This window comes from Paenibacillus sp. FSL W8-0919, assembly GCF_038003785.1.
In the GTDB taxonomy this organism is placed as follows: Bacteria; Bacillota; Bacilli; order Paenibacillales; family Paenibacillaceae; genus Paenibacillus_AQ; species Paenibacillus_AQ lactis.
In genome coordinates this window covers 1038082-1268767 of the sequence record NZ_JBBOPV010000001.1, presented here as the reverse complement: position 1 = coordinate 1268767, position 230686 = coordinate 1038082, and the positions used below count along the sequence as shown (strand labels likewise).

Annotated in this window: 204 protein-coding genes, 2 tRNA genes, 6 rRNA genes, 1 pseudogene and 2 riboswitches (2 of these 215 running past the window's edge); of the genes and pseudogenes, 126 read left to right on the top strand and 87 right to left on the bottom strand. The window is 51.8% G+C overall.

What is annotated here, in order from left to right; all coding sequences use genetic code 11:
- From yycI to NST44_RS05475, 7 genes are all read right to left on the bottom strand, one after another.
- On the bottom strand, nucleotides 1–675 hold the 5' portion of the coding sequence (gene yycI / locus NST44_RS05505; RefSeq protein ID WP_007129190.1) for a two-component system regulatory protein YycI. Its footprint begins 75 nt before the window's first position; 675 of the gene's 750 nt are visible here — the first part of the coding sequence; it begins with the start codon at nucleotides 673–675; its stop codon lies off the left edge, out of view.
- 48 nt (nucleotides 676–723) lie between these two features.
- Nucleotides 724–2001, bottom strand: a complete 1278-nt coding sequence (locus NST44_RS05500; protein WP_007129191.1) for a YycH family regulatory protein — start codon at nucleotides 1999–2001, stop codon at nucleotides 724–726.
- Nucleotides 1998–3752 carry a cell wall metabolism sensor histidine kinase WalK gene (walK, locus tag NST44_RS05495; RefSeq protein ID WP_387733780.1) on the bottom strand — a complete coding sequence of 585 codons (1755 nt, stop codon included), beginning with the start codon at nucleotides 3750–3752 and terminating at the stop codon, nucleotides 1998–2000. The genes NST44_RS05500 and walK overlap by 4 nt, the downstream gene beginning before the upstream one ends.
- 74 nt (nucleotides 3753–3826) lie before the next feature.
- Nucleotides 3827–4558, bottom strand: coding sequence for a response regulator YycF (gene yycF, locus NST44_RS05490; RefSeq protein WP_007129193.1), 732 nt, complete (start codon nucleotides 4556–4558; stop codon nucleotides 3827–3829).
- A 41-nt stretch (nucleotides 4559–4599) separates the two neighbouring features.
- Nucleotides 4600–5085 (bottom strand): hypothetical protein, encoded by a 486-nt coding sequence (locus tag NST44_RS05485; protein ID WP_340898213.1) that lies wholly within the window; start codon nucleotides 5083–5085, stop codon nucleotides 4600–4602.
- A gap of 233 nt (nucleotides 5086–5318) precedes the next feature.
- Nucleotides 5319–6890 carry a M23 family metallopeptidase gene (locus NST44_RS05480; protein ID WP_213616509.1) on the bottom strand — a complete coding sequence of 524 codons (1572 nt, stop codon included), beginning with the start codon at nucleotides 6888–6890 and terminating at the stop codon, nucleotides 5319–5321.
- A gap of 277 nt (nucleotides 6891–7167) precedes the next feature.
- Nucleotides 7168–7869: a hypothetical protein gene (locus NST44_RS05475; RefSeq protein ID WP_028406236.1), complete on the bottom strand. Its 702-nt coding sequence runs from the start codon at nucleotides 7867–7869 to the stop codon at nucleotides 7168–7170.
- Nucleotides 7870–8193: 324 nt separating this feature from the next.
- Here NST44_RS05475 and NST44_RS05470 point away from each other — a divergent pair, with 324 nt between their 5' ends.
- Nucleotides 8194–10137, top strand: a complete 1944-nt coding sequence (locus NST44_RS05470) for a glycosyltransferase (RefSeq protein ID WP_340898209.1) — start codon at nucleotides 8194–8196, stop codon at nucleotides 10135–10137.
- 476 nt (nucleotides 10138–10613) lie between these two features.
- Here the strand turns inward: NST44_RS05470 and NST44_RS05465 are convergent, their stop codons facing one another.
- The 18 genes from NST44_RS05465 to rpsF all read right to left on the bottom strand — a co-directional run bounded on the left by NST44_RS05465 (nucleotide 10614) and on the right by rpsF (nucleotide 29894).
- Complete coding sequence (locus NST44_RS05465; protein ID WP_144870886.1) at nucleotides 10614–11900, bottom strand: adenylosuccinate synthase; 1287 nt, start codon at nucleotides 11898–11900, stop codon at nucleotides 10614–10616.
- A gap of 236 nt (nucleotides 11901–12136) precedes the next feature.
- Nucleotides 12137–13501, bottom strand: a complete 1365-nt coding sequence (gene dnaB / locus NST44_RS05460) for a replicative DNA helicase (RefSeq protein WP_007129199.1) — start codon at nucleotides 13499–13501, stop codon at nucleotides 12137–12139.
- A 1-nt stretch (nucleotide 13502) separates the two neighbouring features.
- Entirely contained in the window at nucleotides 13503–13946 is a 444-nt protein-coding gene (rplI, locus tag NST44_RS05455; protein ID WP_007129200.1) for a 50S ribosomal protein L9, read from the bottom strand.
- On the bottom strand, nucleotides 13943–15943 hold the full coding sequence (locus tag NST44_RS05450; protein ID WP_007129201.1) for a DHH family phosphoesterase: 2001 nt from the start codon (nucleotides 15941–15943) through the stop codon (nucleotides 13943–13945). The genes rplI and NST44_RS05450 overlap by 4 nt, the downstream gene beginning before the upstream one ends.
- Before the next feature lie 11 nt (nucleotides 15944–15954).
- A complete protein-coding gene (locus tag NST44_RS05445) occupies nucleotides 15955–16881 on the bottom strand; it encodes a YybS family protein (protein ID WP_260842986.1) in 927 nt (308 codons plus the stop codon).
- A complete protein-coding gene (locus tag NST44_RS05440; RefSeq protein WP_028406241.1) occupies nucleotides 16878–17180 on the bottom strand; it encodes a MazG-like family protein in 303 nt (100 codons plus the stop codon). Before NST44_RS05440 ends, NST44_RS05445 begins: the two co-directional genes overlap by 4 nt.
- A gap of 231 nt (nucleotides 17181–17411) precedes the next feature.
- A complete protein-coding gene (locus NST44_RS05435; protein ID WP_007129204.1) occupies nucleotides 17412–17855 on the bottom strand; it encodes a CBS domain-containing protein in 444 nt (147 codons plus the stop codon).
- Between the two features lie 242 nt (nucleotides 17856–18097).
- On the bottom strand, nucleotides 18098–19084 hold the full coding sequence (locus tag NST44_RS05430) for an LCP family protein (RefSeq protein WP_007129205.1): 987 nt from the start codon (nucleotides 19082–19084) through the stop codon (nucleotides 18098–18100).
- A gap of 215 nt (nucleotides 19085–19299) precedes the next feature.
- A complete protein-coding gene (locus NST44_RS05425) occupies nucleotides 19300–20298 on the bottom strand; it encodes a D-alanyl-D-alanine carboxypeptidase family protein (protein ID WP_007129206.1) in 999 nt (332 codons plus the stop codon).
- A 439-nt stretch (nucleotides 20299–20737) separates the two neighbouring features.
- Nucleotides 20738–21703 carry an ABC transporter ATP-binding protein gene (locus NST44_RS05420; protein ID WP_007129207.1) on the bottom strand — a complete coding sequence of 322 codons (966 nt, stop codon included), beginning with the start codon at nucleotides 21701–21703 and terminating at the stop codon, nucleotides 20738–20740.
- Nucleotides 21703–22677, bottom strand: coding sequence for an ABC transporter ATP-binding protein (locus NST44_RS05415; RefSeq protein ID WP_007129208.1), 975 nt, complete (start codon nucleotides 22675–22677; stop codon nucleotides 21703–21705). The genes NST44_RS05420 and NST44_RS05415 overlap by 1 nt, the downstream gene beginning before the upstream one ends.
- Nucleotides 22678–22688: 11 nt before the next feature.
- Nucleotides 22689–23612: an oligopeptide ABC transporter permease gene (gene opp4C / locus NST44_RS05410; protein ID WP_007129209.1), complete on the bottom strand. Its 924-nt coding sequence runs from the start codon at nucleotides 23610–23612 to the stop codon at nucleotides 22689–22691.
- Between the two features lie 12 nt (nucleotides 23613–23624).
- Complete coding sequence (locus NST44_RS05405) at nucleotides 23625–24587, bottom strand: ABC transporter permease (RefSeq protein ID WP_007129210.1); 963 nt, start codon at nucleotides 24585–24587, stop codon at nucleotides 23625–23627.
- A gap of 66 nt (nucleotides 24588–24653) precedes the next feature.
- Complete coding sequence (locus NST44_RS05400) at nucleotides 24654–26420, bottom strand: ABC transporter substrate-binding protein (protein ID WP_007129211.1); 1767 nt, start codon at nucleotides 26418–26420, stop codon at nucleotides 24654–24656.
- Between the two features lie 714 nt (nucleotides 26421–27134).
- The gene (locus NST44_RS05395) at nucleotides 27135–27809 is read right to left on the bottom strand and encodes an SOS response-associated peptidase (protein ID WP_007129212.1); all 675 of its coding nucleotides are present in this window, start codon (nucleotides 27807–27809) and stop codon (nucleotides 27135–27137) included.
- Between the two features lie 982 nt (nucleotides 27810–28791).
- On the bottom strand, nucleotides 28792–29064 hold the full coding sequence (gene rpsR, locus NST44_RS05390; protein ID WP_006207333.1) for a 30S ribosomal protein S18: 273 nt from the start codon (nucleotides 29062–29064) through the stop codon (nucleotides 28792–28794).
- Nucleotides 29065–29085: 21 nt separating this feature from the next.
- Nucleotides 29086–29562, bottom strand: a complete 477-nt coding sequence (gene ssb / locus NST44_RS05385; protein ID WP_007129213.1) for a single-stranded DNA-binding protein — start codon at nucleotides 29560–29562, stop codon at nucleotides 29086–29088.
- A gap of 47 nt (nucleotides 29563–29609) precedes the next feature.
- A complete protein-coding gene (rpsF, locus tag NST44_RS05380; RefSeq protein ID WP_007129214.1) occupies nucleotides 29610–29894 on the bottom strand; it encodes a 30S ribosomal protein S6 in 285 nt (94 codons plus the stop codon).
- A gap of 263 nt (nucleotides 29895–30157) precedes the next feature.
- Here rpsF and NST44_RS05375 point away from each other — a divergent pair, with 263 nt between their 5' ends.
- Complete coding sequence (locus NST44_RS05375) at nucleotides 30158–30352, top strand: YjzC family protein (protein ID WP_028406519.1); 195 nt, start codon at nucleotides 30158–30160, stop codon at nucleotides 30350–30352.
- A 1437-nt stretch (nucleotides 30353–31789) separates the two neighbouring features.
- Here the strand turns inward: NST44_RS05375 and NST44_RS05370 are convergent.
- The 15 genes from NST44_RS05370 to NST44_RS05300 form a co-directional block, all read right to left on the bottom strand.
- Nucleotides 31790–32263 (bottom strand): phBC6A51 family helix-turn-helix protein, encoded by a 474-nt coding sequence (locus NST44_RS05370; protein WP_340898188.1) that lies wholly within the window; start codon nucleotides 32261–32263, stop codon nucleotides 31790–31792.
- Nucleotides 32256–32828 (bottom strand): hypothetical protein, encoded by a 573-nt coding sequence (locus NST44_RS05365; protein ID WP_340898187.1) that lies wholly within the window; start codon nucleotides 32826–32828, stop codon nucleotides 32256–32258. The genes NST44_RS05370 and NST44_RS05365 overlap by 8 nt, the downstream gene beginning before the upstream one ends.
- Nucleotides 32829–32901: 73 nt before the next feature.
- Nucleotides 32902–34071 carry a hypothetical protein gene (locus tag NST44_RS05360; protein WP_340898185.1) on the bottom strand — a complete coding sequence of 390 codons (1170 nt, stop codon included), beginning with the start codon at nucleotides 34069–34071 and terminating at the stop codon, nucleotides 32902–32904.
- Between the two features lie 17 nt (nucleotides 34072–34088).
- The gene (locus NST44_RS05355) at nucleotides 34089–34526 is read right to left on the bottom strand and encodes a hypothetical protein (RefSeq protein ID WP_340898183.1); all 438 of its coding nucleotides are present in this window, start codon (nucleotides 34524–34526) and stop codon (nucleotides 34089–34091) included.
- A 35-nt stretch (nucleotides 34527–34561) separates the two neighbouring features.
- Nucleotides 34562–35017: a hypothetical protein gene (locus NST44_RS05350; RefSeq protein ID WP_340898180.1), complete on the bottom strand. Its 456-nt coding sequence runs from the start codon at nucleotides 35015–35017 to the stop codon at nucleotides 34562–34564.
- Between the two features lies 1 nt (nucleotide 35018).
- Entirely contained in the window at nucleotides 35019–35654 is a 636-nt protein-coding gene (locus NST44_RS05345; RefSeq protein ID WP_340898178.1) for a hypothetical protein, read from the bottom strand.
- A complete protein-coding gene (locus NST44_RS05340) occupies nucleotides 35647–36093 on the bottom strand; it encodes a hypothetical protein (protein WP_340898174.1) in 447 nt (148 codons plus the stop codon). Before NST44_RS05340 ends, NST44_RS05345 begins: the two co-directional genes overlap by 8 nt.
- Nucleotides 36090–36419: a cold shock domain-containing protein gene (locus NST44_RS05335; protein ID WP_340898172.1), complete on the bottom strand. Its 330-nt coding sequence runs from the start codon at nucleotides 36417–36419 to the stop codon at nucleotides 36090–36092. The genes NST44_RS05340 and NST44_RS05335 overlap by 4 nt, the downstream gene beginning before the upstream one ends.
- Nucleotides 36416–36604 carry a hypothetical protein gene (locus tag NST44_RS05330; RefSeq protein WP_340898169.1) on the bottom strand — a complete coding sequence of 63 codons (189 nt, stop codon included), beginning with the start codon at nucleotides 36602–36604 and terminating at the stop codon, nucleotides 36416–36418. Before NST44_RS05330 ends, NST44_RS05335 begins: the two co-directional genes overlap by 4 nt.
- Before the next feature lie 558 nt (nucleotides 36605–37162).
- Nucleotides 37163–37387, bottom strand: coding sequence for a helix-turn-helix domain-containing protein (locus NST44_RS05325; RefSeq protein ID WP_340898167.1), 225 nt, complete (start codon nucleotides 37385–37387; stop codon nucleotides 37163–37165).
- An 82-nt stretch (nucleotides 37388–37469) separates the two neighbouring features.
- Nucleotides 37470–38405, bottom strand: a complete 936-nt coding sequence (locus NST44_RS05320) for a hypothetical protein (RefSeq protein ID WP_340898164.1) — start codon at nucleotides 38403–38405, stop codon at nucleotides 37470–37472.
- Between the two features lie 12 nt (nucleotides 38406–38417).
- Nucleotides 38418–39623 (bottom strand): hypothetical protein, encoded by a 1206-nt coding sequence (locus NST44_RS05315; RefSeq protein WP_340898162.1) that lies wholly within the window; start codon nucleotides 39621–39623, stop codon nucleotides 38418–38420.
- A 426-nt stretch (nucleotides 39624–40049) separates the two neighbouring features.
- Nucleotides 40050–40475: a helix-turn-helix domain-containing protein gene (locus tag NST44_RS05310; RefSeq protein WP_340898160.1), complete on the bottom strand. Its 426-nt coding sequence runs from the start codon at nucleotides 40473–40475 to the stop codon at nucleotides 40050–40052.
- A gap of 611 nt (nucleotides 40476–41086) precedes the next feature.
- Complete coding sequence (locus NST44_RS05305; RefSeq protein ID WP_213616545.1) at nucleotides 41087–41398, bottom strand: hypothetical protein; 312 nt, start codon at nucleotides 41396–41398, stop codon at nucleotides 41087–41089.
- Nucleotides 41399–41515: 117 nt separating this feature from the next.
- Nucleotides 41516–41824, bottom strand: a complete 309-nt coding sequence (locus tag NST44_RS05300) for a hypothetical protein (protein ID WP_340898156.1) — start codon at nucleotides 41822–41824, stop codon at nucleotides 41516–41518.
- A 162-nt stretch (nucleotides 41825–41986) separates the two neighbouring features.
- On the opposite strand from NST44_RS05300, the gene NST44_RS05295 reads away from it, so the two are divergent.
- Together NST44_RS05295 and NST44_RS05290 are read left to right on the top strand one after the other, a co-directional pair.
- Entirely contained in the window at nucleotides 41987–42208 is a 222-nt protein-coding gene (locus NST44_RS05295) for a helix-turn-helix domain-containing protein (RefSeq protein WP_340898153.1), read from the top strand.
- A complete protein-coding gene (locus NST44_RS05290) occupies nucleotides 42195–42413 on the top strand; it encodes a hypothetical protein (RefSeq protein ID WP_340898151.1) in 219 nt (72 codons plus the stop codon). The genes NST44_RS05295 and NST44_RS05290 overlap by 14 nt, the downstream gene beginning before the upstream one ends.
- A gap of 43 nt (nucleotides 42414–42456) precedes the next feature.
- On the opposite strand, the gene NST44_RS05285 is transcribed toward NST44_RS05290, so the two are convergent.
- Together NST44_RS05285 and NST44_RS05280 are read right to left on the bottom strand one after the other, a co-directional pair.
- Entirely contained in the window at nucleotides 42457–42726 is a 270-nt protein-coding gene (locus tag NST44_RS05285) for a hypothetical protein (protein WP_095397468.1), read from the bottom strand.
- A 265-nt stretch (nucleotides 42727–42991) separates the two neighbouring features.
- On the bottom strand, nucleotides 42992–43330 hold the full coding sequence (locus NST44_RS05280; RefSeq protein WP_340898146.1) for a YolD-like family protein: 339 nt from the start codon (nucleotides 43328–43330) through the stop codon (nucleotides 42992–42994).
- Nucleotides 43331–43470: 140 nt separating this feature from the next.
- On the opposite strand from NST44_RS05280, the gene NST44_RS05275 reads away from it, so the two are divergent.
- Nucleotides 43471–44346 (top strand): ATP-dependent DNA ligase, encoded by an 876-nt coding sequence (locus tag NST44_RS05275; RefSeq protein WP_340898145.1) that lies wholly within the window; start codon nucleotides 43471–43473, stop codon nucleotides 44344–44346.
- Here the strand turns inward: NST44_RS05275 and NST44_RS05270 are convergent.
- From NST44_RS05270 to NST44_RS05230, 9 genes are all read right to left on the bottom strand, one after another.
- Nucleotides 44336–45007: a hypothetical protein gene (locus NST44_RS05270; protein WP_340898143.1), complete on the bottom strand. Its 672-nt coding sequence runs from the start codon at nucleotides 45005–45007 to the stop codon at nucleotides 44336–44338. The genes NST44_RS05275 and NST44_RS05270 overlap by 11 nt on opposite strands.
- A gap of 11 nt (nucleotides 45008–45018) precedes the next feature.
- Nucleotides 45019–45252, bottom strand: a complete 234-nt coding sequence (locus NST44_RS05265) for a hypothetical protein (protein WP_340898142.1) — start codon at nucleotides 45250–45252, stop codon at nucleotides 45019–45021.
- Between the two features lie 302 nt (nucleotides 45253–45554).
- Nucleotides 45555–45776 (bottom strand): type II toxin-antitoxin system HicB family antitoxin, encoded by a 222-nt coding sequence (locus NST44_RS05260; protein WP_340901418.1) that lies wholly within the window; start codon nucleotides 45774–45776, stop codon nucleotides 45555–45557.
- Nucleotides 45777–46212: 436 nt separating this feature from the next.
- Complete coding sequence (locus tag NST44_RS05255; RefSeq protein ID WP_340898140.1) at nucleotides 46213–46956, bottom strand: helix-turn-helix domain-containing protein; 744 nt, start codon at nucleotides 46954–46956, stop codon at nucleotides 46213–46215.
- Between the two features lies 1 nt (nucleotide 46957).
- The gene (locus NST44_RS05250) at nucleotides 46958–47998 is read right to left on the bottom strand and encodes a tyrosine-type recombinase/integrase (protein WP_340898138.1); all 1041 of its coding nucleotides are present in this window, start codon (nucleotides 47996–47998) and stop codon (nucleotides 46958–46960) included.
- Between the two features lie 157 nt (nucleotides 47999–48155).
- A tRNA-Ser gene (locus NST44_RS05245) sits at nucleotides 48156–48246 on the bottom strand.
- Between the two features lie 115 nt (nucleotides 48247–48361).
- Entirely contained in the window at nucleotides 48362–48580 is a 219-nt protein-coding gene (locus tag NST44_RS05240; protein ID WP_007129216.1) for a DUF951 domain-containing protein, read from the bottom strand.
- 63 nt (nucleotides 48581–48643) lie between these two features.
- Nucleotides 48644–49543, bottom strand: a complete 900-nt coding sequence (locus tag NST44_RS05235; RefSeq protein ID WP_007129217.1) for a mechanosensitive ion channel family protein — start codon at nucleotides 49541–49543, stop codon at nucleotides 48644–48646.
- A gap of 14 nt (nucleotides 49544–49557) precedes the next feature.
- The gene (locus tag NST44_RS05230; protein ID WP_040738345.1) at nucleotides 49558–49812 is read right to left on the bottom strand and encodes a DUF3343 domain-containing protein; all 255 of its coding nucleotides are present in this window, start codon (nucleotides 49810–49812) and stop codon (nucleotides 49558–49560) included.
- Nucleotides 49813–50144: 332 nt separating this feature from the next.
- Here NST44_RS05230 and yyaC point away from each other — a divergent pair, with 332 nt between their 5' ends.
- The gene (yyaC, locus tag NST44_RS05225; protein ID WP_007129219.1) at nucleotides 50145–50750 is read left to right on the top strand and encodes a spore protease YyaC; all 606 of its coding nucleotides are present in this window, start codon (nucleotides 50145–50147) and stop codon (nucleotides 50748–50750) included.
- Here yyaC and NST44_RS05220 read toward each other — a convergent pair.
- From NST44_RS05220 to rpmH, 12 genes are all read right to left on the bottom strand, one after another.
- Entirely contained in the window at nucleotides 50725–51225 is a 501-nt protein-coding gene (locus NST44_RS05220) for a DUF4446 family protein (RefSeq protein ID WP_007129220.1), read from the bottom strand. The genes yyaC and NST44_RS05220 overlap by 26 nt on opposite strands.
- A gap of 38 nt (nucleotides 51226–51263) precedes the next feature.
- Entirely contained in the window at nucleotides 51264–52412 is a 1149-nt protein-coding gene (locus NST44_RS05215) for an aminotransferase class V-fold PLP-dependent enzyme (RefSeq protein ID WP_007129221.1), read from the bottom strand.
- Between the two features lie 396 nt (nucleotides 52413–52808).
- Entirely contained in the window at nucleotides 52809–53648 is an 840-nt protein-coding gene (locus NST44_RS05210) for a ParB/RepB/Spo0J family partition protein (RefSeq protein WP_007129222.1), read from the bottom strand.
- Nucleotides 53641–54402, bottom strand: a complete 762-nt coding sequence (locus NST44_RS05205) for a ParA family protein (RefSeq protein ID WP_007129223.1) — start codon at nucleotides 54400–54402, stop codon at nucleotides 53641–53643. Before NST44_RS05205 ends, NST44_RS05210 begins: the two co-directional genes overlap by 8 nt.
- Nucleotides 54403–54894: 492 nt before the next feature.
- Nucleotides 54895–55713: a nucleoid occlusion protein gene (noc, locus tag NST44_RS05200; RefSeq protein ID WP_007129224.1), complete on the bottom strand. Its 819-nt coding sequence runs from the start codon at nucleotides 55711–55713 to the stop codon at nucleotides 54895–54897.
- 1807 nt (nucleotides 55714–57520) lie between these two features.
- Nucleotides 57521–58240 (bottom strand): 16S rRNA (guanine(527)-N(7))-methyltransferase RsmG, encoded by a 720-nt coding sequence (gene rsmG / locus NST44_RS05195; protein ID WP_007129225.1) that lies wholly within the window; start codon nucleotides 58238–58240, stop codon nucleotides 57521–57523.
- A gap of 3 nt (nucleotides 58241–58243) precedes the next feature.
- Nucleotides 58244–60130 (bottom strand): tRNA uridine-5-carboxymethylaminomethyl(34) synthesis enzyme MnmG, encoded by a 1887-nt coding sequence (gene mnmG, locus NST44_RS05190; RefSeq protein ID WP_007129226.1) that lies wholly within the window; start codon nucleotides 60128–60130, stop codon nucleotides 58244–58246.
- Nucleotides 60131–60359: 229 nt separating this feature from the next.
- Nucleotides 60360–61736, bottom strand: a complete 1377-nt coding sequence (mnmE, locus tag NST44_RS05185; protein WP_007129227.1) for a tRNA uridine-5-carboxymethylaminomethyl(34) synthesis GTPase MnmE — start codon at nucleotides 61734–61736, stop codon at nucleotides 60360–60362.
- A gap of 236 nt (nucleotides 61737–61972) precedes the next feature.
- The gene (gene jag, locus NST44_RS05180; RefSeq protein ID WP_007129228.1) at nucleotides 61973–62755 is read right to left on the bottom strand and encodes an RNA-binding cell elongation regulator Jag/EloR; all 783 of its coding nucleotides are present in this window, start codon (nucleotides 62753–62755) and stop codon (nucleotides 61973–61975) included.
- Nucleotides 62752–63630: a YidC/Oxa1 family membrane protein insertase gene (locus NST44_RS05175; protein ID WP_007129229.1), complete on the bottom strand. Its 879-nt coding sequence runs from the start codon at nucleotides 63628–63630 to the stop codon at nucleotides 62752–62754. The genes jag and NST44_RS05175 overlap by 4 nt, the downstream gene beginning before the upstream one ends.
- 77 nt (nucleotides 63631–63707) lie before the next feature.
- A complete protein-coding gene (gene rnpA / locus NST44_RS05170; RefSeq protein WP_028406528.1) occupies nucleotides 63708–64058 on the bottom strand; it encodes a ribonuclease P protein component in 351 nt (116 codons plus the stop codon).
- 230 nt (nucleotides 64059–64288) lie between these two features.
- Nucleotides 64289–64423, bottom strand: coding sequence for a 50S ribosomal protein L34 (gene rpmH, locus NST44_RS05165; RefSeq protein WP_007129231.1), 135 nt, complete (start codon nucleotides 64421–64423; stop codon nucleotides 64289–64291).
- A 442-nt stretch (nucleotides 64424–64865) separates the two neighbouring features.
- Between rpmH and gnd the strand changes: the two genes are divergently transcribed.
- From gnd to gntK, 4 genes are all read left to right on the top strand, one after another.
- A complete protein-coding gene (gene gnd, locus NST44_RS05160; RefSeq protein WP_007129232.1) occupies nucleotides 64866–65765 on the top strand; it encodes a phosphogluconate dehydrogenase (NAD(+)-dependent, decarboxylating) in 900 nt (299 codons plus the stop codon).
- Nucleotides 65766–65918: 153 nt separating this feature from the next.
- Nucleotides 65919–66596: a GntR family transcriptional regulator gene (locus NST44_RS05155; RefSeq protein WP_007129233.1), complete on the top strand. Its 678-nt coding sequence runs from the start codon at nucleotides 65919–65921 to the stop codon at nucleotides 66594–66596.
- A gap of 163 nt (nucleotides 66597–66759) precedes the next feature.
- On the top strand, nucleotides 66760–68121 hold the full coding sequence (locus tag NST44_RS05150) for a GntP family permease (protein ID WP_007129234.1): 1362 nt from the start codon (nucleotides 66760–66762) through the stop codon (nucleotides 68119–68121).
- A gap of 91 nt (nucleotides 68122–68212) precedes the next feature.
- A complete protein-coding gene (gntK, locus tag NST44_RS05145; protein WP_007129235.1) occupies nucleotides 68213–69760 on the top strand; it encodes a gluconokinase in 1548 nt (515 codons plus the stop codon).
- Nucleotides 69761–69999: 239 nt separating this feature from the next.
- Here gntK and NST44_RS05140 read toward each other — a convergent pair whose 3' ends face one another.
- Complete coding sequence (locus NST44_RS05140; RefSeq protein ID WP_007129236.1) at nucleotides 70000–70731, bottom strand: hypothetical protein; 732 nt, start codon at nucleotides 70729–70731, stop codon at nucleotides 70000–70002.
- A gap of 599 nt (nucleotides 70732–71330) precedes the next feature.
- Between NST44_RS05140 and dnaA the strand changes: the two genes are divergently transcribed.
- From dnaA to gyrB, 6 genes are all read left to right on the top strand, one after another.
- Nucleotides 71331–72677 carry a chromosomal replication initiator protein DnaA gene (gene dnaA / locus NST44_RS05135; RefSeq protein WP_007129237.1) on the top strand — a complete coding sequence of 449 codons (1347 nt, stop codon included), beginning with the start codon at nucleotides 71331–71333 and terminating at the stop codon, nucleotides 72675–72677.
- A gap of 203 nt (nucleotides 72678–72880) precedes the next feature.
- Entirely contained in the window at nucleotides 72881–74023 is a 1143-nt protein-coding gene (gene dnaN / locus NST44_RS05130; RefSeq protein WP_007129238.1) for a DNA polymerase III subunit beta, read from the top strand.
- A gap of 99 nt (nucleotides 74024–74122) precedes the next feature.
- Nucleotides 74123–74338 carry a S4 domain-containing protein YaaA gene (gene yaaA / locus NST44_RS05125; RefSeq protein ID WP_028406533.1) on the top strand — a complete coding sequence of 72 codons (216 nt, stop codon included), beginning with the start codon at nucleotides 74123–74125 and terminating at the stop codon, nucleotides 74336–74338.
- A 49-nt stretch (nucleotides 74339–74387) separates the two neighbouring features.
- Complete coding sequence (gene recF / locus NST44_RS05120; protein WP_144871920.1) at nucleotides 74388–75500, top strand: DNA replication/repair protein RecF; 1113 nt, start codon at nucleotides 74388–74390, stop codon at nucleotides 75498–75500.
- A gap of 12 nt (nucleotides 75501–75512) precedes the next feature.
- Nucleotides 75513–75764: an extracellular matrix regulator RemB gene (remB, locus tag NST44_RS05115; protein WP_007129241.1), complete on the top strand. Its 252-nt coding sequence runs from the start codon at nucleotides 75513–75515 to the stop codon at nucleotides 75762–75764.
- A gap of 26 nt (nucleotides 75765–75790) precedes the next feature.
- Nucleotides 75791–77701, top strand: coding sequence for a DNA topoisomerase (ATP-hydrolyzing) subunit B (gene gyrB / locus NST44_RS05110; RefSeq protein WP_007129242.1), 1911 nt, complete (start codon nucleotides 75791–75793; stop codon nucleotides 77699–77701).
- Between the two features lie 314 nt (nucleotides 77702–78015).
- On the opposite strand, the gene NST44_RS05105 is transcribed toward gyrB, so the two are convergent.
- On the bottom strand, nucleotides 78016–78819 hold the full coding sequence (locus tag NST44_RS05105) for a YheC/YheD family protein (RefSeq protein ID WP_213616576.1): 804 nt from the start codon (nucleotides 78817–78819) through the stop codon (nucleotides 78016–78018).
- Between the two features lie 473 nt (nucleotides 78820–79292).
- Between NST44_RS05105 and gyrA the strand changes: the two genes are divergently transcribed.
- From gyrA to NST44_RS05075, 6 genes are all read left to right on the top strand, one after another.
- Nucleotides 79293–81788, top strand: coding sequence for a DNA gyrase subunit A (gene gyrA / locus NST44_RS05100; RefSeq protein WP_007129244.1), 2496 nt, complete (start codon nucleotides 79293–79295; stop codon nucleotides 81786–81788).
- Between the two features lie 178 nt (nucleotides 81789–81966).
- Nucleotides 81967–83079 carry an HD-GYP domain-containing protein gene (locus NST44_RS05095; RefSeq protein WP_007129245.1) on the top strand — a complete coding sequence of 371 codons (1113 nt, stop codon included), beginning with the start codon at nucleotides 81967–81969 and terminating at the stop codon, nucleotides 83077–83079.
- A gap of 321 nt (nucleotides 83080–83400) precedes the next feature.
- Nucleotides 83401–84954 (top strand): 16S ribosomal RNA (locus NST44_RS05090).
- A gap of 364 nt (nucleotides 84955–85318) precedes the next feature.
- Nucleotides 85319–88365: ribosomal RNA gene (locus NST44_RS05085) — 23S ribosomal RNA — on the top strand.
- Nucleotides 88366–88585: 220 nt separating this feature from the next.
- Nucleotides 88586–88702, top strand: a 5S ribosomal RNA gene (rrf, locus tag NST44_RS05080).
- The 16S, 23S and 5S rRNA genes sit together here, the layout of an rRNA operon.
- A 367-nt stretch (nucleotides 88703–89069) precedes the next feature.
- Nucleotides 89070–89507, top strand: coding sequence for a hypothetical protein (locus NST44_RS05075; RefSeq protein ID WP_007132848.1), 438 nt, complete (start codon nucleotides 89070–89072; stop codon nucleotides 89505–89507).
- Nucleotides 89508–89666: 159 nt separating this feature from the next.
- Here the strand turns inward: NST44_RS05075 and NST44_RS05070 are convergent, their stop codons facing one another.
- Nucleotides 89667–90188, bottom strand: coding sequence for a hypothetical protein (locus tag NST44_RS05070; RefSeq protein WP_007132849.1), 522 nt, complete (start codon nucleotides 90186–90188; stop codon nucleotides 89667–89669).
- A gap of 233 nt (nucleotides 90189–90421) precedes the next feature.
- On the opposite strand from NST44_RS05070, the gene NST44_RS05065 reads away from it, so the two are divergent.
- The 11 genes from NST44_RS05065 (at nucleotide 90422) to rsmI (ending at nucleotide 98786) form a co-directional block, all read left to right on the top strand.
- The gene (locus NST44_RS05065; protein ID WP_007132850.1) at nucleotides 90422–90607 is read left to right on the top strand and encodes a sigma factor G inhibitor Gin; all 186 of its coding nucleotides are present in this window, start codon (nucleotides 90422–90424) and stop codon (nucleotides 90605–90607) included.
- A 138-nt stretch (nucleotides 90608–90745) separates the two neighbouring features.
- Complete coding sequence (locus NST44_RS05060; RefSeq protein WP_340898092.1) at nucleotides 90746–92476, top strand: aminotransferase class I/II-fold pyridoxal phosphate-dependent enzyme; 1731 nt, start codon at nucleotides 90746–90748, stop codon at nucleotides 92474–92476.
- 64 nt (nucleotides 92477–92540) lie between these two features.
- Nucleotides 92541–93185 carry a dTMP kinase gene (gene tmk, locus NST44_RS05055; protein WP_028406031.1) on the top strand — a complete coding sequence of 215 codons (645 nt, stop codon included), beginning with the start codon at nucleotides 92541–92543 and terminating at the stop codon, nucleotides 93183–93185.
- A gap of 62 nt (nucleotides 93186–93247) precedes the next feature.
- Nucleotides 93248–93577 carry a cyclic-di-AMP receptor gene (locus tag NST44_RS05050; protein WP_006207400.1) on the top strand — a complete coding sequence of 110 codons (330 nt, stop codon included), beginning with the start codon at nucleotides 93248–93250 and terminating at the stop codon, nucleotides 93575–93577.
- A 274-nt stretch (nucleotides 93578–93851) separates the two neighbouring features.
- The gene (locus NST44_RS05045) at nucleotides 93852–94001 is read left to right on the top strand and encodes a hypothetical protein (RefSeq protein ID WP_340898088.1); all 150 of its coding nucleotides are present in this window, start codon (nucleotides 93852–93854) and stop codon (nucleotides 93999–94001) included.
- Nucleotides 94002–94065: 64 nt separating this feature from the next.
- A complete protein-coding gene (locus tag NST44_RS05040; RefSeq protein WP_007132853.1) occupies nucleotides 94066–94509 on the top strand; it encodes a YaaR family protein in 444 nt (147 codons plus the stop codon).
- Nucleotides 94510–94712: 203 nt separating this feature from the next.
- A complete protein-coding gene (gene holB, locus NST44_RS05035; protein WP_040740326.1) occupies nucleotides 94713–95699 on the top strand; it encodes a DNA polymerase III subunit delta' in 987 nt (328 codons plus the stop codon).
- Nucleotides 95700–95755: 56 nt separating this feature from the next.
- Complete coding sequence (locus NST44_RS05030; RefSeq protein WP_007132855.1) at nucleotides 95756–96556, top strand: PSP1 domain-containing protein; 801 nt, start codon at nucleotides 95756–95758, stop codon at nucleotides 96554–96556.
- Nucleotides 96557–96588: 32 nt separating this feature from the next.
- Nucleotides 96589–96960, top strand: coding sequence for a DNA replication initiation control protein YabA (yabA, locus tag NST44_RS05025; protein ID WP_040740328.1), 372 nt, complete (start codon nucleotides 96589–96591; stop codon nucleotides 96958–96960).
- Nucleotides 96961–97134: 174 nt separating this feature from the next.
- Nucleotides 97135–97899, top strand: coding sequence for a tRNA1(Val) (adenine(37)-N6)-methyltransferase (locus tag NST44_RS05020; protein WP_007132857.1), 765 nt, complete (start codon nucleotides 97135–97137; stop codon nucleotides 97897–97899).
- The gene (gene rsmI / locus NST44_RS05015; protein ID WP_340898083.1) at nucleotides 97896–98786 is read left to right on the top strand and encodes a 16S rRNA (cytidine(1402)-2'-O)-methyltransferase; all 891 of its coding nucleotides are present in this window, start codon (nucleotides 97896–97898) and stop codon (nucleotides 98784–98786) included. Before NST44_RS05020 ends, rsmI begins: the two co-directional genes overlap by 4 nt.
- A gap of 287 nt (nucleotides 98787–99073) precedes the next feature.
- Here rsmI and NST44_RS05010 read toward each other — a convergent pair whose 3' ends face one another.
- Nucleotides 99074–99328 (bottom strand): AbrB/MazE/SpoVT family DNA-binding domain-containing protein, encoded by a 255-nt coding sequence (locus NST44_RS05010; protein WP_006207408.1) that lies wholly within the window; start codon nucleotides 99326–99328, stop codon nucleotides 99074–99076.
- A gap of 322 nt (nucleotides 99329–99650) precedes the next feature.
- Here NST44_RS05010 and NST44_RS05005 point away from each other — a divergent pair, with 322 nt between their 5' ends.
- From NST44_RS05005 to NST44_RS04945, 13 genes are all read left to right on the top strand, one after another.
- Nucleotides 99651–100940, top strand: coding sequence for an HD domain-containing protein (locus tag NST44_RS05005; protein WP_340901417.1), 1290 nt, complete (start codon nucleotides 99651–99653; stop codon nucleotides 100938–100940).
- A 159-nt stretch (nucleotides 100941–101099) separates the two neighbouring features.
- A complete protein-coding gene (locus NST44_RS05000) occupies nucleotides 101100–101867 on the top strand; it encodes a TatD family hydrolase (protein WP_340898075.1) in 768 nt (255 codons plus the stop codon).
- A gap of 210 nt (nucleotides 101868–102077) precedes the next feature.
- Nucleotides 102078–102291, top strand: a riboswitch (cyclic di-AMP (ydaO/yuaA leader).
- A gap of 276 nt (nucleotides 102292–102567) precedes the next feature.
- Nucleotides 102568–103758 carry a ubiquitin-like domain-containing protein gene (locus NST44_RS04995; RefSeq protein ID WP_144871837.1) on the top strand — a complete coding sequence of 397 codons (1191 nt, stop codon included), beginning with the start codon at nucleotides 102568–102570 and terminating at the stop codon, nucleotides 103756–103758.
- Nucleotides 103759–103986: 228 nt separating this feature from the next.
- Nucleotides 103987–104535, top strand: coding sequence for a ribonuclease M5 (gene rnmV, locus NST44_RS04990; RefSeq protein WP_028406023.1), 549 nt, complete (start codon nucleotides 103987–103989; stop codon nucleotides 104533–104535).
- Between the two features lies 1 nt (nucleotide 104536).
- The gene (gene rsmA / locus NST44_RS04985) at nucleotides 104537–105421 is read left to right on the top strand and encodes a 16S rRNA (adenine(1518)-N(6)/adenine(1519)-N(6))-dimethyltransferase RsmA (RefSeq protein ID WP_340898072.1); all 885 of its coding nucleotides are present in this window, start codon (nucleotides 104537–104539) and stop codon (nucleotides 105419–105421) included.
- A 136-nt stretch (nucleotides 105422–105557) separates the two neighbouring features.
- Nucleotides 105558–106454 (top strand): sporulation peptidase YabG, encoded by an 897-nt coding sequence (gene yabG / locus NST44_RS04980; protein WP_251537916.1) that lies wholly within the window; start codon nucleotides 105558–105560, stop codon nucleotides 106452–106454.
- A gap of 306 nt (nucleotides 106455–106760) precedes the next feature.
- Entirely contained in the window at nucleotides 106761–107036 is a 276-nt protein-coding gene (gene veg, locus NST44_RS04975) for a biofilm formation stimulator Veg (RefSeq protein ID WP_007132865.1), read from the top strand.
- A gap of 372 nt (nucleotides 107037–107408) precedes the next feature.
- Complete coding sequence (locus NST44_RS04970) at nucleotides 107409–107591, top strand: small, acid-soluble spore protein, alpha/beta type (protein WP_028406020.1); 183 nt, start codon at nucleotides 107409–107411, stop codon at nucleotides 107589–107591.
- Between the two features lie 184 nt (nucleotides 107592–107775).
- Nucleotides 107776–108639 carry a 4-(cytidine 5'-diphospho)-2-C-methyl-D-erythritol kinase gene (gene ispE / locus NST44_RS04965; protein WP_007132867.1) on the top strand — a complete coding sequence of 288 codons (864 nt, stop codon included), beginning with the start codon at nucleotides 107776–107778 and terminating at the stop codon, nucleotides 108637–108639.
- Nucleotides 108640–108740: 101 nt separating this feature from the next.
- Nucleotides 108741–109568, top strand: coding sequence for a pur operon repressor (gene purR / locus NST44_RS04960; protein WP_007132868.1), 828 nt, complete (start codon nucleotides 108741–108743; stop codon nucleotides 109566–109568).
- Nucleotides 109569–109753: 185 nt separating this feature from the next.
- The gene (gene spoVG / locus NST44_RS04955) at nucleotides 109754–110038 is read left to right on the top strand and encodes a septation regulator SpoVG (RefSeq protein WP_006207419.1); all 285 of its coding nucleotides are present in this window, start codon (nucleotides 109754–109756) and stop codon (nucleotides 110036–110038) included.
- 110 nt (nucleotides 110039–110148) lie between these two features.
- Nucleotides 110149–111543: a bifunctional UDP-N-acetylglucosamine diphosphorylase/glucosamine-1-phosphate N-acetyltransferase GlmU gene (gene glmU, locus NST44_RS04950; RefSeq protein ID WP_028406018.1), complete on the top strand. Its 1395-nt coding sequence runs from the start codon at nucleotides 110149–110151 to the stop codon at nucleotides 111541–111543.
- A gap of 79 nt (nucleotides 111544–111622) precedes the next feature.
- Nucleotides 111623–112576 carry a ribose-phosphate diphosphokinase gene (locus tag NST44_RS04945; RefSeq protein WP_007132870.1) on the top strand — a complete coding sequence of 318 codons (954 nt, stop codon included), beginning with the start codon at nucleotides 111623–111625 and terminating at the stop codon, nucleotides 112574–112576.
- 155 nt (nucleotides 112577–112731) lie between these two features.
- Here NST44_RS04945 and NST44_RS04940 read toward each other — a convergent pair whose 3' ends face one another.
- Complete coding sequence (locus NST44_RS04940; RefSeq protein ID WP_007132871.1) at nucleotides 112732–112932, bottom strand: hypothetical protein; 201 nt, start codon at nucleotides 112930–112932, stop codon at nucleotides 112732–112734.
- A 108-nt stretch (nucleotides 112933–113040) separates the two neighbouring features.
- On the opposite strand from NST44_RS04940, the gene pth reads away from it, so the two are divergent.
- From pth to NST44_RS04700, 48 genes are all read left to right on the top strand, one after another.
- Nucleotides 113041–113604: an aminoacyl-tRNA hydrolase gene (gene pth, locus NST44_RS04935; RefSeq protein WP_028406017.1), complete on the top strand. Its 564-nt coding sequence runs from the start codon at nucleotides 113041–113043 to the stop codon at nucleotides 113602–113604.
- A gap of 76 nt (nucleotides 113605–113680) precedes the next feature.
- The gene (locus NST44_RS04930) at nucleotides 113681–113911 is read left to right on the top strand and encodes an anti-sigma-F factor Fin family protein (protein ID WP_007132873.1); all 231 of its coding nucleotides are present in this window, start codon (nucleotides 113681–113683) and stop codon (nucleotides 113909–113911) included.
- Nucleotides 113912–114106: 195 nt separating this feature from the next.
- The gene (gene mfd, locus NST44_RS04925; RefSeq protein ID WP_028406016.1) at nucleotides 114107–117634 is read left to right on the top strand and encodes a transcription-repair coupling factor; all 3528 of its coding nucleotides are present in this window, start codon (nucleotides 114107–114109) and stop codon (nucleotides 117632–117634) included.
- Nucleotides 117618–118721 (top strand): peptidylprolyl isomerase, encoded by a 1104-nt coding sequence (locus NST44_RS04920; protein WP_028406015.1) that lies wholly within the window; start codon nucleotides 117618–117620, stop codon nucleotides 118719–118721. The genes mfd and NST44_RS04920 overlap by 17 nt, the downstream gene beginning before the upstream one ends.
- A gap of 384 nt (nucleotides 118722–119105) precedes the next feature.
- Complete coding sequence (gene spoVT, locus NST44_RS04915) at nucleotides 119106–119648, top strand: stage V sporulation protein T (RefSeq protein WP_028406014.1); 543 nt, start codon at nucleotides 119106–119108, stop codon at nucleotides 119646–119648.
- A 239-nt stretch (nucleotides 119649–119887) separates the two neighbouring features.
- Complete coding sequence (locus NST44_RS04910; protein ID WP_340898036.1) at nucleotides 119888–121567, top strand: polysaccharide biosynthesis protein; 1680 nt, start codon at nucleotides 119888–119890, stop codon at nucleotides 121565–121567.
- 117 nt (nucleotides 121568–121684) lie between these two features.
- Nucleotides 121685–123193, top strand: a complete 1509-nt coding sequence (gene mazG / locus NST44_RS04905; RefSeq protein WP_340898034.1) for a nucleoside triphosphate pyrophosphohydrolase — start codon at nucleotides 121685–121687, stop codon at nucleotides 123191–123193.
- 166 nt (nucleotides 123194–123359) lie between these two features.
- Nucleotides 123360–123632, top strand: coding sequence for an HU family DNA-binding protein (locus tag NST44_RS04900; protein WP_007132879.1), 273 nt, complete (start codon nucleotides 123360–123362; stop codon nucleotides 123630–123632).
- The gene (locus NST44_RS04895) at nucleotides 123632–123910 is read left to right on the top strand and encodes an RNA-binding S4 domain-containing protein (RefSeq protein WP_077570950.1); all 279 of its coding nucleotides are present in this window, start codon (nucleotides 123632–123634) and stop codon (nucleotides 123908–123910) included. The genes NST44_RS04900 and NST44_RS04895 overlap by 1 nt, the downstream gene beginning before the upstream one ends.
- Before the next feature lie 168 nt (nucleotides 123911–124078).
- Nucleotides 124079–124360 (top strand): sporulation protein YabP, encoded by a 282-nt coding sequence (gene yabP / locus NST44_RS04890; RefSeq protein ID WP_007132881.1) that lies wholly within the window; start codon nucleotides 124079–124081, stop codon nucleotides 124358–124360.
- Entirely contained in the window at nucleotides 124357–124926 is a 570-nt protein-coding gene (gene yabQ / locus NST44_RS04885) for a spore cortex biosynthesis protein YabQ (protein WP_340898029.1), read from the top strand. Before yabP ends, yabQ begins: the two co-directional genes overlap by 4 nt.
- An 11-nt stretch (nucleotides 124927–124937) precedes the next feature.
- On the top strand, nucleotides 124938–125291 hold the full coding sequence (locus NST44_RS04880) for an FtsB family cell division protein (protein ID WP_007132883.1): 354 nt from the start codon (nucleotides 124938–124940) through the stop codon (nucleotides 125289–125291).
- Nucleotides 125292–125414: 123 nt separating this feature from the next.
- Nucleotides 125415–125900, top strand: coding sequence for a S1 domain-containing RNA-binding protein (locus tag NST44_RS04875; RefSeq protein ID WP_007132884.1), 486 nt, complete (start codon nucleotides 125415–125417; stop codon nucleotides 125898–125900).
- Between the two features lie 346 nt (nucleotides 125901–126246).
- The gene (gene spoIIE, locus NST44_RS04870; protein ID WP_251537914.1) at nucleotides 126247–128757 is read left to right on the top strand and encodes a stage II sporulation protein E; all 2511 of its coding nucleotides are present in this window, start codon (nucleotides 126247–126249) and stop codon (nucleotides 128755–128757) included.
- Nucleotides 128758–128993: 236 nt separating this feature from the next.
- A complete protein-coding gene (locus NST44_RS04865; protein ID WP_007132886.1) occupies nucleotides 128994–129734 on the top strand; it encodes a vWA domain-containing protein in 741 nt (246 codons plus the stop codon).
- Entirely contained in the window at nucleotides 129718–130638 is a 921-nt protein-coding gene (locus tag NST44_RS04860) for a protein kinase domain-containing protein (protein WP_007132887.1), read from the top strand. Before NST44_RS04865 ends, NST44_RS04860 begins: the two co-directional genes overlap by 17 nt.
- Nucleotides 130639–130679: 41 nt before the next feature.
- The gene (tilS, locus tag NST44_RS04855; protein WP_213617117.1) at nucleotides 130680–132110 is read left to right on the top strand and encodes a tRNA lysidine(34) synthetase TilS; all 1431 of its coding nucleotides are present in this window, start codon (nucleotides 130680–130682) and stop codon (nucleotides 132108–132110) included.
- Between the two features lie 76 nt (nucleotides 132111–132186).
- The gene (hpt, locus tag NST44_RS04850; RefSeq protein WP_007132889.1) at nucleotides 132187–132726 is read left to right on the top strand and encodes a hypoxanthine phosphoribosyltransferase; all 540 of its coding nucleotides are present in this window, start codon (nucleotides 132187–132189) and stop codon (nucleotides 132724–132726) included.
- 100 nt (nucleotides 132727–132826) lie between these two features.
- Complete coding sequence (gene ftsH, locus NST44_RS04845) at nucleotides 132827–134884, top strand: ATP-dependent zinc metalloprotease FtsH (RefSeq protein ID WP_213617119.1); 2058 nt, start codon at nucleotides 132827–132829, stop codon at nucleotides 134882–134884.
- 222 nt (nucleotides 134885–135106) lie between these two features.
- Nucleotides 135107–136045 carry a quinolinate synthase NadA gene (gene nadA, locus NST44_RS04840; protein WP_007132891.1) on the top strand — a complete coding sequence of 313 codons (939 nt, stop codon included), beginning with the start codon at nucleotides 135107–135109 and terminating at the stop codon, nucleotides 136043–136045.
- A 39-nt stretch (nucleotides 136046–136084) separates the two neighbouring features.
- Nucleotides 136085–137701, top strand: a complete 1617-nt coding sequence (nadB, locus tag NST44_RS04835; RefSeq protein WP_007132892.1) for an L-aspartate oxidase — start codon at nucleotides 136085–136087, stop codon at nucleotides 137699–137701.
- Entirely contained in the window at nucleotides 137691–138566 is an 876-nt protein-coding gene (nadC, locus tag NST44_RS04830) for a carboxylating nicotinate-nucleotide diphosphorylase (protein ID WP_007132893.1), read from the top strand. Before nadB ends, nadC begins: the two co-directional genes overlap by 11 nt.
- The gene (locus NST44_RS04825) at nucleotides 138563–139327 is read left to right on the top strand and encodes a type III pantothenate kinase (RefSeq protein ID WP_007132894.1); all 765 of its coding nucleotides are present in this window, start codon (nucleotides 138563–138565) and stop codon (nucleotides 139325–139327) included. The genes nadC and NST44_RS04825 overlap by 4 nt, the downstream gene beginning before the upstream one ends.
- 52 nt (nucleotides 139328–139379) lie before the next feature.
- Nucleotides 139380–140264, top strand: a complete 885-nt coding sequence (gene hslO, locus NST44_RS04820; RefSeq protein ID WP_007132895.1) for an Hsp33 family molecular chaperone HslO — start codon at nucleotides 139380–139382, stop codon at nucleotides 140262–140264.
- Between the two features lie 23 nt (nucleotides 140265–140287).
- Nucleotides 140288–141223: a peptidyl-prolyl cis-trans isomerase gene (locus NST44_RS04815; protein ID WP_007132896.1), complete on the top strand. Its 936-nt coding sequence runs from the start codon at nucleotides 140288–140290 to the stop codon at nucleotides 141221–141223.
- A 400-nt stretch (nucleotides 141224–141623) separates the two neighbouring features.
- On the top strand, nucleotides 141624–142562 hold the full coding sequence (gene cysK / locus NST44_RS04810; protein ID WP_007132897.1) for a cysteine synthase A: 939 nt from the start codon (nucleotides 141624–141626) through the stop codon (nucleotides 142560–142562).
- A gap of 202 nt (nucleotides 142563–142764) precedes the next feature.
- Nucleotides 142765–144426: an anthranilate synthase component I family protein gene (locus tag NST44_RS04805; protein ID WP_007132898.1), complete on the top strand. Its 1662-nt coding sequence runs from the start codon at nucleotides 142765–142767 to the stop codon at nucleotides 144424–144426.
- 4 nt (nucleotides 144427–144430) lie between these two features.
- Entirely contained in the window at nucleotides 144431–145012 is a 582-nt protein-coding gene (gene pabA / locus NST44_RS04800) for an aminodeoxychorismate/anthranilate synthase component II (protein WP_007132899.1), read from the top strand.
- The gene (locus NST44_RS04795; RefSeq protein ID WP_007132900.1) at nucleotides 145009–145896 is read left to right on the top strand and encodes an aminotransferase class IV; all 888 of its coding nucleotides are present in this window, start codon (nucleotides 145009–145011) and stop codon (nucleotides 145894–145896) included. The genes pabA and NST44_RS04795 overlap by 4 nt, the downstream gene beginning before the upstream one ends.
- Entirely contained in the window at nucleotides 145893–146753 is an 861-nt protein-coding gene (gene folP / locus NST44_RS04790; protein ID WP_007132901.1) for a dihydropteroate synthase, read from the top strand. Before NST44_RS04795 ends, folP begins: the two co-directional genes overlap by 4 nt.
- Before the next feature lie 37 nt (nucleotides 146754–146790).
- Entirely contained in the window at nucleotides 146791–147153 is a 363-nt protein-coding gene (folB, locus tag NST44_RS04785; RefSeq protein WP_007132902.1) for a dihydroneopterin aldolase, read from the top strand.
- A 7-nt stretch (nucleotides 147154–147160) separates the two neighbouring features.
- Nucleotides 147161–147709, top strand: a complete 549-nt coding sequence (gene folK / locus NST44_RS04780; RefSeq protein WP_007132903.1) for a 2-amino-4-hydroxy-6-hydroxymethyldihydropteridine diphosphokinase — start codon at nucleotides 147161–147163, stop codon at nucleotides 147707–147709.
- Entirely contained in the window at nucleotides 147661–147867 is a 207-nt protein-coding gene (locus NST44_RS04775) for a helix-turn-helix domain-containing protein (protein WP_007132904.1), read from the top strand. The genes folK and NST44_RS04775 overlap by 49 nt, the downstream gene beginning before the upstream one ends.
- Before the next feature lie 337 nt (nucleotides 147868–148204).
- Nucleotides 148205–149230, top strand: coding sequence for a tRNA dihydrouridine synthase DusB (gene dusB / locus NST44_RS04770; RefSeq protein ID WP_007132905.1), 1026 nt, complete (start codon nucleotides 148205–148207; stop codon nucleotides 149228–149230).
- 213 nt (nucleotides 149231–149443) lie between these two features.
- The gene (gene greA / locus NST44_RS04765) at nucleotides 149444–149920 is read left to right on the top strand and encodes a transcription elongation factor GreA (RefSeq protein ID WP_007132906.1); all 477 of its coding nucleotides are present in this window, start codon (nucleotides 149444–149446) and stop codon (nucleotides 149918–149920) included.
- A gap of 238 nt (nucleotides 149921–150158) precedes the next feature.
- On the top strand, nucleotides 150159–151670 hold the full coding sequence (gene lysS, locus NST44_RS04760) for a lysine--tRNA ligase (protein WP_028405997.1): 1512 nt from the start codon (nucleotides 150159–150161) through the stop codon (nucleotides 151668–151670).
- 699 nt (nucleotides 151671–152369) lie between these two features.
- Nucleotides 152370–153923, top strand: a 16S ribosomal RNA gene (locus NST44_RS04755).
- A 364-nt stretch (nucleotides 153924–154287) separates the two neighbouring features.
- Nucleotides 154288–157215: ribosomal RNA gene (locus NST44_RS04750) — 23S ribosomal RNA — on the top strand.
- Nucleotides 157216–157401: 186 nt separating this feature from the next.
- Nucleotides 157402–157518: ribosomal RNA gene (gene rrf / locus NST44_RS04745) — 5S ribosomal RNA — on the top strand.
- Nucleotides 157519–158136: 618 nt separating this feature from the next.
- Nucleotides 158137–159594: an IMP dehydrogenase gene (gene guaB / locus NST44_RS04740; protein WP_007133226.1), complete on the top strand. Its 1458-nt coding sequence runs from the start codon at nucleotides 158137–158139 to the stop codon at nucleotides 159592–159594.
- 170 nt (nucleotides 159595–159764) lie between these two features.
- Nucleotides 159765–161177: a D-alanyl-D-alanine carboxypeptidase family protein gene (locus NST44_RS04735; protein WP_007133227.1), complete on the top strand. Its 1413-nt coding sequence runs from the start codon at nucleotides 159765–159767 to the stop codon at nucleotides 161175–161177.
- Between the two features lie 172 nt (nucleotides 161178–161349).
- Entirely contained in the window at nucleotides 161350–162231 is an 882-nt protein-coding gene (gene pdxS, locus NST44_RS04730) for a pyridoxal 5'-phosphate synthase lyase subunit PdxS (RefSeq protein ID WP_007133228.1), read from the top strand.
- Between the two features lie 16 nt (nucleotides 162232–162247).
- Nucleotides 162248–162832, top strand: coding sequence for a pyridoxal 5'-phosphate synthase glutaminase subunit PdxT (gene pdxT, locus NST44_RS04725; protein ID WP_007133229.1), 585 nt, complete (start codon nucleotides 162248–162250; stop codon nucleotides 162830–162832).
- 193 nt (nucleotides 162833–163025) lie between these two features.
- The gene (gene serS, locus NST44_RS04720; protein WP_213617073.1) at nucleotides 163026–164306 is read left to right on the top strand and encodes a serine--tRNA ligase; all 1281 of its coding nucleotides are present in this window, start codon (nucleotides 163026–163028) and stop codon (nucleotides 164304–164306) included.
- A gap of 79 nt (nucleotides 164307–164385) precedes the next feature.
- A tRNA-Ser gene (locus tag NST44_RS04715) sits at nucleotides 164386–164474 on the top strand.
- A 283-nt stretch (nucleotides 164475–164757) separates the two neighbouring features.
- Nucleotides 164758–165099, top strand: a complete 342-nt coding sequence (locus tag NST44_RS04710) for a hypothetical protein (RefSeq protein WP_007133231.1) — start codon at nucleotides 164758–164760, stop codon at nucleotides 165097–165099.
- A 57-nt stretch (nucleotides 165100–165156) separates the two neighbouring features.
- Entirely contained in the window at nucleotides 165157–165306 is a 150-nt protein-coding gene (locus tag NST44_RS04705; RefSeq protein WP_213617071.1) for a small acid-soluble spore protein P, read from the top strand.
- A gap of 307 nt (nucleotides 165307–165613) precedes the next feature.
- Nucleotides 165614–166699, top strand: a complete 1086-nt coding sequence (locus NST44_RS04700) for a hypothetical protein (protein ID WP_340898004.1) — start codon at nucleotides 165614–165616, stop codon at nucleotides 166697–166699.
- A gap of 71 nt (nucleotides 166700–166770) precedes the next feature.
- Here the strand turns inward: NST44_RS04700 and tadA are convergent, their stop codons facing one another.
- Complete coding sequence (tadA, locus tag NST44_RS04695; protein ID WP_007133234.1) at nucleotides 166771–167262, bottom strand: tRNA adenosine(34) deaminase TadA; 492 nt, start codon at nucleotides 167260–167262, stop codon at nucleotides 166771–166773.
- A 356-nt stretch (nucleotides 167263–167618) separates the two neighbouring features.
- On the opposite strand from tadA, the gene NST44_RS04690 reads away from it, so the two are divergent.
- Entirely contained in the window at nucleotides 167619–169928 is a 2310-nt protein-coding gene (locus tag NST44_RS04690; protein ID WP_007133235.1) for an ATP-binding protein, read from the top strand.
- A gap of 20 nt (nucleotides 169929–169948) precedes the next feature.
- Nucleotides 169949–170653: a 23S rRNA pseudouridine(2604) synthase RluF gene (gene rluF / locus NST44_RS04685; RefSeq protein WP_007133236.1), complete on the top strand. Its 705-nt coding sequence runs from the start codon at nucleotides 169949–169951 to the stop codon at nucleotides 170651–170653.
- Nucleotides 170654–170756: 103 nt separating this feature from the next.
- On the opposite strand, the gene motB is transcribed toward rluF, so the two are convergent.
- The gene (gene motB, locus NST44_RS04680) at nucleotides 170757–171572 is read right to left on the bottom strand and encodes a flagellar motor protein MotB (protein WP_007133237.1); all 816 of its coding nucleotides are present in this window, start codon (nucleotides 171570–171572) and stop codon (nucleotides 170757–170759) included.
- Nucleotides 171556–172356: a flagellar motor stator protein MotA gene (gene motA, locus NST44_RS04675; RefSeq protein WP_007133238.1), complete on the bottom strand. Its 801-nt coding sequence runs from the start codon at nucleotides 172354–172356 to the stop codon at nucleotides 171556–171558. The genes motB and motA overlap by 17 nt, the downstream gene beginning before the upstream one ends.
- A gap of 189 nt (nucleotides 172357–172545) precedes the next feature.
- Here motA and NST44_RS04670 point away from each other — a divergent pair, with 189 nt between their 5' ends.
- Entirely contained in the window at nucleotides 172546–172839 is a 294-nt protein-coding gene (locus NST44_RS04670) for a hypothetical protein (RefSeq protein WP_007133239.1), read from the top strand.
- A 108-nt stretch (nucleotides 172840–172947) separates the two neighbouring features.
- Entirely contained in the window at nucleotides 172948–173262 is a 315-nt protein-coding gene (locus NST44_RS04665; RefSeq protein WP_007133240.1) for a 4a-hydroxytetrahydrobiopterin dehydratase, read from the top strand.
- 115 nt (nucleotides 173263–173377) lie between these two features.
- Here the strand turns inward: NST44_RS04665 and NST44_RS04660 are convergent, their stop codons facing one another.
- The 5 genes from NST44_RS04660 to NST44_RS04640 all read right to left on the bottom strand — a co-directional run bounded on the left by NST44_RS04660 (nucleotide 173378) and on the right by NST44_RS04640 (nucleotide 178564).
- Nucleotides 173378–173734 (bottom strand): c-type cytochrome, encoded by a 357-nt coding sequence (locus NST44_RS04660; RefSeq protein ID WP_007133241.1) that lies wholly within the window; start codon nucleotides 173732–173734, stop codon nucleotides 173378–173380.
- Nucleotides 173735–173894: 160 nt separating this feature from the next.
- On the bottom strand, nucleotides 173895–174395 hold the full coding sequence (locus NST44_RS04655; RefSeq protein WP_007133242.1) for a GNAT family N-acetyltransferase: 501 nt from the start codon (nucleotides 174393–174395) through the stop codon (nucleotides 173895–173897).
- A 380-nt stretch (nucleotides 174396–174775) separates the two neighbouring features.
- A complete protein-coding gene (locus tag NST44_RS04650; protein WP_007133243.1) occupies nucleotides 174776–175249 on the bottom strand; it encodes a C40 family peptidase in 474 nt (157 codons plus the stop codon).
- 4 nt (nucleotides 175250–175253) lie between these two features.
- A riboswitch (cyclic di-AMP (ydaO/yuaA leader) is annotated at nucleotides 175254–175393 on the bottom strand.
- 337 nt (nucleotides 175394–175730) lie between these two features.
- Nucleotides 175731–176558 carry a hypothetical protein gene (locus tag NST44_RS04645; RefSeq protein WP_340897993.1) on the bottom strand — a complete coding sequence of 276 codons (828 nt, stop codon included), beginning with the start codon at nucleotides 176556–176558 and terminating at the stop codon, nucleotides 175731–175733.
- An 11-nt stretch (nucleotides 176559–176569) separates the two neighbouring features.
- Nucleotides 176570–178564: a M1 family metallopeptidase gene (locus NST44_RS04640; RefSeq protein WP_340897991.1), complete on the bottom strand. Its 1995-nt coding sequence runs from the start codon at nucleotides 178562–178564 to the stop codon at nucleotides 176570–176572.
- A 147-nt stretch (nucleotides 178565–178711) separates the two neighbouring features.
- Here NST44_RS04640 and NST44_RS04635 point away from each other — a divergent pair, with 147 nt between their 5' ends.
- The gene (locus tag NST44_RS04635) at nucleotides 178712–179230 is read left to right on the top strand and encodes a YwhD family protein (protein ID WP_340897989.1); all 519 of its coding nucleotides are present in this window, start codon (nucleotides 178712–178714) and stop codon (nucleotides 179228–179230) included.
- A gap of 116 nt (nucleotides 179231–179346) precedes the next feature.
- On the opposite strand, the gene NST44_RS04630 is transcribed toward NST44_RS04635, so the two are convergent.
- The 3 genes from NST44_RS04630 to NST44_RS04620 all read right to left on the bottom strand — a co-directional run bounded on the left by NST44_RS04630 (nucleotide 179347) and on the right by NST44_RS04620 (nucleotide 183362).
- A complete protein-coding gene (locus NST44_RS04630; protein ID WP_340897988.1) occupies nucleotides 179347–180510 on the bottom strand; it encodes a copper amine oxidase N-terminal domain-containing protein in 1164 nt (387 codons plus the stop codon).
- A 191-nt stretch (nucleotides 180511–180701) separates the two neighbouring features.
- Nucleotides 180702–182975 carry a heavy metal translocating P-type ATPase gene (locus NST44_RS04625; RefSeq protein ID WP_340897986.1) on the bottom strand — a complete coding sequence of 758 codons (2274 nt, stop codon included), beginning with the start codon at nucleotides 182973–182975 and terminating at the stop codon, nucleotides 180702–180704.
- Nucleotides 182976–183362: an ArsR/SmtB family transcription factor gene (locus tag NST44_RS04620; RefSeq protein ID WP_144872826.1), complete on the bottom strand. Its 387-nt coding sequence runs from the start codon at nucleotides 183360–183362 to the stop codon at nucleotides 182976–182978.
- A 410-nt stretch (nucleotides 183363–183772) separates the two neighbouring features.
- Between NST44_RS04620 and NST44_RS04615 the strand changes: the two genes are divergently transcribed.
- Nucleotides 183773–184642, top strand: coding sequence for a hypothetical protein (locus NST44_RS04615; protein ID WP_340897985.1), 870 nt, complete (start codon nucleotides 183773–183775; stop codon nucleotides 184640–184642).
- Nucleotides 184643–184868: 226 nt separating this feature from the next.
- On the opposite strand, the gene NST44_RS04610 is transcribed toward NST44_RS04615, so the two are convergent.
- The gene (locus NST44_RS04610; RefSeq protein WP_144872832.1) at nucleotides 184869–186935 is read right to left on the bottom strand and encodes a PBP1A family penicillin-binding protein; all 2067 of its coding nucleotides are present in this window, start codon (nucleotides 186933–186935) and stop codon (nucleotides 184869–184871) included.
- Nucleotides 186936–187263: 328 nt separating this feature from the next.
- Between NST44_RS04610 and speE the strand changes: the two genes are divergently transcribed.
- From speE to NST44_RS04595, 3 genes are all read left to right on the top strand, one after another.
- The gene (gene speE, locus NST44_RS04605) at nucleotides 187264–188091 is read left to right on the top strand and encodes a polyamine aminopropyltransferase (RefSeq protein WP_077571076.1); all 828 of its coding nucleotides are present in this window, start codon (nucleotides 187264–187266) and stop codon (nucleotides 188089–188091) included.
- Between the two features lie 17 nt (nucleotides 188092–188108).
- On the top strand, nucleotides 188109–188975 hold the full coding sequence (gene speB / locus NST44_RS04600; RefSeq protein WP_340897983.1) for an agmatinase: 867 nt from the start codon (nucleotides 188109–188111) through the stop codon (nucleotides 188973–188975).
- Nucleotides 188976–189067: 92 nt separating this feature from the next.
- Nucleotides 189068–189361, top strand: a complete 294-nt coding sequence (locus NST44_RS04595; RefSeq protein ID WP_340897981.1) for a hypothetical protein — start codon at nucleotides 189068–189070, stop codon at nucleotides 189359–189361.
- 397 nt (nucleotides 189362–189758) lie between these two features.
- Here the strand turns inward: NST44_RS04595 and NST44_RS04590 are convergent, their stop codons facing one another.
- Entirely contained in the window at nucleotides 189759–189944 is a 186-nt protein-coding gene (locus NST44_RS04590) for a hypothetical protein (protein ID WP_144872835.1), read from the bottom strand.
- A gap of 295 nt (nucleotides 189945–190239) precedes the next feature.
- Between NST44_RS04590 and NST44_RS04585 the strand changes: the two genes are divergently transcribed.
- On the top strand, nucleotides 190240–190707 hold the full coding sequence (locus NST44_RS04585) for a hypothetical protein (RefSeq protein ID WP_007133157.1): 468 nt from the start codon (nucleotides 190240–190242) through the stop codon (nucleotides 190705–190707).
- A 450-nt stretch (nucleotides 190708–191157) separates the two neighbouring features.
- On the opposite strand, the gene NST44_RS04580 is transcribed toward NST44_RS04585, so the two are convergent.
- A complete protein-coding gene (locus NST44_RS04580) occupies nucleotides 191158–192435 on the bottom strand; it encodes a S1 family peptidase (protein WP_007133155.1) in 1278 nt (425 codons plus the stop codon).
- Nucleotides 192436–192805: 370 nt separating this feature from the next.
- Nucleotides 192806–193195 (bottom strand): annotated as a pseudogene (locus NST44_RS04575) (transposase); the annotation flags it as partial.
- Between the two features lie 491 nt (nucleotides 193196–193686).
- Between NST44_RS04575 and NST44_RS04570 the strand changes: the two are divergent.
- The 10 genes from NST44_RS04570 to NST44_RS04525 all read left to right on the top strand — a co-directional run bounded on the left by NST44_RS04570 (nucleotide 193687) and on the right by NST44_RS04525 (nucleotide 210060).
- Entirely contained in the window at nucleotides 193687–194655 is a 969-nt protein-coding gene (locus NST44_RS04570; RefSeq protein ID WP_007133153.1) for an ABC transporter permease, read from the top strand.
- Nucleotides 194655–195524, top strand: a complete 870-nt coding sequence (locus NST44_RS04565; RefSeq protein ID WP_028406577.1) for a carbohydrate ABC transporter permease — start codon at nucleotides 194655–194657, stop codon at nucleotides 195522–195524. Before NST44_RS04570 ends, NST44_RS04565 begins: the two co-directional genes overlap by 1 nt.
- Nucleotides 195525–195602: 78 nt before the next feature.
- The gene (locus tag NST44_RS04560; RefSeq protein ID WP_340897977.1) at nucleotides 195603–197147 is read left to right on the top strand and encodes an extracellular solute-binding protein; all 1545 of its coding nucleotides are present in this window, start codon (nucleotides 195603–195605) and stop codon (nucleotides 197145–197147) included.
- Nucleotides 197148–197152: 5 nt separating this feature from the next.
- Entirely contained in the window at nucleotides 197153–198451 is a 1299-nt protein-coding gene (locus NST44_RS04555; protein ID WP_340897976.1) for a Gfo/Idh/MocA family protein, read from the top strand.
- Complete coding sequence (locus NST44_RS04550; RefSeq protein WP_340897974.1) at nucleotides 198448–200700, top strand: glycoside hydrolase family 88/105 protein; 2253 nt, start codon at nucleotides 198448–198450, stop codon at nucleotides 200698–200700. The genes NST44_RS04555 and NST44_RS04550 overlap by 4 nt, the downstream gene beginning before the upstream one ends.
- A 139-nt stretch (nucleotides 200701–200839) precedes the next feature.
- The gene (locus NST44_RS04545; RefSeq protein ID WP_340897973.1) at nucleotides 200840–203113 is read left to right on the top strand and encodes an AraC family transcriptional regulator; all 2274 of its coding nucleotides are present in this window, start codon (nucleotides 200840–200842) and stop codon (nucleotides 203111–203113) included.
- A 30-nt stretch (nucleotides 203114–203143) separates the two neighbouring features.
- Nucleotides 203144–205210, top strand: coding sequence for a glycoside hydrolase family 65 (locus NST44_RS04540; protein WP_340897971.1), 2067 nt, complete (start codon nucleotides 203144–203146; stop codon nucleotides 205208–205210).
- Nucleotides 205211–205266: 56 nt separating this feature from the next.
- Nucleotides 205267–206412 carry an oligogalacturonate lyase family protein gene (locus NST44_RS04535; RefSeq protein WP_340897970.1) on the top strand — a complete coding sequence of 382 codons (1146 nt, stop codon included), beginning with the start codon at nucleotides 205267–205269 and terminating at the stop codon, nucleotides 206410–206412.
- Between the two features lie 25 nt (nucleotides 206413–206437).
- Nucleotides 206438–207583: a glycoside hydrolase family 88/105 protein gene (locus NST44_RS04530; protein ID WP_340897968.1), complete on the top strand. Its 1146-nt coding sequence runs from the start codon at nucleotides 206438–206440 to the stop codon at nucleotides 207581–207583.
- A complete protein-coding gene (locus NST44_RS04525; RefSeq protein WP_340897967.1) occupies nucleotides 207580–210060 on the top strand; it encodes a glycosyl hydrolase family 95 catalytic domain-containing protein in 2481 nt (826 codons plus the stop codon). Before NST44_RS04530 ends, NST44_RS04525 begins: the two co-directional genes overlap by 4 nt.
- A 312-nt stretch (nucleotides 210061–210372) precedes the next feature.
- On the opposite strand, the gene NST44_RS04520 is transcribed toward NST44_RS04525, so the two are convergent.
- The 3 genes from NST44_RS04520 to NST44_RS04510 form a co-directional block, all read right to left on the bottom strand.
- Nucleotides 210373–212445 (bottom strand): serine hydrolase domain-containing protein, encoded by a 2073-nt coding sequence (locus tag NST44_RS04520; protein ID WP_340897965.1) that lies wholly within the window; start codon nucleotides 212443–212445, stop codon nucleotides 210373–210375.
- 79 nt (nucleotides 212446–212524) lie between these two features.
- Nucleotides 212525–212974: a SitI3 family protein gene (locus tag NST44_RS04515; RefSeq protein ID WP_144871791.1), complete on the bottom strand. Its 450-nt coding sequence runs from the start codon at nucleotides 212972–212974 to the stop codon at nucleotides 212525–212527.
- A 16-nt stretch (nucleotides 212975–212990) separates the two neighbouring features.
- Nucleotides 212991–215300, bottom strand: coding sequence for a CdiA C-terminal domain-containing protein (locus NST44_RS04510; protein WP_340897962.1), 2310 nt, complete (start codon nucleotides 215298–215300; stop codon nucleotides 212991–212993).
- Between the two features lie 397 nt (nucleotides 215301–215697).
- Between NST44_RS04510 and NST44_RS04505 the strand changes: the two genes are divergently transcribed.
- The 5 genes from NST44_RS04505 to argS all read left to right on the top strand — a co-directional run bounded on the left by NST44_RS04505 (nucleotide 215698) and on the right by argS (nucleotide 220375).
- The gene (locus NST44_RS04505) at nucleotides 215698–216555 is read left to right on the top strand and encodes a carbon-nitrogen hydrolase family protein (RefSeq protein ID WP_340897961.1); all 858 of its coding nucleotides are present in this window, start codon (nucleotides 215698–215700) and stop codon (nucleotides 216553–216555) included.
- A 37-nt stretch (nucleotides 216556–216592) separates the two neighbouring features.
- Nucleotides 216593–217282, top strand: a complete 690-nt coding sequence (locus tag NST44_RS04500) for a GNAT family N-acetyltransferase (RefSeq protein ID WP_340897960.1) — start codon at nucleotides 216593–216595, stop codon at nucleotides 217280–217282.
- 74 nt (nucleotides 217283–217356) lie between these two features.
- Nucleotides 217357–218028, top strand: coding sequence for a GNAT family N-acetyltransferase (locus tag NST44_RS04495; protein ID WP_340897958.1), 672 nt, complete (start codon nucleotides 217357–217359; stop codon nucleotides 218026–218028).
- Between the two features lie 245 nt (nucleotides 218029–218273).
- On the top strand, nucleotides 218274–218699 hold the full coding sequence (locus tag NST44_RS04490; protein WP_007133137.1) for a DUF1934 domain-containing protein: 426 nt from the start codon (nucleotides 218274–218276) through the stop codon (nucleotides 218697–218699).
- The gene (gene argS / locus NST44_RS04485) at nucleotides 218696–220375 is read left to right on the top strand and encodes an arginine--tRNA ligase (protein WP_210095567.1); all 1680 of its coding nucleotides are present in this window, start codon (nucleotides 218696–218698) and stop codon (nucleotides 220373–220375) included. Before NST44_RS04490 ends, argS begins: the two co-directional genes overlap by 4 nt.
- A gap of 110 nt (nucleotides 220376–220485) precedes the next feature.
- Here the strand turns inward: argS and NST44_RS04480 are convergent, their stop codons facing one another.
- Nucleotides 220486–221631: a S8 family peptidase gene (locus NST44_RS04480; RefSeq protein ID WP_007133135.1), complete on the bottom strand. Its 1146-nt coding sequence runs from the start codon at nucleotides 221629–221631 to the stop codon at nucleotides 220486–220488.
- Nucleotides 221632–221993: 362 nt separating this feature from the next.
- Here NST44_RS04480 and rpoE point away from each other — a divergent pair, with 362 nt between their 5' ends.
- From rpoE to NST44_RS04445, 7 genes are all read left to right on the top strand, one after another.
- Nucleotides 221994–222551, top strand: coding sequence for a DNA-directed RNA polymerase subunit delta (rpoE, locus tag NST44_RS04475; protein ID WP_007133134.1), 558 nt, complete (start codon nucleotides 221994–221996; stop codon nucleotides 222549–222551).
- A gap of 579 nt (nucleotides 222552–223130) precedes the next feature.
- A complete protein-coding gene (locus tag NST44_RS04470) occupies nucleotides 223131–224732 on the top strand; it encodes a CTP synthase (protein WP_340897956.1) in 1602 nt (533 codons plus the stop codon).
- 292 nt (nucleotides 224733–225024) lie between these two features.
- On the top strand, nucleotides 225025–225417 hold the full coding sequence (locus NST44_RS04465; protein WP_007133132.1) for a response regulator: 393 nt from the start codon (nucleotides 225025–225027) through the stop codon (nucleotides 225415–225417).
- Nucleotides 225418–225584: 167 nt separating this feature from the next.
- Nucleotides 225585–226439: a class II fructose-1,6-bisphosphate aldolase gene (gene fba / locus NST44_RS04460; RefSeq protein ID WP_007133131.1), complete on the top strand. Its 855-nt coding sequence runs from the start codon at nucleotides 225585–225587 to the stop codon at nucleotides 226437–226439.
- 212 nt (nucleotides 226440–226651) lie between these two features.
- A complete protein-coding gene (locus NST44_RS04455; RefSeq protein ID WP_007133130.1) occupies nucleotides 226652–227911 on the top strand; it encodes a UDP-N-acetylglucosamine 1-carboxyvinyltransferase in 1260 nt (419 codons plus the stop codon).
- 173 nt (nucleotides 227912–228084) lie between these two features.
- A complete protein-coding gene (gene rho, locus NST44_RS04450) occupies nucleotides 228085–229410 on the top strand; it encodes a transcription termination factor Rho (protein WP_007133129.1) in 1326 nt (441 codons plus the stop codon).
- A gap of 35 nt (nucleotides 229411–229445) precedes the next feature.
- Nucleotides 229446–230686, top strand: the 5' portion of a protein-coding gene (locus NST44_RS04445; RefSeq protein ID WP_007133128.1) for a radical SAM protein. The gene runs 37 nt beyond the window's last position; only the first 1241 of its 1278 coding nucleotides appear in the window; it begins with the start codon at nucleotides 229446–229448; its stop codon lies off the right edge, out of view.

The window sequence follows — 230686 nt, the reverse complement described above, 5'->3', positions numbered from 1 at the left end:
ATCCAGCGTGAACCGCCATGTCGGCGCCGCCAGCTGGTCCTCCGTATTGAACAGCTGACCGTAATAACCGAGCTGTATGTCCCTCACCGCCGTATCCCGCGGTATGAAATTACGCTCAATCAAGGTCTCCAGCGCTTTGGATGCCGGGAGCACCTTCTGCTCTTCCGCCCCGTCCGTCGGCAATATTTCAAACACCGGCTCACGATACGCATAAATCTTCTGCGACTCATGGATAAACTCCAGCTCCACATTAAACAGCGGCCATTCCTTCAGCACCAGCGGCCGGAACACAAATACATGCTCTTGATCCGAGGGCTGATCATGACGATAGTTTCCGAGATTCGGTATAGTCCCTTGCAGAACACTGCGCAGCTCCTTCTCATCGGCGTAAATGAGCTTCGTATCTACCGGCTCTTCGAGCTCCACCGGCTCCTTCTGCATTTCGGCGCTGTAGATATAATTGATTTTGGGCAGCTGCGGCGTTTCCGACGGAATCGGACTCTGCACCTGAATCCCGTTCTTCTCCATGATCTGCTGCGTGCTTTCCGAGAGCGAGGTAAAGTCCAGACTGGAGCCGGCCTGCTCCCGATAGTCGATCCACAGCTGATAGCCCAGCACCAGATTCAGCAGCAAAAAGGCGTAGATCAAAACATTTTTAGCCCGGCCCCAATCCATGACGGTCCCTCCTTGTTCTCGTAATTCCAACACAATCTGCTTTACCCGTTACTCCAGCGTGCGCACACTTCCGTTCTGAAGCTCGACGGCCCATACCGGTTTAAGCAACAGCCCTTCTCCTGTAATGATCGGCAGATATGCCGGCTCCAAATTCTGAATCCGGGATTCCTCTGCGATCGTATCCAGCTTCGCTTGGAGCTCCTCGCCTCCCGACAGGGTCACCATCTGCTTGCTCAGCGCCGGCGATTCCAGATAAAGCAGCGAACGTTCATACGACGTCACCGTGCCTTGCTGCAGATCTAGCTCCATCACGCCGTACTGGAAGCCGGACGTATTGAGAATCGGATAGCCTCCGTAGTACTGCTGGAATTTCACCAGCGTGCGCTCCTCGGATTCACTGGCTTTGCTGAGCCGGTAGATTCCGTTCCACCCTCCATGCTGGTTGACAAAATCAATCGCAGACAGCACATCCTTGCCCGGACTGCTCTCTCCCGACGGCGGCGCAGCCGGGTCGGTATAGCTGATCCAATGCTGCCCCTGATCCACCTGCAGGCTGCGCTTGCTGTCGGTATAAATTTCGGAGCCGTCTTTTTCCCGAATATTGCGGGTGATGCTAGGGTCAAAGAACAGGCTGCGCTGCATCTGCTCAATCGTATACACGCCGATCGGCAGCTCGGTGCTGACCATATTCAGCTTCTTGTTCGGCACATAATATCTGCCGTTAACCATGGTGTATGGCGTCCAATTGAACCCGAAATCGACCAGCTGATCAACGTCCTGAACGGTCAAGTCCGCCTGGACGGCTTCGTAAACGACATCTCCCTTGGTGCTGAAAAACATGACATGAACCTTCGCCTCGCCCGGAACGCTGTACAGCCACATTTTGTTGATGCTCTCTCCACTAAACAGCGAATCGGGCACGATCTGCATCACGCGCTGCAGAAGTGTTACCGGGATGCCTGAATCAAAGCTTAGCTCAATGCCCCGGTTCTCGGATCGAACCTTGTTCCAGTCGATATTGCCTACCATCCGGCGCTGGAAATTGTCGAAGGTCCGGCCCTTCAGCCGGTTGTACACCAGATTGTAGAACGTATCGTTCGGATAAAAGATCGTATGCTTGTCCTCACCGAGATGAATGATCATTTTGTCGGGATACAAGAGATTCTCCGGCTTCTCCTCCGGCCCCATCTCCTCGGTTCGGATGTAGGAATCCTTCGATTGAACGACGGAATCGCTGCCCGGCAGGCGGTAGATCAGCACGTAGCTCTGCACGAGACTGCCAAGGACCAGCACGACCAGCAGTAAAGTCTTTAATCGTTCCTTCACGGCGTTGACCTCCCCTCGTCATTCAGGGGCAAGGTAAAGGTCACGGTTGTACCTTTCTCCAGCTCGGACTGAAGGGTGATTGAGCCCCCGTGGGCTCTAACAATTTCCCGGGCAATGGACAGGCCAAGACCGGTGCCCCCCAAATTGCGGCTTCGAGCCTTGTCCACCCGGTAAAACCGTTCGAAGATGCGATCCAGATCCTTCTTCGGAATGCCGATCCCGGTATCCTTCACGGATAAGGACAGCATGCCGTCCTCTGTGATGCTTGCCTCCATGGTGATGGAACCCCCGTCGGGCGTATATTTCAGGGCGTTGGAGATCAGATTGTCAAGCACTTGGTCGATACCGTCCCTATCCAGCATCGCTGCGGACACACCTGGCTTGATATCGATAATGGTGCGGATATGCTTCTGTTTCATTTGAAAAGAGAACCGGTCCTCGACATCCTCCAGCATCTCCACGATATCCGTCGGCTCCTTATGAAGCGCCGCTTCCTTGGAATCGAGCCGCGACAGGTGAAGCAGGTCGGTGACGAGGCGGATCATCCGCCCGGTCTCGTTCTGGATGACGCCGACAAAGCGCGGCCCCATCTGCTTGTCCTCCAGCGCCCCGTCTTCAAGCGCTTCGGTGTAGCTTTTGATCGTGGTCAGCGGCGTGCGCAGCTCATGCGACACATTCGCCACGAACTCCCGCCGCGAAGCCTCAAGCTTCTCCTGCTCCGTTACGTCCTGAAGCACGGCAATGGTGCCCGTAATCCCAATCTCCCGCCGATGGATCGGCGTAAAGGTAACCCGCACCATGAACGGCTCTCCGCCTTCGCGCGGCGCGATCTCCAGCAGCTTGGAGTCATGATGCTCCCCGCGTGCCAGCGCCTCGGATTCCGCTTCCTCCAAGCCAAGGAGCGACCCGATATCGCGTCCAGCCAGCTCCTCGCCTTCCACGCCCAGCATCTCACCGGCGCGGCGGTTCATCAGGATCACCCGGCCCGCTTCATCCGTGGCAATGACGCCGTCGCTCATGTTGGTGAGGATCGAAGCAAGCTTCTCCTTCTCCTCTTCGTTCTGGGACAGCGCTTCACGCAGGCGGCTCGTCATATAGTTGAACGCCTGGCTGAGCTGGCCGATCTCGTCGCTGCCGAATACCGGCGTTTTCTCGGTAAACCGGCCGTCGGCGACCGCGCGCGCATGCTTCGTCAGCTCCTTGATCGGGTGCGTGATCGTATGCGACAGGATAACCCCCAGCACGGCCGTTAAGCCCAGCGCCAGGAGAATCCCGGATATAAAAATATTGTTAATCCGCTGCATTGTATTGTACAGCTCGCTCATGCTCGCAACGATATAGATCGCGCCTACGATCTTGTCGTTATACATGACGGGCTTGGCGACGACTTTTTTGCGGATATTGTCATCGTCAATAATGTATTCCTCGTTGTCCTGGATTCCCTGCAAAGCCCGGCTTACGACAGTCTGCGTGTTTTTCGTGCCCTCATAATCGGCGTGGGAAGGCAGTGAGGTCGTCAATACCCGTCCCGTCGAATCCAGCACCTGGATCTCGGCCCCGCTCAGATTGAACAGATTGTTCACCATGACGCGCAGGCTTTCCACGGGATCCTCCTCCGATTCGTTCTCGCCGCCAAGGGTTTTGGCGGCCAGCACCGACATCAGCTCCGCACGCTCCTGCAAATCCTTCGTAAAGTTGCTGGTCAGGGACGTCTTCATCGCACTGACGAAATACACCCCGATCAGCTGCATCGCGATCAGAATGAGCAGCACGTAGATGATGATCACCTTCGCCTGAATCGTGCGGAAGAAGGAGAGCCACTTCATTAGAGGCCTCCGTTTTTAGGGCTTCGCATCAGGTAGCCGAGACCGCGCCGGGTTAAAATATATTCCGGCTTGCTCGGATTCTCTTCAATCTTCTCCCGCAATCGGCGAATGGTCACATCCACCGTGCGTACATCCCCGAAATACTCAAAGCCCCATACCGCTTGCAGCAAATGCTCCCGGGTCATCACTTTGCCGGCATTGCGCGCCAAATAATACACCAGCTCATACTCGCGGTGCGTCAAATCAAGGGCCTCGCCGCCCTTATATACCATATACATATCCGTATCAATAAACAGATCGAACAACCGCAGGCCTTGTCCGCCCGCGCCGGTACCGCCCGTTTGATCGGCCGTGCTGTCAGGCTTTTGCTGTCGGCGCATCTGCGCCTTCACCCGGGCCAGCAGTTCTCTTGTGCTGAACGGCTTCGTCACGTAGTCGTCCGCCCCAAGCTCAAGCCCGAGCACCTTGTCGATCTCTCCGTCCTTAGCCGTCAGCATGATGATCGGGATCTGCAGGTTGGCGGCACGGACCTCGCGGCATACGTCCATCCCATCTTTACCGGGCAGCATCAGATCAAGCAGCATCAGATCCGGGCGCCGAGTCAGCGCGATGTCGACCGCACTGATGCCGTCAAAGGCGCAAATGACCTCATAGCCCTCTTTTTCCAGGTTAAATTTCAAAATATCGGCGATGGGCTGTTCGTCATCCACCACCAGAATGGTTCCCTGCATCTTCCTGTTCACCTCATACCTTCACTTGAACGGTCTTCTTTTCATTTTAACACACCTGCCGCCTGGACACACCCATTCCGCCGGGGCAAAGGACACCCACGCATGCAGCACTCACTCCTTTGCTCCAGCTTCCACTCCGCCTCCCACACCCCCGCCTCCATGGCCCGCTCCGGTTCACGGGGAGCGGCCACCTCTTCGGCAGCATCGGCTTCCACGGAAATGGGGATGGACTTTGCAGATAAGGGAAAATATCTTGGAGGTCGCCTTTGGAAGCCCTTTGCCACCTCTATAGCAAGTTCAATCAGGCAAAGGGCGGACAACAGCGGCTGGAAAGATATTTCCCGCTCTGCCTCCCACACCCTCGCCTCCATGGCCCGCTCCGGTTCACGGGGAGCGGCCACCTCTTCGGCAGCATCGGCCTCCACGGGATTGGGGATGGACTTTGCAGATAAGGGAAACCCTTCATACTCAGCTTGGGGTGGCATTCGGAAAGCGGAGCGCTCGCCTTTGAATTCGGAAAATCTCATCAGGGATTATTAGTTCCAATTTTCCGAATTCAACAGCGATGGAGAAGGACACCCCATGCCACTAAACTGCAAAGATATTTCCCGTTCTGCCTCCCACATCCCCATCCCCCATCCAAGCAGATGCAAACGAAGAAAATGGCCGCCCCCGTAAAGGAGCGGCCATCTTCATCATTATGATATATAAAACCAATAATGGCTTATGTCGTCACTAGTAACGATAGTATAACACAGATTTATAAATATTTCATCGGGTTTTGGGCAACTCCATTTTTTTGAATTTCAAAATGGAGATGGGTTCCGGTCGAACGACCGGTATTGCCCATCACGCCAAGCTTCTGGCCTTGGCTGATGGACTGGCCGTTGCTGACGGAGATCCGGCTCATGTGGCCGTACAGGGTACGGTAGCCGTTGCCGTGGTCCACAATGACCACATTGCCGTACCCGCTCTGCTGGCCGGAGAAGACAACCCGACCGGAGGCCGCGGCCATAATGGTGCTGCCGCCGACAACGTCGATGCCCTCATGGCTCCGTCCCCAGCGATGTCCGAAGGAGCTCGTGATGCGAGCTCCGCTCACCGGCCAGGCGAACTGCTTGCTGCTCGACGTTTTTTTGCTCACCTTCGGTGCAGCCGCTTTGCGTTCCACCTTCGTGCCTTTATAAACAACCTCCGGCAGCGCCTCCTGAACCACCTCTTGCCCGGTCCACAGCTTGGAGACCACCCTGCCGTTCTCCTTCGTGACCACGTAACTCACGGTTTTGACACCGTCTCGCCCAGGTCGGACAACTTTACGCTTACCGAGAGGAAGCTGGTCGCTCTTGCGAACGATCGTCTCCGGCTTGCTCGGCTGCTTCTCGGTAACCGTCTCGACCGTCCGCACCGTGAGCGGCGCTTCCGGCTGGGTAAGCTGCAGCTTGGCCCCAATCTGCATGTATTTTTCCTCAAGCCCCGGATTCAAGGCCATAACCTCCGATGATTTCATCCCGTACTGCTTGGCAATCGAGGAAATCGTATCCCCTTCTTTCACCGTGTAGGTCACCGGCTTGTCCTTCGCTCCGGTAAGCACCTTCACGGCGTCCTCCACATCCAAGACCTTGTTCGGATCGGCTTTCGTGCCGGCCACGGTAATCTCTTCCTTGATCTGGACGGACTCCAGCTCTGCGTCTTCTTTATTCTTGGTAGAAGCTTGAGCAGAGACCCTCTTAAAAGCAACCTGCTGCGTCTTGGTCTTCCCCGCATCCGCGTCCGGCGCAAATTTCAGCTTGGCAGCCTCAATCGCAGCCCTTGCCGTCTCCTGGTCCTTGACGATCGCAACAGTCTTGCCGTCCACCTTCAGCTCGACGCCCCGAGCGTATGCCTTCAGCATGCCGTCCAGCTTGTTCAGCGTTTCCTCGCTGTTAATTTCCGGCTTAAAGGAGCGATCCGCTTTCGTCGTAATCCCATCGGTATGCAAAACCATCAGCACATCCGGGTATTTCTCCTGAAATTCCTGTCGCTTCTCTTCAAACAGCCGGTCCAGCTCGGCGTCATCAGCAATCGCGCCGATCGCTTGACCGTTAACATATACATGATAGAACGGAATGGTATTGGCGTTCACATAAGCCTTGCTGCCGGTATATATCGATCCTGCTAGGAGTAGAGCCCCTGCCGACATCCAAATCCACTTGCGCGGAACGGCCCGTCCAGTAGATTCCGGATGAGAAGGCAGCTCGGACTCGTCTGTTGAATTGTTGTGTAGGGCGGAGCGATCCGCTTGCTGTCGACGAAGCAAACCTTCGATCCACCGTATCCCCTTGAAACCCTTCATGTCCCTCTCCTTCTAGCCTTGTTCATATGTAATCACTGCATATCATCTGAACATGTTGACTGCTCGTTTGAAAAATGTCATCACCTGTCAAAAGGTATCAAAATTTTAACCTTTTTGATCTTTGTATACTTTAACATAGCCGTTAAGCTCATTTCAAGTTTGCCAAAACAGCAAAAAACCCGCATCACATGCGGGTTTTCACACGTCTTCCAATATTAAACGGCTTGCAATTTGTGACAAAACAGTGACCAGGCGCATCTCAGCTCCTGGCCTTGCTCTATTCCTGGAGCAGCGAGATTAGTTTGTCGTACTCAGCTTCACTCAAGTATTGGGTGATGCCCTCCTCGATCTCCGCGAGTTCGGCCTCCGTCAAGCCATCCTCCATAGCTTCCGATATTTTCTGCATTTCCGATTGGGGAAGCTTATTCATCAGCAATGTAAAGATTTCCTCCTTGTCCTCAAGCGGCAGACTGCCTTTGCGGTCTACAATATCGCCAGGAGTCATGACAATCTGGTCGTCCTCTGGCGCCGTTTCCGAATCGGCCGCGGAGCTGCCCATCACCGGCAGCGATCCATCCGGAGCCCCCTGCTCGGAGGACGTCCCTTCCGTTTCCCCCGTGCCTGCATCCGTTTCTTCAGCCTCCTGCGTCCCGTTAGTCTCCGCATCTGCCTCGTCTGTACCAGGCTCCTTGTCATCGCTTTGCACGGAGTCTGGTGAAGTTTGATTGGCATTCGTCACATTCACGGTTTCCGAAGTGGCTGGCGTCGTACCAGTTCCGGTGTCGGCACCCGCGCCAAAGCCAAGCATCGTCTTCATGATGCCTCCGACTCCTAGAGGCTGAGCCTCAAGCTGAATATTAAGGCTGGACAGGATCGACTGAATATAAGCGTTCACAACGATTCCCGTGGTCACAATCGTCAATGTGCTGACAAGGATTGCCGTCAGGCTGACCTTCAGCAGCCATTTCATCAGATTCATCCGCCTCTCCTCCTTCCTTCCGCATGCCATAAGACGGCGTAATGATGGCTGTCTTCTTTTTCCAGTATTGACGCTTATCGTTCCCTTCAACCTCAAAGCTTTCATATTTTCTATTGAGAATTGCTATATTGCAGGGATATCCACCCCGTGCATTCGCATAATTACGGCATGTTGATATGATCACCTATGCCCCCTATGCCGGACCTGCATACGATAAAGTACCAGTTGCATGAGATGCTAGAGCCGAACGATGTCCGTCTGCCAGTAAGCCGGAATGAGAGTGGTGCATTGTCATCTCAAAGTGAGAGGAGGCACATTAGACGCATGTTTATACATTCTCAAGAGAGCGAGCCGCTGGTATCCGTGGTTATCGCATGTTATAACTATGGGGTTTATCTCGAGGAAGCGATTGACTCATGCCTCGCCTCCACGATTCAAAATATCGAGATTATTGTTGTCGATGACGGTTCCACAGACCCTTATACCGTAGAGTTGTTCCGAACCATGAAGAAGCCAAAGACGAAAGTCATTCGACAAGAGAATAAAGGAATCCCGGCAGCGTTAAATCGGGGGATACGGGAGGCAAGGGGGAAGTATATTTTTCGCCTTGATGCCGATGACCGAGTCCACCATACGCTGCTGGAGAAGGGGGCGCTCGTATTGGATACCCGCCCTCATGTCGGTTTCGTTACTTGTTATCTTCAGGCATTTGATCAGGAGAATTGGACTTGGATCCTCCCCCCCTTCTCCTTGGCCCAGCTGCTCAGAGATAATATAGTCGTGGGGAATTCAATGTTTCGGCGTGCCGCATGGGAGGGATCGGGCGGATTTGACGAACAAGGCAAAGGCTACGAGGATTGGGACTTCTGGATCCAGCTGACCAGTCTCGGTTGGGGAGGATTCTGTATTCCTGAATTGCTGTTCTTCTACCGCAGACATGGCGAAACCGAATCCGTCAGACAGTTTCCCCGCCAGAATGAGCTTCGCGAACATCTTCGGAGAAAACACCACCGGGCCTACAGCATGCTCGATGCCGGACAGCTAGAGTACAGCATGAGGCAATCGTCTGCGATATCGGCAAATTGGAACATTCAGTCAGATAACTATATGGTGACCAAACCGGCTGACGACAAAATTAAAATTATGATCATCATGCCTTGGCTCATTATTGGCGGGGCGGAGACCTTCTTTCTGGATCTGTTGGAGGCCATGCCCAGAGATCAGTATCACATTACACTGGTCACGACCATACGGGAGGAAAGCCCGCTTTACCAGAGATATGACCAATGTACCGATGAAATCTTTCTGCTCCCTTCGATTTGCGAGCTGCCGGAGCAAATGGAGGCCATCATCCATTACCTGATCGAAACCAGGGGCATACAGATTCTCCATAACAACAACAGCGAAGTCGGCTACAATATACTGCCTGGCTTGAAAGCGAGATTTCCTCATCTTAAAACCATTGCCCTGCTTCACGCCTATGTTCCTGAATTGCCCTGGGATCATGTAAGGCATTCCGTTCAGTTCGATCCTTGGATTGATTGCTATAACGTGTGCAGACAGTCAATGAAGGACACCTTGACGAGCCTGTTCCATATCAATCCCGAGAAAATCTGCCTGCTGCCAAACGGGATCAATACGAATTTATATCGCCCCGGTACTGCCGAGGAATATGCCATATTAAAACAAGGCTTTAACATCCCGCTGGATAAGAAGGTCGTCTCCTACATCGCCAGACTAAATATCGACAAGGACCCGTTAAAATTCATTTCCATCGCCAAACAAATGATCGCTGCCGATTCCGCGGATCGCTACCGGTTTCTAATCGTTGGGGAAGGTCCGTTGAAGCAGCAGGTAATCGAAGCCATCGGGCCGCTGTCGTCCAAAATCATTGTCCTTGGTGCGCGCGGAGACGTGCATCAGATTCTGAAGTTTACGGATGTCATGGCGTCCACCTCGCCAAGTGAAGGACTTCCGATTAGCGGTCTGGAAGCGATGGCAGCCGGGGTGCCCGTCATAGCCTTCGCTGTCCGGGGATGGATGGATTTGATTCACCAGCACCATGACGGCGTTCTCATCGGGCGTTCCGAAGCAGAGGAGCTGGATTACGCCCAGCAGCTTATGTACCTCCTGGACCATTCTGAATGGAGAGAGCGAATGAGCGCTGCCGCCCGTCAGAAAATAGAGACTTATTACGGACGCGAAGCGTTCCTTAATCGGTATCAGGCACTCTACCGTTTATTGGTATCAGGCATCATTCCTCATTGAGGTTAACTTTCGTTCCCCGATCTATATAATCTATGGAAGGGATTCAGCAATGGCTGCCATAATGGGGTACGCACGTTAAAAGACCGGAATCATCCGCATGTAACGCTTTCGGATGATTCCGGTCTTTATGCTGCCGGGAATAGCATTCCCGGCTCTCCCATAAGGCCGTACGCCTTGTTAAGAAGCGTATGGCTTCTTCCCCTCTGTGATCATAGCTATCCTGCCGTGCGGTTCGCTGTCTTAGCCCCAATTCCAAACCCAGCGTCATGCTCTTTATTTCTAACTCCATTATAGGGTTGAAATCTTTGCGGTCGAGGGATAATTTTTTCGGACGGAGGGGTATAATCTTATACTTCTTCCCCATCGCCCCCAAAATAAAAAGCCTGCCGGGTTCTCACCCCCGAGCAGGCTTCAACAGGTCTAACGGATGACGTTCTCCGTCTCTATATTTTGGGACAATTGATGCTTCTACAGCATTATTCGTAGATCGGCAGCACTTGATTCGTCTGCTCCCGGTTGCGGCCTACCGAGAAAATCGCAATCGGAATGCCGGTCAGCTCCGATACCCTCTCCACATAACGACGGGTATTCTCCGGAAGGTCCTCCAGCGTCTTCGCACCGGTGATATCCTCGCTCCAGCCTGGCAGCTCCTCATAGATCGCTTCACACTCGGCCAGCATTTTAAGGCTGGACGGATAGTGCTTGATCTCCTCGCCACGGTATTTGTAGGCTGTGCAGATCTTAACGGTCTCGAGACCGCTCAGCACATCCAGCGAGTTCAGCGACAGGCCGGTGATTCCGCTGACGCGGCGGGCATGGCGGACCACGACGCTGTCAAACCAGCCGACGCGGCGGGCACGGCCCGTAACAGTACCGTATTCATGGCCTTTTTCCCGGATATAGTCACCGATCTCATTGTTCAGCTCGGTTGGGAATGGTCCATCGCCGACACGGGTCGTGTACGATTTCGCTACTCCGATAACCTGCTGGATCTTGGATGGGCCTACACCCGAGCCGATGCATACGCCGCCGGCCGAAGGGTTGGACGAAGTAACGAACGGATAGGTGCCTTGGTCGATATCCAGCATAACGCCCTGTGCGCCTTCGAACAGCACCTTCTTATTTTCATCAATCGCATCATTCAGCACGACCGACGTATCGCGGACGTATGGACGAATGAATTCGGCATACTCCAGGTACTTCGTCAAAATCTCCTCGACATCAAGCTCCTCGCCGCCGTACACTTGCGTGATCACCTGATTCTTCTCCTTCACCATATGGCGAAGCTTCAGCTCGAACTCCTCGGGATCCATCAGATCCGAGATCCGGATTCCGTTGCGCGCTGCTTTATCCATGTAACAAGGACCGATCCCTTTGCGGGTTGTACCGATCTTGTTCGGGCCCTTCCGGTCCTCTTCCAGAGCATCCAGCACCATATGGTACGGCATGATGACATGCGCCCGGTCGCTGATGACCAGATTGTCCGTGCTGAATCCATTATCGTGAATATAGTTAATCTCTTCAATCAGTGCAGCCGGATTTACGACCATGCCGTTTCCGATTACACAGGTTTTATCTTTATAAAATACTCCGGATGGAATCAAGCTGAGCTTGAACTTTTTACCGTCAATCAGAATGGTGTGACCGGCATTGTTGCCGCCTTGGTAACGGGCCACCACGTCGGCGCTTTCCGCCAAATAATCCGTGATTTTCCCTTTCCCTTCATCTCCCCATTGTGTTCCCACAACGACTACCGTTGACATATTCATTCCTCCGCCCGGGCATTAGCACCCTTATTATTTCGTCAAACCCTTTATGAAATACATCGTCTTGAAGCATGTTTCATATCCTCAACTGCACAAAAGGCAGCAATACCAGTGTAACAGTCCTTATTTTTAAAGTCAAATAAAAAACGAACAATCGTACACTATGCAGTACGATTGTTCGGAATTAGGACGAGAACTACAGATGATTCCCGAATATATTCGTAGATGATTGGCTATCCTGCCGCAAAAGCATCGGCATGCGTACGCTCGTAATTGACGAATTTGTTGAAGTTCTTCAAGAACACCAGCTCGACCGTGCCGACCGGGCCGTTACGCTGCTTGGCAATAATGATCTCGATGATGTTCTTCTTCTCCGTCTCCTGATTGTAATAATCATCCCGGTACAAGAACGCAACGATATCGGCATCCTGCTCGATCGAACCGGATTCCCGAAGGTCACTCATCATCGGACGCTTGTCCTGACGCTGCTCGACGCCCCGGCTCAGCTGGGACAACGCGATTACCGGCACTTCCAGCTCCCGCGCAATCTGCTTGAGCGTACGGGAAATCTCGGATACTTCCTGCTGCCGGTTCTCGCCCGGCTTACCGCGCCCGTGAATGAGCTGCAGGTAGTCAATCAGAATCATCCCGAGCCCCTTCTCTTTCTTCAGGCGCCGGCACTTCGCCCGGATATCGGCAACCGTAACCCCAGGCGTATCATCGATATAAATTTCCGCTTCCGACAGCGCGGCGATCCCCATCGTCAGCTTGGACCAGTCCTCATCGCCTTTAAAATCGCCGGTCCGCATGACGCCTGCGTCGAGGTTCGCCTCGGCGCAGATCATACGCTGAACCAGCTGCGGCGCGGACATCTCGAGACTAAAGATCGCGACCGTCTCCTTCGCCCGAATCGCTACATTCTGCGCGATATTCAGGGCGAACGCCGTTTTACCTACGGATGGGCGCGCCGCTACGATAATAAGGTCACTGCGCTGAAAGCCGCTCGTCATTTTATCGAGATCAACGAAGCCGGACGGTATTCCCGTCGTGCTCCCCCGGTTCTGATGCAGAACCTCCACCTTCTCGAACACTTCCATCAGCACATCCCGGATCGCAATGAACCCGCTGCCCGTGCGCCGGTTGGAAATTTCGAGAATGCGGCGCTCCGCCTCGCTCAGCATGCCGGCTACATCTTCCCCGCCGGTATAGCCTTCGCTCACGATCTGCGTCGCTGTTCGGATCAACCGCCGAAGCATCGATTTCTCTTCGATGATCTGCGCGTAGTAATCCACGTTCGCCGCCGTCGGAACCGCATGCGCCAGCTTCGCTAAATAGCTGACGCCGCCGATTTCCTCCAGCTGTCCTTTATCCTGAAGACGGGAGGTGAGAGTCACCAGATCGATCGGCTGATTCTCTTCTCCGAGCTGCACCATCACTTCGTAGATCATCTGGTGCGTTTTGTCGTAGAAGTCCTCGGTCTGCACCCGCTCCATCGCCGTAATCAGCGCTTCGCTCTGCAGCAGAATGGCCCCCAGCACCGCCTGTTCGGCTTCGAGGTTCTGCGGGGGGACCCGATCGAAATAGAGTTCTCCTCCCATGTTATTCCTCCGTAATTTGAACCTTAAGCGTTACCTTCACATCCGGGTGCAGCTTCACCGGTACCTGCGTCACGCCCAGAGTTCGAATCGGTTCACCCAGCTCGATTTTTCGCTTGTCGATCTTAATCTTCTGTCCAGCCAGCGCTTCGGCAATCTGCTTGCTCGTAATCGCGCCGAAGAGGCGGCCGCCTTCGCCGGCCTTCGCTTTCAGCACAACCGTCATCTCTTCCAGCTTCTTGCCGAGCACTTGAGCCTCTTCCTTCTCTTGAGCCTTACGCTTCTGTTCGGAAGCCTGCTGCTGCTCCAGCGTCTTCATATTGCCCTCCGTTGCCGGACGAGCAACCCCGCGCGGGAACAAGAAGTTTGTTGCATAACCTTCCGATACTTCCTTCACTTCGCCTTTCTTGCCTTGGCCTTTCATATCCTTTATAAAAATTACTTTCATTCGAATAACCCCTCTTTCGCTTCAATGTCCTCCAACACTTCCATCAGCTGCTCCTCGGCTTCTTCCAGCGTCGAGTCCAGCTGTACGGCGGCGTTGGTTAAGTGTCCGCCTCCCCCGAGACGTTCCATAATCATTTGAACATTCATCTTGCCCATCGATCGGGCGCTGATGCCGATCTTGCCGTCTGTGCGCTCGCTGATGACAAACGATGCTTGCACATCGTTCATATTCAGCAGCATATCGGCAACCTGCGCGATCAGCATTTGCGGCATCGGCTCCCCGCTCTCCGCGACCGCAATGGCGATGTGATCATATACCATTCTAGCATGTTTTACGACTTCTGCCTTAGCGATAAATTCTGTCAGATCTTCCTTGAGCAGCCGTTGGATCAGCATCGTGTCCGCACCATGCCGCCGCAGGAAGCCTGCCGCCTCAAACGTCCTGGATCCGGTATGAAGGGCGAAGTGCTTCGTATCGACCGTTATACCCGCTAACAGCGCTGTCGCCTCCACAGGGGTAAGCGATACCCGGTCATGAATATACTGCAGCACCTCCGTAACGAGCTCGCAGGTGGAGGATGCATATGGCTCCAAGTAGATCAGCACCGCGTCGTTGATGAATTCCTCGCCCCGGCGATGGTGATCCATCACGACCACCCGGCTTGCCCGCTGCACGAGCCGCGGCTCCATCGTCATGGACGCTTTATGCGTATCCACGACAACGAGCAGGGTATGCTCGGTCATCATCTGCATCGCATGCTCCGTCGATATGAAGCGGCTGATCAAGGCCTCATCCTTGCGAACCTCATCCATAATCCGCTCAATCGACGGGTTGAGCCCCTCCAACACAATATATGCGTCCACTTTATACATCTGAGCGGCTTTTAGAATACCGACCGATGCCCCGATCACGTCCATGTCGGGCAGCTTGTGCCCCATCACGATGACGCGGTCGCTCTCCTGCATCAGATCGCGCAGCGCATGGGAAATGACGCGAGCGCGGACCCGTGTCCGCTTCTCCACGGCATTGGATTTGCCGCCGTAGAAGGACAGGCGCTGCCCCGCTTTCACCGCTGCCTGATCGCCGCCCCTTCCCAGAGCCATATCAAGGCTGGACTGGGCCAGCTGACCGAGCTCGGTAATATCATCGGAGCCGAAGGCAAGACCGATGCTGAGCGTAAGCGGCACCTTCAGATCGGCAGTCATCTCCCGCACTTCATCGAGGATGACGAACCGACTGTTCTCCAAGAGATCAAGTGATCGGTGATTCAGCATCATCAAATAACGATCCGACGATAGCCGCCGCAGATAGACGTTGAATTCCCGGGCCCAGTCGGTAATTTCGCTGGTCACCTTCGCGATGAGCGCCGTCCGCTGCTGGTCATCCATGCCCTGGGACGCCTCGTCGATGTTGTCCATCATAATGATGCCTAGCGCCAGACGCTCATCCTCATACCGCTGACGCAGAACGACCAGCTCGGTAATCTCATCAAGATAGATCAGCCGTTCTTCGGGAATGACGGTCGCCCCATAAAACTTGTCCTCATGTGATATTTCGAGCCGAATCTCCTTAGGCTGGTTCTCCTTGCCATCCTTCTTCTCCCGCGTCTCCTTGATCGCCTTCACCAGCTGAGGAAGCAGATCCTCCAAGGATACGCCGACCAACGTCTGGTGAGGAAACATATTCACAACGAATTGATTATGCCACTCCACCGTCTTATCCTCGCTGTATAGTACGATTCCGAACGGCAATACGCTGACGGCCTCTCCCTCTACACGTCGAATGCGAAACGATAGATCGCCAATATACTCGACGAGCTCCCGCCGGAATTTCATCTCCGCTTTTAGCATCGCGTATCCGCCGATCACAGCCAGCAGCAGCCCGACCAGACCTAGAATCGTATTATAGAATGACAGGAATATGACAAGCAGAAGCACCAGCGCAAACGCCCAGACGGTGTGATAGCCGTGCCAGCGTTTCTGCAGAAATTTAGGCATGACTCATCACCCTATCTTTTGTTTTTACTAAACGCTTGACGAAGCGGGAACGCCAGATCCAGAATACCGATGATGATAGCCGGCGGGAACAGCACGATCGGAATGGCCGTGAGCAGCGGAAGAATCGGATGCCATTTCCGGATGTGGGCCAGGTAGTAGAAGAAGCCCAGCGCCTGAATCATAAAGCATATTTGCAGCAGCGGCGTCGCATTCGCCACGATCGTCTTCATGAACGCATTATCCGAGTTCACCGTTGCGATATTGATAAAGAAAATGATCAGGTAGTACCAAATCAGCGAACGCGGCAGCATCCACTCTCTGGCAGGCTTCAATTTCGGCACGGACAGTCCCATGCTGTTAAGCGTCGGACGAGCCAGCGAGTGCGTGATCACCGTCATCAGGAACGAGCTGATGATCATGGCGAACGGAACAAGCTGCAGCGTTCTGTCCTTGATCAGCTGCGTATCAAGTTCCGGTCCGACGAGTTGTCCGCCAAAATTGCCTTGAACCCCCATCTCGGTCAGCGGAGCAGTTGTCATCTTCACGATTTCATCCACATACGCCGATAGGTCCATCTGGAAGAAGGCCGTACTGATCATAAGCAGCAGCAGCAATTCCACCAGCATCGTGGCCACGCCGAATTTTAATACTTGCATGGCAGCCTTTCTTTTCCGGTATAGATATCCCATCACAACCCCCGGAATCGCAAAGTAAACCGCGAACAAGAGAAAAATCGGATGAATCAACAGCGCGATCAACCATACAGGCGCAATATGAAGAATAAACGATTGTGTATTTAATGCCGTAAACAGGACCGCAACCGGCAGAACCAGAAGGAATGCCGTCACAATGGAAAAGGGGGTTTGTAGAGAGAGCAGCAGAAGCAAATAAATGATGCTCCAGGCCGCTGTTGTCCAGCGTAATTTCAATATGTTCACCTCTTACGCAAATGTTCTTCGAGTGCGGATATATCCTGGTACCAATCCTCAAGCTGATGTCCTTCCTGCTTGTGCTTCCTCAATTTCTCAAGCAGGAGATCGTCCAAATCGCGATAGGTCATACCCAGCCTTCGGCCTAATATGTAGGAGCTCATCATCAGGCTTACCAAACTATCTCCAACTTTAGTAGTGCTGCCTTCCCATAGGGCTTTGAATAACCGAGATACATTGTCAATGACTTCGGTTTTCAGCCATTCAATCACTTTGGCGCGTTTAGCTACATCCAAGTCCTTTGGCATATTTGGCATATCCATCTCTCCCCGAAAACAGCTTTATTCTCCATTATAGCATAAATAAAATTCACCCACATAAAGTCCCCCGGCCCTTGGCTTGCCGGGATTCCGGCAGCTGCTTGTCATCTGCTCCCTTCTCTGTGTCTCCAATTATCCTTCTAATATTCCCGTGTATGAAAAATAGGGCGTGATACCTACGTATTCACCGCGGTTACACGCCCTGCCACTTATCCTAAATTATACCGAGGTTCGAGCCCCTTGGGACTCCAACGTCTCCTTTGAAACAAACCGCTCACAGTATTCGATAATAAGACTCCTGCGCACGATTCCGATAAAACGGTTCATGTCATCCACAACCGGCACAAAGTTCTGCACCTTTGCCAAATTGATTAAGTCTTCCATCCTGGCATCGATGGATACCGGCTTAATGTCCATTCGGAACGGTACGTCCTTCAGCAGAAATTTTGAAGCGTTCTCAAATGTGATTTTGCCATCGGAATTCTTCATGTGCCAGAGCAGATCGCCTTCCGTCACCGTGCCTGCGTACTGGCCGTTCTTATCCAGCACCGGTACCGCCGTATAACGGTGGTATTCCATGCGCTCCAGCGTTTGCCTTAGCGTGGAATCCAGGGTGAGGCAGACCACTTCCTGTTTCGGTAATAGAAAAAACGCGATATTCATAATGCCTTATCCTCCTTATGACCTTTCCCATCCCTCAGAATTAAGGCCATTTAAGTAACCTTGCCCATGTTGGTTGGACAAGCAGGTTACTCCTCTCTCCTACCCACTATCATACATACGCAGCCCACCCGTGTCCCGATTCATAAGCATCAGGACACAAAATCAGCAGCCAGACAATCCGGACTGCTGATTATGGTGAGAAACGCGTGTTAGGAACGTTCCGGACGATGCCGGTCTATAGTTTACTGCAATTTTTGCTTCTCAGCATCCTTCGGCTTCAGCAGCTGGTCGGATGGAGTATCCGGGTTCATCCAGTTGTCAATCATGTCTCTAGCTTCTTCAACATCCTCCATGTCAGGATCGTTGTAATAGACCCCTCCAATTCGCATGCCTTCTCCCATGATCGTAAAGCTGGTCATATCGACTTTAGGCCCGGTCAGCATTTGCTTCGCCAAATCAATAATGAACTTGGGCTGCATATCCGTCTGGAAGTTGTCACCCATGATCGCGATCAGTTCAGGTACCTTGCCAATCTGATCAGGCTGCTTCAGCCGCTTGGCGGCCATATCCAGAAATACCTGCTGGCGTTTAGCCCGGTTGAAGTCGCTGTCCTCCCGGTAACGGACGTAGTTCAGCGCTTCCTCACCGCTGTAAATCGGCTTGTTCGCCTTGACCGTAAACTTCTCGTGGTCCTTGCCCTTATTGACGATATCTTTGCCGATCGGCAGCTCCACGCCGCCCATGGCGTCCACGACATCCTTCAACCCTTGGAAGTTAATCGACGCATAGTAGTCGATATCTTCATCAAGAAATGCCTCCATCGTATCTTTGGCCATCTGGTGGCCGCCGAATGCAAAAGCATGGGTGATCTTGTCTTTCTTGCCCTTGCCGATAATATCGACATAGGTATCCCGCGGAATCGATACAAGGAGTACCTTGGATTCTTTCGGACGGACCACGGCGTAGATCATCGTGTCCGAACGCGCGGGTTCGTCCTCTCGCTGGTCACTGCCCAGCAGCATGACCGAGAAAGGCTTGCTTTGGAGCACGACAGGCTCCGGTTTTTTGTCGCCTTGCAGCGGCTTATATGACTTTTGCAGCGAGTCCTCAACGTCCTTCGCCATAAACAGATCGAAAGCAGCTACGATAAGCTGGGTACGGAATAAGTAGGCTGACGATCCGAGGAGGATGAGAACTGCCAGTGTGATATATATTGATTTCCTCTTCATGAGATTAGATTCCTTCTTTATTATAAAATAAATTGATGAATGAGTCAGTTCCAATCAGGGGCAGTATGCTCCCAAAGCAGCTAGGCTCACCCTCCCTTCCTTATATAAACGGGATTGAATCCCGTTGACGCATGGCAACATCATGCGTGTTCAGAATTGGCACACCATCTATTGTAAACCACATCCCTGTCGGATGTGAACCCTCTCACTCACTTTTACAAACTTGCCAATTGATGTGAATCCTTAGAATTGCCCGGTGTATACAAAAGAGCAGCCGTTGTTCCCGCATTGAGAAACCAATCATCCAGCCGCTCTTTCCATGTTAATGTTTTTTTGAATCCATAGTCAAACAGCTTGCGCGTCGCCTCGAACCGGGCTTCCTTCGAATCAGTTCCCATGACGACTGCAATAAGCCGGCTGCCCTGCTTTTCGGCCGTTCCGGTGAAGCAATAGCCCGCCTTAGGCGTATATCCGGCCTTTAGTCCGTCGGTTCCCTCATACGAGTAGGGTCCGCCGATTGAAGGCAGCATCCAGTTCGTATTGCTTAAATATAATCCTCGTCCACTGAGCTTCATCTGCGCCTTGCTTGAGGTGGTCAAAATGTCCGGATGATGCTCAATCAGATGGGCGGCAAGCTTCGCGGTGTCCACGGCGGTCATCATGGTCTCATCGTCTGGTGACAGCGCTTGTGAGAGATTCGAACCGCTCTCCGCACCGGAAGCATTGGCAAATCTCGTTTCGCTCGACAATCCGATCTCTTTCGCCTTGGTGTTCATTCGATCAACGAAGGCCTTCTCCGAGCCGGCCACATGCTCCGCAAGCGCAACGGCCGCGTCATCAGCGGAATAAACGGCCATGCTCTGAAAAAGCTCGCGCACCGTCAGGGTCTCACCAGGCTTCAAATCGATATTGATGCCCTGGACATTACCCGCATTGTCGCTGATCACGACTTCATCGTCCCACGCTCTTCTTCCGGATTTGATTTCATCCAGAATGACCAGCTCGGTCATCAGCTTGGACATGCTTGCAGGGGGCAGCGGCATATCCCCGTTTTTGCTCAGCAAAATATGGCCTGTCGTGATATCCATCAAGACGACCGCTCTGGCGTCAACTCTCGGTTTAAACGCTACCCGTTCTATATTTAATATAAATACGGCCACGAGGGGCACAATTATCAGCAACACGAACCCAATCCAAAGCCACCGTTTATTCATCGATTTCGCCCTCCATAATAATAGACGGTTCAAACGGTGTTTTGGTCTGCGTTTTTTTCAAAAAAATTTAAGGGAATTTATGTATATTCCGTGAACTTCCGTACTTCTCTCTATCCCAGTCTCTATTCTTCTAACCCTCTCCCAATTCTCCCTAACTCGGCGAAAGAGCTTAACCTAGGTAGCAAATCCTAGGAAATATGAGCTTGGTTTGTTATAACAGCATGGAACGTTTACCTTGCAGGCAGCATATAACGGAGGCAACTAAATCAGTAGTTGCATGCATGGATCCTACTAAAAAAGGACTTCCTGTCAGTCTTTAGACTGAAGAAGTCCTTTTTGGATTCTGATACCGTAATAAAACAAGAGGATTTTGTCAGAATCGGGTTAAAGCGCAAGTCTTATATAATGAGAACCTGTTAAGCCGATTTTCGTTTGCACCTTATGCGTAGTGGCAAGCCACAAAGTGATCATTGCCGACATTACGGTATTCCGGCACCTGCTGCTTGCACAGATCGGAAGCAAGCGGACAGCGGGTGTGGAACTTGCAGCCGGACGGCGGATTTGCCGGGCTCGGAATGTCACCCGTCAGCACGATGCGTTCACGCTTCAGCGTCGGATCCGGAATCGGAACGGCGGAGAGCAGTGCCTTCGTGTATGGATGCAGCGGGTTGCGGAACAGCTCTTCCTTGCTGGCCATCTCAACCATCGATCCGAGATACATAACCCCGATCCGGTTGCACAAATGCTCGACAACGCTAAGATCATGGGAAATGAACAGATACGTGAGCTGCTTCTCGCGCTGCAGGTCGCTGAGCAGGTTAATAATCTGCGCCTGGATGGACACATCCAGCGCGGAGACCGGCTCGTCTGCAACGATAAAGTCCGGATTCAGAATGAGCGCGCGGGCAATCCCGATCCGCTGCCGTTGTCCACCGGAGAATTCATGCGGATAACGCTCATAGTGATACGCGGCAAGCCCGCATATTTCCAGTGTCTCAATGACCTTATCCTTGAGCTGTCTGCGGTTTACAAGACCATGGTCGATGAGCGCTTCGCCAATGGCTTCCCCTACCTTGATTCTCGGGTTCAGCGAGCTGAACGGATCCTGGAATACGATCTGCATCTTCGGCCGCATCGCGCGCATTTTTTCCTTGGGCAATGCATGGATGTCCTCTCCGTTGAACAACACTTTGCCGTCCGTCTTCTCGAGCAAGCGGAGAATCGTACGTCCGATCGTGCTCTTGCCGCAGCCGGACTCGCCTACAAGTCCGAAGGATTCACCCTTATTAATGGTGAAGCTGACGCCGTCGACGGCTCTAACATCACCGATTCGGCGCTGGAGTATGCCGCCGGTAATGGGAAAGTATTTTTTTAGGTTATCAACTTCAAGTAGTGCCTGACTCATTATGCTTTCCCCTCCTCTTCATACAACCAGCAAGCGACCTTATGGCCGTTCGGATCGGTACCGAGCGGAGGCTGTTTCTCTTTGCAGATCTGCATGCAGAATTCGCAGCGATCATGGAAATGGCAGTTGTCGCCTAGATCAACCGGGTTCGGTACTTGACCCGGAATCGAATAAAGACGCTCCTGGGTCTGATTGATGACCGGCTTCGCCTTCAGCAGGCCCTTCGTGTACGGATGCTTCGGTTGCTTGAAGAGCTCGATAACCGGAGCCTCTTCAATCACTTTGCCGGCATACATTACAACGACATAGTCGGCCATTTCGGCTACAACGCCGAGATCATGCGTGATGAGCATGATGGACGTCTTGAATTTATCCTTAATGTCACGCATCAAGTCCAGAATCTGGGCTTGAATCGTCACATCGAGCGCCGTCGTTGGCTCGTCTGCGATGAGCAGCTTCGGATTACAGCTCAGCGCAATTGCGATCATAATCCGTTGACGCATGCCGCCGCTAAGCTCATGCGGATAAGACTCAAAGATTTTCTCTGCACGCGGAATGCCGACCAGGTTAATCAGCTCGATCGCACGCTTCTTCGCTTCTTTACGGTCCACAAGCTGATGAAGCAAAATCGGCTCAACGATCTGCTCGCCAATCGTCAGTACAGGGTTCAAGGAAGTCATTGGCTCCTGAAAGATCATTGCGATATCATTACCGCGGATCAGACTCATTTCCCGTTTGCTCATCTTGAGCAGGTCCTTGCCTTCATATAAAATCTCCCCGCCGACCGGGGGAACATCGATCAAACGCATCAGTGACATTGCCGTCACGCTCTTGCCGCAGCCCGACTCGCCGACGACGCACAGGGTTTCGCCTTCCCGGATTTTGAAGCTGACATCGTCGACGGCTTTCACGGTACCTGCGGAGGTTTGAAAATGCGTTTTTAAATTGCGGAATTCAACTAATTCTTTTGCCATATTCGCATCTCCTACTTCTTCATTTTCGGGTCAAGTGCGTCGCGAAGTCCATCACCGATCAGGTTGATTGCAACTACGGTAACCAGAATACACATACCTGGCGGTATCCACAGCCACGGCCGCTTTCGGAAATCGATCATATTGTTGGCGGCGGAGAGCATATTCCCCCACGACGGCGTTGGTGGAACAACACCAATTCCGAGGTAGCTCAGTGCAGATTCGTAAAGAATCGCTCCTGCTACACCCAGTGTTGCGGATACAATAATGATTGGAATCGTATTAGGAAGCAGATGGCGGAAGATTTTCCGGCGATCTTTCAGTCCCAAAGCTTCGGTAGCTTGCATAAACTCCTGCTCGCGAAGTCCTAAGATTTGACCGCGAACGAGACGGGATACACTACTCCATCCCAATACACCGATAATCAGCATCAAGAAATAAATACGATCCGAAGGCTCCACCTTCAGGTCCGACAAGATCGTACCCAAGATAATCAGGATCGGCAGTGTAGGTATTGCCATAAAGATATCAGCTATACGCATGGTCAGCGTGTCTACCCATTTACGATAAAAACCCGCTATAGCTCCCAAGGTTGCTCCGATAATTACCGAAATGCCTGTCGCAACAAGCCCAACCAAAAGAGATATTCGTCCAGCAAGCATCATGCGTAGCAGAATATCGCGCCCCAGTTTATCGGTGCCCAGCCAATATTTCGAGCTTGGAGGTAAGTTCTTATCAAGCTTATTGTAATCGTACAGGTCATAAGGTGAAAAAAATGGGCCAATAAAACAGAGCAAAAACATAAATACAACTATAAAAAGTCCGATGACAGCAAGACGGTTTCTGGCAAAACGGCGAATAGCAATTTGCCATGGGGAATCCGGCCGCTTCTTCGGAACTGGTAGATTCGTTTTTAATGGTGCAGTCTCTGCGGACAAGTGAATCTCCTCCTACTTTAAGCGAATTCTTGGATCTGCAGCTCCATATAGAACGTCAGACAATAGGTTGCCCACAAGTGTCAAAACGGATATGAATACTGTAAAACCAAGCATGAACGGATAATCCCGCATATTGATCGATTCCAGATAAACTTGACCGACCCCTGGCCAGATGAAAATCTTCTCCAGGATGATGGCTCCACCAAACAAGGATGGGAGCTCGAAACCAATGAGAGTAATGGCAGGTAGCATCGCATTACGCAGCGCATGCTTGAAAATAACCGTACGTTCCTTCAATCCCTTTGCACGGGCTGTACGGATATAATCCTGACGAATAACCTCCAGCATACTTGTACGGAAATACCGCGTCAAACTACCTGTGCTAAGCATCGTAAGTACCATAACCGGCAAGAACATATGCCATGCAATATCGATCAGTTGATCCCATGTGCTTCCGTTCAGTCCCGAAGTCTTCATTCCGCCTACAGGAAACCATCCTAAATCCAAGGCAAAAAACTTGATAAGCAGGAGTCCGATAAAGAAAGACGGCAGTGACATGCACAAGAAAATTAGTAATGTGACGATTTTATCAAACAATGAGTACTGAAACTTTGCTGAGAACACGCCAGCAAAAGTAGCTATAATCCAACTGAAAATTAAACTAAAAATTGCTACAAAAAAGGAATTCCATACGTAGTTATTCATTACGGTTGTAACTGGTTGCTTGTGCACAAGGGAATCTCCGAGATTACCCTTTATCATATTGCCGACCCATGTAAGATAACGTTCTACAGGCGGCTTATCCAAACCATAAATTTCCCGAAGCTGAGCTGCTTTTTCAGCAGTCATCGTCGGGTTGTTCACTGCAGTGATATAATCACCTGGTACCAAAGATGATATTGCAAATATGATAATCGAGATCCCGATCAATGTCGGGATAATCTGCAGCAGCCTCCGGATAATGTACTGCTTCATAATATTCCTCCCGGCTTATAAGTGCATATGCCCAGCTCTTGCGAGCTGAGCATATGTTTCTTGATGCTATTGTTCAATTTCTGCTTTGTACAGATCAATTGCAAAGTTTTTGTAAGGCGTGATGTCAATGCCTTTCAATCTAGAGTTAATTGCCCACATATCACGTCTTTGGTAGATCGGAAGATCTGGAACGTCTTGGTTCAGAATCCGATATGCTTCCGCATAAGCCGCTTTACGCTCTTCCAGGTCAAAGGCGTTCAGACCTTTCTTCATAGCTGCATCATATTCAGGATTAGAATATCCGAGGTCATTTTGCTGTCCATCTGTGATATAAACCGTGGAGTCTGGATCCGGAGTCAAGCCCCAAGCAGCAAAGAACATTTCGAACTCGCCTTTATCCTTCTTATCCATGATTGCGTTAAAGTCCAAAGTTTCAGCTGTTAATTTTATGCCCAGATCTTGGTAGTTCTTTGTCATAATCGGAATCAGTGCATCAATTACCGGGTTGTCAGCCGTTGCAGAGAAATGAATCTCGAATTTCTTGCCGTCTTTCTCGCGGATACCGTCAGCACCTGGAACCCAGCCTGCTTCATCAAGAAGCTGCTTTGCTTTCTCCATGTCAAACTCGTACGGCTCAATGCCTTCATTCGTGTAAGCCCATGATTCGCTCGATTGTGGAATATTGATTACATTCGCATATGGACCATAGATGATTTCAACAATTTCAGCACGATTCAAACCGTAGAGCAAAGCCTGACGAACTTTTTGATCTTGAAACTTAGGATCTTTATGGTTCAGCGCTACATAGCCGTAACCATTGTATGGGAACATATTATAATCCAAGAAGCCCATTAGCTTCACAGCTTCTACGTTATCCTCGCTAACGGATACCATATCCATATCGATTTCACCGGATTGGAACATAGCCAATTTGGTTTCATCAGTTGTAGTTTTGTAAATGACATTCTTGATTTTTGGTGCGCCCAAGAAATAGTTAGGATTAGCTTCTAAAACTACCTCTTGTCCAGGAGAGTAGCTTTTCAGTACATATTGACCACTGCCGATTGGTTTGGAATGCAGGTCTTTCATGTACTCCAGGTTGCCGTGCTTGTAATCTTTGCCGTAGTAGGATTCCGGAACAAAAAACACAGTACCCAGATTATCCTTAGTCATTGCATTTGCTTCTGTAACTTCGATTTCAACGGTATGGTCATCAATGACTTTAATACCGGAAATCTCGTCAGTTTTACCATCGTAATACTCTTTTCCACCTTTAACGTTAACGGAGAGAATATCGGATTGACCGTCGTAACTCTTGTCATGTAAAACTTTCATGGCGAAAGCATAGTCTTTTACAGTAACCGGTTCGCCATTAGAGTATGTCACACCCTGCTTCAATTTGAACGTGTATTTCAATTTGTCTTCGGATACTTCAACGCTCTCAGCCAGGCGATTATTGTAAGTGCCATCCCCGTTCAGAGAGAAGAAGCTGTCAAAAATGGCGTCTACAACGTAACGGTCATACGCAGTCTGCCAGTAGAATGGGTTGAACACCCCTTTAGGGGCTGTCATACCAACGATCAGCGTATCTTTGCGAGCCAGAGCATTTGCCGGGTTCGCGGAAGGATCCTCAGCCTCGAAATAACCTTGGCTCTCGTCCTGTCCTTCAGCTGGCGGTTCTGTTTCTTTGCCTTCGCCTTCGGCAGGTGGAGTCTGCTCAGTTTGCGTGTCCCCTTGGTTTGGTTGTTCTGCTGTCTGACCGCCGCCGCACGCTGCAAGAACCAAAATGGCCATGAGCATGATGGCAAGCAGTAACGACATTCTCTTCTTCATGCTAATCCTCCTCTTAAAATATAATGATGCTATAAATTATCAGGACGAATATTGAAATCATCCTTAAATAATTTCGGCCTCGGATCGGACTCGTGGATGTCAAAGCATGATGTGAAATCCGCTGAAAGATTTACAGAAAATATACCAATGGTCAATTAGTGCCAAAGTCTCTAGCAAAATCTTCTTGCCTATAAAATTAATGTTATGATACGTGTAAAATTAGGTAACGTCAATTACTTTTTTTCAAATTTCTCAAAAAACATGTTTTTAAGGTCATTTTCGGGGTTAATAAATACTTTTAATCGCTTACTTTACCCTTCGTTTACTGAAAATGTATGTAATTTCAAGTCCATTTTACATTTTATAGATAATGTTATATATACGCTTTCGACATTTGTGTCAACTTGTATTACACAGGTATATAAAATTACCCAATATCCGATTCAACGCCCTGTAACCATCTTCTTTTCTGTCAAAAATAAGTCAGAAAACATTCCATCATGATGCAATAATCCGTGATAATATAGTTGGACCTATTTCCGATGTTAAATATTGTTCTCCACTAACCAAGCAGGGCTAGGAACATAGGCCATCCGAAGTTGTTCCAGATCGCCCGCCTCAACAAAAAACAACCCGGGATCGGTTCCCGGATTGTTTCGATTGCTGCAGTTCATAGCGTCTGATCAAGTACATGAAAGACTTCATACTTACGAACTAAACGCTTTTCACCCATGCCCGCTTCAAATCCATCTCCTCGATGCACTGCTGGTGGTCATGAGAATCATCGGCGATCAACGGCGTGACCGGATATATCCGCATCGAACCCCGGTATGTTCCAAGCAGTGGTTGCAGTGCACGCACTCCCTTTAGCTCTGGATCCAACCACTTCTCCATGCTTTCCTCCGACAAAATCGCCGGCATACGCGCGTCGAACTCCCGGATCGCCTCGTTCGCTTCCGTCATAATCACCGTGCAGGTTCTCATTTCAACACCTCTTGCATCCCGCCATGTTTCATACAATCCGGCCATGCCAAAAATCTCGTTGTTTCCAACCACAGTCCGAACCGCGTAGCTTCGCTTCCCTACGGTTCTCCAGTAATACAAACCATTGCAGGGAATGATACACCGACGTGTATCAACGGCTCTGCGGTAAGTAGGATTCTGATCCACCGTGATCAGATCCGCATTCACCGCGTCCTTTCCCCAGTAAGGGACCAGTCCCCAACGATACTCGTCAAGTGCCCTTTCTCCTCCCTCCTGGACTACTACAGGCACAGACTGCATCGGGCTAATATTGTAGCGGCTCTTATAGTAATACATCACGCGGCTGATTCCAAAATAGCTGTTCACTTCTTCAAGACCGGCGGAAATGGAATACCTTCTGCACATAGACATACCTCCTTTTCCCTTTAGCATCTGGATAAATGAGGTTGAATATGCATCATTCGACGGTCGCTCCGTTTCTTCCATTTGATGTCCGATTGTATTCTAGGAGTGGACAGGTAATTTGAAGTCACCATTTGTAAATTTTATGGTAATTCTCATTTTACTTTCTTTTGAATAGAAGAATAACCAAAGGTACTTTTCATGTATACTCACAATAGACACCCTTATTCTTAAAACAGCCTTTGCAGGTTTGTGCTTCTTGTGCCTTCGATATAAGTTTCTCTAAATGAGGTGCCATTGTAATTGGCCATTTGGTTTTTCCATGCTCTATATTAGTACATATATAATAGAAGGAATTTTTTTAAAGACACAAAATAATCTCTGCATCTCACTACAAATCTTCAGCCATACGAAACCACCATTTGGGGAGGATGTATTTCACTCAATAGACACTGTCCTCTATCAATAGACACTATTTCATACTTTAAAACTGGAAAGCTTTAGTATACCCTCGCGTCACAAAAGCAATTCATGAAAATTATGTCTTCTCAGAGAAGACAAGATTCCTCCGAAAAGACATGCTGAACTTGTTCGGTATTCCTAATGCAGAATAAAATTATTTCATGATTGCGACGAATATTCCGGAAAAATGTCTAACTACTCAGAAGCATGATCGTGTTACAAGACGAACGAGTATCCGCAACGTCACTTGAATAGATGCAGGCCGTGATCGATCGGAGTCGAACATAACAAATACAAATACAAATACAAATAATAATACAGATAATACAAGTCTCTGTACGGTCATCCCTTCGTTCCAAGAATGCTGGCCCATTAAGCCTCGGCTTATCCCTGAGGACAAGGAGCCCAACTTAATCAACACAGAGGCATTATTTTGGGGGAGGTTCCGAGACAACAGCCGAATGGGTACCCGAACAAAAAAAGCGGCCCAGCCTATCAAGGCTGAACCGCTTCTGTAACCGAATTACTCGGTTGTGTATGGAAGCAATGCGATTTGACGGGAGCGTTTGATCGCAATCGTCAGAGCACGCTGATACTTCGCGCTGGTACCTGTTACACGACGAGGCAGAATTTTTCCGCGCTCGCTGATGAATTTCTTGAGCAGATCGGTATCTTTATAATCAATGTGAGTGATCTTGTTCACAGTGAAGAAACATACTTTACGACGCTTGTTGCGGCCGCCGCGGCGTGCCGGTCTTTTGTCGTTGTCTCCGCCTTCTCTTTGTTTAAAAGCCATGCGTTGTCAGTCCTTTCCGTATTAAAATGGCAAATCATCATCCGAAATATCGATCGGTTTTCCTTCATCGGAAAAAGGATCCTGATTGTTGCGCGAGAAGTTGTTGCCCCCGCGGTTTCCGCTGCCGCTTCCTCCGCCGAACGATGACTCCTCACGGTTTCCGCCGCCTCCGCCTTCACGGTTAGACTCCAAGAAACGAACATTATCGGCAATGACTTCGGTGACGTATACACGCTTACCTTCGTTATTCTCGTAATTCCGCACTTGAATGCGCCCTTCTACGGCCGTCAACCGGCCTTTACGCAGATAGTTGGCACAAGTCTCCGCAAGCTGTCTCCAGGTCACGACCGGAATGAAATCCGCCTCGCGCTCCCCGCCTTGTCCGGTAAACGGACGATCTACAGCAAGTGTAAATTGTGTGACAGCGACTCCTGAAGGCGTATATCTAAGCTCCGGGTCCCGAGTCAGTCGGCCAATCAAAATGACACGGTTCAACAATCCAATCCCCTCCTTTAGAACGAAATCAATTACAAAGACTTCTCGTATTAAGCAACGTCGTTCGTGATGAGATAACGAATAACTTCGTCAGAAATCTTCATGAGACGCTCAAGTTCTGCTACAACATCTGGTGTTGCGTTGAAGTTAACCAGAACGTAGACGCCATCACGGAATTTCTTGATCTCATACGCAAGGCGGCGCTTACCCATTACTTCGTGCTTCGTAATTTCTCCGCCGTTGGAGATGATGCCTTGGAATTTTTCGACTGCAGCTTGAACAGCTTCTTGTTCAATGTCAGGACGAATAATGTACATCACTTCATATTTGCGCATATATTTCCACCTCCTTATGGACTTCGGCCCCCAATCTTAGTTGAGAGCAAGGAGCGAGCCTAACTCGCACCATAATACTATACCAGAACGGATGATCGGATGCAAGTTTCTTTTCCCTTATCGCAGGCTGCTCCCTTTTCGGTTTTCTTGAGGTCTCTTCCCTATTTTTCCGTGCTTATCTCACTTTACCTGCCATGCATTCCGGCCTTCCGGCACATGCTAACAAATGCAGTCCATCCAATACGTTAAGGGAGGGTTCCATGATGGGAGAACAGACTGAATTCCGCGGAGGAGATAAGGCTCCGAACAACGGCATCTATATGGAAGTCGGTGTAAGAGACCACATAATGGGGATCGAGAATCCACGTCAGATCAAAATGGAAAAAGGCGACACATTCCCGGAAACGCAAAATGATGACCGAGTATGGCTGAATAAGCGCCGGGTTCAACCTAAGTAAACAAGTACATCCTGCCCCAAGCCCGCAAGTGGCTAATTCCACCGCTTGCGGGCATTTTTGTGCCAGCTTTGTTGACGAAATTATGGTGCAGCAGCTTAGTACAACAGCCAACTGCATTGCGCGCCTAGCCAAGAATGGAATAGGACCCGCTCAAATGTTGTTGATCCACTTGGTTTTTGGTACATTTTCCCATCCATGCAGATTTGCATAGGAATCCGTCTTCCTGCACATATTATCATCAGGCGGTGCATGAGAGAGGTGTGGTTCCGTTGGACGTTGCAGCTGAACGACGCAGAATGGTTTCTGATATTCACACGTATTGCAAGCGGAGGACATAAGCGAACTGGCTTGACCTGATGGACAAGTTTTAGCTGTTGTCGATGGTTTTGCAGCATGTGTTGATGAGATGAGGATTCCAAAATCACAAGCACCGCCTACCCAGAAGGAAGGACCCGTATGGGTCCTTCTTTTTTAATGCTGTTTGTGCCCATCCTGTCATGCTAAACATGGTTATTACCGTCCCTTCGTTCTGCCTGGTCTCAAAGCAAGGAACCTGAATCCGGAGTTATGGATCTCCAACTGGATTGGAATTAAACTCGGCATTGTACTCGGATCACGGCATTCGGAATTCGGTCTATCATAGGAATGGCAAATGGGCGTGATTCAGGAAATGTCTTAACGTGCCCTTTATCAAAAAAACACCCTCATCACGATCGGGAGACAATCCCTGTTCATGGTGAAGGTGTTCTGTTATGCAGTGATTCTTAGATCGCCTGCCTTATGTACCACTAATTCCTCTATATTCATAACAGCGGAGCTTGAATATAGTTGGTGGCGGAAAGGGTGGGATTCGAACCCACGCACGCCTTGCGACGCCTAGCTGATTTCGAGTCACATTTTCGTTAGTGTTTCCGTTATAGCTGGCGTTGTATCAACGTTCAGCTTACGGTCACATAACGGATTGATTCGGTCACATCTACGCTTATCGAATTAGTTTCTACTATTATATAGCGTATTCATGCCGCGAGCAAGTAGCGAAAACGGTAATAACTCGCGCGGCTTCAAATCGGACTCTCGACCCTCGTATATAAAAATAATTCGCGGAAATTGTGTAGGGTTGTTGGGCGGCATTGGAGGGGGTGGCTTGGGGGGTTCTGCTTCACCGTACTAAAGTATTCATCGATATTCACTCTGACACCTAGCTGATTGTTAATCATGTAGGTCAACGCAGGCAAATAAAAAAGCCCGCAAACCCTTGTGTATCAAGGATTCGCAGGCATGTGCCGCTATACTATCGCGTATGCATACGTCATACATCCGTTTATTCATCGTTATATGCACCGAATTATGCAGCGGATATTCAGGCGATGATTAGCGGCGACCCCCGATTTCTACCGTGCGCGTCCGCCAGGAGCGCGTCGTAGGTGAAACGCAGGTTTAGTCCGATATAGTCGCCCGTCCACCGCTCACCATTGCGTCAAGCTCGGCGATCTCGGCGCGGATCTCTTCGTCCGTCTTGCGTCTCGTCTCGATCGTTTCGCGCGTATCCTCTACGACTGTTCTATCCGTTAACAATCCGTATCTGCGCATGTACAGGTCGAGCGCCTTAACGCTAGGGATACCGTTCGCCCCACCGCGGATCGCCCGCATGAGCTGAACGTATACCTCCGATCGCATTGCGTCGAGTTGTCGTTCGGTCAGGTAATTTACGTATGCCGCGAATGCCTCCTGCGCCTTCCATTCGAATAGAGTCGAGCGTGCAATGCCGATCTCATCCGCTAATTCTTTCATCGTTCGTTTCTTTCCGTCTTCATTAAGCAGCTCGGCCCACTCGTTATTAACGATAAGCTGCGCCGCTCTCTGTTGTTGCGGTGTTAGTTGCGCTTCCAATGTTCTCCTTTGTTTACTCATATGATAACTCCTCCTCTTTTACTAGTGCGGCGGTTAGTGCTGCTTGAAATTCTGCTTCGTGATCGTACTTCCCTTTTACGTTTTCGCCGGTTGCTTTACGGTAATCGTAGGCCTCGCCCCTAATACCGCTATCTTTGATCATGAACCCGATACAATAATGGAGATTTCGGACCTCTTCTGTAGGAGAAACAGTATCCGTACTACCAGAATCTATCGCATCATTTATCCGTTTAATTGCCTCCAATGCGCTGTAAGCGCCCCAGCCATACATAGCACTAAAGAATCCCTTAGATTTCCCTAAAAGGTGGAAATACCCTTCATACTTTGTCAGCTTCTCAACATCAATACGCGTAAACTGACCCTGCGCCAGAAGGCTCGCGTACCGAATTACGATCGCCTTAAATGGCTCTAGCCGTTCAATTATTGCGTGAGATAACGCTATGTCTACGACTTTAGGTCGCGGCTTAGCTTCGGGCGGCAGTCCCTGTTCAATGCGGATCTGGCGCAATCGCTCTGTTAACTCGTCTATGCTTGAGCGGATTTGCTCGTTCGATTCGTATTTCATTCACATCCTCCTTTAAGTGAAACGGAACCACAGCGCAAGTGAATACGCCATGATTCCGCAAATAAATGTAAAGTTACCTCGGTCCTCCCGACGTAAATGTTCCGCCCCAATTCTGGTTAGCGCTGTTTCCGTGGTTATGCGTTGGTAACGTTACGGAATGTGTATGCGAGTTATAAGAACTTCGCAGTGAGTCTATTTGCGACTGCAATGACGATAGTGTTGCCGATAAACCGTACACATCTGATACGTTAATGCTAATGCCGCTAACCGTGCTGTTAAATCGAACTGGACCCGCGAATGTGGCCGCACCTTGTATTCGGATTGGATTCGCAGTATTATTCGAGCCGATAGTGATATCGTCACTAAATATCGTCAGGCCGCCGTTTTGATATGAATTGATCTCGCCGGCATAACTTCCGCTCGATCCGTTAAATACGATCGCCGCGACACCGGAATCAGATCCGGTATTTATGCGAATACGGTTTTGGCCGTTACCGTCGTAAGTGCGGAGGCCTTGCGCATCCACCTCGATTCTTCGGCCGCTTGACCCGGTACGAATAAGAGCGCCGGTTACGGTGCCACCCGTAAGACCAACGCTCATACGACTTTTCTCATCGGGCGTGATAATTGGCAATCGGACAGTTTCGCGCAATGGCTGACGCCCTAAATACTCGTTGCCGCGATAGCTCACTTCGAACAAATCTATTTCGCCGCCAATTTCGCCCCCGGAGAAGTGTTCGAAGATGGTTCGGATATAAGTACCGACATCCACTTCGTCATTCCAATTTTGCTGCGCATACTTTAAAACCTCATCACCTCTATAGCCACCCGTTATGATATGAATTCCTTCTGATGTTCCTCGTCGAGTTACCGGGTTAAATTGATTGGTTGGCATGAAGGTGTGCGATATAGTTCGGCCGTTTCCGTCGACTTTGAACATTACCGCATTCAGCTTGCTTGGATCCGCATTACTCTGCGCACTGGACATCTGACGGAAGTATTTTTTCAGTATCCGCTTAAATGTCGATATACTTTTGTTCTTTTCCAATTCAAACTCGCGTGCAATGGATACACACGAGACGCCGTCACCCGCCAAGAACACAGCCCACTCCCCGATGAGGTAGGTTTTTTGCATTGGTAAACTCCCGCGCAGCTTCTCACCGGTTAATAAGTTGAATGTTACTGCAGTATCCGATCCTATAATCATACGGTCTGGAAACTGTACACAAACACATAAACTCATTCAATTTCCTCCTAGAGTTAAATTTTGCATGTCAACGATACACCGCGCCTGGACGCATCATGCGCCAAATCAACCGTATCTGGAACGTATCGCGAAACTTGCAAATAATGGTTGACCTTCACCTTAACGTCCTGTGTCGCTGAGAAAACGTTAATAAGCCGCTCATAATAGCGCCACTGCTTGAAGTTCGGCACGTTCGACCGCATGACAAGCAGCTTTGTCTTGTCGTCAAGACATCGAAGAATATCCGAAGCAATAACCGGTATCGTTTGCCTAAACGATCGCGGCGCTCCTTCGTCATAATAGAGCGAGAGGACGTGGTATGGCTCGTAATATGGTCGGCCATCATCTGCAATCTTACGTTTTGATAACTCGACGCCAACTGCGATATGGCCTACTTCGCTCCGCATCATAAAGATATGTGCGAATGAAATCTCGTCCAGTCCGTAGTCCACTCCGCCACCTCCGTAATTAAAAAGAGCCGGCCCAATTAGGCCGACCCTCCTTCATATTTTCGTTTTATTTGCGTATAAAGACTCATCATCTGAGCGCTAGGGTTATGTCGAGCTAACCTATACGCCTCCTGTACGTCTGCGTTCGTCACCTTTTCGTCATTGACAAGAATGTTTCGCAACCGCTCACGGCCGATACGCCAGTCGATATGTGCTGTCTTCTTCGCGGCATGGTAATCGAGCCTATCGCGCAAAATGACGGCTCGTGCTTTGTCGGCCGGATCTCCGCTTTCTTCCGCCTTGGCTTCTAGTTCCGCGACGTACGACTCAGGCGGATGCTCTAAAAATTTAACGCCGGAATCTCCGTGGAATAATTCCGCAACAGTTTCCTTGTATCGGCGCTCAGCCATCGTATAAGCGGCGATTTTTTCAGGATGGCCGGCAGCCATTGTCTTCATTTCCTCTAGCTTGGCGAAGCTTGTATCGAGTTTCAAATTACTTCGCTCCCTTCTCGGTTGGTTTGCGCGCAATTCCGTTTGGCAATGCACGACGATCCTTAATCATGCGCATATCTGATGTTGATACGAGTGGTAGGTTGTATTCTTGCTCGATCGAATGGACGCCGTATGACATTCTCTGAAGGTGGTGGGAATCTCTTTGTTCAAGTTCTGCGACCTCCCGGCGTTGATGATCGTACTTGTCAATGAGGTTATAGTAATCCAGGAGTGCGTTATACATTTCGGTCCTGGCCGCGTCCATCCGTTCAACAATCGGCTTTAGTTCTTTCTCTCGGATAGCCGGAACGACTTTGTTGTTCCAGTCCATCGTCAGGTCCAACACGGTGATGCGGCCCTCTCGCGACTTCTCAGATGCGTACGCGAACGCAGCATCTCGGACACTCTTCGCCTCCTGTACGGCCCTTTCTGCGGATTCAATTTCCTTTGTGATCGCAGCACGTTCCGCAGCTACGTCTTCACCGTCAAACTCCCGAATGAGAATCCGCTGTTTTTCCGCGACAAGATCCGCGACCTTTTGCTCGGCCTCTCTTACCAGTCCATTGTGTTTGTTTCGTAGCTCGATAAAACGCGCGTCTTGCTGGTCATACTTCTCTTTCAGTTCCCATTTAATCATTCAAAAACACTCCTTTAATGTATTGAAAAAACCGGATGTACCACGGCTTCCGCGGCTCCGGATTCTCTTCGATTTCTTCGGTCGGCTTGTCTTCTTCCTTTTCAAGAAAAATGTCCTCAAGTATCGGGTATATCGGAGAGCCTGGCGATAACTGCCTATATAAACCGCTTAGTGAACTCGAAGGAACAAGCGTCACCTTTACGCCTGCTACAGGCAGAAACAACTTGAAAAGGGTCTCGCTGTCCGTTTCGATTTCGACGGTATCAACGTTGTGGAGGCGCATAGCATCAAGGACATTATCGATAATCGCGAGCTCCTCCACGCCGTCAATACCGCGAATTATCTGATCTGCGTGTGTCCCGGTTTCGTCGAAAAAGTTGATAGCAATAGCCTTAGAGGACCCTATCTCTTTAATGATGGCTTGGAATAGCGGTCTCATACGGGACTCACATTGACGGCAGTGGTCTTACCGCTGCGGATGTTTTGCTTCAAATCAAATCTGACGCGTGTACCCCGCTTTAATCCATCGGCATTCGGACTATCACTAACGTGAAAGAATATTTCTCTATCGTCGTCGTCAGGCGAGATGAATCCGAAGCCTCTCGCTTTAATTGGAGCCGCAATCGTTCCGGTAAACTCGCCACCTGTATTCGGATTCTTTGCGATTTGCCTTACCGTTGACTTACCGAGACTCGGACCGATCAACGAGTGGACTTCCGCCATCTCTTCTCCTTTAAGTCCGTCCCACACAATTCCGTTCTTCATTTCTTACCCCTCCGTTTTTTATTCTTTCCGGCAACAATCAGCGGCGCGAACCTGCGTATAAACTCTTCGGAAACCGCCTCGCCGTAATAAATCGTAAACTCGGATCCGTCTTCGTCTCGCAAGGTGACGAGTCTTCGATAATACTCAATGGGTTCGATTGATACGACCCGTATTTTCTTAGCCACTGACTGCCGCCCCCCCCCCATTTTCCGCGCTGTGACTTGCCTCGAATAGTAATTGGCCTACTCCGAAATAGGTGATCAGAAACCCCTTATCTGGCGCGGCTTTCAAACGCCTAAAGGTGGAATTATTGAGCAGCCTTACGTTGTTTCCGTAACCGGTCGGCTTGCCTCCGTCTTGACTTCGCGCATGTCGGGCAGAATCTTTGCCGGTTCGATTTCCGCGAAAAAGGCAGTCGGCATTCTTGACATTTGGCGCCAGGCTCAGCGTCGGACGAGAAATAAGCGTCTTCTAGCGCAGGATCAATCGGAAGCACTGAGCGTTCAAATTCCAGGCACCGCATATCACCGGCCTCAATGAACGGTAGCGCCTGCGCATCCGTGCGGAACCATTGGCAGCGCGATTGTCCGTTGGGTTCGAAGCGGCATCCGTCAGTACCGGTGAAGGCGGCGCAGTGATTGCGGGCTAACGTTTGGATTCGTTTCAAGCAGTCGCTCATTATTACACTCCTTTATTAACGCGGTGAATGACTAAAGTTTTTGGGCAAAAATAAAAGCGCCGTGTTAAAGCGCCAGTTTTTCGGATTCTTTCGCGCGTTCGATCGCTTCGACAATATCCGGACCAGTGCCGAACGTCTGAGCGATTTTAACACGCAGATTTCTTGTTACGCCTCGCCGCCCGTTCTCGACATCGGAAATGAGCGATTGACTGACGCGCAGCTTATTGGCGAAGTCCGCTTGTGTCATGCCGAGCATAATCCGGATTCCTCTAACTGCTATTCCGTTCATAATGGCAAACCTCCCTATAAATTTGATTTAACGCAATAAGTCCAAAATAAACATTCGGGAACGTACGTTCCCTCTCTCACTATTATGTGTGGATGTACGGGGTATTAAGCCGATCTCCGAACTTCATCCGCAGATATCTCGCCACGACTTCCGGCCGTCTCTTTTTAGTGGTGACAGGTCCGCTCTCACCTTTTTCGGAAGGACGGTAAGGCTTAAAATGCGATGATACTTGTTTACTGTCCATCGTTACTCCTTGCGGCTTCTTCCGCCCTCCTCTGCTCTTTGCCCGAGCCTTCCGATCGATACTATCATCCGTATAGCACCGTTCTGGGAACCGATTAACGTGGTACAACTCGTATGGGCTATAGAATGGATACTCATGTTGTTGACGCTCGCGGTCTCTTATTCTTCGGTCATCTCCATCATTTCTAAGACGGCGTATACGAAGCATATCAGACCAACGTGAGCATCGCGGACCGCAGCGCTTAGCGTTTCTTGCGGGACTAGTGTCGATGAAATAACTCCGGCAGCTTTCGCACACTTTGCGTCTTTCTAATAATGCCGGAGTAAGCAGATTCATCTCTATTTCCTGGTACGCCCGAGCTGCTCCACCTAACGGAGGATACTCGAGGCTATGCTCATCCGTCTCCTCCCGAAAGCGGTCACGTAGCAAATAACCGTCAGCCAAGTCGTCCGCGAGTAAAAAATCCGTCAGCAACTCAACCGCATGAATCTCGCTTTGAGACGGCTTTCCGTTGGTAGTGTGCCCGTACGCAAGCGGCAGGATGTCCAATACAGCGCGTATCCGGTGAGGCAGCGAAATTTTGGCGTTCTCTTCGTAATACCGCTTGCGCGTGTTCGGAAGGGACGCGCGGATCGCGGCAAGCAATTCGGTGCTGTGGAGAGACCGAAAATGTTCGTCGAACTTGCTGTGAACATACTGCTCGATTGGAGTGGTAATTAACGTCATTTCAGAAACCGTGGTATTTTCTCGAGTTAACTGTCTTGCTGCTTCCATTGAATTTCCCCCTTAAATTTCGTATTTACTCCACGCGATTAGCAGCGAACGCATTCGGCTCGATGGAATGTATAGCCTTATCGGTTCCCCTTTACGGATACGCGACCGCCATACCCATTGAAGCAAGTCGGATACCGCCAATAGGTCTTGATTAATCGGGATCCCCCTATCTTGAAAAAACGCGCTCTCATACGGATGCATGTATCGATTAAACACGTACGCGAGCGCCCATCGATCCGCATACTCATTCGTCGCCCTCGCGTTACAATGAAGGAAAGACTTCGTATACCCCTTTCCGCTTAGTCGGCTTCGATAATCCTTTTTCGTCGTCCACAGGATTTCGTGACTGGCTGCGCCGCAAATGTTACGGAAGAAGTTGTTAAGATTTCGTTTGATCTGCACGAAGACATCAGGCTCGTAAAAACTGAATCGCCGGCTACTAAATGCATGAGTCATGTCGCCAACTGCGTTCATCGGCCCCTCGTATATATCGATCAAGCGGATAACGTCCTCTCGTCTTTCATTTTCGTGGCAGTAATCCGCCAACACATAACGCCCCCCCTCCGCTTTCTCAACGGACTTGTACTCGTAACTGATTCCGTGAAGATCGTAATAGTAACGCTGTAGTTGTCCGTCAAAAAGATACGTCATGACGATGACGCGATTGAAAGCGTTAAAGATCGCCGGCGGGAACGTCCATATAAAGAAGTTATCCCGATGACAAAAGAGATTGCCGGCCTTAGCGAGATACTTAATATCGTTGAAGCGCGTCTCAGTTATCCCTTCGTCGGCCCATATGACGCGGTTGTCTACCACTTTTATTCGTTCCGACTTCAATAGCGTCTGAATGTCGGCGCGGCTTATGTTTACCGCCTCGATCACGTCCATTACTTCGTCAAGTATAAGCGTGTAACCAGCCCCGGTAAGTAGTTCGGTCAGCTCCTCGTCCGCAGTCTGAAAGAGCGAATGGGTTGCCGCGATATCGTCACCAGCCGCAATGCTGGCCTTGAGACTATGCATCTTCTTCCGCGCGTGATTCCGATTGTTTGGTTCAATGAACCGGCGCGAGGTTACCGCCCCTTTAATCCGCGAGATTTCATCCAGATATGGCGTGATGTAGATAAAGCGCTCATTTGCCGGCGCCTCGTTAATGTGCTGGATCGCCCAGGACGTTTTGCCGCTCCCCATAATCGAATCAATTACCGTTACTTGCGTCATATATGACCGCCTCCTCTATAGTTTTAGCGCCGCTACTCCATAACGTGGTCATTCGTGTGTCTGCGTTAAAGACTGGCGCGCCATCTATGATATTGCCTACATGAATAACTGCCTTGAGCTTGCTTCGTGAGTTTGCGCAATAGATATATCCTTCTGTGACTTCTGTCGCGATAGAATTTGATAATGTCCGGGGACGCGGTAGCGGACTCGGAACGACGGGCGCTCTTTCCCGGAGTTAAGGGCTTTCGTCACTTCGTTCCTCACCTCCGCGATAAAAGCAATCGCGTCGGAACGGTTATCACAAAAAAGTGCTAAACGTGTCTGAAAAGCCGCGTCGTTATTGGGTTTTCTCGCGTTTTCCTTAAAGAAACGTAGTAAAAAGTGATACCGGAATGGAGTAGCAAGTGTGTCGTTTATGAAATTGATTTAGTCTTTCTCCAACAACTTCATCTCTCTTAATTCCATAGTCAATTCATCAATGTATTGAAAAGCGCTCGTAAGTTCAGATTGTAGGGTTTCTATAAGTAGCATCATCTCGTATGATCTTCCGATAACCCTTGCGTTTCGAACTGGCGACCCCTTCTCAAATTTTCTCAATGTGCTTGAGGAAAAACCCGTCATAGTTGCTGCATCAGCTAGAGATATGCCGCAATTCAAACGATCCTCACGCAGATGGCATGCAATTACTGCCCACTCTGCTTCACTTGCTTGGATAAATTTTTCGCGTTGTTGATTAAGATACATTTCCAATAAATCAGGATCATGAGGCAGTTCTCTGGCTAAAAGCTCTTCTCTTGACTGTACGAGGGTATGCTTTTTTCTTTTATTTCCGTCGCTTCCGTTGATTTTCATTTCTCATCGTCTCCCTTTTCGTTTGAATTTGTTTTCCTACTAAACATGTTCCATCTCGACCCAGCTTTCGCACACTTTTAAAAATTATTTCGCTGCCTCTATTAACTGAGACGTAAGCCAATCGGGTACCGTACATCCTGGCGCAAAATTTTCCGCGAACAATAACCCATCGGACACTCCCGCATCCTATCGTTTTATAGAAAGCGCCGGACGTAGCTCGCACACTTTCATATGATATTGGGACAAAAATTTTAAAAATCGGGACAAAAACCCGAAACCAAACGTTTGTTCCCTCGTATTAATAAACAAAAGAGGACAAGGTTGCCGCCTTATCCTCAATTGCCTCCCCACTCAGCCTGCTAGCGAGGATATTCGCAATACTGTCCGGGAGAGCCTGCAAACTCTCATATCGCGATTGTTCTCCGACTTGTTGGCGCAAATCAGACGAAAAAGTGTCCGCATGGCGATTCTCAACCGTTGCCGCGGAAGAGATACGGACGGTGGTCACGTTTGGCGCCGCGACCGATAAAACTTCGAACCTGGGCCGATCATACACGAACTCCTCTCCGCTCATCAGCCGTTCGCGCGGCCGGCATCATCGAGGGCGGAAATCATAACGAAAACTCAACGTCGACGCCAGTATCAAGTACGTCGCGACATAGGAAATGCAAAGCGCTGGTACGTTCCAACTCGGCACGGATCTCCGGAATAGCGTCCGGCCCCTTATCCTGCGATATGATGACGGGCGGCGCATCGTCGGTCCATACGTAATAGTCGTTCTGAGGCGCGACACGAGCGATCCATAGCGCGCCATCAACTTCATACATAGCGGTGGTCGGTTCGGTGTGTACGATCCATGCGTCCACCATCTCGGATTCAGACGGCGTATAGACGAGTAGCAGCGGCACGCGATCGAGAATCATGCGAGTACCTCCCGAATCACCATTGCGATAAACCAGGCCAGGCCGCGAATCAAATTTCGTTGGGTTCTGCGGCTTATTCGACGAGTGGTCGTGCGATGCGAGCGCGAAAGACCATTGTTAACCGTTGCTTGCATTGTAAATCACCCCCGTAAAGAACCCTAGTCGGTGGAGCTGTAAATCGGACACCTCCGTGCATCCTTCGGTAAACCCCTCAAGTATGCCTGCGGCGGTGGTCGGTAAAACTGACGCCAGCACACGGACGTGAACGTCGATTTCCTGGCGTGCGCCGCGCTCCGGTGTCCATACGAGAATGGCACGGTTATCGCGTCGGGAATAGCGGTAGCCGATCGGATATAGGTCGGGCGTGACGGTAATTTCGAGGGATGGCGCGTGTGGTCCGCGGTAGACTTCGATTGTTGATTGCATTCTTTATTCCTCCTAATTGAATAATCTGAAACGATTTGGTACCATATACGTAATGTATCTTAGTTCACTTTTCAACATGTAAACTAGTTGACTTGATTACTACTTTACACACCTTGATTGGTATTGTCAACGGGTTAATTTGATTTTTTGGAGGAATTTTTCATGATAAGATTCTCGCTCGACAAAATAATGAATGAACGTGGATTGAATCAAAAAGATATAGTTGAAATGTCGGGGATAAACCGGAACACCATCAAAGCCCTGGCAACAAATGCGAATACGCGGATAGACTTTCCAACGTTAGACGCCCTTTGCCGAAGTCTTAAGGTATTGCCTGGCGATTTAATCGAGTACATCGAGGTTCATCCGAATGATAACGCGTGATTTATCGCAGGATGTCCATTTCTTCGCGGCTGCCCTGTCGGAAACACTCGTATCCGTTTGGGAAGAAGATCCGTCCGGTGAGTATTTCGAAGTCGAACGCGGAATTATCGATCGGTACACGGCCGATTACGTGCGTGTCCGTAACGTTGAGAGCGGCGTAAGAACACATTACTCGCGGGATACTGCGATGTTTAAGCGAATATAAACGAAAGCCCCTCCAGCACACCGCCGGTGGGGCAATTTTGGGTTTAGATTAACTTTTTTTCTTGCATATCTTCTTCGTTGTACTTTTTCATAGCTGCCTCACCTAACAAATATAAAAAATAATGTTCCAAGGCATCATTTATCACACGAGACTTGTTCCTCTTTTTCATTTGGCTAGCCCATTCCAACGGAGCCTTGTTTTGTTTTCGAAGCCTAAAAGCAGTGGGTATGTTTTCCTCGTCGTAAGGAGTCTTCTTTCTCTTTTTTCTTGGTTCGTAATTTTCCTCCGAGTTTTTCTTTTTCTTTTCTGACAATACTTAATACCTCCTTATTTTTTCTTGAATTGAATATTATCATACCTTCGTAATTTTATCACGAATTTTTTATTGACTTCGTTATTAATTCGTGTTATATTCGTTTGTTATTGCGAATCCATCGTCAATCTCGCGTCAGACTGCGTTTACTTTGCGTTTCAATGCGTTATTTTCTCCTCAACAACGGAAATCCCATTGATCGTTAACATACGCGGACTTAGCTGAACCAAAAACGCCTACCAAAACGGAGGCGGTTAACGGTTTATTATCTAACTGAAATGATTTCATCTACTTTTATCCATTCCCAATCTTCAGTCCCTATTGCAAATTTAATTTCTCGCCTGTGAGTATTCAGCGATGTTACAATCCCACTCAATTTAATATCTTCGTATTCATCGTATATCGTTAATGTAATTGCGCACTGTTTGTTAAACGACTCTGCTAGTGCACGCTCAATTAGTTCCATCTCCTGAGAATCGAGAGTTGGTCTCGATCTCCGCCCTTCTTCGTGTTGATAACGGATTATTGCCTCCTTGTGTTCCGGCAACATCATGCGACTTGACTCCCACAGTCCGTTACCCTCTAACTTTTTACGTGTAGTCATTCGAATCGTCCTCCAATCATAGCTGACTCTGTCCTCCATCAATTATATAAGAACATATGTTCCCCTTTCAATACAATGACATAACTTACCGCCTCTTTCACTCGCTAACTAGCGCTATAATGCGGTAAGGAGGCGTTACTATGTTTATTGACCCGATGTTACTTGCAACCGCGCCTGGTCCGTTCTCAGACTCGCGTTTTATATTCGAACCTAAGATCGACGGCCACCGCTTGATATACTCGCAACAGAATGGAGTCGTCCGCCTATACACGCGCCATAACAACGATTGTACGCGCCAGTATCCCGAGATTAACGGTTCAACCGGCGCCTTATTTCCGTACGACATCGTTTTAGACGGCGAGATTGCATGCGTTGATCCGGCGACCGGCAACTCGGATTTTGAGGCCGTCATGACGCGATTCCAGGCGAAGAAGGCCGATAAAATTGCGGCATTATCCGTTTCACAACCGGCCACCTTCGTCATTTTCGACGTACTGCAATATAACGGCCGTGATTTGCGCCGGCTGTCGCTTATGAAACGCAAGGAAATACTCGCGCAAGTACCGTTACCGTCGGCAAGCTTCGGCTTTGTTCCGTATATTGAAGGCGCAGGAGAGGCGCTATACGAGCAGATCGAGGCGCGCGGCATGGAGGGCGTAGTAGGTAAGCGGAAGGATAGCGTATATGAAACGGGGCGGCGATCGGATAGTTGGCGGAAGGTCATTAATTGGTCGTACGCGGACGTATTTATAACGGGATATCGAAAAGAGGAGTTCGGTTGGTTGGCGGCTGTACCGACGTTAGACAACGCAAAAATGCGCCCAGCCGGTATTATCGAGCTAGGCGCAAATCCTACGCATAAGAAGGCGTTTTATAACGTTGTAAAGCCACTTATTACCGGTGAAGACCGCAATTTCGTGTATGTGGAGCCGCGGATTCGTGCGCGTGTGAAAATGCGGAACTGGACGCGGTCGGGAATGCTGCGGAGTCCGGTGTTTACGGAGTTTATAATTTGAAGAAAACAGGTTTATTTTTTATTTCGTCGTACTTCTGATGCACAATCTTTTGATAGTCCAATAATAACGTCTGCAGTTCTACCGCGATTTTTAAATAATTGTTTATTTTCTCTTCAAGTAACCCGAAACGCTGCGTAGTCAAATAGTTAATCTCTAGCCCATCATAGTAGAAGGAAAACCCGCCTAATGAAGAATATTTCTCTTCGAATTTTTGGTAGAAGTCCCAATCTAAAGATTCTATTAGAGATGGGATGAACCCGTTAAGGCTGTTGATATAGTCATTTAAATAGTCAGCATGCAGTTGAAGAGTAGAATGTCTGTCAACTTCATCCGTTTCGATGTCAAGAATTTTTTCGCTTTCAACTTTCAGAATGTATCTCATATCATTATTGTTAACTCGATGCAATTGTTTAAGCTCATTTTCGTATTTTACTATTAATTGCTCTTTTTTCTGATTAAGAAGAGGTACTCTAATACCTAATATAGTGATTACTGCGACTACCATTGAACCGATAAAGGCTAGAAGGTCCCACTCGTTAATTTTAACATAAGGTATAAAAGCAATTATGTATGCGATAAGAATAAAAAACATACAAGTCGTAGCTAATATTAAAAAGATAGTAAGTAGATATTTATTAAGTTTAGATTCGTCCTTGAACAAAGCGGTCTCTCCTATACTGCATATTTAAACTTACAATTCTCGCGAAGATACCGCGCATCTCCAACCTTGACGCTATTCTCCGTAATCTCCTGAATCCGGCCGCAACCGACCAGCTCGTCCGAAATAAACACGGCAATAGGCGTCTGATCTAGCATCGCGGTATAAAAATGTATATCCGCAGTTAGCGGCTTCATAAATCGTCCCATATCCGAAATTTTACCATATTGCGACAAAGTTGTCCGCAAGAAAAAGACCGCCAGGTTAGCGGTGACGGTCCTTAATCAATTTTCCTATAAACTCCTTTTTTAAGCATTATCCACTTTCCACTCTGCCGCAACGCCCACCACATTGCACTAGACCTGGACTTTTTAAAGGAATCAAATTCCGTTCTATCATATCCAGACCTCTTAAATGCTTCCACAAGTTATAAACTTGTAACAACTTTTCCCTGCTCAATGGATTTCTCAAACTGCATTAAAAACTGAAACAATTGTTCGTTGAGAACGGGCTTCTTTTCCATGACTTCGCTCCTATACTAAACCATCGATCATACCTCGATAATAACTACCTTTTGGTCCGCGCCAACAACGATATCCGCAGCGTCCGTCGGTTCAGGTATCTCGTCACCATCCGTCTCCATACCGTAGAGATGCAGCGCGAGACAATCCTTCGCCATGTGTAGCGCTTCGGCGTCATCGTCTCCGCAGGTTAGTGCGCCTGGAAGGTCCGGAAACTCTACGGAGATGCCGTCGTCTGCGTATGTAAAAATTGCGGGATACTTAATCGTTTATCACTCGTTTCTATAACGATATGTATTGCGGAAAAACAATGCCGCGAGACCAAACGCAATTAAGTAAACATAAACAAATTGTTGTAACGTTACCTTCACAGGTGTAAAATAAAATTGACGATATCGGAATATCGTTATACTGTTATCTCCCATAGTAATGTGTGAGGTAAGGGTAATTGCTAATTACTTTATATAAGGGTAGCTCATCTCTTGGCGGAGGTATGCGGGCTACTCTTATTTTTTCGTCAATGCGATTAAATCAATAATAACACCGAACAATACTACTACGAATGTCATTGCGGTAAATATCAAAGATAGTAAATTCTTATTCAAAGACTCACCACCCGAGCCGCTTACCTCACAGTATATATTCTAGCATGTTTTGGGTGATGTGCCTTAGCAAAAAATCCGTCGACTATACATATTTTCTTTTAAATTTCCGCGCCTCCCACTCCGCCAGCGCTTCCGCATAGCACTCGTGGAAAATCCCCACCGGAGAATAAACGTCTGGCTTTGGCAATCCCGTCCGGAGATCAACGGCCTTGGCGAAATACCGATCGGCAGCCAGCGCAATAACCTCCGCCTCTAATCGCCCACTAAATCTACGCGTCAGCATCGCGTATATATCCTCGAAATAGTGGTCGTAAAGACTTGCGGTATCGTTTAGCGGCAGTTTATGCAACGCTTTAGCCAGCGCGTGAAGGATCGCGTTATCCGCGCTCTTATTACCTTCTTTCTTAAAGTCATTATTATTAAAATCATTAATTACTTGTGGCGACTTTTCCGTTTGCGGTTTTTCCACGTACGGAATTTCCGTTTGCGGGGAATCCGGACCTGGATCGTCAATGATAGGCCGCTCATATATAACGGTCTCCATGCCGGTGATTTTCTGCGATTCATCACGTGTCTGCCGGCGCTCAACATAGCCGCAGGATTCGAGTTCCTTAATCGCGGAATACACCGCATCTCGACCGTCCTTTGACCGTTTAACCAGATCGGAAGTGAATACGCGCCAGTTTGACGGCTTAGAGAGTAAATACGCGAGAAGTCCCTTCGCTTTCCAGGAGAGACGCTCGTCCGATAAGAAGAACGGATCAATGATCGCGTAGCCGCTCTCACGCTTGGAGACGCGGACAATGCCGCCAGAGGGTTTCGTCATATTAACGGCCTCCCTTGCGGCTTGTAAGGCGTGTTAGCGGGCTGTAGCGCTTATGTTCGTCCGCCAGGCTTCCCTCGCTAATTTGGACGTATTTTCGCGTTGTGGCGATGTCTGCATGCCCCATTAACTTTTGTAGGTGGAATATCGACATTCCGTTCTCAGCGGCCATCGTCGCAAAGTTATGACGCAGCACATGAGGGGATACTGACCTGCCAAGCTTCGCCTTTGCCGCGTAGTTATCGAACGACTTCTGAATCGTCTTCTCACTTAGTTGCTCGCCATAATTTGTCGTAAATACATATGTAGTATCAAAGCTCGATTCCGTTTCCCTTATAAGCTGCTTTAATAAACGCGCAGTCTCAGTCGATAACGGAAGCGTCCTCGACTTGCGATTCTTATTCTTCGATGCCGGCAACGTGATCGATTTTCTCACGAAATCTATTTCCGACTTTTCTAACGCGCAAATCTCGCCGAGACGAATGCCTGTGTCCAGAATCAACGTCATAATAACGTAATCCCTCCACTGCGCCCATTGTCGTTGATCTGGCGCCTTCATAAACCGACGCAACTCATCATCGCTTAGAGGCGTAACCGTATCGACATCCTGACGCATTAGGGAGACGTTAGCGGCCGGATTGCGCTCGATTACCTCTTCCTCGTACAATACTGAAAAGAACGTCTTTAAAACGCGGATCCGGACGTTTACTGATGCCGGCGAGAGTCCACGCTTCCCCTTCTCAAACTCCGCTTTAAACGGATGACCTGCGTAGTATTCCTTATCCGTCGCGCACCATAAAACATACTCACGCAATAGATCGGCCGTTACCTCGCGTACTGTTATTTCGCCGTAGTGTTCCGCAACCCACTCGATAAAGTAATTCATATTTTGTACGTAGCCGCTAATCGTCCGCTCCTTTAAGTTGTTGGCGCGCTTTATTTTAACAACGAAGTCGACGGCCTCCTGCAGCGTATAAGAAGGTAACGCTACATTATCGATCGGTTGCCGCGTCCCCACCGTTTTACGACCGGTTCTTTTATCCATAAACGAAAAAATACCCCCTACGCGATAACACGTAGAGAGTATTCCGGAATCAGTTAGGCGTTTCGTAATCAGCTAGCGCCTTAACGTATGTATTTCGAACAGCTTGCGCTTCACATATCGTATTGAAAACCGCGTAATGGCGGGACTTTACGTATGGTGGCGGAAAGGGTGGGATTCGAACCCACGCACGCCTTGCGACGCCTAGCTGATTTCGAGTCAGCCCCCTTGGGCCTCTTGGGTACCTTTCCACAGCAGAATTGATTATATCATGAAAATAAGGCTTGGTCAATACCTGTTCTTATTCGATCCTGAAACACCGATCCAATAGCCATTTAACCTAAAGAGGCTGAAGGCGCGAAATGGTTACGCCTCCTCTGCCCCTTCCTGCTCCTGAGCTGACCTCAGCACCTTCTTCATATTTTTCTCGAATTTGGCTCTCGGTATCAGCACACTATGCTGGCACTTCGTACACTTGATCCGGATATCCATCCCCATGCGGATAATTTCCATCTCATTATTCCCGCAAGGATGCGGCTTCTTCATCTGTACGATATCCCCTAGTTGAAATACCTTACGCTCCATCGCTACCGCTCCTCCGTAATCAATCACATCTTATCTATTATATATCATCGGATGCCGACATGATCAAGCCTGGGCCCGTTCCTGACCTTTATCCCGCGCTTCAATGGCTTGCTTAATATCGGTTAAAATCCGCCGTTCGACCGTTTCCCGCGCGTTCGGATTACATTCGGCAGCAATGCGCACCACATACTCGGAGGTGCTCAGCGATTGGATTCCCAAAACATCCGGCGTTCCCTTAACATCCGGACACCGGTCCATAATATTGCTGAGCGCAGCCTGAATGAGTGTGATTGTGTCTTGTAGCTGCTGTTCGTTCTTGACCGGCAGATCGACCACGGCAAGGGAATTGGAGAGGGAAAAGTTCGTAACGCTCGTGATTAATCCGTTTGGAATAATATAAATTTCTCCGTTGAAGCCTCTTACGCGTGTCGTGCGCAAGCCAATAACCTCTACCGTCCCCCGGTATTCTCCGCTCTTAATGACGTCCCCTACGGCAAACTGATCCTCGAAAATAATGAAGAACCCGGTAATAACGTCCTTCACCAAGCTCTGAGCACCAAAACCGATTGCAAGGCCCAACACACCGGCACCGGCCAATAGCGGACCAAGCTTGAATTGGAACTCCGCCAGAATAATCAGGATCATGACAAAGTTACATACAAACGAGGTTACATTTTTCAGCAGCTCCCCTACCGTTACAAACCGCCTTGCATTGACTTGGATCCGGCTTTTTTCCTGTCTTAGCAGAAACCGATCGATCATTTTATAAACAATACGTATGACGATCCGAGTTAGGATGAAGATGATGATGACCCGGATAGCGGACGAAAGAATGTGCATCCACATCACTTCATTCGTTAACCATGCCCAAATCTGATCTTTCAACTGCAATGCCTCCTCTCCCATTTGCTCAAAATTTTCTGGATCAGCTGGATTCTCTGTCAGATAGCCCATTGCCTTCATTCGTTATTTCCTCCCTAATCTTCGATGTTCACATAAATCTGGTTGTCATTGAGAGCAAATATTCCTCTGATCTCCACTTGCTCCCGCCTGATGATATCTTGAACCTCATTTAACGCATCAGGCGGAAATTGAATCGACAATGCGCATCCTGCGGTAATTTCCTTCGGAGTCGGAAACAAATCAATTTCGATATCCGCATACTCCAGCAGCATCTCGGCACGCAGCGCCTGCTGGGTGGAATCAAAAGCAATCAGCATGGCTTCCTCCACGGCTTTATCCCTCCCTCCATCTATCAGGCCTTGTATTCAACCACCCAGCCGTTCATTCACTTCCTTACCTCTCTTCCTTCGCTTCCCACTCTATTACGTAAGCCTCTGCCCTCTATTATTGTATTGCCACCATCTAAGAGATTTATATACGATATTCACCTTTAACATGAAGCCAAGCATTGAGCCCTTGAACGGCCGAGCCTTTCCCCGTTCAGCCTGGTTTTGGGATTTTGAAAAGGACCTCTTCTTAATATTTCATGGCATCGCAAAGTATAAAAACAGTCTTTCATCCATATACTGATACTACCAAATGCAGACGAAAGGAAGATTCTATGAACAGGCTATCTAAAATAACGTCTCGTTCTGATACCCCGAGCTTGAAAATATCCCATACCGATCCTGATATTCACTCTGCCATTATTCATCGCTTGCTCTTCCATCTGTCGGATGTCCGCGTCCAACAAAGGCCGCTTGTCATTGTCTGCATCGGCACTGACCGTTCAACCGGCGATTGCCTTGGACCGCTAGTCGGCACCTCTCTGGCACGTTATAATAGTCCGTTGTTCCATCTATACGGTACATTGGACGAGCCTGTCCACGCCATGAATTTGAAGGAAACACTGACTGCAATCTATGAGAAATTCGACAACCCCTTCGTCATCGGCATCGATGCCTGCCTTGGCCAATCCTCCAGCGTCGGATCGATTCAGGTATCGGATGGACCGCTCAAACCTGGTGCCGGCGTGCATAAAGAATTGCCGCCGGTTGGCGATATCCATGTAACTGGCATCGTCAATGTCGGCGGCTTTATGGAGTACTTCGTATTGCAGAACACGCGTTTAAGCTTAGTCATGCGGCTGTCTGATATCATTGCAACCTGTCTATTTGCCGGGATCAAGGAATGGCATCGTTCTACCCTTCTTGCAGCGCAAGAGTAAGTGCCTCTTTCTCCTCCGGAGACAATGGATATTTGGATTGTCCATCTTTGAGCGGCTTGGCATACACATACGAGCTCTCCCGGTTATGAAGACCGGTCAGAACAATCCCTTCCTCTTGATCGCTAACAATAGCCAGGGAGAAGCTCATTTCGTTTCCACGTTCTCCGAATGCATTATAGCGAACAATGCCAACCCGTGATTTCATTCCTTTCAGCTTTCGGTTAATCGAATCGAGCATTTTCTGGTGATCGGCATGACCCTCTTCAATTTCATCCATTTGTACCTTCAATTGAACCAGCAAGCTTTCCAGATCCTCAACTCCGCTCCCTGCCATCATAGCATCATAACGGCGACGCATCCCCCGAAGCTTTGCCCCTTGAACGATGACCGTAATCCATAAGATCAAGATGATCATGATCATTAAGACGACAAACCAATGCAGCTGTTCCATGATCAATTCATTTAATTCAGTCATGCTTTCTTCCTTCCTCTTCTCCATCTTGATCTCTATACTCAGCCATGAATTTCTGCCATAGCCTGAAGCATAAGGCTAATTTCCTCCGGACGGGTCGTTATACCGACACTCGTCCTAACTGCACCCATCCGATCCGTGCCTGCTGCCATATGCGCAAGCGGTGTACAATGGTAGCCGGAACGAACGGCTATCCGGTATTCCCGATCTAATCGAAAAGCTATTTCCGAAGCGCTGTATGTATCCGATACGAATGCCACAATTCCGGTTCGCGCTTCCCCCTGCCCCGGTCCAAGTATCCGAATCGATGGCAGTGCAAGCAGCCCCTCCATCAACACCTGTGTAAGCTCCCATTCATGCTGGTATATCTGCTTTGGCGTCAGCTCCTGTACCTTATGCACTCCAGCCTGAAGGCCTGCGAAGCCGACGGTATTCGGAGTCCCCGCTTCGTACCGATCCGGACGAATCGTCGGATGTTCCAGCGCCTCCGATTGACTGCCCGTCCCTCCATGCAGAAGCGGCTCCAGATCAATATCAGGTGACAGATACAGTCCTCCTGTCCCCTGCGGACCGAGCAGCCCCTTATGTCCGGGGAAAGCGAGCATACCGATATTCATGTCCTCCACATGGATATCCAGCACACCTGCACTTTGAGCTGCATCTACGAGAAGGACAGCGCCTTTCTTCTTCGCGAGCGCCCCTAACTCTTCCAACGGAACAATAGAACCGAGCAGGTTGGAGCTGTGACTGCAGACGATAAGCTTCGTATTTGAGCGAAAAGCCGACTCCACCTCCTGCAGCCTCAACTCTCCTTTTTCATTAACCGCCACGTAGTCTACCTGCACTCCCCGCGTTCGCTTCAAATATTCCAGCGGGCGACGCACGGAATTATGTTCGATCATCGTTGCAATCACGTGATCTCCTTCTCGCAAGTATCCTTTAATCGCTAAATTCAGCGCCTCTGTCGTATTGGATGTGAGCACGATATCATTAGGATTTTTAACTCCGAACAAAGCTGCCAATGCCCTTCTAGTCCCATATAACACACGAGAAGCCTTCACCGCCATGGCATGACTCCCCCGTCCGGGATTGGCTGCAGCCTCCTCCATCGACACTCTCATTGCTTCCAACACTTCGGGAGGTTTCGGCCATGATGTTGCTGCATGATCCAGATAAACGATTGAGTCCACGTTCGCCGCTCCTTCTCAACCCGAAGTTACGTTTCTTTGAAACCCTTGTTCTCCCTCAAATCAAACACATTAGCCTTGACCATTCAACCACAATGTTCATAACTATACTCGTCACACTTTCCCATACGAGCCCAGCGATTCACCTAAGACCTTGTCCCACGAACAAATTCTCGCCTTTTCTTTTACCACAGAAAGACAATTCATATCATTTCATTCGTTCTAATAGGGTTAAACAAAGACATATCTATTTCCCGCTCCGGGAACATCGACATGTCTTTGGTTTTAAGCACGACAACGCAACGATTCTGTTGCACGTCCTCTCGATCTTACGGGCGCTCACCTATTATACAGGATCCTGCACCTGAATTATTTGCAATTTTGATAACTATTACCGAATTATTGGAGCATCTCCAGCAAGCGTTCCAAGTCCTGTTTGCTGTAATAATTCAGCTCGATTTTCCCCTTATCTTTGTTATGCTTGATTTTCACCGTCGTCTTGAACCTTTCTCTCAAGCTTTCCTCAAGATGGTCAATATACGGATCTTTCTTCTTCGTTTTAACCTTACTCTTGTCAACTGGTTTACGATCCAGGTTCTTAACGGCCTCCTCCAATTCGCGGACACTCCACTCCTGTTCCACGCATTGCTTAGCCAGCTGCTTCACAAGCACCGGATCTTTAATTCCGACGATCGCTCTTGCGTGTCCCATAGACAATGTTCCACGTGAAACATTTTCCTTCACTTCCTCCGGAAGAGACAGCAACCGAAGAAAGTTAGCGATATGCGAACGGGATTTCCCGACCTTTAGCGACAGCTCCTCTTGCGTTAAGGAAAATTGTTCCATCAACCCTTGATAAGCCACTGCGATTTCCATCGCGTTCAGATTCTCCCGCTGCAGGTTCTCGATCAATGCTATTTCCATTACCTGCTGATCACTGAATGAACGGACTACGGCAGGAATGGTCGCTTTGCCGCAATATTGAGATGCCCGGAACCGACGCTCTCCGGCGATGATTTCGTATCCCTTTAAAACACTGCGTACAATAATCGGCTGAATGACACCATGCTGCCGGATGGACTCTGCCAATTCCTGAATAGCTTCATCGTTGAACGTCTTGCGCGGCTGGTACGGATTCGCTCGCAACTGAGTCAGCGGAATTTCCACAACCTTGTCATCCTCATGAATAGACAAAGAAGGAATAAGCGCATCCAGCCCTTTTCCTAAACGTTTACTCATACGAGATCACTTCCTTTGCCAGCTCCAAGTATACTTCCGCTCCCTTTGAACGAGGATCATAGGTCATGATCGATTGTCCGTGGGATGGCGCTTCACTCAAACGAACATTTCTTGGAATAATCGTACTGTACACTTTCTCTTGAAAATACTTCTTCACTTCTTCAATAACCTGAATGCCGAGATTGGTCCGGGCATCCAGCATCGTCAACAGCACACCTTCGATCTTCAGCGATGTATTCAGGTGTTTCTGAACGAGACGAACCGTATTCAGCAGCTGGCTAAGCCCTTCCAATGCGTAATACTCACACTGAATCGGAATAATGACCGAATCGGCTGCCGTCAACGAATTAATCGTCAAAATCCCGAGCGATGGTGGGCAATCAATGAGAATATAATCGTATTGGGGTTTGATCAGCTGCAGCGATTTCTTAAGACGCACTTCACGGGAGATCGTGGGAACCAGCTCAATCTCCGCGCCAGCCAATTGAATGGTTGCCGGTATGATGTCGAGCCCCTCTACGTTCGTCCCACATATAGCGTCCTTCGGGTGTACTTCATTGATGATAATATCATAAATGCAATTTGCAACATCGGCTTTATTAATACCAACCCCGCTTGTCGTGTTGCCCTGGGGGTCTATATCCACCAAAAGCACCCGTTTGCCTAGCGTAGCCAATCCAGCTCCCAGATTGACGGAAGTCGTCGTTTTGCCGACACCGCCCTTTTGATTTGCTATGGCAATAATTTTAGACACTCATTTCACCTCAATGTAGGAAGACTCTTCTAAGTAGTCGCAATAGATGATACACAGCCCGAGAGCCGGATATAGATCATATGAACACCCCCAAATCAATAAGCAGATCCGGGTCATTCATCGATGAAAAAAAAGCAATACAGTTATACAAGCTTTTCATCTTTAAACGAAAGCTGTATTTCTGGCTGTGGATGATACCGGTCAATAACGACAAGATTCAGCCCTCCTGAATCGGAAGGTTGAATATTGCCGGCATCATTTTTTTATATTGGATATAACGCTGATAATTTCGAGAATTCATAAACGACCAATATGAGGGTGCCAGCGAAACGTAAAGGGCTTACTTTCGAACTTGAAGCGAAATCATCCCGGAATGCCCCAATTCCATTAACGCTTAAGTCAATGAAACAGGGAGCAACAAGCCTCGGATTCAAACACCTCGTTTATGCTCAATAGAAAAAGCGGCACGATGCATACCGCCTTTACACCCGATTAACGTTTAGGTATTTTGATCACGATTTCATAATGATCTTCATGATCGTTCTCTGTTGTCTTGATGGCCATGCCTGAGCCTGAAACCATATCAATCGATTGACGGATCGTATTCAGTGCTAGACGAACGTCCTTGCTATAGGAGATCCGTTTGGCCTTCTTCATCGTTGTTACCTCTTTATAGAAGGCAATGCGCGCCTCCGTCTGTTTCACATTCAGTTCCTTGGTGATGATCTCATCCAACACCTTCAGTTGGGTCTCCTCATTGTCCAAAGAAAGCAGTGCACGCGCATGGCGTTCCGTGACTTTACGTTCCATTAATGCTGCTTTGACCGGTTCCGGCAGCTGCAGCAGACGGATTTTGTTAGCAATCGTCGACTGGCTCTTGCCAAGTCTCTGCGCCAAGCTTTCCTGTGTTAATTGATGAAGGTCGATCAGCTTCTGATAAGCAACGGCCTCTTCAATTGAAGTAAGCCCTTCGCGCTGCAAATTCTCGATCAGGGCAATCGATGCTGCCTGAGAATCGTTGAACTCCCGAACAATAGCCGGAATCGTATCCAGACCCAGCTTCTTAACCGCACGCCAGCGGCGTTCCCCGGCAATGATTTCATACACGCCGTTACGGACCCGGACAACGATCGGTTGAATCACTCCATGGGTTCTAATCGTCTGGAGCAACTCATCAATTTTCTCATCATCAAATATCGTCCGCGGCTGGTATGGGCTGCTGACAACCTCGTTGACCGGGATTTGTTTCACTTCATCCCCTTGGTTACGCTCTGCCGCCAAGCCAAACAACTTCGAAAATTGTTCTTTCATTCCGTATATTACCACCTAATTTCATGATAGCATGGATGAGCCCCCGACAATCATCAGAGCCGGCAAATACCGGCAGGCAAACTACCGCCCTGCAGTTTACACTGCTAGCCTCGGCACCCCATATCCCCTATATGTGGAAGCCGCTTATGTAGTAATAGAGCCAGGCATTTCCCTGCAAAAACATACTTCATGCAAATTGAGAACCAACGCCATCATCATCTTCGCTGGGCGCACTTCTCTGAAAAGCCGCATTCAACACGACTAATTCTTGAAAGATACAACAGGAGGTAATATCATGATGTCATTACATTGAATATCTAACAAGAATAGATCTATACCTCTACTCGTGCAGCAAACCATCGTGAATAGGACCGCCTTCAACAAATGGACATCGCTGTCTCAACAGCTATTCTCCGTCGCTGTGTGGTAGCCGTTCGTCTGCACGAAGCAAGGATGGGCGAATCACCTTGATCGAACCTTTCGGTGCCCATCAAAGAACGGGCTAAGTCAGCCCGCCTGCTTGTATAATGCTACGATTCTATTCTACCACTTTTTGTTCTATAACTCTATTCTCCAAAATCACCTTTTTTCCTGCATTTCTCGTTTTGATTAGCACTCATTTATGTGAAATCTCACAAAACAATAACACTCATACCTTCCTATTTGAATAAAGGCATAGTCGGTTTTTATCCTAAGTGATTGGTAAGGTAGATTCATAGTTTTTGTGAATTCCTTCATAAGTAGAAGTTTCGTTCCTCTACAATGGGTTTTCCCAAAAATGTTCCATGCCGACTGCGTAATGCCCGCCATGCCATTTAAGGCTGGAAATGGGCGTCAACCATCACGCATGCAAATAGGTTTTGCTTTGGTAAAGCAATATGCTATCAGGCTTCAAATTTTATGCTTTATACTCCTATCCTTCATACTTCATTCTTCATACTTCATTCTTCATACTTCATTCTTCATACTTCCTGCACCATGTTAGTCACCTTATTTTTGCCTATGATCAACTCCACTCCCCCCCTATCAAATGTTTCACGTGAAACATTTGCATAATTTCTACCAACTAGCGGATCGTAGTCACTTTTATAAGCTCTTGGAGAGCACGCTAGTGCATGCAAACCAACAAAGTCTAGAATTTAAAAACAGAGTCTGCCCATGGCCTTTTATAACCGCAAATTCCATGAAAGCAATTAATGTATAGGGTTTAACTTGAACAGATTCTCGAGCTGATGGCCCAGCATGGCCGCTTCTCATTGAATGCGTTGGTTCCGGCCGTTCAACCGGCGATTGTCTTGGGCCGTTAGTCGGAACGTCTCAGGCACGTTAGAATAACTCGTTGTTTCATGGATTATGGATCTCTAACGAACTGATCTGTAACTGACTACTTTAATGATGATTTATAGCTGGTCTTATAATTGATCTTGCAGCTAAGCTAGCAACTGATTTTGCACTAGCTGTTCTTACAATTGAGGATACGGGGTGTGAAAATATGCTGTGTGAAATCGGTATATATAAAATAATGACTCTTGGTATGTGGCGGCACACCAGATTATAAAACGCCAAAAAATACATCCTTGGATCCTTAAATCCTTGATTTGTTCTAAATCATACCATAGCACAAAAAAGAAGGACCCGCCTTGGGTCCTTCTTTACATTTACCTTCACGGATGCCGTCTGAACGATGCTGCAAATTTCACGCCATCAATAATGTGACTATGCCCCTGCAACTTGACCAACCATCCAATCCAATAAGCAAACATCTCTGATCATCGCTTTGCGCATCCCCAGCATGCCACAAGACCTCTTAGAGCGGAGATTTGGCCGCTGTCCCCGCTTTGCGCGGGTATTTGGCCGGGGTAGCGCCCTTCTTGTCGATAATGACGATGTGGCGGTCCGATTCCTCAATCGGAAGCGAGAATGAGTAAACTTGGTTCAGGGAGCCTCTTAGCTCTTTCAGGCTGCGAGCGGCTTCCTGGATTTCCTCCGAGGGGTCGCTGCCTTTCATTGCCGCGAACCTCCCTCCCACCTTCGTAAACGGTAGACAGAATTCATTTAGTACCGCCATTCGGGCTACCGCTCGGGCAGTAACCAGGTCGAATCCGTCCCGGTATCCCTGCTTGCGGGCTACCTCTTCCGCCCGGCCGTGGATCAGTTCAACCTGCTCCAAGCCCAACGTCTCCACCACATGCTTCAAAAAGGTGATGCGCTTATTAAGTGAATCTACAATAGTCAGATTCAAATGGGGGAACGCGATTTTGAGCGGAATCCCCGGGAAGCCTGCACCGGACCCGATGTCGGCCATATTTCCGATGTCGGGCATCTTTACGTAGAACGCAAGCGTAAGCGAGTCGTAAAAATGCTTGGTATATACTTGATCCCGCTCAGTGATCCCGGTCAGGTTCATCTTCTCGTTCCATTCCACTAGCAGCTCATAATATTGCTCAAACTGATGAAGCTGCCGATCATCTATCGCGATGCCTTGCTGCTGCAGCCGTTCAACAAATGACTTCTGGATATCGTCCATACCTTATCCTTTCGCTGCGGTTACCCGGTTATAGTGCTCAAGATACACAAGCAGTATCGAAATATCCGCCGGTGTGACGCCACTGATCCGGGATGCTTGCCCAATGGAGATCGGGCGGATTTTGTTCAGCTTCTGACGAGCTTCGATGGCCAAACCGTGAATATCATCGTAGACGATGTCTTCCGGAATCCGTTTCTTCTCCATCTTCTGCAGGCGCTCCACATGACCCAGCTGCTTCTCGATATAACCGGCATATTTGACTTGAATTTCAACCTGCTCCTTCATTTCCTCATCCAATTCATAAGGAGACGGTGAAATCGACTCGATCATCGCAAACGTCACTTCCGGACGGCGAAGGATGGTGAGCAGATTGCTTCCGTCCTGGATAGAAGCCGAACCGGCTGCTTCCAGCATCGGATTTACCTCAACCGGCTTCACCTTTGCTTGACGGAGCCGCTCAATTTCCTGCTCGACCAGTTCTTTTTTGCGCAGGAAATTTGCATACCGCTCTTCCGAGATCAGGCCGATGTCATGACCGATTTCGGTCAAGCGCAGATCCGCATTGTCATGGCGGAGCAGCAAACGGTATTCGGCACGGGAAGTCAGCAAGCGATAAGGCTCATTGGTTCCCTTCGTCACCAAATCATCGATCATTACGCCGATGTAGCCTTGCGAACGGTCCAGAATGACCGGTTCTTTCCCTTGCACTTTGCGGGCGGCATTGATGCCGGCCATAATCCCTTGCCCTGCCGCCTCTTCGTAGCCGGATGTTCCGTTAATCTGACCTGCCGTAAACAGCCCCGGAAGCTTCTTCGTCTCCAGCGTTGGCCACAGCTGCGTCGGAACGATCGCGTCATACTCAATAGCATAACCATTGCGCATCAATTCCACTTTCTCCATCCCTGGAATGGAACGGAGCATGGCCAGCTGTACATCTTCCGGCATGCTGGTGGATAGCCCTTGCACATAATATTCCTTCGTATTTTTGCCTTCCGGCTCCAGGAAAATCTGATGCTTCGATTTGTCGGCAAACCGAACAACTTTATCCTCAATCGAAGGACAGTAGCGTGGTCCGGTGCCTTCGATAAGACCCGAATACATCGGCGCACGGTGCAGATTATCATTAATAATTTGGTGCGTATCCACCGACGTGTACGTCAGCCAGCATGGAAGTTGTTCGTTATCCGACGATTTCGTTTCGTACGAGAAAAACTTAGGATTTTCATCACCCGGTTGAATTTCCGTTTTGGAAAAATCAATCGTATCCTTATGAACCCGCGGAGGAGTTCCTGTTTTAAAGCGGACGAGGTCAAAGCCGAGCTCGCGAAGGTTCTCCGCCAGCTTCACCGATGGCTGTTGATTATTCGGTCCGCTCTCGTACGTCAGCTCGCCCATAATAACTTTGCCGCGCAGGTACGTGCCTGTCGTCACGACGACAGCTTTGGCGCGGTATTCCGTACCGGTCTGTGTCACAACGCCTACGCAGACGCCGTCTTCGACGATGAGGCGGTCAACCATGCCTTGACGAAGCGTGAGCTTCTCTTCCTTCTCGAGCGTTTCTTTCATCGTGTGCTGATAGGAGAATTTATCGGCTTGCGCACGCAATGCATGCACCGCCGGTCCTTTTCCTGTATTCAGCATCCGCATTTGAATAAAGGTTTTGTCAATATTGCGTCCCATTTCCCCGCCAAGCGCGTCAATCTCGCGAACGACATGTCCTTTGGCCGGACCGCCAATCGACGGGTTGCAGGGCATAAAAGCAACCATATCCAGGTTGATAGTGATCATCAACGTTTCGACACCCATTCGGGCAGACGCAAGCGCCGCTTCACAGCCGGCGTGTCCTGCACCGACGACAATAACGTCATACGTGCCTCCCATAAAACTCATGGCTAACCCTCCTATTCGAATATTGTTTTCATATATTAAAGCCTCCACCATGTCTGTGGATCAGCTTAGAACTTCTAAAAAAACTACAACCTGCAGCTTATCGCTTATTATAGAAGAAAAACGATGGTAATGGAGACCAAGAATTGCGGAAGAATATCCGGTCACCCCAATCACCCACAACCTCCGGCTCCGCATTTTCCTTCCATTTCAACAAATTATCCTCCAGCGATTACTTGCCCAGACAGAACTGCGAGAAAATCTGGTCAATCAGTGAATCGCCAACGGCTTCGCCCAGGATTTCGCCAAGCTGCTCCCAAGCGAGCCGCACATCGATCTGGATCATATCGATCGGGATGAGCTGATCGGCCGCTTCATAAGCATCCTGAAGCGACTGCTTCGCTTTTTTCAACAGGGCAATATGCCGCACATTGCTGACATACGTCAGATCCCCGCCTTCGATTCGGCCGCTGAAGAACAAATTCGAGATGGCCTCCTCCAGCCGATCAATGCCCTCCTGTGCCTTCACGGACATCGGAACGATCAATTCATCCGGAACATACCGGTTCAGCACATCCTTATCGAGCTGAGACGGTAAGTCCATTTTATTCATAATGACGATACATTGTCTACCGCGTATTTGTTCCATCAATTCCAGTTCATCCTGATGCAGCGGCTCGCTGGCATTCAGGACGAGCAAAATCAAATCGGCCTCGTTCACCGCATGCCGGGAACGCTCGACGCCGATCTGCTCGACCACGTCCATCGTTTCGCGGATTCCGGCCGTATCCAGCAGCTTCAGCGGAATATTGTTGATCGTCACATATTCCTCGATCACGTCGCGCGTCGTGCCCGGAATATCCGTTACGATCGCCTTATTGTCTTGCGCCAGCGTATTGAGCAGCGAGGATTTCCCTACGTTCGGACGCCCGACAATCGCTGTCGTGATGCCTTCCCGCAAAATTTTCCCTTCCTGGGCCGTCTTCAGCAGCTTGTCGATCTCGCCCATCACTTGACTGCTCTTCTCTTTAATGAAGTCTGCCGTCAAAGATTCCACGTCATGCTCGGGATAATCGATGTTCACCTCGATGTGGGCCAAGGTTTCCACCAGCGTATGACGAAGCTCCTTGATTTTCCGGGACAAGGTCCCCTCCACCTGCTTCAACGCCACCGAGAAAGCACGATCCGATTTCGAACGGATCAGGTCAATGACTGCCTCAGCCTGGGACAAATCGATACGGCCATTCAGGAAGGCCCGCTTCGTAAACTCCCCCGGCTCGGCAAGACGGATGTTCAGCTGCAGCAGCAGATCCATTACCCTTTTTACCGAGATGACCCCGCCGTGGGCGCTGATCTCAACCACATCCTCGGTCGTGAACGACCGGGGCGCCCGCATGACCGTAACAAGCACCTCTTCAAGATTCTCCCTGGTCTGCGGATCTACAATATGGCCGTAGTGGACCGTATGGGATTCCACCTGGCTCAGCTTACGCTTACTCTTAAATATACGCTCCACTTCCGTCACGGCGTCCGGTCCGCTGACGCGAATAATCGCGATCCCGCCTTCACCGACGGCCGTAGAAATGGCTGCAATTGTATCGCTATACATGCTGTATTCACCTCTTTCTATTTAGAACGGGTGCAGATTCATACCCTATGCATTCTGCAACTCGCTGTATCTCCTCTTCGATAACGCCCTCCTCGGGCGTATAACGGCTGCACCAAGCTGTAGCTCGAACAATCGCCCGACTGATGCGCCCCAAAACTGTATCTTGGTAAAAAACAATGACTCCCTTTAACAAGCTTAAGGAGTCATTGATCAACATATACTCTTCTGATTAAGGCTTACGACGATTTCGGAGTGATGACCACTCTGCGATTCGGCTCTTCGCCTTTGCTGTACGTCTTCACGCCGCCGTGGGATTGCAGTCTGGCATGGATGACCTTCCGCTCTGCGGCCGGCATCGGCTCCAACACAATCTCCTTGCGGCTCTTCAGGACCCGTCCGGCAAGCCGGTCGGCCAGATCCTCCAGCGTCTTCTTGCGGCGTTCCCTGAAGTTCTCCGCATCCAGAACGATGCGAAGGTAACTGTCCGAATAACGATTCGCCACGATGTTCGCCAGATACTGAAGGGCGTCCAGCGTCTGGCCTCTGCGGCCGATCATCAGCCCGAGACCCGCGCCGGAAATATGAAGCGTCGTGAAATCTTTCCCCTTTTCCTGCTCGACCGAGATATCCAGCCCCATGGCCTGTCCCGTCTCGCGAAGGAAGCTGATGGCTTCCTCATAAGGGTCCTTCTTCGCCTCAGCGGCTTCCGTGCGGCTCTCTTCCATCGTTGCCACGGCGGATGGTGCCGGCGCGCTCGAGGCATGTGATACCTTCACCTCTGCGGCAGGTGCCGACTGATGGGACGAAGGAGTCATCGGATGGTGTGATTCGCCGCCGGCGCGTTCAGGCAGGAGCGTTAGTTCAACTTTCGCTTCCTTGACCCCGAACAGGCCCAGGAATCCTCTTGATGGCTGACTCAATATTTGAACCGATACACGATCCTGACTTACACCCAAGCGGGCCAGCCCTTGTGCGACAGCTTCTTCAATGGTTTTTCCTGTTGCGACGATTTTACTCATCTCGACTTTTTGGCTCCTTTCGAACCCTTTTTCCCGCCTTTATGACCGCTCTTGTTCCCGGATTTATTGCTCTTTTGACCTTGGGTCGCGCTGGCAACGCTTGCCGTTACAGCTGCCTTGTCATTGTTGCGGTACAAGAAGTAGTTCTGCACGATCGTGTACAGGTTACTGTAGAACCAGTACAGCGGAAGCGCAGCAGGAAACTGAAAGGACATGACAAAGATCAAAATCGGATACACGAACAGCATAAACTGCATCATCCCCATCTGTGGAGACGGGTTCATCTTCATCATCATCTTCGTTTGCAAATACGTCGTGGCTGCTGCCAATACCGGCAGGATGAACAGCTTGTCCGGCTCACCGAGCTGCATCCACAAGAACTCGTGCTCACGAAGAAGTCCATTATAGTAGATCGAATGATAGAGTGCGATAAAAATCGGCATTTGAACGAGCAGCGGCAAGCAGCCCGCCATCGGATTGACCTTGTTCTCCTGGAAAAGCTTCATCGTTTCCATCTGCATTTTCTCAGGATTGTCTTTATATTTCTCACGGATCTTCTGAACCTCAGGCTGGATCGCCTGCATGGCCTTAGAGCTTCTGACCTGCTTCAAGGTCAGCGGCAGGATCAATGTACGGACGATAAGCACCATTACAAGGACAGATAATCCGTATTCACCGTTAAACCATGTAGCAAACGTATCAAGTGCCAAGGTAAAGTAGTAAACAACGTTGCTCTGCCAAAAGCCGCCATTTTTCAAGTCTTCGATGGAACGCGTTTGGTCAGCTCCAGGCGCACAACCTGATATAACCGCCACTGCGAGTATTACAGCGGCGAGGAGGAACCATTTTCCTCGTCTTGTCTTCATGAACGACACTTCAAAACCCCTCTCTTCGCCATTGCCATTCCACGGTAAATCATAACATATTTATATGGACAAATAAACACAAGCGTTCAGCCCTTTTTCGGTTTCAAAAGCGAGGATTTCCGCAGAACATGCAGCACGCTTTTTTCAAGCTCCTGATACGACTTGCCCAGCGCTCCCTTTCGGACAATGAAGATCAAGTCGATATGCTCCACGATCTCATGCTGATGGTGCCGGACAATCTCCTTCACCACACGTCTCATCCGGTTGCGTACGACGGCATTTCCGATCTTCTTGCTGCACGATACGCCGACGCGAAACTGCTCTACCTCTTTTTTACGCGACCAATACAAGACAAACTGATGATTGGCAAAGGACTTTCCGTGCCGATATACCCGGCTGAAGTCCGCGCGGTTCCGTAAACGAAGTTTTCTATGCACAAGTCTCTCCCTGCCTGACCGATAATCAAATTCATTAAACGACATTCTCCGCCTCCGGGCATCGCTTCCTATATATAGTATAGTCATGCCGGTACGACGGTAAACGCAAACAACATCACATACACGAAGGGCCTCCTAAGTGATCTAATACAGGTCGGCATTTACCCCACCCTTCATCAAACAGGAGATATTACGAAAAAAAGACCACCTCGGTGGTCTTCGGCACAGTATTAAGCGCTAAGTACTTTTCTTCCTTTTTGACGGCGGCTAGCCAATACTTTGCGTCCGTTCTTCGTGCTCATTCTTTTGCGGAAGCCGTGCACCTTCTTGCGCTTGCTCACATTCGGTTTGAATGTTGGTCTCATGATCTAATGCACCCCCTTACAGGAATCTCTCATACGTATTTTAAGATTAAACGTCTACCGACGCACTTTCACGGAAGACAGACCGCCAAGTCGTCGTCCATCGACGCATCTCTTGATAACAGACCGCAGTGATTGCGGATGATGTCCTTTATCTTCACAGAAAATGCCTTTTTACATTTAATCACGATCAGGCCTAAAAGTCAAATCAAACTTTGCCTTTTTAGGAAGCTTAAGTTTTCCACATGTAGCGTTTATTGCTAGTTTTGATTTATCCACATGGGGATAACCTATTGAAACCGTCTGTGAATAGAACTATTGGCGTTTTTCGGACCTTGATCGGGCGACGCCTCGCCGGTTTACACCGGCGCCATAAAGGAGTAGTATAAATAATTGAATTTAAGTTGTATACAAGTATACATCTAAGAAGGAGCTGCATCATATTATGAAAATAGGCATGATCGGCCTTGGGAAAATGGGTCTCAATCTGGTCCAGAACCTGATTCATCATCAGCATGAGGTTGTCGCGTACGATTTGAATGCCGATCTGGTGAGCAAGGCTGCCGGTTATGGGGCCGAAGGCACCGCTTCGACTGAAGAACTGGTGGCGAAGCTGGATTCGCCCCGTATCATATGGATGATGGTTCCTGCCGGTAAGATTGTGGATTCGGTCATTGATTCGCTATCCCCTCTTCTTGCCCAGGGCGATATTCTGATTGACGGCGGCAACTCTCATTATAAGGATTCCATTGCCCGGGCAACCCGTTTGTCGGAGCAAGGAATTTATTATTTCGATGCCGGCACGTCCGGCGGCATGGAAGGTGCCCATAACGGAGGCTGCTTTATGATCGGCGGCAACCGCGAGGTATTCAGCCGCATCGAACCCCTGTTCAAGGACATGGCTGTCGAGAACGGCTATCTTTACGCCGGCGAAAGCGGCAGCGGACATTTCCTCAAAATGGTCCATAACGGGATCGAATACGGGATGATGCAGTCCATTGCCGAAGGATTTGAAGTGTTGGAAAAGAGCGCCTTTGACTACAATTACGAGGATGTTGCCCGGGTATGGTCGAACGGTTCCGTCATCCGCAGCTGGCTCATGGAGCTCACGCAGAACGCTTTCTCCAAAGATCCGAAGCTGGAAGGCATCAAAGGTGTCATGCATTCCTCCGGCGAAGGCAAATGGACCGTCGAAACGGCGCTCGAGGTTCAGGCAAGTGCACCGGTTATCGCTCTCTCCCTGTTTATGCGTTATCGCTCGCTGGATCAAGATACGTTTCATGGAAAAGTCGTGGCAGCGCTTCGCAATGAATTCGGCGGCCATGCGGTCGAGAAGTCGGAATAATCCGCTTCTCCATCCGCGTTTTAGCAAGCGTCTTCATAGCCTGGATAACATCCGGGGAAAAACGGCATCATGAATGGAATCCGGAACTTTTCCTGTGGTATGATTACCACGAAAGAGGATGATTACTAGTTAACCGGATTGGAGAATCAGTCTATGAAATACCCATCGGCCTGGCTGCAGGGAGCTTCGCTTGGCGAGGCCATTGCGAGCGAGTTAAGGCTGCAGATCATTAGCGGCACGATCAAGCGCGGGGAAGTCATTTCGGAGAACCGGATCGCAGGCGAGTTCGGCACCAGCCGATCCCCTGTTCGCGAAGCGATGAAAACGCTGTCCAGCGAGGGCTTGATTCAGTTGGAGCGCATGGGCGCTGTTGTCATGGGCCTTTCCCTTAAAGACGTCGAAGAGCTGTACGATGTGCGGTATCTTATTGAAAGCTTCGTGCAAGGAGAGGTTTTTGCGCGGCAGCAGCCGGAATTGATCCGCCAGCTTCGGCAAATTGTCGACCGGATGGAGCTTGCCGCCAAGCATGTGGATCCGATCGAGTATTCCTATCAGGATCTGAGCTTCCACGAGCGCATCATAACCGAGGCGAATCATAAGCGGATCCTTCATTTATGGAAGAGCATCCGCCCGATTGTGATGACGGTCATGCTGATCACAACCCGGCAGGTGTTCAGCGGAGGTGCCTCCAAGCTCCGATATGTAACGGACAAGCATATCCGGCTTATTCAAGAGATGGAATCCTTGGATCAGGACCGGATTCAAACGGCGGTTCAGCAATATTTCGATGATTCCCGCCGGACGCTGCATCTGAGTTTCCCGGAGGATTAACTTATCGTAGTCCTCCCTTCCTCCGTTTCTTATTGCACGCTCTAAGTTGTCGACAAGTATACAATAGAAATTCATTCTGTTTTGGGCATACTACCGCAGAAAACCGCTCAGTTTACCAATAACCACCCGGACATAATGGGTAATCTATAGGAGGAAGACAGCTATGAACACACTTTTTGGTCTCAGCCATAACGCTACTTTAATGTTCTGGACCTTGCTGACGATCGTTTTTCTGATCGTGCTGATATCCAAATATAAGTGGAATCCCTTCGTTACACTACTGATCGCTGCGCTGCTGCTGGGGCTGTTGACCGGCATGCAGCCGATGGACGTGATCACATCCATAACCGGCGGTCTCGGCGGAACGCTCGGAACGATAGCCATCGTTATCGCGCTCGGCACCATGCTGGGCAAAATGATGGCCGAGTCCGGAGGCGCCGAGCAAATCGCAACGACGCTGGTCAATCGCTTCGGGGAGAAGCGGGTACACTGGGCCATGATGATTGTCGGCTTTATTGTCGGTATTCCCGTGTTTTTTGAGGTCGGCGTTATTTTGCTGATTCCGATCGTCTTTACCGTAGCCCGTAAAACGAAAATGTCGCTGCTGCAGATCGGCATTCCGATTCTGGCCGGCTTATCCACGGTTCACGGTCTGGTTCCGCCCCATCCCGCTCCGATGATCGCGATTGATGCGTACGGCGCGGACCTGGGCATTACCATTCTGTACTCGTTTGTCATCGGGATTCCTGCCGCCATTCTTGCAGGTCCGGTATTCGGCAAATATATCGGCAAGCGGATCACAACTGAGCCGCCTGAAGAGCTGGCCGAGCAGTTCTCCAGCAAAGCGGATCGCGGACTGCCCGGCTTCGGCATCACGATCTTCACCATCTTGCTTCCCGTCATTCTGATGCTGATCGGCTCGGCAGCTGAGATCATCGATCCTAACAACACGAGCGCCATATCGGTCATCTGCAAATTCGTGGGACACGAAGTCATCGCCCTTCTGATTGCGGCGGTGTTCTCGTTCTTCTCGCTCGGCTTTGCGCGCGGCTTCAACAAGCATGAGCTGTCGAAGTTCACCAGCGAGTGTCTAGCGCCGATCGCCTCCATCATTCTGATTATCGGTGCAGGCGGCGCCTTCAAGCAGGTGCTGATTAACAGCGGTGTCGGCAATGCGATTGCCGAGATTGCCACAGGCGCCAACATCAATATCATCCTGTTCGCATGGCTGGTCGCAGCCCTGATCCGGGTTGCAACCGGCTCGGCCACCGTAGCCATGACGACGGCTGCCGGCATTGTTGCACCTGTGCTCGCCATGACGCCGGACGCCAATGTCGCGCTTGTCGTCCTTGCTACCGGCGCCGGATCCATCGTCTTGTCCCACGTCAATGACGCTGGATTTTGGATGGTTAAGGAATTCTTCAATATGACCGTAGCCCAGACGCTGAAGACCTGGACCGTGCTGGAGACCATTCTCTCTGTAACCGGTCTTGTATTGGCCCTTGTCCTAAATCTAATTGTATAATTGAACATAAGCTCATGAGGTCCCCGGTGAAGATACGCGCATCAACGCAAGACTTCGCTTGGGGACCTCAAATAGAAAGAAGGTATGTCTCTTGAGTACACAGAACTACATGATCGGTGTCGATATCGGAACGACAAGCACCAAAGCGGTGCTGTTTAAGGAGAATGGAGAGGTCGTCGCCAAGGCCGGCGGTGAATACCCCCTTCACACCCCTACGCCTTCGACGGCCGAGCAGGATCCGGAACAGATTTTTCAAACGGTGCTCTCCTCGGTCCAAGGTGTGATGGCCGATACCGGAATTTCTCCGAAGCAGGTATTGTTCGTGTCCTTCAGTGCCGCAATGCACAGCGTCATTGCCGTGGATAAGGACGGAGTCCCGTTAACCCGCTGCATTACGTGGGCGGATAACCGGAGTGCCGCCTGGTCCGCGAAACTCAAGAAGGAGCTTGGCGGCATGGAGCTGTATTTGAGAACCGGCACGCCGATTCACCCGATGTCGCCGGTGACAAAGCTGATGTGGCTCCGTCATGATCAGCCGTCCGTGTTCAAGCAAACCGCCAAATTCATTTCGATTAAGGAATATGTATACTATAAGCTGTTCGGCAAGTATGTGGTGGACCATTCCATCGCCTCCAGCACCGGCATGATGAATCTGGAAGCCCTCGCTTGGGATCAGGAAGCGCTGAAGCTGGCCGGGATTACCGAGGATCAATTGTCCACACTCGTGCCAACCACACATATCATGACAGGCCTGAAGGAAGAATACGCTGCTCGTATGGGTCTCCTTCCTTCCACTCCGTTCGTGCTTGGGGCTGCGGACGGCGTTCTGTCCAACCTTGGCGTCAACGCGATTCAGCCGGGCGTCGTTGCGGCGACCATCGGTACGAGCGGCGCCATCCGAACGGTCGTAGACCGGCCGATGACCGATCCGAAAGGACGGATCTTCTGCTATGCCCTGACCGAGAAGCACTGGGTCATCGGCGGTGCCGTCAATAACGGCGGCATGATTTTCCGCTGGGTACGGGACGAATTCGCGGCATCGGAGATTGAAACGGCCAAGCGGCTCGGGATCAATCCGTACGATGTGCTGACCAAAATTGCAGACCGCATTCCTCCGGGCTCGAACGGCCTTTTGTTCCATCCGTATTTAACGGGAGAACGTGCCCCGCTGTGGGATCCGAATGCGCGCGGCTCGTTCTTTGGCCTTACGCTGAACCATCAGAAGGAGCATATGATCCGTTCCGTATTGGAAGGTGTCATTTTCAATATGTATACCGTTCTGCTCGCCATGGAGGAGCAGATGGGCCATCCGGCGAAGATTCACGCCACCGGCGGGTTTGCCCGCTCACCGATCTGGCGGCAGATGATGGCCGATATCTTCGACCAGCAGGTGATCGTGCCGGAGAGCTATGAGAGCTCCTGTCTCGGCGCCGTCGTCCTGGGCTTATATGCTACGGGAAGAGTGGATTCGCTAGATATCGTCTCAACGATGGTCGGCGGCACGCATGAGCACCAGCCGGTGAAGGAGAACGCCGATGTGTATAAAGCGCTCCTTCCGATCTATATCCGGATCTCGCGCAAGCTGGAGGAAGACTATGAAGCCATATCGGAGTTCCAGCGCAGATTTGAGCAGAAATAACATGAGTGACCTAGTAAAATAAAGACAGCCTGTCTTTGGCGGAGGAATATCCCTCGCAAAGACAGGCTTTTTTTATGATGCAGGATGTATGCTCCCCGGCGCACCAGCAATCTCGGTGATCATGCAATCACCGAGGGCGGATTAAGAGCCTGGGGCGAATCGCCAACAGTCTCGAATAAAATGGTCCTAATGCCTTTTTTACAAAGCAGACAGCGTAAGCCTCCCTCCTACTGTCCTAATCACAGCGCGTGAGCAAAAAATATCCACAACGAGAATCCCATCCCAAAAATACCGCCGACCTTGCACATGAAGAAATAAAAATCGCTCGGCTCCGGGTCACTCACCATCAGATTGGAAGGAGATATATGAAACATAAAGCGCTGAAAGGCTTCATAACGAAAACTGCACCAGTTGAAAATAAACAATGCGACCGCCAAAAGGAAGAACCCTACGCTGCCGTTAGGCTGATGGAACGCTTCGTCCGACGCAGCGGCAAGATCCGCTGGAAAATAACGAGGGCTATCCGGATCCCTTATTTTGTTTCCCAACCCAACTTGTATGACTGCCGGGGGAAGCACCCACTCTCCAGCCTGATCAAACACCTGGAATCCGTCTTGGCCAAACGGCTCCACCCGGAATTCGGTACCATCCGGATAAACGACAGCATACGGCTCCCATTCCCCGCTCATCCCTTCTTTTCCGTGAATCTGGTACCTTTCTCCCTCGGCTTCAATCACCCGATCTGACTCATACTTGTGAACATACACCGGACTTCCCCGGCCGAATAAAGCGCGATATTCGACCGTACCGCTGCCCGAATCCTCATACTTGAAGTATTTGACGTCGTCCAGATAAAAAAATGTCTTCGAATAATAGCTTTGCGCCCAGCCTGCGACCGCAGCAACGATCAAGACCAGCACGAGCAACCCTAGCCATCTCCTCCACTGAGCCCTAGGCTGCGTTTCTCCCATCCCGTTTCCTCCGTTCGAAGTTTCCTTATAGTACGGCGATGAATGACCACAGGTTGCACTGCTCTCAACCCTCCTGAGCAGACAAAAATCCCCCATTCGACATGCCATGCACGCCCTAGTGAGGGATATCCACAACCGTTTTTACCTTTGGTTGATTATAAAGGCCGCTAGAACATTCAACCAGAAGTTATGAACAGATGGAGATGGAAGCAAAAATTGTTTGCGATTTGGACAACCTGTGCATAATTTTTTTCGCATGAAGGCTAATGATGTCGAAAGCTGAACAATTTATAAACAATATCTAGTGGTGTGAATAAGATTTATGCACAACGTATTGAATTTGTGGATAAATTAGCGACATACATTGAAAATAAGGCCTTCTTTTGCTATGATGATATTACTTTTGGATGTGAATATGTGAATGAACACATGATATTATCAACAGGCTGTGGATAAAGTTGTGAACAATTTCAATTTATCCATATTTTTTTGTTTCCACAGGGGGTTAGCTTTGGGGATAATTTGACATCGTTCATTTTGGTTCGACATTTCCACTCATGGCTCTAGCCACATTTGGAAGATTTAAAGGAGTGACAGTTTTGGAAAGCCATACTTCCGAATTATGGCAGGAAATATTATCGATAATACAGACCAAGCTCAGCAAACCGAGCTTTGACACTTGGTTTAAAGCGACCAAGGCATTGACCATTAACGATCACTCCGTCGTCATTTCCGCGCCGACAACGTTTGCCGTGGAATGGCTGGAGAGCCGATATACGAAGCTGGTAAGCTCAACGGTCTATGAGGTGATCGGCAAGCAGGTCGATGTGAGGTTTGTGATTGAAGAGGCAAAGTCGCAGGAGCCGGCTCCTCAGCAGCCGTCCCCCCCGTTAGAAGTTAGCGGAGACGAAATTCAATCCCATATGCTGAACCCGAAGTACACCTTTGACACGTTCGTCATCGGCTCGGGCAACCGGTTTGCGCATGCCGCCTCGCTCGCCGTCGCCGAAGCGCCGGCCAAAGCGTACAACCCATTGTTCCTCTACGGAGGGGTAGGACTTGGCAAGACACACTTGATGCACGCCATCGGCCATTATATTTTGGAGCATAATCCGAGCAGCAAGGTCGTGTACATTTCCTCAGAGAAGTTCACCAACGAGTTTATCAACTCCATCCGTGACAACCGCGCCGAAAGCTTCCGCAACAAGTACCGCAACGTCGATATTCTGCTGATTGACGATATTCAGTTTTTGGCCGGGAAGGAATCGACGCAGGAGGAATTTTTCCATACGTTTAACGCGCTGCATGAGGAACGGAAGCAAATCATCATTTCAAGTGACCGACCGCCCAAGGAAATTCCGACGCTGGAGGAAAGACTCCGTTCACGGTTCGAATGGGGACTGATCACCGATATTCAGCCGCCGGACCTTGAGACCCGGATCGCGATCTTGCGCAAGAAGGCGAAGGCCGAGAATTTGGACATTCCGAACGAAGCGATGATGTATATTGCCAACCAGATCGATACCAACATCCGGGAGCTTGAAGGCGCCCTTATCCGTGTTGTTGCTTATTCCTCTCTGACGAACCAGGATGTGACCACGCATCTTGCAGCGGAAGCGCTGAAGGATATCATCCCGTCCAGCCGGCCGAGAATGATTACGATCCAGGATATTCAGCAGAAGGTGGGCGAGTACTACAATCTGCGGCTGGAGGACTTCAAAGCCCGCAAACGGACCAAAGCCGTCGCCTTTCCGCGGCAGATCGCCATGTACTTGTCCCGTGAATTGACCGATTATTCCCTTCCGAAGATCGGAGAAGCTTTCGGAGGACGGGACCATACCACCGTCATTCATGCGCATGAGAAGATCACCCAATCGCTGAAGACCGACCAGGAGCTCTTCAAAGTGGTTAACAATATTACGGAGAAAATCAAAAATCCAACCTGAACAAGTTCAAAGCCTATGCACAATCTATACACATGTGGATAGGCTTAATTTTATGCCTTTTCACGGGCTTATCCACATATTCAGTGCGCCTACTACTTGTACTATAAATAATTAATAAAATAATTATCCATAAAGAGGGGAATCATCGGCCTTCCGCCGAATGAAACAATACCCCTCTCATTTTTCCGCAAGGAGTGAAATTGATGAAAATCAGCATATTGAAAAATGTATTGAACGAATCCATCCAACACGTGTCCAAAGCGATCTCCAGCCGGACCACCATTCCGATCCTGAGCGGCATTAAACTTGATGTCACTTATTCCGGCGTGACGCTGACAGCCAGCGATACGGATATTTCCATCCAATCGTTTATTCCTTCGGAAGATGAAAAGCACACGATTGTTCAGGTTGAAAGACCGGGTAGTGTCGTGCTTCCGGCTAAATTTTTCGTTGAAATCATCAAGAAGCTGCCCTCCCAGGAAATCCATATGGAGGTTAAAGATCAATTCCAGACCTTTATTTCCGCAGGCGCAACCGAAATCCAAATGGTCGGCCTTGATCCGGATGAATTCCCGGTATTGCCGAACATCGAAGGCAGTCAGACGATCTCGCTTCCGGGAGATCTGCTGAAAAACATGATCAAGCAGACGGTATTCTCCATCTCGACGCACGAGACGACGCCGATTCTGACAGGGGTTCTGTGGAGCCTGAACAACAATGAGCTGAAATTTACCGCAACCGACCGTCATCGTCTGGCGACTCGGTCCGCGAATATTGAAGGTGTGGATGATATTTCGTTCAACAACGTCGTTATTGCCGGCAAAACCTTGAACGAGCTGAGCAAGATCATTCCGGATCAAAATACGCTGGTCGATATCGTTGTGGCCGATAATCAGGTATTATTTAAAATTGACCGTGTGCTGTTCTATTCGCGTATATTAGACGGCATTTATCCCGATACTTCTAGAATTATTCCGACGACGCATAAAACAGAACTCGTTTTGGATACAAAAAAATTAAGCGAGTCGATCGACCGTGCGTACCTGCTGTCGAGAGAGGAAAAAACGAATATCGTGCTGCTGCAAACGATGGAGAACGGGGGCATTGAAATCTCCTCGAGTTCCTCCGAGCTCGGTAAAGTGCGTGAAGAATTGGATCTGATTGAATTCAAGGGGGATCCGCTGCGCATTTCCTTCAACTCGAAATATATGCTGGACGTGCTGAAGGTCGTCGAGAGCGAGCAGCTGATGATTGCCTTCATGGGAGTCATGAGCCCGATCATTCTGAAGCCGCTCGATGACAGCAAGAGTCAGTATATTATTCTGCCGTACCGTACGGCGAACTAAAGAGGATGTTCAAAAAGTCGTCTATTGGTCACGGATCCGACTTATTTGAACCCGCTATAAAAGTTATCCCCATGTTGATAAGGAGGAAAGGACAGGCAAATGAAGCAAATCTTTATCCACAGCGAGTATATTAAGCTGGACCAATTTCTGAAGCTGGCGGATTGCGTATCCACAGGCGGCATGGCGAAGGCGCTGCTGGCGGAGGGGGCCGTGCTGGTCAACGATGAGAAGGAAGAGCGGCGCGGACGCAAGCTGGTTCCCGGCGACATCGTCAAGGTGGAGGACTGCGGAACCTTTCAGGTGGCGGCGCAATAGACAGCCTCCCGTTAGGCGCTAGGCGCGGATGACGAGGGAGAGGATCAACTTGTTTGTTAACAATATCAGTCTTCAGCATTACCGGAACTATGATCAGCTGCAGCTGAATGCGTTCGGTGATGTCAATCTGATTATCGGGCGAAACGCCCAGGGGAAGACCAACTTGATGGAGGCGCTCTTCGTGCTCGCTTTGACGAAGAGCCACCGCACCTCCAAGGATCGTGAGCTGATCGCCTTCGAGCAGCCGAGCGCGCATATTGCAGCTGAGGTTGAGAAGAAGTACGGGATGCTGAAGCTTGAGCTGAGCTTGTCCCAGCAGGGGAAGAAGGCGAAGGTCAACGGTTTGGAGCAGCGGAAGCTGAGTGATTTTATCGGCTCCCTGAACGTGGTTATGTTCGCACCCGAGGATTTGGAAATCGTCAAAGGCACGCCGGGGGTTCGCCGCCGGTTTCTTGACATGGAAATCGGGCAGGTCGCGCCGAGCTATCTCTACCATCTGCAGCAGTACCAGAAGGTGCTCGTTCAGCGGAACAATCTGCTCAAGCAGCTGTGGGGGAAGGAAGCGTCCCAGCAGGCGATGCTGGACATTTGGAACAGCCAGTTGGCAGAACATGGTGTTAAAATCGTCAAGAAGAGGAAACAATTTATAAAAAAGCTTCAAAAGTGGGCTGAGGGCATTCATCAGGGCATCACAAACGGCCTGGAAGAGCTGTCCCTGCACTATGTTCCGTCCTTTGCTGACGCGGAGGAAGAAGATGAAGCTGTCTTATTTGAGCGTTTTATGATAAAATTATCACAAATGAAAGAGCAAGAAATAAGGCGTGGTATGACATTGGCAGGTCCTCATCGAGATGATCTGGCTTTTTATATTAACGGCAAGGAAGTCCAAACGTACGGATCTCAAGGTCAGCAGCGAACGACGGCGCTCTCTTTGAAGCTGGCCGAAATCGAGCTGATTCAGGAAGAAATCGGTGAATATCCGGTATTGCTTCTGGATGATGTGCTTTCCGAACTGGATCCATACCGGCAGACGCAACTGATAGAGACATTCCAGAGCAAAGTGCAGACATTCATCACGGCGACGGGCATCGAGACATTGAATACCGACAAATTGAAGGGTGCCAGCATTTTTCATGTCCATGACGGACAGGTGGGCTCTTAAGGAGTGATTCCATTGTATATTCATTTAGGCGGAGAAAAGATTATCCGTTCGTCCGAGCTGGTTGGCATCTTCGATATCTCGATCGAGAAATCGTCAAAGATCTCCAAGCAGTTCGTCACGCATGCCCAGCAGCATAAGGTCGTGGAATTAATCGGTGAAGAGGATCCGAAATCCATCGTGGTGACGAAGTCCATCGTCTACTATTCCCCGATTTCTTCCGCAACGCTGAAGAAGCGGGCAAATCATTTTGTAGCTCAGGCATAACAGAATCTGTAGAAGTAGGTGAAGGCATGTCTATGAATCAACCGACATATGATGAGAATCAGATTCAGGTACTGGAAGGGCTCGAGGCTGTCCGCAAACGTCCAGGGATGTACATCGGCTCGACCAGCGTCAAGGGTCTGCATCATTTGGTATGGGAGGTAGTGGACAACAGTATTGACGAAGCGATGGCGGGAATATGCGACCATATCGAGATTATTGTCCATGAGGATAACAGCGTTACGGTTATCGATAACGGACGCGGAATTCCGGTCGGCGAGAACGCCAAGCTGAAGAAATCCACCCTCGAAGTCGTTATGACCGTCCTGCATGCCGGCGGTAAGTTCGGCGGCGGGGGATATAAGGTATCCGGCGGCCTGCACGGCGTGGGCGTATCGGTCGTTAACGCATTGTCCACCAAGGTTGTCGTCCAAGTGAAGCGGGATGGGCATATTTATCAGCAGGAATACCGGCGCGGCGTGCCTCAGTATGACATCAAAGTCATCGGGGATACCGAAGAGACCGGTACGACGGTTACCTTCCTGCCGGATCCGGAAATTTTCACGGAGACAACGGAGTTTGACTATAATACGCTCCTGACGCGGGTTCGCGAGCTGGCCTTCTTGAACAAAGGCATCGCGCTCACACTGACGGATGAGCGTACGGGAGCTTCCGATTATTTCAAATACGAAGGCGGTATTATCGAGTACGTTAAATTCTTGAATGAGAAGAAGGAGGCGCTCCACGAAGAACCGATCTACGTGGAAGGCTCCCGGGACAACATTCAAGTGGAGATCTCGCTCCAGTACAACGACAGCTATACCGAGAATATTTACTCGTTTGCGAACAATATCAATACGCATGAGGGCGGAACACATGAATCCGGCTTTAAAAGCGCATTGACGCGCATCATTAACGATTATGCCCGTAAAACCGGCATGATCAAGGACAACAGCAATAACTTGTCCGGAGACGACGTGCGGGAAGGCTTGACGGCGATCATTTCGGTCAAAGTGCCGGAGCCGCAGTTTGAAGGGCAGACGAAGACGAAGCTCGGCAACAGTGAAGTCCGCGGCATCGTGGAGTCCCTGTTTGCGGAGAAGCTGCAGGAATTCTTGCAGGAGAATCCTTCGGTGTCCCGCCGCATCCTGGAGAAGGCGCTGCAGGCTTCCCGTGCACGTGAAGCAGCGCGTAAGGCTCGGGAAATGACCCGCCGGAAGAGCGCGCTTGAAGTAAGCGCCCTGCCGGGCAAGCTCGCCGACTGCTCCTCCAAGGATGCGTCGATCAGTGAGCTGTATATCGTCGAAGGCGACTCCGCCGGCGGATCGGCTAAGCAAGGCCGTGACCGGCACTTCCAGGCGATTCTGCCGCTGCGGGGGAAAATCCTTAACGTCGAGAAAGCCCGTCTGGACCGCATTCTCTCTAATGCGGAGATCCGTGCGATCATTACGGCGCTCGGTACCGGGATTGCCGATGACTTCGATCTGTCAAAGGCCCGTTATCACAAAATCATCATCATGACCGATGCTGACGTCGACGGCGCGCATATCCGCACACTGCTGCTGACGTTCTTCTATCGCTATATGCGTAAGCTGGTAGAAGCGGGATATATTTATATCGCGCAGCCGCCGCTCTTTAAGATCGAGCGCAACAAGGTTGTCCGTTATGCGGGCAGCGAGAAGGAGCGCGACGAGATCATTAAGGAATTCGGCGAGAACGCCAAGTTTAACATCCAGCGGTATAAAGGTCTCGGCGAGATGAATGCAACCCAGCTGTGGGAGACGACGATGGATCCGGAGAGCCGCACGATGCTGCAGGTAACGATCGAGGATGCCATGCTGGCAGATACGCTGTTTGACACCCTCATGGGTGACAACGTTGAGCCGCGTCGTGATTTCATTCAAGAGCACGCGAAGAGCGTCCGCAATTTGGACATTTAGCATAGAGCACTAGCCAGGAGGGAGCATCCGGGCAGGTCAGGGACCTGCGGATGCTCCTTTTTGCTGTGAGCGGCTGGCTGATCACTTAGAAGGCTGCTATGCTCATACGCCCTACTATTTATTGTCTGCGATGATAGGAGCAAACAACCATCAAGGCAAGTCCGGAGCGCGTAACGAGCGCATAGAGTTACTGCGGGTTCAGTCTTAAAGCAGGGCTTAGCAATGCGACATGAATTTTACGCGCCAGTCATGTTGAAGTGACCCATCGAACCAAGGTAGGGTAAGATTCCGGACGTGCAGCGACATAGGTTAGGCTAGCGGACCTTCTTTGTACTGCTGGACAAATTCCGTCCGTAGGCGCTGGCGTACTTCTTGACCTTGTTATAGATGCTTGGATCCTTGAAGAACTTCTTAAACGGAAAGAGCGCAGGCTTTGTGTTGACCTCCAAAATCCAAATGTTCCATCGTCCATCAATTGCGATATCCAGCCCGATTTCCTTCAGATTCGGGTAGGACTTCTGCAGTTGGCCGGCGACATTCACACCGAGCTCATGCAGTTCCCGGCGGATGTTCTCCGCCTCTTCGGCCGTCATATGCTCAAGCATAAGCGGCTTGTAATGCTGGACGGTGCCGCCGCTGTGATGATTTGTAATGATTTTGTTTTTGGCCGCTACCCGCCCGATAATGCCGGTGCTTACCCACTGTCCGGAAGGGCTTCTCTGTGTAAGAACACGCAGGTCAAAGGGACGGCCTTGGTACCGGAGCAGATGGATGCCCTGCTGAATCAAATATTCCTTGCCTTGGAGCAGTGAATTCAGCGTTTTATGAAGACTGTCCAGTGATTGGAACGTCTCGGTCTTTTGTTCATACCGGAGCTTGTAGGTCTTGGAGGCGGCCGATTCCTCCTCATTCTGCGATTCGATTTGCTCCACGGACATAACGCCGTTGCCGTACGTCCCCCGATCCGGCTTAATGTAAACCAGCGTGTGGGTATTCAGCAACTCTTCCAGCGCTTCGAACGAGTACTGGCGGGTTGCGGGAATGTAGGAGGCAAGACCTTTATTTTTCAACAAGATTTTTGTTTTCGCCCATTTGCTTGCAACGCGTTGTATAGCCAACCAACTTCATCCTTTCCGGCCGTTTTTTTGAGTGAAGAGCAGATGTACCTGTCACGGAAAAAAAAGAGCACGAGCGCAGGGATACGCCTATAGTTTGCCTTAGCCATAGCCCGTTAGGGGAAGGTCGAACGCTATTCATGATCGATCGAAGCACCGGGCGATACATCCGGCACATAAAGCTGCCAAACGGGAAAACATAGGACAAGTATGACAAACAGTGGTATAATATAAAGATGTGATCGATGCGAAATCTTTTTCAATGCATTGTATGTGAAAAGCGGCACGGAGGACAGGGCGTATGTCACGGTTTCCGGGCAAAAATCATACTTTCACGCTTTCTATCCCGTGTTTAATTGTGCATGGTTTGTGAAAGTAATATAATAAAGGTTGGTGCATTTATAGCTTCCTGATCATTATTCTGCTTTTTTCACATAGAGCAAAGCATGGTTGATAGAAAATGAAGGAGGTCCAGCATGGCGGAAGAAAATTTCTCCCAAATTAAAGATCGGGACATAGGTACCGAGATGCGCGAATCCTTTATGGATTACGCGATGAGCATCATTGTCAGCCGGGCCTTGCCAGATGTGCGGGACGGAATGAAGCCGGTTCACCGTCGCATACTATATGCGATGTCGGAGCTTGGCATGGCCCCGGACAAACCGTACAAGAAATCGGCAAGGATCGTTGGCGAGGTTATCGGTAAGTACCATCCGCATGGTGATTCCGCAGTGTATGAATCCATGGTCCGGATGGCGCAGGACTTCTCCATGCGATACATGCTCGTCGACGGGCATGGTAACTTCGGTTCCATTGACGGAGATATGGCAGCGGCAATGCGATATACGGAAGCCCGTTTATCCAAGATTGCCATGGAAATGCTGCGTGATATTAATAAAGAGACGATTGACTTTGCGCCCAACTACGATGGCGAGGAGCAGGAGCCGGTCGTTCTGCCGGCACGTTACCCGAACCTTCTCGTAAACGGGGTATCCGGGATTGCGGTCGGTATGGCGACGAATATACCGCCTCATAATCTTGGCGAAGTCATTGATGGCGTGCAGGCGATGATTCGGAATCCTGACATCACTCCAATGGAGTTGATGGAGTATATACAAGGACCGGACTTCCCAACAGCGGGCTACATTTTGGGACGCGAAGGCATCCGCCAGGCATATCGTACGGGACGCGGCTCGGTAACGATGCGCGCGAAAGCGACGATTGAGGAAAACAATAATAAGGCGCGCATTGTCGTTCATGAGATTCCGTATCAAGTGAACAAAGCACGCCTCGTGGAGAAAATTGCCGAGCTCGTTCGCGATAAGCGAATTGACGGTATTACGGATCTCCGTGATGAGTCGGACCGTAACGGCATGCGGATCGTGATCGAGCTGCGCCGTGACGTCAACCCGAACGTCGTCTTGAATAACTTGTATAAGCATACGGCAATGCAGTCGAATTTCGGTATCAACATGCTGGCAATCGTCAACAATGAGCCGAAAATATTGAATCTGCGTGATGTGCTGCATTATTACCTGGAGCATCAGGTGACGGTGATTCGCCGTCGTACCGAATTCGAGCTGAAGAAGGCCGAGGCCCGGGCCCATATTCTGGAGGGCTTGCGGATTGCGCTGGATCATCTGGATGAGGTTATCGCGCTGATCCGCGCCTCGCAGACAACCGAGGCCGCGCGCGAGGGTCTGATGGAGCGCTTCGGGCTTAGCCAGGAGCAGGCTCAGGCGATCCTCGATATGCGTCTGCAGCGTCTGACCGGACTCGAACGCGAGAAGATCGAGAACGAGTACCAAGAACTGCTGGCCCGGATTGCCGAGCTGCGCGAGATTTTGGCGAACGAACATCTTGTGCTGCAAATCATCAATGATGAGCTTCAGGATATTAAGGAGCGCTTTGCAGATGAGCGCCGTACTGAAATTACAGTAGGTGAAGACAGCATCCTGGACGAGGATCTCATTCCGCGTGAGGAAGTGGTTATCACCATTACCCATACCGGTTACATCAAGCGTCTGCCTGCCAATACGTACCGCAGTCAGAAGCGGGGCGGACGCGGCGTCGTTGGGATGGAAACGAAGAGCGAGGACTTTGTCGAGCACCTCTTCGTAACGAATTCCCATCACTACCTGATGTTCTTTACGGACAAAGGGAAGGCTTACCGTCTCAAAGCTTATGAAATACCGGAGCTTAGCCGTACCGCCCGCGGAACGCCAATCATCAATCTGATTCAGATTGAGCAAGGCGAAACGGTCAATGCGGTTATTCCGGTCGAGAGCTTCGATACCGATAAGTTCCTGTTCTTTGCTACCCGTCATGGGGTTGTGAAGAAGACGCCGCTTGAGGACTATGTCAATATCCGCAAGGGCGGCCTGATCGCCGTTAACCTGCGCGAGGACGACTCCCTGATCGATGTGAAGCTGACAGACGGTCAGCAAGAGATCATTATGGGAACGGCACAGGGCATGTCCATCCGGTTCGAGGAGAGCGATGTGCGTTCAATGGGAAGAAGCGCAACCGGGGTTAAGGGCATAACGCTCGATGAGGGTGACGAAGTCATCGGCATGGACGTTGTGGATCCGGAGCTTGATATTTTGATCGTAACGACCCGCGGATACGGCAAACGGACACCGGCCGGCGATTACCGTGTTCAGACCCGTGGCGGTAAAGGGATCAAAACGATCAATATTACCGAGAAGAACGGACCGGTTGTTGCGCTGAAGGTCGTGAAGTCGGAAGAGGATTTGATGATCATTACGGCCAGCGGTACCTTGATCCGCACAAGCATGGAGGGCATCTCAACGATGGGCCGCTATGCGCAGGGCGTGAAGCTGATTAACATCCGCGAGGATGATTCTGTCGGTACGGTATGCCGTGCAGACAAGAGTGATGAACCAGAGAACGATGGTGAAGAGGGCGAGTTCGAAGAAGGCATGGACCCTTCTGAACCAACCGAGGAATAAAGCAATGGGGAGCATGGATGCACATGAAGCATCCATGCTCTTTTTTTTTCAGTGATCCAGATTACAAAATAAGGAAGTCAGTATTGTACAGGCTGAGTAAGTCGAACTATAATAATGTATAATATAAAGGTGAAGTTTCGCTGCGATGAGCGCAGTGGAATAGATGGAGAGGTTGATCATGACGATCAAAGCCGTGAATGAAGTGGTGGCCGGCGTAAAGCTGGCTAAGGATGTGCATACGCCTTTAGGGGGGCTTTTACTTCATAAGGGGAAGGTACTGCTGCCTCGCGATCTGGAAGTGCTGAAAGCATTTATGGTCGAGCAGGTGGATATTGAGTCCGTCGATGGAGAGAGCACTCGAATTCCAACGGTGAAATCTGCAGGGCAGAAGCCCGCGTTGATTTTTGCGGAGAGTTCGCAAGGAAGCGGGGACGAGGAGGCACCGAGTCGCAAAGACCTTCCATTGCATGAAGAGTATGACAAGACTCTGACTCTGGTCAAAAGCTGTTATCAGTCGGCGATTACCGGCGAGCTCCGCATGTACGAGATCCGGAATCAGATGGAGAACCTGCTTAAGCATCATAAGGATTATCAGATTCTTAAGTTTATTCCACGCATGACGAATCGCCATGATTACCGGTATCACAGCTCGGTCTTGTGTGCTCTTTCTTCCTATAAGCTGGCGCAGTGGCTCGATCTTCCTCAGAAAGACTGGATGCAGGTGGCCTTTGCGGGGCTGCTCCATGACATTGGAAATGCCAAGATTGATCCAATACTATTAAATAAGCCGTCCAAATTAACCGATGAGGAGAACGAGGAAGTACGTCGTCATACCACTTACGGTTATCAAATCCTTAAAAATGTTGCCGCAGTTAACGAAGGGGTTCGCCTAGCGGCACTGCAGCATCATGAAAAAGTGGACGGGTCCGGCTACCCTCTGGGTCTGGAGGGCAGCAAAATCCATATTTACGCCAAGATTGTGGCTGTTACGGATATCTTCCATGCCATGACATTGGACAAGTTTTATCGGAATGCACAGTCTCCTTACTTAGTGCTGGAACAAATTCAATTAGAGGCGTTCGGCAAGCTGGATCCGAAAATCGTCCAGACTTTTATCCGTAAAGTAACGGCTCTCCATTCCGGAACGAAAGTCCGGTTAAGCAATGGAAGCACAGGGGAAATCGTGTTTACCGATAGTCAGCATCCGACCAGGCCAATGGTAGCCGTCCAAGGCAACATCATGAATTTAATGCAGCAGAGGCAGATCTACATTGAGGAAGTTATTTCCTAGGCAATAAAGGTTGACCTAATGATAAAAGCTGTGATATATTATTCCTTGCCGCTTTTGAAGCGGATGTATATCACGGCTTTTTCGATAAAAAAGTTTTTTAAAAAAAGCTTGCTAACTTCTCGAAAACATGATATATTATAAGAGTTGCTGATGCGAACGAGATTCGCCGGTAATGAAAAGGTTGATCTTTGAAAACTGAACAACGAGTGAGTAAAAACGAACCGCTTCGGCGGGGAGTTACAATAGAGAATTGAACAAATTCTCGTCAGTTTTTCTAATGAGCTTAATCGCTCTTTCAATCGATCGTCCTTCGGACGATCTTTATTGGAGAGTTTGATCCTGGCTCAGGACGAACGCTGGCGGCGTGCCTAATACATGCAAGTCGAGCGGAGTTGATGGGGTGCTTGCACTCCTGATGCTTAGCGGCGGACGGGTGAGTAACACGTAGGCAACCTGCCCTCAAGACTGGGATAACTACCGGAAACGGTAGCTAATACCGGATAATTAAATCTGCTGCATGGCAGAGTTATGAAAGGCGGAGCAATCTGTCACTTGAGGATGGGCCTGCGGCGCATTAGCTAGTTGGTGAGGTAACGGCTCACCAAGGCGACGATGCGTAGCCGACCTGAGAGGGTGAACGGCCACACTGGGACTGAGACACGGCCCAGACTCCTACGGGAGGCAGCAGTAGGGAATCTTCCGCAATGGGCGAAAGCCTGACGGAGCAACGCCGCGTGAGTGATGAAGGTTTTCGGATCGTAAAGCTCTGTTGCCAGGGAAGAACGTCTCATAGAGTAACTGCTATGAGAGTGACGGTACCTGAGAAGAAAGCCCCGGCTAACTACGTGCCAGCAGCCGCGGTAATACGTAGGGGGCAAGCGTTGTCCGGAATTATTGGGCGTAAAGCGCGCGCAGGCGGTTCTTTAAGTCTGGTGTTTAAACCCGAGGCTCAACTTCGGGACGCACTGGAAACTGGGGAACTTGAGTGCAGAAGAGGAGAGTGGAATTCCACGTGTAGCGGTGAAATGCGTAGATATGTGGAGGAACACCAGTGGCGAAGGCGACTCTCTGGGCTGTAACTGACGCTGAGGCGCGAAAGCGTGGGGAGCGAACAGGATTAGATACCCTGGTAGTCCACGCCGTAAACGATGAATGCTAGGTGTTAGGGGTTTCGATACCCTTGGTGCCGAAGTTAACACATTAAGCATTCCGCCTGGGGAGTACGGTCGCAAGACTGAAACTCAAAGGAATTGACGGGGACCCGCACAAGCAGTGGAGTATGTGGTTTAATTCGAAGCAACGCGAAGAACCTTACCAAGTCTTGACATCCCTCTGAATCCTCTAGAGATAGGGGCGGCCTTCGGGACAGAGGAGACAGGTGGTGCATGGTTGTCGTCAGCTCGTGTCGTGAGATGTTGGGTTAAGTCCCGCAACGAGCGCAACCCTTGATCTTAGTTGCCAGCACTTCGGGTGGGCACTCTAAGGTGACTGCCGGTGACAAACCGGAGGAAGGTGGGGATGACGTCAAATCATCATGCCCCTTATGACTTGGGCTACACACGTACTACAATGGCTGGTACAACGGGAAGCGAAGCCGCGAGGTGGAGCCAATCCTAAAAAGCCAGTCTCAGTTCGGATTGCAGGCTGCAACTCGCCTGCATGAAGTCGGAATTGCTAGTAATCGCGGATCAGCATGCCGCGGTGAATACGTTCCCGGGTCTTGTACACACCGCCCGTCACACCACGAGAGTTTACAACACCCGAAGTCGGTGGGGTAACCCGCAAGGGAGCCAGCCGCCGAAGGTGGGGTAGATGATTGGGGTGAAGTCGTAACAAGGTAGCCGTATCGGAAGGTGCGGCTGGATCACCTCCTTTCTATGGAGTACCTCGCTTCCGTAGCGAAGCGGTACAAATAAGGCTGACTGTAAAGTCGCCGATTCCTTTGCGAAAGCAAAGACACCAAATCAGGTTTAGGCCTGTTACTCACTCGTTGGTCAGTTTTGAGAGTTCAACCTCTCATTTGATCCTTGAAAACTAGATAACGAAACGAATTTGCGTTTTAGAAATATCCTTCTCTAACGACTTGTGTCAAGTGATTGACCAAGAAGTGAAAGAGTAGCGTTAGAGCGAAAGATTCGTGACAGGTGATCCTTTGGAAGCTTGTTTCACCATTGAGTGGTTTTATCCAATCAGGAAACAAGCGAACAACAGAGCACATGGCACGAAGCTGGAGCGACATGGTTAAGCTACTAAGAGCACACGGAGGATGCCTAGGCGCTAGGAGCCGATGAAGGACGTGGCGAACAACGATACTGCCTCGGGGAGCTGTAAGCAAGCTTCGATCCGGGGATGTCCGAATGGGGAAACCCAGCTGGTGTAATAGCCAGTTACCCGTATCTGAATACATAGGATGCGAGGAGGCATACCCAGGGAACTGAAACATCTAAGTACCTGGAGGAAGAGAAAACAAGAGTGATTCCGTCAGTAGCGGCGAGCGAACGCGGAACAGCCTAAACCAGAGAGCTTGCTCTCTGGGGTTGTGGGACGTCTCACATGGAGTTACAAAGGTTTAGATTAGACGAACAGGTCTGGAAAGGCCGGCCATAGAAGGTAAAAGCCCTGTAATCGAAAATGTGAACCCTCCGAGACGGATCCCGAGTAGTGCGGGGCACGTGAAACCCCGTATGAATCCAGCAGGACCATCTGCTAAGGCTAAATACTCCCTAGCGACCGATAGTGAAGCAGTACCGTGAGGGAAAGGTGAAAAGCACCCCGGAAGGGGAGTGAAATAGAACCTGAAACCGTGTGCTTACAAGAAGTCAGAGCCCGATCTATGGGTGATGGCGTGCCTTTTGTAGAATGAACCGGCGAGTTACGTTCCCATGCAAGGTTAAGGCGAGAAGCCGTAGCCGCAGCGAAAGCGAGTCTGAATAGGGCGCTTTAGTATGTGGACGTAGACCCGAAACCGTGTGATCTACCCCTGTCCAGGGTGAAGGTGCGGTAACACGCACTGGAGGCCCGAACCCACGTACGTTGAAAAGTGCGGGGATGAGGTGGGGGTAGCGGAGAAATTCCAATCGAACTCGGAGATAGCTGGTTCTCCCCGAAATAGCTTTAGGGCTAGCCTCGGAAATTAGAGTCGTGGAGGTAGAGCACTGATTGGGTGCGGGGCCCGCAAGGGTTACCAAGCTCAGTCAAACTCCGAATGCCATAGACTTATATCCGGGAGTCAGACAGTGAGTGCTAAGATCCATTGTCAAAAGGGAAACAGCCCAGACCATCAGCTAAGGTCCCCAAGTGTGTGTTAAGTGGGAAAGGATGTGGAGTTGCACAGACAACCAGGATGTTGGCTTAGAAGCAGCCACCATTTAAAGAGTGCGTAATAGCTCACTGGTCGAGTGACTCTGCGCCGAAAATGTAACGGGGCTAAACACACCACCGAAGCTATGGCTTGAATCGACTTCACTGCTTCTTTGAGGTAGTGAGCCTGAGTTGAACATTTTTGTCAGACTTGAAATGAAATCAAGGATGACCAAATGCTCTCAGGGGTTAAACACACTTCGAAGGCGGAGTGAAGTCGATTCAGGGGTAGGGGAGCGTTGTATGCAGGTTGAAGGTGTACCGTAAGGAGCGCTGGACAGCATACAAGTGAGAATGCCGGTATGAGTAACGAAAAGATCAGTGAGAATCTGATCCGCCGAAAGCCCAAGGTTTCCTGAGGAAGGCTCGTCCGCTCAGGGTAAGTCGGGACCTAAGGCGAGGCCGAAAGGCGTAGTCGAAGGACAACAGGTTGAAATTCCTGTACCACCGTAAACCGTTATGAACGATGGGGTGACGCAGGAGGGTAGTGACGCGGACTGATGGATGTCCGTCCAAGCAGTGAGGCTGATGTGTAGGCAAATCCGCACATCGATAAGGCTGGGCTGTGATGGGGAGTGAAAATTACAGTAGCGAAGGTCATGATCTCACACTGCCAAGAAAAGCCTCTAGTCAGGTGAAGGTGCCCGTACCGCAAACCGACACAGGTAGGCGAGAAGAGAATTCTAAGGCGCGCGGAAGAACTCTCGTTAAGGAACTCGGCAAAATGACCCCGTAACTTCGGGAGAAGGGGTGCCTCGGTAGGGTGAATAGCCCGAGGGGGCCGCAGTGAAAAGGCCCAAGCGACTGTTTAGCAAAAACACAGGTCTGTGCGAAGCCGCAAGGCGAAGTATACGGGCTGACGCCTGCCCGGTGCTGGAAGGTTAAGGGGAGCGGTTAGGGATTAGTCCCGAAGCTGTGAACCGAAGCCCCAGTAAACGGCGGCCGTAACTATAACGGTCCTAAGGTAGCGAAATTCCTTGTCAGGTAAATTCTGACCCGCACGAATGGCGTAACGACTTGGGCGCTGTCTCAACGAGAGATCCGGTGAAATTTTAATACCTGTGAAGATGCAGGTTACCCGCGACAAGACGGAAAGACCCCATGGAGCTTTACTGCAGCTTGATATTGGATTTGGGTACGATCTGTACAGGATAGGTGGGAGCCTAAGAAGCATGAGCGCCAGCTTGTGTGGAGGCGACGTTGGGATACCACCCTGATCGTATCTAGGTTCTAACCTGGTACCGTGATCCGGTACGGGGACAGTGTCAGGCGGGCAGTTTGACTGGGGCGGTCGCCTCCTAAAGAGTAACGGAGGCGCCCCAAGGTTCCCTCAGAATGGTTGGAAATCATTCGAAGAGTGCAAAGGCATAAGGGAGCTTGACTGCGAGACCTACAAGTCGAGCAGGGACGAAAGTCGGGCTTAGTGATCCGGTGGTACCGCATGGAAGGGCCATCGCTCAACGGATAAAAGCTACCCTGGGGATAACAGGCTTATCTCCCCCAAGAGTCCACATCGACGGGGAGGTTTGGCACCTCGATGTCGGCTCATCGCATCCTGGGGCTGAAGTAGGTCCCAAGGGTTGGGCTGTTCGCCCATTAAAGCGGTACGCGAGCTGGGTTCAGAACGTCGTGAGACAGTTCGGTCCCTATCTGTCGTGGGCGTAGGAAATTTGAGAGGAGCTGTCCTTAGTACGAGAGGACCGGGATGGACGTACCGCTGGTGCACCAGTTGTTCCGCCAGGAGCATGGCTGGGTAGCTACGTACGGACGGGATAAGCGCTGAAAGCATCTAAGCGTGAAGCCCCCCTCAAGATGAGATTTCCCAGTATGTAAGACCCCTTGAAGACGACGAGGTAGATAGGTTGGAGGTGGAAGTGCAGCAATGCATGGAGCTGACCAATACTAATCGGTCGAGGGCTTATCCTAAAAGTTTTCCAAAGGAAAACTCACTTCGGAAGCGTTACGCTTTGCATCGGAGGAGTGCTTTGGGACAATGCTACGGATTCTAATCAACGCAAAGACGTTTCGTATCTAGTTTTCAAGGTTCAAAAGATCTTGAAACGATTTTGAAGCTGCATGCCTTTTCTAAGGCTTGATATTTTGCTGGTGAGCAATCATTGAAGCAAAGCGCAGCGCAAAAATCACGTTTGGTGGCGATGGCGGAAGGGTTCCACGCGTTCCCATACCGAACACGACCGTTAAGCCTTCCAGCGCCGATGGTACTTGGACCGAAGGGTCCCGGGAGAGTAGGACGTCGCCAAGCGAAAAACCACTGTCGATGTAATCGATGGTGGTTTTTATTTTTGTTACCGAACCTATTCCTGTATCCTGGCCAAGCGTGTTAGTGATAACAGTACATTAGACTGCGTGCGGTTGTTCAGCCCCTTCCAGCTGTCAACGCCCTTAAAGCTGTTATATAACATGACGATTACTTTGACATAAACAGATGAAGATTTTGTTACCGTTACACTACAGAAAATCAGTATAATAGAATTAGTCATTCGTGGGTAGTTCATTACCGATTTATGCAGGCCATAGGTAGTAAGGCCTGATTGGGGAGGTTCTCCATTAACCAAGCAACCTTGAATACTCAACTGGAGACGGTTATTGTGGAGGAAAGGAGGACAATCATGTTGCGTAGAAAAGGCCTGCATGTTGCAGAAATCATATGCGCGGGTACGATTTTATTAATCGGATCGGGTTGCGGGGCATCCGCAGAACCAAGCTGGAAGTCCTTTGACGGTGCGGCCAATGTAAAGTCGTTCCCCGTCCCGAAAGAAGCCAATAAAACGGAACAAACAACGGGCAATAGCGACTTGGACTATGTACGCTATGCTCTTCCTGGTTTGAAAGAAGACGAAAATATTCCGGAGCCCTATTTGAAAGAAATCGAGTCCTGGGGCTGGACGCAGAAGGAAGTGGAGGAAAACGGCTCTTCCTTGGTTTTTGAAAAAGGAAAGAACATCGTCCATCTTACGGTTCATGACGGTTATTTGATCATTACGGTTCCCACTCAAATGAAGAAACAAGTGATTCAAGGCTTGGAAGGTAATAAAACGAATAAATAAAGACCTCATTCGGCTTCGGAATGAGGTCTTTATTTATGTATGCGCGATTTCTTAAATGCTTAGGGCTGAGAGCAGCTCTTATTTTTCTCGTAGAAGGCCTATTCAGACAATCACAGAATGGACGAGCGGATCCGATCCCTTCAAGATATACGGGTCCGTTCATTGCCTGTAGTAGGCGATGTCCTGATCATTCAGCTTGATCATGCCATCCTTCGGCAGGGAAGCGAACCGCATTAGAATGGTGAATCGGGGCAGAAGAAGCCACACATGCCAAAAAACAAGCGAGGCCGTAAACGGAATCGGCAACCACAGGGCCATGATGACACATAGGGAAAGTCCGACGAATCCCGTGTATATATGCACTTTGCTAAATATACGGCGGCTGATGTGCTGTTCCGGCGTGTATCCCAGCCAAGGAAGCTTAACCCGGAAACGCCATCGTTTTCGGTAATCAGGGCCGAGCAGCAGGAGCGTGGTATGCCCGATGACATACTGAATCCATAGGATGACAGGGAAGGCGATCAAGAAATACAACAGGATGTACGGGGACAACGTCCATATCCCGGCTGCTGCAGCGATTAAGGGCAGAATCAAGTAAGGAATGAGCAGTGGTTTGGATACTTGGATTTTTTTAATAAGCCGGTATTGATAAAAGGTGGCTTGACCGTGTGGTTCTGCCATGGCGCGATGCCGTCCCCCTTTTCATAGATCAACATTCGATAGATCGGCCGAAAATCGGCGTTTATGATATTTATCGGACAAATTCATATTTTTATTAAGCGAAAAAAATGCGGTACAGACACCGGGCATTCGTGCGACACATATCATAAAGCGTACAAAGATATCCTATGAAAAGGTTTAAAATAATAGAAACTGTGTCATACTAATAGTAAAAGGATCAAGGTGGGATGGCAATGGAAGAGCTGACCGAACGCGTCTGTATTATATGCAACCAGTCGAAGACGGAAGGCATTACGATTTTATCGCAATTCGTTTGCGAGGAATGCGAATCGGAAATCGTGCATACCAGTGCGGAGGATGCCAAATATCATTTTTTTATCCGGCAGTTAAAGCAGATTGCGATGCCTAAGAATGCATAGAAGGAACGCGTATAGGGCCTTAGCGATAGGCCTTTTTTTGTTGGGCAAGGGAATAAGGGAATGTGGGCATTAACCGTAGGCGAAGGTTTCAATATACGTTAAAATAGGTTAGAGAATGGAATCTGAAGGGATATGTCGATGACTACACATAAAGATCGTGCTCCGCTCATGGAGGCATTAACACAATATCGGCTTCGTGGAGCCTCATCGTTTCATGTGCCCGGTCATAAGAACGGCAGAGCCTATGGTTTGGACCCGAAATATGCTGAGATGCTGCAGGCAGCGATGCAGATCGATGTGACGGAAATTACCGGGACAGACGATTTATTTCACCCGGATGGGGTGATTCGGGAAGCGCAGGAGCTGGCGGCAGACTGCTTTGGTGCGGAGGAGAGTTATTTTCTTGTCGGAGGCAGCACGAGCGGAAATATTGCGCTTATTCTGACGGTATGCCAGGAGCCCGGCGATATCATTCTGGTGCAGCGGAACGTACATAAATCGGTGCTCCATGGTCTGATGCTGGCCGGAGCGCGGGCGGTTTTTCTTCAGCCGGGAATGGACGAGCCTAGCGGGCTTGCCGTCGCCCCTTCGCCAGAAACGCTGAGGAAGGCGCTGGCGGCTTATCCCGGGGCTAAGGCAGCCTTGATCACGATGCCGAATTACTACGGGATGGGAAGCGATATTACGCCGCTAGCGGACTTATGCCATGATCATGGGATTCCGCTGCTGGTGGACGAAGCGCATGGCGCTCACTATGGGCAGCATCCGCAGCTGCCAGCCAGTGCGCTCTCCTGTGGGGCGGACGGCGTAGTTCAATCCACGCACAAAATGCTGGCTGCCATGACGATGGGGGCGATGCTGCATGTGCAGGGTGAGCGGATCAACCGGCGTCTATTACGCCAGCGGCTGGCAATGGTGCAGAGCTCCAGCCCTTCTTACCCCATTATGGCATCGCTTGACCTGGCGCGGCGCCTGCTGCATACGCAGGGCGCAGGCGCCTTCACGGCGGGGCTCGCCGCCTTGGACGCCTTCCGGCGCGGCCTCGCGAAGCTGCCGCGCTTCGGGCTGCTGCAGCCGCCGCAGCCCGGGATCCCCGCCGCCGGCACGGCCGCGGCCGGCGGACAAGCGCCGCCGCAGGCTGAAGCGGCGGCCTATACCCGCCAGGACCCGTTCAAGGCGGTCATTTATGACCGCACCGGGGCCCTGAGCGGCTACGCACTGCAGCGCGCGCTGGAGGAGCGCGGCTGTGTGCCGGAGATGAGCGACGAGCAGCGCGTCGTCTTGCTGTTCACGCTCGGCTCGACGCTCGAAGATAGCAATCACGTCTTATGGGCACTTGTGCATATTGTAGAGCAAGAGGAGACGTCCTCGAAGAAACCGCACATAGCTGGGGAAGCCCCAAAAGGGAAGCCGGCGCAGTCCAAGGAAGAGCTGATTCGGATGCTGAAGGGGCGGGGAGATTTCATGAAGCATTACGAGCCGGGCGCCCGGACCGATGCCGCCCTCGGCACGAGTGACAACCTGTTGTTACAAGAATTATGCTCCCAATCCAATGTTTCCACGTGGAACAATTGGGACATGGAAGCTCCGTATTCCCATCCGATCCGCTTCTCGTTGAAGCCTATGGATGAGGGGCGTATCGAGCCGATGCCAGTAGAGCTTTGCGCAGGGAGGACGGCGGCCGAGATGGTGATTCCGTATCCCCCAGGGATTCCGATCCTCTATCCCGGTGAGGTCATCACAGAGGGGATGGCGCGGAGATTGGCCGATTTAAGAGATGCGGGAGCGAAATGCCAAGGCATCGCAGATTCATCCCTGGCTACAATCGTCGTATTTAGACGGGAGGGGGCGGCTCTCCCAGTAGATTGAACCTCCGCCTCGCGAAAAGCAACCCATGTACCACTTAACATATTTTTATGAAAGCAGGATCATTATGAATAATCGCAGACCACTATTTATCACACTTGAAGGAGGGGATGGGTCCGGCAAAACAACGATGATGGGCAGGCTGGCCGCTTATATGCAGGGCCGCTCGATTCCCTATCTGATTACCAGGGAGCCCGGGGGGATCGAGATCGCGGAGAAGATCCGCTCCATTATTCTCGACCCGCAGCATACTTCCATGGATGCCCGGACGGAGGCACTGCTGTATGCGGCTGCCCGCCGACAGCATCTGGTGGAGAAGGTAGAACCGGCACTGAGGGAAGGAGTGACCGTACTGTGCGACCGGTTTGTCGACAGCAGCCTGGTTTACCAAGGGTATGCCCGCGGCCTCGGCATGGAGGAGGTATGGAGCATTAACCGATTTGCGGTTGAAGGCCGAATGCCTGACCTCACGCTGCTGTTCGATATCGAACCGGAGATCGGGATGTCCAGAATCGAGGCCAATGCCGAGCGGGAAAAGAACCGTCTTGACATGGAAAGCATGGCATTTCACGGCAAGGTTAGGGAAGGCTATATGCTTGTGGCGGAAAACAACAAGGAAAGAATCCGAATTGTAGATGCTTCCAAAACGCCGGATCAGGTGGAGCGCGAGATGATCAAATACGTAGAAGACGCGATATTAAAGGATTTTTGAGGTTGTTTGTCAAATAATAGTGTTAGGGCGAAAATGCCCAAAATTAATAAGGAGGGTTTACCATGAAATTGATTGTTGCGATTGTGCAGGATAAGGATAGCAACCGTCTTTCCGCCGCATTGGTCAAAGCCAATTTCCGGGCCACGAAGCTTGCGAGCACGGGCGGTTTCTTGAAGGCGGGGAATACCACCTTTATGATCGGGGTAGACGATTCACAGGTCGAAAGCGTGCTTAGCGTCATCCGCACAAGCTGCAAGGTTCGCGAGCAGCTGGTCACACCGGTAACCCCTATGAGTGGCACGACCGACTCGTATCTGCCGCTTCCGGTCGAGGTTCAGGTGGGCGGCGCTACCGTGTTTGTGCTTCCAGTAGAAAGATTCGAGCATTTCTAAGAATAGATCCACGACATTTTGCGGATTGCAAGTAACGGATGTTTTTATTGGGATATGGGAACGTCTCCGACAAAATGGAGAAGCACAGCCATGCTGCCAGTCTGAATTCCTTCTGTATCATAATAAAAATAGTTACCGTAAATCGCAGAATAATGGAATAGGGACGCCTGTTATAGGCGGGTTCATTGTGATAGAAGCGGTCAGCGTCTCGATACCTGTTAAATCAAGGTAAATGGCTTGACAAGTTGACCGATTCAAGGTACGTTCACGTCAGGTGCTGGCGCTGATCCTGCTTGAAATGAAGCAAGGCATGACGCAAGCGGGGCTGCAGGGGGCAGGTTGGTTCTTATGGCGAAGCATGGGAATGGCCGACCCGAAGCGTCTCATTTACGATTATAATGCATGCCGGGGCAAGCATGCATGAATAGAGTTTCCTACGGCGCCTCCGTTTGCAACGGGGGCTTCAAATCTAAAGGCGGTGTATTCGGATGAAGATCAATCCGGGCTTTCGGCCCTTGAATAGTGGAATTCCTGCCCCCGATAACAGCAGCAGACCGGTCCAGCAGCGATCGTTCTCGGATATGATGCAGCAGCAAGGGGAACGGGCTACGCATGAGGAGCTGAGCCGCCAAATGCGTGAGATTGCGCTGCAGGGTGACCGATTAGCCAAATCGATGACCGTTCGGGAGCTTAAAGCGTATAAATTAATGGTTCGGCGTTTCCTGGAGGAGACGGTCCGGCGCGGGGTGAAAATGAAGGAAACCCGAGGCTGGGACCGGCGGGGACGCGGCAAGCGATATAATGTGATCGATGAGATCGATTCGGCGCTGCTTGAGATGGCCGATGAACTACTGGATACCGAGCAGGGAAGGATCGATCTGCTGAATAAGGTCGGGGAAATCCGCGGTATGCTGATTAATCTCGTATTTTAACGGCTTAAGGAGCATTTGTCCGCATGGGATTGGGATGCCCCTGGGCCAACTTTTTAGTTCGTAGGCTTGATGATCTTTTGGGTTCATAGGTTTAATGGTTATTTAGCATTATGGCATTATGGCTTTGTTATTAGATTTTATTTATGCAGCAGGTTCATAAGATGATAGAGAACGAAGTGAATGAAGCAGGAAAGAGAGGACTTATGTCTTTTAATCATATTATAGGCCAGGAGGCGGCCAAGCAGCTGCTGCAAAACGCTCTGCGCAAGCACGCGGTCAGCCATGCCTATCTGTTTAGCGGGCCGGCTGGCGCCGGACAGCTGCAGACGGCGCTTGTGTTTGCCAAGGCATTGTTTTGTACGGAGCTTGAGGATGATGCCTGCGGACAATGTCTGGAATGCCGGAAGGTCGAGCACGGCAACCACCCGGATTTGACGATGATTGAGCCGGATGGCGCCAGCATCAAGATCGATCAGATCCGCGAATTGCAGCGCATCTTCTCATACCGCTCCGAGAACCGCAATCCGAAGGTGTACATTATCGACCATGCGGAGAAAATGACGACGCAGGCGGCCAACAGCCTTCTCAAATTTCTGGAGGAGCCGCAATCGCCGGCGGTAGCCATCCTTATTGCGGAGAATGGACAAGCGCTGCTGCCGACCATTCAATCGAGGGTCCAGACGGTGCCGTTCCGCTCGCTTTCTCCGCAGATGATGGAGCAGGCGCTGGTAGGGGAAGGATATCCGGCAGCCCTCGTGCGCTGTGCCGTTCACCTGGCTTCAGGACTTGACGGATGCAGGAAAATATTGAATGAGAATTGGTTTGCAGAAATTAGAAACGTAGTGTTACAATTAGGGAAGGAGTCTTTGAACCGAACCGGCCCTGCGATGATTACCGCGAGCCAGAAAGTGTTCAAAACCGAACTCTCCGATCATCTGGACGTTCTGTTCAGTTTGTTTCATTTATGGTTTAAGGACATGATTCATGTTCTGTACGGAAGGAAAGAGTCTCTCGTTTTCATAGATCAGGCGGAGTATATCTCTGGTCATGCGTCAGCCCGCAGCACAGCACAGTGGGTGTCCTATATGGATTTGGCCGCAGAGTGTCAGAAGAAGTTACGCTATAATGTCAATGGACAGCTCTGTGTAGAGCAGCTATTGATGGGTTTGGGCGGTAACACTCCGGCGTGAGCACACCCCCAGGCCCGAAGGATGGCCAATATGTACAGGCACAAGGGGGTTTATTTTTGTACAGTGTAGTGGGTGTCCGCTTTAAGAAAGCGGGCAAAATATATTACTTCGATCCGCTGGATCTACCCGTAGAGAAGGAGCAATCCGTCATTGTGGAGACGGCCCGGGGGATTGAGTATGGTCAAGTTGTGATAGGAAAGAAGGAGGTAGGTGAAGCTGACGTTGTTCTTCCACTGAAGAAAGTCATTCGCATCGCCGGCGACTCGGATGCCCGTGTGGTTGAGGAGAACAAGCAGGCTGCGAAGGATGCATTCACCACCTGTTTAAATAAAATTCGGGACCACGGACTGAAAATGAAGCTGGTCGATGTAGAATTTACTTTCGACCGGAACAAAATCATTTTCTACTTCACGGCCGAAGGCCGCGTGGATTTCCGAGAGCTGGTGAAGGACCTGGCCAGCATCTTCCGGACCCGAATCGAGCTTCGTCAGATCGGAGTCCGGGACGAAGCCAAAATGCTGGGCGGCCTTGGACCTTGCGGTCGCGTACTGTGCTGTTCCTCATGGCTTGGTGATTTTGAGCCGGTATCCATTAAGATGGCGAAGGATCAGAGCTTATCGCTCAATCCGACCAAGATTTCCGGGCTATGCGGAAGATTGATGTGCTGCCTGAAATTTGAGCATGATAATTATGAAAGCGTGAAAGAGGAGCTTCCATCCGTTGGGAAGCTGGTCGTGACCTCGCTTGGAGAAGGCAAGGTTGTCGGTATCAATGCGGATAAGCGGACGGTGCATGTTCAGCTGTTTGAAATCGGGAAGGTCAAGGAACTGCCGATGGACGACGTGGTCATTAAATAGTCCAATAGAATGTTTATTTTCGGGGTGTAGACTTGGAGAAGAAAAACATTTTTGTGCTCATTCAAGAGTTGGAAACACAGATGGGACATATACACAGTGAACTGGGTGGACTCAAGCTGGTCATCAAGGAACTGCTGGAAGAGAACCATCGCCTCAGTCTTGAAAATGAACAGCTCCGGAAAATATTAAAAAGGGAAGTCAATCCGGCGGAATTGGAACACCCGGTAGCCTCGATGCCTCAGCCTCGTGCCGAGCAGGAGGATCAGGAGGAAGATGTGGTCGGGGAAGGATACGACAACCTGGCCCGTCTCTATCACGAAGGCTTTCACATCTGCAATGTGTACTATGGACATTTGCGTACGGAAGGGGATTGCCTGTTCTGCTTGTCATTTTTGAATAAATAAGAAGCCGTAGGGATATTGCCTACGGTTTTTTTCTAGCATTTGAAGGTTATACTGTAAGGGATCTTCAGGCTCCTTGCATTTGGTGAACACCGCGAAATAAAATTATGAGCACGAAGGGATCGGAGTCTCAATCCCGACACGTGCCCCTAACTATCAAGCCAAAGGGTTGAAACTATGAAATTGAAGGACGTACATTTACATCCATCCGAGCGGATTGATGATCTGCTGACGCATGAGCTCGGAATCATCCAAAGCGAGGAGGTGTTCAGCTTCTCTATGGATGCGGTGCTGCTTGCACGGTTTGCCAGCATCCCGCGGAGAGGGAAGATTCTTGATATGTGCACCGGGAATGGAGTGATTCCTATTCTCTTGTCCACACGGACAGGCGCACCGATCGAAGGGATCGAAATACAGCCGAGACTGGCCGATATGGCAAGACGAAGCGTCTATATGAATGATCTTGAGCACCAAATCACGATCCGGGAAGGCGACTTGAGAGAGCTGTACAAGGAGACGGGATATGGCGCATACGACGTGATCACGGTGAATCCTCCATATATGCCGATGAACGGCAGCGACATCAAGCTGAATCCGCATCAAGCCATTGCCAGACATGAGATTCATTGTACGCTGGAGGAAGTGATTGCTTCCTGCTCCAGGCTGCTTCGTCAAGGCGGGAAAATGAGCATGGTGCACAAGCCGCTGCGACTGGCCGAGATTATAACGCTTATGAGTAAATACCGGATTGAGCCGAAGGTGATCCGTTTTGTTCACCCCCGTGCCCATCTGGAAGCCAATATGGTGTTGATCGAGGGCATACGGGACGGGAAGCCCGAGGTTCGCCTACGGCCGCCGCTCATCGTTTATGACGAGCAGGGGAAATACTGCGCCGAATTTATGGACATATATTATGGAACGAATGAGGATGATCAAGCATGAGGATATCATTGCAGCGAAGCTTTGAATCGCCAGGTGCAGGGAGCACCGGATCGTTATTTTTGGTTGCAACCCCGATCGGCAATTTGGAGGATATGACCTACCGGGCGGTACGCGTTCTTAAGGAATGCGATATCATTGCGGCGGAGGATACAAGACAGAGCAGGAAACTGCTTACGCATTTTGAAATTCCATCCAAGCCATTGTTTAGTTATCATGAGCATAATAAGGCGGCAAGCGGCCCTGAAATTATACGATATATAATAGAAGGAAAAAATGTAGCGCTCGTGAGCGATGCCGGTCTGCCGGCGATTTCCGACCCTGGCACCGACCTCGTGGCACTGGCGATTGAAGCCGGAATATCGGTCATTCCGGTTCCCGGAGCAAATGCCGCGTTATCGGCGTTAATCGCATCGGGCCTGCCAACCGAACGGTTTACGTTTATCGGATTTTTGCCCAGGGAACGCAAAGACATTGTGGCACAGTTAAACGCGCTGCAATCGGCCCAGGGAACGCTGATCTTCTATGAATCCCCGCATCGCATCAAGAAGACCTTAGAGCTAATGAAGGAGGTTCTGGGCGATCGAAAGATTACGCTGGCCCGGGAGCTCACCAAGCGCTATGAGGAATTTGCCCGTGGAACCGTGGAAGCATGCCTATCCTGGCTAGAGGAGCATCCGCCTCTGGGCGAGTACTGCGTGGTGGTGGAGGGCAGAAACCCCGAGGATGAGCGGATGGAGCTAAATGCTTGGTGGCAGGAGCTTTCCTTAGAGGAGCATGTCGGCAGATATGAGCAGGAGGGATTGAGCCGTAAGGAGGCCATGAAGAAAACAGCGGCAGACCGCGGCGTATCGAAGCGGGATATCTATAATGCGCTGCTGGGGGATTAATTTTAGTAGCCTGCTGCGCAAGTGACTAAGAGGTGGTCCCCGCAGCCTGCCGAAGTCAACAACTGCCCGGGGCACATTTAATCTGAACTAGGCCGTCTCTGACGAACAATATCATTTTCCTCATGATCGCGGTGAGGATTTACATAGCGTTATGCCGACCGCGGGAAATTGCGCATAAAAAAAGACCTTCCTGCGGCCGGGTTCATAGCCGAGGAAGGCACCAAGGAGATATGAAAAAGGTTAGAATTAACAAAATGTGATTGTGTACCTATTATATACTAATATCTTTAATTTGTCACAGGTGTAGGGATTTCCGAGATACATTCATGGCAAACGATTTTACCTTTGAAGTACGTAACGTTCTCAGCATTGCCGCAGAAGATGCACGCAGGCTCATACTTCTTCAGCATGATGCGTTCACCGTCCACATAAATTTCAAGAGCGTCCTTCTCGCCAATGCCGAGTGTACGGCGCAGTTCGATTGGAATAACGACCCGTCCAAGCTCATCGACTTTCCTTACAATTCCTGTTGATTTCATCATAACTTATTAATGCCCCTCTCGCCATAATTTAAAAAAGTCATAATTCGACATAGTTCTATTTTTTATGTTATTTATAGTACCAACGATTCCCAAAACAGTCAACCTATATTTTTGAGATTTCGGAACCTATTTACGAAAATATAGTGAAATAAACCGCTGTCCTACAACGAAGTTACCATTTTTGAACCAAAAAACGCTTCACTTTTCAATATGTCGATTTGGAAAGCGCCAAATTACCTAATTCGACATTGTTCGACATTAGATGTCAAAAGAAGTGAAAATAGTCCAAGTCCTAAATTTATGACTTAAGGAGTGATTTATGATGCGCCTGCCAATCTCAGAGGAAAAAGTGTTTAAAGATCCGGTTCATAATTATATTCATGTACAGGATGATATTATCTGGCGGTTAATCGACACGCCGGAATTTCAGCGGCTTCGCCGGGTCAGGCAACTGGGCACGTCCTATCTGACGTTTCATGGCGCAGAGCACAGCCGATTCTCCCATTCCTTGGGTGTCTATGAAATTACAAGAAGAATCATCTCGCAATTCGAGCGAAGAGGATACTCCGATTGGCCTGCGGAAGAGAGACAAGTGGCCCTATGTGCAGCGCTCTTGCATGATCTCGGGCACGGACCATTTTCCCATTCTATAGAAGAGGCGTTTCAGATGAACCACGAGGATTGGACATGCCGGATCTTGCTCGGCGATACGTGCGTGAACAAGGTGCTCCTGGAGCTGGGGGAGGACTTCCCGGAGCGGGTCGCTTCCGTCATCCGCAAGACGTATGACAAACCGATCGTGATGAATCTGGTGACGAGTCCGCTGGATGCGGACCGAATGGATTATTTGCTGCGCGATGCCTATTACACCGGCGTCAATTACGGGACGATCGACATTGACCGGATTCTGCGGATGCTGCGGCCGCACCGGGACCGGATCGTTGTGAAGGAATCGGGGATGCATGCCGTAGAGGATTATCTCATGTCCAGATATCAAATGTACTGGCAGGTGTATTTCCACCCGGTAACAAGAAGCTCGGAAATCATACTGCGCCAGATTTTCCGCCGGGCGAAGGAGCTCTATGAAGCAGGGTATGCGTTTCAGTTCATGATCGAACCGCTGCCGGCTCTGTTCGAAGGCCGCTTGACCGTTCAGGAGTATCTGCGGCTGGATGAGGCGCTCATTCAAACGGCGTTTCTGCAATGGACGGCCGAGCAAGACCAGCTCCTTAGCGAATTATGCGGCCGATTCATCCATCGGAAGCTCTATAAATATATAGAAATCGACACCGGCAATCCGGAGACAATCGACGCCATCCGCCAGGCGTTTCGGGAGGCGGGTCTTGATCCCGCGTATGATGTGGAGATTGATTTTCCGACCGATCTTCCTTATGATAAGTTTCATTCGGGCATGCCGTTGAACGAGAAGCAAATTCTGCTGCTGGACCGGCATGACCAACTTCGGGAAATTTCCGAGGTGTCCGATATCGTACGCTCCATTAGCGGGATCCATAAGGGCCGGAATTATCTATATTACCCAGAGGAGAGGGTAGAGCCGCTGCTTGACCGGATGCCGGCCGAAGTTGCGGATTTATTTCGCAGGCAGGGATGAGTCCGTTATATTCGATGGACCATGGCTTGGATCATGGATGGACCTGGTTCAAGGCCGGACGCACGAGGCATTGATAATGGACAACCATAGAACTGAATGATAAAGATTATGCTGGATAAGATACGATCAAGGATCGACAAGAAAGGAGTGGGAGAGAATATGCTGTTCGACACACACACCCATCTGGATGCTCCCCAATTCGACGAGGACCGGGAGGAAACCATTGCCCGGGCGCTTGAAGCCGGCGTCAGCCGGATGATCAATATCGGATTTAATCGTGAAACGATTCCGACCACGATGAAGTTGGCGGAGACGTATGATTTTATATATGCGGCGGTAGGCTGGCATCCTGTGGATGCGATCACGATGGAGGAGGGCGACCTGGAATGGATCGCTTCACTCTGCAGTCATGAGAAAGTCGTTGCGATCGGGGAGATCGGCCTCGATTATCATTGGGATACGTCTCCGAAGGAGGTGCAGCACCGGGTGCTGCGCAGCCAAATCGGACTGGCCCGGGAGCTCCGTATGCCGATTGTAATTCATAATCGTGATGCGCATGAGGATATCGTGAAGATTTTGAAGGAAGAGAAGGCTCATGAGGTTGGCGGCGTGATGCATTCGTTCTCAGGCAGCTGGGAAACGGCCAAGCTATGCCTGGATATGGGCTTTCATATTTCGTTCGGCGGGCCGATCACGTTCAAAAACGCCAAGCAGCCGAAGGAGGTTCTGGCCAAGGTTCCGCTCGATCGTCTGCTCATTGAAACGGACTCGCCTTACCTGACACCACACCCCTTCCGAGGGAAGCGAAATGAGTCCGCTTATGTGAAATTGGTGGCCGAGACGGCAGCCGAAATTCGAGGCATGTCCTTCGATGAACTGGTCCAAATTACCACTAAAAATGCCCTGGAACGATTTGGCATTTCGTGAAAACGGGAGCAAAAGCGATGAAATAGTGAGGAATTGCGATTAATTAAAGTTTTTTAACCTGAAAAGACGATTGTTTTACAATTTTTTAACCATTTACATCAAAAAATGTGCTTGATTGTTCCTTTACAACCTGCATGGAAACAGGATATCATCTTTTCAGTGATAAGAAGCTGCAAGTTTGCAAGCTGAAACTTCAGCGATCATATTTCATGAACCGTCTCGCTTAATCTCCGAAGTCTGGGGAACGGGGGAACCGATACTGCCGTGCATGGTAAACTGTCGTGCACGAGCCGTATATGATTTCTTTATCGGGTCTTTGGGGTGAATGTGAAGGTCCTCGCCATGAGCGGGCGACCGGATCTAGGGCGTCTCTCTTACGTCCGAACCCGACAGCTAACTCCGTAAGCGAAGTAAGAGGGGAATTCTCGTGCATACCATTTCCATGATTTCAATCATCAGGAAGCCACGTTAGAGCCTCTAGTACTCTTTCACGCTGGCTTCTTTTATTTTTGAATATTGGAGAAGGTGTCGTCATACTGTTGGTAAACAGGAGGTGATTCCTAGTGGTGAACGGGAAGACGGGGATTGACGCAGGGCGTTAGATAGATAGCAGCACGCCTTGCGAGAATAACTGCTATAGTCACGTCAAAGGCATTCATGCGTTACCTAAGACGGCGGGACTATGAAGGAGGATGGAATAGTGGGCATTTTTCAACCTGAAGAAACCCATGAATCACAATCATCCAGCATGTCTTACGCATTGCGATGGAAGCATGAGAATTTGCGTCAATTGATGATGCTCGGCGCCATGGGGGCTGTTACGGTATCACTTCTCGTATCGCTGGTTATCCATGATCAATCGGGCAAGCAAGTTCAAATTGTGGTCGATGGCCGCGTAACCACGGTAGAAACCAGAGGATCGTTGCTTCAGGAATTGCTGGATGAGCAAGCGATCACGCTGAATCCGCAGGATCAGGTCTCGATGCCTTTAAACGGGACGATCCAGGATGGGGACCGGATTATCATTGACCGTGCAATCCCAGTTAAAGTAACAGTAGGGGGCACCACCAAAACCATATTCACGACCCAGGACACGGTCGATAGTGTACTCAAAGAAGCTGGCATTACGATCAAGGGTGAAGATATAGTAAAGCCGTCACAGGACACCAAGCTTACCAGTGATATGGACATTCAAATCGTTCGGGTTACGAAGCAGACCGTATCGGAGAAGGAGAACCGTGAGTTCCGCGTCATCAAGACTGCGGATCCGTCGCTGGAGCGCGGTGATAACCGTGTCATTCAGCGGGGCGAGCCGGGCGTTCTCGTTCATCACTACGAGAAGGTGTACCATAACGGCAAGCTCGTATCCAAGACGAAGGTCTCGCAAGAGGTCGAGCGTAAGACGAAGGACAAAATTATTGCCGTAGGCACGAAGAAGGTAGAGAAGCCTGTCGTGCTTCAAGCGGCAGCGACTCCAAATGTGAAGTCTGCCCCAGCGAAGCTTACGGGCACTAGAAAGGTATCCACCGCCAAAGCGACGGAGAATAACGTCATCTCCAGAGCGGGTGTTGATTTCAAATACCAGAAAGTGCTGAATAATGTTTCAATGACCGCATATTCCGCTGAGCAGGCGGGAATCGGAACCCGCACGGCTTCCGGAACACGGGTAACCGAGGGCCGGACGATTGCAGTTGATCCGAGCATCATTCCGATCGGCTGGTGGGTGTACATCGAAGGCATTGGCTTCCGCCGTGCAGAGGATACCGGCGGAGCGATTAAGGGACATAAAATTGATGTGTATTACGATTCGCTGAAAGCGGCCATGAACTTTGGCCGGAAATCGGGGCGCACCGTTTATGTGATCGGTCCCGTAAAGCCTGATTTGAACTAATGAATCCCAATTTCTAATGACATTGCCATTCTAATGCTAACGAATTTAGCTTATAATAGATCATAATGAAGAAGAGGAGAAACTCCTCTTCTTTTGTTTTGCGGCGTATTGGTCGCATTTTTGGGGCCATCATGTAAAAAATACGCCGTATGGTTTCAGCCGATGCCGATTCAAGGAGAACGGTCGGACAGGCGGTATGTGTCCTTTTGGGAAGGAAGAGAGAACGTTATGATCCGAGAAGTAATTGTGGTTGAAGGCAGGGACGATACGGTAGCGATCAAGCGTGCGGTGGATGCCGACACGATCGAGACCGGCGGCTCTGCTATTAATAAGCATACGCTGCGCCGTATTGCCCTCGCGAAGGAGCGCAGGGGGGTTATTATCCTGACAGACCCCGATCATGCAGGGGAACGGATTCGCAAGATCATCGACCGTCATGTCCCCGGCTGCAAGCACGCCTTCATACCGGAGGCGGATGCGACGCGCAAGGGCGATATCGGAGTCGAGAACGCATCTCCGGAGGCTATACGTCATGCCCTGGATCGCGTCCACACCTCATTTGAGGGGGCGGAGAGTCAGATCAGCCTGGAGGATATGATCGATGCGGGGCTGACGGCTCATCCGGAGGCTGCAGCCCGGAGAATGTTCATGGGAAATGTCCTGGGTATCGGGTATTGCAACTCCAAGCAGTTCCATAAACGTATGGCGATGTTTCAAATATCGCGTGAAGAGTTTCTGGCGGCGCTTGCGCAGCTGGAAGAGGGAGGCCAAAGCTGATATGAACCGGATGGAAGATATATCGACACCTAGACGCACGAAGGAGATCATTGCCCGCCATGGCTTTTCCTTTAAGAAGAGCCTGGGACAGAATTTTCTGATCGACCAGAATATTTTGGGCAAGATTGTGGAGGCGGCCGGCCTTGATAAAGAGAAAGGTGCGCTTGAGATCGGTCCCGGCATCGGGGCGTTAACAGAGAAGCTGGCTCAGATGGCCGGAGCCGTTACCGCAGTAGAGATCGATCAGCGCCTGATTCCGATTCTTAAGGAAGTGCTGGAGCCTTACGATAACGTTAAAGTTCATCATGGAGATGTCCTTAAGGTGGATCTGCACGAGCTGTTCCGCCAGGATTTCGCGGAGGTGGGGAAGGTAAGCGTTGTCGCCAATCTGCCGTATTACGTGACGACCCCTATTCTGATGAAACTGCTGGAAGAGAAGCTGCCGCTGGAGAATATTGTGGTCATGATTCAGAAAGAGGTCGCCGAGCGGATGGCCGCAGCGCCGGGAAGCAAGGATTACGGAAGCCTCAGCATTGCAGTTCAATATTACAGCGAGCCGAAGCTCGTCTGCATCGTTCCGCATACCGTGTTCATCCCGCAGCCCAATGTGGAATCGGCCGTCATTCGGCTCGCGGTAAGGGAGGAGCCTCCGGTTTCGGTTGAGGATGAGTCCTTTTTCTTCGAGGTGGTTCAAGCCTCATTCGCCCAGCGGCGAAAGACGATTGCCAACAACCTGAAGAGCCGGTTCTTCGCCGATGAAGGACGCGAGCGGCTGGAGCAGCTGCTGGAGGAAGCGGGGCTCGATCCGAAGCGCAGGGGAGAGACGCTGAGCATCGAGGAGTACGCACGGCTGAGCAATGTCCTGTTTGAGGCGGGGATTCGTTAGAAACGGAACGAAGTGTGGTCTGTTCATGGCTTTAGGATATTCAATCAGGTCAAGGCAAGCCGCCTGAGGGAAAATTGCCGCCATGACGAACCAATGGCTCCATTAGCCCATACCATAGGGTAGGGGTGATGTTGTGATGAACTTGGGAGACTTGGTCGTTCGTAAATCCTACGGCGGCGATGTAACGTTCCGGGTAGAAGGATTGCGGCATAATCTTATCGTCATCAAAGGCACGGAATTCCGGCTGCTGGCCGACGCTCCCGCCGATGACCTGATCCAGGTACCGCATCCCGCCGTAAGCGAGCGAACGAAGCAGGCACAGATTAAGGCGAATGAGACGCTGGAGAGCCTGCAGAAGCGCCGACAGGAAGAAAGTGAGCGGCAGCTGAAGAGCCTTAGGAATAACGGCGGCCCGCAGGCTGCTAAAGGATATTTCGACGTTCCGGGCAAGGTCCTGCATCTGGACGGGGATCCCCAGTATCTGAAGAAGAGCATGGCGCTTTATAACCAGCTTCGGGTCCCTGCGGAAGGCCATTATGTGAATGAATCGGCGATGGCCGATACGTTGTATCGGCTCCTTCCGCGGGTTCGACCCGATATCGTCGTGATTACAGGTCATGACGGGGTTCTTAAGCGAAGACAGCCGTATGATTTATACAGTCTGGACAGCTACAAAAATTCGCATAACTTCGTATCGGCGATCCAGGTGGCCCGGCAATATGAGCGGAACCTGGATACCTTGGTTATCGTGGCTGGAGCGTGCCAGTCGCATTTTGAAGCGCTGCTGCAGGCAGGAGCCAATTTTGCGAGCTCGCCGGGCAGAATTCTCATCCATGCCCTAGACCCGGTCTATGTGGCCGCCAAGACCGCCTATACGTCGGTTCGGGAAACGGTCAACCTCAACGATGTAATCCACCATACAATCAGCGGCAGTCAAGGCGTAGGCGGAATTGAGACCAGGGGCAGCTACAGGATCGGCCTGCCGAGCCTCCAGGATCTGTCGACATTGAAAGTAACGCCTTCCGTCAGCTAAGCGGTGCTTTGTTCGGCGAGGCATTCGAATGCGAAGACGCAAGGATGATGAAGAACCGAATATAGGCTGAGAAAACCCCGGGCACCGGGGTTTTTTTACTTTGTTCTATACGGTGAAGAAAATTGTCAAATATCATACATAAAGCTTGTCGATTTAGCGCATATTAATGCAAATGGAAATGAGATTTGCCGGGCTAAAAAAAATACATTGACAACGTATTTTTGATGCTGATATAATTAATGTTTTTGATTTGACAAAATGCTGGAAGTTCGGTATAATGGACAAGGAAAGAGGTGGTCGTCGACAATGGCTAAAAATGCGCTGTTGGAAATCAAACGCAGTCTCGATGCCCATTTAGGGCAAAAAATTACGCTTCGGGCTAACGGTGGCCGCCGTAAGACCGTCGAGCGTACTGGTGTTTTGGAAGAAACGTACCCTTCTGTTTTCATTGTTAAGCTGGATCAAGACCAGCAGACCTTTAAACGCGTGTCTTACAGTTATGCCGATATTCTGACCGAAACCGTGGAAATCATGGTGACCGGCGATGACAACCAGATGCGAATCACCTATATCAAGTCATAACGACATGACGATATGTCACGAGAGAACAGCCTTCGTTAGCGGAGGCTGTTTTTGTTTTCCCTGGAGGGTTCCGGGTCAAGCAGGGATCATGGGGCGTATATCTGCCTTATAGAGCAGGGGGCCGAGGCAGGCTCTTTTACCGCCCGGCTTTCGCATAATCAGGAGAGGATGCCATCGACAGCCTGGAATGAGAGGAGATCCGGGTAGGCATACTAACCGGGAGCGGATCTTCTGCAGCGAACAACTTCCGGTGCCTGGGCAGAGGGATGATGCGAGCTGATTCGATGATGTCCGGTGGACCGAGGCTTGCTCGCTGAGGATGCGCTCGTCACTGCCGTTATGATCACGAAATCATCCAAGGAGGCGTTTAGGATGGGCCGGAGAAGACGCAGTATCATGTCAGAGCAGCTCAAGACTGAATTGGCAAAAGAGCTTGGATTCTACGATACGGTGGAGAAGGAAGGCTGGGGCGGCATTCGCGCGAAGGACGCCGGCAATATGGTAAAACGCGCGATTGAGCTTGCGGAGCGGGCTGCCAAGAAATCCGATCTCTAATCTGTTCGTAAGTGAATGCGGCAAGCAGCCCTCCGGTGACGGAGGGCTCTCTGTTCAGATCGGAAGACGTAAAACCGGGTCCATGACTTCGAAGCCCGAGTTTGTTAAGATAGAGGCAATAGAAGTTTTTCTCTGGATATGGTAAGTTCATGCATAGGGAAAAGCTAAGGATAGGTGAACGTTCTTGAAAATATACGAAAAAGCACCGGCCAAAATCAACCTGATGCTGGATGTGCTCCATAAGCGCCCGGATGGGTTCCATGAGGTGGAAATGGTCATGACCATGATTGACCTTGCCGACCGGCTCGAAATGTCGGAGCAGAAGCGGGACACCATCATCATAACGTCCCAGGCGGGTTACATCCCTCTGGACGAGAAGAATTTGGCCTTTCAGGCAGCAAGACTCATTAAAGAGCGCTACGACGTGCGGAAAGGTGTACATATCCACCTCGACAAAAAAATTCCGGTAGCAGCGGGACTGGCAGGAGGCAGCAGCGATGCGGCGGCGACCTTGCGGGGACTAAACCGCCTCTGGGGGTTGAATATCCCGAAAGAGGAGCTGCTTAAGCTTGGAGCTGAGCTCGGCTCCGATGTGCCCTTCTGCGTGAGCGGCGGAACCGCCCTGGCTACCGGGCGAGGCGAGGTGCTGAAGCCGATCCCGAGTCCGCCTCAGTGCTGGGTAATCGTGGCGAAGCCGCCGATCAACGTATCGACGGCAGAGGTATACGGACGACTGCGCAGTGATCAAATCCAGGCGCACCCGTCGGCGGAGCGGATGATCGGGGCGCTCGAGCAGGGCAGCTTCCACCAGATGTGCAAAGAGCTCGGAAACGTGCTGGAGGAGGTTACCTTGAAGATGCATCCGGAGGTTCAGCAGCTGAAGGAAGGCATGCTGAAGCTGGGCGCGGATGGCGCGCTAATGTCCGGCAGCGGCCCGACGGTCTTCGGTCTGGTATCCAGGGAGTCTAAAGTCGCCCGCATTTATAACGGCCTTCGGGGATTCTGCAAAGAGGTTTATGCGGTCCGTCTGCTAACCGGAAATGCATAAAATGGACACGGCTTCGGGGGAGAATTTCAATCTGAGTTGTATAAATACGTACAAAGATGTTATATTTAACATATAATATTCGGATTTAGCGAGGAATCCCAGTGAAAAAATTAAAACGAAGCGAACGATTGGTCGATATGACCCAATATTTACTATCTGAACCGCATACGTTGATTCCCTTGACGACGTTCGCCGAGCGTTATAGTGCGGCCAAGTCGTCCATTAGCGAGGACTTGGCGATCATTAAGGACGTATTTGAGAACGAGGGGCTTGGAGAGCTCCAGACTCTCGCCGGCGCCGCAGGAGGCGTACGATACATTCCGAAGCTGCGCAGAGACCACGCCCTCGCTTTTGCCGAGGAGCTGTGCAGGCAGCTGCAGCAGTCCGACCGGATTCTGCCGGGAGGCTATCTCTACATGTCCGATCTGCTCGGTCAGCCATCGCTTATGAACGAAGCGGGCAAAATTATTGCCACCGCGTTCTCCGACCGGGAGATCGACGTGGTGATGACCGTGGAAACGAAGGGCATTCCGCTCGCTTATGCGACCGCGGCACAGCTTAACCTGCCGGTCGTACTAGTCCGCCGGGACCATCAAGTAACGGAAGGATCGGCCGTAAGCATCAACTATGTTTCCGGCTCCCATAAAAGCATCCATACGATGTCACTGTCCCGCCGGGCACTCAAGGAGCGCTCCCGCGTCCTTATCGTGGATGATTTCATGAAGGCCGGAGGCACCATTCAGGGAATGGTCGACTTGCTTGGAGAATTTAATGCCGAAGTCGCAGGTGTGGGCGTATTGGTGGAGTCAGGGGCAGTAGAGAACGAGGAGAGGCTTCTTCAGGACTATATATCGCTAGCCCGATTGAGCGACGTGGATGCCAAAACCAAAATGATTACCGTGAATCCTGGAAATTATTTCGAGAAATAACATTGCATTTTTTGTCGATATAATAGCGTTTCCATCCGAATGGGCACGAAGTCTGTCGAAAATATCACATTCTAAAAAAAATTCCTGATTTTAGGACATTTTATAGGACAAAAAAGAAGGATTTCGTGTTTGCTGTGTGGAATTATACTACCCAAGTCTCTGATGGAAAAAGGTGGTGAACACATATGCAAATTACGGATGTCAGACTCCGCCGTGTTAACTCTGAGGGGAGAATGAAGGCAATCGCATCCATTACCATCGATAATGAATTTGTCGTTCACGACATTCGAGTCATCGACGGAAACAATGGAATGTTTGTCGCAATGCCGAGCAAACGCACTCCGGACGGAGAATTCCGCGATATTGCCCATCCCATTTCTTCGGGTACCCGCGAGAAGATTCAATCGGCTGTCCTGGCCGAGTATGAGCGTGCGGCTACAGAAGAAGAAGTGATTGAAGAAGGCGCTTAAGATTTACAATTGGGGTTCAAGGAAAAGAGAGCCATATTTGTGGCTCTCTTTTCTTTTTTTGTAGAATGAGATATATTCAGTAGTGAGTTCAAGAGGAGGAGGCATGGCCCTTGAAAAGATTTGCTATTGTGCTCGCCGCTGGGCAGGGCAAACGTATGAAATCCAAACTATATAAAGTGCTGCATCCTGTTTGTGGCAAGCCGATGGTAGGACATGTACTGCAGACGGTACAGCAGGTGAACTGTGAGCGCAGCGTTGTGGTGGTTGGACATGGCGCTGAAGCCGTTCGCACGTACCTGCAGGACGCAGCGGAATATGTTTTACAGGAGCAGCAGCTCGGAACGGGCCACGCTGTGAAGCAAGCCAAGGATCTTCTTGGCGGGGAAGAAGGCTCGACGATCGTGATTTGCGGGGACACTCCGCTTGTGACGTCAAGCACCCTGGAAAATTTGCTGAAACTGCATGAAAGTAATAACGCGGCAGCAACGGTATTGACGGCACATATGGATAACCCGAAGGGCTACGGCCGGGTCATCCGCGGCGGAGATGACAGCGTGCAGCGGATCGTGGAGCAGAAGGACTGCAGCCCTGCAGAGGATGCGGTCACTGAGATTAATACCGGTACCTATTGTTTTGATAATAAAAAGCTATTTGCTGCACTGGAAAAAGTGACGAACCAGAACGCGCAGCAGGAATATTATCTGACCGATTGCATCGGCATCCTGAAGGAAGCCGGCGAAACCGTGCTTGCTTATCAGACCGATGATTACGCGGAGTCGATCGGCGTCAATGACCGGTTGGCCCTCTCCGAAGCCGAAGGCTTCATGCGGGAGCGCATTAACCGTATGCATATGCTGAACGGGGTTACGATCATCGATCCGGCGTCGACGTATATCGGTGCCGATGTGACCATCGGAGCCGATACGGTGCTGTATCCGGGAACGGTGCTGAAGGGCAATACCGTCATTGGGGAGAACTGCGTAATCGGACCGAATTCGGATATTGAGGATTCTGCCATCGCGGACGGTGCCAGCGTCAAGCAATCGGTGCTGAGCAAGGCAGAAGTCGGAGCCCGCACATCGGTAGGCCCGTTTGCTTATCTTCGTCCGGGCGCCAAGCTCGGTGAGGACGTGAAGGTTGGCGACTTTGTCGAGGTGAAGAATGCAACGATCGACAATGGCTCGAAAGTGTCGCATCTTAGCTATGTCGGCGACGCCAAGGTCGGGAAAAACGTCAATATCGGCTGCGGTGCGATTACGGTCAACTATGATGGTTATAATAAGTCCGTTACCGAAATCGAGGACGACGCATTTATCGGCAGCAATGTCAATTTGATTGCGCCGGTCAAAGTCGGCAAAGGCGCGTTTGTGGTTGCCGGCTCGACCATTACCCAGTCGGTTGATGAGAATGATCTGGCCATCGCAAGACAGCGTCAGGAGAACAAGCCGGGTTATGCGGAGAAGATCCGGGCGCGCGCTAAAGCCAAGAAGAACAGGGAATCGTAATACGCCGGCTTCCTAAATTGACGTGAAGCGGTGATCGGATAGCCTAATTCAACGAACCAGCACGGAGGGTTTTTATTCTATGACTTATCTTGATTCTAAATTAAAAATATTTACGTGTAATTCCAATCCAAAGCTCGCCCATCAAATTGCCGACTATATCGGTATTCCGATGGGAGAATCGCTTACGACCAGCTTTAGCGATGGCGAAATTCAAGTGAAGCTCTCCGAGAGCGTACGCGGCTGCCATGTCTACGTTGTGCAGTCCACATGCCTTCCGGTGAATGACAACTTGATGGAGCTGCTGGTTATGGTGGATGCGCTCAAGCGGGCATCGGCAAAGAGCATCAACGTGGTCATCCCGTATTACGGATATGCCCGTCAAGACCGCAAGGCTCGTTCGCGTGATCCGATCACCGCCAAGTTGGTGGCGAACCTGATTGAGAAAGCCGGCGCTCACCGCGTCATTACGATGGACCTGCATGCGATGCAGATCCAGGGATTTTTCGATATTCCGGTGGATCATTTGCTCGGTGTTCCGATCCTTGCCCAATATTTCCGTTCGAAGCAAATCGAGAATCCTGTCGTCGTGTCCCCGGACCATGGCGGCGTCGTGCGCGCAAGGAAGCTTGCTGATTTCCTGAACGCCCCGCTGGCTATTATCGATAAGCGGCGGCCGGAGCCGAACGTCAGCGAAGTGATGAACATCATCGGACATATCGAAGGCAAGACCGCGATTCTGATCGACGATATCATCGATACTGCCGGCACGATCGTACTCGGCGCCAACGCGCTGATGGAAGGCGGCGTGAAGGAAGTGTATGCTTGCTGTACGCATCCGGTGCTGTCCGGTCCTGCCCATGAACGCTTGGAAAACTCGCCGCTGAAGGAAGTTGTTGTGACGGACACCATTCCAATCACACATCCGAATCCGAGCAGCAAGCTGACCGTGCTGTCTGTTGCTCCGCTCATGGGAGAAGCGATTATCCGGGTACACGAGGAATTATCCATCAGCAAATTGTTTGAAATAGAATAACAAACCTGGCCGTAAGGGTTACATCTTCTGCTTGCAGGAAATGTAGCCCTTGCCTGCTATCCTGACCTCGTGAATATTATGCATAGCAGGAAAGTAACCGTTTTCAAAAATGCGATATTCTAAATGATTTACCCCCAAGTTCATGGCAGGTGTCATCAATATCCAGGTCTTGAAATAAAGGTAAATGTATTGCGGTTGTACACCGTTCCCTCCAGCTCGACAAAATAAGCGTCGACGGCCGTGATCAGGCCTACGTCGACATGACACCCGAGCTCGTAGACTTGAACGGGGATGCCATGCTTCATATGGTATTGAAAATGGCTGTGATGCGTCAATTTCTGTTCATAATCTCTCAAAACCGATTCACCTTCTTATGAGGGCATAAATACCAATAGGTTTTGTTCATATTGTACTCGAAATACAGGTTAAGAAGAAAGTACTAATCGTGAAAGGAATTAACTGCGATGAAATGGATTGTCGGATTGGGAAATCCCGGTCCAGCTTATGAGAAAACACGCCATAACGTTGGGTTTATGGCATTGGATGCTCTGGCAGAGCGCCATGGCATGAAATTCAACCAAAGCAAATGCAAATCGGTCATTGCCGAGGGCATGATCGGCGGTACCAAAACGGTGCTGATCAAGCCGATGACCTTTATGAATCTGTCAGGCGAAGCGGTGCGGGCCTATATGGATTATTATAAGGCGCCGCTCGAAGATATGATTGTTGTCTACGATGATCTCGATACAGCCGTTGGGAGGATCCGTCTCCGGTATCAAGGGAGCGCGGGCGGGCATAACGGCATCAAGTCCATCATTCAGCATACCGGGACCCAAACCTTTAACCGCATCCGGATGGGCATCTCGAGACCGGAGCCGGGTTACGCCATCGTGGATTATGTGCTTGGGGCATTTCCAAAGGGCGAACGGGAGCAGCTGCAGAGCATGGTGGACATGACCTGCGATGCACTGGAGTTCAGCCTGGATCACACCTTTGAGCAGACCATGGCGAAATTCAATAACGCATAGCCACGCAGAATCATAGTCTGAAACGGGAGATTTCCGGGCATACTGAAGGGTATATACGACCTTCAGGAGGCATATGATGGCGATAACCTACGTTTGCAGACATTGTCGAGCCTTTCAGGGCCGGATCGATTCGAGCGTCATAACGGAAGAAAAGCTCGGATTCGATTCCTTGACCCCTGAGGAGCGCAAGGATATAATAGCGTATGATTTGAACGGCGACGTGATGGTTAAGGTCACCTGCGACCACTGCAGGGAGGCGCTTGAGGCCCATCCGGAGCTGAGTCTTTTGGCAAATCCCCTTCAATGAGCGTATAATGGGGTACAAGATAAAATATGGTAGAAGACATCAGGCGGCTTGCTTTGTTCGGCAGCCGCCGTGTGTTAGCCTTGGCAGCGTTGCCCAAGGCTTCTTTTCGGTTTTAATTTTACAACTGTCGTCTTAGCACGCAAGTGAGAACGAAATTGAATAATCCATTTCTTTTGCATAAGAGAGGTGCCCCCTTTGTTACAAGCACTTATTGATGTATTTTCGAAGGATTCGGATTTCAAATCCATTGCGGCCGGCGTAGGAACCGGAATGAGGGAGCAGCTGATATCCGGTCTATCCGGATCCTCCAGGCAAATCCTCATGGCCGCGCTGCATCAGGACCAGCAGCGCCCGCTGCTCGTCGTTACGCATAATATGTTCTCAGCCCAGAAAATCGCTGATGATTTACAGGAGGCGCTTTCACCGGATCAGGTGCTGCTCTATCCGGCAAATGAACTGGTTGCGGCGGAATCGGCCGTATCGAGCCCCGAGACTCTAGCACAGCGGATTGATGTCCTTGTCCGCTGCGCCAGAGGCTTCCGGGGTATTGTCGTTGCGCCGTTTTCCGGTGTGCGCCGTCTGCTTCCGGCACCGGAAGTCATGGCGGATGCCCGGATTACGCTTCAGGACGGAGGAACACTCGAGCTGGAGGCGTTCCTGAATCGGATGATCGAGATGGGCTATGAACGGGTGGAGCGCGTCGAAAGCCGCGGCGAGATGAGTGTTCGCGGCGGAATCATCGACTTCTATCCGATGACGGCGGCGATGGCGTACCGAGTCGAGCTGTTCGATGAGGATATCGATTCGATCCGAACCTTTGATCCGGCCGATCAGCGATCGATTGATAAGGTTCGGGAGGTCGTCATTACACCGTGCAAGGAGATCATAGCCGATTCGGAACGGCTGAACCGCACGGCCGAGGCGGTGACCCGGATGCTGGAGGCGCAGCTTGAGCGAATGACCGACCGGCAGGCCAAGCTTCGGCTGCGGGAAGAAATTCACCGGGAAGTGGAGATGCTTCGCGAGCGAATCTATTTCCCTGAAATCTATAAATATATTTCACTGCTCTATCCGGAGAAGACGCATCTCTATGACTACATGCCGAAGGATACGATTTTGGTGCTGGATGAGCCTGCAAGACTGCTGGAAACGGCCAAGCAGCTGGAACGGGACGAGGCGGAATGGAACCTGCATCTGCTTCAGCACGGTAAATCGCTGCCGGATCTTCCATTATCGCTGGATACCGAGGAGCTGATCTATCAGCATCCGTACCAATGTCTGCTCATATCGATCTTCCTGCGCCAGGTTCCGAGAATGCAGCCGCAGAATATCGTTAACTTCATTACGCGCGGCATGCAGGATTTCCACGGGCAGATGAATGTATTGAAATCGGAGATGGACCGCTGGAAGAAATCCGGCGTCCAGGTCATGATGCTCGCCGGCGATGCAGAGCGCATGGAGCGTATGCGCCGGGTGCTGAACGACTATGGCATTGACGAGCCTCTGATGTTCGAGGGCCATCTTCAGAACGGCTTCGAGATGCCGTCCGTTCATGCGGCTGTCATTACGGAGAGCGAGATGTTCTCTTCGAAGCAGCGCAAAACCCGCAAAACGACGAAAAGCATGGACAACGCCGAACGCATCAAGAGTTATACGGAGCTTAAGGTCGGCGACTATGTCGTGCATCAAAACCACGGAATCGGGAAATATATGGGGATCGGCACGCTCGAGATCAACGGGATTCATAAGGACTACATGCATATCATGTATGCGGGCGGCGATAAGCTGTCCGTTCCGATCGAGCAGATCGATCTCATTCAGAAATATGTCGGCTCCGAGGACAAGGAGCCGAAGATATACAAGCTGGGCGGCAACGAATGGACCCGCGTAAAGAACAAGGTCCGTTCTTCCGTGCAGGATATCGCCGACGACTTGATCAAGCTGTACGCTGAGCGCCAGTCGGCTCCGGGATACGGATTCGACAAAGATACGCCGGAGCAGCAGGAGTTTGAGGACATGTTCCCTTACGACGAAACGCCGGACCAGCTTCGCGCCATTGCGGAAATCAAGAAGGATATGGAGCAGAACCGTCCGATGGACCGGCTGCTGTGCGGAGACGTCGGCTACGGCAAAACCGAGGTGGCTGTTCGAGCGGCGTTTAAGGCGGCGATTGAAGGCAAACAGGTGGCCGTGCTGGTTCCGACGACCATTCTGGCCCAGCAGCACTATGAAACGTTCCGCGAACGGTTCGCGAACTACCCGATCAATATTCAGGTGTTGAGCCGCTTCCGGAGCCGCAAGGAACAGAATGAGACGATCAAGAAGGTAAAGCAGGGCGGTGTTGACATCCTGATCGGCACGCACCGGCTGCTTTCGCAGGACATCGTCTTTAAGGATCTCGGCCTTTTGATCGTGGATGAAGAGCAGCGGTTCGGCGTAACGCATAAGGAGAAGCTGAAGAAGCTGAAAACCAATGTCGATGTGCTGACCTTAACGGCAACGCCGATCCCGCGGACGCTGCATATGTCGATGCTTGGGGTAAGAGACCTGTCGGTTATTGAGACACCGCCGGAGAACCGCTTCCCGGTGCAGACGTATGTGGTGGAGCACAGCCAGACCCTGGTCCGTGAAGCGATAGAGCGCGAGCTGGCCAGAGGCGGGCAGGTCTACTACCTGTATAACCGGGTGCAGGGCATTCATGAGATGGCCGCGCAAATTTCGATGCTTGTTCCTGAAGCGAGAGTCGGCGTGGGCCATGGGCAGATGTCTGAGACCGAGCTGGAGAAGACGATCCTGGACTTCCTGGACGGGGAGTACGATGTGCTCGTCAGCACCAGCATCATTGAGACGGGCGTCGACATCCCGAACGTGAATACCCTCATCGTCCATGACGCGGATAAAATGGGATTATCTCAGCTTTATCAGCTGCGCGGGCGGGTAGGACGATCCAATCGAATCGCCTACGCCTACTTCACATACCAGCGGGATAAAGTGCTTACCGAGGTTGCGGAAAAGCGGCTTCAGTCGATTAAAGAATTTACCGAGCTGGGATCCGGCTTCAAAATCGCGATGCGCGACTTGTCGATCCGGGGCGCGGGCAATCTGCTCGGCGCGGAGCAGCACGGTTTTATCGCTTCGGTCGGTTTCGATCTGTACTCCCAGATGCTGGCAGAGGAAATCCAGAAGCGTAAAGTCAGCATGCTTGGCGAGACAGCTGCGCCGACCAAGGATTGGAACACCTCCATCGACCTGGGGATCGACGCGTATCTGCCGTCGGATTACATTTACGACAGTATTCAGAAGATTGAAATTTATAAAAAAGTGGCTTCCGTCACCACCATCGATGAATCGGCAGAGCTTGAGGACGAGCTGCTTGATCGCTTCGGCGAGCTGCCGCAAGCGGTAAACAACTTGCTTGCGGTTTCCCGATTGAAAGTGTATGGTCGTACGTACGGCATCGACTCCATTACACAGCGGGGAGACGATGTGCTGCTCCAGTTCTACGAAGGGCAGGATAAGGCAGTCAACACGGCAGCGCTTGCGCAAATTGGAAATCTGTTCGAAAGACGTGTACAATTTGAACAAGGGCCAGCCATGGTTATCCGGATCAAAGGCAAGGGTCTTGACGATCAACAATTGCTCGAGTTGCTGGAGAAGTTTCTGGAGGCTGCCAAGGAGCCATTTAACCTGAAGGGAGAACTACACAATGCCGTCAAGAAATAAAAGGGCATGGAAAACCTTTATCGTATCATTAACAGCCGTGCTGTCCATGTCGATGATCGCCGCTTGCGGAAAGGATGACAGCAAGGGGAATGAAGTGGATGACAGCAAAGTTATTGTCAAATATAAAGGCGGAGAGTTGACCGCGAAAGAATTCGATCTCGAGCAGCGGATGATTCAGTTCATGTCGCCGGAGTACGCACAATTCCTGCAGATGGACGAATTCAAGGAGTATTTGGCGAAGCAGGGAGTCGCTTATGAGTACCTGTACGCCAAAGCGGATGACAAAGCCAAGGAAGCTGCCGGGAAGCAGGCGGATGAGCTGCTGAATAGCAACAAGAGCAGAATGGGAGAAGAGAATTACAAGAAAGCGCTGGAAGCCCAGAAGCTGACTGAGGAGGATGTAAGAAATTACATGCTTCGCATTATGACGGTCGTGGAATACGAGAAGAGCCAAGTAACCGAGGACGATATGAAAAAGGATTTCGAGGCGACCAAGCAGGATTATACAAAAGTCAGCGTTCGTCACGTCCTCGTCGGCTTCCAGGATCCAGAGGGCAAGGAAAGACCGGAGGGCGAGGCGCTCAAGATTGCGAAGGAGGTGCAGTCCAAGCTGAATAAAGGCGAGGATTTCGCCGCAATCGCGAAGGAATACTCCGAGGATCCGGGCTCCAAGGACAAGGGCGGCTTGTATGAGAATGAGCCGGCTGGCCGATGGGTTCCCGAATTCAAGGAGAAGGCCTTGTCCCTTGAGCTGAACAAAATCAGCGATCCCGTCGAGACCAGCTATGGCTACCACATCATGAAGGTCGAGAAGCGGGAAGAAGTAACGTATGACAAGCTAACCGCCGAGGAGAAGGAAGGCATTCAGAACAAGCTGGCTTCAGGCAAAATCGATAACTTTATGCAGAATGAGCTCAGTGGTTTGATCGAGAGCATGAACCTGCCGAAGAGCGAGAACGCCGGGGACAAGCCTGCTGAAGAGAAGCCTGCGGAGGGCGGCGATGCAACGAAGCCTGCCGACGGCAGCGATGCGCCGGCTGATGGCGAGAAGGCACCGGCTGCCGGTACTGGAGACAGCGGGAAGTAGTCTGAAGCTTTGGCCTGCGCCAGCGTCTTTATAATGCCAGCCTCCGCTGCTGGTACGGGGGGCCTGGCTTTCCAAGGTCGATTTCATCATGACCATGCAGGCAGGAGCGCGGGCTATCGCGTTCGCAAAGTGAAAACCGGGCTGAATTTGAATCCATAACGTGTGAAATGACACGTTATGGATTTTTTTCCCCGAAAAACGATAATCTTCACTTTATTTTTATTATGGATTTCGCAACCAATGCAGGGTTCATGATGTATAAGGATTTGGGAATGGATGAATACTATGGTCAGACAATTAACTCTTATACACCTGGGGACATCCTCTTCCCGTAAGGAAACAGTAGTTGAAAAATCTTCTTATGAAAGTGGGGCAACAAGTGACATGAAAGCTACTGGTATCGTCCGCCGTATCGATGACCTCGGGCGCGTGGTCATCCCGAAAGAAATTCGACGCACATTACGGATTCGCGAAGGTGATCCGCTGGAAATTTTCGTAGATCGGGATGGAGAAGTCATTCTGAAGAAATATTCGCCAATCGGCGAGCTTGGCGATTTTGCGAAGGAATACGCGGAATCCCTATACGAAAGCACGGGCCACATTACGATTATTTCGGATCGTGACTCCTTTATCGCCGTAGCCGGCGGCTCCAAGAAGGAATATTTGGACAAGCCGATCGGCAATTTGCTGGAAAATTGCATGGAAAACCGCAAGACCGTTCTCGAAAGCAACAGCGGAACGTATGAGATCAGCAAGGATAATCCGGAGACGTTGTCGGCTTTCGTAGCCGCGCCGATCATTGCAGGCGGTGACCCGATCGGGAGCGTCGTGCTGCTGAATAAGGACGAATCCGTCAACATGGGCGAGATGGAAGTAAAAATGGCTGAAACGGCCGCAGGCTTCCTCGGAAAGCAAATGGAGCAGTAAGACAACAGATGGACAGCCTTAGGGCTGGATTTGACTCCCGCTGAACTTGGATCCTTGCGGTCTATAGGGAAGCCGGGAGTTTTTTGCTGTCAAGCCAGCGAGGCCTTACGAAGGATGTAACCCGTAAAATTTTGTGCCCAGCCTGGTTCCGCGGTTATAATGGGGATACACGTTCAAACATCGGGCATGTCGCCACGGTGCGAAGAACCCTAAGATAAGCGTGGGATTGGAATACGGATATGAAACCAGAAGAGACAGGCTCCAGGCTGATGAAGGGAGCCTTCATCCTTAGTGCCGCAGCGATGCTGTCGAAGCTGATCGGCACTTTGCAAAAAATACCCCTGCAGAATATGGGCGGGGATGCCGTGTTCGGCATCTATAACACGGTCTACCCCTTCTACATGATGATGATTACGCTGGCGGTTCTCGGCTTTCCGGCGGCCGTCTCCAAGTTTGTGGCTGAATACGAAGCCGAGGGCCGAAGCGGGGACAGCCGCCGGCTGCTGCGCATCTCTTCGGTGACGCTCGTGCTGTTCGGGCTGGTGCTCGGTCTTGTCATGTACGCCGCAGCTCCCTGGCTCGGACAAGCGATTGGCAGCGGGCAGGTGGTGCCGGCAATCCGGGCAGGCGCCTTGGCGCTGGCCTTCGTGCCTTGGATGTCGGTGCTGCGCGGGTATTTTCAGGGCCTGCACAATATGGTGCCGACGGCCGCATCCCAGATCGTGGAGCAGTCGGTCCGGGTAGCCGTCATGATCGTGCTGCTGCTGTATCTTATCGAAGCCGGAGCATCGCCGGATCGAATCGCGGCGGGAGCGCTTCTGGGATCGGCGGCCGGAGGGGCAGCAGGTCTCCTGGTCATGGGCTGGTATTGGCGGAGGCACCGAAGCAGCTGCGGCGGACGTATAGAAAAGCCGCTTATGCCCCCCGTCAAGCAGCAAGATGTGAAGGATTCCGGCTTGAATGCCGATGTAAACAAGGAGGGAGCGGGCGTTCTTCTCCGCCGTCTGCTCGCATACGGCATCCCGGTTTGCCTCAGCCTGCTGGCCGTCCCGCTAATTGGATTGGTCGATACATTTACTGTGCCGCGGCTGCTTAGTATGACCGGGCTGCCGGATGAGGCAGCGATGGCGGAATTCGGGATTTACAACCGGGGGCTGCCGCTGGTGCAGCTGGTAACCATGCTGGCCACGTCCTTGTCCGTGCTGTTTATACCGGCGCTGGCCGAAGCCAAGTTCCGCGGCGAACGGGAACGGGTGGCCAGCCAGACCGGGATGGCGCTCCGCTGGTTCTGGCTGATCGGGATGAGCGCGTCCATCGGGCTCGCGGTGCTGGCCAAGCCGATTAACGTCATGCTGTACGAAGACGCCGCAGGCACCTTAACGATGCAGGTCATTGCGTTTACGGCAGCCGGCGGCACGATGAGCACGATCACGGCAGCTCTGCTGCAGGGCGTCGGCATCGTTAAGGCGCCGGCCCTGCACCTGCTTGCCGCTGCGGCGCTGAAGCTCCTGCTCAACCTGCTGCTGGTGCCGCAGCTTGGCATAACGGGCGCCGCCATCGCGGGCGTGGCGGCGCACTTGGCCGCAGCAGCGCTGAACCTCGCGCTGCTCTCGCGAAGCGCCCGTTTCACCGCGGGTGCGGGCGCGGCCATGGCGAGGACGCTTGCGGTCCTCGCCGCCGTCGCGCTGGCCGCCTGGTGCGCGCAAGCGGCGGCCGGCGCCATTCTCGGGGCGGCCAGCGTGGCGCCGGGCCGCCTTGCCGACGCCGCCGCTGCGCTTGGCGGCGTGCTTGCGGGAGGCGGCGCGTTCCTTGCCGCCGCCGCTTGGACGAAGCTCCTCACAGCGTCGGAGCTTCGGATGCTGCCGAAGGTCGGCGGGCCGCTGGCAGCCCTCTTAAAGGCGCTGCGCCTGCTGCGCTGAACGAATGGATGCCATGCAGGGGCCCCGCGTGAGATGTTTGATCTGGTGTGATATAGTAGTGTACGATATAACGAAGTCTGGGAACGCCCCGGGCGAAGAGCGAAAGGAAGTTACCCTATGAGTGCAGCTATTACGGTGGTCGGCCTCGGCTCCGGGAATCCGGACCGGTTAACCGTCGGCATCCTGAAAACCATGCAGCAGGCGTCCAAGGTTTATGTGCGCACGATGTCCCATCCCGTGATCGAGGCGCTGGGCGAGCTGGGCATCCTAGCGGAGTCGTTTGACCATGTCTATGAGGCCCATGACTCCTTCCCGGAGGTGTACGAGTCCATTGCATCCGCGCTGATGAATTTGGCGAAAGCCGCGGAGGATGACCGCGGGATCGTGTACGCCGTTCCCGGACACCCCATGGTGGCGGAGGCGACGGTCCGGCTGCTGCGGGAACGCTGCCCGGAGCAGCAGGTGAGCCTTTCCGTGCTCGGGGGGGAGAGCTTCCTGGACGAGGCGTTCGTGCGGCTCGGGTTCGATCCGATCGAAGGCTTTCAGCTGCTGGATGCGGCTGAGCTTCGAAGCGACGTCATTCAGCCCCAGCTTCACACCTTGATCGGCCAGGTGTATGATATGTTTACGGCTTCCGAGGTCAAGCTCGCGCTGATGGAGCTGTACCCTGATGATTACCCGGTCGTCGTGGGACACGCGCTCGGCGTCGAGGGAGAAGAGGAAATTCGTCACGTTCCGCTGTATGAGCTGGATCGGATCGACGGATACGGAAATCTGTCGCTGATCTATGTTCCGCGAAGCGATGATCCGTCGCTTCGTCAGCGCACGTTCTCCCGCCTGCATGAAATTGTCGGCATCCTTCGGAGCCCCGAAGGCTGTCCGTGGGACCGGGAGCAGACCCACGAGTCCATCCGCAAAAATCTGATCGAGGAAACCTACGAGGTGCTCGAGACGATTGACGAGGACGATCCGGAGCATATGCAGGAGGAGCTGGGCGATCTGCTGCTGCAGATTATGCTGCATTCCCAGATGGAGGAGGAGCTCGGCACCTTTACCGTGTACGATGTCATTCAAGGCTTGAACGACAAGCTCATTTTCCGCCATCCGCATGTGTTCGGCGAGAGCAGCGCCAACGATGCGGAATCCGCGCTTCGAAACTGGGAGCAGATGAAGGCGGAGGAGAAGCGCCGCAAGGGGCAACGCCCGGATCAGGCTTCGGCGCTTGATGGAATTCCGCGGGATCTGCCGGCGCTGATGAAGGCCTATAAGCTTCAGAAGAAGGCGTCCAAGGTTGGCTTTGATTGGGACAGCATCGAAGGCGTATTCGAGAAGATTGAGGAAGAGCTCCGGGAGCTGCGCCAGGCGGTAGCGGATGGCCAGAGCGCGGATGAAGCGGCCTTGGAGCTGGGAGATCTGCTGTTCGCGGTCTCGAATGCGGCCAGATTTATCGGGGCGGACCCGGAAGAAGCGCTCTCGAGAACGAACCGCAAATTCTATCGTCGCTTCCGCTACATAGAAGAGCAACTCGCCGCCCAGGGAAAGGCTCTTTCAGACAGCACGCTGGATGAGATGGAGACCCTTTGGCAGGAAGCGAAGACTCGGGCAGACAGCACCGACGGCCGGTAATGCGGGCATTTTTTCCGCAAAAAAATAAAAAAATGCGGTAGTCCGGCAGGAATTCCGCAAATCATCCAGAATAATCTTTTATGGTGAAATCTTGCTACTTTCGCAAGGCGGTTTAACCGACTACCGTAAATCTTATATTTTTCTGATAATTGGGAGGATTTAATTCATGAACAAAACAGATTTGATCAACAACATTTCCAACAAAAGCGGTTTGACTAAGAAGGACGTAGAGAACGTTCTGAACGGGTTCCTTGGCGAAATCACTGACGCCTTGGCTAATGGAGATAAAGTTCAATTGATCGGCTTCGGCACATTCGAAACCCGCAAGCGCGCAGGCCGTACGGGCCGTAACCCGCAAACAGGCAACACGATCGAAATTCCGGAATCGAACGTTCCTGCATTCAAAGCAGGCAACAAGCTTAAAGAAGCTGTAAAATAATGCGCGTCGATAAATTCCTGAAAGTATCGAGGTTAATCAAGCGGCGTACCGTAGCGAAGGATGTATCGGATCAAGGCCGGGTACTGATCAACGGCCGTGAGGCCAAGCCGAGCAGCTCGGTGAAGCTGGGCGACGAGATCACCGTCCAGTTTGGCCAGAAGCTCGTGACGGTCCGGGTCGAGCGTCTCGCGGAGACTACCCGTAAAGATGAGGCGAACAGCCTCTATACCTTGGTCAAGGAAGAACCGATCGTTAAAGATAACGGACTGGACTGGTAGATGTCCCAGCCGTTGCAAGAAGCGTCCCTCTCCAATGGAGCAGGGGCGCTTTTTTAATCCCGATCCGCGTAAGTGGCGGCAGATTCATTGTTTTGAAGTGTCTTCCTTTACCTGTTCTAAAGGCAGCTGCCTCCCCATAAGCTATTGTTAAAAGGAGGGGTACATGCCATGATCGACCAAGGGAAGGGCAAATTTCACGACCTGCGCATGCAGAACCGGAAGCTGCTGGACATTACCGGCGTCCAGAATGTGGAGAGCTTCGACAGTGAAGAGTTTCTGCTTCAGACCGAGCTTGGGCATCTCACGATTCGGGGGCAAAATTTACATATTAAAAACCTCAGCCTGGAAGAGGGGCTTTTGTCGATTGAAGGTCTGGTGCATTCACTTATTTATTTGAATCCCGGGTCCCAGGCCAAGAACAAGAGTCTTCTGGGCAAGCTGTTTAAATGAACCCGAGCGTTCAATGGATCACGCTGCTCTGGATGCTCTTCTCCGGGGCAGCAATGGGTGTGGCCTTCGACAGCTACCGGGTGCTGGCTGGCCAGCTCCACTTCCCGAGGTGGTCCAAGCATGCCCTTGATTTTCTGTACTGGGTTGCGGCAGCCCTCTTCATCTTCCGCATGCTGTATGTGACGAATGACGGCCAGCTCCGCTTCTATGTCTTTGTGGGACTCTTTATAGGGGTTTGGATCTATTTTTTATTATGGAGTGTCATAACCCAGCGTTTTGTGGTAATGTTAATTCAGGCAGCGAAAGGGCTCTTGTCTATTTTGTACAAGTTATTCCGAATGTTGATATGGAATCCGGTAAGAGGGATTTTCATGATATTGCTGGGACTGCTTCGCTTCCTGTGGAAGTTTCTGTTGTCGCTTCTGCGTCTGGTGCTGAAATGCCTGATGCCTTTTTGGCGGCTCTTGAAATGGATGCTGAAGCCGATCACATCCCGGCTCAAGCTGCCGGCTTGGTGCAAGCTGGCGGCGAACAAGGTCATTAAGGCGTGGAAACGCTGGTTCTAGGAGGTATGGTCATGGGGCGATATGCTGAACCGCCGAATTCGAAGAAGCAGGCTTCCGGGCAGACCCAAGCCAACACGCAAGGCGCCCGCCGGCGTAAACGAATATTTTTTACGATCATGGCGCTGTTTTTGATCTGGGCCGGTTCTTCGCTCTGGTCCCAAAATGACCGCATCCGCAAACAGAATGAAGCGCTTGAGGAGAAGCAGCAGCAATACAAGGTGATCGAGCAGTCGATGAACCAGCTTCAACATGAGGTGGAGCGACTGAATGATCCTGAATATATCGGGCAGATTGCCCGCAAGAAATTCGGGCTTTACTTGCCGAACGAAACGCCGATTATTCAGCCCCAAAATTCGGGCGAATAGCCGTAATTAGGCATGACAGACGTCTGTTGACCTTGATCAGGTCATTATGTATAATCAAATCACCGTAGCTTGGATTCCAGAAGATCTGGGCCGTATATTTTTAAGGGAGGATCATTTTATTCTATGGCAATTGAAGTGGGCACCAAGTTAGAGGGCAAGGTGACAGGCATAACGCATTTTGGAGCATTTGTGGATCTGTCAGGAGGTGTCACGGGTCTCGTTCACATCTCAGAAATCGCCGATAATTACGTGAAGGACGTCAACGACCATTTAAAGATTAACGATGTCGTGACCGTCAAGGTAATTAATGTCGATAAGGACGGCAAGATCGGTCTTTCGATCAAGCAAGCTGTCGACAAACCGGCTTCTGAAAGTCGACCACCCCGGGGACCAAGACCGGAGCGCAGCAGCGGCGGAGAACGATTTGGTGGTGGCGGCGGCGGTGGTTTCAACCGTGAACGCGGCGGACGCCCGTTTAAGCCTGCAGCCAATAAGACTTCTTTTGAGGATAAAATGTCACGCTTCCTGAAAGATAGTGAAGAACGAATTTCTTCGCTCAAGAAGAATACCGAGGGCAAACGCGGCGGACGCGGAGCCAAACGTATGTAATTCGATAAAATATAAACTGACCGCAGAGGGATATAAGCCTTCTGCGGTTTTTTTGTCGCCGCAGACAAGCGTACGACAGGTTCCTACGCGATTTACGGTGGAATTGACCGGGATGGGGGGAGACGAGACGCCGCAATTCGGGAAATGAACCGCAGATCCGGCTTGAAGCGGACACCTGCTAATGCCGCTAGGGCACGGGGATGAACCGCGTTTGTCCGTTCGTTCGCGGAGGGCGGCTTTTTTGTCGGAAATTTCTTTTGGGCTTGTCCGGTGTTCTGACAAACTTTCCTGTACCGGGGTTTTATAATGGGACCAACAAATTCGTGAAGAATGGGGTGCCAGCGTAATGGATAAAAGAAATCTGGTGATGTTTCCGGGTACTGAGGCAGTCAAGGGAGGAGCGGGCTCGCTGCGTGCCCGTTTGACGGATCGATTAGGGCAGCTGTCCTTCCTGCAGCGTCCCATCCACTTCCTGGCCACGAAGAAGTGGATGATATTATTGACCTTTATGGGATTTTTGCTTGGACGAGCCATGATTTTGGGGGAGCTCTCGCCGTTTGCTGCGGCCTACTTCGCCGTTATCGCCTTTATGCGCCGCGACGTCCTGCTGCCGGTAGGGATTGCCATTGTGGCAGGAAGCCTGCTTACCCCCTTTCCGGTCGCTTGGATGGTGCCGGCAGAGATTCTCATCTTTTATTTTATGATGCGGGGACTGGAAACGTATGACCGGGCGGAATTGTCGTATGCCCCGATGATGGTCTTCGTCTCCACATTCTTCGTGAACCTGTTCGCCGTGCTGGTCGGACCGAGCATTACCTGGTATTCGATGATGATGCTGACCTTGAATGCGGTGCTCAGCTTTGTGCTGACCCTGGTGTTCATTCAAGCGATTCCGGTCATGACGCTCCGTAAAAAATCATATGTGCTTCGCAATGAGGAAATTCTATGCTTGATTATCCTGCTGGCGTCGGTAATGACAGGTGCCGTCGGCTGGACAATTCAATCCCTGTCGATCGAGCATGTCCTCTCCCGTTATTTGATCCTTCTCTTTGCACTGGTCGGGGGAGCTCCTCTCGGAGCTTCGGTAGGGGTGGTGACAGGACTCATCCTGAGCCTTGCGAACATATCGGCATTCTCTCAAATGAGTCTGCTCGCGTTCTCCGGCATGCTTGCCGGAATGCTGAAGGAAGGGAAGAAGCCCGGCGTATCGCTTGGCATGCTGCTCGGCGCAACCATTCTCTCCATTTATTTCAGCAACCCGAATGAGGTGCTTGTCTCAACATTGGAAACCTGTGCAGCCATCGTATTCTTCCTGCTGACGCCGAAGAGCGTAATGCAGGCGATTGGCAAATATGTTCCGGGCACGCAGGATCACACGCGTTCCCAGCATGAGTATGCGAAGCGTGTTCGGGATCTGACGGCAGATCGGGTGACCCAATTCTCCCGGGTGTTCCGCCAGCTGTCGCAAAGCTTCGGGCAGACGACGGGAACGGTGCAGCCGCCAGGCAAACAGACCGAAGAGATGAATCATTTTATGAATGCGGTTGCTGAGGGCAGCTGTGCGACATGCTATAAACGTAATCAATGCTGGGATATGAAATTCTATCAGACTTATAAATATATGACGGATATGATGACTTCGATTGAAGAAAATCCGGAGCTGGAGGTGAAGGATCTGCCAGCGGAGTGGAGCCGAATCTGCTCCAAGAAGGAGGAGGTGCTGGCGATCCTCAAGCAGCAATACCATCTATACCAACATGATATGCAGTGGAAACGCCAAATATACGATAGCCGTCACCTGGTGGCCGAGCAATTGTCCGGCGTCTCGCAGGTAATGGAGGATCTTGCCCGGGAGATCAAGCGGGAGAGCCAAACGATGCATATCCAGGAGGAGCAGATCCGGGAGGCCTTGCAGCATTTGGGGCTGTCGATCCAAGGCATAGATATCATCAGCCTGGACTCCGGCCATGTGGAGATTGAAATTATTCATGCGTATACGCGGGGATATGATGAATGCAGGAAGATTATCGCCCCGCTGCTGTCCGATATTCTCGGCGAGCATATCGCTGTGGTAGAGGAGACGCTTACCCATCCGCGGGACGGGCTGGCCACGGTGCGTTTCGGGTCGGCGAAGACCTTTGAAGTCATCACGGGTGTGGCCGGGGCTGCCAAGGGCGGAGATATTTTGTCCGGCGACAGCTTCAGTACGGTGGAGCTGGGAAACGGCACATTCGCCGTGGCTCTGAGCGACGGTATGGGCAACGGGGAGAGGGCGCGGCTGGAGAGCAGCTCCGCGCTGAGCATTCTCGAGCAGCTGCTTCAATCCGGCATGGATGAGAAGCTGGCGATCAAGTCGGTGAATTCGATATTAATGCTGCGATCGCCCGATGAGATTTACGCGACGGTCGATATGGCGTTAATCGATCAATATACGGCTCAAACGACGTTTATGAAGATCGGTTCGACGCCGAGCTTTATTAAGAGGGGGAATGAAGTGATACCCGTTACCGCCAGCAATCTGCCGATCGGCATCATTCAGGATATTGAAGTTGATCTGGTATCGATTCAGCTGCAGGCGGGAGATGTGCTCATTATGATGACGGACGGAATTTACGATGCGCCGGGTTATGCCGTGAACAAGGAGCTGTGGATGAAACGGATGATCCAAGAGGTGACGAGCTCCGATCCGCAGGAAATTGCCGATTGCCTGCTGGAAAAGGTGATACGCTACCAGCAGAATCAAATTCATGATGATATGACGGTCGTTGTCGGACGTGTGGACCACTATCAACCGGAATGGTCCAATGTGCATATCCCCGGATTCTCCAGAATGGAGCGGCCGCGTACGGTAAGCTAGGGGATCAACCGCCGTACTATCCATACGGACTGGCTGAACAGCACAGTTGAACGTGACCAGTTGAACAGAAAAATACTACGATCCTTCCGATTGCCCGGGAAATGGAGGTGCCTGGCTGCTAGAATCGGATTATCCCTGCAATTGGAGCGGTTTTGTTTGAACTCTCTCGAAAGTGGAAATGATAGAGATAGAACTCAAACAGACCGAAACCGATGGAACGGGAGGCGATTCTTCATATGAAACAAATCTTGCTGATAACCGACGGATGCTCGAATGTAGGCACGAGCCCGGTGCTCGCTGCGGCTCATGCGCTGCAGGACGGGATCGTTGTGAATGTGGTGGGCGTGCTTGATTATGGAACGATCGGCGAGCTCGGAGGATTGGAAATCCAAGAAATTGCCAAGGCCGGAGGGGGGATACACCGGATCGTGGGAACGCCGCAGCTGGCTCAGACGATACAGATGATGACGCGGAAAACCGTGGTTCAAACGATCCAGCAGGCGGTAAATAAGGAGATACAGCATATTCTGGGGGATGGGTCGCTGGAGGATCTGCCGCCTGCCAAGCGCTCACAGGTCGTTGAGGTGGTGGATGAGCTGGCGGAGACATCGCCCCTTCAGGTAGCTCTGTTGATTGACGCGAGTGCCAGCATGAAGCCAAAGCTGGCTGCCGTCGAGGAAGCGATACGGGATCTGATGCTCAGTCTGAAAGCCCGGGCGGGCTCGAGCAAGTTATCCGTGTTTCACTTTCCCGGCAAGCACAGCGGCGAGGATGCGGTGATGGACGTAAACTGGACCTCGGATTTGGACGGAGTCAGGAGCATGTTCGGCCGGCTTCAGATGAGAGGAGCCACCCCGACGGGACCGGCACTGTTAAAGGTGATTGAATTTTACCGATATGGTACACTAGAGGGTAATCAATCATGGCAGGGACATTCCAGCCAAGAGGAAGGGATGCTCGGTGACTACGTCGTCTAGTCCGGCGTACCCGCCAGGGACCGTCATAACGGGAAAATGGGGGAGGAGCCGGTACATCGTTGAGCGGCTCCTTGGCAAAGGGGCCAACGGCAAGGTGTATCTTGTCCGCCCGTCTGGCGGGCGGGGCCGGTATGCCCTAAAGGTGGGATACGACGCCTTGGATTTGCAATCCGAAATTAACGTGCTGAACGCGCTGAAGGAGCAGATGCCGGATCCGTATTTGGTGGAGGCGGATGACCATCTGGAAGGCAGCCGGGAAGTGACATTCTACGTCATGCGCTATATCGAAGGCAGCCCCCTGCATCGCTTTATCCGCGCCCGCGGCACGGAGTGGCTCGCCTTGATCGGGCTGAAGCTGCTCGAGAAGCTCTCGGTCCTGCATGCTTCCGGCTATGCATTCGGTGATTTGAAGCCGGATAACGTGATGGTGTCGGCCTACGGAAGGGTAGAGCTGATCGATTACGGAGGCGTCAGTCGGTTTGGCCGGAGCGTGAAGCAGTTCACGGAATGGTATGACCGGGGATATTGGAATGCCGGAAGCCGGACCGGCGACGGCTCCTACGATCTGTTCTCGTTTGCCGTGATGTGTATAGGGCTGCTGGATGAAAAGGCTCTGCGTGAAGCGTCCTGCCAGCTTCCCCAGACGCGGAGCGTTTCGGATCTGCAGCAGCTGATGCGAAGAAATCCTGTGTTTAAGCCTTATGCCGCCTGGCTAAACAAGGCGCTCGCAGGTGATTTCGCGGATTCACGGGAAGCGCTGAACGAATGGAAGCGCCGGATCTATGAAGCCTCGGAGCGTCATGTCCGGCAAATCCCGGTCCGCACGCCGAGGTGGCTGAAGAATGCATTCGGCATATCGGCAGCTGTTTTGGCTTGCGCCATCTATCTCTTCCTCCGCTCTTAATGCCCGTTGCCGTGTCACGGATTCATAAAGGGGACTTAGAAGTGAAACAGGATTATATGCACTGGATCGTTTCGGACGTGCGGCGCGCTGCCGCTGAATTTGGGCTGTGGTCGGAAGGGGACTGCATCGTGGTCGCCGTATCCGGGGGGCCCGATTCCGTTGCTCTCCTGCATGTGCTGCACGAAATTTCGACCAAGCATACGCCGCTTAAGCTGGTATGCGCCCATGTCCATCATGGCTTTCGCGCAGAATCGGATGCGGAAGCGGAGTTCGTGCGCGAATTGGCGGAATCCCTCGGTCTTCCGCTGGAAATTGCGTTCGCTAATATTCCCTCATATATGGAAGAGAGCGGAAAGGGCGGGCAGGAGGCAGCCAGGGAGAAGCGCTATGAATTTCTCCTCCAAACGGCTCGGACATACGATGCCCGATCGGTGGCTCTTGCGCATCATGCCGATGATCAGGCCGAGACGGTCATGATGAAGCTTCTGCGCGGCAGCGGCTTGTCGGGCTTGTCCGGTATGCGATGGAAGCGCACCGAAAAAAATGTGGAACTCATCCGCCCCTTCCTTCGTATAAACAAGGCGGACATTTTGGAGCTGTGCCGCCGCTGCGGCTTTTCATATGCCATTGACTACACCAACCTGCAGACGAAATACCGCCGCAACGCGATTCGCCTGGAGGTATTGCCGTTTCTGGAACAATACAATGGGCAGCTTTCATCCTCCCTGAATCAATTAGCGGAAATTGTGCAGTATGAGGATGACTACATGGATCAGGAAGCGGAGCGGGCGTATCGTCAGTTGGTGCAGGAGAACAATGGGAGGCTCGCCATCGACGCGCCTTCCTTTTTGGCCTTACATGTCGCTTTACAACGGCGTTTGATTAAACTAATATTAACTTATCTGCCCTCTGAACAGGAAATCACCGATTTTGTCAAGATCGAATCGGTACGCCAAGGCATCTTGAACAATCAGCGGAGCAGTTGGCGTCTTTCACTGGGGGGCGGCATTACCTGTATCCGCGAGTACGGTCGAATAACATTTTGGCCGGAGCCTCCGTCCGAACAGGGACAGTACATATATACGCTCGATTCTCCCGAGGACCGGCGTGTGCCTATTCCGGAAATCGGAAAGCTGCTGACGCTGTCGATCAGGACAGACGGCAGCGCACGGTCTGGGGCAGCCCGCTCTGCCAGCGCGGTGGAGTTCGATGCCGACGAGCTTCGATTTCCTTTAACCGTGCGTAACAGACAGCCGGGAGACAAGATGAAGGTTATGGGATTAAACGGAAGCAAAAAGGTGAAAGATATTCTCATTGATGAGAAAATTCCACCGTCTGTCCGTTCCCGGATTCCGATCGTTTGCGACAGTGCCGGCAACATTGTATGGATTCCGGATGTACGACGTTCCTCTCATGCTGCTCCAGGGCGGCATACCGTGCGGATTCTCCGTATGGAGTTTACGGAGCTTTAAGGTTTCAGGCAAGCGTAGACCCTAAGCATGGCCCGTTTCACGCTTTCATATGTATAAACTAGGAGGTCCATTGAAGTTGCAGAACGACATTCAGGAAATACTGATCACAGAAGAAGAAATCCATGCGAAAATTAAGGAACTCGGTTCAAAACTCAGCGCCGAATACGAAGGACGCAATCCGCTCGTTATTTGCGTTCTTAAAGGTGCGTTTATTTTTATGGCAGACTTGGTTAAATCCATTACAGTACCTCTGGAGCTGGATTTTATGGCCGTTTCCAGTTACGGGGCATCCACCAAGTCATCGGGTGTGGTCAAGATCATTAAAGATCTCGATGCATCCGTTGAAGGCAGGGATGTTCTGATCGTGGAGGATATTATTGACAGCGGTCTTACGCTGAGCCATTTGATCGAGCTGCTCAAGAGCCGCAAGGCCAACTCGGTTCGCGTCGTTACTTTGTTCGACAAGCCTGCCCGCCGAACGGTGGATTTGCAGGCCGATTACACCGGGTTCGTACTGCCTGACGCCTTCGTTGTCGGCTACGGGCTTGATTATGCCGAGCATTACCGGAACCTCCCCTACATCGGGATTCTGAAGCCGGAAATCTACAGCAGTTAAACCGCGCCATATGGGCTGCTGCCACGGATCTTGGCCCTTTGTTGAGAAGGCCAGACAGGCTGTGGTAAAATATCTTATGTGTCTTGAGAGGAGGTAGGGGATGAGTCGGTTCATCCGGAATTCTGGTTTTTATTTGATTCTATTTTTGGTCGTGGTGGGCATAGTACAATTCGTCACTAACGGTGGCGAACAGGCCGAAGCCCCTAGTTATAATCAGCTGCGGCAGGAAGTTAAAGATAACAAGATAAAGGAAATGACGGTTCAATTCGACGGCTACGCGTATCTGGTGACCGGTAAGTATAAGGAAGTCACCGACGAGAAGAAGTCGGAGAATTTCTCGACCTACATTCCGGCTACTGATGCGGCGATGCAGGAATTGACCGCAGCCAGCGAGAGCAACGATGTAAAGCTGACCGTGGTGCCGATGGAAGGCCAAAGCATTTGGCTGACACTGCTTTCATCCTTTATTCCGCTCGTGATCATGTTCGTTCTGTTCTTCTTCCTGTTCAATCAAGCTCAGGGCGGCGGCGGCAAAGTGATGAACTTTGGCAAGAGCAAAGCCCGCTTATATAATGAAGAGAAGAAACGCGTTACGTTTGAAGACGTAGCCGGTGCTGACGAGGAGAAGCAGGAGCTCGTTGAGGTTGTCGACTTCCTGAAGGATCCGCGCAAATTCAACACCGTCGGCGCCCGCATTCCGAAGGGTGTGCTGCTTGTCGGTCCTCCGGGAACCGGTAAGACGCTCCTGGCTCGTGCGGTTGCCGGTGAAGCAGGCGTTCCGTTCTTCAGTATTTCCGGTTCCGACTTCGTGGAAATGTTCGTCGGTGTCGGTGCTTCGCGTGTACGCGATTTGTTCGAGAACGCGAAGAAGAATGCGCCATGTATTATCTTCATTGACGAGATTGATGCTGTGGGCCGTCAACGCGGCGCCGGCCTTGGTGGCGGACATGACGAGCGAGAGCAAACGCTCAACCAATTGCTCGTAGAGATGGACGGTTTCGGAGCGAACGAAGGCATCATTATCGTCGCTGCAACGAACCGCCCGGATATTCTGGACCCGGCGCTGCTGCGTCCGGGACGTTTTGACCGTCAGATTACCGTGGATCGTCCGGATGTTAAGGGACGTGAAGCTGTACTGAAGGTGCATGCACGCAACAAACCGCTGACGAAGGATGTCAAACTCGACATTATCGCGAAGCGTACGACTGGTTTTACAGGCGCGGACCTGGAGAACCTTCTGAACGAGGCGGCTTTGCTTGCCGCACGCCGTAACCGTAAAGATATTTCGATGACGGAAGTCGACGAGGCGATCGACCGCGTGATCGTCGGTACCGAGAAGCGCAGCCGCGTGATCAGCGACCGCGAGAAGCGCATCGTTGCTTATCACGAAGCCGGTCATACGATTGTCGGTTACTTCTTGGAGCATGCGGATACCGTGCATAAGGTAACGATTATTCCTCGCGGCCGCGCCGGCGGATACGTCATCATGATGCCGAAGGAAGACCGCATGCTCGTGACGAAGCAGGAATTGCTTGACCGCGTAACCGGGTTGCTCGGCGGACGCGTGGCGGAAGAGCTGTTCATCGGAGAAATCGGAACCGGGGCATACAGCGACTTCCAGCAGGCAACCAGCATTATCCGCAGCATGATTGTGGAATACGGTATGAGCGAGAAGCTCGGTCCGATGCAGTTCGGCACATCCCAAGGACAAGTGTTCCTTGGCCGGGATATCGGGCACGAGCAGAACTACAGTGACCAAATCGCTTACGAGATCGATCAGGAAATGCAGCGGTTTATCACCGAATGCTACGAGAAGTGTAAAGAGCTTCTGTCCAAGCATGCCAAAGAGGTTCATTTGATTGCGAATACGCTCCTGGAGAAAGAAACGCTGGAGCTTGAGCAGATTAAGAATCTCATTGAGACTGGAACAGTCGAAGGCAACGGCGGTGGCGAAGGATCCGGCTCTTCCGAGAATGGCGAGCCAACGATCGACAACATCGGTGATGTCCGCGTCCGTATTCAAGGGAAGGAAGAAGGCCAGCAGCCGACTTCTACGGAAGAGATTCCGAACAACCCGATGGATTCGAATCTGGATCGTAAGGATTCAGAGCGTAAAGATCCTCCTGGCGGATCGGATAATGATAGCAGTCTAACGTAAATTCGCTGAAATACTCGTATTTGGAATAAAAATGAAGAACCGGAGAACGATCATTCGTTTTCCGGTTCTTTTTGTGCTTCTTATCACATTGACAGGGATTAGAGGTCCGTGTACATTAGTTGTTAAATAAGGATGCGCATCCTTTCACAAAGGTTGCGAATGTCCTTCAAACATGGTCATCAAGCGGCTAATGCCGGATAACATAGGGGGAGAGGGTCGATCATGGAAGCTTTGGCACTGGAGCGCAAGGCAGAGCAGAACCGCGTGCTGCGTGAACGGTTAATGGAGTTGAAGAAGGAACGCAACGCCATCATTTTGGCGCATTATTATCAACGGGATGAAATTCAGGAAGTCGCCGATTTCCGGGGAGATTCCTTTTTGCTGGCTCAGAAGGCGGCCCAGACGGATGCCGAGACGATCGTCTTTTGCGGCGTGCATTTTATGGGAGAAAGCGCAAAGATATTGGCGCCGAATAAAACGGTGCTTATTCCTGACGAGCGCGCAGGCTGTCCGATGGCCGATATGGTAAACGTTGACGGGCTGCGCAAGCTGAAGGCCCAGTATCCGAATGCCAAAGTGGTCACTTATATCAATTCATCGGCCGAGATCAAGGCGGAGACCGATATTTGCTGTACATCCTCGAATGCGGTCAAGGTCATTCAGTCGGTCGATTCCGATGAAATCATTTGGGTCCCTGACAAAAACCTGGGGCATTACGTCCAGCAGCACACCGACAAGAAGCTGATCATCTGGGAAGGGTACTGCAATACGCATGATATGTTAACCGTGAAAGATGTGGTGGAGATGAAGGCGAAATATCCGAACGCCGAGTTCGTCGTGCATCCGGAATGCCGTCCGGAGGTTGTCGCTATGGGCGACTTCGTAGGCAGCACCACCGCCATTCTGGAATACTGCAAAAACTCGCCGGCCCAGGAATTTATCGTAGGAACCGAAGACGGAACCGGCTATCAGCTCCGTTTGGACAGTCCGAATAAATCCTTCCATTTTGCGACCAAATTTCTCGTATGTCCGAATATGAAAGTGAATAATCTCAAAAAGCTGGTCAAAGCTCTGGAGACGATGAAGCCGCAGATTTACGTGCCTCCTGTCGTTGCAGAGAAAGCCAGAACTTCCCTAGAGCGCATGTTACAAGTTAAGTAGCATGCGCTACTCTTTCGCGAGAAGACAGGTGAGACGAGCGTGATACCGCAGTATTTGATCGATTTTGACCTAAAGGACCTGCCGGTAAAGGAGACGGATGTGATCGTCATCGGCTCCGGCATCGCCGGATTATATACCGCCATTCTGGCAAGTGAGCATCATAAGGTGCTGTTGATTACGAAGAAATCGCTGCTCGAGAGCAATACGCGCTATGCGCAAGGCGGCATCGCAGCCGTGACGGCGGAGGACGATTCACCGGCCTATCATCGGCAGGATACGCTGCTTGCAGGGGCCGGGTTATGCTCCTCGGCGGCGGTGGATGTGCTGGTTAACGAAGGACCGGCCGGTGTCCAGGAATTAATCCGTCTCGGGACGATGTTTGACGTCGAGAACGGGGAGCTCGCTCTAACGAAGGAAGGAGCCCATAGCCACCGCCGAATTCTCCATGCGAATGGGGATGCTACCGGATATGAAATCGTACGCGCCCTTTCCATTCAAGTCGAAATGCTTCACAATATAGAGGTGTGGGATGATCATTTTGTCATCGATCTGGTTACCGATCAAGGCGAATGCCATGGAGCGATTGTCCAGTTGCCGGACGGGAAGCGGATCTTCGTGCGGGGCCAAGCAACGATTATGTGCTCCGGCGGTGCCGGTCAGCTGTACCGGTACACGACCAATCCCGAAGTTGCGACCGCCGATGGAGTCGCGATGGCCTATCGGGCGGGCGCCCAGATTCGGGACATGGAGTTTATTCAGTTCCACCCAACGGCGCTGAGTTATCCGGGAGCACCGCGGTTTCTGGTATCGGAAGCGGTGCGCGGAGAAGGCGCCGTGCTCCGGAATATTAAAGGCGAGCGCTTCATGCACAAATACCATGAGCTGCTGGAGCTGGCGCCCCGGGATATTGTCGCCCGGGCGATTGTGAGCGAGATGGAGGAGACGGGCTCCACGTTCGTCTACTTGGACATTACCCATGAATCCCCGGAGATGGTCAAACACCGGTTCCCAACGATTTACGAAACCTGCATGCGGTATGGTCTTGATCTGACCTCCGATTGGATTCCGGTCTCCCCCGCTGCGCATTATATGATGGGGGGCATCAAGACCAATCTGTACGGGGAGAGCAGCGTGAAGCGTCTGTTCGCCTGCGGAGAAGTGTCCTCGACCGGCGTTCATGGCGCGAATCGCTTGGCCAGCAACTCGCTGTCCGAAGCGGTTGTATACGGAAGCCGCATTGTTGAACGGATCCGGCAGCTTCCGAAACGGACGGAGCGATTCCTTCATGTATCCTTCGGGCTTGGGCGCAAGGATGCGCCTTCCCAGGCTATGGTCGAAAAGCGGCTGAAGCTTCAGAAAGTGATGGTCCGGTATGCCGGTCTTCGCCGTAACCGGGACACTCTATTACGGGCGGCCGAAGAGCTTGGCCGGCAGCTGCCCTTGTTTCAAGCGGTATTGACCAAACGCGAGGAGTACGAATTTGCCAATATGCTTACGGCCTCACTGCTGGTCGTTCAAGGCGCGCTGTGCCGTGAAGAGAGCCGGGGGGCCCATTACCGCGAGGATTTTCCGGAACGAAATGATGATGCATGGAAGAAGCATATCGTGCACACCCGGGATCAAGATAGGACGGAGGAAATAAGCGATGATGTTTAACGGTTACCATGACGGCCTGCTCCAGAGTATTCGAACCTGGCTACAAGAGGATGTAGGCTCTGGAGATATTACGACCCTTACGACGATTGAGTCCGGACATGAATCCAAGGCCGTGATTCACGCCAAGGAATCCGGGATCGTGGCCGGCATGCCGGTTGCGGAGCTGGTCTTCGAGACGGTTGACCAGACGCTGGTGTTTAGGTCGCTGGTTCGGGACGGCGAGCGGGTGGAGAAGGGAACCGTTCTTGCTGAAGTGGAAGGGTCTACGCACCGTATATTGACAGGGGAGAGACTGGCCCTTAATCTGCTGCAGCGTTTGTCCGGAATTGCAACCACGACGCGCGCTTATGTCGAGGCGCTGGAAGGGCTGCCGACCCGGCTTGTGGACACGCGGAAGACGACGCCGGGCCACCGGATGCTTGAGAAGTACGCTGTCCGCGTAGGCGGCGGGTCGAACCACCGGTTCGGCTTGTATGATGCCGTCATGATCAAGGATAATCATATTAAAGGCGCCGGCGGCATCCGCCAGGCGGTAGACCGCGCAAGAGCGAATATACCGCATACGATGACCATCGAGGTTGAGACGGAAAGCCTTGAACAGGTAGACGAAGCGCTGGATGCCGGTGCAGATATTATCATGCTCGACAACATGAATCATGAGCTGATGACCGAGGCGGTTCGAAGAATTAAGGCGAGGTCGCCGCATGTTCGGGTCGAGGCTTCCGGCAATGTGTCGCTTCAGACCGTACGCGGCATAGCGGAGACCGGGGTGGACGTCATTTCGGTCGGTCGGCTCACTTATTCGTTCCACAACCTGGACATCAGTTTAGATCTAAACGCCAAGAAGGGAGGAGCAGGGGTTTGATTCTGGTCGTAGACGTAGGCAACACGAACATCGTGCTTGGCGTGTATCAGGGCAAGCAGCTGCTGCACGATTTCCGAATCAGCACGTCACGCCAATCCACGGTGGATGAATACGGCGTGCTGATCCATAATTTGTTTCAAATGTCGAATATTACGGTAAGCCAAATTGAAGGAGTTATCGTCTCTTCCGTTGTTCCGCCGCTTATCCGAGTGGTCGAGGAGATGTGCAGCAAGTATATTGGCAAGGCTCCGTTGATCGTCGGCCCTGGCATTAAGACCGGCCTTAATCTGCGGTATGAGAATCCTCGGGAGGTCGGTGCGGACCGTATCGTCAACGCCGTTGCTGCGATCGAGCAGTACGGAAGCCCAATCATTGTCGTGGATTTTGGGACGGCAACGACCTTTGATTGCATCGATAAAGATCGAAATTATCTGGGCGGCGTTATCGTTCCAGGAATCGGGATCGCTACCGAAGCCTTGGTGCAGCGTGCATCGAAGCTCCCCCGCGTAGAGCTCGAGAAGCCGAAGAAGGTGATCGGACGCAATACGGTCCACGCCATGCAAGCCGGAATCGTATACGGATATGCCGGACAGGTCGACGGGCTGGTTAAACGTATAAAAGCCGAGATGGGGACGGACAATGTTAAGGTTATCGCAACTGGGGGATTGGCAGAGCTGATCGCGAGCGAAACGGAATCCATCGAAGAGATTGCGCCTCTGCTTACGCTTGATGGACTGCGCATCATTTACGAACGCAACTAAGCCCGGGATTCGGGGTAAAACATAACAACTAGAAGACAAGGAGGGCCTTAGGATGGACCAACAAAAAGACCGCATACTGCGGGGAACTGCATTAGGCGGGAAAGTGCGGGCCTTCGCCGTCCGGACCACGGATCTGGTCGAGGAGCTGCGCAGCAGGCATGACACGTTCCCGGTCGTTACAGCCGCTTTAGGCCGTACCGTGTCGGCAGCAGCGATGATGGGAGCGATGCTGAAAGGCGACGAGCGCCTCAGCATTCAAGTACGCGGGGACGGGCCGATCGGCTTGATCGCCGCAGAGAGCAACGCCGACGGCGAGGTGCGCGGGTATGTTCACAATCCGCATGTCGAGCTGACGAATATCCGTCCGGGCAAGATGGATGTGGCTGCTGCCGTCGGACGCACCGGTTATATTCACGTCATCAAGGATTTGGGGTTGAAGGAGCCCTACCGCGGCAGCGTGCCGATTATTTCAGGCGAGCTGGCCGAGGATTTCACGTATTATTTTGCCGTATCCGAACAGACGAACTCGGCAGTCAGCCTTGGGGTGCTCGTATCGCCTGACTATACGGTCGCCAATGCTGGGGGATTCATCATTCAGCTTCTTCCGGGAATCACGGATGAGGAGATCACGGAGCTTGAGCGTGCGCTTGGCGCCATTCCGCCGGTGACGAAGATGCTGGAAGAGGGGCTCAGCCTGGAGGACATCCTGAAGCGGGTTGTACCGGACGTGAACATTCTGGATGAGATGGACGTGAAGTTCACCTGCGACTGCACGCAGGAGCGGGTCGAGCGAGCCTTGATCAGCTTGGGACACGATGAAATTCAACAAATGATTGATGAGGACGGTAAGGCGGAAGTATCCTGCCATTTCTGCAACGAAACGTATACCTTTGATGTAGAACAGCTAAAATCCGTGTTAGAGCGGGCCAAATCTTAAACGTTAAGGATTGAGCGACCGTGATGACGAGACAAGAGAAGGGATTGTGGGCGACCGTCATTGTCTTGACAGCAGGCGTACTGGTCATGGGCAGCTACATGCTGTTCTCCGGGGAAGGTCCGCGGGCAAGTTCTCCATCAGGGAATGGGCCGTCTCCGGCTGTTGCCACCATTCAGGACAAGGCGATCACAGAAGATGAGTGGGTTCGCGAGCTGAAGAAGCGATACGGGCATGACATGCTGATGACCATCCTTAACCGGAAGGCCGTAGCATTAGAGGCCGAAGCGAGGGGCATCGACGTTACGAAACCAGAGCTGGAAGCGGAGATCGACATGATGAGCCGAGCTTACGGCTCGAAAGAACGTTTTTTTGCGGAGATGGAAAGTCAGCTTGGCATCTCAGAGGAAGAGTTGAGAATAGAGACGACCTATCGGTTGCTCCTTGAAAAAATTGCTACGGCCGATGTGCATATCGATGAGCAGCAGATTGATTCCTATCTTAAGCAATATCCGGATCAATTTCGCCCCAAGAAACAGCTGAACTTATCGATGATTGAGGTCGCGTCGGAGGCTGAAGCGAATCAGGTCATGGACCGGCTGGAGGCCGGAGAAGACTTTGCGGATCTTGCCGCCGAGGTTTCCTTGGATGAGTATACCCGGGGCGACGGCGGGAAGATCGGCTTGGTGGAGGAAGATGATCCTTTTGTACCCTCTGAGCTGATGGAAGCTGCCCTGACGCTGGAGGCCGGAGATATCGCAGGACCGATCCGGCTGGAGGACAATTATGCCATCGTGTATGTGGAAGAAATCGTGGAGCCGAAGGTCCCGAGCGAGGAAAGCATCCGCGAATCGGTCCGCAAACAGCTGGCGCTGGAGCAGTCGATATCGTTGACGGAGCTTGAAGAGCGGCTTCGGGAGAAATACGAAGCGCGCATCGTTGCAAGCACAGTGACCTTATGACTTATACTGATACATCAATCCGAGCAGAATAGCTCCTGGGGGAAGGATCATCCTTGCTTCGGGAGCTTTTTTGCTAAACGGCTTTCATAAAGCATTTCCAGGAGCATTCTTTCTCTGGCAGACTCGTCCGAAAGATGCAGGGAAGAATACCTAGAAAAGCTTATTTTCAACGCAAAGTGTTATTGACAATGGCCCTTATCGTTGATAAGATGAAAGTACAAAAACCTACCTATTTACTCGGATTAAGTAAAGGCCGCAGGCATGAGTTATCGTCAGCGCGTTTAGCGGCTCTAATGATTTCGACATCACGGATGGGCTATGCATATACACGATGACATGGCTTGCCTAACAATGTTATGTATTCATGGAACATACCCATATTATGAGGAGGGCTTCATTCATGGCAAAAGTCGTAAACAATGTGACAGAACTCATCGGCGATACACCCCTTGTCCGCTTGAACCGGATCGTGCCGGAGGACAGTGCGGAGATCTATCTGAAGCTGGAATACCAGAACCCGGGAGCCAGCGTTAAAGACCGGATTGCGGTCAGCATCGTAGAGGAAGCGGAGAAGGAAGGCCGTTTGAAGCCGGGCGATACGATCATTGAAGCAACGAGCGGCAACACGGGAATCGGGCTGGCGATGGTGGCTGCGGCCAAAGGCTACAAAGCGGTCATCGTTATGCCTGAGACGATGAGCTTGGAACGCCGCAACCTGCTGCGCGCATACGGAGCCGAGCTTGTTCTGACGCCAGGCTCCGAGGGGATGAACGGGGCGGTGAAGAAGGCGGAGGAAATTCTGAAGGAGAACTCCGGATTTTTCATGGCTGAGCAGTTCAAGAACCAAGCGAACGTAAAGATTCACCGTGAAACGACAGGTCCTGAAATTGTAGAAGCGATCGAATCCATCGGCGGCACGCTAGATGCATTCGTAGCCGGGATCGGCACAGGCGGTACGATTACGGGTGCCGGCGAAGTGCTGAAGAGCCACTACCCTGACATTAAAATCTATGCGGTTGAGCCTGCAGCTTCCCCGATTCTGGCTGGCGGCAAGCCTGGCCCGCATAAAATTCAAGGCATCGGCGCGAACTTCGTTCCGGAAATTCTGAATCAGGAAATCTATGATGAAATCATTCATGTCGAGAATGAGGAAGCCTTCGAAACCTCCCGCCGCGTAGCGAAAGAAGAAGGCGTTCTTGGCGGAATTTCTTCCGGTGCAGCCGTTTACGCCGCATTGAAGGTTGCCAAGGAGCTCGGCAAAGGCAAGCGCGTGGTTGCCGTTATCCCGAGCAACGGGGAGCGCTACCTTAGCACGCCGCTCTATAACTTCGAGGCATAAATCGTTCATACAGCGTTGCCCTCAATGTGTTCATAGCATTGAGGGCTTTTTGTGTATACTACAACCATATTCGGCTGCTTCTGAACGTAAAAAAATATTGTTGGCCAAGCATGTTTTTAGGGTTTTCAAGCGAGGCGGGATACAGTATACTGACAGGCAACAGTAAGGGTTTATGCGTTCAATACTATAAGGGAGGATCGGCATGAAGAGAAGATTGGATTTGGCCCATTGGCTTGCGTGGGCTGCGGAGGGCTGGTCCGTACTTCCCTATCTGGTTCAATATAAAGGAAGTTCCAGAGGACTTCCTCCATCATGGAAGCAGGCTTGGAGATCGGCTTCTCCCTATGCTTTCGTATTCGAGAGCGGCAAGGGCGGACGTTATACGTATCTTGGCCTGCAACCGGCGTCCATCCTGCAGGGCAAGGGAGATGAGGGAGAGATCCTTACGCTGTCTACCGGAGAACGGCAAAAGGTTGCGGGTAAACCGCTGCATCTGCTGGAGAATTGGATGCATGCCTTTCGTGCGCCGCGGATTCAGGGGTGGCCGGATTTTCGCGGAGGCTGCGCGGGCTTTCTCAGCTATGACGTCATCCGCTCCATCGAACAGCTGCCGGCCTTGGCCAAGGACGAGCCCGGCTTCCCCGATTATTTATGGATGCAGATGAATGAGATTTGGATCTACGACCACAAGGATGAATCGATCTACTGCTCGATCCATGTTCCGTGGGATGGCCACAAACGGCAAGAGGATCAATCTGGTTTAAGCGATAAGTCCGCTTCGGGGAAGAATCAGGCTTCCGGTCTATCACCGGAGCAGGAGCTTTCGCTACGACAGCGGTACGCCGAAGCCGAGGCAAAGGCAGAGCGTATGCTGACTGCATGGAACGACTTGTTCGGCCAACCTTTGGAAGCCGGAGGCGAGGGCGAGTCCGAGAATTCAAGGCAGCAACGCAAGCGTGTGGAAAGGGCCGGGGAGCTGTCAGGACCTCATGTTGAAGGCTGGGACCGGCTCGAGATTGATTTCTCGCAGGATGCGTTTCAGCAGGCAGTGCTGGCCATCCAGGAGTATATAAGGCAAGGGGACGTGTTTCAGGTTAATCTGTCCCTCAGGCGGCATCTGAAGCTCCACGGGGATCCGGCAGAGGTCTATGAATGGATGCGGATCTTGAATCCGTCCCCTTACATGGGTTACCTGACGTCGCCGGGATTCAGTCTGGCCAGCGGATCGCCGGAGCTGCTGGTGAAGGTGGACGGCGATATCGTATCGGCCCGTCCGATTGCAGGAACCCGGCGCCGCGGGGGCAATCCAGAAGAGGATGCGGCGATGGAGGCTGAGCTTCTCGGCAGCGAGAAGGAACGCGCGGAGCATATCATGCTTGTTGATCTGGAGCGCAATGATATTGGCCGGATTGCAGCTTACGGCACCGTTCATGTCCCGGAGCTGATGACGGTGGAGCGGTATTCGCATGTCATGCATCTCGTATCGCAGGTCGAGGGACGGCTTGCGGAGGGCAGCAAGGCGTATGACGTCATTGCCGCCGTATTTCCTGGAGGCACGATAACGGGCGCACCCAAAATCCGGACGATGGAAATCATTGAGGAGCTGGAGCCGGTTACGAGAGGGCCCTACACCGGTTCGATGGGCTGGATTGACTATAACGGGGATATGGAGCTGAATATTATTATCCGAACCCTCGCGGTGAAGGATGGGATCGGCTACATTCAGACGGGGGCCGGCATCGTGATCGATTCGGATCCTTATCGGGAGTACAGGGAGTGCCATAACAAGGCAAAGGCTTTGATTGCAGCCTTGATGTGCAGTGAAGAAGAAGCTGCAGCCGTAGCTGCGGATATAGGGGGATAAACGTATGATACTTGTGATCGACAATTATGATTCATTTACGTACAACCTGGTTCAGTATTTGGGTGAGCTCGGTGAGGAAGTTAAGGTATTCCGGAACGATGAGATCGATATTGCCGGCATTGAAGCGCTGGCGCCGGATCATATTCTGATCTCCCCAGGTCCGTGCACACCTAACGAAGCAGGCGTCAGCTTGGAAGTCATATCCCATTTCAAAGGCGTTATCCCGATCTTCGGCGTTTGCCTGGGGCATCAGGCCATCGGCCAGGCCTTCGGCGGCAAGGTCGTCCGGGCCGAGCGGCTCATGCACGGCAAGACCTCGCCGATCCATCATGAGGGCCGTTCCGTCTTTGAGGGGCTGCCAAATCCGTTCACGGCGACGCGTTATCATTCGCTGATCGTTGAGAAGGAAAGCCTCCCGGACGAACTGGAGATTACCGCTTGGACCGAAGAAGGCGAAATTATGGGGCTTGCCCATAAACAGTACCCGGTGGAAGGCGTGCAGTTCCATCCGGAATCGATCATTACGGATCATGGCCATCAAATGCTCCGGAATTTCCTGAAGCGGACCGCAGGTGCCAAGGCATGAAATTTGTCGGCTTGAACGGCGGCATTGTCGAAGCTGCCCGGGCTGAAGTGTCTGTGTTGGACCACGGATTGTTATACGGGATGGGCGCGTTTGAGACGTTTCGCACCTATAACGGCCAGCCGTTCCTGCTGGAGCGGCATCTGAACCGTCTCGCTGAGAGCTGTGCATGGATGGGCATCGAATATCAGGCGGATCCGGAGTCCATCCGTGCCTGGATCACGGACCTAATGAACGCGAACGGGCTGGCGGATGCCTATATCCGTTATACGATAACGGCCGGCGAAGCTCCCCTGGGGTTGCCGTCGGGCGATTATGTCAAACCGGCGCAAATCTTGTTTGCCAAAGCACTGCCTGGGACGAATGGATCTTTATACGAGAAGGGACGGGCGCTGCGGCTCCTTTCTCTTCCCCGAAATACGCCGGAGTCGCCGATCCGGATGAAATCCTTGCATTATATGAATAATATACTCGCGAAGCGGGAGCTCGACCGTTACCCGACCCATTCGGAAGGGCCAACTGAAGGCTTGCTGCTAACAGCTGCCGGCGAGCTGGCTGAGGGAATCGTCAGCAACGTGTTTTTCGTGAAGCAGGGACGGCTGTATACGCCTGACCTCGGGACAGGCATTCTCCCCGGCATTACGCGGGCAGTTGTGCTGGAGCTGGCAGCGGAAGCCGGGATTCGAACCGAGGAGGGGCGCTACCGCTGGCGTGATCTGCTGGAAGCGGATGAAATATTTACGACTGGCTCCGTTCAGGAGATTGTACCGGTAACGACGCTGATTGGTCTGGACGATGTTCACCAGGTCGTTGGAGCAGGGACAACCGGTCCGATCACCCGGATTTTACTCGGAGCCTATCGAGAGAAAGCAGGGTTGCACCAATGAAAACCACGATATATGAACGGGAATACCGACTTAGCGAAGAAGCAGTCCTGAAGCTGGGACAATCGACGCTGATCATGGGGATATTGAATGTAACGCCGGATTCGTTCTCTGACGGCGGCCGGTATAATGATACGGAGCGGGCGCTCGCGCATGCGATGCAGCTGATCGAGGACGGAGCCGATCTGATTGATATCGGGGGGGAATCGACCCGCCCGGGTCATGAGCCGGTCGGAGTAGATGAGGAGCTCGCCCGGGTTATTCCGGTTGTGGAAGCGATCCACCGGCATGCCCCCCATATTCCGTTGTCGGTGGATACTTATAAGGCCGAGGTAGCCCGCCAGGCGATCCAAGCCGGCGCTCATATTATCAACGATATATGGGGGTTCAAAGAGGATCCGGACATGGCGAGAACAGCGGCGGAGCTCGGCTGCCCGGTTATCCTGATGCATAACCGCCGGAACCGGGATTATACCGACCTCGTGGAAGACGTGAAACGGGATTTGATGGAAAGTGTCGAAATTGCTCGAGCGGCCGGGGTGAAGGATGAACATATTTTGCTGGACCCGGGAATCGGGTTTGCGAAGGATTATATGGAGAACCTGCAGGTGATGGCATCGCTGGACAAGCTGGTTGAGCTCGGGTTTCCGGTGCTCCTGGCAACATCGCGCAAACGGTTCATTCAGACGACGCTCAATGCGCCTGCCCAAGATGTGCTGGAAGGAACAGCGGCTACGCTGGCTTACGGCATCGCGCAAGGCTGCCAGATCGTTCGGGTGCATGACGTGCTGCATATGAAACGCACGGCGAAGATGTGTGATGCGATGGTATATGCCTCGCCGGAACTGCGCCGGATGTGATTTTTTATCAGATTGGATGGAAGGGCGGAGCTAGAGAATGGATAAAATGATATTGAGCCGGATGGAATACTACGGTTATCATGGTGTGTTTGAGGAAGAGCGCAAGCTTGGTCAGCGTTTTTACGTCGATCTGGAGCTTGAGCTGGATCTCAGCAAGGCTGCGGCTGCCGACGATCTGACGTTAACGGTAAATTATGCCGAGATTCATGAGCTCCTTCAAGGCATCATGCGGCAGGAGTCCTTTCAATTAATTGAAGCTTTAGCGGAGCATATTGCAACTAAAGTACTGGACACTTATACTATTATCGATGCTTTAACGGTCCGATTAACGAAGCCGCACCCTCCTTTTGACATTCATTTCGAAGGTGTTACCATTGAGCTCCATCGGACCAGAAAGTGAGACGATCATGAATTCACACGCCACCTCTGAGTGCTCAGAGGCTTATATTGCTTTAGGGGCCAATTTGGGGGAACGTGAAGGGAACCTGATGGAAGCCCTGGAACGTTTGGATGATACGCCCGGCATTCAAGTGCTGCGAGTCTCCCATCTATACGAGACAGAGCCTGTAGGTTATATTGATCAGCCAATGTTCCTCAACATGGCGGCGGTTGTGTCGACATCCTTGAGTCCGCACGCGCTTCTTGCCGAAATGCAGCGGATAGAGAAGGAACTCGGCCGTGTCCGTCATATTCATTGGGGACCGCGGACGGTTGATCTGGATTTGCTGTGGATGGAGGGACGCCGCCTGGATACGCCGGAGCTGATGCTCCCGCATCCCCGCATGCAGGAGCGTTCGTTTGTTCTTAGGCCGCTTTCCGATATCGTATTTGAGGATGAGCCTTCCGGCTTGTACCGGGTGGTGCAGACAGCTCTTGCGAAACTGGAAGGAAAGGAAGGAATACAGCTTTGGAAAACAAGCAGCTGGCGCAGCGTATCCGCGCTTTCCGAAAATTAAAGGGTTTGACGCAGCAGGAACTGGCCGAGCGCACGGGCATTTCGCTGGCCGTGCTGGGGGCCGTTGAGCGGGGTAATCGCAAGGCCGAGGAGCAGATCCTTGCGAAGATTGCCGAGGTACTTGGAATTTCGCTGCAGGAGCTGAAGGCAAGAGGCTGATGCCCCGCTCGCCATGCATGTTATGCCGAAGCCGTGGCTCCGGAAAATGGAGATCCATGGATCACCTGCAAACCGAACAACCTCGATTTCGAAATCTCTTTCGGGAATTTCTAAGTCTACTGCATGTCGTCAGGGTATGAACTGCGTGCAGCTTGCTAATCACTATACCGTAACCTAGGGAGCAAGGCGCATTGGACATCCTGCCATCCTTTCATGAACTGGACGGGCGTGACGGAAATGGGTATGATGAATGAGTTTGAGAATTACGGATTCACTTTCTAGTCAGAGAGGGGATCATTCAGCGATATATATTTGAAGTAAAAAGGAGGGACATAACATGTTGAAAATCGGAGACATCGAGATGAAGAACCAGGTTGTTCTCGCCCCGATGGCGGGCGTGTGCAACCCGGCATTCCGGCTGATCGCCAAGGAATTCGGCACAGGCTTGGTCTGTGCGGAGATGGTTAGCGGCAAAGCAATTGTGCATGGGAATAAACGCACGCAGGAGATGCTGTTCGTCGACGAACGGGAGAAGCCGCTCAGCCTTCAGATTTTCGGCGGCGACCGAGATTCTCTCGTCGAGGCTGCAAAAGTTGTCGACCAGCAGACCAATGCCGATATCATTGATATCAATATGGGCTGTCCGGCACCTAAAGTGACGAAAATGGATGCCGGCGCCCGCTGGCTGCTGGATTCGAATAAAATTTACGAAATGGTGGCCGCCGTGGTGGATGCCGTTAACAAACCGGTTACGGTGAAAATGCGTACCGGCTGGGACAGCGAGCATATCTTTGCGGTTGAAAATGCCCAGGCGGTGGAACGCGCGGGCGGCCAGGCCGTCAGCGTCCACGGACGTACGCGGGAGCAGCTGTATACCGGACATGCCGATTGGAACATTATTCGGCAGGTGAAGGAAGCTGTGTCGATTCCGGTCATCGGCAACGGAGACGTGGTCACGCCCGAGGACGCCAAGCGGATGCTGGATACGACCGGCTGCGACGGGGTCATGATCGGCCGCGGTGCGCTGGGTAATCCTTGGATGCTGTACCGCACCGTGGAATATCTGAAGACAGGCGAGCTTCTTCCGGATCCGACGCCGCAGGAGAAGATTCGCATTGCTATTTTGCATATGGACCGGTTGATTGCCCTTCGGGGTGAGCAGGTAGCGGTCAAAGAGATGCGGAAGCATCTTGCTTGGTACCTCAAGGGTCTCAAGGGATCTGCCCGGATCAAGGATACCATTATGGAAGAAACGAAACGGGATGAAATGGTCAACATCCTGAACAGCTTCGTGGATTCACTCGAGGATCAAGGGGAGACGACCGCTAGTGCGTATCCTCAAACAGTTGCAGCGGTGGGATAATGATACGCTAAAAAGGCTGTTAACGGTGTGCCGTATATATCACCGTCGACAGCCTTGGCGCACATTGACTTTTTGAAATGGTTACCATATAATCTTTCAGTATAAATTCCAAGAAAGAAGCTTGCATCACGGGGAGGTTCTGATCCCCAAGAATTCGCATATAGTATGGTGATACCGTGGTATAAATTATTTACATGACAGGAGAATCGGTTAATGAGCGATAAAGAAGTCATTCTTACACAGGACGGTCTGAAGAAGCTGGAGGACGAACTTGAAAATCTAAAATCTGTGAAACGCCGCGAAGTGGCAGAGCGGATCAAGGTTGCCATCGGCTATGGCGATATTAGTGAAAACTCCGAATATGAAGACGCCAAGAACGAGCAGGCCTTTATCGAAGGACGAATCATTACGCTGGAGAAGATGCTCCGCAATGCGCGTATCATCAACCACGATGACATTAACACCGATATCGTCAGTGTCGGCAATACCGTTATCGTTGAAGATCTGGAGTTTGGCGACAAGATGGAATACACGATAGTGGGTACGGCAGAATCCGATCCGCTTAACAATAAGATTTCCAACGAAAGCCCTGTCGGCAAAGCGATCATCGGCAAGGCCAAAGGCTCGGTTGTTGATGTTAACGTTCCAGCGGGCGTTATTCAATATAAAATTGTAGATATTAAGAAGTAAGTCGGAATGTGATTGCGAAAGCTTCCTTCGGGGGGCTTTTTTAAATTAGATAGCTGTGTATAGGACTTAATCGTGTGATGCTGCGAAATGGGCAAGCCATACCTTTAAGTCCTTGGCGAATATGCACACCTGCAGGAAGATGTAGTCACGAACGAAGAGCTCGGACGGCGCTGTGTGATGCTGTTATTTGTTGGTGACGGGACTATGTATGGAAGTGAAATGAAGGAGATGAGCGACAATGACGGAAGAAATCAATAACCAGGAACAGGAGCAGGAGCTAAGTGAGCTTCTGCAGATTCGACGCAATAAATTGGACGAGCTTCGGAAGCTTGGCATCGACCCGTTCGGGGGAAAATACGAAAGAGAGCATCATGCCGGCGATATCGTGAAGGCGTATGACGCACTTTCCAAGGAAGAGCTCGATGAGAAGCAGGTGGAAGTGAATCTGGCCGGCCGGATTATGGCCAAGCGCGGCATGGGTAAGGCTTCTTTCGCCCATATCCAGGATTTGAGCGGTCGAATTCAGATTTATGTTCGTCAGGATACGGTTGCCGAGGCACAGTACGAAGCGTTCAGCATTCTCGATCTTGGGGACATCATCGGCGTGAAGGGTGTTCTCTTCAAGACGAAGACCGGTGAGTTAACCGTGAAAGTGATGGAGATTGAGGTTCTTTCAAAATCACTGTATCCGCTCCCTGAGAAGTTCCATGGTTTGAAGGATGTGGAACTTCGTTACCGTCAGCGTTACGTCGACCTGATCATCAATCCGGACGTTCAGAAGACCTTCATTACCCGTTCCCGCATAATTCAGTCGATGCGCCGTTACCTCGATTCGTTAGGATATCTTGAGGTGGAAACGCCGACCCTGCATTCGATCGCGGGGGGAGCTGCCGCCCGTCCGTTTATTACGCATCATAATGCGCTCGATATGGAGCTGTACATGCGTATTGCGATTGAGCTTCATCTTAAGCGTCTGATTGTGGGCGGATTGGAGAAAGTATACGAGATCGGCCGCGTGTACCGGAATGAAGGGATCTCGACCCGTCATAATCCGGAGTTCACCATGATTGAGCTGTATGAAGCATATGCCGATTACAAGGATATTATGGCCCTGACCGAAAACATGATCGCTCACATTGCCCAGGAAGTACTGGGCACGCAGGTCATCAATTATCAAGGGCATGAAGTCAACTTGAAGCCGCAATGGCGCCGCGTATCCATGGTGGATGCGGTTAAGGAAGTTGTCGGGGTAGATTTCGGCGTTCAGATGACGAACGAGGAAGCCCACCGCCTGGCAAAAGAGCATAAAGTGCCGGTTGAGCCGCATATGACCTTTGGCCATATTCTGAATGCGTTCTTCGAGCAGTTCGTCGAGGAGACGTTGATTCAACCGACCTTCGTTACCGGTCATCCGGTTGAAATTTCGCCGCTGGCGAAAAAGAATGACGTCGACCCGCGCTTTACGGATCGTTTTGAGCTGTTTATCGTAGCCCGTGAGCATGCCAATGCATTCTCCGAGCTGAATGATCCGATCGATCAGCGCCAGCGCTTTGAAGCCCAGCTGAAAGAGAAGGAGCAGGGGAACGATGAAGCGCATGAGATGGATGAGGATTTCCTGCGTGCGCTGGAGTATGGCATGCCGCCGACAGGCGGACTCGGCATCGGTATCGATCGTTTGATCATGCTGCTGACCGATTCACCGTCCATCCGCGATGTACTGCTCTTCCCGCATATGCGTAATCGTGAGTAGTACGAAGACGTTCTTACAATGAGATTTCTGAGACAGTCAGCTTGATAGCTGGCTGTTTTTTTATGACTTCTTTCCATTGTTCCTTGTTTATGTGGCTGTATCATTAAACGAAGGTAGTCTCCTTCATGCATTTAAGTAGAATCTTTCCGCAAAATGGATCGAGCAATAGGAGAGGCGTGAAGCTCGTACGGAGAGGAACCTGCAATCGTTAATCGGTTAGGGACGGATATACGGCGGCGGCCTATGGATGATTTAATGATCATTCATTACAAATGACGAGGATGATTTTACCACAAGGTAATATTGTAATTAAGGGTTGCACAATTCTAAATCCCATGGTATATTATATTTCCGGCCAAGAAAACAGCCGGTAAGCACACCGGATTGAACAAGCTAAAGAGAATGGATTGAAAAAAGAAATTCAAAAAAAAGCTTGCATTAATCGAAAGAGTGTGATAAGATATAAAAGTTGCTAGCGAGAGAGACTGCTGGTAACGAACGAAAAGGTTGATCTTTGAAAACTGAACAACGAGTGAGTAAAAACGAACCGCTTCGGCGGGGAGTTACAATAGAGAATTGAACAAATTCTCGTCAGTTTTTCTAAATGAGCTTAATCGCTCTTTCAAGACTCACCAGATTTGATTCACTCATCCGAGTGGAACCCAAATCCGGCGAGGTCGATCGTCCTTCGGACGATCTTTATTGGAGAGTTTGATCCTGGCTCAGGACGAACGCTGGCGGCGTGCCTAATACATGCAAGTCGAGCGGACTTGATGAGGAGCTTGCTTCTCTGAGAGTTAGCGGCGGACGGGTGAGTAACACGTAGGCAACCTGCCCTCAAGACTGGGATAACTACCGGAAACGGTAGCTAATACCGGATAATTAAATTCGCTGCATGGCGGAGTTATGAAAGGCGGAGCAATCTGTCACTTGAGGATGGGCCTGCGGCGCATTAGCTAGTTGGTGAGGTAACGGCTCACCAAGGCGACGATGCGTAGCCGACCTGAGAGGGTGAACGGCCACACTGGGACTGAGACACGGCCCAGACTCCTACGGGAGGCAGCAGTAGGGAATCTTCCGCAATGGGCGAAAGCCTGACGGAGCAACGCCGCGTGAGTGATGAAGGTTTTCGGATCGTAAAGCTCTGTTGCCAGGGAAGAACGTCTCATAGAGTAACTGCTATGAGAGTGACGGTACCTGAGAAGAAAGCCCCGGCTAACTACGTGCCAGCAGCCGCGGTAATACGTAGGGGGCAAGCGTTGTCCGGAATTATTGGGCGTAAAGCGCGCGCAGGCGGTTCTTTAAGTCTGGTGTTTAAACCCGAGGCTCAACTTCGGGACGCACTGGAAACTGGGGAACTTGAGTGCAGAAGAGGAGAGTGGAATTCCACGTGTAGCGGTGAAATGCGTAGATATGTGGAGGAACACCAGTGGCGAAGGCGACTCTCTGGGCTGTAACTGACGCTGAGGCGCGAAAGCGTGGGGAGCGAACAGGATTAGATACCCTGGTAGTCCACGCCGTAAACGATGAATGCTAGGTGTTAGGGGTTTCGATACCCTTGGTGCCGAAGTTAACACATTAAGCATTCCGCCTGGGGAGTACGGTCGCAAGACTGAAACTCAAAGGAATTGACGGGGACCCGCACAAGCAGTGGAGTATGTGGTTTAATTCGAAGCAACGCGAAGAACCTTACCAAGTCTTGACATCCCTCTGAATCCTCTAGAGATAGAGGCGGCCTTCGGGACAGAGGAGACAGGTGGTGCATGGTTGTCGTCAGCTCGTGTCGTGAGATGTTGGGTTAAGTCCCGCAACGAGCGCAACCCTTGATCTTAGTTGCCAGCACTCTGGGTGGGCACTCTAAGGTGACTGCCGGTGACAAACCGGAGGAAGGTGGGGATGACGTCAAATCATCATGCCCCTTATGACTTGGGCTACACACGTACTACAATGGCTGGTACAACGGGAAGCGAAGCCGCGAGGTGGAGCCAATCCTAAAAAGCCAGTCTCAGTTCGGATTGCAGGCTGCAACTCGCCTGCATGAAGTCGGAATTGCTAGTAATCGCGGATCAGCATGCCGCGGTGAATACGTTCCCGGGTCTTGTACACACCGCCCGTCACACCACGAGAGTTTACAACACCCGAAGTCGGTGGGGTAACCCGCAAGGGAGCCAGCCGCCGAAGGTGGGGTAGATGATTGGGGTGAAGTCGTAACAAGGTAGCCGTATCGGAAGGTGCGGCTGGATCACCTCCTTTCTATGGAGTACCTCGCTTCCGTAGCGAAGCGGTACAAATAAGGCTGACTGTAAAGTCGCCGATTCCTTTGCGAAAGCAAAGACACCAAATCAGGTTTAGGCCTGTTACTCACTCGTTGGTCAGTTTTGAGAGTTCAACCTCTCATTTGATCCTTGAAAACTAGATAACGAAACGAATTTGCGTTTTAGAAATATCCTTCTCTAACGACTTGTGTCAAGTGATTGACCAAGAAGTGAAAGAGTAGCGTTAGAGCGAAAGATTCGTGACAGGTGATCCTTTGGAAGCTTGTTTCACCATTGAGTGGTTTTATCCAATCAGGAAACAAGCGAACAACAGAGCACATGGCACGAAGCTGGAGCGACATGGTTAAGCTACTAAGAGCACACGGAGGATGCCTAGGCGCTAGGAGCCGATGAAGGACGTGGCGAACAACGATACTGCCTCGGGGAGCTGTAAGCAAGCTTCGATCCGGGGATGTCCGAATGGGGAAACCCAGCTGGTGTAATAGCCAGTTACCCGTATCTGAATACATAGGATGCGAGGAGGCATACCCAGGGAACTGAAACATCTAAGTACCTGGAGGAAGAGAAAACAAGAGTGATTCCGTCAGTAGCGGCGAGCGAACGCGGAACAGCCTAAACCAGAGAGCTTGCTCTCTGGGGTTGTGGGACGTCTCACATGGAGTTACAAAGGTTTAGATTAGACGAACAGGTCTGGAAAGGCCGGCCATAGAAGGTAAAAGCCCTGTAATCGAAAATGTGAACCCTCCGAGACGGATCCCGAGTAGTGCGGGGCACGTGAAACCCCGTATGAATCCAGCAGGACCATCTGCTAAGGCTAAATACTCCCTAGCGACCGATAGTGAAGCAGTACCGTGAGGGAAAGGTGAAAAGCACCCCGGAAGGGGAGTGAAATAGAACCTGAAACCGTGTGCTTACAAGAAGTCAGAGCCCGATCTATGGGTGATGGCGTGCCTTTTGTAGAATGAACCGGCGAGTTACGTTCCCATGCAAGGTTAAGGCGAGAAGCCGTAGCCGCAGCGAAAGCGAGTCTGAATAGGGCGCTTTAGTATGTGGACGTAGACCCGAAACCGTGTGATCTACCCCTGTCCAGGGTGAAGGTGCGGTAACACGCACTGGAGGCCCGAACCCACGTACGTTGAAAAGTGCGGGGATGAGGTGGGGGTAGCGGAGAAATTCCAATCGAACTCGGAGATAGCTGGTTCTCCCCGAAATAGCTTTAGGGCTAGCCTCGGAAATTAGAGTCGTGGAGGTAGAGCACTGATTGGGTGCGGGGCCCGCAAGGGTTACCAAGCTCAGTCAAACTCCGAATGCCATAGACTTATATCCGGGAGTCAGACAGTGAGTGCTAAGATCCATTGTCAAAAGGGAAACAGCCCAGACCATCAGCTAAGGTCCCCAAGTGTGTGTTAAGTGGGAAAGGATGTGGAGTTGCACAGACAACCAGGATGTTGGCTTAGAAGCAGCCACCATTTAAAGAGTGCGTAATAGCTCACTGGTCGAGTGACTCTGCGCCGAAAATGTAACGGGGCTAAACACACCACCGAAGCTATGGCTTGATGCTTGCATCAGGGGTAGGGGAGCGTTGTATGCAGGTTGAAGGTGTACCGTAAGGAGCGCTGGACAGCATACAAGTGAGAATGCCGGTATGAGTAACGAAAAGATCAGTGAGAATCTGATCCGCCGAAAGCCCAAGGTTTCCTGAGGAAGGCTCGTCCGCTCAGGGTAAGTCGGGACCTAAGGCGAGGCCGAAAGGCGTAGTCGAAGGACAACAGGTTGAAATTCCTGTACCACCGTAAACCGTTATGAACGATGGGGTGACGCAGGAGGGTAGTGACGCGGACTGATGGATGTCCGTCCAAGCAGTGAGGCTGATGTGTAGGCAAATCCGCACATCGTTAAGGCTGGGCTGTGATGGGGAGTGAAAATTACAGTAGCGAAGGTCATGATCTCACACTGCCAAGAAAAGCCTCTAGTCAGGTGAAGGTGCCCGTACCGCAAACCGACACAGGTAGGCGAGAAGAGAATTCTAAGGCGCGCGGAAGAACTCTCGTTAAGGAACTCGGCAAAATGACCCCGTAACTTCGGGAGAAGGGGTGCCTCGGTAGGGTGAATAGCCCGAGGGGGCCGCAGTGAAAAGGCCCAAGCGACTGTTTAGCAAAAACACAGGTCTGTGCGAAGCCGCAAGGCGAAGTATACGGGCTGACGCCTGCCCGGTGCTGGAAGGTTAAGGGGAGCGGTTAGGAGGTAACTCCGAAGCTGTGAACCGAAGCCCCAGTAAACGGCGGCCGTAACTATAACGGTCCTAAGGTAGCGAAATTCCTTGTCAGGTAAATTCTGACCCGCACGAATGGCGTAACGACTTGGGCGCTGTCTCAACGAGAGATCCGGTGAAATTTTAATACCTGTGAAGATGCAGGTTACCCGCGACAAGACGGAAAGACCCCATGGAGCTTTACTGCAGCTTGATATTGGATTTGGGTACGATCTGTACAGGATAGGTGGGAGCCTAAGAAGCATGAGCGCCAGCTTGTGTGGAGGCGACGTTGGGATACCACCCTGATCGTATCTAGGTTCTAACCTGGTACCGTGATCCGGTACGGGGACAGTGTCAGGCGGGCAGTTTGACTGGGGCGGTCGCCTCCTAAAGAGTAACGGAGGCGCCCCAAGGTTCCCTCAGAATGGTTGGAAATCATTCGAAGAGTGCAAAGGCATAAGGGAGCTTGACTGCGAGACCTACAAGTCGAGCAGGGACGAAAGTCGGGCTTAGTGATCCGGTGGTACCGCATGGAAGGGCCATCGCTCAACGGATAAAAGCTACCCTGGGGATAACAGGCTTATCTCCCCCAAGAGTCCACATCGACGGGGAGGTTTGGCACCTCGATGTCGGCTCATCGCATCCTGGGGCTGAAGTAGGTCCCAAGGGTTGGGCTGTTCGCCCATTAAAGCGGTACGCGAGCTGGGTTCAGAACGTCGTGAGACAGTTCGGTCCCTATCTGTCGTGGGCGTAGGAAATTTGAGAGGAGCTGTCCTTAGTACGAGAGGACCGGGATGGACGTACCGCTGGTGCACCAGTTGTTCCGCCAGGAGCATGGCTGGGTAGCTACGTACGGACGGGATAAGCGCTGAAAGCATCTAAGCGTGAAGCCCCCCTCAAGATGAGATTTCCCAGTATGTAAGACCCCTTGAAGACGACGAGGTAGATAGGTTGGAGGTGGAAGTGCAGTAATGCATGGAGCTGACCAATACTAATCGGTCGAGGGCTTATCCTAAAAGCTTTCTGAAAGAAAGCTCGCTACGGAAGCATAAAGATTTTTCAGTAAGACGCAAAGACGTTTCGTATCTAGTTTTCAAGGTTCAAAAGATCTTGAAACGATTTTGAAGCTGCATGCCTTTTCTAAGGCTTGATATTTTGCTGGTGAGCAATCATTGAAGCAAAGTGCAGCGCAAAAATCACGTTTGGTGGCGATGGCGGAAGGGTTCCACGCGTTCCCATACCGAACACGACCGTTAAGCCTTCCAGCGCCGATGGTACTTGGACCGAAGGGTCCCGGGAGAGTAGGACGCCGCCAAGCGAACAACCATAAAGGCCGTTATCGAGCAATCGATGACGGCTTTTTTGTATATATTCTTGGGTATATATTATACGCTCAAGTAGCGTAAGGATTGAAGGGATATGGGTTAAACAGCGATGGCTAATACACATTGGCATAATAAAGGCTTACGTGTATGCAAAAAGCTTAAATATATCGTGATTTGATACGCCGAGGAGCAGGGTCCGTTAACCGATCAGTCATAAAGGCTGCCTTCAAGCAGGTTACTATGAAGATCGCAGAAATGATCAGCTGTTTAGTCTGTTTGATCTTAGGTGATACTATGTCAGCATGAGGCCCATCAAGGAATGTTACATCTTACACTTTTGGCTATTCAAAAGGGAAGGGGAAGATCAGGGTAAGGAAACCATGTAATAGAGGATTATTGATGATTTGTCCACTGTGTAAAGACAATCTGACGCCGTGGATGGATACCAATCGTCTTTTAGATAGGGGGCAATTCAATCCTTGACAGCCCATGGGCCCTTTGCTAAGATGGCAATAATATATTTTCTGAAAATACTTGAAAATGCCGTCCGGTCCAGCACTGACAGTCATTAAAAGTCCGCAGGATGACGACAAAAAGGAGGAATAACCCAGGTGTGGGAAGATAAGTTTAGCAAGGAAGGCTTCACTTTTGACGATGTATTGTTGGTTCCTAGAAAATCCGAGGTGCTTCCAAAGGAAGTGGATGTTACCACTCGATTGAGCGAGCATGTGAAGCTGAACATTCCCCTGATCAGTGCGGGAATGGATACCGTAACGGAGGCTCCTCTGGCGATTGCGATCGCGAGAGAAGGCGGAATCGGCATTATTCATAAAAATATGTCCGTTGAACAGCAAGCAGAGGAAGTGGATCGGGTCAAGCGCTCCGAAAGCGGCGTTATTACGAACCCATTCTCCCTGCATGCCGATAATCTTGTAGCCGATGCCGAGAAGCTGATGGGGAAATTCCGCATTTCCGGCGTTCCGATCGTGGATAAGGATAATAAACTGATCGGGATTTTGACGAACCGGGATCTTCGTTTTGTGCATGACTATAACACGGTCATTCGTGACGTGATGACCAGCGAGAACCTTGTGACTGCACCTGTTGGAACGACGCTTCAGGATGCAGAAACGATTTTGCAGAAGCATAAGATCGAGAAGCTCCCTTTGGTGGACGAAAATAACGTGCTAAAAGGGCTAATTACGATTAAAGATATCGAGAAGGCCATCCAGTTCCCTAACGCTGCGAAAGACGCTCAAGGACGCTTGTTGGTGGGCGCCGCCATCGGGATCTCCAAGGATACCTTTGAGCGAGCCGAAGCGCTTGTAAAAGCAGGCGTAGACGTCATCACCGTCGATTCCGCGCATGGACACCATATCAACATCGTCGACGCGGTACGGAAGCTGCGCGAGCTGTATCCGGATCTTACTATCATTGCAGGTAACGTAGCGACAGGTGAAGGTACAAGAGAATTGATCGAAGCCGGAGCCTCTGTCGTCAAAGTCGGGATCGGACCAGGCTCGATCTGTACGACCCGTGTCATTGCAGGTATTGGCGTACCGCAGATTACGGCGATCTATGACTGTGCTACGGTTGCTAAGGAATATGGCATTCCAATTATCGCGGACGGCGGCATTAAATATTCCGGTGAAATTACGAAGGCGATCGCTGCTGGAGCGCATGCAGTCATGCTGGGCAGCATGTTTGCCGGTACGGAAGAAAGCCCGGGCGAATCGGAAATTTATCAAGGTCGCCGATTTAAGGCTTACCGCGGCATGGGATCTCTGGCTGCAATGAAGCAAGGAAGTAAAGATCGTTACTTCCAGGATGACGACAAGAAATTGGTGCCGGAAGGCATTGAAGGCCGCGTGGCTTATAAAGGGCCGCTGGCGGACACGATTCATCAGCTGATCGGCGGATTGCGCTCAGGGATGGGCTACTGTGGTACGCAGAACCTTGAGGAGCTGCGCAATGATACGCAGTTTATCCGCATTACGGGTGCCGGACTTCGGGAAAGCCATCCGCATGATATTCAGATTACGAAGGAAGCACCGAACTACTCCTTGTAATCAAATCTGATCAACATAATCAGCATATGCACACAATGTTATTTATTTCCTGGACAAGCCGGGCGGAATCGCTCCGGCTTGTCTTTTTTTGATATCTCTCCTGTGATAGAATAGAACAAGTTAATGACTTAAACTTATGACTTATTGAGTAGTAGAGGGGAGTAATTCCATTGATAGAGAAGTCGATTAAGAGAAACAAACGATACCGCATACAACGTACGCTAGCATCCTTGATGCTGTTTAATATACTGTGCTTCTCGGCTGCACCGGCCGTCTCGCTGGCTGCGCCAACCACACTTGCTACGGCGGAGACCACCGACAACGCGAAAACCGGGGATGCCGCTGCGGATACGAAGAATGCCAAGGTTGATCGAGTTCCTTCAGCTCAACAGCTTGGACTCGAAGTGGAATCGGCGGTACTCATCGAATCGTCTACGGGTCAGGTGCTGTTATCCATTAATGCGGATAAGGCATTGCCGCCGGCCAGCATGACAAAGATGATGACCGAATACATCGTAGCTGAACAAGTGAAGCAAGGGAAGCTCTCATGGGACGAAGTAGTCACCGTTGGGGAGAATGCGGCCAAAACCGAAGGTTCACGTATATATCTTGCTGAAGGCGATCAACATACGGTTAGAGAACTTTACATTGCGATGGCTGTAGGCTCTGCGAACGATGCAACCGTTGCTTTGGCCGAGCGTGTAGCCGGTTCGGAAGAAGCTTTTGTGAAAATGATGAACGACACGGCCAAGAAGATGGGGCTTAAGACGGCCTTCTTTATTAACTCCACCGGTCTGAGCCGAGCGGATATGCCGGAGAAGTACCGCCCCAAAGAAGATAAGGAAACCGTAATGTCGGCTATGGACGTTGCCATACTGGCAAAGTACATCGTGGAGGACCATCCGGATTTTGCCGAGTTTACGGCACTCCAAAATTACAAATTCCGCGAGCGTGATGATAAACCAATCATTAACTATAACTGGATGCTGGAAGCGAACAAGAACATTACGAACTTCAAGTCATATGCTTACGAAGGATTAGATGGATTAAAGACAGGACATACCAGTGCTGCTGGCTACTGCTTCGCCGGTACGGCCGAACGGAATGGCATGCGCCTTATTAGTGTCGTGATGGGGACGAAGAATGAGCCCGCTCGTTTTGTACAAACCCGCAAGGTTCTGGACTATGGCTTCAACAACTTTGAAGTGAAAGAGGTTCAGCCTGCGGGGGCGACTGTTGAAGGTTTTGACAAGGTGCAGGTGAAGAAGGGCAAAGGTAAAGAAGCAAAGCTCGTGACCGATCGTGCCCTGACGTTCGTGGTGCCTAAAGGCTCCAATGGCAACAATATTCAATTCGAAGCGAAGCTCGATTCCAGTTCTGTAAATGCTCCTGTAGCAAAGAATACGAAGGTCGGGACGGTTACGTATAATTACAAGATCGAGGGCATGGCCAGCACCCAGAGCGATACGTTGAATCTGGTTACAGCCGAAGAAACGGAAAAGGCGGGCTGGTTCAAGCTGTTCCTGCGTGCGATTGGCGAATTCTTCGCGGATTTGTTCGATTCGATCAAAAATTTGTTCTAATCCGCAAAAGCCTTATAAATTCCGAGTAAATGGGTTGTGTATTTCATAACCTTGCGTTAAAATATCAAGTTAGATTCATTACAAATTTCTACAAGATTCACATGTACGATACCACCTGAGATCTTCATTTCGGGTGGTAAGATCTAAACATATATTCGGGAGGCTAGGGGATATGGAAACAGGAACATCTACTGTAAAAAGAGGTATGGCAGAAATGCAAAAGGGCGGCGTCATCATGGACGTCATGAATGCGGAGCAGGCGAAAATCGCTGAAGCTGCCGGCGCAACGGCAGTCATGGCGCTGGAGCGCGTACCTTCCGACATTCGTGCTGCCGGAGGCGTGGCTCGTATGGCAGACCCGACCATTATTGAAGAAGTGATGAAGGTTGTTTCCATTCCCGTTATGGCGAAAGCCCGTATCGGTCACTATGTGGAAGCGAAAGTGCTTGAATCGCTGGGCGTCGATTATCTTGATGAGAGTGAAGTGCTGACGCCGGCTGATGAGGTATACCACATCGATAAATGGGACTTTACGGTTCCGTTCGTATGCGGCGCGAAGGATATCGGTGAAGCGCTGCGCCGAATCGGAGAGGGCGCTTCGATGATCCGTACGAAGGGTGAGCCGGGAACTGGCAACATCGTTGAGGCGGTACGTCATATGCGCCTGATCAACAGCCAAATCCGTAAGGTACAGAATATGTCGAAGGACGAGTTGTATGCCGAAGCGAAGAACCTGGGCGTCTCTTATGATCTCTTGAAGGGTGTTCATGAGACTGGCAAGCTTCCTGTCGTGAACTTCGCGGCTGGCGGTGTTGCAACGCCTGCAGATGCTGCGCTTATGATGCATCTCGGTGCAGACGGCGTATTCGTAGGCTCCGGTATTTTCAAATCCGAGAATCCAGAGAAGTTCGCCCGTGCAATCGTTGAAGCGACAACGCACTACGATGATTACAAGCTGATTGCCGAAGTTTCGAAGAACCTTGGTACACCGATGAAAGGCATCGAGATTTCCAAGCTTACGGCTGCTGAACGTATGCAGGATCGCGGCTGGTAAGAGAGAAGGGGTAATATTGAAGATTGGCGTACTGGCACTTCAGGGTGCCGTTGCAGAACATATTCGGAGTATTGAACGGGCAGGTGCCGAAGCGATTCCGGTTAAACGAGTGGAGCAGCTTGGTGATATCGACGGCTTGATTATTCCTGGCGGCGAGAGCACCACCATCGGCAAGCTTATGCGTAAATATGATTTCATGGATGCGATCCGCAGCTTCTCCTCGCAGGGGAAGCCGATCTTCGGTACGTGCGCCGGCCTGATTGTGCTGGCAGAGCGGATCCAGGGCGATGAGGAAGCGCATCTGAAGCTCATGGATATCACGGTTGCGCGCAATGCATTCGGCCGTCAGCGAGAAAGCTTCGAGACAGACCTGAAGGTCGTGGGAATCGATGAACCGGTGCGTGCCGTGTTTATCCGGGCGCCGCTCATCCTGGAAGTAGGAGAAGGGGTTGAAGTTCTCTCTACGTACAACGATGAGATCGTGACGGCAAGACAAGGTCATCTGCTGGCAGCTTCCTATCATCCGGAGCTGACCGATGATTACCGGCTCCATGCATATTTTATTGAAATGGTCCGGGAGCAGGCAGACCGTCAAGGCTAAACCAAACATAGGCATAGGATCAGACAGAAGACATCTTGACTCTTTAGGCATTGCTAAGGGTCAAGTTTGTCTTTTTCGCTGAAATAAACTAAGATTGTAACGTATATGAGAGTTTGCAGCTTGCCAGCCTGGAGTACCGGGCCTAGAGCTGTTACGATACACCGATGGATGTTTTACTTTAGGAGGGTTTCCCGTGTTAGACGTAAAAATATTGCGCAGCGAGTTTAGTCGTGTAGAACAATCGCTTAAGAATCGCGGCAAGTCGCTTGATTTGATTGCGGATTTTCCGAAGCTTGACGCCCGTCGCCGGGAGTTGCTGCAGGAAAGCGAGAGCTTGAAGAATCGCCGCAACACCGTGTCGGCTGAAGTCGCTCGTCTGAAGAAGAACCGCGAGAATGCAGATGAGCTGATCCTGGAGATGCGCGAAGTATCGGACAAGATCAAGGCCATGGACGAAGAGGTGCGCGAACTGGAAGCAAGCATTTCGGACCTTACGCTTGCGATTCCAAATATTCCGCATGAGAGTGTGCCGGTGGGTGCCTCGGAAGAAGACAATGTGGAGGTTCGCCGCTGGTCCGAGCCGGCTGCATTTGATTTTGAGCCGAAAGCGCATTGGGAGCTTGCCCAAAACTTGAATATTCTTGACTTTGAAGCAGCTGCCAAAGTAACGGGCTCCAGATTTACCTTCTATAAGGGGCTCGGTGCACGCTTGGAACGCGCTCTGATCAGCTTCATGATGGATCTGCACAGCGACAAACACGGCTATGAGGAAATGCTGCCTCCCTACATCGTCAACCGGGACAGCCTGTACGGAACCGGCCAGCTTCCGAAATTCGAAGAGGACCTGTTCAAGATCAGCGATACGGACTATTATCTGATTCCGACGGCCGAGGTTCCAGTCACGAACTACCATCGTGAGGAAATCTTGAATGCTGAAGATTTGCCTAAATATTATGTAGCCTACAGCTCTTGCTTCCGTTCCGAGGCCGGCGCAGCCGGACGGGATACGCGCGGGCTGATTCGCCAGCATCAGTTCAATAAGGTTGAAATGGTGAAGATTGTGCACCCTGACACCTCCTTTGACGAGCTCGAGAAGATGACGGCGGATGCGGAACGCGTTCTGCAGCTCCTTAATCTTCCTTACCGCGTGATGGAGCTGTGCACCGGCGATATGGGCTTTGGCTCGATGAAAACCTATGATTTGGAAGTATGGCTGCCAGAGAGCGGCGTATACCGTGAAATCTCCTCGTGCTCGAATATCGGTGATTTCCAGGCACGCCGGGCGAATATCCGTTTCCGACCGGAGCCGAAAGCGAAGCCGGAATTTGTCCACACCCTGAATGGATCGGGACTTGCGGTTGGACGTACCGTTGCGGCGATCCTGGAGAATTATCAACAGGCTGACGGCTCGGTTGTCATCCCGGACGTGCTTCGTCCTTACATGGGCAATATCAGTGTGATCGCACCGAAATAATTAGCTTGATTAAATCATTTGACTTGTGGTATAATGAATGATGCACGTGATTCATTTTGGTGCAAATGTTATACCACATGGAGAGGTACCGAAGCGGTCATAACGGGGCGGTCTTGAAAACCGTTAGGGGGCAACTCCACATGGGTTCGAATCCCATCCTCTCCGCCATCCATAATAAATGACAGGCCCGTTTCCTTATTGGAAACGGGCTTTTTGCATAGCATTTTCTCAAAGTGGAAATCGGTTCTTTCAGTGGCGGGCGTTAGGATGCTCATTTATTTCCTTCCATAATAAACGGTTTCTGCGCAATAGGTTTCCTTTTTAATCTAGTCTTCCCGGTTGAATAAAAGAAGCCAGCATACAAGTGCTGGGTGATATGTCTTTACAGGGCTCACCTGGTGCATAAAAGTTCACCCACTTTCGCAATTTATAGAGAAGGGGAGGTGTGATGATGAACTCAGAACTGAATGTAGATCAGGCTACGCTTGTTAACGCATGGCAGGAGAGGCTGCCGACGATCCTCAAGCCTGGAGACCGCGCGGAGGTGGCTCCCGATGAAGGAGATCCCAATGCCATCCGCATTCATATCGGTGCGGCTGGGCGTCAGGAGTATTCGTTTGATTTCCAATGCACGTACGTGGACACAAGAGAAGTAAAAGTGGACCTGATCGATGTGGAGCGGGATGGCGCAACGACCGATGAACGCAATGAGAATGTTCAGGGGATGATCGGCGATTACACCCGGCATATCCATGAATGCGCACAGGCGCTGCAGCAGATTACGCATCAATAGGGACATAAATGAAATGCTTTGCTATGGTTCCGATTCCAAGAAACGGAGGACTGCACGATGAGCAAGCCGAAAGCGATTCCTGTACCGGAAGCCCAGGAGACACCGCGCCGACGCGATGACCGTGACAGAGGCGGCCAAGAGCCGCTGTCGGGCTCGCACAAAGCCAAAATCCGCAAGCAGGACGGGCACTTCAATCCGGAGGGCTGACCTGCTGGTCAGCCTCTCTCTAGGCGTTATAAACATGAAGCGATTAGAACTTCCTGTATAAATTCGACAGGAAGTTCTTTTTTTGTTGAAACTAATTCATCATCGTCTCGTATTAGAAGGCAAATGTAATATTACGGGGCCCCGAAGATTACAGGAAAGTTAAGAAGTTTAAATTAAAGATTCCTGGAAAAAGAAAGGAAATAAAATTTCAGCAAATATTCCATAAAGTGTTTCTCATTTCGTCGAAATGGTATATGATTAAAAGGTCTGTTATTTTTTTTAAGCATTAGAGGGGAGAGAAAGTTTAATGAACAAGAAGTTGGTAGCCATTTTGCTGACACTGCTGCTCACAGTGACAGTGGTTATGTCTGGCTGCGCGAAGAAGGAAGAGCCTAAAGCCGCTATGACCGCAGCTGCTAAGAACGCTATGCAGATGACGTCGTATGAGATGAAAAGCAAAGTTGTCCTTGAAGATCTGCAAATCAACATACCGGAAGTTGCAGGAGATCCGAGCGTAACGCAAGCGATGACCATGTTGAAAAATGCCGAAATCACAATGGACGGCATGTATCAAGCGGATCCGCAGCAAATGGAAATGAAGATGGGCATCAACCTGAAGGGTGACATGGCGATGTCTTTCAACATCGACATGGTTATGACTCAAGACACGATCTACGTCAAAGTGCCAAGCATCCCGATGCTTCCGCTTCCTGAAGATGTTGTCGGCAAATACCTCAAGATGGATCTGAAAGAGCTTGCCGAGCAATCTGGCGAAACGTTCAGCCCAGAAACAATGGATACGGAGAAAACTCAGAAATTCGCGAACGAAGTGCTTGAAGCATTGCTGAGTGAATATGATCAAGCGAAATACTTTAAAGAAATCAACGCGAAGGACGCAGGTCTTCCTGAAGGCGTAGACGCGAAGCAAGTAGTACAATTCTTCGTAAACAACGACAACGTAAACGAAGCACTGGAAATCCTGGTCAACAAGGTTGCTCCGAAGGTTGTCGATATCGCAGGTAAGGAAGAATACCGCGAAATGCTCGGACTTACGCAAGAAGACATCGACTCCGCTAAGACTGAGCTTTCCGCATTGAACCAGGAAGAGTTCAAAGCTGGACTGGAAGAAATGAAGAAATACCTGAAGATCAACACATTTAGCATCAATACTGCAATCGATAAGAACGACTTCCCTGCGTATCAGGACGTAGCATTGAACGTTGAATTCAATGAGCCTGAAACAAGCGAAAGCGTAAAAGTCGCTATCAAGGGCAGCACGCAATACCTCAACATCAATAAGAAGCAAGAATTCAAGATCGGTATTCCAAAAGACGCTGATGTCATTACGATGGAGCAATTTGAGGAATCCATGAGCGAATTGGGCGCTTATTAATCATATCATCCATGAACAGAAAAAACCCGGCCGTCATGGCCGGGTTTTTGTATTGTTCCTGACAAGAGGGATTACTTTCCCCGCAGTCGGCGAAAAAACTGGGTCAGAAGCGCGGCGCATTCTTCCTGCATAACACCTTCCGTGACCTGTGTCCGGTGATTAAACCGCGGCTCTTGAAGCAGGTTCATCAGAGTACCTGCGCAGCCGGCCTTCGGATCACGAGTCCCATAAACGAGGTGCGGCACCCGCGATTGAACGATTGCTCCGGCGCACATCGGACACGGCTCAAGCGTTACATACAGGCGGCAGTCCAGCAATCGCCAAGCGCCGAGATGTCTGCTGGCCTCGCGGATCGCAACCATCTCCGCGTGGGCCGTCGCATCGTATGTCGTTTCGCGCAGATTGTAACCTCGGCCGATGATTTTGCCGTCGTGGACAACGACGGCGCCAATAGGCACTTCTCCGAGCTCCTCGGCTTTCCGAGCCTCGTGAATCGCTGCCTGCATCCAGTATTCATGCTGCTCATTATCCACAAGCGTGGTAGACGCTATATTTGATTCCATTTTATGATCTCCCTTCAATACAGCCCAAAACACGCGGGTTATACCCAGTGTTCAACGAACACTCATTCGTTTGTTAACATGATGTGGACATATTTGTGGATAACTTTATTTTTATACACAAAGTTATTCACATTATCCCCAATAAAGCTGTGTATTTGTTAGCAATCTGTGGACATCTATCTTGTCTGTAAGGATTAACTTCTATATTGTAAGGATTCCCTCATTCTTTGGCAATGAAAACGGAAATCCAGGTCCCCTTAAGGGGCCTGTCTTTTCAAACGTTTACGATCAAGGTATCATGAGGATATCAGAGGTTGCAAGCCGTCACTGTGATAGCAGAAAGGTGAAGATGCCATTTGTCGATTAAGACCAAATTATCGATGATCATGTCCATATCGGTATTATTTATACTTCTGCTTAACATCACGCTCAACTACTATACAACGCAGGAAAATTTGCAGCGGGATAGCGAAGTCAAAATGGTTATGGCCGCAACCCAGATCGCGATAACCGTTCAGCAGACGGAGTTCAGCTCCTCTTATGTGGATGATCTGTTCGGAGATATGCTTAAAGATATTTCGATTGAAGCGGCTCAGGTGTTGGATCCGGATATCAATAATATTACGAACGGCCAGTTAGTCGAGCTAAGCAAGAAGTTAGGCGTGGCTCATATTTCGCTGCTGGTCAAGACGAAGGATGACGTCGTCGTTGCCCGTTCCTCCGCGAATGAAGAGATCGGATTGTCCACTAAAAACTGGGGTTATTGGCATACGGCGTTTCTCGAGCTATTCGAACACGGCGAGGTGCGCTCGGTTACGAAGGGCCAACGATCGGACAATTTCTGGTCCGGTCCATTCGAGTTCTCCACTTCAAATCCCGACATGATTTATAAATGGGGGTATTATTATGACGGGAAGCGCAATTATATTATCGACCCCTATATCCAGAACTCTACGTTTAAGGATTATGTAAAGGTTACGAGCCCGAATACGGTCGTTCAAGAGACGCTAAAAGCCAACCCGCATATATTGGAAGTAACGGGCATTAACCCTGAAACGTTTGGCAATCAATATATGAGAGAGGACGGCTCGGACGACGTTCATTATAAGCTCTACAACCGCCCCATTACGTTCGGCAGCTATCATTACGGCACGCTTGACCAGGATGTGGAGGCGGTTCGGAAGGCCGTGTCAACCGGCGAGAACGTCGTGCTTGTGGATACGATCCAAGGGAAAAAGGTGCTTAAGAGCTTTATCCCGATTGATTACGAGGACAAGCCCACCAATGTGATCAGCGTGGTCATGGATTATGAAGCCATTTCATCGGTCATGAGGGAGCAGATGATCAGTCTCGTCGCGATTTCCTTGGTTCTGCTAGAGATCGTTATTTTCGGGAGCTACATTGTAGCCGGCTATTTTACCAAGCCGATTCAGTCCATCCTGAGGACGGTCAATGACGTAGCGGACGGACACTTTGACCGGCGCCTGGAGGTAACGAGCCGCGATGAGCTGGGCCAGCTGGCCGGAAGGATTAATGCGATGACCCGCAATCTCGGCCACTATACAAGCCAATTGAAGCAGATGGTCGAGGAAAATCAATCCGTCAAAGAATATCTCGAATCCATCATTAACCAAACGGCGGATGCTATTCATACAACCGATACGCATGAGCGGGTGATCAGCGTGAACAACGCCTTCGAACAGCTGTACGGCTGGAAGGCGCATGAGGTGATCGGGCAAAAGCTGGAGCTCGTTCCCCCGTCCAAGCTGGATGAAGAGCGCGACCGGATTAGGCGGCTGCGGCAAGGAGAGCGTCTGCCTCCAGTCGAAACGGTCCGCATGCGGAAGGACGGAAGCCTGATTGAGGTCAGCATCAGCACCTCGCTCGTTCGGGACGAGCAGGGGCAAGTAACCTCGATGATCAGCGTGTCCAGGGATGTAACCGAGCGCAACCGGATTGAGGAGCTGCTGCGGCGCTCCGAGAAGCTGAATACGGTCGGTCAGCTGGCTGCCGGCGTGGCTCATGAAATCCGCAATCCGCTAACGACGCTGCGGGGATTCCTGCAGCTGCAGCAGCAGACCCGTTCCGTAAATCCGGATCATATTGACCTGATGCTGTCGGAGCTGGACCGTATTAATTTGATTGTGAGCGAGTTTTTGATTTTGGCAAAGCCGCAGGCGATTCATTTCCAGGAGCGGGATGTCAGAGGCATTCTCCGGGACGTTATATCGTTCTTGGACAGCCAGGCTCATCTATACGGGGTCGAGGTCAAGCTCGACTTCTCCTCCGAACCTGCGCTTGTCCACTGCGAGGAGAACCAGCTGAAGCAGGTATTTATCAATTTGCTTAAAAATGCGTTCGAAGCCATGCCGGACGGCGGAACAGTAACGATTACACTTAAACGCCCGGAAGGAGATCACGTGCTTATCACCATACAGGATGAAGGCCATGGCATACCGGAGGAGCTGATGCCTCACCTGGGTGAGCCGTTCATTACCAATAAGGAGACAGGAACCGGACTTGGGCTTATGGTGAGCCAGCGGATCATTCAGGGTCATCAAGGCACGCTTGAAATCGAGAGCAAGTCCGGGGTGGGAACGAAAATCAGCATCGTTCTTCCTGCGGCAAGACAATCAGACATGGAAGCATCATCAAACGATGAGTGACATAATAAGGGGATGGCAGCTTGAGAATCAATAAATTTATTAGCGAAACGGGATATTGCTCCCGGCGGGAAGCGGACAAGCTTGTAGAGAGCGGGAAGGTAACGATTAACGGCGAGATTGCCGTATTAGGAAGCCAAGCCGAGGAGGGCGATGATGTCCGTATTAACGGGCGTCCGCTGCAGGAGAAGAAGCAGCAGCACGTTTATATTGCGCTTAACAAGCCGGTAGGCATTACAAGCACGACGGAATCGCATATCAAAGGCAATATCGTCGATTTCGTAGGCCATAAGGAGCGCATCTTTCCAATCGGGCGGCTCGACAAGGATTCCGAGGGTTTAATCCTGCTAACCAACGACGGGGATATCGTCAATAAAATATTGAGATCCGAGGGCAAGCACGAGAAGGAATATATCGTGACGGTCAACCGCCCTGTTACCCCGGCCTTCCTGAAGGGGATGTCCAGCGGCGTCAAAATTTTAGGCGAGATGACGCTGCCCTGCCAGGTCACCCGGATTTCGGAGCGGGTATTCCGCATTATTCTAACCGAGGGGAAGAACCGGCAAATTCGGAGAATGTGCAGCGCGTTTGGCTACGAGGTTCGGAGGCTCAAACGGATCCGGATTATGAACATCCTTCTCGGGGAGCAGAAGGTAGGCACTTGGCGGGATTTGACCCCTGCGGAGAAGCAGGAGCTTGGCAAGCTGCTGAATTACAAGCTGGAGTAGAGGAAATACCATACGCTGGAAGTACCGGAGATACAAAAAAACAACCGATTCGTCTGTTTGGCAGAAGCGAATCGGTTGTTTCATTTATAGGGACTTGCGGCGGCTAATTGCCGGCTTCGTCGACACTCGTAAAGGTTGCGCTGTCCTGATATTTCCGGATAATGGACACTTCAACCCGGCGGTTCTTCGCCCGGCCTGCAGCCGTTGCATTGTCCGCGATCGGATGGTATTCGCCGTAGCCGATCGGCATGAAGCGTTTCGGATCCAGCGACGAGTTCGCCAGCAATATCTTCATGAATTGCAGCGCGCGGTCCGAGCTCAGATCCCAGTTTGACGGGTATTTGCTATTGGAGATCGGAACATTGTCGGTATGACCGGATACGATAATTTCATAATCCGGGAACTTTTGAAGCATTTGCGAGATGGCCTCAGCCAGCTTGCGGGCCTCCGGCTTCACGACAGCTTCCCCTGACGGGAACAGCGCGTTGTCGCGAATCGTCAGCACGAGCTGGGAATGGTTGAGCTTGGTGCTTAGCTCGGAGGTCAGCCCGTTATTTTTAATATAATTATCGATCTGCTTCTTGAGCTGCTCCAGCTCCTCTTGCTCCTGACGCATCAGCTCAGCCCGTCGTTGGTCGGCAGTCGGTGCGGGAATGGTGGGTGCTGTCGCTTTATGATCCTTAACATCAGGGGGATCGTCGCTTGGCTGGGTCTTGCTGTAATCCAGCACGCCGGTACCGCCCGTTAGGGCAATGCTGAAGGCCTCGCTCATCTCCTGGAATTTGCGCGCATCGGTCGCGCTCATGGCGTAGAGCACAAGGAATAACGCAAGCAGGAGCGTCAGCAAGTCGGCATAAGGGAGAAGCCAGGATTCATCAGCATGCTCTTCGTGCGGCTCGTGTCTAGTCTTCTTGCTCACTAGAACCAGCCTCCCTCTCATCAAGCTGAGCACGCTCGGACGGTGTCAGGAACACGGACAGCTTCTGGTTAATGGCGATCGTGGACACACCCGACTGAATGGACAGCAGGCCCTCGACCATCATAAGGCGGATTTCCACCTCGCGTTTCGACAGACGCTTCAGTTTATTTGCAATCGGATGGCAGATAACATAACCTGTAAAAATACCAAGCAGGGTGGCAATGAACGCAGCACCGATCGCGTGGGCCAGCTCGCCCATGTCTTCCATGTGGCTAAGGGCTGCGATCAGACCGATAACAGCGCCGAGAACCCCGAGCGACGGAGCGTACATACCGGCCTGGGAGAAGATCAAAGCCCCGGAACGATGGCGCTCTTCGGTGGCATTGATGTCTTCCATCAGCACGTCGCGGACGAATTCCTGATCGTTGCCGTCGATGATCATCCGCATGCCATTGCGCAGGAAGCCGTCATCAATTTCTTCGACTTTGGTTTCCAGGGCAAGCAATCCTTCACGGCGAGTGATGGAAGCCCATTCCATAAACAGCTTGATCATATCCGTCTTGTCCATCAGCTGCTGCTTCACAAAGGTCATTTTGATCAGCTTGGGAATTTTCTTCAGTTCCGAAAGAGGGAAACCGATGAATAAAGTTGCGGCAGTTCCGCCAAGAATGATTAAGTAAGCTGCCGGATTAATCAAAGACGCGATGGAGGCACCCTTGAGGATCATGCCCACCAGCACCGCGATAAGCCCGAGAATCAAACCTATAAGTGTTGAAATTTCCATGCTACACCTCATCCGTGAGAAATAAATAACGAATCCATTCGTTTTTAGCGGCTCTTGCGGCGAACCGCGCGCCTTTACGGGGCGTTATCCTATTTATCGTCAGATCGGGCTTTTTTTTTTAGTTGTAATTTCCGGTATAATAGAAGGAAGAGTAATCGAAGCTTAGCATGGCAGGAAGGAGTGATGGAGATGGGCGTAAAGCACGGAAGGGATTACGGCGAAATTCTGACCGAATTAACGGAAGCCGTTGGGCGTATTCCTGACAGCTATGTCTTCTTTGAAATGGATCCGGAGGATTGGGGCAGGCTGGAGGATGCCGAGCAGGCCGAGGTTCATGAGGCGCTGGCGGAGGATCTGTTCTATGCCTTGGGCACAGAGCCGGTCATTACGGTCGGCAGCGGGGTTGTCATGCATGATCGGATGAATCATCGGATACATATTTTGATCGGTGAGGAAGAGCTGGCATTCGTAGCGCTCGTGTAAGCCAGGCAGGTTATCAAGGAATGAAGCATGGAATAAAATAGATGGAAAGAAGCCCTAAGGACGTAACAATCGGCTTATGAAAGGTTTTTTTCGGGGAGGAATATAATGATGCTTTATACGCAGCAGGAAGTGGAGGCTCATCTAGAGAAGCTTGAAGGCTGGGAATTTGAACAGGGGAGATGGATTGTACGAAAGTACACCTTTTCCTCCTTCATGAAGGGAATCGCCTTTGTTGATGAGGTGGCAGCGATTTCGGAAGCTTTCGGACATCACCCCTACATCACCATTGATTATAAAACGGTGACGCTGCGCCTGACGTCATGGGATGACGGCGGAATAACGGCCGTCGACATCAAGGAGGCCCAGCAATTTAACGAAGTTTATGAGAAGAGCCGATCCAAGGATCTGAAGGATCCGGAATAGGCAATGTAGATTCGGGCAGCTGCAGAAGCGTTAGGCCCGAGAATTAAAAAACACGCTTGGATCCAAACAGCAGTCTGGGGATCCAAGCGTGTTTTGCGTAATAAGAGCTGATGGATTATTTTTTCTCAGCAAGGTAGAGCGCGATGTTTGCAATTTCCTCAGGCTTCAGCTGATCCTTAAAGGAAGGCATTCCTTTACGTCCCTTGGTAACTACGTTAAAGATTGCGTTCGCATCCATATGTCCGCCTACTTGATTCAGAGCCGGACCTGCACCGCCCTGGAGCTGATCGCCATGGCAGGAGATACAGCTGGCTTTCAATGTAGCTTCAGCCGCAGCGGCATCCAAAGTAACCTCCGGCATGGTTGGCTTCTCTTCCTGCGCCACCTGCTCCTTGCCTGGAAGCGTAAACATCAGCGCAATAGCCAACGCACATGCGACGAAGAACAGTCCGCTCATGATCCATTTTTGCATCGTCATATCGTCCTTTCTATGTATACTGCACTTTTGCACTTGTCTTCATTATAAACCAACATCCTTACACATCATAGCCAGTTGTGACAAAAAAAGCAATGTTCAAGCCTGCCTTCATAAAAAGTACACAAAATTGTACTTTTTCATATAGACAAGACTACTATTCCTCATTGGCCATCGGGTCATACACCATGCAATAAAAAGGCGCCATGCCCGTCGGCGTAAGGCGTTCGTACGTATCGGCAATGTAAAAGCCAGCCTTCCGGTAAGTCCGGATAGCCCGTTCATTCCAGGTAAGCACCTCAAGATCAATCTCGTCCGAAGGCCGGCGCCGCTTCGCCTCATCCACAATTGCCTGCACGAACCGTTTACCCATTCCCCGGCCGCACCAATCAGGCCGCATGCCCAGGCCTAGACGCGTAACGCCTGCCATAGGGAAAAGCTGGGCAAACCCCCAGAGCTGATCCTGCTCATCCAGCACGGACAGGTATTGCTGCAGGCGGATGCCGGGATCCCCGAATTCCACCCCTAGTCCCTTCATCTGCTCCCAAGGAAGAAAGCCATATATATTATAGGGCGGGGGATAGGACCAGGTGCAAATTTCAGCGGCATGGGCTTCCTGCATGACCACGGTATGAAACGAGGGTAAATTCGCCTCCATCTAAATACTCCTCTCATTCAAAACAATTCCGTTAGAGAGAGAATACATGCTGCTGAGCGGGATTGCAAAGATAATAGCGCAGGGGGAAACGAAACTGAAGCTAAAAAATTTTCGATTGTTTATTCGTATTGCTGTTTAGGTTAATTCTGGAAGGGTAAATAAAATGTAAGCGCTCGGATTGGCCGAATCTTGTTGGTGGCTTTGAGCATACAGAATGGAAAAAATATTTTTGGATTTTCCGAAAAACATAGAACTTTTCCATGGCCAGAAACGTTATAGAGGTATAGACGAAAAATTATAGAAAAAAAGCCGCTGGGTGAGATCGGCACATCTCATGCTCCAGGGCTTATGGACATTCAGAAAAATTACGGTACAGTCAATTAATTGTAGTTCACGGCAAGGGACTTGTACGTGCTTTGGCTCATGATTCTCTTCGCGCCTACATAACGCTTCGCGTAGTAGCTCTGGCTGAGCGGGCTAACGATGACGCCGCGCGAGGAGGAAGAATGGGCGAACTTCCCGCCACCGACATAAATGCCAACATGGGAAACGCCTCTGCCGGAAGTATTAAAGAATACGAGATCCCCGGCCTTCAGGTTGCTCTTCGATACCGCGGTACCTACCTTGTATTGTGCTGCAGAAGTGCGCGGCAGGGTGAGGCCCAGCTTCTTGTAAATATAGCTGGTGAATCCGGAGCAATCAAAACCCTTTGTAGTGGTTCCGCCGGTTTTATAAGAGACACCGATGGTTGGTTTGATAACGGTATTCAACTTGGAATCCGCGAAAGCGCTACCGGTTCCAATCGTGAGCGCAAGGGCCAAGCCTAAAGAGATGGCTGTTAACTTCTTCTTCAAAACAAAAAGCTCCTTCCATTGCCTGCGAGGTTAGCTTAAGGGTTCGGTTGAAGGTCCCCTATGATCCCTCTCTAGCGAGATCAATTCACCCAAAACGGATCCCCCGCTTCCCGTATGAAGACGGGAATTCGGCTTTTAAAAGATGTCGATGAACCCAATATGACGTTCCAACATGTTAACATGATGACAATAGTTACAATAAAAATGACAAAGTTGTTACTAACATATTCGTTATTTTAGCAGAGTATTAACAATTTGGCAAACGAGGAAAGTTGTTTTTTTAACAAAAATCCCTGTCCACATTGAAGTGGGACAGGGATTTTGTATAAATATGGGAGGGGAACGTTGAGGATTCCGGTTGGATGTAGAAGTTATCGTTCGAAATCTATCCTTTTCGGAGGCTGCTTTAGCTTCCGGTTACAAGCTTTTTACCACATTTAAACGATGTATGGTTGTTAATGAAATGTAACTTTTGTAACCGTTATGGATTTGAAGCTACGGACGCTCTCCATAAATGATATTGGGAAGAAATTCCCCATATTTGGAAGAGCCCGTTCAGGAAATAGGAGGCTTGCTGAATGATGAGTCCGATTAATCCCGCCCAGAACAGGGACGCCGAGCTGAACAGCAAGAGAATGACAAATGCGGCTCCACCAACAGTAATGGACAGCAGTACGGCCGTTCCCAGCTTGCGTATGAGCGCCGTGACGGATGCGATCATACCGAGCTCTCCGGTATGCCCGAACTGCATATACAGCAGCACAAGGCGAATAACATAGGTATAGAGGAACCAGGCCGCCACGTAAGGCAGCACCCGGAGCAGCTGGGAAGGCTCCTGAATGGAGCCGAGCAGTGCCGGAAGAGCCTTGGGAATGATCCAGTAACCCGGGGCAACCGTAAGAACAAGCTCGATGAGATAGAACACCGTTACCGATTTCCAATGCTTCCGCATGCCGATGAAGAAGAACAGACCGCGTTCGCCACGGGCCTCCTGGTGGAGGTTGTAGAAGATGCCGGCGCGAATCAGCGGGGTAAGCACCATGCGGACGAGGAGCAGAGCGGCAAGGATCCAGCCGTAGGTATGAACCGTATTGCTGAGTGACAAGCTCATTTCGCCCTCATAGAAGAACAGGAGGCGGCTCAGCTCGTTAGGAGCCGGATCCGGGTACCGCATCAAAAGCGGGACGACGGCGGATTTCACGAGCCTGTACAGACAGTAGCCCCAGAGAAGACGGTACAAGAACAGTAGAATGGAGACGTATAATTGATCTTTAACACTGATCCAGCCTTGGCCTGCATAGCTTTTCATGTGCTCCCCCCTCACCACGACATGCTGCCGAACAGCGTCTCCACGAGCTTGGTAATACCGAGATTCCAACGTGTAACGACTTTCGGATCCATGCCAGCCTTCATATAGTTATTCATGTGTTTATTCTCCAGCATGATGGTATATTTCGGATCCACCATGGCCCAGGCGAGCGGTGTATGGTATTCCAGCGTATAAGTTACTTTGCCGTTCTTGCCGCTCCATGTTCGCTCAACAAGCTTGCCATCCTCAAAAGCGAACACAATCGGCACATCGGTAACATCGCCGCCCTTGCTCGTGATGTTTACGGTCGAAACAAACTGTGGGTGCGCTTGTGAGCCTTTATTTTTGGTTTTGATCTGGTCGATCGCGATGTCAGCCATTTGGCTGCCGTAAACGTACTGATCGAAATACGACTGCCATGAGGACTGGGTAACCTGTTCAACAACCTTCTGGAAGTCCGTCGTTGTCGGATGCTTGAAGCGGAATTTTTTGGCGTAGGTCATCATGATTTTATCCATCGTCTTGGATCCGACTTGTCGCTCGATGCCCTGGAGCACCAGCTTGCCGCGTGTATAGACGTTGAGTGCGTAATTTTCATGCGAGCTGTATTTCCAGGACTCCATCTTAAGCGGTTCAGGCGACGTAATGGATGCGCCTTGCGCTGCGGTATTGGATGTAATTCCGTACTGCTTCTCCATGACCTTCTCCTCGGCATAGGAAGCAAAGGCCTCGTCCAGCCATGCCTCTTCGAATTCGTTATTGGCTACGATGCCGTAGAAATATTGGTGGGCGATTTCATGGATGACGGTCCGCTCCAGCTCATATCCGGGCGAGTCGTTATTGGCTCCGAAGGCGGTGACGAGCGTCGGGTATTCCATGCCGCCTGCACCGTTGCCGGAATAAGGCGGGACAACGATGGATAATGTGGAGTACGGATAGGAGCCGTACCATTTGCCGAAAGAGGACAGCGCCGTTTTGGCTGTATCAAAATAACGCTCCTTCAAATCCTTATGAGCAGGATCAAGGTACAGCTTGATCCGGACGCCAGGGATACCCGGAGCGGAGTAAGCCTCTTCCGCCGTCACGAAGTTCGGCGAGGCGGCCCAGGCGAAGTCATGCACGTCATCCGCATAGAATTGGTAAATTTTCTCGCCATTTGCTTTCTGCGCAGGCTTGGTCGGGAACCCGGTAGCGGCTACGATATAGTCCTCGGGTACACGAATCCGAACGCTATAGATGCCGAAGTTCGAGTAAAACTCCGAATTGCCGTGATACTGATGTAAGTTCCAGCCTTCCTGGGTTCTTTCCCGCGTGCCGGCAGGCTCGTATACCGATATCTTGGGAAACCACTGGCCAGCCATGACAAAATCCTCGGTCCGGCCCATGCGCGCGAAAATCTTCGGCAGCTCTACCTCAAACTCCAAATGCAGGGTTATACTCTCTCCGCCTTTTACAGGCTTGGGCAACCGGAGTTTGGCAAGACTTTGATCTTTGATGTTCCCGTCATCCGGCTGAACAAACTGCAGTCGTTGCGTCAGGCCCAGGCCCTCGGTCGTTTTCACGTTCGTAATCTTCATCGACCCATAGCCGTTCTCGGGCATCGGATCGGATCGAAGCCTGCCTCCGGACTCCTTCATGAACGTCGTTTCATCGGATGCAAAGGCGTTCGGGTATAAATGGAAGTAGAGCTCATTCACGCTTCTTTTGCCAGGATGGGTCCAGGTGACGGTCTGCTTGCCTTTCAGCTTGTTTTGTTCAGGCTCGTACCTTACATCCATGTGGTATTCGACCAGCCGGTCGCTAAGCGCAGGGGCCGGTGCATCAGGCTGAACCTTTGGAGGTGAAAGCGGGGCCTTCTCCACGGCAGAGACGGAGGGCTTGCCCCCATTCGGAGCAAGCGCCGACAAGGAGGACCCTTGATTAGAAAGAAATATTGGCATCGATCCTGCAAGCAAACCCAAGGCGAGCAGGGATGATAGAAAGACTTTGGCACGTGGTGGGACCATATCGAATAACCTCCCGTTGACAAGCATCTACAGCATGTATATGTTTGCTTTTGGAGGATTATTAGTTAAAATAAAATTATTGGGACAAAGGTAGTTACGATGCAGCCGACAGGCTTTGTCGGCTCTGATATAGGAGGTTTTGCGGCAATGGAGAACGGGAGTCAGGAACAGGGCGCTAAGAAACAGATCGCGCTGAACATTATTAACAGCAAGAGCAAGCATAAAGGGTTCGGTGCAGGATCGATTGATTTGAACAGCCTTTCGCCAGTCATTATCGATAATGGCGAGGCCAAGGTGGATATCGGGGCCATGCATGCAAAGAGCAAGGTGGAGCGGGGCATCCGGTTTACGACGGACCGGGACGAGGTGCCTAATGGCCGTCAGGTGTGGATCGTATGGGTAGCGGTGGACCGCACGGCTGAAGGCCAGCATTACGCCGGTGCGACCGCTTGCGAAATGTGGATCGATCAGGAAGCGCGCAAGGGCTGGAAAATCCTCGCCGATCATGTGAACAAGATGGACGCTGCGCTAAAGCGCCGGATTATTCTGGACGGACTTGGCGATGTAGAGAAGAAGGCGCTGCGCGAGCTGCTGATTTCCCGCAATGAGGAATGGTGGAACGCATCCCCGGATGAATTCAAGGAAGCGCTTCGGACTAAGGAATAATTACATTGCCTTGAAAAGAAAGTTTTAGGATTAGAACGCGAAGAAAGACCGGTCAAGATTCGAGGGAGGAATCTTAACCGGTCTTTTTGTGCTGGCGTGTTTAGTTATCGGATTCATTAGAAGGGCAGAGCATATGTCAGGTTCTTCTTGATATCGAGAAACGGATTGTCATATTGCAGCGTCAGCTTGCCGCTCTTATAACCGACAAACGTCAGACCATCACCGATGAAGCCCACCTCATTCGGCGGCATTTCCCCGATGGCCTTGATGCTTTCCTCATCCAGAATCTCAGGATAAATCAGCTCTGCTTTCGTGCCAGTCGGGTTAACGATGTACAGGGTTGCCTTCGTATACGGTCGGACGAGCAGGAAGTCCTGTTCGATCGCCTCCACAGTGAAATCATCCTTTACGCCTGTAAGGGCGGCGAGATCATAGGTTTTGACCGTCTTGCCGGTCGGATGAACGAGCTCCAGCTTGCTGCCGTTCATCATGGCGATATTTCCTTTATAGCCGGTAACGTTCGGCTCGTAGTTAATGCCCGCGAAGTTGGCATTCTGGGTTGCGGCTGTTTTGATGATCTTCTGATCCCGAATGAGTACACGGTATCTAGCTTCATGGATATGCGGCTCTCCGTACGTGTTATAGATGTCGGCCACGTACGTATTGCCATTTACCTTATGCGCATCGATCTCAAGAATGTCGATATTTTCAATAGACACCTTGCCTGCTTTTACAGGAACCGTTCCTGCTTTCCCCATATAGAGCGTTCCGTTCTCCCGGTTCACCCAAAACAGCATGCTGCCTTTTGCCGTGTAGGCATATCCGGTTCCCGGGTTAAAGGTTGTTGCCAATCCGGATTTGGCATCATAACGAAGCGGGATGGCAAACGCTTTGGTAATCAGGCTGGCAGGGACGTAGGTCACCCCTTTCTTGATGACCGGCGCGGCCTCGAGCTTCAGCACGCTGCCTTTCGCATTCACGGCACGAGCCTGCCCGACCTTGATCCGGACGGATTCCTTCGGACTGTTAATGTACATCTGGTTCTTGCCAACAACCGTCAGCTGCAGCTGGAGCGATTCGGAAATTTCCTTCAACGGTACATATAGGACTTTATTCTTCGTAAATGGCTGATTTTTAAGATCAATCGTGCTCCATGCGGCTTTGGCCTCCGAGGCGGCTGCTGCGGCATGCGAGGGTACTGTCGCGGCGGATGCTGTTAATAACAGCGTCGCGGCTAGGGAGGCGGTTCCGGCTGCTTTCATCCATTTTCTTGTGTTCATGATAGGTCTCCTCCTTTAATCGTTGGGTAATCTTTCTCCCATATGCATAAACGAGTCGGGCATGGAAAATGTTTCATTGAAGAGCGAAATGATATGAAAAAAATTATATAGCCAGCAGAATTGCCCTGCTTCTAAGCCCATAAAAAAAGAAGCTTCATCCTGCTGGATGAAGCTTCGAAGAGTGTTCGCTGTCACGACCGGGCTATCGGCTGGGATAAGCCCTCGGTTACGGATTCCCGATCCTTGCCAAGCAGGATGGACAGGCCGAGCAGGGTAACGATAATGGTTGCCCCCATATCCGAAATGATTGCGATCCACAGCGTCAGCCATCCGGGGATGGTGAGCAGGAGAGCAATCGCCTTCAAGGACAGTGAGATCCCAATATTCCATTGGATGATGCGGTTTACCCGGCGGGCCGTTCGGATCGCTCCGGGAAGCTTGCCGAGGTGATCCTGCATTAAGACGACGTCCGCCGTTTCGATGGCGCTATCGGTCCCCTTGCCCATGGCAATCCCGAGATCCGCCGCAGCCAATGCCGGGGCATCGTTGATGCCGTCACCGACCATGCCGGTCTTCCGGCGGGAGGCCAGTTCCTTGATTTTGGATACCTTCTGTTCAGGGAGCAGGCTTGCAAAGACGCGGGTGACGCCGGATTGCTTCGCGATGGACTGCGCGGATTGCTCATGATCGCCGGTAAGCATAATCGTTTCGGTAATGCCGGCTTCGTGAAGCTTACGGACGACGTCCGCCGTTTCCGCCCGGATCTCGTCCGCCAGACCGAAATGGCCCAATACGCCGTCTTCGCTTACAGCCGCAACAATCGTATATCCCTGTGCCTTTAAGTGGGCAATATCTGCTTTGACGGCGGCCAGATCATTCCGGGCGCTGTCATGAATATGGGACAGAACATCCTCACTGCCGACCCAATACAACTGTCCGTTGATTCGGGCCCGGACACCTTCACCCGGGAGAACCGTAATATCCTGCGGATCACGGAACGTACACTGCGGCTGCTTGATTTCAAGATGCTTCATTACCGCTTTGGCCAGCGGGTGGAGCGATGCTTGCTCGATAGCCCCAACCACCGCGTAAAAGCGGTCTTGGTCGTAGACCGTCTCGGCATACACGGCGGGCTCGCCCTTGGTGAGCGTGCCGGTCTTATCGAAAGCAATGGCCTCCAAGCGGCCGAGCTGCTCCAGATGGATGCCGCCCTTGATCAGAATGCCGTTTCGGGCTGCCCGGGTCATGCCGCTGACGAGCGCAATCGGCGAGGACAGCACAAGCGAACAAGGACATCCGACAATAAGGATGGATAGTCCCTGGTAGATCCACGTCATCCAGGGCTGATTCAACAGCAGCGGAGGGATCAGTGCAACGCCGAGCGCGATGATCATAATGGCGGGCGTATAGTATTTGGCGAACTTATCGATAAACAGCTCGGTCGGCGTCTTGCTGTCCTGCGCTTCCTGTACCAAGTGCATAATCTTGGCGAGGGAAGAATCCTCATATGCCTTCGAAATAGCGATATGGAGCACGCCGTCCGTGCTTACGCTGCCGCCAAAGACCGCATCGCCCATCCGCTTGGTTACGGGCACCGATTCGCCCGTAATCGCAGCTTCATTGACGGCCCCGGCTCCGCTGGCAATCGTACCGTCAGACGGAATTTTCTCGCCGGGCCGGACCCGAACTACGTCGCCGGGTTTAAGGGTTCCGATCGGCACGAGGACAGGCTCGCCGTCCCGCAGCAATTCCGCTTCCTTCGGCGCGGCCGCCAGCAGAGCTTCCATGGACTGGCGGGCACGGTTCATGCCGTAGCCCTCCAGCAGCTCATTGAGCCCGAACAGGATCGCGACCAGCGTAGCCTCCCGCCATTCGCCTATGATGACCGCACCGACGAGCGCTACGGTCATCAACGTGTCCATATTAAATTTGAAGCGGGTCAGGTTTCTAAGGCCCCGAAGAAATGTTGTGTAGCCGCTAAGCAGCATGGCGCCCGCATACAGTGCGATCAACACGGGCTGCATGGTTCTTCCTTCCAATAGGAAGGTGAGCAGGTACAGCGCAGCCGAGATGCCGAGCAGCCATTTCATCTTCCGCGTGCTGTCCTGTGCGTGATCGTGGGCATGGCCGAGATCATGGCTGCGGTGTTCATGACCGGCCGCCCCGTGGTCGGAATGGCCGCCGGGCGATGCGGCTGCTTGGGAGGAAGATGACGGGGCTTGAACGATTCGTGCTCCATCGCTCTTCAAGATGCTTTCTACGCGGCTGAGATCCACATGAGGGGAGACAGTCAGCTTCCCGCTGTTATAGCTCAGTCGGGCATTGTCGCCATGTTTAAGCTTCTGGATCTCCTCCTGCATTTCACGCGTGCAGTTCGGGCAGGAGAGGCCCTGTACGCGATATTCAACAAAGCTAGGACCATCCGTCTCTGGAGATGGCTTCGTTTGTGATTTTTGTATACCCATTTACCTCTTCTCCTTCTGATGCTCCAGCGTCATATGAAGCAGGGTACGGATGTGATCATCCACAAGCGAGTAATACACATTCTTTCCGGATTTTCGCGATTTGGCGATATCCTTGTTCTTCAGCGTTCTTAGATGATGAGAAGCCGTTGCCGTGGAGCAGCCGAGCAGCTCGGCAATATCGCAGACGCACAGCTCGCCTCCGCGGTCCAGCATATAGGCGACCTTCACCCGAGTAGGGTCCGCTAGAGCTTTGAAGATTTCCGCCATCCCTTGCACATCATTGTCGGACACCTGCTCGCTTAATACGGCAGCGACCCTGTCCGGTGAAGGGCACGTGATTTCACATAGCTCGGTGGAATTGTCTGCCGGTACGGTTCGGGTTTCCATATCCAATCGCCTCCTTGAAGAAAATGATTAGGGCTCTTATTCTTTATATTCAAACCGTCGTTTGATTGTTTAAACCTAATATACCTCTTTTTATTATTATATTCAAATGAATGTTTGATTGTTCCTGGGGTTTCGCGCTCGGCCAGGGAAAAGCGCAAGCCTGATTTTTGAAAATCTGTGCCGTTAGGAGCAGGGCATATAGGTCAGAAAATCCTTCCATTTCCTTGGCGGCAAATTTATACTTAATAGCAAAAAGCGAAGTCCCTATGAAGTGAGCGAAGCTTGCCGGTGAGCGTTCCCCGTGCCCCCGGTGCAAGAATTGGGCCAGCGGCTCATCACAACCGTTATATCAGCATCATCTGTACCTGATCCTTCAATTGCAGAATCGTAAATAACAGGGAGGCATGCGTATGATGTGTCCAATATGCCGATACGAGACGGAAGAAGGGAAGTACTGCGAGCAGTGCGGAGCCCGTCTGATCATCGAGGATAAGGCCGTATTTACAGCGTTCAAAGAGCAGGCGGCTGCCTCGGAGGTATATGGTGTTCACCAGGGAAGCACAAGATATAGAGGCAGCTCCCAAGGTGAGAAGGAGATGCCTGTGTACATACCGCCTGACATTCCGTTTCATAGCGCGGGACGGCAGCACGTAGAAGAGGAAGCCGTATCCAACCCTTATTGGGAAAGCATTAAGTTATACGGGCAAATCTACGGAGACTATGTGGTCAAGGGATTGAAGCATCCGATCGCATCCGCTTCCGCCACGGATGGCAGCCAGCTGCTTAACGCGACGGTGTCCATGCTGCTGTATGTTCTGTTTCTTCCGCTCTTGGGTTATGTTACCCTGAGCTTTGACGGAGCAATCCTGCAGAAGGGAGCTTTTGTTCATCTGGTCCTGAAGCCGATGGGCTGGCTGGCGCTGTTCCTATTTTTGCTCAATGTATTTACTTTTACCGCCGTGAAGCTATCCAATTACCCGGGAGTCAAGCTGAAGGAAGCGATGGCAAGGTTCGGGACATTTCTGACCCCGTTTCTGGCCCTGCTCGTCATCAGCCCGCTATTTCTATTTATAAACAGCGACATTACAACGGTCATCCTGATTCTGTCGTTTGTCAGTACGGTGATCACCATCCCGGTGCTCGTCATGAACAGCTACAAGCGCAAAAAAACCGGCGGCTTGGATCCGTTGTACGCGATCCTGTTGGTCTATGCCGCAAGCCTGCTGGTGCTTGCTTTGATCTGGGATATCTTCACCCGCTATTTGATCACAAGCCTTTAGAAGGGATGAAAGGATCTACATCCATTACATAAGAGCACAAGAAAAGCAGCAGGGATGCCTGCTGCTTTTCTTATATATCGATGTGTCTGATTGTGATGGATGCTGCTAAGCACACAGAGCTACGGAAGGCTTGAAAGTACGCTAAAATGGGGCACTCTGCAGGGTTCCTGGCGTACGTTGCTTGGAGCCACATCAAGGTATCCTCCCGCTCGACATGTTGTTCGCTTTACTCCACCCACCAGCGCTTGAAGTCCTTCCACCAGGAGCGCTCCTCTTGCTTTTTGGCCGCTTTGGTCTGATCCGCTCCCTTTGGCTGCTTCTCGCCGTCGCCGTGCTCGACACAGTATTCCTTCGGCTCCGTTCCCTTCACGAATACTTCCAATACCTTATCCGGGCAATCGGGCCCGGCCAGCATGCCGTTTTTCGGATCGACGTAGGCGCTGACCACCTGATCCGGAATGGGGAAAATTTTCGGCGGCACGTTCTCGAGCGCCTTCTCCGTAAAATTGGCAAAGATGGGCGCTGCCCGGTGGCCGTCCACCTTGCTGATCTCCCGGCCCTTATCATAGCCGACCCACACGGCGGTGGCCAGCTCCGGGGTGTATCCGACGAGCCAAGCATCGGTATCGGTCGTCCCGGTTTTGCCGGCAACCGGACGCTTCATCATGGAGGACACGCGGTTGCCGGTTCCGCCGTTCTCGAACACGCCTTCCATCATTCGGGTCATCACATATGCGGCTGCCGGCTCCACGACCTGTTCGCCCGGATCCTCCGGAGCTTCGTAAACGCTCCGGCCGGCAGCATCTGTAATGCGCAGCACCGCCACAGGAGCGACTCGCTTGCCGTTGTTGGCCATAACGGCATAAGCGGATGCCATTTCCAGCGGGCTGACGGGGGAGGTCCCAAGCGCGAGCGAAGGGACAGGCTCGAGCGGACTCGTGATGCCCATTTTTTTGGCCATGTCAACGACCTTGTCCGGACCGAGCTGCATGATGGTATTGACGGCATAAATATTGTCCGACGCCGCGATGGCCTCGCGCATCGGAATTTCGCCCAAATATTTGCCCCCGAAATTGCTGGGCTGGTAGGTCTTGCGGTTGTTATCGTAATGAAACAGGGTCGGCTGGCTGTTGAATACCGTTGTGCTCGTCATTTCTTTGGAGTTGATTGCCGTCAAGTACATGATCGGCTTGAAGGACGAGCCGGGCTGTCTCGTCTTGGCCAAGGCGTGATTGTATTGGTTTTCACGGTAATTTTTTCCGCCGACCATCGCTTTGATATGCCCGTTTCGGGGGTCGATGGACACCAATGCGGTCTCCAGCTCGCTTTTGCTGTCCATGCCGCTGGCAACCGCTTCTTCGGCTGCCTGTTGGACTCTTGGATCAAGCGTCGTGTAGATGTTCAGACCGCCTTGCTCCAGTTGTTCCTCCGTTATGTTAAGCTGCGAGGTGACCAGGCTTCGCACATAATCCCGGAAGTATGAGGCGATCACCTTGTTCTCTTGGCGGTCCTGGGGCAGTATAGCCAGCTTGGACGAGGCGGCCAGGTCCGCTTCAGTCTGAGTGATGAAGCCGGTCTCCGCCATAGCGTTCAGGACGATCCGCTGTCTTTTGAGGGCATTATCCATATGGTTATAGGGCGAATAATAGGTCGGCCCTTTCGGAATGCCGGCCAGCATGGCGCTCTCGGCCAAGCTCAGGTCTTTGGCGGATTTTCCGAAATACAGCAGCGATGCCGATTCGATGCCGTAAGCACCGTGACCGTAATAAATTTCATTTAAATACATTTCAAGAATTTGGTCTTTCGTATATTTCATCTCAAGCTGGGCCGTAAATTTGGCCTCCTTGAGCTTGCGGGTCCACGTCTTCTCATGGGACAGGTACAGGTTCCGCGCAAGCTGCTGGGTTAGCGTGCTGGCTCCCTGCTTGCGGTCCATGTGACGCAGGTTGACGAGAAGCGCCCGTGCCATGCCCTTCACGTCAAAGCCGACGTGATCATAGAATTTCCGGTCCTCCACCGCCATGGTGGCCTGGATCAGAAGAGGAGAGATTTCGCTTAAGGCCACCTGCTCCGAGGTATGCCCCGTTGTCGAGAATGTGGCGAGCAGCTCGCCTTGGCTGTCGAGCAGCCTTGAGTACCTGTCCGTTTCCGCTATGGGCAGCGGCGTTATAAATAGATAGGCGAGCAGAATGCCGCCGGCGATGACCGATAAGCCAAGGAGTGCAAACAGAAATGCAGATAGCCGGACGAAACGACGTTTGCGCTTTTGCGGTTGTTTTTTGGATCCCGGCATGCGTGAAGCTCCTTCCTTCTCCAGGTGTAAGTCGGTGTTCTCCATCAAGGGCGGACCTACCGGACAAAAGCCGCTTGATGATTACCTTTTCTATACAGTATGGGGCGGGGAAGGGCAGGATATTCATGGGCGGGGCGGCAGAACCTTCCTTGTGCTTACCGCGTCCTAAGTTTTGGTTGCATTTTGGGCTTGATTTAATATAATACAATTTGTTTGGTACAATAGAAAAAGTGTGAAACTGTAAGCTCAAGGCATCTGCCCCGAATAAAGTTTTACGGCTTGGATCTGGACGGCTGAACATTATTCTAGCGGAAAGAAGGTAGAGACGATGGAATTATGGTTTACGGAGAAGCAAACCCCGACTTTCGGCATCACGGCGAAAATCCGGGAAACGTTTGTGCATGAGAAGACGGAGTTTCAACAGCTGGATATGATCGATACCGAGGAATTTGGACGTATGCTCGTCCTGGACGGCATGGTCATGACTACGATTAAGGACGAATTCGTCTATCATGAGATGGTCGCTCACCCTGCGCTAAACACCCACCCAAATCCGAAGAAGGTTCTGGTCGTCGGCGGCGGAGACGGCGGTGTCATTCGCGAAGTGATCAAGCACCCTGGCGTTGAGAAGGCCGTTCTGGTTGAAATCGACGGCAAAGTTATCGAATATTCGAAGCAGTACCTCCCTGAGATTGCCGGCAAGCTCGACGATCCGAAGGTAGAAGTGCTGGTGAATGATGGATATATGCATATTTTGGAGCACAAGAACGAATACGACGTTATTATGGTGGACTCCACCGAGCCTGTAGGCCCGGCTGCTCCATTGTTTGAGCGCGGCTTCTACCAAGGCATCTATGAGGCGCTCAAGGATGACGGTATTTTTGTGGCACAGACGGACAACCCTTGGTTTAAAGCCGATCTGATCCAAAAGGTCAGCAAGGACGTAAAAGAAATCTTCCCGATTGTCCGTGTCTACGGCGCGAACATTCCTACGTATCCAAGCGGCTTATGGACCTTCACGATGGGCAGCAAGACGTATGATCCGCTTGAAGTGGACGAGTCCCAAATCGCGGAGATGGATACGAAATACTATTCGCCACGCCTTCACAAGGCAGCGTTCGTGCTGCCTAAGTTCGTCGAAGATCTGGTGAAATAAGGAGGCCGCGGCAACTGATGAAACTTGATCAAGGTTACTCCGGCAACGTGTTTATTTTGAGCTCCGAGGATTACGCCGGATCCAAGGCGGTCATTTACGGCATGCCGATGGATTTTACGGTCAGCTACCGTCCCGGTTCCCGCTTCGGCCCGGCCCGTATCCGTCAGGCTTCGGTCGGCCTGGAGGAGTACAGCCCGTATTTGGATAAAAGCATTGAGGACATGACCTATTTCGATGCCGGCGACCTGATGCTGCCGTTCGGCAATGCCGCCCGCAGCCTTGACGTGATCGGCGACTATGTCGGCAAGCTGCTGGATGACGGGAAATTCCCGATCGGTCTTGGCGGGGAGCATCTTGTGTCCTGGCCGGTCATTCAGAAGGTTTACGCGAAGTATCCGGATCTGATTCTGATTCATATCGATGCGCATGCCGACCTGCGCGAGCAGTACGAAGGCGAGCCGTTATCCCACTCGACGCCGGTCCGCAAAGCGGCCGAGCTGATGGGCGGCAGCAACATTTACCAGTTCGGGATTCGTTCCGGCTCTCGCGAGGAATTCCAATACGGACGCGAGAACATTAACTTCTATCCGTTTGAAGTGGCGGCTCCATTGAAGGAAGCCCTGCCGTCTATGGGCAACCGTCCGGTATACGTGACGATCGACATCGACGTGCTTGACCCTTCGGCCGCACCGGGCACCGGTACCGCGGAAGCCGGCGGCATTACCTCGAAGGAGCTGCTGGAAGCCGTGCACTTGATCGCTAGATCCGACGTCAACGTCGTCGGCTGCGATCTGGTGGAAGTGGCGCCGATTTATGATCCGACGGAACAGACGCAGATCGTGGCGGCGAAGCTGATTCGCGAGATGCTGCTAGGGTTCGTTTGACCCTCCCAAACCCTCCCTGCCAGGGAGGGCCCCGAGGGCGCTGCCCTCTGGACACCCGGAACTTGTTGGCGTGGAGTTAGGTAGGGGGCAGGTTGGGAGCGGGGCTGGTGCGTGTGCACGGCCCTTCTCGGGCTCCCTTGCGGACCGCCCTCAGGGCCTTCTGGATGGTTGTGAGGCTGCCTGGGCTCCGCCATCACGGCAGCGTTTTTTTGAACAAGCAAGCCTCCTCCATCTCAGCCTATCGGCTGGCGGAGGAGGCTTGCTTGTTTGCGTGCGAGAGGCCCCCTCGTGTCGGCACCCCTGTCGGGGTAGCCTCGGGGGCCGAGGGGCTGCCGGGGCTTTGCAACCCGGCCGGGAGCGCCTCCAAGCGACCTCCGCAGCCTTAGCCTTCGGCTGTCGGCGTCGGACGCTAGGAGAGGCGGCCCGCCGCTCTCGGAGCATCCAGACGGGAGCGCCTCGAGCGCCTGGCCTGGAAGGCGTTCCGGGCTCCGCGTCCGGCCGCCCGGCAGGACGCGTCCGTGGCTGCGCCTGTGTGCCGCCCGTGCCCGTAATGCTGCCGTGTTCCAACGCGGCAGCGTTTTTTTGAACAAGCAAGCCTCCTCCATCTCAGCCTGTCGGCTGGCGGAGGAGGCTTGCTTGTTCGCGTGCGAGAGGCCCCCTCGTGTCAGCACCCCTGTCGGGGTAGCCTCGGGGGGCCGAGGAGCTGCCGGGGCTTTGCAACCCGGCCGGGAGTGGCTCCAAGCGACCTCCGCTGCCTTAGCCTTCGGCTGTCGGCGTCGGACGCTAGGAGAGGCGGCCCGCCACTCTCGGAGCATCCCTGACGGGAGCGCCTCGAGCGCCTGGCCTAGAAGGCGTTCCGGGCTCCGCGTCGGGCCGCCCGGCAGGACGCGTCCGTGGCAGCGCCTGCGTGCCGCCCGTGCCCGTAATGCTGCCGTGTTCCAACGCGGCAGCGTTTTTTTGAACAAGCAAGCCCCCTCCATCTCAGCCGATTGGCTGGCGGAGGAGGCTTGCTTGCGTTAGAGGATCTTGTCGATGCTAGCGTTGAGCCTAATGAAGAAGTGGACAGACTTATTCAAAATATTCCAAGCAGGCTTTCAGCTCTAGGTTGCCTGCTGCATTGGTTTATGATTGTCATGAAGAAAGCAGAGAAGATTTTGGGTAAGAAACTCGAACGGAAAAAATTCTCAATATTATGCAACTCTGAAGGATTATTAACGTTGTTATATATAATTGCAATTTTTTATTGTAAAAGGAGCTGTTAATTATGAAAAACAAAAAAAACGCACTCCTTATTCTGTTACTGCTGAGTGCATCTCTTCTTATTTCATGTAATAGCAACACTTCAAAAAAAACAGAACAAGAACTACCTGATAACACACCGACTAAACCGTTAATTTTCCAATTGAATGCTGAGGACATTTCAAGTGTTAGCATTTTTAATTTTGAGAGGAACCATGTGTCGGGTGAATTTCAAAAGAAGGATGACATAAAAGAATTAACCCAAATCTTAAATGATAGTTCTACTAATGTTGGAAACGTTACAGATGACTTATACCGTAAATTAATTATTCATATGAACAATACAGATACCCAGATATTGTTATTTGGCGGAAATGGAATCTATTTTAAAGATACAACAACACGGCATACTTATATGCTCGACCCCACCACTAAAACACAAACTTTAAATCAGTTGATAGATCGATTAGAAAAGGAATACTCAAATAGATAACATCTTCAGTTTCATGCGACAGCCCCCAGCATGAAGCCTGTGACCGAAGTTACGTATTTATCGGTTTACTACTTGTCCTTTATCCGGTATCTTATTTACAACGGAATTGTGGTATGGCAAGTGTCCAAGCGCAATGATGTAAAGTTGGTGCTGTATACGGGTGAGCAATGGACACCAAAAAGAGACGTGTTTGAGGCCGTGCTCCATTCGAACCAAGGCTTTCAATACGCGTCTCAGGCATACAACACACGATGAGAAGCCAGCGTCAAAGGCAGCCACTCTCGCAAAGCAACCTGCATGGATAACGTCTGTATTCGTTTTCAGGCGAAACTCAAACAGCGCGTGCTGTTTGGGTTTCGGCACGCGCTGGCTACTTAATTTTTTAGGGGTATGACCATCTCGATCCAGGCGTCAGATTTTTTATGTCTAAAGATAGATCACTAACATCTTCTAATTATTGGGGTCTACCGTTTTGACTGTACTGCTAGTATACATTGTAACCGCTCCGACATTAACCAGAGATGGTATTATTTTGGATGTATATCCCCAGGTTCCGCTTGGCATTGTATCGGTTTCTATATTTCCTCCAGAATGAACACCTATAATATGATTGCTGTTTTGTGCGCTAAAAACAATAGCTCCGCTATCACCGCCCTTACTGTACCCTCCACCTTGTTTATATATTGTAATCATATTGGTAAATGTAAAATAAGTTGTACCTTCTTTGTAATCCACACTTCCACTTGTAGATTGTACATTTGCACAAGTAACATTTGTAGACATTCCTGATTTACAGATAAGTTGTCCGACTAACGCTGTACTTGTTTGAGTATAGCTTTTGTCGTATTCAGCATTCGCGACGGGATTATAATAATACTTATTTCCGTATTTTTTATTCTTATTTGTAAGCAGCACAAGACCGACATCTGTACCGTTATCCTTATAACCAGATAAGTGTTGAGTTCCTATAGATGTTCCGCCTTGATACACAGTAGAACCTATATCTCTTATGCAATGTCCCGCCGTGACAATGAACTCTCTCGTATCTTTGGTCGCTATTCCTGCAGTGCTGCAAGTACCCTTAATTGATATCCCCCCGCCCATTTCCGTAAATGCATCAGTTCTTAGTTTATAAGGTATGTTTTCTGGTCTTTCATCAAATTCAATAAGACCGTTATACTCCTCATTCAGATTAACCATATAACTCTTTTCTAGATTCACACCCTCGGGGACACTGATAATGACCTTCTGTTTCTTTGTACTTACATCGGTTGATATTCCTCGAGGAATTGCTATACTGCCCGATTGAACTCGCTGTAAAATATCTCCTTGTATATTTATGAGGTCTTCCTTTGAATAACTGACACGTTGCACTTCAAGTAAATCACCCGGTAATATTTTTTTAATCTCTTCAATAAAACTACTAACCTTTACACTATCCTTAGCAACAGCAATAACGAAATGTGGGAACTTATCATTTTCAATATATATCTCTCCGTAAGGATTAAAATTTTCGGGATCTCCAAAGTGTTTAGCAATGATGTCAAAGACGGAGTCTAGATATTTCTTTTCAAACTCAAGTTGAAGTTCTTGTTGTGCATCCAATGGTAAGACTGTTTCGGCTTGATATTCATCATAGGACACTGTTTCCCCGCCCTCTGCAAATACTACAGCAGATTGGAAGATGAGACCCACAGTTAGAATAATTGGTAAGAATATTTTTTTCATCCAGAAATTCTCCTTTTACTTTTAATTATAAAACAGCGTAAATACCTTCCTACCCTCCCTTTCTATAATTCTCTTTTGATTGTTATCTTGGTGTGTTATATGTATAAACGCCAGTTTTTGTACACTAGTTACCTAATATTTGGATTTTTTCTAAAAAATAAATTTTTGGAAAAATAAAAATATCATCCTGAATTTCGAAAGCCCATAGCAGCAAGGTTAGCGTAGGAATCAAAGGGCCTTCTTAATGTAAAATCACAGTAGATTCCCCAGTGATATCGTTACGATTACAATCATGAAGGAGCCCTTCCCCATCCCAATGAAGGGGCATTGCGATTTCCATGTAAGATTGTGAAAGGATCATTTCAACTGAGCGACTCGGCGAGAATCCGTTCTTGGCTTCTTTGATGTAGTTTTCAAAGTAGCAGCGCTGATTGTAAAAGCGTCACAAATCAATCGGCTCCCATTCCGAATTCGTGACGATTGCTTCGTATTGCCAGTCGCTGTCGAAGACCAGTCGGCTTTGCCCGTCATCGAATACTTGGACCTTGCTGATGATTGCCACCCGGCGCGTTTTCTTCCAGGACGTTGCTTTGTAGATCAGCGTGATGCCTTCGATGATCCAATCATCGTAGCGCTTCCAGTAGCGACATTTCTGAACTTCCTGCTCCAGCCGCTTTGTCCATTTCATTTTGCCGGCATAGCCGATCTTCCGGCTCTCGAGCAGGCTGTAGAAGTCTTCGCCACCAAAACCCTTGTCGAATCAAGCTAGACGATTGGATGCTCGCCAAGCAGTTCAAATGTTTGCTTTCGAAATTTAGGCTCAGATAGATAACATCACCACATATTAATAGTAGGTCAGAGGATCGCCCGTGCCCGTAATGCTGCCGTGTTCCAACACGGCAGCGTTTTTTTGAACCAGCAAGCCTCCTCCATCTCAGCCTATCGGCTGGCGGAGGAGGCTTGCTGGTTCATTGCATATGTACGGTCACGGCCAACCGGTTTTGAAAGGGGAGAATCGCCAACCAACCGATCCTCCAGCGCATCAACAAATCCTCTTTTTCCGGTACTTCCTTCATTTGTTCGCCGGATCAATTTTATGAACCTGGAACTGCCGCAGTCTATGCGGATCTCCGGCGGGGTTTCCTCGATCTGCTCATTGCGTGTCGGATTGAACCGTTGTTCGGTTTGCGCGGTGGACGTTATGATTGGCGATACATTGACATGCTCAAAGCGAAGGGAGGTTTAATCACGATGGCAACCCGGTCAACCGAACTGAAACAGGATGGCGCGCCGCTGCCTCTCAAGGCGAGCGGAATATCCCGCAACCGGTACATTGCGAACATGCGCAAGCACTGGATGCTGTATCTCATGATTCTCCCCGGCATCTTGTTCTACGTCGTATTCAAGTATGTGCCGCTGGCGGGGAGCGTCATCGCCTTTCAGGACTATCAGATTTTTAAGGGCATTTGGGGAAGCCCTTGGGTAGGGCTGGATAATTTCGGATTTATTTTTACTTATCAGGATTTCTACAATGTGCTGCGCAATACAGCCGTCATCGCTTTATATCAGCTGCTGTTCGGATTTCCGGCACCGATCCTGCTGGCGCTGCTGTTTAATGAGATCCGGATCATGCTCGCCAAACGGGTGGTACAGAGCCTGTTCTATCTCCCTCATTTTCTGTCATGGGTCGTTGTGGGCGGAATCGTATTCGAGCTGCTGTCCAGTCAAGGCGTGGTGAACGCGGTTCGCGGCTGGCTCGGTTACGAGCCGATCCTGTTCATGCAGGAGGCAGGTTATTTCCGGACCATCGTCGTCCTGTCGTCGATCTGGAAAGAGGTCGGCTGGGGCACGATCATTTATTTGGCGGCTATCGCCGGCATCAATCCGAATTTATATGAAGCGGCCGTCATGGACGGAGCGGGCCGATGGAAGCAAACGATCCATATTACGCTGCCCACGATGTTCCCGACGATACTGGTGCTGTTCCTGCTGCAGATCGGCAATTTCCTCGAGCTCGGCTTTGACCAGATCTTCAATTTGCTGACGCCGATGACCTATTCGGTCGGGGATATCATCGAAACGTATGTCTACCGCGCAGGCGTGCTTCAAGGTCAATACAGCATGACGACGGCAATCGGCTTGTTCCAGTCCGTCATCGGGTTTATCTTGTTGTGGATCTTTAACCGGTTGGCCAGAAAAACGGATCAGGGGTTGTGGTGATGAAAGCGACATTCGGAGAAAAAGTGTTTCAGACGTTGAATTATGTATTTCTGATCGCCGCCGCGGCGACGATGCTGTTTCCGCTGGTGCAGCTGCTTGCCGTATCGTTCAGCTCACCGGTTGCCGCCGATTCCAAAGAAGTGTTTCTGCTGCCTGTCGAATTTACGACCGCTTCGTGGGAGCATATTTTGAAAAATCAAGGCCTGTGGACATCCTTCGGCATCACCGTATATATCACGGTCGTCGGGACGCTCCTCAGCATGCTGTTCTCGGTCATGACGGCCTATCCGCTGTCCCGCCGCGAGTTTCTGCTGCGCAAGCCGGTTATGCTCGGCATCGTGCTGACGATGATTTTCAACGCGCCGATGATCCCGTTCTTCCTGACCGTTCGCGAGCTCGGCATGATGAACTCGTTGTGGGCTCTGATCCTGCCGGGCCTGATCGGCACATTCAATATGATCATCATTCGAACCTTTTTCATGGGCATTCCCGGTGAGTTGGACGATTCGGCGAGAATGGACGGGTGCAGCGATTTCGGTATCCTGTTCCGCATCTACCTGCCCTTATCCAAGCCGGTCGTGGCGACGGTCAGCCTGTTCTACGCGGTCGGTTACTGGAATACCTTCTCCCGGGCCGTGCTGTTCATCCGCGATCCGGAGAAATGGCCGCTTCAGATGAAGCTTCGGGCGTATCTGCAGTCCCCGGAGGAACTGGCTGCGGTCAATATGTTTCTAGGCGACTTCGATTTTAATACGACAACTTTGAAAGCGGCTACAATCTTATTTGCGACGATTCCGATCATTCTGGTGTATCCGTATCTGCAAAAATATTTCGTCAAAGGCTCAATGCTTGGCTCACTAAAGGAATAGGCCGGGCAGATCTTCGATATGAAATCGGTTCTAGGACCGATTTGATATAACAACCATTCAAAAGGGGAGGATTTACACATGGCGAAATGGTATTTCCGCAAATGGTTCGGGAAGCCGGCGCTCGCGGTCTTGCTGGCGGCGGGACTGCTGGCGGGCTGCGGCAGCCCGGGAGGCTCCGGAACCGATGCAGGCGGCCAGGGCAGCGAAGGGGGAAGCGACGTTACGAAGGTCAAGGTGTTCAAAAGCCACATGGGGGTCGGCACGATTCCGGGCCCGGACAATCCGCATGTCCAGTACGTGGCCGAGCGCACCGGGGTCCAATATGAGCTGGTTACGACCCCGCCGGGCTCGGAGCCGACGGAATTTTTAAATCTTATGATCGCCTCCGATGATCTTCCGGATATTTTACGGCCGATCGGCGGCATCGAGCAGACGTTGATCCGGCAAGGGGGCGCGCTCGCACTGGACGATTTGCTGCCGCAGTATGCGCCGAACGTGTGGAAGAACATTCCGCAGGAAGCGTGGGATGTCGTGCGATCGGCTTCGCCGGACGGAAAAATCTACTATGTGCCGAAGGTGTTCCTCGTGCCTGAGCGTGCGCCGATGATCCGCCAGGATTGGCTCGACAAGGTCGGTTTGCCGATGCCGACCACCACGGAGGAATACAAGCAGGTGCTGGCCGCGTTCCTGGAACAGGACCCGAACGGCAACGGCGTAAAGGATGAGCTGCCGACGTCTGGCCGGGAATTCGGCAAATGGATGGACCATTTGTTCGCGATGTACGGCGTAGCGATGTGGGAGGGCAATCCGGAGTGGGACGTGTATGACGGGAAGATCCGATATGCCGGCGTCACGGACAACATGAAGGCGGCGATCGGGTTCATCCGAGAGCTGTATGCCGAGAAGCTGCTTGATAACGAAACGTTCCTGAACAAGGGCGATGTATGGACTGCCAAAATCAACAACAACCTCGTCGGCAGCTGGTACCATCTTCCGGCGAACCTGCGCGACCGCTTTACGGCGATTCAGCAGAAAGCCCCGGATGCGTATGTCGTCGGCATGCCGCTTCCGAAAGCGGAGGGCTATGAGGGATATGTCACGCAAAAAAGCATGGGCGAGCCGGAATGGATCATTCCGACTAAAGCCGAAGCCAACGCCCCTGCAGCGCTGAAGCTGCTGGATTTCTTCTATGACCGTTCCAACGACGAGTTTATCCGGTTCGGGATCGAAGGAATGCAGCATGAGGTCGTGGACGGCAAAAAAGTGCTGCTCCCGCCAGAGGACAGCCGGCCGCTCGCCCTTGGCATGCGCAACCTGACGACCGAGGAGGACATGAACATCCGGATTCAGGAGACGATCCCGGAAGACATGCAGCAGATGGTGAAGGACATTTTCGAGGTAAGCACCGCCGACGCGAAGCGGATAGCCGGCGACGGGCTGCCGAGCACCGTGTACGAGGGATATCCCGATATTCAATCCCATAAGCTGTTCCAGGAATACTTGACCAAGATTGTCATCGGCGAGTGGCCGCTGGAGAAGTTCGATGAATTCGTGGATCGTTGGTATGCGTCCGGAGGGGAAGAAGTCACCAAGCGGGTTGAGGAATGGTATTCGAGGATGTGATGCTAATGAAGAAGAAATATGCGATGTGCGGGGTAAGCGGACGGGCGCTTGGGATGTTTGCGAAGCCGATCTTGACGACGTATGCCCCGCGGTGCGAGCTGGTGGCGCTGCTCGACACAGACCCGGAGCGTTTTGAGCTGTTCCGCACACGTTTTCCGGAGCATTCCGCCACTGCTGTTTACGGCGAAGAGGAGTTCGACCGCATGATCGAGGAGACGAAGCCGGACGTCGTGATCGTAGCGGGACGGGATGATACGCATGCGCGTTATATCGTCGCCGCGCTGGAGCACGATCGGGATGTCATCACGGAGAAACCGATGGTCACGACCGGGGCGGACGCCCGGCGGGTGCTGGAAGCGGAAAGGGCAAGCAAAGGCAACGTAACCGTCACGTTCAATTATCGTTATGCTCCCGTTCACGACAAGATCAAGGAAATGGTATGGGAGGGCCGGCTTGGCCGCATTACTTCCGTGGATTTGAACTGGTACCTGGATACGTATCATGGAGCTAGCTATTTCAAAAGATGGAACCGCCGGCGCGAGCTTTCCGGCGGCCTCTCCATCCACAAGAGCACCCATCATTTCGACCTCGTCGGCTGGTGGATCAATCAGCGGCCGGTCGAAGCGTTCGCTTACGGGGCCCTTCATTATTACGGCTCCGAAGGCGAGCTTAACCCGGAGCGGGTGGACGGCCGCCATTGCGGCACCTGCACGGCAGCAAGCCGCTGTGCCTACTACACGCGCTGGAATGCGCGCCATGTGAAGGATGATCACCTCGGTCTCCTTGCGGCGGAAGGGCGGCAATTTCCTTACACGGGTTACCGCCCGGACCAGTGCATCTTCGACTCCGAGATTGACATCGAGGATACGTATGCGGCCGCTATCCGATACAACGGGGGCGCGCTGCTCAGTTATTCCGTCAACTTCTCGCTGCCGTACGAAGGCTACCGCCTGGCGATAAACGGCACGAAGGGCCGCCTGGAGACGACCGAATACCATGCTCCGTCCAGGACCCCGTTCCCTACGCCGGTCCAGACCATCGATTATTTCCCGTTGTTCGGCTCCAAAGAAACGATCCATGTGGTGCATCGGGAAGGCGGGCATGGAGGAGGCGATCCGCTGCTTTTGAACGATCTGTTCCTGGGTGAGGATCGATCCAGGCCCTATTCCGTCTTATCGGGGGCAGCGGACGGTGCGTATTCGGTTGCAACAGGGGAAGCGGTGTGGCGCTCGGCCAAGGAAGGGAAGCCGGTGGCGATCCAGGACGTGCTTGCAGGTTGGAAAGGAGAGCTGACAAAAGCATGAGCAAACAGGATAGCAGCGAATATTTCGATCCGGCGGAGGGTTTGGCCTACCAGACGGAGGGAAGCTCGATTGAGCATGCTCTTACGGTCATCGCCCAGCGATATGTAGGGGATCATCCTCCTCACCCTCCGGTGTACCGGGTTAGCCGCAGCGGGCCGATTCGCAAGCGGGGGGATCACGCTTACGTATTTCAGATCGGGGACATGTTTCCGGAGATGACGGAAGATCAGGTGGTTTATGCCTGGGGGAAGCTGTGGGTCCGGGAAGGGCACACCTTTCCCTTCCTGATCCAGAGCGACGGACCGGTACGGCTGTATCATAACGGCAGAAAGCGGTTCGGCTCCGCGCAGGGCGAAGCGGCGGATCCGGACACGCCGGTCAGAATCGGGATCGAGCTCACCGAAGGGTGGAACCACTTCGTCCTGGAATTCCGCCCTGGACCCGGGGGAGCCGGAGGTGTATTCGGCACGAGCAACCGCAAAAACAAACCGTATTGCTTTCTGGCCCCGTCAACGGAGAGGGATGGAGAGGAAGGCTGGATTGTGACGCGGCCGCTCTCCGGTCCGCTTCCGGTCATCCCCGGTGTCGTGGAGAGTGAGTCGTTCACGGGAACGGACTGGCTTCCTGCTCGAGCGGAGCATGATGAGAGAGCCGACGCTGGCAGCCCGAAAGGCCCCATGTCCGTCATGTATGGCGACAAGCCGGGATATGCCGCATATGCCTGGGCGGCTGTCGTTAACCGCAGCTTGGCCCCGGCGAAGGTCCTGGTGTCCGGAACCGCCTACGGACCGGTGCGGTTTGAATGGAACGGCCGGGAAGCCGGCTTCTATCCCGAGGCCGGAAGCTTCTGCTTCATGCTCGATGCCCCCGCAGGACGCGGAGAGCTGACGGCCCGCTGCGAATGCGGTCCGGACGGATGGGGATTTCAAATCGATGAGGTCTCCCCAGCCGGGATGCTGTGCGCGCCCCGCAAGGTGCACGGCCTCAAGGGAGAATGGCTGTATCTCGGCCCATTCCGTGCGGATGCGGAGCTTGAGATATCCGAGTATTTTGGCATGGATACCCTCGCTCAGCCGGGCGGGGAGAAGCTGTTCTGGACGGGAGGCGAGCCGGGCGCATGCATCCGGCCGTTTCTGGAGAACGAGCTGTTTGGCCGATGGAATTATCCGCTGGGCGTCACGCTTTACGGCCTGCTTGAAACGAGCAAAACGCTGCATCGCTCTGATCTTGAGCATTACGTTCTGCGGCATGTCGAGTTCGCTACCTCCCATTACGAGTACTCGTTATGGGACCGGGAACGGTTCGGCGCAGCCGGGCTGAACAATCAGCTGTCCGATATCGACAGTCTGGACGATTGCGGCTCCTTCGGCGCGCTCGCCATCCTCGCCGACCGCCTTCGGCCGCTGAAAGGGGCTCGCCGGGCCGCTGACGATATCGCCCGGTATATCATGACCCTTCAATCCCGGCTGCCGGACGGCGCCCTCTACCGGGAGGTCGGCGTTTCCCGCAGCATGGACCTGACGATGTGGTGCGACGATATGTACATGAGCGTGCCGTTTCTATGCCGGTATGCGGAGCTGGCCGGCGACTCCCGCTATTTGGACGAAGCGGCAAAGCAGCTGCTGCTATATAAGTCTTACTTGTATATGTCGGATTTGCAGCTGATGTCGCATGTCTATGACGTGCGGCAGGGCCAGCCTTCCCGTACGGTATGGGGGAGGGGAAACGGATGGGTATTCTTCTCGCTGGCCGAGCTGCTCGCCGTGCTTCCGACCGGCCATCCCGACTACGAGCCTATTCTGCAGTTCTACCGTGAGCTGGCGGAAGGGTACCGACGGGTTCAGGGCGCAAATGGGCTGTGGCACCAAGTGCTTACCGATCCCGAATCCTATGAGGAAGCGTCGTGCACCGCAATGTTCATCTTTGGCATGGCCCGGGGTGTTCGGCGAGGCTGGCTTCGGTCGACACAGCTTTACGCGCAGGCGGCCGTCTCGGGGTGGAAGGGCCTGACCGCCCGGGCGATTGACGGCCAAGGCAATGTATTCGGCGTATGCAAGGGGAGCAGCTGGTCCAACTCCCACTCGTATTACAAACACGACCTGTCGTGGAATGTGAACGACACGCACGGCATCGGCATTGTGCTTCTCGCCGGCGTCGAACTTCTTCAATTGTTGCGTCATACAGCACGGGAATTGGAGTACGGCGGACAGCTGAAGGCATCAACGGTGCCCGGCGAGACCGGTGGGTAGTCCGGGGGGACGCAGGTCCACTATAAGTTTAAAAAGGGGAGCGGAAACAAGGGGAAATGAAAACGCTTAATCCCTAGTGACGGCAGGAGCGGAGCGTAAGCTATAATGGAACCAAACTGGTAGTAAAGCGGGGATGGATATGTTCCAAACGATCGGTAAGTGGCTCAAATATTCGCTGGCCCAGACGCAGGCCCGACTGGTGCTCATTTTGACCGTATCCGTATTCTTGATCATTTTGGCCGTCAGCCTGACCTCCTATTACACCTCCAAATCGGTGCTGCAGGAGGAGCTGAGCGAGCCGCAGCATCAAATGCTGCAGATCAGCATGAAATTCATCGACGACTCGATCCGGGAGAGCGACAAAATCGCGGTCCAGGTCGCCGTGAACGAGCATGTTTACCATTTCCTGACGAGCGAGAACCAGAATTCGGTCTCCAATATTTCCACCTTGTACCGGCTCCTGTCCACTTGGATCAACAATTCGGAATACATCAACAGCATATACGTTTATGACATCGAGCGGGGCAGCTTCGTTTCGCTGCCTCAAGGCTACAGCTCCAGCAGGCTGACCTTCGTGGACTCCGAGTGGACCAGCATTGCGGATGAATTCGGTGACGATATGATGACGATCCGCAAGCGGCATGTTCCCGAGGGGGCGGGGAACAAGGGCTCTGAGCTGACGCTGTTCCGAAAGATCATGATTCAGGGCAAATTTCGAGGCATCGTAGCGGTGAATTTGCGGGAAACGGAGCTGTTTGCCAAGCTTAACCCGCCGGCGCTTTCGCAAGTGGACAGCATGCGGTATATCGTGGATCAGCAGGATCATGTGCTGTACTCGGTCTCCAACTCGGAGTTTAAGCCGGATGCCGTGACCCAGGCGCTGAACGAGCTGAAGGAGGACCGCTTCGGCGACTTTGTTCATGAAGGGCAGAAGCTGCTGGTGAACCAGATCGAATCACCGCTCACCGGCTGGAAATATGTCTCCATCGTGTCGCAGGACAGTTTGCTGGCCCAGTCCAAGAAGGTGCGCGACACCGTGCTGTCCGTCTCTGTAGCTGCCCTGGCACTGGGAGCGCTGACGATCCTGTACGTGAACTCGGCTGCATTCCGGCCGGTGCGGCGGCTGAAGCAGTTGTTTAGCGCCTACGAAGGGAAGACGTCCAGCCCGGACCGCATCGATCTGGAGAAGCTTGCGGGCGAGCTGCTGAGCAACCATGCCCATCTGTCCCAATTGGTTCGGGAGACGATCCCGGATGCGGCGTCCAAGTTTTTGCACGATATCCACTCGGGGCATATGAGCGGACGGCGTGAAATCCGTGAGAAGTGGTCCCGTTATTTTGCCGAATGGACCGATGCTCCGGTGACGGTAGCCGTGCTGTCGATTGACCGTTACGATTCGTGGTCGCGCCGGTTTCCGGCAAGCGATCATTCCTTGCTCAAGTTCGCCTTGGCCAATATCATAGCCGAGCTGCATGAGCCGAAATGGCGGGTCGCCTGCGCCGATTTCGGGGCAGACCGAATGGCGATTCTCCTTCAGCCTCAGATGGCCGAAGGACGTCCGCCTCTGGCTGAGGCGATCGAAACGGTGTCCCGGCTGCTGAAGTTCAGCGTATCTGCGGGCATGAGCATGCCGCAAAGCGATGTCTGCAAATTGAAGCAGGCCATGCTGGAGGCGGAGAATGCGTTAACCTACCGCTTATACAGAGGCTATGGCCAGCTCGTGCCGTTCCAGGAAGTATCCGCCCATGAGGTAACCGATAAACAAGCGCCGGAAGACGGAATACGGGAGTTGCTGGCCGCCGTGGAGAGCGGGGAAGGGGAAAAAGCGGTGGCCCTGCTGGAGCGTATTGCCGGCGATATCCGCAGTCGATATTGGTATCCGACGGAAGCGCTTGCCGCGCTGCAGTCTTTATTGGAACGCTTGCAGGGACTCTGCCCGGGCGGGGAAGGACCCGAGGCAGAATCGGCCGGCCGGCTCGCCACGATGTATATCGAGGACATCGAAGCGGAGCTGACGGGCTTGATCAATGCATTGTCTGAACGCTACCGGCGATTGATAGGAAGCAAGGATTTTATCCTGTGCCAGCGGATGATGGAATACATGGAGCAGCATCTCGGAGAGCCGATCGGCATTCCTGAAATCGCTGACTCCATCGGTATCAGCAGCAGCTTGGCCAGTCAGCTGTTCAAGCAGGAGACCAATGAAACGATTTACAACTACTTAACCCGGCTGCGGATGGAACGCGCCGGGGAGCTGCTGATCAAGACCGACCGGAAAATATCCGATATCGCCCTGATGGTCGGTTATCAGCACGAGAACAGCTTCATCCGGAGCTTCCGCAAATTCAAGGATATCACCCCGGGAAAGTACCGGGATATGATGAGAACCCGAATGGACGCCTTATACGAATAACAGGGCATGTCCACAGCATGGAAGGAGAGCATGGAGATGGAGAGAAAGCAGATTGTACAGCGACATCATCCGGAGTTCGACAGGCTGAATCCATTATCGCCGCTGTCGGTCGGCAATGGGGAATTCGCGTTTACCGCCGACCTTACCGGGCTGCAGACGTTTCCCGAGCAATACGAGGTGCCGCTCGGGACCCAATCGAACTGGGGCTGGCACTTTACGGGGGGACGCCGCCGATTCGATTGGAAGGATGCCGCGCTACAACCGTTTGACACGCATGGCCGCCAGGTCGGTTACCCGATGAAGCCCGGGGATCGGGAGGGGGCATATCAATGGCTGAGGCAAAATCCCCATCGCCTTCATCTCGGCCGCCTGGCCTTCCGATTTTTGGATGAGTCGGGAGAGGAGCTTGATTACGGTCATGCGGGCGGGTTTCGGCAAAAGCTCGACCTCTGGACCGGGGTCCTGTCTAGCTACTTTACCGTTCGCGGGGTGCCTGTCGACGTGATAACGGTTTGCCATCCTGACGCGGATATGCTGGGCGTGAAAGTCGTCTCGCCTCTTGTTGGCAAAGGGCAGCTGCAGGTATTTATCCGCTTTCCCGCACCGGATATGACGCACACCTCCTGGTCCAAGTCCGTGAAGCTCGACTGGGCGAATGACCATCGCCATGAAACGGTTCTGCTCCGGCAGGAGGATGGGGCGGCCTGGATCGAACGAACGATGGATGAGGACCGTTATGCCGTCCGGTGGCAGTGGAGCGGGGGGCGGCTCGAGCAGACGGGGCAGCATGAGTTTACGCTGCATCCGGAAGGAACGGGCGAAACGCATGTCGATGAGCTGGCGTTCTCCGTCGGATTTGCTCCGGGTACGCCCGCTGCCGCCGAGGTGGAAGACATAACGGCAGCCAGCGCCCGTCACTGGGAAGCCTTCTGGCAGAGCGGGGGGGCAATCAGCTTTGAGGGCAGCTCCGATCCGCGCGCCTTTGAGCTGGAGCGGCGGGTGGTCTTGTCGCAATGGCTGTGCGCCGTTCACAGCGGCGGCTCCATGCCGCCGCAGGAAACCGGCCTTATGTACAACAGCTGGTTCGGCAAAGCGCATCTGGAGATGCACTGGTGGCATGCGGCACATTTTGCGTTATGGGGCCGGGCTTCGATTCTGCGGCGCAGCATGGACTGGTACGACCGCATCCTGCCTGTCGCCCGCGAGCTGGCCAGGATGCAAGGCTATGAGGGAGCCCGCTGGCCGAAGATGGTGGGCTTTGACGGCTATCCCTGTCCGTCGCCCGTCGCTCCCGGACTGATCTGGCAGCAGCCGCATCCGATCGCGATGGCGGAGCTCTGTTATAAGGCGGAGCCGACAACGGCGACACTGCGAACACTCCGCGACATCGTGTTCGAATCGGCTGACTTTATGGTGTCCTATGCCCATTGGAATGAGGAGACCGGCGCTTTCGATCTCGGTCCGCCGCTCATTCCTGCGCAGGAATGCCACCCTATGGACGGCAGCGTCAACCCGCCGTATGAGCTGGAATATTGGAGATATGGCCTTCATATTGCCGTGAAGTGGGCCAGCCTCATGGGGATCCGGCCGAATCCGCGCTGGGCGGAGGTAGCAGGCAGGATGGCATCGCCGCCGCAGAAGGATGGCGTCTATTTGGCTCATGCGCTGGCCCCAGACACGTTTACGGCGAAGAATCATGATCATCCGTCCATGCTGTGTGCACTGGGCGTGCTTCCGGGCAGGCTGATCGACCGGGAAACGATGCGCCGTACGCTGAAGAAGGTGAAGGACGTGTGGCAGTGGGAGACGGCATGGGGATGGGACTTTCCGGTATGTGCCATGACGGCGGCCAGGCTTGGGGAGCGCGATCTGGCCGTCGATTTTCTCTTGATGGACGAGGTGAAGAACACGTATTTGCCGAATGGGCACAATTATCAGCGTCCCGGCTTGTCCGCATACCTGCCGGGCAATGGCGGGCTGCTTGCAGCGGTTGCCATGATGGCCTGCGGCTGGGAGGGGCAAGAGGACCCGGACGGTCCCGGGTTCCCTTCGAGCGGCTGGAACGTGCAGTGGGAAGGATTGAAGCCGTGGTTGTAGCTTTAGAATAACCCTGGTTCGAATGATGATGAAATCGCTGGACTGGAGGAATGGATATGGCAAAAGGAACGGTGTGGAGACCAGAACGAAGGCTATACCGGGACCGATTGACCGGAGTGGAGGTCGCGCAATTGACCGACTACAAGGCACACAGCCATCATTTGTATTTTACGGAAAACGGATGGTATGACGGGGGACGGCGGCTGCTGTTCGTATCGGACCGCGGAAACAGCGCCAACCTGTACAGCATGGAGGTGGAGAGCGGCGAGATGCTGCAGTTGACCGATTATCCGGACAATGATGAGCTCGATGCCTGTCTGCAGCCGGATGGGACCGCGGCATTCGTCCGGGTGGGCCGAAGCGTACGCCGGCTCGATCTTGCAACGCTGGAGGAAGTGGAGCTATATGAGGCGCCTCAGGGCTACACGATCGGCAATTTAAGCTGCCCGGCTGACGGCCGGTCGGTGGTTACGTGCATCCAGGAAGATCTGTCGGACCGGATGCAGCTAGATCTGGGCAATGGCTACGTCGGCCACCGCGAGTTGATGCAGGCTCAGCCCCACAGCCGGATCATCCGGCTGGATGCGAAAGGGAGGACGCAGCCGGAGACGCTGTATGAAGAGCATAACTTCATCACCCATATCAACGCTTCGCCGGTGGAGCCGTGGCTGATGACGTTCTGCCACGAAGGCCCCTGGCATGAGGTGGACCATCGCATATGGGGGCTGGATCTGCGAAGCGGAGAGGTTTGGAAAATCCGGGAGCGCCTCGAGCCGGGAGAGAAAGTAGGCCATGAGTTCTTTTATCCCGACGGCGTAACGATCGGGTATCACGGCTTTCGCGTAGACGGCACGAATTTTTTCGGCAGCATCCGGTATGACAATACGGCGATGGAGGAGACGGAATTCGGCTTTGATACGTGGCATGCGTATGCCGATGGCCTCGGGCAGGCCGTCGTTGACGGCAAGGGGGCGGTCCGCACGCTCTCGGTGTGGCGCAAGGACGCCGGCGGGATATATCAGGGGCCGAGCATGCTGTGCGAGCTGCGGTGCAGCTTTCACTCCCAGAAGGTGCATGCGCATCCGCGCTTTGATCCGGAGGGCAAACGGCTGCTGTTCACAAGCGACAAAAACGGCTACGCCAACCTGTATTTGGTTGACATGCCCGATCAGTTCGATACGCTGCCCCCGTTCTCGGTCTAAAATGAACAGAGAGGAGTGAATTACCTTGGCAGAAGCAACGGTTGTGGAACGGATGCCGGTCCGCATCGGCGACACGATTCTGTCCGCCTGCGTGGACGGGTATCACCCGGGCATCGCCAACAAGTGGGGATACGTGGCTGGAATGGCTCTAACCGCGCTTGGAAGGCTGGGCGATTGGACAGGTGAGCAGCGGTATCATGAGGCGGTTAAGCGCCATATGGATGTTTTTATCCGGGATGATGGCTCAATCGCGGGATATACGCTTGAGGAATACAATCTGGATCATATCAACAAAGGCAAAAATCTGCTTCGCCTGTGGCGGACCACGGGAGAAGCCAGGTACCGCCAAGCGGCCGAGCTGCTTGTGTCCCAGCTGATCGGGCAGCCGCGGACGGATGAGGGCGGTTTTTGGCACAAAAAGATTTATCCGTATCAGATGTGGCTGGACGGTCTTTATATGTCCTCTCCGTTCATGGCGGAGTATGCGGCTGCGTTCGGGGAGATGGAATGGTTTGACGAGGCAGCACGGCAGCTGCTGCTTATCGAGCGGCGGACGCGCAATCCGGAGACGGGGCTGCTGCATCATGCCTATGACGAGAGCCGGGAGCAGCGCTGGTGCGATAAGGAGACCGGACGCTCGCGGCACGTCTGGGGACGCGCCATGGGGTGGTATGCCATGGCGCTTGTGGATGCCCTGGAGTTCTTCCCGGTCCGGCATCCGCAGCGCGGGCAGCTGATGGGCATTTTCGAGCGGATGGCCAATGCCATTGTACGGGTTCAGGATCAGGCAAGCGGCTTGTGGTATCAGGTCATGGATTGCAACGGCCGGCAGGGCAACTATCTGGAAGCTTCCGGTTCCTGCATGCTGACCTACGCTTTGGCGAAGGGCATTCGCCTCAAGTATTTGGCCGAAATCGACCGGGAGGTCGTGGAACATGCCTATGAAGGCATTAAGAAGCATTTCGTTACCGTGGATGGGGAGGGCGTTCATCTTCACGGCATTTGCCACGGCGCAGGACTTGGCGGGCGCAAATACCGTGACGGCTCGTATGCGTATTATATAAGCGAACAGGTTGTCAGCGACTCGTTAATGGGCGTCGCTCCGCTCCTGCTTGCCAGTATGGAAATGGAGAGACTGCAGGCGGAAGGGGAAGGCGGTCATCCTCAATGAGTGCCGGGAATCTGCTGACTTTGAGATATCCGGCATCCTGGTGGCGCAATATGTGGCGCGAGGCGCTGCCATCCGGGAACGGCACCATCGGGGCCTCCGTCTTCGGCGGGGTTCAGGAGGAGACGGTGCTGCTGAACCATGAAGGATTATGGCATTGGGGACGGAAGGACCCGTTGCCGGATGTCAGTTCTACACTGCCAGAAACACGAAGGCTTATGGATGAAGGACATTATGACGAAGCCAGCTGGAAGCTGGCGAATGCATTGCGGGAGCGGGGATACGGCACCAAGCTTGCCTCCCGGTTTCCGCTGGCGGCGATCCAGCTGCGGATGCCCGGAAGCCGGGCATTCCGGGAATACCGGCGTACGCTCGATATGGAGACAGGGGAGGTATCCGTCCGGTGGTCCGATGGTGCGGCCCGATATGTCCGGCGGCTGTTCGTTTCCCGCGCGGATTCGGTTGTCGTTTACGACATCCGCCCGGGTGAGCCTGTATGGGAAGATTGCTCCCCTTCCGGTGCACGAGCCGAGCGAGCTGGCGATCCAGGGGATGGAGGAGGGAAGCTCTGCACCGTTTCCGGCGAGATTGGACTGATACTCTATCCGAGCGAGCGTTGGGGGGATTCCCCCGAGTTTAAGGAGCTGGCCGATTCGCTGACCATTCAAGCCGAAGGCTGTTATATCCGATATGCCGCCCGCAACGATGACGGGGAAGACTTCGGGGCCGTGCTGCGGATCATCGGCGAGGACGGGCGCGTCCATACCGGTAAGGAAGGGACGACGATCAGGTTTGAAGCGATGCGAAAGGCGCTGATTCTTGTTAAGGTGTTTGTCGGAGGGCGGCGCGAAGCGAAGTGGAAGGAGCTCGAGCAGGAGTTGGCTGCTCTTCCGGATGCATGTGAATACGAACGGCTCCTTCAGCGGCATGCCGAGCTGCATGGGCCGTTGTTCCATTCCGCTGCCCTGGAGCTGAGCGGAGCCTCCGATGACGGTCGCTCAGGCGAAGAGCTGCTGCTGGAGGCTTATGAAGGCCAGGCCCCAGCTGCGCTTGCCCGCAAAATGTGGGCGTATGGCCGGTATCTGTTCATCAGCGGGACAGGGGCGGAATCGGGTCCGTTCGGGTTATACGGCTTATGGGGCGGTGACTACCGTCTGGTCTGGTGCCATCACATGGCCAACGAAAACATACAGATGATGCACTGGCATGCCAATGTCGGCGGATTGTCTGAACTGGTCAAGCCTTTATTCCGTTATTACGGCGGTCTGATGGAGGATTTCCGCGAGAATGCCTGCAAGCTGTACGGCTCCAGAGGGATTTACATTCCGGCAGGTACCACGCCCGGGATCGGCAAGCCCAGTCAGATCGTGCCCGTCATTTTGAACTGGACGGGAGCCGCCGGATGGCTGTCCCGGCATTTCTACGAGCACTTTCTGTACACGGGGGATACCCGGTTTCTTCAGGAGGAGGCGCTGCCGTTTATGCAGGAGGCCTGGCAATTCTATGCCGATTTTGCGACGGAAGGGGAGGACGGTTTCCTCAAGCTGTATCCTTCGGTTTCACCGGAGAATACGCCGCGCAATTTTATGCCCGAAGACGGCAGACAGCTGGCTCACCCCATGCCGACGACGGTGAATGCAACGATGGACATAGCCATTCTGAAGGAATTGCTTACCCATCTCATCGAAGCGGGCAGAGCGGTCGGCGTTCCGGAAATGGAACAAGCCGAATACGAACGGATGCTGGCAAAAATTCCGCCCTATCGGACGAACCGTGACGGCGCCTTGGCGGAGTGGCTGGATCCCGCCTTCGAGGATCGCTATGAGCATCGGCATCTTTCGCATATCTACCCGCTGTTTCCCGGTCATGAAATTACCCGGGAATCGTCGCCGGAGCTGTTCAGCGCCTGCGAGAACGCGGTGCGGCTGCGCCGCATCGAGGCGCAAAGCGGCTGGTCGCTGGCCCATATGGCTTCCATCTACGCCCGGCTTGGCGATGGGGATCATGCGCTGGAATGTCTGGATATGCTGGCGCGCTCCTGTTTGCTGCCAAATCTGTTTACGCTCCATAACGATTGGAGAGGCATGGGGATTTGCATGGATATGCCTGCTGCCCCTGTTCAGCTCGATGCGAATATGGGATGGGTTCATGCGGTGCAGGAAATGCTGCTGCAGGTATCGCCTCGCATGGTTCGACTGCTCCCAGCCCTGCCTCAGCGCTGGCGCAGGGGCCGGTATGCCGGTTGGAGATTCCATACGGGGCAGATTGCCGCCGAGTGGGATGCCGATACCGGATGGCTGCAGGCCGAGCTTCACGCCGAGCGCCAGACCGATACCGTCGTTTCCTTGCCGGCATGGGCTGGAGCATGCTCATTCTCCGGAGAAGGGGATGTTCAGCCGTCGGAGCAGGGCCGCCGCTGCTTCGCCGTACGGCTGAGGCCTGGAGCACGGCTCACGTTCCGGTGCCGCCCCGATCGGTAAAGTGGGAACCTCGGGTACCCTAAGAAGCACCGATTCGTCGAACCGACCGGTTTCGCCTGCCCCGCATAACCAGTAAACGAAGAAAGGCACCTTTCGAACCCCGGCCTTGGGCCAATGTTCGAAGGTGCCTTTTTTAAGATACCAGCAAGTATAAACTTTGAAGGATCGAATGCCTGATATCGCAGGGAAAACTTCCGCTAAACGCGGTCAGTCTTCTTTGAGCGTACGTCGATAGACCTCTCTCTTATCATTCATGCATGAAATAAAGAATCGGATAAGTTCAGGGAACTCAAGACGATGTCAATCGGAAGCTTACTTCAACTGAACGCCGAATACCGAGCCCGGGGCACCGGCGAACACGATCGTGCCGTTCTCCGGCAGCTTAACTTCGTTCGAGCCGCTGACAAGGGAGTAGTTCAGGACCGTTCCCAGTTCGTCATAGACGGCAAATGCGCCTTCGGCAGGCAATGTGACGGTAAGGGTCTTGCCCTCCGCTCCTTTAGGAACCGTATACCATTTGGCGTATCCGTCGGATTGAATGGTCACCGTGGATCGCTTGCCCTTATACAGGGATTTGATGCCGTCCTCGCTCATATACAGCGTTCCGGAAGCGTTGAAATACTCGACACCCTTTTCTTTGGTGAACTCGATGTCCAGCGTATCCCGGCTGCCCGTGCCCGGAACGTTGTGCTTGGTCGTTGCCCGGTCCCGATCGGTGATTGCCATGTCGAGCACATAACCTTTAAGCTCAGGATTGCGGGCAATTTGCATGGTCGGCTTCATCATGAAGTAGGCGATGGAAGTGTATTTTTCGTTCAGCGGATAATAGGTTTTGCCCTCCCGCTTGCTCCAGGCCGCCTCGACGTCAGGGGTCAGCTTGTTCTCATCCAGCTTTTCGGCAAGATATTGGGAAATCGCTACCTGTCCGAGCTCCGGAACGGTGGCATATTGTCTTACCCAGAGATAGGTTCGGCCGTTGTCTTCCGTGACGAAGCTGGCTTTAATCGTGCCGGCCTCATCGACGAAGGCACCATCCTTGGTATAGATATACTTTTCTTCAGGATAATTGGGCACTTGCGGGACCGAGAGGCTGAGGACGCCTTTTGGATCCAGCTTCACCCGGATTTGCTGCTTGGAAGCACCGTAATAGCCGTCATACTTCAGCAGGTCGCTTGGCAGTTCGGCTTGCACCGGCTTGCCGAAGGATTTGTCGGGCTTGAACTCTTTAATCGTTCCCTTTTCCTTCAAAGCATGCAGCAGCAGCTGGGTTGCCAGCAGCTGGTTCGTCGAGCTGGAGCCGCCGGATGATAATACAGCCGCAGCCATGTCCTGCTCCGGAAGCACGATGAGGGAGGCATGGTACAGGATCGTATCCCCGCCCTTTACCAGAGCCTTCATGCCGTAGTCGTTAAACGGATACAGCCGCACGCTGTCCCAGCCGAGGCCGAAATCGAACGAGTTGTCCGCATCCTCCGGCCACAGGCCGCGCTTATACTCTTCCTGCTCCATCGCGCGTAAGGAGGACTCCGAAAGAATGCCCTCGGCTTCGCCGGTGAAGATGGTACCGAACTTGACGAGGTCTTCTGCGGTGGAGTAGATGCCCCCGGTTCCGATCACGTTGACCGTTTCGTTCGGCAGCTGCTCCGGATACGTCGGATAGTACAAGCCTGCCATTTGATCGAGATCCAGATTGTTCTGCGACGTCTTGGTATGATTCATTCCCAGCGGCTGCGTAAAATGCTCATGAATGAATGCGGTAAAATCTTTGCCGCTGACGCGCTCCACCAAAATTTCAGCCAAGGTAAAGCCGTCGTTGCAATATACGGAGAATGCGCCCGGATCTGCTTTTAACGTCTGGGTGGACAGCTGCTCAAGCAGCGTGTCGTGTGCGTAGGTGTCGTTATCCTCGAACAAAAAGGCGTTCCCAAGGCTGGAGCCTTGCAGGCCCGAGGAATGGTTAAGCAGCATGCGCGGGGTGATCTTCTTGTATCGCTCGTCTTTCATTTTGAATTCGGGTATGTACTGGACCAAAGGCGTATCTAGATTAATCTTTCCGGCCTCCACCAGCTTCATCACCGCTGCGGTCGTAAACACTTTGCTCGTGGACCCGATGCCGTACATCGTATCCTTCGTGAGCGGAATCTTTCCTTCTATATCGTTCATGCCCGATTGGCCCGATGCTTTAATCTCTCCGTTGTCGATTAGGGCATATTGGACGCTGATCGTACCGTACTGCTCGGTAAGAAGCGCCGCTTTCTCCGCAGCGATCTCCTTAAGTCCTTTGGCCGAGGCCGCCGGGTCACCGCTTGCAGCCATGACGCCTGATGGGACCAACAGGGTAAACGTGAGCAAACCTGCCAACATTCGTGAAAGTCGTTTCTTCAATGATAAACCTCCTTATGGTTGATGTATCACTTAGTACGTTTTACCAGCCCGAATGGTTCAATGTTTTTCGAAAAAAATTTCAAACCTTCTCCAAATCGCCCTCGACAAAAGAGAGCTTCAGCGCGTGAAACGGAAACTTGGCGGTTCCCTTCAGCTTCTTATCGTCGACCACGATGCGGCTCCCCGTTCTTGTCAGAATCGGGGTGTCCCCGTTGGACTCCAGAATGCAATCACCTCCAATCCGGCTGAGCAGGCGCCCTGTGAACGCCATGAGCTTCTCCGCCCAGTCCGGCTGATTCGGCAGGATGTCGAACCACAGGCTGAACCGGAGCGGCATGCCGTAATCCTCGCTTTTGAATATCAGTCCCTGTCCGCCTTCTTTGGCCGTCATGGTTGCCCAGTCGAATGAAATGACAAGCTCCTCCGCCGTATTTCGAATGACGTCCCCTTCACCGGCATGCAGCGTTACAAGCGTTGCGCTCAGTTCCTCGAACGATGAGCCTGTTCCCAAATATAAATTGTAAAACACCGAGATCCACTCCTATCTATTTTGGAAACCATCTCGTGATGGTCCCGTCTTTAACAACGAACAGCTCGTCAAGGCCCTCGATCGGCCAATCATCGAACTGCTTCATCAGCTTATCCATCGAGCCCGTGTAGTCGTCCAGATTCAGAACGATGCCGCCGGCCTGCCGCTCGGTTTTGCCAACAACCGTGGACCAGATATTCCGGACGTTGCCCGTATCAGGCGAATAACAGTCAAAGGCTTTGCCGTTGATCAGGAAATCGGGGTTGGACTCGGGCAGAATGCCGTGTCCGTTGCCGCCCTTCGTGCCGGGCAGCATTTCAACATCGTATCCTTGCGAGGCCAGCAGGTCGGCGGTTTCATTTTGCCGCATGATCGGCCGCGGATCATTGGGATCAGGCGTTTCATAGTTGCCTCGCGGCTCGCCGCCGGACGTAGTAGGCTCGGTCAAGCCGGACTCCTCCGGCTTGTTCTCCGGCGGATGATTTTCCCCGGATTTATTGTCGTCGGGTTTATTCTCATCGGGTTTATTCTCATCGGGCTTATTCTCGTCCGGTTTATTCTCGTCAGGTCTGTTATCTTCCGGTTTATCGTTGGGCTTGTTTTGGCCGGGTTTAGTGTCTTCCGGCTTATCGTTCGGCTGCCGGTTCTCGGGTTCCGGCTCCGGCTTTCCGTTCGGAGTTTCTTCATGGCGCTCAGGCATGCCCGGCGTGTCGCCGTCCGGCTTTGGTTTGAGGCCGAGCTTCGATTGAATGGCGTCCAGCAAGCCCTTTGCCCTCGGTCCCAGCCGGTCAGACAGCCATCTCAGCCCTCTTCCTACCGGAATCCGGTCGAGAAGAAAGGCCGTGAGCCCTGCCAGCATATGCTGCGGTGAAAGCAGCTTCTTCGGATCGCGGATGTAGCTGGCGATGCTGTGCCCGCTCGATGCGATATCGAGTCCGGTCAAGGCAAGCCCGAGAGCCGGCCAGAACCCGACGAACATAAAGCCTAAGGCGAATGCCCCGAGAACGATAGCTGCCTGCTCCCACCCGCTTAGGCGGTCCCACCAGTTCTGAAGCGAATCGAACAGGCAGGCGAAGCAGGCGGAATCCGGGGTCTGCATCATCTGAAATCCCGAGAAGACGCCTGCCACAAGCAGAAGAACGGCCAGGGCTCCGAGCAGCACCCCGTATTTTTGCAAATGCTCCTGAACGGTAAGTTCCCGGCTCTTAGCCTCTTCATTCCCATATAGAAAGGAGAAGCCGAGCTCACGTCTTGCTCTGTAAAAGGCAAGGAGGTTTCCGAACCTTTTTCTGCTGCTGAACAGCGCGATTATGGTGTGAAACAACTCGGAGAACGGATTAAGAATGGATTCCTGACCGTACCTAGGCAGGCGCTGTCTAACTTTGTTCAAGTCAACGTAGTCCATGACCAAGCCGCCCGCCAGCATAATCAGGAACACATCTTTGACCCGGTAGCCTTCCCCGGTCCACTCATGGATGGTCATGATCCAGTCCGGCAGCCGGTTTTGCCCGTTCCATGCCACATGATTCAATATGGCCCAGAGCAGCAGGATGACCGGAAACAGGTAGACCCACGGAGTCAGCTTATGGCGGAAACGGACGGCGAATCCAACGCCAAGGGAAATCACGGCGGTATGTAAGGGATGGCCTTCACTCATCATTAACGGAACAATGCTTTCCTCGAAGTATCCCGGAAATAGGGTAAACAGGTCCCAATGGATCGTTTTGCCGCCCAACAACGTTACGCTGTAGTCGTACTGCCGGGCAAGATAGCCGTCATTGACCCAGCGCCTGGAAAGCTCCTCGATAAGTTGGAAGCCGACGCCCGGGGCTGCGCCCAGGAGCACGTAATCGCTAAGGCTTAGCGCAGACGCCCTGCGGGAGAAGAACAGGAATGCCGCGAGCGGCAGCAGCTTCAGGGCTTCTTCCACGATCGGGGTGGCCACCGCCATGGACCAGGTATCCGATGTGCGGCCGCCAAAGATCAGGTGCAGCAGCTGAATCGTAAGATTCGTAAGCGGCACGACCAGAATTACCCCGGACAGCACCAACAGACTGACATGCTTCCACGGCAGCGTTTTGCTCCGGCAGAGCAGCCAGAACTGCAGCAGCACGTAGAATGACCAGAGGTACTGGACCATCATGAGACGGGAATCCCTAATAAAGATGAGGCTGATTAGGAGAAAGATCAAGGAAAGCCAGGAAAATGCGTAGTAAACCTTTACGACCAAAGGGTGCTTCGCGAGCCAGGCGCGCGCCGCTTCGTATACACTCTCCACCGCATCCCGAATGCGGGTTCGGACCATCGTGATGGACATCGTTACCATGCTCCCCTCCCGTGAATGACCAAGCTTTTGCGCGAGAATCGGCGCGGGTTCGGATGATTCTTTTTTCAATATTTTTACACATTCCCGGATTCGTGTGAACCAATATAAGGAAACTTCCCGAGCGGCCGTGCAAAAATGATGCCAACGTATGAGAAGCAGGGGTGCGGAAATACCCATATCCTTAATTCCGCCCATTTAACAAGCCGGGCAAAGGCTGCTCCCGAGCCCTTCACCAATTTTACTGCTCTACTTTCGCAAAAGCCTGTTTCACATTCTGGTCTCCGCCGGTTTGCCCATGATACGGGCATTCCGCCCAATCAGATCATCATGGATTCCGCAAGCGAAGTTCTCTATAATCTTATATAATGAAACCAGCACAGGCCTAAGGAGGAGTAGCATGAAGTTTCGCGTTTCCGCCGTGCAGTACCATCTGCACACGATCCAATCGTTTGATGATTTCGCTCAGCAATCGGAGCATTACATACGGACAGCCGAGGAGTTTGAAGCTAATTTCGTGCTGTTTCCCGAGTTCTTCACAACCCAGCTGATGTCCATTGGAGACGACCAAGGCAGGGCATTATCGATCAATGATTTGCCGGATTTCACGGACCGCTATCTGGAGCTGTTCATCCGTCTTGCGAAGCAATATGACATGCATATTATCGGCGGCACGCATGTGATTCGCCGGGCAGGAAAGCTGTATAACGTGGCGCATCTGTTTTACCCGGACGGCCGCGTGGCCGAGCAGGCCAAGATCCATATCACCCCGTCGGAGGTTACCGGATGGAATATGGGGGCAGGCGAGGGGCTCGAGGTGTTCGAGACCGAGTATGGCACGATTGCCATGCTGACCTGCTATGATATCGAATTCCCCGAAATTGTGCGGATGGCGAAGGCCAAGGGCGCCGACGTTATTTTCTGTCCGTCCTGCACGGATGACCGGCACGGCTTCCACCGCGTCCGTTATACGAGCCACGCCCGTGCGATCGAGAATCAGGTCTATGTCGTATTGACCGGAACGGTCGGCTCGCTGCCGACGGTCGATTTGATGCGGGCCAATTTCGGCCAGGCGGCCATTATTACGCCGAATGACATTCCGTTTCCTCCGAAGGGACTGCTGGCGGAAGGCGAGCTGAACCACGATATGATTATTACGGCCGATCTGGATTTAGACCTGTTATATCAGGTCCGGGAGAAAGGTTCCGTTACGACGTGGCGCGACCGCCGCACGGATCTTTATCCGGATTGGGAGTAAACGGATCGCTACAAAACACGGAAAGGCAGGGGGCGGCATGAGCAGCTATTTTCAGCGGTTTTACGTATTTGACGGCGACCGGCCGGTACCGGTTGTCATTCGCGGCTATACGGCGGACGATTTCGACGAGCTGATCGTAATTCAATCTGAAACCTTCCCGCCGCCGTATCCATCCGAGCAGTGGTGGAACAAGGAACAGCTGACCCAGCATGTAACCCGGTTTCCCGAGGGCGCGTTATGCGTGGAGGCAGACGGGGTGCTGGCCGGATCGATTACCTCGCTGATCGTGGATTACGATCCTTCGGAGCCGGCTCATTCCTGGGCGGATACAACGGACAACGGGTATATCCGGACCCATAAACCGGACGGCAATACGCTTTATATCGCGGATATATGCGTGAGACCCCGGTTTCGTAAACTGGGGCTGGGCAAATGGCTGATCCAGTCGCTGTACCATTTGACCGTGCAGCGCGGGCTGGACCGCCTGTTGGGCGGCGGCCGGATGCCGGGCTATCACAAGTATGCGGACAGGACGAGTGCCGAATCCTATCTGGAGGCGGTCGTCCAGGGGAAGCTGCATGACCCGGTGATTACGTTCCTGCTTCGCTGCGGGCGCACGCCGATCGGCGTCGCGGCCGATTATCTGGAGGATGAGGAGTCATGCAATTACGGGGCTTTGATGGAATGGCTCAATCCGTTTAAAGCTGTACGGGGCGGGCTTAATTGAAGTCTTCCATAGCTATGTTATGCACGGATGAAGAGTCATAATCTACGACCATTAATGAAGGGGGCTTTGCAGTCATGGAATATATTCGGATTACTAGTATCGAGGACCCGCTGTTTCGCAGCATGCACAATCTGATGAAAGAGGTGTTCCCGCCTGAGGAGGTGCTGGAATACGAGCTGTGGAAGGAGCCGCTTGAGGATCCCGGCATCCGCGTGTTTGTAGCGCTGCTTGAAGGGGAAGTGGTCGGGACGACCGAGTACCGGTATTACGAGGATTGGAACGTGGCGATGACCGACTTTACGATCATCGGCCGGGAAGGACTCGGCATCGGCCGGTTCCTGGCGCAGCATCGTTTGAAGGACCTGCATGCCCTTGCGGCCGCCAACGGGAAAGAACTGCTGGGCATGTTCGCCGAAATCTATGATCCATATCGGGTCAGCGACTACGAATTCGGCGGAATCAAGCCGATGGATCCGTTTGTACGGCGCGAGGTGCTCTCGCATCTTGGCTACAAACGTACCGATATCGACTATGTTCACCCGTCCTGGAACAACGACGGAGAGGCGGTAACCGGCCTGGACTTCTGCTTCATGCCGAGCGATGACAGCATGTCGGAGCTGCCTGCCGAGCTGATCGTGAATTTCCTGACGCGCTACTACGCCGTCCTGCCGGAAAAGCCGCAAGCATGGCTTGATATGGTGGCAAAGCTCAAGCAGCGGGAGAAGGTAGCGCTGCTGCCCCTGTAATTTATGGAAGCTTGGTTCCCTGGGGAACCAAGCTTTTTCTTATCCCTGCTTTTAGAACAGAAGGTCGGCCGGTAGCCTGATGCCGTGAGGGGCGGCATGGAAAATAAGCAGGCTTTTTGTCGCAAAGTATGGCGCAAACCCTGCGTGAAGAAGTATAATTTCTGAAGTATTGTACCATCCTCATTTGAATTGCCGGCCCATACTGGATATATTAATACAATAGGTAGAAAAAAGAGGAGCGTATCATGAACGACCGAAAACAAGCGACCATCCGTCTTCAAAGTCTTCACGAAGGCGAGAATACGGTTCAGGAGCTACCGGCTGAGGTGATCTCCAAAGGGAAGGCCTTGTATGTCCGGTATATCGAACCGAAGATGGGACCGCATCAGGGAGAAACCCGGGCGATGCTGAAGCTGACCGAAGATGAGCTGAAGCTTATCCGCCACGGGGAAGTGGAATCTGAACAGACGTTCAGATTAGGACAGAGGCTGCCGGGATTTTACCGTTCTCCATTCACCTCGTTTAATCTGTCTACGCACACTCAGCGCCTGGAGCTTGCCGTGGAAGGTATGTCCGGACGCGCTGCATGGGTGTATGATCTATACGTGCTCGATGAGTTTTCGGGGCACTTTTCCATAAGTTTGACTATTCAGGAGGCTCATGAATCATGACATTGAATCCACTAGACCATATTAACGGGCTGGTCGCGGAAGCGGTGGCCGATGCCGCCGTCGCTGCCGGACTGGTATCCCGCGAGGAGCTTCCGGCAATTACGCTGGAGGTCCCTAAGGATAAATCGCATGGGGACTTGGCTACGAACGCAGCGATGCAGCTGACCCGGATCGCCAAGAAGAACCCGCGCCAGATTGCCGAGGCGATCCTGGAGCATTTGGATACGGCGAAAGCCTCGATTGAGAAGGCCGAGATTGCCGGGCCCGGTTTTATTAACTTTACCTTGAACAAAAGCTATCTTTACCCGGTCGTTGCCCTGGTTCACGAGCAAGGGGAGCGTTACGGACGTGTCGATATCGGCCAAGGCCGGAAGGTTCAAGTGGAGTTTGTCAGCGCCAACCCGACGGGCAGCCTCCATCTTGGACATGCCCGCGGAGCGGCAGTCGGCGACGCGCTGTGCAACGTGCTGGACTATGCGGGTTATGAAGTAACGCGGGAGTACTACATCAATGATGCAGGCAACCAGGTCGTCAATTTGTGCAAATCGCTAGAAGCGCGGTATTTGCAGGAGCTTGGCCAAGAGGCTGAAATGCCGGAGGACGGCTACCACGGCGAAGATATCAAGGGCTTTGCCAAAGAGCTTGTCGCAGAGAAGGGCGATTCTCTTCTGGCGATGAATCCCGGCGAACGGACCGCATTTTTCCGTCAATTCGGGCTTGAGAAGGAGCTCGACAAGATCAAGCGCGATTTGAATCGGTTCCGCGTGCATTTTGACGAATGGTTCAGCGAAACCTCGCTGTACGAGGACGGACTGGTGGAGAAGTCGCTCGAGGAGCTGAAGGCCAAGGGCGAAGCTTATGAGAAAGACGGAGCGGTCTGGCTGCGCACAACGGACTACGGGGATGACAAGGACCGGGTCCTGGTTAAAAATGACGGGACCTACACCTATCTGACGCCGGACATCGCCTACCACCGCAACAAATACGAGCGCGGCTATGACCGCATCATCAACATTTGGGGCGCTGACCACCACGGCTATATTCCCCGTATGAAGGCGGCCATGGAGGCGCTGGGCAACGATCCGGAAAAGCTGACGGTATTGATCGCGCAGATGGTCAGCCTGTTCCAGAACGGCGAGAAGGTGAAGATGTCCAAGCGTACCGGCAAAGCGGTCACGATGGAGGATCTGATGGATGAAGTAGGCGTGGATGCGATCCGCTACTTCTTCACGATGCGGAGCATGGACTCCCATCTCGATTTCGACATGGACCTGGCGGTTTCCACCTCCAATGAAAATCCGGTGTTCTACGTTCAATATGCGCATGCCCGCATATGCAGCGTATTCCGTCAAGCGGAGGAGCAAGGGATTGCGCTCCTTCCGCTTTCCGAGGTTAACCTCGGCGTGCTCACGGCGGAGCATGAATATGACATTTTGCGCAAAATCGGCGAGCTTCCGCAAGAGGTGTCGGTTGCTGCCGAAAACTACGCGCCGCACCGGATCATCCGTTATGTATACGAGCTGGCTTCGCTGTTCCACAGCTATTATAAAGCCCAGCGCGTAATTACCGAGGATGCGGAGCAGACGCAGGCACGCCTTGCGCTGCTGGGAGCCGTGCGCACGGTTATCGCGAACGTGCTGCGCCTGGTCGGCGTATCGGCGCCGGAACGGATGTAGGATTCGACCATACGCATAATCATCGACAGCCGCTTATCCATGATGGAAAGCGGCTGTTTCTATAGGCAGCGGCGTACGGGAGCTATTCGATTCGGGCATGCCGAAGCGTTCTATAATTTCATGCCCTCGCGCAAAAACTTCAGGGCATTTACCTCTCCGTCGGAAGCGCTGAAGCCCTTCTTCAGTTTAAGAGGGGTGGAGGTGCGGCGCAGCAGGGACTTGACCGTCGCCTGTTTAAGGTCAGGCTTTTGGGCGAGGAGCAGTGCGATTGTTCCGCTGATATGCGATGTGGCCATGGAGGTGCCGCTCATCTCATGATATTTGCCTTGCAGCCACGTGGATACGATTTTGTCGCCGGGGGCGTAGATATCGACAAATTGCCCACGGTTGCTGAACGCGGGGATCTTGCGGTTCCGGTCGGTTGCTCCAACGGAAATGGTATGGGGGTAGCGGGCCGGGTAATCGGCCGTGCGGCGCTTGCCGTCATTTCCGGAGGATGCAACGATAATAAGGCCTGCCTGATTGGCCTTGCTGACGATATCAAGCAAGGTTCTGCTCCGGGTCTGCATGCCGAAGCTCATATTGATGATATTGACCTCGGCCCGGACACACCAGTCAATCGCCGTTATGATGTCCGATACAAAGGCCGACCCATTGTGATCAAAGGCTTTCACCGGGTAGACCACCGATCTGGGCGCAACGCCAATCATGCCTTGCGTGCTGTTCGCTGCAGCAATCGTGCCTGATATATGCGTGCCGTGCCCGTTGTCATCATATGGCGGGATGTTCCGGTTAACGAGATTGACCCCCTTGGTCAGGGAGTATCTCAAATCCGGGTGGGCGAAATCCACACCCGTATCAATAACGGCAATCTTGATCCGATGACCTGTTGAGATTGACCAGGTTTGCGGGGCTTTGATCTGTTTGATTCCCCATGGGATCCCGGTTAGCGTTCCAATGCTTCCCTGTATCGCTTGGATATGAACCTGGTGATCCTCCTCGATCATCAGCTCGTTCCGGAATTCCGCCTCAAGCTTTGCAGTTTGGGACGCCGGAGCGATGATGGTCCGGACAAGCGGCGAGAAGCTGACTGAACCGTCGAGGCGGCTTTTTCCGGTGAGTCGCTTCCATTCGCTGATGCACGCATGGTACAGCTTAGGGTCATGAAACGTCAGGAGCCGCCGGTTCTCTCCCCGGACGTTCCGCATAGGGTTCGTCTCCGCAAGTAGTGATTGCATGATCCGGGTGTAGTCCATGTGTGGCAATCTCCCTTCTCGATGAACCGTTGCTTCAGTATTGTATGAGCCGGGGAGGGAGCCCGAATGGGACGCAGCCCTTTTTCCGGGAAATAGGCCCTGTTTCGCGTGTCAAAGCGATAGGGCGAACATAAGATACATGGAGGGAGCCTGCAGAGGTTCTTTCATCTATCCCGTAAGGAGTCGATCCTAGGGGCGGATACAGTCGGAAGGCGGAGACGATGAGTCTCCGCCTTTTTCCATGCATAAGATGCCAACCGCATAAAAACTTGATTTTTATGTTTAAATAGGTTTTACTTAGTTTTGATAATGGATATGTTGAGGGTATAACGTGAAGATTGTGTGAGAGGAAGTGTGCGTTAGTGAGTAATCCGCTCAATTTAAAGATCGATCCGGAGAAGATCCAGGAAATCCCGATGGTTGACCTGGCTTTTATGGTTCTGAAGGCGGCCAATACGCCGTATTATTACCGTGACCTGATGAATGAGGTGGCCAAGCTTCGCGGCTTTACGGAAGAAGAGATTAACGAAACGATTGCCCAGTTATATACCGAGATCAATATAGACGGACGTTTCGCTTGCGTTGGAACGAATCTGTGGGGATTGAAGCGCTGGTATCCTCTGGAGCGCTCCGAGGATCCGATTGCGAACGCCAAGCGCCCTCGCATCATCAATGATGAAGACGATGACGACGATGACTTCACCGATGAAGAGGATACGTACAGCGTGGATGACGTCGAAGACGATTACGACAGCCTGGATGACGAAGATGACGATCTCTTCGCCGAGGACGACGATGCTGACGCTGACGTTGACGACGATGTCGTGATCGATGACGACGATTTGGACGATGAGGATGCCGAAGCGGAGGAAGAAGAGAATCTGGATGGCGAGGAATTCGAAGAGGAAGATCTGGATTAATCCGTGATCGAATACCTTGGAATATGACTTGCCGCGGCCAGTTTCAGCAGGTCGTGAACGGGATTGGGAAATAGGGGGATTTTAAGCCTGTTTCTTCCCTTGACAAGCAGACAAGGCACAGAGTAAACTATTGCTTGGGCTTATGATTGTGGATTAAAATATGTTTAATATAAAAGTGCCCCGTTACTACTCGGGGTCACTTTTTTTGTTTTTATGAGCAGGTGTAGGGGTGTCTTCGGAAGGAGGACGCATCCTTGCTCATAGGGATGTCTTCTACAAGACCTCATGATCGATCTGGATGTAGTCTTTGCAGAAGACAAGGATGAAGGTATCAGAACCTGTTCCTGCCCGAATACGCATGATCGGAAGATCTGTGCGCTTATCGTGGGCCGCCTGGATGGATTGCCCACGCGAAGAGGCGGGGACGGTTTGTAATAGGTCGGAGGTCAGCTCGCTCACCCTTAGGGAAGCGGGCCGTGCTTTTTGTTGGTCCCCTCTGATGAATCTGGGGAAAACGGGTTAGGATAAACATCATATGTCGCCTGAAGTTATGGAGATTATATAGGAGGGTTTTTAACAGTGACAAAGTATATTTTTGTAACAGGCGGGGTTGTATCATCTCTCGGGAAGGGAATTACCGCCGCTTCGCTCGGCCGATTGCTGAAGAACAGAGGACTCAAGGTAACGATTCAGAAGTTCGATCCGTACATTAATATAGATCCGGGCACGATGAGTCCCTATCAGCATGGCGAAGTATTCGTAACGGACGACGGTGCGGAAACCGACCTGGACCTCGGGCACTATGAGCGATTCATCGATATCAATCTGTCGAAGAACAGCAATGTTACGACAGGGAAAGTATATTCCTCGGTAATCAGCAAGGAGCGCCGCGGCGAATATTTGGGCGGTACGGTACAGGTCATTCCGCATATTACGAATGAAATCAAGGAGCGCGTATTCCGTGCAGGACGTGAAGCCGGCTCGGATGTGGTCATTACCGAAATCGGCGGTACGGTCGGCGATATCGAGAGCCTTCCGTTCCTTGAAGCGATCCGTCAGATCAAGAGTGATGTCGGCCGCGAGAACGTGATGTATATCCATGTAACCCTCATTCCATTTATTAAAGCTGCCGGCGAAGTGAAAACGAAGCCGACCCAGCATAGCGTGAAAGAGCTCCGCAGCATCGGCATTCAGCCGAATGTCATCGTATGCCGTACGGAGCATGAGCTTTCGACGGAGATGAAAGCCAAAATCGCGCTCTTCTGCGACATCGATCCGAACGCAGTTGTGGAATGCCGCGATGCGTCCTCTCTGTACGAGGTGCCGCTGAACTTGCGTGACGAGGGTCTTGACGAGATTGTCGTCAACCACTTGAAGCTGACTACGCCGGCGCCTGACATGAGTGAATGGGAGGCTCTGGTTGAGCGCGTATCCAAGCTGGAGAAGACGGTTGAGATTGCCATCGTGGGTAAATACGTGGCGCTTCATGATGCTTACCTCAGCGTGGTCGAATCTTTGTCGCATGCCGGATTCGATGCCAATGCCGAAGTGAAGATCCGCTGGGTGAATGCCGAGGAGATTACGGACGAGAACGTGGAAGAAGCTTTGAACGGAGTCGGGGGCATCCTCGTACCGGGCGGATTCGGCGATCGGGGGATCGAAGGCAAGATCAGCGCGATCCGGTATGCCCGTGAGCGCAACATTCCGTTCTTCGGCATCTGCCTTGGCATGCAGGTATCGGTAATCGAGTATGCCCGTTCCGTCTTGGGATTGCAGGGGGCGAACAGCTCCGAAATCGATCCGGCCACCGAATATCCGGTCATCGATCTTCTGCCGGAGCAGAAGGATGTCGAGGACTTGGGCGGAACGATGCGCCTCGGCTTGTATCCGTGCAAGCTGGCTCCGGGCTCGCTGGCCGAAGCCTGCTACAAGGACGAGCTGGTGTATGAGAGACATCGTCACCGGTATGAGTTCAACAACCAATACCGCGAGGACATTGAAAAGACAGGATTGCGCATTTCCGGGACGTCGCCGGACGGACGTCTGGTCGAAATCGTGGAGATGCCGGGCCATCCTTGGTTCCTTGCCGTGCAATTCCATCCGGAATTCACATCGCGTCCGAACCGCCCTCAGCCGCTGTTCCGCGAATTCGTGAAAGCTTCGATTCAGCATCAGGTGTAATCGGCGAGCTATAGCAGACTGCGCCCATTCCAACGCATAATAGTCCCCTTTAAGCAGACCTTGAGGCGGTTTGCTTAAAGGGGATTTTTTATGCTGAGCAGGCATCATACCTTTTAACAGCAATGGGTATTTCTGTGTTTTGGCAGGGCATTATTTTCCAGAAATTTTTCGAAAGTAAGGAAGGATTTCGACTACAGCGGGCGAATACAGATAATGGTCGGTTTATGGGGCGTTAAGGGCTCTTAGATTTGTGTATCATCAATGCCATTTAAGGATCGGGAGGCTTTGAAGAATGAACGAACCAAGCAAACACAAAGTGTTGATCGTAGATGACCAGAACGGAATTCGGATTCTGCTAGTGGAAGTGTTCAGCAGCGAGGGATATGAAACGTTCCAGGCCGCCAACGGCAAGGCGGCTTTGGAGATCGTGAAGCTGCATGCGCCGGATTTGGTACTGCTCGATATGAAAATTCCGGGGATGGACGGGCTTGAGATTCTAAAGCATATTAAACAGATGAATCCGGATATCAAGGTCATCATGATGACGGCCTACGGCGAGCTGGATATGATTAAGGAAGCGACGGATCTCGGCGCGCTGATGCACTTTACGAAGCCCTTTGATATCGACGAGATGCGGCAGGCCGTCAATATGCAGCTGAAAGGCGCGGCGAACAAGATAGGTTAAGCTATGAATTCTGCTTCAATGGCGGAGTTCTTTTTTTGCCAATATGTGATGCAGGGGATTCGGGAAATGCTTGTTTAGTATTTACGACGCGATGTGGTATAATATATGCGTATGTTATGTCGGCTTTAAACCATAGACAAACTAAGCATCTTTAGGAGGATGAAACCATGCCATTAGTATCAATGACAGATATGCTGAACAAAGCGCTCGAAGGCAAGTATGCTGTTGGTCAGTATAACATCAACAACCTTGAGTGGACTTACGCGATTCTGGAAGCGGCTGAGCAAGAGAAATCCCCGGTTATTCTCGGTGTTTCTGAAGGCGCAGCACGTTACATGGGCGGCTTCAGCACCGTTGTGCACATGGTTAAAGGTCTGATGGAGGACCTGAAAATCACGGTTCCAGTAGCGATTCATCTGGACCATGGATCCAGTGTCGAGAAATGTAAAGAAGCGATCGACGCGGGCTTCACTTCGGTCATGATCGATGATTCCCACAGCCCGATCGACACAAATATTGCAACAACGAAGCAAGTTGTCGAGTATGCTCATGCCAAGGGAGTATCCGTTGAGGCAGAAGTGGGCATGGTAGGCGGCCAAGAAGATGACGTGATCGGCGATGTTATGTACGCGAAGCTTGATGACTGCGTGCGCATCGTGAACGAGACGGGCATCGACACGCTGGCACCTGCGCTTGGCTCCGTACACGGACCATACAAAGGCGAACCAAACCTCGGTTTCAAAGAGATGGAGGAAATTCGCGATGCCGTGAAGCTTCCGCTCGTTCTTCATGGCGGAACAGGTATCCCGACGCATGATATCAAAAAAGCGATCTCGCTCGGTACTTCCAAAATCAACGTCAACACCGAGAACCAAATTTCGTTCACGAAAGTGGTTCGCGAAGTGCTCGCCGCTAAACCAGAAGCTTACGATCCTCGTACGTTCTTGAAGCCAGGCCGTGAAGCGATCAAAGAAACGGTTGTCGGCAAAATCCGCGAGTTCGGCTCCAACAACAAAGCTTAAATTCCATACCTATTCCGAATCCCTTATTGCCCTTGGCGGCTATAACAGTAGATTTGGAATCATCTAAGATATGTTTAGGCTGTCTTATGCTGCACCTTGAATTGGAAAGGCACCGGTTTTCTTGCGGTGCACTTTCCTTTTCATTTACTTACGAACGACTGCCATCAGAACCATTTCCGGCTGCGAAGTGATGTAGGGGGACCCGAAAGCTTATGGAAAAATTGATGATCAGCGGTGGACGCCCACTGCGAGGCACAGTCACCATCAGCGGTGCCAAGAACAGTGCTATAGCGTTAATTCCCGCCGCAATCCTGGCGGATTCAGAAGTCATACTCGATAACTTGCCGCTGCTCAGCGACGTGGCGGTGTACGCCGAAATGCTGAGAGATATCGGCGGAGAGGTATCATGGGAAGGCAATCAGATGAGAATCGATCCTTCTGATATCAAGTCTATTCCGATGCCCAACGGACCCGTGAAGAAACTGCGCGCCTCCTATTATATGATGGGTGCTATGCTTGGAAGATTTAAAGAAGCCGTGATCGGCCTGCCGGGCGGCTGTAATTTTGAACCTCGCCCGATCGACCAGCACATCAAGGGGTTTGAAGCGCTTGGCGCAACCGTGACGAATGAGCACGGTTCCATTCATCTGCATGCCAAGGAGCTGCGGGGCGCTAAGATCTACCTAGATGTAAGCAGTGTCGGCGCGACGATTAATATCATGCTGGCGGCTGCCAAAGCCAAAGGCTCCACAATTATCGAAAATGCGGCCAAAGAGCCTGAAATCATAGATGTTGCTACCCTTCTAAACTCAATGGGAGCCGTCATTAAAGGCGCCGGAACGGAGACAATCCGGATTGAAGGCGTTACGGAAATGCACGGCTGCCGTCACTCGATTATCCCGGATCGGATTCAAGCCGGCACCTACATGATTGCCGCTGCCGCCACGCGCGGCGATGTTCTCATCGACAATGTTATTCCGAAGCATCTGGAAGCGTTAACCGCGAAGCTGATCGAGATGGGCGTCGGCATCGAGGAGCTGGATGAGAGCATCCGCGTAATCGGCAAAGACCGATACAATCACGTGGATGTTAAAGCCCTGATTTATCCCGGATTCGCAACAGATCTGCAGTCGCCGATGACCAGTCTGCTTACGCAAGCCGAGGGAGTCAGCGTTCTTAGTGATTTTGTATATAGCAACCGGTTCAAGCATGTGCCGGAACTGATTCGGATGGGCGCCAAGATTCGCGTGGAGGGACGCTCCGCGATTATCGAAGGAGGCCCGCTGAATGCAGCGAAGGTCAAAGCGACGGACCTCCGTGCCGGCGCGGCGTTGGTCATTGCCGGGCTTACGGTGCCGGAGGGCGTAACCGAGGTCAGCGGCGTACAATTTATTGACCGCGGCTACGACCATTTGGTCGAGAACCTCCGAATGCTCGGGGCCGACGTATGGCGCGAGACCGAAGAAGAATAATTTTCACCCAGGATGAGGGAAATATGCCGTCTTTACTGCATATCTCCCTCTAATTTGGGTAATGCTTATCTAGTAAAGTGTAAAGTAACTCATAGAATGATAGACTTTTTTTACAATCATACTGAAGGCTTGAACGTGAAAAGACACGAAAAAATTGAATAGGTGGTTATTAAATGGATTTACAAATATCCGATTTGGAAGGCATGAAGCTAACGGATCTGTATAAGCTGGCCAAGAAATACCAGATTCCGTACTACGGGCAGTTGAAGAAGAAGGAACTGATTTTTGCCATTCTTCGGGCCCAGGCTGAACAGAGCGGTTTAATGTTCATGGAGGGCGTGCTTGAAATCTTGCCGGAGGGCTACGGATTTCTCAGACCGATCAATTACTTGCCGAGCACGGAAGACATTTATATTTCGGCATCCCAGATCCGCAAATTCGATCTGCGTACCGGTGATCTGGTTTCAGGCAAATGCCGGGCGCCTAAAGAGAATGAACGATACTTCGGTCTGCTTCAGGTGAATGCCGTCAACGGCGAGAATCCTGCGGTAGCGGCAGAACGACTGCACTTTCCAGCCTTGACTCCTCTATACCCGCAAGAAAAGCTTGTTCTCGAAACATCCCCTAATCAGTTGTCCACCCGAATCATGGATTTGCTCGCACCGGTAGGTCTAGGACAACGCGGTTTGATTGTGGCACCGCCCAAAGCAGGGAAAACGCTCCTCTTAAAAGAAATTGCCAACAGCATCTCAACCAATTATCCAGATATCGAACTGTTTGTTTTGCTTATCGACGAACGTCCGGAGGAAGTAACGGACATGCAGCGCTCAGTCAAGGGAGAGGTGGTTGCTTCCACGTTCGATGAGCTGCCGGAGAACCATATTAAAGTGGCTGAACTGGTGCTCGAGCGTGCATTACGCTTGGTGGAACATAAGAAGGATGTCGTGATCCTGCTTGACAGCATCACCCGTCTTGCCCGTGCCTACAACCTGGTCATCCCGCCATCGGGCAGAACGCTTAGCGGCGGTATTGATCCTGCGGCGTTCCATCGTCCGAAGCGTTTCTTCGGTTCGGCACGGAACGTGGAGGAAGGCGGAAGCCTGACGATTCTGGCAACTGCGCTGGTCGATACCGGCTCGCGCATGGATGATATCATTTACGAGGAATTTAAGGGTACAGGAAACATGGAGCTTCATTTGGACCGCCGATTTGCGGAGCGCCGTATTTTCCCGGCAATCGACATTCGCCGCTCGGGCACACGGCGTGAAGAAGTGCTCTTGAACAAGGAGGAGCTGGATACGATCTGGGCCATTCGTAAGAACATGAACGATTCGGCCGATTTCGTGGAGGGCTTCTTGAAAAAAATGCGTGACAGCAAAAACAACGCGGAATTTTTGGCAGCATTTGATGTCAGTGCGAACAGCAGCGGATCGGGCAGCTCGGGCAATCCGGCCAGACGTCCGTCCCGTGCATCGCAGACGGCTGCCCCTCAAAGCTAATCCCGAGTACGAAAGCCGGAGAATAGGAGATCAACATGTATTTGGTTTACGCAGATGAACAAGGAAACGTCTATGATCATCCCGAGCTGTTCGGGTTAGCCCGCAGCGCAGATATGATCGTTGAAATATTGGAGGATGAATTAATTCCATTGCCGGAAGGGGCAACGCTGGTCGGACTGCCGAACACCCGCGCCATCGGAATGGATCCCGAGAGCGGTGAGATGCTGCCGCTGGAGGAGGGCTATACCGCGGTAGGTGCTCTGCTTCCGCAGGGCTTTACCCGCCTGTGCCTGCCTGGGTATGTAAAGACCGACAAGGAATACAAGCTCCCGCTCTTCGGATATTCCGCCGTCGTGTGGAAAGACGGAGCCTTCTATACAACGGCCCGGCTGTCCGATGATCCGGAGAAGTGGAATCCGGTTAATTGCGATCTGAATGAGCTTGAGCTTGGAGTAAAGCGGCTGACCGAGAAGTATCCTGATAACCGGTTGTACGAGCATCTCTCGAATTGTGCGCTCGGGTATGAATGCCTTACCGCCTCCAACACCTTCCTGAATCGCTGGGAGGGCGCTGTGCCGGTATCCTATTCCTGCAATGCGGGCTGTTTTGGCTGCATATCGGAACAACCGGATGACAGCGGCTTCGTTGCGCCTCAGACGCGGATGAACTTCCGACCACGGGTGGATGAGCTGGTGCAGGTTATGATGGAGCATCTCAAGACGCCGGATTCAATTATCAGCTTCGGCCAAGGCTGTGAAGGTGAGCCTTCCACGCAGGCCAAGATCATTATCGAGGCAATGAGAGAGGTTCGTTCCCGGACCGACATGGGTTATATCAATATCAATACAAATGCGGGTCTGACCGACTTTATCCGCGGCATTGTCGATGCAGGGCTTGATCTTATGCGGGTAAGTACGATCAGTGCGCTGGATGATCACTATAACGCATACTACAAGCCGCGGGCCTACACATTGGCTAATGTGGAAAAATCTTTGCGCTACGCATCCGATCAAGGCGTGTATACGTCGATCAACTACTTGATCTTCCCGGGCGTAACGGATCGCGAGGAAGAGCTTGAAGCGATGATCGAGTTTGCCCGCCGTACCGGACTTCGTCTCATTCAGCTTCGGAATCTGAACATTGATCCGGAGAGCTATCTTGAGCTGATTCCTCCGGCACGGGGAGAGATTCTTGGGATGAAGCAAGCCATTGAAATTATGCAGGCCGAGCTGCCTGATGTCGTGATCGGTTCCTACACGCATGTTCCTCCCGCCGG

Coding starts and splice junctions, on each gene's coding strand:
- NST44_RS04560 (WP_340897977.1), top strand. CDS start 195,603: ATGGCGAAATGGTATTTCCGCAAATGGTTCGGGAAGCCGGCGCTCGCG.
- NST44_RS04570 (WP_007133153.1), top strand. CDS start 193,687: ATGGCAACCCGGTCAACCGAACTGAAACAGGATGGCGCGCCGCTGCCT.
- NST44_RS05305 (WP_213616545.1), bottom strand. CDS start 41,398: ATGATTCTCGATCGCGTGCCGCTGCTACTCGTCTATACGCCGTCTGAA.
- NST44_RS04865 (WP_007132886.1), top strand. CDS start 128,994: ATGAAACAAATCTTGCTGATAACCGACGGATGCTCGAATGTAGGCACG.
- yyaC (WP_007129219.1), top strand. CDS start 50,145: ATGAACAGGCTATCTAAAATAACGTCTCGTTCTGATACCCCGAGCTTG.
- NST44_RS05395 (WP_007129212.1), bottom strand. CDS start 27,809: ATGTGCAGAAGGTATTCCATTTCCGCCGGTCTTGAAGAAGTGAACAGC.
- NST44_RS05155 (WP_007129233.1), top strand. CDS start 65,919: ATGAAATACCCATCGGCCTGGCTGCAGGGAGCTTCGCTTGGCGAGGCC.
- tmk (WP_028406031.1), top strand. CDS start 92,541: ATGAATAATCGCAGACCACTATTTATCACACTTGAAGGAGGGGATGGG.
- yycF (WP_007129193.1), bottom strand. CDS start 4,558: ATGCAGGGAACCATTCTGGTGGTGGATGACGAACAGCCCATCGCCGAT.
- hslO (WP_007132895.1), top strand. CDS start 139,380: ATGGACCAACAAAAAGACCGCATACTGCGGGGAACTGCATTAGGCGGG.
- NST44_RS05310 (WP_340898160.1), bottom strand. CDS start 40,475: ATGAAAATCAACGGAAGCGACGGAAATAAAAGAAAAAAGCATACCCTC.
- folP (WP_007132901.1), top strand. CDS start 145,893: ATGAAAACCACGATATATGAACGGGAATACCGACTTAGCGAAGAAGCA.
- NST44_RS05000 (WP_340898075.1), top strand. CDS start 101,100: ATGCTGTTCGACACACACACCCATCTGGATGCTCCCCAATTCGACGAG.
- motA (WP_007133238.1), bottom strand. CDS start 172,356: ATGGAAATTTCAACACTTATAGGTTTGATTCTCGGGCTTATCGCGGTG.
- NST44_RS05250 (WP_340898138.1), bottom strand. CDS start 47,998: ATGGATAAAAGAACCGGTCGTAAAACGGTGGGGACGCGGCAACCGATC.
- pdxS (WP_007133228.1), top strand. CDS start 161,350: ATGGAAACAGGAACATCTACTGTAAAAAGAGGTATGGCAGAAATGCAA.
- NST44_RS04500 (WP_340897960.1), top strand. CDS start 216,593: ATGAGCAGCTATTTTCAGCGGTTTTACGTATTTGACGGCGACCGGCCG.
- NST44_RS05275 (WP_340898145.1), top strand. CDS start 43,471: ATGTTTATTGACCCGATGTTACTTGCAACCGCGCCTGGTCCGTTCTCA.
- NST44_RS05235 (WP_007129217.1), bottom strand. CDS start 49,543: ATGAAGGCAATGGGCTATCTGACAGAGAATCCAGCTGATCCAGAAAAT.
- NST44_RS04710 (WP_007133231.1), top strand. CDS start 164,758: ATGAACTCAGAACTGAATGTAGATCAGGCTACGCTTGTTAACGCATGG.
- NST44_RS04490 (WP_007133137.1), top strand. CDS start 218,274: ATGAACGACCGAAAACAAGCGACCATCCGTCTTCAAAGTCTTCACGAA.
- NST44_RS04620 (WP_144872826.1), bottom strand. CDS start 183,362: ATGGAAACCCGAACCGTACCGGCAGACAATTCCACCGAGCTATGTGAA.
- NST44_RS04645 (WP_340897993.1), bottom strand. CDS start 176,558: ATGAAAAGCTATGCAGGCCAAGGCTGGATCAGTGTTAAAGATCAATTA.
- NST44_RS05290 (WP_340898151.1), top strand. CDS start 42,195: ATGATAACGCGTGATTTATCGCAGGATGTCCATTTCTTCGCGGCTGCC.
- NST44_RS04805 (WP_007132898.1), top strand. CDS start 142,765: ATGAAGAGAAGATTGGATTTGGCCCATTGGCTTGCGTGGGCTGCGGAG.
- NST44_RS04880 (WP_007132883.1), top strand. CDS start 124,938: ATGGGGCGATATGCTGAACCGCCGAATTCGAAGAAGCAGGCTTCCGGG.
- speE (WP_077571076.1), top strand. CDS start 187,264: ATGGAATTATGGTTTACGGAGAAGCAAACCCCGACTTTCGGCATCACG.
- spoVG (WP_006207419.1), top strand. CDS start 109,754: ATGCAAATTACGGATGTCAGACTCCGCCGTGTTAACTCTGAGGGGAGA.
- jag (WP_007129228.1), bottom strand. CDS start 62,755: ATGAGTAAAATCGTCGCAACAGGAAAAACCATTGAAGAAGCTGTCGCA.
- NST44_RS05465 (WP_144870886.1), bottom strand. CDS start 11,900: ATGTCAACGGTAGTCGTTGTGGGAACACAATGGGGAGATGAAGGGAAA.
- NST44_RS05360 (WP_340898185.1), bottom strand. CDS start 34,071: ATGAGTTTATGTGTTTGTGTACAGTTTCCAGACCGTATGATTATAGGA.
- NST44_RS04945 (WP_007132870.1), top strand. CDS start 111,623: ATGACTTATCTTGATTCTAAATTAAAAATATTTACGTGTAATTCCAAT.
- speB (WP_340897983.1), top strand. CDS start 188,109: ATGAAACTTGATCAAGGTTACTCCGGCAACGTGTTTATTTTGAGCTCC.
- folK (WP_007132903.1), top strand. CDS start 147,161: ATGAATTCACACGCCACCTCTGAGTGCTCAGAGGCTTATATTGCTTTA.
- pth (WP_028406017.1), top strand. CDS start 113,041: ATGAAATGGATTGTCGGATTGGGAAATCCCGGTCCAGCTTATGAGAAA.
- NST44_RS04795 (WP_007132900.1), top strand. CDS start 145,009: ATGAAATTTGTCGGCTTGAACGGCGGCATTGTCGAAGCTGCCCGGGCT.
- rplI (WP_007129200.1), bottom strand. CDS start 13,946: ATGAAAGTAATTTTTATAAAGGATATGAAAGGCCAAGGCAAGAAAGGC.
- NST44_RS05005 (WP_340901417.1), top strand. CDS start 99,651: ATGCGCCTGCCAATCTCAGAGGAAAAAGTGTTTAAAGATCCGGTTCAT.
- spoIIE (WP_251537914.1), top strand. CDS start 126,247: ATGGATAAAAGAAATCTGGTGATGTTTCCGGGTACTGAGGCAGTCAAG.
- NST44_RS05075 (WP_007132848.1), top strand. CDS start 89,070: ATGTTGCGTAGAAAAGGCCTGCATGTTGCAGAAATCATATGCGCGGGT.
- NST44_RS04585 (WP_007133157.1), top strand. CDS start 190,240: ATGAAAAACAAAAAAAACGCACTCCTTATTCTGTTACTGCTGAGTGCA.
- gyrB (WP_007129242.1), top strand. CDS start 75,791: ATGTCTATGAATCAACCGACATATGATGAGAATCAGATTCAGGTACTG.
- spoVT (WP_028406014.1), top strand. CDS start 119,106: ATGAAAGCTACTGGTATCGTCCGCCGTATCGATGACCTCGGGCGCGTG.
- NST44_RS05040 (WP_007132853.1), top strand. CDS start 94,066: ATGAAGATCAATCCGGGCTTTCGGCCCTTGAATAGTGGAATTCCTGCC.
- NST44_RS05060 (WP_340898092.1), top strand. CDS start 90,746: ATGACTACACATAAAGATCGTGCTCCGCTCATGGAGGCATTAACACAA.
- yabG (WP_251537916.1), top strand. CDS start 105,558: ATGAACTTGGGAGACTTGGTCGTTCGTAAATCCTACGGCGGCGATGTA.
- NST44_RS04580 (WP_007133155.1), bottom strand. CDS start 192,435: ATGAAAAAAATATTCTTACCAATTATTCTAACTGTGGGTCTCATCTTC.
- NST44_RS05240 (WP_007129216.1), bottom strand. CDS start 48,580: ATGGAGCGTAAGGTATTTCAACTAGGGGATATCGTACAGATGAAGAAG.
- rsmA (WP_340898072.1), top strand. CDS start 104,537: ATGAACCGGATGGAAGATATATCGACACCTAGACGCACGAAGGAGATC.
- NST44_RS05475 (WP_028406236.1), bottom strand. CDS start 7,869: ATGAATCTGATGAAATGGCTGCTGAAGGTCAGCCTGACGGCAATCCTT.
- NST44_RS05440 (WP_028406241.1), bottom strand. CDS start 17,180: ATGCCAAAGGACTTGGATGTAGCTAAACGCGCCAAAGTGATTGAATGG.
- rnmV (WP_028406023.1), top strand. CDS start 103,987: ATGATCCGAGAAGTAATTGTGGTTGAAGGCAGGGACGATACGGTAGCG.
- NST44_RS05010 (WP_006207408.1), bottom strand. CDS start 99,328: ATGATGAAATCAACAGGAATTGTAAGGAAAGTCGATGAGCTTGGACGG.
- gyrA (WP_007129244.1), top strand. CDS start 79,293: ATGGCGGAAGAAAATTTCTCCCAAATTAAAGATCGGGACATAGGTACC.
- NST44_RS05320 (WP_340898164.1), bottom strand. CDS start 38,405: ATGGAAGCAGCAAGACAGTTAACTCGAGAAAATACCACGGTTTCTGAA.
- NST44_RS04480 (WP_007133135.1), bottom strand. CDS start 221,631: ATGGACTACACCCGGATCATGCAATCACTACTTGCGGAGACGAACCCT.
- NST44_RS05220 (WP_007129220.1), bottom strand. CDS start 51,225: ATGACTGAATTAAATGAATTGATCATGGAACAGCTGCATTGGTTTGTC.
- NST44_RS05405 (WP_007129210.1), bottom strand. CDS start 24,587: ATGAAGCAGTACATTATCCGGAGGCTGCTGCAGATTATCCCGACATTG.
- NST44_RS04505 (WP_340897961.1), top strand. CDS start 215,698: ATGAAGTTTCGCGTTTCCGCCGTGCAGTACCATCTGCACACGATCCAA.
- NST44_RS05095 (WP_007129245.1), top strand. CDS start 81,967: ATGACGATCAAAGCCGTGAATGAAGTGGTGGCCGGCGTAAAGCTGGCT.
- NST44_RS05375 (WP_028406519.1), top strand. CDS start 30,158: ATGGGAGAACAGACTGAATTCCGCGGAGGAGATAAGGCTCCGAACAAC.
- nadC (WP_007132893.1), top strand. CDS start 137,691: ATGATGTTTAACGGTTACCATGACGGCCTGCTCCAGAGTATTCGAACC.
- NST44_RS04900 (WP_007132879.1), top strand. CDS start 123,360: ATGAACAAAACAGATTTGATCAACAACATTTCCAACAAAAGCGGTTTG.
- NST44_RS05435 (WP_007129204.1), bottom strand. CDS start 17,855: ATGAATATCGCGTTTTTTCTATTACCGAAACAGGAAGTGGTCTGCCTC.
- holB (WP_040740326.1), top strand. CDS start 94,713: ATGTCTTTTAATCATATTATAGGCCAGGAGGCGGCCAAGCAGCTGCTG.
- dnaB (WP_007129199.1), bottom strand. CDS start 13,501: ATGGGAGGAGAACTCTATTTCGATCGGGTCCCCCCGCAGAACCTCGAA.
- NST44_RS04465 (WP_007133132.1), top strand. CDS start 225,025: ATGAACGAACCAAGCAAACACAAAGTGTTGATCGTAGATGACCAGAAC.
- NST44_RS05295 (WP_340898153.1), top strand. CDS start 41,987: ATGATAAGATTCTCGCTCGACAAAATAATGAATGAACGTGGATTGAAT.
- NST44_RS05470 (WP_340898209.1), top strand. CDS start 8,194: ATGTTTATACATTCTCAAGAGAGCGAGCCGCTGGTATCCGTGGTTATC.
- NST44_RS04875 (WP_007132884.1), top strand. CDS start 125,415: ATGGCAATTGAAGTGGGCACCAAGTTAGAGGGCAAGGTGACAGGCATA.
- NST44_RS04910 (WP_340898036.1), top strand. CDS start 119,888: ATGAAACCAGAAGAGACAGGCTCCAGGCTGATGAAGGGAGCCTTCATC.
- NST44_RS04655 (WP_007133242.1), bottom strand. CDS start 174,395: ATGGAGGCGAATTTACCCTCGTTTCATACCGTGGTCATGCAGGAAGCC.
- ftsH (WP_213617119.1), top strand. CDS start 132,827: ATGAGTCGGTTCATCCGGAATTCTGGTTTTTATTTGATTCTATTTTTG.
- NST44_RS05065 (WP_007132850.1), top strand. CDS start 90,422: ATGGAAGAGCTGACCGAACGCGTCTGTATTATATGCAACCAGTCGAAG.
- rho (WP_007133129.1), top strand. CDS start 228,085: ATGGATTTACAAATATCCGATTTGGAAGGCATGAAGCTAACGGATCTG.
- rpmH (WP_007129231.1), bottom strand. CDS start 64,423: ATGAGACCAACATTCAAACCGAATGTGAGCAAGCGCAAGAAGGTGCAC.
- NST44_RS05370 (WP_340898188.1), bottom strand. CDS start 32,263: ATGAGTAAACAAAGGAGAACATTGGAAGCGCAACTAACACCGCAACAA.
- rpsR (WP_006207333.1), bottom strand. CDS start 29,064: ATGGCTTTTAAACAAAGAGAAGGCGGAGACAACGACAAAAGACCGGCA.
- NST44_RS04610 (WP_144872832.1), bottom strand. CDS start 186,935: ATGCCGGGATCCAAAAAACAACCGCAAAAGCGCAAACGTCGTTTCGTC.
- NST44_RS05345 (WP_340898178.1), bottom strand. CDS start 35,654: ATGATTAAATGGGAACTGAAAGAGAAGTATGACCAGCAAGACGCGCGT.
- NST44_RS05210 (WP_007129222.1), bottom strand. CDS start 53,648: ATGAGTAAACGTTTAGGAAAAGGGCTGGATGCGCTTATTCCTTCTTTG.
- NST44_RS05430 (WP_007129205.1), bottom strand. CDS start 19,084: ATGAAGAGGAAATCAATATATATCACACTGGCAGTTCTCATCCTCCTC.
- NST44_RS05425 (WP_007129206.1), bottom strand. CDS start 20,298: ATGAATAAACGGTGGCTTTGGATTGGGTTCGTGTTGCTGATAATTGTG.
- NST44_RS04545 (WP_340897973.1), top strand. CDS start 200,840: ATGTTCCAAACGATCGGTAAGTGGCTCAAATATTCGCTGGCCCAGACG.
- mnmE (WP_007129227.1), bottom strand. CDS start 61,736: ATGTATAGCGATACAATTGCAGCCATTTCTACGGCCGTCGGTGAAGGC.
- NST44_RS04525 (WP_340897967.1), top strand. CDS start 207,580: ATGAGTGCCGGGAATCTGCTGACTTTGAGATATCCGGCATCCTGGTGG.
- NST44_RS05480 (WP_213616509.1), bottom strand. CDS start 6,890: ATGAAGGGTTTCAAGGGGATACGGTGGATCGAAGGTTTGCTTCGTCGA.
- yabQ (WP_340898029.1), top strand. CDS start 124,357: ATGAACCCGAGCGTTCAATGGATCACGCTGCTCTGGATGCTCTTCTCC.
- gnd (WP_007129232.1), top strand. CDS start 64,866: ATGAAAATAGGCATGATCGGCCTTGGGAAAATGGGTCTCAATCTGGTC.
- NST44_RS05335 (WP_340898172.1), bottom strand. CDS start 36,419: ATGAAGAACGGAATTGTGTGGGACGGACTTAAAGGAGAAGAGATGGCG.
- NST44_RS04640 (WP_340897991.1), bottom strand. CDS start 178,564: ATGGTCCCACCACGTGCCAAAGTCTTTCTATCATCCCTGCTCGCCTTG.
- dusB (WP_007132905.1), top strand. CDS start 148,205: ATGTTGAAAATCGGAGACATCGAGATGAAGAACCAGGTTGTTCTCGCC.
- NST44_RS04670 (WP_007133239.1), top strand. CDS start 172,546: ATGGGCGTAAAGCACGGAAGGGATTACGGCGAAATTCTGACCGAATTA.
- yaaA (WP_028406533.1), top strand. CDS start 74,123: ATGAAGCAAATCTTTATCCACAGCGAGTATATTAAGCTGGACCAATTT.
- noc (WP_007129224.1), bottom strand. CDS start 55,713: ATGAAAGAACAATTTTCGAAGTTGTTTGGCTTGGCGGCAGAGCGTAAC.
- NST44_RS05300 (WP_340898156.1), bottom strand. CDS start 41,824: ATGCAATCAACAATCGAAGTCTACCGCGGACCACACGCGCCATCCCTC.
- pabA (WP_007132899.1), top strand. CDS start 144,431: ATGATACTTGTGATCGACAATTATGATTCATTTACGTACAACCTGGTT.
- NST44_RS05140 (WP_007129236.1), bottom strand. CDS start 70,731: ATGGGAGAAACGCAGCCTAGGGCTCAGTGGAGGAGATGGCTAGGGTTG.
- fba (WP_007133131.1), top strand. CDS start 225,585: ATGCCATTAGTATCAATGACAGATATGCTGAACAAAGCGCTCGAAGGC.
- nadA (WP_007132891.1), top strand. CDS start 135,107: ATGGAAGCTTTGGCACTGGAGCGCAAGGCAGAGCAGAACCGCGTGCTG.
- NST44_RS04700 (WP_340898004.1), top strand. CDS start 165,614: ATGAACAAGAAGTTGGTAGCCATTTTGCTGACACTGCTGCTCACAGTG.
- rsmI (WP_340898083.1), top strand. CDS start 97,896: ATGAGGATATCATTGCAGCGAAGCTTTGAATCGCCAGGTGCAGGGAGC.
- NST44_RS05050 (WP_006207400.1), top strand. CDS start 93,248: ATGAAATTGATTGTTGCGATTGTGCAGGATAAGGATAGCAACCGTCTT.
- cysK (WP_007132897.1), top strand. CDS start 141,624: ATGGCAAAAGTCGTAAACAATGTGACAGAACTCATCGGCGATACACCC.
- dnaN (WP_007129238.1), top strand. CDS start 72,881: ATGAAAATCAGCATATTGAAAAATGTATTGAACGAATCCATCCAACAC.
- NST44_RS04510 (WP_340897962.1), bottom strand. CDS start 215,300: ATGGTAACGATGTCCATCACGATGGTCCGAACCCGCATTCGGGATGCG.
- NST44_RS04665 (WP_007133240.1), top strand. CDS start 172,948: ATGCTTTATACGCAGCAGGAAGTGGAGGCTCATCTAGAGAAGCTTGAA.
- argS (WP_210095567.1), top strand. CDS start 218,696: ATGACATTGAATCCACTAGACCATATTAACGGGCTGGTCGCGGAAGCG.
- mazG (WP_340898034.1), top strand. CDS start 121,685: ATGAGTGCAGCTATTACGGTGGTCGGCCTCGGCTCCGGGAATCCGGAC.
- NST44_RS05400 (WP_007129211.1), bottom strand. CDS start 26,420: ATGAAGAAGAGAATGTCGTTACTGCTTGCCATCATGCTCATGGCCATT.
- greA (WP_007132906.1), top strand. CDS start 149,444: ATGAGCGATAAAGAAGTCATTCTTACACAGGACGGTCTGAAGAAGCTG.
- NST44_RS05485 (WP_340898213.1), bottom strand. CDS start 5,085: ATGAGATTTTCCGAATTCAAAGGCGAGCGCTCCGCTTTCCGAATGCCA.
- NST44_RS04705 (WP_213617071.1), top strand. CDS start 165,157: ATGAGCAAGCCGAAAGCGATTCCTGTACCGGAAGCCCAGGAGACACCG.
- NST44_RS05315 (WP_340898162.1), bottom strand. CDS start 39,623: ATGACGCAAGTAACGGTAATTGATTCGATTATGGGGAGCGGCAAAACG.
- NST44_RS05255 (WP_340898140.1), bottom strand. CDS start 46,956: ATGACGAAACCCTCTGGCGGCATTGTCCGCGTCTCCAAGCGTGAGAGC.
- NST44_RS04455 (WP_007133130.1), top strand. CDS start 226,652: ATGGAAAAATTGATGATCAGCGGTGGACGCCCACTGCGAGGCACAGTC.
- NST44_RS05415 (WP_007129208.1), bottom strand. CDS start 22,677: ATGGCAAAAGAATTAGTTGAATTCCGCAATTTAAAAACGCATTTTCAA.
- NST44_RS04970 (WP_028406020.1), top strand. CDS start 107,409: ATGGGCCGGAGAAGACGCAGTATCATGTCAGAGCAGCTCAAGACTGAA.
- NST44_RS04895 (WP_077570950.1), top strand. CDS start 123,632: ATGCGCGTCGATAAATTCCTGAAAGTATCGAGGTTAATCAAGCGGCGT.
- NST44_RS04565 (WP_028406577.1), top strand. CDS start 194,655: ATGAAAGCGACATTCGGAGAAAAAGTGTTTCAGACGTTGAATTATGTA.
- NST44_RS04555 (WP_340897976.1), top strand. CDS start 197,153: ATGAAGAAGAAATATGCGATGTGCGGGGTAAGCGGACGGGCGCTTGGG.
- rpsF (WP_007129214.1), bottom strand. CDS start 29,894: ATGCGCAAATATGAAGTGATGTACATTATTCGTCCTGACATTGAACAA.
- NST44_RS05280 (WP_340898146.1), bottom strand. CDS start 43,330: ATGACTACACGTAAAAAGTTAGAGGGTAACGGACTGTGGGAGTCAAGT.
- veg (WP_007132865.1), top strand. CDS start 106,761: ATGGCTAAAAATGCGCTGTTGGAAATCAAACGCAGTCTCGATGCCCAT.
- NST44_RS04660 (WP_007133241.1), bottom strand. CDS start 173,734: ATGCAAAAATGGATCATGAGCGGACTGTTCTTCGTCGCATGTGCGTTG.
- NST44_RS04630 (WP_340897988.1), bottom strand. CDS start 180,510: ATGAACACAAGAAAATGGATGAAAGCAGCCGGAACCGCCTCCCTAGCC.
- rsmG (WP_007129225.1), bottom strand. CDS start 58,240: ATGGACGATATCCAGAAGTCATTTGTTGAACGGCTGCAGCAGCAAGGC.
- NST44_RS04615 (WP_340897985.1), top strand. CDS start 183,773: ATGATGTGTCCAATATGCCGATACGAGACGGAAGAAGGGAAGTACTGC.
- NST44_RS05420 (WP_007129207.1), bottom strand. CDS start 21,703: ATGAGTCAGGCACTACTTGAAGTTGATAACCTAAAAAAATACTTTCCC.
- NST44_RS04495 (WP_340897958.1), top strand. CDS start 217,357: ATGGAATATATTCGGATTACTAGTATCGAGGACCCGCTGTTTCGCAGC.
- NST44_RS04535 (WP_340897970.1), top strand. CDS start 205,267: ATGGCAAAAGGAACGGTGTGGAGACCAGAACGAAGGCTATACCGGGAC.
- NST44_RS05340 (WP_340898174.1), bottom strand. CDS start 36,093: ATGAGACCGCTATTCCAAGCCATCATTAAAGAGATAGGGTCCTCTAAG.
- NST44_RS05325 (WP_340898167.1), bottom strand. CDS start 37,387: ATGAACGGAATAGCAGTTAGAGGAATCCGGATTATGCTCGGCATGACA.
- NST44_RS04815 (WP_007132896.1), top strand. CDS start 140,288: ATGACGAGACAAGAGAAGGGATTGTGGGCGACCGTCATTGTCTTGACA.
- NST44_RS04920 (WP_028406015.1), top strand. CDS start 117,618: ATGCCGTCAAGAAATAAAAGGGCATGGAAAACCTTTATCGTATCATTA.
- lysS (WP_028405997.1), top strand. CDS start 150,159: ATGACGGAAGAAATCAATAACCAGGAACAGGAGCAGGAGCTAAGTGAG.
- yabP (WP_007132881.1), top strand. CDS start 124,079: ATGATCGACCAAGGGAAGGGCAAATTTCACGACCTGCGCATGCAGAAC.
- NST44_RS05070 (WP_007132849.1), bottom strand. CDS start 90,188: ATGGCAGAACCACACGGTCAAGCCACCTTTTATCAATACCGGCTTATT.
- NST44_RS05365 (WP_340898187.1), bottom strand. CDS start 32,828: ATGAAATACGAATCGAACGAGCAAATCCGCTCAAGCATAGACGAGTTA.
- NST44_RS04930 (WP_007132873.1), top strand. CDS start 113,681: ATGGCGATAACCTACGTTTGCAGACATTGTCGAGCCTTTCAGGGCCGG.
- NST44_RS04550 (WP_340897974.1), top strand. CDS start 198,448: ATGAGCAAACAGGATAGCAGCGAATATTTCGATCCGGCGGAGGGTTTG.
- NST44_RS05020 (WP_007132857.1), top strand. CDS start 97,135: ATGAAATTGAAGGACGTACATTTACATCCATCCGAGCGGATTGATGAT.
- mnmG (WP_007129226.1), bottom strand. CDS start 60,130: ATGAGTTTTATGGGAGGCACGTATGACGTTATTGTCGTCGGTGCAGGA.
- NST44_RS04540 (WP_340897971.1), top strand. CDS start 203,144: ATGGAGATGGAGAGAAAGCAGATTGTACAGCGACATCATCCGGAGTTC.
- tadA (WP_007133234.1), bottom strand. CDS start 167,262: ATGGAATCAAATATAGCGTCTACCACGCTTGTGGATAATGAGCAGCAT.
- folB (WP_007132902.1), top strand. CDS start 146,791: ATGGATAAAATGATATTGAGCCGGATGGAATACTACGGTTATCATGGT.
- walK (WP_387733780.1), bottom strand. CDS start 3,752: ATGCAGCTGATCGGGGTGTATTTCGTCAGTGCGATGAAGACGTCCCTG.
- NST44_RS04635 (WP_340897989.1), top strand. CDS start 178,712: ATGGAGAACGGGAGTCAGGAACAGGGCGCTAAGAAACAGATCGCGCTG.
- NST44_RS04625 (WP_340897986.1), bottom strand. CDS start 182,975: ATGGGTATACAAAAATCACAAACGAAGCCATCTCCAGAGACGGATGGT.
- NST44_RS05150 (WP_007129234.1), top strand. CDS start 66,760: ATGAACACACTTTTTGGTCTCAGCCATAACGCTACTTTAATGTTCTGG.
- NST44_RS05450 (WP_007129201.1), bottom strand. CDS start 15,943: ATGCCTAAATTTCTGCAGAAACGCTGGCACGGCTATCACACCGTCTGG.